This is a genomic window from Rathayibacter sp. VKM Ac-2879, from assembly GCF_015351245.1.
Lineage (GTDB): Bacteria > Actinomycetota > Actinomycetes > Actinomycetales > Microbacteriaceae > Rathayibacter.
In genome coordinates this window covers 56,780-280,925 of the sequence record NZ_JADKSO010000002.1, presented here as the reverse complement: position 1 = coordinate 280,925, position 224,146 = coordinate 56,780, and the positions used below count along the sequence as shown (strand labels likewise).

The following is a 224,146-nucleotide window of genomic DNA, read 5'->3' as shown; positions in this document are numbered from 1 at the left end:
GGAGGCGCACGAGCGGCCGGTCGACGGCACGCCCGTGGTCGAGGTCGACCGCGGCGGGCGCCTCACCTGGCATGGGCCAGGCCAGCTGGTCGGCTATCCGATCGTGCGACTGAGCGAGCCCGTCGACGTGGTGGCGTACGTCCGCTCGCTCGAGGGTGCGCTGATCGACGTCCTCGACGACCTGGGCGTGCGCGGCGAGCGCGTCGAAGGCCGCTCGGGCGTGTGGCTGCGCCGGGCGAGCGGGACCGACAAGATCGCGGCCATCGGCATCCGCGTGGCCTCGGGCGTCACCATGCACGGCTTCGCCCTCAACGTCTCGAACAGCCTCGAGCCCTACTCCCGCATCGTCGCCTGCGGCATCTCGGACGCCGGAATGACGACCATCGAGCGCGAGCGCGGCGAGGCGCCGGCGATGGAGGTCGTGCGAGACCGAGTGGTGGCGAGGTTCGCAGAGGCGGCGCCCGCCTTCTCGGCGGCGGTCTCGGCGGAGGTGGCCGCGTGAGCGCCGAGGTCGGCGGTCGCAAGCTCCTGCGCCTCGAGATCCGCAACGCCGAGACGCCCATCGAGCGCAAGCCCGAGTGGATCCGCACGAAGGCCACGATGGGCCCCGAGTACCGCCAGCTGCAGTCGCTCGTGAAGAGCGAGGAGCTGCACACGGTCTGCCAGGAGGCGGGCTGTCCCAACATCTTCGAGTGCTGGGAGGACCGCGAGGCGACCTTCCTCATCGGCGGCGCGCAGTGCACGCGACGCTGCGACTTCTGCCAGATCGACACGGGCAAGCCCGCGGACTACGACATCGACGAGCCGCGCCGCGTGGGCGAGTCGGTCGCGCGGATGAACCTCCGCTACGCGACCGTGACCGGAGTCGCGCGCGACGACCTGCCCGACGAAGGCTCATGGCTCTACGCCGAGACGATCCGGCAGATCCACGCCCAGGCTCCCGGTACGGGAGTCGAGATCCTGGTGCCCGACTTCACCGGGCGCACCGAGCACCTCCGGCGGGTCTTCGAGGCGCAGCCCGAGGTATTCGCGCATAACGTGGAGACGGTGCCGCGCATCTTCAAACGGATCCGTCCGGCCTTCCGCTACGAGCGCTCGCTCGACGTGCTCACCCAGGGGCGCGAGGCGGGCCTGATCACCAAGTCGAACCTCATCCTCGGGATGGGCGAGGAGCGCGAGGAGATCTCGCAGGCGCTGCAAGACCTGTACGACGCGGGCACCGACATCGTGACGATCACGCAATACCTCCGGCCGACTCCGCGCCACCTCCCGGTCGACCGCTGGGTGCACCCGGAGGAGTTCGTGGCGATCAAGGAGGAGGCGGAGGACATCGGGTTCCTCGGCGTGCTCGCCGGGCCGCTGGTGCGCTCCTCTTACCGTGCGGGCCGCCTGTGGGCGCGCTCGATGGAGTCGAAGGGCCGGCCGGTGCCGGAGCACCTGCGCCACCTGGCCGACGCCGCGCTCGGCTTCTCGCAGGCCGTCTGACGCCCCGCCCCGCCCCGCCCCGCCTTCGCGCGAGATGCCACTTATGAGCGCTCGCGTCGGCGTGTCGCCCTCATAAGTGGCATCTCGCGAGAAGAAAGGGGGGCGGGTCAGGCGACGAGCTGTTGCGCGAAGACGTGGGGGGTGAAGCCGGTGAGGTCGCCGATGCCCTCGCCCTGGCCGACGAGCTTGATCGGGATGCCGGTGCGCTCCTGCACGGCGAGGACGAAACCGCCCTTCGCGGAGCCGTCCAGCTTGGTGATGACCAGGCCGGTGACGCCCGCGTGCTCGATGAAGGCCTCCACCTGGTTGACGCCGTTCTGACCGGTCGTGGCGTCGAGGACCAGCAGGATCTCGGAAATCGGCGCCAGCTTCTCGACGACGCGCTTGATCTTGGTGAGCTCGTCCATCAGGCCGCCCTTGGTATGCAGGCGCCCGGCCGTGTCGATGATGACCATCTCGATGCCGTTCTCCTGGGCGAACTGCACGGTCTGGAAGGCGACCGACGCGGGATCCTGGCGCTCCTGCTGCGGACGCACGATCTGCGCGTCGGCGCGCTGGGCCCACGTAGCGAGCTGGTCGACCGCCGCGGCGCGGAACGTGTCGGCAGCACCGACCACGACGCTCCGGCCGTAGTTGCGGAGGAACTTGGCGAACTTGCCGATCGTGGTCGTCTTGCCGACTCCGTTCACGCCGACCACGAGGATCACGGAGGGTCGCTCGCTGAGCGTGAGAGTCGTGTCGTACCTCGAGAGGCGTTCCTCGAGCGACTCGCGGAGCATCCGCTGGAGGTCGCGCGGGTCGGTCGTCGCATAGCGGGCGACCTTGGCACGGAGGTCGGCGACGATCTCCTCGGTGATGTCGGGGCCGAAGTCGGCCGTGAGGAGAGCAGTCTCGAGATCGTCCCAGGTCTGATCGTCGATCGTGCGCTTCTCGAAGAGGCCGCGCAGAGCGCGACCGAGCGACCAGGAGGTGCGTTCTGCCATAGGCCCAGGCTACCGGCGCAGACCGAGCGGGCCGCTCAGGCGGGCGGCGCCTCCACCCGCTGGCCGACGACCGCCGAGACGCCGTCCTGGCGCATCGAGACGCCGTAGAGGGCGTCGGCGATCTCCATCGTGCGCTTCTGGTGCGTGATGACGATCAGCTGACTGGAGGTGCGAAGCTGCTGGAAGATGCTCAGGAGGCGACCGAGGTTCGCGTCGTCGAGCGCGGCCTCGACCTCGTCCATGATGTAGAACGGGCTCGGCCGCGACATGAAGATCGCCACCATGAAGGCGATGGCGGCCAGCGAGCGCTCGCCTCCCGAGAGCAGCGAGAGCCGTTCGATCTTCTTGCCCGCCGGCCGCACCGCGACCTCGATGCCCGTGGCGAGCAGATCATCGGGGTCGGTCAGACGGATGCTGCCCGTGCCGCCCGGGAAGAGCACGGGGAACACCTCCGCAAACGCCGCCTGGGTGTCGGCGAACGCGGCCGCGAAGACCGTCTGCATGGTCTCGTCGAGCTCCTCGATGATCGTCAGCAGATCGCGGCGGGTACCGGTGAGGTCGGCGAGCTGCTCGGTGAGGAACGCGTGCCGCTGCTCGAGCGCGGCGAACTCCTCGAGGGCGAGCGGGTTCACGCGGCCGAGCTGCCCGAGCTGCCTCTCGGCCTTCTCGAATCGGCGTCGCTGCTCCTCGCGGACGTAGGGGCGCGGCTCCCCTTCGCCCGTCTCGTCGGGGACCTCGACGAGCGGACCGTACTCGGCGACGAGCACCTCCTCGTCCAGACCGAGCTCGGAGCCGGCGCGCTCGAGCAACGCGGTCAGCTGGACGCGCTTCTCGTAACTCTGCAGCTCCAGACCGTGCACGCTCTCGGTGACCGATCGGAGGCGGTCGCGCAGGACCGCCTCCTCGCGACGCACCCGCTGGAGCTCGTCGTTCTGCTGCGCCCGAGCCGCCTCCGCCCGCACGAGCGCAGCGCGCGCCTCCTGCACCGAGCGGTCGACGGAGGAGAGCACGGCCGGCAGGGCAGCGGCCACCTCGGCGGTCGCGTCGAGCTGTCGACGGCGGATCACGGCCCGCCGCGCGGCCTCCTCGGCGGCGGCGCGATCGGCGGCCAGCTGCCGTACGAGAGCCTCGCCGCGCGATTGCTCGGCGCGTACACGCTCCTTGGCCGTCTCGACCCCGAGTCGCGCCTCGATCTCCCGCTCGCGCGCCGCCTCCACCTCCTGGTGCAGCGCGTCGCGGCCGCTCGCGTCGAGAAGGGGACGGGGCCGCGAGCGGGCCGCGTCGAGGGCGCTCCTCGCCTCCTGGGCCGCGCGCTCCGCCTCGCCGACCCGTTCGGACGCGACGGCAAGCGCCCTCTCGGCGCGACCGTGCTCGGCGGTGGCCGCCTCCAGTTGCGCGCGGACCCGACCGAGCCGCTCGGTGTGCGTCGCGCGGGCAGCATCGTGCTCGCGGAGCGCGGCGAGGGCGAGACGCGACTGCTCCTTCGCGGCGCGCAGCACCCCGGTGTGCTCGGCGAGCTCGACGCGGAGGTTGTCGATGCCCGCCACGACGTCGTCCAGACGGCGCGAGGCGGCGTCGCGCTCGGAGACGAGCTCGATGCGGCTGCGCTCCCCGCCGCTGCCCGCGCTCATGACGACCTCCGACACCACGGCGCCCTCGCGCGTGACGACGGTGAGGGCGGACATCGCGAGCTGCGAGCGGACGCGACGCGCGGTGGCGAGGTCGTCGACGACCACGACGTGCTCGAGCAGGGCGAGGATGCCGCCCGGGGCGGTGACGAGCTCGCACGCGGCGACCGCCCCCTCCGGCAGAGACATCGGGAGCGGAGCCTGACTGGCCTCGGCGATGACCAGCTCGACCCGGCCGAGATCGCGGCGGAGCGCCTCGTCGAGCGCCGCCTCCGCCTGGCGCCGGGTCTCGGCCAGGACAGCGTCGGCGAGCGTTCCGAGCGCCGCGGCGACGGCCGCCTCGTAGCCGCCGCGCACCTGGATGCGCTCGGCGACCCGGCCCAGGACGCCGTCGGGGCGCGCCGCGATCAGCTCGGCCGAGCCGTCGGAGGCGTCGAGGGCGAGCGAGAGGGCGCTCGTGCGCGCGGCGAGCGCCTCGCGCTCCCGTTCGAGGGCGTGCAGCTCCTCGCGCCGTCGTTCGATCTCGGACTCCGCCTCGACAACCGACGTCTGCGCGATGTCGTAGCCCTCGTCGAGAGTGCCGTCGCTGCCTCCTCGGAGATCGCCGATCTCCGTCTCGAGCGCGTCGAGGCCGTGCTGGGCCGCCTCCCGACGCTGCACGGCGGCGTCGAGCGCGTTCTGCGCCCGGAGCACCTCCCCGCGGACCGCGGCCAGGCGGGACGCCGCCGTGTCGGCCTGTCCGCTGAGCTGGGACAGCTCGAGGTCATGGCGCGAGACGAGGGCGGCCTGAGCGGCGATCTCGTCGTCGAGGGCGTCCAGGGCCGCGCGAGACACGGCGGTCGCCTTCTGCGCAGCCGCCCAGCCGGCCTCGGCATCGAGGACGGCCTGACGCAGCCGGAGCACCTCCTCGCCCGCCTCCTCGACGTCACGCGGGGAGACGCGAGGCTGGATCGAGACCTGCTCGGACTCCTGACGGAGCAGCGCGAGACGTTGCCCGGCGAGCGCCGAGAGGTTGCGCAGACGTTCCTGGACCGATTCGAGCTCGAAGGTCGTGCGACGGGCCTCGTCGACGGCGTCGCCGACCATCGCGGCCTCGAGGCGCGCGATCCGCTGCGTGGCCTGCTCCAGCGACTCCTGCGCCACCACGCGCTCGCCGTGCCGCTCGCTCTCGGACCGCGCGAACCCCTCCAGAGCGGCGCGGAGGCCGACGACCTCGTCGGCGAGCAGACGCGCCCGGGCATCGCGGACCACGGCGGCGATGGTCTGCGCCTGCCGGGCGACCTCTGCCTGACGCCCCAGCGGCTTGAGCTGACGGCGGATCTCTCCCGCGAGATCCGAGAGGCGAGTGAGGTTGGCCTGCATCGCCTCCAGCTTGCGGAGGGTCTTCTCTTTGCGACGGCGATGCTTGAGGATGCCCGCGGCCTCCTCGATGAAGCCGCGACGCTCCTCCGGCGTCGCGTGCAACACGGCGTCGAGCTGCCCTTGGCCGACGATCACGTGCATCTCGCGGCCCAGGCCGGAGTCGCTCAACAGCTCCTGCACATCGAGCAGGCGACAGGCGCTCCCGTTGATCGCGTACTCGCTGCCGCCGTTGCGGAACAGAGTGCGCGTGATCGTCACCTCGGTGTACTCGATCGGCAGCGCACCGTCGGAGTTGTCGATCGTGAGCGCGACCTCCGCGCGACCGAGAGGACCGCGGGTGGACGTGCCGGCGAAGATGACGTCCTCCATCTTGCCGCCGCGGAGGGTCTTCGCACCCTGCTCGCCCATCACCCAGGCGAGCGCGTCGACGACGTTGCTCTTGCCCGAGCCGTTGGGGCCGACGACGCAGGTGACGCCCGGCTCGAACGCGAAGGTGGTCGGCTGAGCGAAGGACTTGAACCCCTTGAGGGTCAGGCTCTTCAGGTACACCCTCGCTCCCGTCTCCGACGCTCATACGGTAGCCGATGGCTCCCGCCCGGCCAGGGAGGCGGGGCGGAGGCGCCCGCTCGGGTGCACACTGGGGTGATGCGGACGGCAGCGACATGGGCGACGGTGCGCGAGTGATCCCCCTGGTCGAACCGGGCCCCCCACTGGCCGATCCCGAGCGGTATGCGCGGCAGATCCGGCTCTCGCCGATCGGGGAGCAGGGTCAGCGCCGGCTCGCGAACGCGCGCGTGCTCGTGCTCGGGGCGGGAGGCATCGGCTCGCCGGTCATCACGGCGCTCGCCGCCGCGGGCGTCGGCCGCCTGGGCATCGTGGACGCAGACGTCGTCGAGCTCTCGAACCTGGCGCGGCAGACCGCGCACGACGACGGCTCCCTCGGCCGGTCGAAGGCGGAGTCGGCAGTCGCGACCGCGCGGCGGATCTCGCCGGGCATCGACGCGAGGGCCTACCCGGTCGCGATGACCGAAGAGAACGCCGACGCGCTCGTGGAGGACTGGGACGTGGTCGTCGACGGCTTCGACACCTTCGGCGCGCGCTACCTCGCCTCCGACGCCACGACCCGGGCGGGCGTGCCGCACGTGTGGGGCTCGGCGCTCGGCTTCGACGGGCAGCTGTCGACGTTCTGGGCGCACGCGCCAGGCGGAGGCGTCACGCTGCGCGCACTGCATGCGGAGGCCCACGATGCGGCAGACAGCTGCGCGACCGTGGGCGTGCTCGGCGCCCTGTGCGCGGTGATCGGCTCGGCGATGGCGGCCGAGGTCGTGAAGCTCGTGACGGGAGCGGGGACCCCGCTGTTCGGACGCGTGCTGGTACACGACGCGCTCGACGGCTCGTGGGCCGACGTGCCGCTGGCGCGCGGGGTCCCGGCGGTCGCGGAGCGCGGGCCGGCGGCCGTCGCCGCGGAGTCGCTGAGCGCGGGCGAGCTGCGAGAGCGGCTGTCGGGGCCGACTCCGCCGACCGTGGTGGATCTGCGGGAGGACGACGAGGACCGCTCCGTGGCCGTGCCGGGGACGATGCGGATGCCGATGTCGCGGTTCGATCCCGGGGCGCTGCCGGAGGGGCCGGTGGTGCTGTACTGCGCGGCGGGCGTGCGCTCGCGGGCGGCGGCGGCGCAGGCGGCTCGGCTCGGCGTGCGGTGTGCGTCGCTCGAGGGAGGCGCGGCGGCGTGGGGGCGCTGAGCGCGGGCCTCCGCGTCCGTCAGCCGCCGGCGAAGGGCGGGAGCACGTCGACGGAGGCGTCCGGCGTCAGCGGCGTCGCGCGGTCCGTCGTCGAGACGCCGCCGATCAGGTAGGTGCAGCGCGCCAGCACGCCGGCGGCCTCGGGAGCGGAGGCAACCAGCCACGCCTCCAGCCCCCCGAGGTCGGTCACCCCCTCGACCGTGTCGGCGCCTCGACCGAGGGCGGCCTTCGCCGCAGCGAAATAGCGCAGCCGCACGCTCATCCGCCGATCGCGCTCATCGTGCGCTCGGGCTGCACGAAGCCGGGCCGGTTCATCTCGTGTCCCGCGGGCTTCTCCCACATCGCACCGCGCCACAGCTGCGCGACCTCGAGGTCGGAGGCGCCGGAGCGCATCGGGCCGAGCAGGTCGGTCTCGTCGTTCGAGAACAGGCAGCTGCGCACGCCTCCCTCGGCGGTGAGGCGCGTGCGGCGGCAGTCGCCGCAGAAGTTCTCGGTGACGGAGGCGATGACGCCGACCTGGCCGAGCACCTCGTCGCCGCCGATCAGGCGCACATCGAAGAGCTCGGCCGGCGCGCCGTCGCGCGGCGCGGCATGCGGACTCAGCGTGAAGCGCTCCGACAGCAGAGCGCGGATGTCGGCCGCCGTGATCATGGTCGAACGATCCCACCCGTGGTCGGCGTCGAGGGCCATCTGCTCGATGAAGCGCAATTGGTGTCCGCCGGCGAGCGCCCACGCGAGCAGCTCGGGCGCCTCCCGATCGTTGATGCCGGGCAGGAGCACGGCGTTGATCTTGGTCTGCGCCAGCCCGGCCGGGCCGAGGGCATCGATGCCGGCGAGGACCCGATCAAGGAACGGGCGCCGGGTCACCGTGGCGAACGTCTCCGGGCAGATGGAGTCGAGGGAGACGTTGACGCGGTCGAGGCCGGCTGCGGCGAGCGCCTCCGCCCGACCCGCGAGGCCGATGGCGTTGGTGGTCAGCGAGATCTCGGGGCGCGGCTCGAGCGCGGCGACGTCGCGGATGATCTCGACCAGGTCTTTGCGCAGCAGCGGCTCGCCGCCCGTGAACCGGATCTGACGGACTCCGAACCGTTCGACGGCGATCCGCGCGAGGCGCACGATCTCGTCGCGGGTGAGCAGCGAGGCCGGAGGAAGGAACGGCAGCCCCTCGGCCGGCATGCAATAGGTGCAGCGCAGGTTGCACTTGTCGGTCAACGAGATCCGCAGGTCGTCGGCGACCCGGCCGTAGGTGTCCACGAGCAGCGGAGTGTCGGGGCGGTCGGCCGGCAGGACGGCGCCGCGCTCGCGGGCCCGGAGGCCGGGGATCCCCAGTGCAGTGGTCATCCACTCACACTACGCGGCACGGAGGCGGCGTGGCCCGGGACCGGCTGATGCTCGGTTCCCCCGCGGGAGGGGCGCGACCCGGCAAGATGGACATCGGTTCCGCCTCCCGCGGGACCGACCGCTCGCCGGAGAGGACCCGATGACCTCGATCGACATCCACGCCGCCCGCGTGCGGGCGCTGCTCGCGCCTCTCGCCACCCGCGCGGGGCACGAGACGCTGGTGCTCGATCCCTCCGCGGTCGCCGCCGACCCGGGCTCCTACGACCGACGCGTTCTCGCCCGGTCGGTCCACTCCCCCCTCGATCTGCCGCGCTTCGACAACTCGCAGATGGACGGCTTCGCGGTGCGGGCCGCCGACCTCGGCTCGGCCACACCCGAGCATCCCGTGACTCTGCCGGTATCGGCGGCGATCCCTGCCGGGGAGCGGGCGCCGCGGCACGAGGCGGGGACCGCGACTCCGATCATGACCGGCTCGGCGCTGCCCGCCGGCGCGGACGCGGTCGTCCCCGTCGAACGGGTCGAGCCGCCACGGTTCACGAGCGGAGGGACGGTCTCCTTCGCCCACCCCGTCGTGCCGTCGAGCTTCGTGCGGGCGCGGGCCAGCGACGCCCGCGCCGGCGAGCTCGCGCTGCCGGCCGGGACGACCCTCCGTGCGGCGCACTACGGGCTGCTCGCCTCGCTCGGGCTGACCGAGGTCGAGGTGCTGCCGCGGCTGCGTGTGCTCGTCGTGCCGACGGGGCACGAGATCCGCCCGGCGGGAACGCCGCTCGAGGACGCGCAGGTCTACGACGCGAACGGCGCTCTGCTGGCCGAGGCGGTGCGCGAGGCCGGCGCGCTGCCCCTCGTCGCCCCGTGCACGAGCGACCGCGCCGACGATCTGCTCGCGGTGCTGGCCGAGCACACGGACGCCGCCGATCTGGCCATCACGGTCGGCGGAGTCAGCGCCGGCGCCTTCGAGGTCGTGCGCGACGCGCTCGGGCCCGCCGGCTCCGAGTTCGGGCACGTCGAGATGCAGCCGGGCGGACCGCAGGGACTCGGCCTGGTGCGCATCGGCGACGGCGCACACCTTCCGATCGTGTCGCTGCCAGGCAACCCGGTCAGTGCGCTGATCTCGTTCGAGGTGTTCCTCCGCCCCCTGCTGCGGTCGTTCGCCGGGCGAGTACCGGCCGAACGACCGCGCGTGCGCGCCCGGCTCGGCACGGCCCTCGACTCCCCTGCGCACCTGCATCAGATCCGCCGCGGTGCGCTCGACGACGAGGGCCTCGTGCACCCCGTCGGCGGCCCGAGCTCGCACCTGCTCGCGTCCTACGCGCGATCGACGGTGCTCATCCACGTCCCCGTCGGGACGGACCACGCAGCGGCCGGCGACACGGTCGAGATCTGGAGGATCGATGACTGAGGGGCACGAGCTCACCCATGTGCGCGGCGACGGCGCCGTGCACATGGTCGATGTGAGCGCGAAGGAGGCGACCGCACGTACCGCGGTCGCGGAGGGGTACGTCGAGACGACGCCCGAGGTGGTGCGCCTGCTCGCGCAGGGCGAGCTGCCCAAGGGCGAGGCGCTCGGCGTCGCGCGCGTCGCCGGCATCCTCGGCGCGAAGGCCACCTCGACGCTCATCCCGTTGTGCCACCCGCTCGCGCTCGACGGTGTCGACATCGACCTCGAGCCGCAGGACGGCCGCGTGCGCATCGAAGCCCGCGTGCGCACAAGCGGGCGGACGGGCGTCGAGATGGAGGCGCTCACCGCCGTGAGCGTCGCGGCACTCACCGTGTACGACATGATCAAGGCCGTCGACCGCTCGGCGGTCGTCACGGGTATCCGCGTGCTCGCCAAGGCGGGCGGGCGCAGCGGCTCCTGGAGCGCCCAGTGACCGGGCACGAGGGCGCCGAGGACGCGGACACGAGGGCGCCGCAGCGCCGCGCGGTCGCCGTGGTCGCCTCCACCCGCGCGGCGTCGGGCGTGTACGAGGACCGCACCGGACCGGCGCTGCTCGCCTGGTTCGAGAGCCGGGGCTGGAGGGGTCAGGCCGTGGTCGTGGCCGACGGCGACGCGGTGGGCGAGGCGATCTCCGACGCGATCGGCATCGGGATCGACATCGTCATCACCACCGGCGGCACCGGAGTCGCACCGAACGACGTCACGCCCGAGCAGACCCTGCCCCTGCTCGAGCGGGCCCTGCCGGGCCTGGCGGAGGCCGTACGCGCGCGCGGCGCCTCCCACGTGCCGACCGCGGTGCTCAGCCGAGGACTGGCGGGAGTCAGCGGGCGCAGCGTCGTGGTCAACCTGCCCGGCTCCCCCGGCGGAGTCCGCGACGGCATCGAGGTCCTCGATCCGGTGATCGGCCACCTGCTCGACCAGCTGGGAGGCGGCGACCATGTCCGCTGACCGCGTCGCGCTCGCGCGCCTCGCCTCCGAGCCGATCACCGTCGACGAGTGCGAACAGGCGGTGGAGTCCTCGCGACACGGCGCGGTCGTCACGTTCGCCGGAGTCGTCCGCGACCACGACGAGGGCCGCGGAGTGCTGCGGCTCTCGTACGAGGCGCACCCCGACGCCGAGGCCGCGCTCCTCGCCTCCGCGGCGCGCATCGCCGAGAGCTACCCCGAGGTGCGCATCGCCGCGGTGCACCGTGTGGGCGAGCTCGTGGTGGGTGACCTGGCGCTCGCGTGCGCGGTCGCCTCCCCCCATCGCGCCGCGGCTTTCGAGGCGTGCGGTCGCCTCGTCGACGACATCAAGGCGTCGGTGCCGATCTGGAAGGAGCAGTCCTTCGTCGACGGCAGCTCGGAGTGGGTCGCGTCGCTCGGCTGAGCCGACGGCCCCGTCACGCCGTGCCCCGCGCCTGGGAAACACGCGCGTCACATGTCTGAGGTTCACTGGAGGAGCCCGCACCCCGCGGACATCGGCGAGAGGCACAGCATGGACCTGAACACGATTCAGCGGGTGCGAGTCGTCCACGAACGTGCCGAGCTCGCGGACATGGGCCCGCGCACGGCAGTCATCGGAGGCGGCTCCTGGGTGTTCTCGCTCCCCCACGACCACCTCGACGAGCTCCTCGACCTGCAGGGTTTCGCGTGGGAGCCCGTCCGGGTGAGCGAGGCGGGCCTCTCCCTCGCCGCGACGTGCACGCTGGCCGAGCTCGCCGCCCTCCCCGACACCGGGTACGCCGCGCACCCCCTCTTCTTCCAGTGCTGCACGGCCCTGCTCGGCTCGTTCAAGATCTGGAATGTCGCGACCGTGGGCGGCAACATCGCCAACGCGCTGCCCGCCGGGCCGATGATCAGCCTCGCCGCGGCGCTCGACGCCTCCGCGCTCATCTGGCGGCCCGACGGCAGCGACGCCCTCGTGCCGGTGGCCGAGCTCGTCACAGGAAACATGACGACGACGCTCGAGCACGGCGACGTGCTCCGCTCGATCGAGCTGCCTCGGCACGCCCTGGAGGCGCGCACCGCGTTCCGCAAGACGGCCCTCTCGCCGCTCGGCCGCTCCGGCGCCGTGGTCATCGGACGGCTCGACAGCGACGGCTCGCTCACCGTCACGGTGACGGCGGCCACGGTCCGGCCCGAGCTGCTCCGCTTCGCCGCCGTGCCCTCCGCCGACGAACTCGCTGACGCCGTCGACGGCATCGCGAGCTGGTTCACCGACCCGCACGGCGCCGCCGACTGGCGGCACGCCGTCGTCCGTGTGCTCGCCGAAGAGATCCGCACCGAGCTCTCCGGAGGCGCCTCGTGAGGTTCACCGTCAACGGCGAGGCGATCGACGCCTCCCCCCGGCCCGGCCAAGTGCTGCGCACCCTGCTGCGCGAGCACGAGCACTTCGAGGTCAAGAAGGGCTGCGACGCGGGCGACTGCGGCGCCTGCTCGGTCCTGGTCGACGGAACGCCCCTCCACTCTTGCCTCTACCCCGCCCACCGCGTCGAAGGCCGCGAGGTCACGACGGTCTCGGGCCTCGGCACTCCCGAGGAGCCGAGCGCGATGCAGGAGGCCTTCGTCGAGGCCGGCGCCTTCCAGTGCGGGTTCTGCACGGCCGGCATGGTCGTCACGGCCACCGCCCTCGAGGGCGCTCGTGCCGAGGATGTGCCGCGGCTGCTCAAGGGCAACCTCTGCCGATGCACGGGATACCGGGCGATCCGTGAGGCGATCGCGTGCGGTCGCTCGGGAGAGACGGCGCCTCCCGCGGGGCTCACTCCCGTCCGGCGCACCGGCACCTCCGCCGCCGACTCGCACGTCGGCCGATCCCTCGGCGCGCCGGCCGGCCGGAGGATCGTGCAGGGCCGCGAGCCCTTCACCCTCGACGTCGCCGTGCCGGGGCTCCTGCACGTGAAGGTCCTACAAAGCCCGCACGCGCACGCCCGCGTGCACTCGATCGACACCGCGGCGGCGCGAGCGCTCCCCGGAGTGGTGGCGGTGCTCACCGCGGCCGACGTGCCCGACGTGCTGTACTCGACGGCCCGGCACGAGTCGCGGCTCGACGACCCGGACGACACGCGGATGCTCGACACGGTCGTGCGGTTCCGCGGGCAGCGCGTCGCCGTGGTGGTCGCCGAATCGGTCGCGCAAGCCGAGGCGGGCTGTCGCGCACTCGACGTCGAGTACGAGGTGCTGCCGGCCGTGTTCGACCCGGAGGAGGCGCGCACGCCGGGCGCGCCCCTCCTTCACGGCGAGAAGGACCCGATCGCGTCCCGGATCGCACGGCCCGAGGGGAACGTCGTCGCCGAGCTGCACGGCGAGCACGGCGACGTCGCCGCGGGCCTCGCCGAGGCCGATGTGGTCGTCGAGGGACGCTACCGGACCTCCCGTGTCGCCCACGTCTCGCTCGAGACGCACGGCACGATCGGCTGGCTCGAGGGCGACGCCCTCGTGCTGCGGACCTCGACGCAGGTGCCGTTCCTCGTGCGCGACGAGATCGCCCGGCTCTTCTCGCGCGATCCCGCGAGCGTGCGCGTGTTCACGGCACGCGTGGGCGGAGGCTTCGGCGGCAAGCAGGAGATCCTCACGGAGGACGTGGTCGCCCTCGCGGTGCTCGCCACGGGGAGGCCGGTGCAGTTCGAGTTCACCCGCAGCGACGAGTTCACGATGGCGCCGTGCCGTCACCCGATGCGCGTCGACGTCACCCTCGGAGCCCGCCACGACGGACGCCTCACCGCGCTCGCGGTCGACGTACTCTCGGACACGGGCGCCTACGGCAACCACGGCCCGGGCGTCCTGTTCCACGGCACCTCGGAGTCGGTGGCCGTCTACTCGGCCCCCAACAAGCGGGTCGACGCCCAGGCCGTCTACACGAACAACCTGCCCTCGGGGGCGTTCCGCGGCTACGGGCTCGGGCAGGTGATCTTCGGGATCGAGTCGGCGATGGACGACCTGGCCCGCACGCTCGACATCGACCCCTTCGAGCTGCGACGGATCAACGCCGTCCGCCCCGGCGAACCTCTCGTCGTCACGCACGTCGAGGGCGACGACATCGGCTTCGCCTCGTACGGGCTCGACCAGTGCCTCGACCTCACCCAGACGGCGCTCGCCCGCGGAGCCGGCTCCGAGCCTCCCGCGGGACCGGGCTGGCGCACCGGGCAGGGCATGGCGGTCGCCATGATCGCCACGATCCCCCCGCGCGGGCACTTCTCGGAGGCGACCGTCACCCTCGACGCCGAGGGCCTGCTCACCGTCGGGGTCGGCACCACCGAGTTCGGCAACGGGACCACCACGGTGCACACGCAACTCGTCGCGAGCGCATTCGGCGCCTCCGCCGACCGGGTGCGCCTGCGCCACTCCGACACGGCCGCCGCGCGGTACGACACCGGCGCCTTCGGCAGCGCCGGAACGGTCGTGGCCGGCAAGGCGGTGTACGCGGCGGCGACGCGACTGCTGGCCGAGGCGCGCTCCATCGCGAAGCGGCTGACCGGGCACGACGGCAGCGAGTTCGAGCCGGACGACTCCGGCCTGCTCTCGGCCGACGGCACCCGCGTGGGCTTCGACGAACTGACGCGCGCTGCAGGCGGCCCTCTGACGGCGACGGCGAGTGAGGACGGCGCGCAGCGCTCGCTCGCGTTCAACGTGCAGGGCTTCCGCGTCGCGGTGCACGAGCCGACGGGCGAGGTGCGCATCCTGCAGTCGGTGCAGTCGGCCGACGCGGGCTTCGTCCTGAACCCGGCGCAGTGCCGGGGGCAGATCGAGGGAGGCGTGGCACAGGCGATCGGCTCCGCGCTCTACGAGGAGGTGATCCTCGACGGCGAGGGGACGGTCACCACGGCGATCCTCCGCAATTACCACATCCCGCAGCTGGCTGATCTGCCCGAGACCGAGGTGTACTTCGCCGACACCGCCGATGCGCTCGGGCCGTTCGGTGCGAAGTCGATGAGCGAGGCGCCGTACAACCCCGTCGCCCCAGCCCTCGCCAACGCGGTGCGTGACGCGATCGGCGTCAGGCCGCGCGAACTGCCGCTGTCGCGCGACCGCGTGTGGCGGATGCTGCACCCCTCCGCGGTGCCCGTCGCGACGGTCGCGGTGGACGCTCCTCCCGGATGACGTGCACAACGTCAGCTGAGACGGGCTCTCGCGCACGATCACGCACGACGAGGCGCCTGAGCTGACGTTGTGTCGCGGGCGGTCAGATCCGCGACGCGAGATCGGCGCTCGCCTGGGCAACCTCGCCCGCGATCGCGTGCTCGTCGGCGGTCACGAGGCGCCCCTCCGACACCACCGGCCTCCCGTGCACCAGCAGCAGCGTGAGCGGAGGCTGTGCCCCCAGCGCCAGCGCGGCAACCGGGTCCGCGATTCCCGCGTGCTCGATGCCGTCGATGCGCCAGAGGGCGAGGTCGGCCAGCTTGCCCACCTCGATCGAGCCGATCTCGTCCTGCCGACCGAGGACGCGCGCGCCTCCGATCGTGGCGACCGAGAGCGCCTGGCGGACGCTCATCCGGTCCGCCCCCGCGCGGAGCCGGTTCATCAGCACCGCCGCGCGGATCTCGGAGCCGAGCTGGCCGGACTCGTTCGAGGCCGCGCCGTCGACGCCGAGCCCCACGGGCGCCCCGGCCGCGAGCAGCTGCGGGATCGGCGCGATCCCCGCCGCGAGCCGACCGTTCGAGGAGGGGCAGTGCGCGACTCCCGTGCCCGTAGCCGCGAACTTCGCGATCGCCGCGTCGTCGAGGTGCACGCCGTGCGCCATCCAGACGTCGTCGCCGAGCCAGCCCAGCGACTCCAGGTAGTCGGTGGGAGTCATGCCGAACACCTCGCGCGTGTAGGCGTCCTCCTCGAGGGTCTCGGAACCGTGGGTGTGCAGGCGCACGCCGAGCTGGCGGGCGAGCACGGCCGACTCCCGCAGCAGATCGGGGGTCACCGAGAACGGCGAGCACGGCGCGAGGGCGATCTGCACCATCGAGCCGGCGGAGGCGTCGTGGTAGCGCGAGACCGCCGTGGCGCTCGCCTCCATCGCCGCGGCGGTGGTCTCGACGGCGAAGTCGGGCGGGAGGCCGCCCTGCGAGGCCCCGAGGTCCATCGAGCCGCGTGTCGCATGCAGGCGGAGGCCGAGGATGCCGGCGGCGTCGACGATCCCGCCGACGATGTCGCCGGAGCCGCGAGGGAACACATAGTGGTGGTCGGCGACGGTCGTGCAGCCGGAGCGGGCGAGCACCCCCATCGCGCCGAGGGAGGCGGTGCGGGTCAGCTCGGCGTCGATCCGCGACCAGGCCGGATAGAGGGCGACGAGCCAGTCGAAGAGGATCGAGTCCTGCGCCCAGCCGCGGGTGAGCCACTGGTAGAGGTGGTGGTGCGTGTTGACGAGCCCGGGGGTGAGCAGATGGCCACGGCCGTCGAAGCGCGTGGTGACGACCGGCTCCTGAGCGGGCAGGCCGGTGGGGGCACGCCCGTCGAGCGCCCAGGCCGGAGGCACGCCGGCGCCGACCGCGACGATCCGGCTGTCGTCGACGACGACGTGTCCGCCAGGGTACTCGGCGCCTGCCCCGTCGACCGTCGCGACGTGGGCTCCGGTGATGACGTGGCGCTGCATCGCTCGAGCATGGCAGCACGGTGTTTCGCGAGGGTTTCGCGGGAGGGAGGAGCCTTCAGCCCGCGTGGATCGGCCCGGTCCGCCTCCGCAGCGACTCGCCGGACGCGGCAGCCCGCACCGCGAGCACCTCCGCGAGGATCGAGACCGCCGTCTCCTCGGGTGTCGACGCGCCGATGTCCAGCCCGATCGGCGAGTGGAGGCGGCCGAGCGCCTCGTCCGTCACCCCCGCCTCGCGCAGGAGGCCCCGTCGCCGCTCGTGCGTCCGACGGGAGCCCATCGCCCCGACGTAGGCGACCGGGAGGGTCAGCGCGACCGAGAGCAGCGGGATGTCGAACTTCTCGTCGTGGGTGAGGATCGCCAGGACCGTGCGGTCGTCCACCTCGGTCGACGCCAGGTAGTCGGAGGGCCAGGCGACGACGACCTCGTCGGCCCCCGGGAAACGCTCGGCCGTCGCGAACAGGGGGCGGGCGTCGCAGATCGTGACGCGGTATCCGAGAAGGGCTCCCGCCGAGCACAGCGCGGCCGAGAAATCGACCGCGCCGAACACGATCAGCCGAGGCCGCGAGGCGTTCACCACGTAGGCGACCTCCAGCTCGCTCCCCTGGCACGCGATCTCGATCGTCGCCGAGCGACCCGACCGCATCCGAGCCTCGCGCTCGGCGAGGATCCGGCGCACCGCCTCCTCGTCGAGCCCGGGCCCGACGACGTCGTGCGCGCGGGTCGCGCCCGTGAGCACCCGGCCGACGAGCGCCTCCGGGCCGCCGACGATCATCGCGAGCCCCGCGGCGCGCCCGGCTCGGGCGGCGCGCAGTTCGGCGATCACCGCCGTGGATCCGGGGTCGACCACCTGCCCGACCACCCGCAGCTGTCCGCCGCAGGAGAGGCCGGCGGCGAAGGCCGACTCGTCGTCGAATCCGAAGTGCTCGCTCGCCCAGGCGCCCGACTCCGCGTCGTCCGTCCCGAGCACCTGGTGGGCCAGCGCGTACGCCTGGGCCTCGACGCAGCCTCCCGAGATCGAGCCGATCGCCCGGCCGCCCGCGTCGACCGCCATCGACGAGCCGAGGGCGCGCGGAGCCGAGCCGAAGACGTGCGTGACGGTCACGACGGCGACGCGCTCGCCGGCGTCGAGACGCTCGAGCAGCGGGGCGGCGAGTTCGAGCACGGTGGCCTCCTCGGGGCGGTCGGGAGGCGGCACTGCCGGGGCGTGCGGGCGCTCACACGCAGGAAACATGCCGAGTATAGGGTCGATCCATGCCCGACGACGCTCCCCTCCTCGACCTGGTGATCCGCTCCTCCGATGTGCTCACCGAGAACGGTCGGCGCCCCGCCAGCGTCGCGATCGCCGAGGGGCTCATCGTCGCGGTCGGCGAGGTCGACGCGCCGTGGCACACCGCGGCCGAGGTAGTCGTCCCCGATGGCCACGTGTTGCTGCCGGGCATCGTCGACACGCACGTGCACGTCAACGAGCCGGGCCGTACCGAGTGGGAGGGGTTCGCCTCCGCCACCCGCGCCGCCGCCGCGGGAGGAGCCACGACGATCATCGACATGCCGCTGAACTCGATCCCGCCGACGACGACCGTGGCGGGGCTCGAGGTCAAGCGCGCCGCGGCCTCGCCCCAGGCGCAGGTCGACGTGGGCTTCTGGGGCGGAGCCATCCCGTCCAACCTCGGCACGCTTCGCGAGCTGCACGACGCGGGGGTCTTCGGTTTCAAGTGCTTCCTCTCGCCGAGCGGAGTGGACGAGTTCCCGCACCTGAGCACGGAGCAGCTCTTCGCGGCGATGCAGGAGATCGCGGCCTTCGACGGACTGCTCATCGTGCACGCCGAAGACCCGGCCGAGCTGGAGGCGAGCACGAACGCGCCGGGCACCTCCTACGGCGCCTTCGTCGACTCCCGCCCGCCTGCCTCCGAGAACAGCGCGATCCTGCACGTGATCGAGGCGCTTCGCGAGACGGGCGGCCGCGCGCACATCCTGCACCTCTCGTCTGCCGACGCGCTGCCCCTGGTGCGCGAGGCGAAGGCGGAGGGGCTGCGGCTCACCGTCGAGACCTGCCCGCACTACCTCACCTTCGACGCCGGCTCCATCCCCGACGGCGCGACCCAGTTCAAGTGCTGCCCGCCGATCCGCGACGTCCGCCATCGCGAGCTGCTGTGGGCGGGGCTTCTGGACGGGACGATCGACATCATCGCCTCTGACCATTCCCCTGCGACGGCGGAGCTGAAGTTCGCGCACGGCGGCGACTTCGAGGCGGCGTGGGGCGGTATCTCGGGACTCGAGCTGAGCTTCCGCGCCGTGTGGACGGGGGCGCACGAGCGCGGCATCCCGCTCGAGCAGGTGGTCGCGTGGATGTCGACAGGGACCGCCGCCTTCGCAGGGCTGGGACAGAAGGGCTTGCTGCGGGCAGGAGCCGACGCCGATCTGATCGCGTTCGATCCGGAGGCGGAGTGGCGCGTCGATCCGCATGCCCTCGCCCACAAGAATCCCGTCTCGGCGTACGAGGGTCGCCTGCTGCGCGGCTCCGTCGCCGCCACCTGGGTCGGCGGCCGCCTCGTGACTCCGGACACCCCGGCCCCCACCGGCCGCCTCCTCACCCGCCCCTGACCCGCGCCCGCCCCCCCTCCGCGAGATGCCACTTATGCGCACGACACGCCGACGAATCCGCGCACAAGTGGCATCTCGCGGAATGTTCCCGGGACGTTTCGGGTGTGTGAACGGGGGCGCGGCGGCGCGCGGGGGCGGGCGGATCACACAACACTCAGGAGCGGCGCGGCGCGGAGACTGAGCGCTTCGCGGATGCGAGCGGCCCGGTCCGCGCGAGAGTCTGGCAGACGGGCACGCGCGGCAGCGGCACCCGTGGCAGAACGGCCCGGCACGAACAGGAGCGGACATGACGATCATCCTCGGAGACCACCAGTACGGGAAGGCCGAGAACCGCATCGTGCGGATCTACCGCGAGAGCCCTCGCCACGAGATCCACGACGTCAACGTGTCGACCGCCCTGCGCGGCGACTTCGACGCGGCGCACCTCGCCGGCGACCAGTCCTCGGTGCTGCCGACCGACACCCAGAAGCAGACCGCGTACTCGTTCGCGAAGGAGAAGGGCCTGCGCTCGATCGAGCCGTACGGCCTCGAGCTCGCCCGCCACTTCGTCGACGGCTACGCACCGGTGCACGGCGCCCGCATCGAGATCGAGGAGTTCGCCTGGGAGCGCGTCGTCGTCGACGGCTCCGAGCACGACCACACGTGGGTCCGCAAGGGCCAGGAGGTCCGCATCGCCTCGGTCACGGTCGAGGGCACCGGTGCCGAACGGTCGATCTGGATCACCGGCGGCTTCAAAGACCTCACCCTCCTCAAGTCCACCGGCTCGGAGTTCCACGGCTTCCTCACCGACCCCTACACGGTGCTCCAACCCACGAACGACCGGGTGATGGCCACCTCCCTCATCGCGAAGTGGCGCTTTTCCCTCACCGAGGACGAGATCGCGGCGACGGACTGGGAGGCCCTCTACTCCGGCGTGAAAGCCCTGATGACCAGCCGCTTCGCGACCGTGCACTCCCTGGCCCTCCAGCAGACGCTCTTCGAGATGGGCAAGGCCGTGCTGGAGGCGTATCCGCAGATCGTCGAGATCCGCCTGTCTGCGCCCAACAAGCACCATTTCGTCTACGACCTCTCTCCCTTCGGCGTCGAGAACGCCAACGAGGTCTTCCACGCCGACGACCGCCCTTACGGGCTCATCCAGGCGAGCGTGACCCGCGACGACGCGCCTCCGCCCGGCCCCGCGTGGACGACGTACACGGGCCTGGTGTGAGCGGGCGGCGAGCCGTCCACCGCGGTCACATCCTGCACATCGCCGGCCGGGCCACGCACGAGACGGCGGCGGAGTCGCTCGTCTCGATCGCGGACGGCGCGCTCGTCGTCAACGATGCCGGCACGATCGCGTGGGTAGGCCCTCACCGCGAGCTGCCCGCGCAGTACGCGGAGTGGCCGGTGACGGGAGACGCCTCCGCGTTCCTCCTCCCCGGGTTCGTGGACGCGCACGTGCACTTCCCGCAGACGTTCTCGACCGACGGCTTCGGCGGCGGCCAGCTGCTCGAGTGGCTCGACCGCACGGTATTCCCGGCGGAGGCGCGTCTCGCCGACCCGGAGTTCGCGGACATGATCGCCCGCGCCTTCACGCGCCGCAGGGTGCGGGCGGGCACCACGGCGGCGATGGTGTTCGGCTCGGCGTTCCCCGCCGCGCAGGACGCGCTCTTCGAGCACACCCGCGAGGCCGGCCTGAGGATCGTGTCGGGCCGCGGGATCCAGACGGTCGGCCCCGCCTCCGCCACCCCGCTGCTGACCTCCGAGGAGGAGGCGCTCGCGCTGGTCGCCGACGAGATCGGCCGCTGGCACGCGGCCGACACGGGAGACGCGGCCACCGCGCTGCTTCAGGTCGCGATCGTGCCGCGCTTCTCGCTCTCCGTGACGCCGTCGACGCTCGGCGCGCTCGGGGAGCTCTACGACGGGGTCCGGGGCAGCGGCGTGTATGTGCACAGCCACCTCAACGAGAACGACCGACCGGGCGACGGCGAGATCGCGGCCGTGCTCGGCTCCTACGGCACTCGCAGCTACCTCGACACGTACGATGGGCTGTTCCTGCCCGGGTCCGCCCGCGGAGGCTCGTCGCTGCTCGGCCCTCGGACCGTCCTCGCCCACGCGGTGCACTGCCAGGACGACGAACTGCGACGGATGGCCGAGACCGGCACCTCGATCGCGCATTGCCCGACCTCGCAGCAGTTCCTCGGCTCGGGCACCATGCCGTGGCGCCGCACTCTCGCCGCGGGTGTGACGGTCGCCCTCGGAACCGATGTCGGCGCGGGCGACGAGTGGCTGCTCCCCCGGGTGGCGAACGACGCGTTCAAGGTGCACCTGTCGGAGCCGGGGGACGCCTCCGTGGCGCTGCACCCCGCCGAGCTGCTGTTCACCGCAACACTCGCGGGAGCGCGCGCTCTCGACATGGAGGCGCGGTTCGGCAACTTCGACCTCGGCAAGGACGCGGACCTCGTGCGCATCGAGCCCTCCCGCTGGGAGCCGCTGGCGGAGGTGCTCGAGCACGGCATCCGCGCAGACGACGACGCGGAAGCGACGGCGCAGCTGCTCTTCGCGCTGCTGATGACACTGCGAGAGCCGGCCATCGCGGCGGTGCACGTGCAGGGGCGGGCGGTCGCGGCTCCGGAGTAGCGACAGCCGGCCGCGCCGTCAGCGCAGCCGCAACGCCAGGAACAAGTCCGCGCGGTCGGCCGTGTCCGACAGGTCGCGCTGCGTCAGCTCCTCCACCCGCGCGATGCGGTAGCGGACGGTGTTGAGGTGCAGGTGGGTCTGCTCCGCCGTGCGCACCCACGAGCCGCCGCAGTCGAGGAACGCCGTGAGCGTCGCCACGAGCTGGGAGTTGTAGCGCGCGTCGTGCTCGGCGAGGGGGCCGAGCACCAGCTCGACGAACACCGTGCGGAGGTGATCGGGCACCGCGCTGAGCAGCTGTACCGCCGACGTCACCTCGCCGGAGTCGCTGAGGCGCACGCGGTTGTCGTCGCCGGGCACGCCGGGCAGGAGCATCCCGTAGCGCGCCGAGCGCAGCGCTCCTCCGAGAGCGGCCAACGGAGTCGCGGCGCTCGCCCCCACCCGCAGCACGGCGCCCGGCCACGCGGCACCCGCGCGCCGGAGGGCCGCGACCACGGCGGCGAGCGGATCCGCCCCCGGGGCGCTCGCCTCCACCGGGAGCAGCGCGACCGCGCAGCCCTGAACGTCACGGCCGACCACGGCACGACCGAGGTGGGCGGCGGCGTCGGCCAGCACCCTCCGCGCCAGCTCGGGCGGCGCCTCCCCCTCGAACTCCGCCGCGACGACCTGGCAGCGTCCCGCTCCGGCGAGCCCGAGCTGGCGGAGGTACACGGCCGTCTCAGGCTGCTCGCTGTCCTCCTCCACGAGCTCGAGGAGGCGGTCGGCGAGGGCGGAGTCGGCGGCCATGGCCGCCTCGCGCTGCAGTCGGTAGATCCCCACCACGCCGACCAGCTCGCCGACCGCGTCGAGCACAGAGGGCGGCCACTCGTTCCAGTCTCCGCCGACGACCACGAGCCACGAGGTGGCGCGGTGCTCGTCGGGTCCGGCGACGGCGAAGACCGAGAGAGCGTCGCCCTCGGCGTCGGCGATGACGACGGGGCTGCGGCGTGCGGTCAGTCCGGCGCGCACGATGCGCTCGACCTCGCCCGGTCCGAGCGGCGAGGCGGAGGCGGCGCTGCGGCCGGTCGCGGTGAGCACACGCACCGTGAGGCGCAGCTCGGTCGCGGTGCGCGCCACCACCTCGTCGAGCTGCTGCCCGCGGTAGACCTCGGTGAGCAGCTCCCGTTGGCGCACGAGGCCCGCGGTCAGGCGGGCGACGCGCTCGCCGGCGAGCGCGTTCGAGAGGTGGGCCGTGATCGCGCCGAAGGAGACGTCGGCGGGCACGGCGATCAGCGGGACCTCGTGGGCGCGGCAGGCCACGACGAGATCGTCCGGCACGAAGCCGTAGAGCCCCTCGCCTGCCAGCAGGGCGCTGGCGCCGGAGTCGGCGACTGCCGACACGAACGCCTCGCTGTCGCGCGGGGTGCGGCGCCACACCATTCCGGTGAGCACGAGCTGGTCGCGGGCGAGGTAGCGGCGCGGGTCGAGCAGGTCGGTCGTGAAGATCCCGTCGACGACGCGCGCGAGGGCGCCGTCGTCGGCGACCAGCACACGCAGGCGGAGTTGCGGCGCGTCGAGGACGTCCTGGAGCTGCATCAGCTGCCCCGGTAGGTCGAGTAGGCGAACGGGCTGAGCAGCAGCGGGACGTGGACATGCGCCGCCTCGGCGTCGAGGCGGAAGGCGACGACGATCTCGGGGTAGAACGACTCCGTCCCCGCGGCCGCGAACCAGGCGCCGGTGTCGAAGACGACGCGGTAGACGCCGGCGGGCAGCGCCTCCGGGCCGAAGGCGCTCACGCGGCCGTCGGCGTCGGTGCGCGCCTCGACGAGCCGTTCCCAGCCCGACTCGTGGCTCGCCTCGAGCGCGACCGGCACGCCCTCCGCCGGGCGGCCGCGCACGGCGTCGAGCACGTGGGTGGTGACGTGGCTGACGTGGGCGCTCATCGTGCCATCTCCGGGGAGACGAGGGCGGAGGCGACGCCTCGCACCCGCAGCACGGTGATCTCGCGGAGTTCCGCAGCGACGACGCGAGCCTCCGCCTCGGCGTCGAGGCGGAGGCGCCTTTCGAGCTCGGCGACGATCTCGGCGCGGTCCCGGCCTGCCGCGCGAATCAGGAACACGCGGCCGAACCGCTCCTCGTACGCGCGGTTGCCCGCGCGCAGCCGCTCAGCCAGCGCCTCGTCCGGCGAGAGGCTCGCCGCCTGCTCCGCCGCCGAGAACGCGGAGGAGCGACCCGTGCCCGCGTGTCGCTCGCCGATTCGCGGGTGGTCGGCGAGTGCCGCCTCCACCTCGCCCGGCGTGAGGGTGCGGGCCACGCGGTCGGCCGCCTCGGCCAGCGCGTCGGCGGAGGCGTAGGGGGCACCCGCGGCGACCTCCTCGGCCCAGCGCGGCACAGCGAGGCAGGCGAGCAGGATCTCGCGGGGCGTCTCGGTGGGGGTGGTCATGCGGTCTCCTTCGTCGGGCGGAGCGGAGGTGTGAGCGGCTTGGCCGCGAGCTGCGGCACGATGGTCCGATGGAGACGGTCACCGGTGTCGTGCTCGCGGCGGGCGCGGGCCGGCGGGCGGGTGGGCCCAAGGCGTTGCGACGCGATGCCTCCGGGATCGCCTGGGTCGAGCTCGCCGTGCGGAGGCTCGAGGCCGTCGGCTGCGCGCCCGTGCTCGTGGTGGTGGGCGCGCAGGCCGAGCGCGCGCGCCTCCTCGTGCCTCCGAGCGCCACGGTCGTCGTCGCCGCCGACTGGCACGAGGGCCTGTCGGCGTCGCTGCGCGCCGGACTCGCGGGCGCTGTGGGCTCTGCGGCGCTCGTGACGCTCGTCGATCTGCCGGACGAGCCCGCGGCGGTCGGCGCGCGCCTCCTCTCGGCCGTTTCCCCGGAGCCCTGGGCCCTGGCCCGTGCCGTCTTCGGCGGGCGCCCCGGCCACCCGGTGCTGCTCGGCCGCGCGCACTGGGCGGCGCTCGTGGGCGGAGCGGGAGGCGACTCCGGTGCACGCGAGCTGCTGCGCATGGCCGGAGCCCGCGAGATCGAGTGCGGGGATCTGTGGTCGGGGGTCGACCGCGACGGTCCGCGCTGAGTCGAGCGGGACAGCGCGCCTCGCCCCGGCCCCGCTCACCCCAGCCTCGCCTCGTCGAGCGCAGCCCCGAGCGCCCGCCACGCGAGGGTGGCGCACACCGCGCGCACCGGGTTGCCCGCGACCGCGAGCAGCGCCGACTCCTGACCCGCGAGAGGCCCCTCCCGGCGCCCCATCGCCGCGAGGAACTCCTCGCGCCGAGAGCGCACCTCGGCCACCCCGAGGCCATCGAGCTCGTCGACGAGCACGGAGGCGGAGCCGCGCGCGACCTCGCAGCCGCGCCCGCTCCACCCGAGCCGGAGGCGGTCGGCGTCTCCGTCGACCCGCACCTCGAGCCGGTCACCGCAGCTCGGAGTGATCAGCTCGGCCCGCCCGAGCGCCGTCGCCGCGTTCTCCGAGAAGCCGACCGGGTCCTTCGCGTGCGCGCGGATCAGCTCCGCCGCCGCGCTCACGGCCGCTCCTCGAGCTCGCCGAGCTCGGCGTAGGCGGTACTGATGCCGGCGATGCGCTCGCGCGACTCGCGCGGCTGCGCGCCGAGCACCCCGGAGGCGAGCAGCGCGACCGCGCTCATCGCCGCCGCGTAGCTGTCGAACGCGGCCTCGCTGTCCACGGGGCACTCGAGCCACACCGTCGCGTGCTCGGCGTGGCGGCGCGCCGGAGGATCGGCGAGCAGGACCACCGGCACCGCGCGCGCGGCCAGCGCCTCCACGAGGGCCGCGAAGGAGGCGGGCCGGCGACGGAATCCGACGAGCACCACCACGTCCTCGGCCCCGAGCCCCACGAGCTCCTCCCCGAGCGACTGGCCGGGCTGAGGTGCGAGGCGCACGCCGCCCCGAGCCTGCGCGAGCTGCTGGCGCAGGTGCAATGCCACGGGGTAGCTGTTGCGCAAGCCGATCACGACGACGTCGCGCGCCCGGGCCAGCAGCTCGACCGCCTGCTCGAGCCGGCCGCCGCCGAGCGCCGTGGCGAGCCGCTCCAGGTTCGCGCGCTCGCTCACGAGGTGCACCGCAAGCGCCTCCCCGGGACCGTGTGCCGGGCCCACCGGCACGCCGGAGCTGCGCAGGGCCCTGGCGTGCTCGCGCACCTCCTGCGAGTTCGAGAAGCCCAGGCGACGGAACAGCCGTGAGACCGTCGCCTTCGAGACGCCGCTGTGCTGCGCGAGCTCTGTGGCCGTGTACACCGCGAGGTCGCCGAGATGATCGAGGATGAAGTCGGCGGCCCGCTGCTCCTGGCGAGAGAGTGTCGCGTAGCCGGCATCGATGCGGTGGCCGATGCTCGCGGTCTCGGCGACCATCGTCACGCCCCCGTCGCCCGGCTCTCGGCGAAAGCAAGCACCGCGGCCTCGAACGCGTCGAGCGCACTCGCCACGTCGGCCTCGGTCACGTTCTCGGCGGGGTGGTGGCTGACCCCGCCCTCGCAGCGGAGGAAGAGCATCGCGTAGTCGGCCAGCTCGGCGATCGCCATCGCGTCGTGCCCGGCCTTCGAGAACAGCACCATCGGCTCGGCGTCCCCGGTCGCCCGAATACCCGCGCGCACGACGTCCTGGAGGTGGCCGGCCGCGGCGACCGCGGGAGCCGAGTGGGTCTCCTCGACCGTGAGCGCGAGGTGTCTCCGGCGCGCCGACTCCGACATCGCGCGCTCGATCGCTTCCCACGCCCGGTCGCGGTCCTCGTCGAACTCCGCGCGCAGGTCGAGGCTGAACTCCACCCGCCCCGGGATGACGTTGACCGCCCCGGGAAACGTCTCGAGCCGGCCGACGGTCGCGATGACGCCGTGCTCGCGGGCGACCCGCTCGACGGCGAGCACGGCCTCAGCGGCCCCGGGCAGCGCGTCGCGGCGGCGGTCGAGCGGAACTCCTCCGGCGTGCCCGGCCTTGCCGGTGAGGGTCAGGGCGAAGCGGCGCGCCCCGGCGATCGACGAGACGACGGCGAGCGCGCGGTCCGCCTCCTCGAGATACGGCCCCTGCTCGATGTGCGCCTCGAGATAGGCGAGCACCTCGTCAGAGGTGCGCGCGGCGGCACCGATGCGCGAGGGGTCGAGACCGAAGGCGTGGAACGCCTCCATCAGGGTCGTGCCGTGTGCGTCCTCGAGTTCCCACCAGCGCTCGTCCCAGGTGCCGGCGACCGCGCGGGAGCCCAGGAGCGCCGTGCCGAAGCGGGTCCCCTCCTCATCGCCGAAGGCGATCACCTCGACCGCGAACGGGAGGCGGCGGCCGGTGGCGTGCAGACGCGCGACGACCGCGATCGAGAGCATCACCCCGAGGATCCCGTCGTAGCGTCCTGCGTCGGGCACCGTGTCGAGGTGCGAGCCCAGGAGCAGCGCCGGCAGGCCCGGCCGTACGCCTTCGTACCGACCGCACTGGTTGCCGGCGGCGTCCTGCCACGTGCGCATCCCCGCCTCCTCCATCCACCGCGCCGCCATCGCGTTGACGCGCGCGTGCTCGGCAGAGAGGTAGACGCGCTCGATCGCGCCGGGCGTGCTCGAGACGGCGGCCAGCTCGTCGCAGCGGGCCATGACGACGGCGGCGTCGAGGCTCACTGCGCGCCCCCGTACACCTCGTACGCGGCCGCGACGCCGCCGCCGACCGGCACGGAGGCGCCCGCCCGCCGCAGCACCGACTCCAGCGCGGAGAGCGTGGTGAGCACCGTGTCCTTCCGGGCGTTATAGCCCATGGTCCCGATGCGCCACACCCGGCCGTGCAGCGGGCCGAAGGAGGTGCCGATCTCGATCCCGAAGTCGGCCAGCATCGCCCCGCGCACCGCATCGCCGTCCACGCCCTGGGGGATGTGGACGGCGACCACGTTGGCCATCTTGTGCGCGATGTCGCCGAACACCTCGAGGTCGAGGCCGCGGACGCCCGCGAGCATCGCAGCGCCGTGCAGCTCGTGCCGGGCGATCGTCGCCTCGAGCCCGTCCTCGATGACGATGCGGGCGCACTCGCGTGCCCCGTAGAGCATTGTCGTCGCCTCCGTGTGGTGGTTGAGGCGGCGCGGGCCCCAGTAGTCGAAGATCATGCCGAGGTCGAAGTAGTTCGAGCGGACCGCCCGCGTGCTCACCGCGTCGCCCTCGTCGCGGATGCCCGCCTCGATGCTCTTACGCCCCTCGATCACCGCGACGGCACGCTCAGAGAAAGTCACCGGCGCGGAGCCGGAGGGACCGCCCAGGCACTTCTGCAGCCCCGCAGAGACCGCGTCGAGCCCGAGCTCGTCGGCCCCGAAGGGATTGCCGGCGAGCGAGGCCGTCACGTCGGTGTAGAACAGCGCGCCGTGCCTCTCGCACAGCGCACCGAGTTCCTCCAACGGCTGCGCCATCGTCGTGGAGGTGTCGCCGTGCACGACGGCGAGCATCTTCGGCTTCACCCGAGCGAGCGCCTCGGCGATCGCCGAGACCGGGAACACCTGGCCCCACTCCGCCTCGATCACGTGCACCTCGGCGCCACAGCGCTCGGCGATCTCGCGCAGGAGGTGGCCGAAGCGCCCGAACACCGGCACCAGCACGCGGTCGCCCGGTTCGAGCATCGAGACCAGGGCCGCCTCGATGCCGGCGCGACTCGTGCCGTCGACGAGCATCGTCTTCTCGTTGCGGGTGCGGAAGACCTGGCGATACAGCTCTTGGGTCTCGTTCATCGCGGCGGTCATGAACGGGTCGTACTGGCCGACGAGCTGCGCAGACATCGCGCGCAGTACCCGCGGATCGGCGTTGATGGGGCCGGGACCCATCAGCAGACGCGCGGGCGGGTCGATCGGGAGGAGGGGCGCGGTCATGGTCGTCCTCTTCGGAAGCGGGGCGAAAAAGCTGTTTCAGTGGACGAGTCTACGCAACAGATGTTTCGCCGCTGTTTCGCGCGAGGCCCAGCCGCGCTCCCCACTCGATCAGCGCGCGGTCACTGCCCCGCGGGCCGACCAGGCACAACCCCACCGGTGCGCCCGCCACCGCGAGCAGCGGCGCCGAGAGCGCCGGATAGCCGCCGATACCCGCGAGGCACGTCAGGCCGAGCGTCGCCGTGCGGGCCGCGTCCAGATCCTCGGCGGAGGCGTCGAGCGCCGGCGCGACCGAGGAGGTGCTCGGCATCAGGAGCACCCGCCCGCCGAGCGCGTCGTCGAGCGCCTCGCGATGGGCGGCAACCCGCTCACGGGCCGAGGCGGCGGTCACGGCGTCCACCCGGGCCGCCGTGTCGAAGCGTCCCTGCACGTCCGCCGCGAGGGCACCGGGATGCGCCGCAACCCACTCGCCGTCCGCGGCCCACGCCTCCGCCGCCTGCACCAGACGGAACGCGTCCACCATCGCCGCGACCGGTGGCAGCTCGACCTCCACCGGCGTCGTCCCGGAGGCGACCAGCGCGTCGATCGCGGCCTCGAACGCCGCGCGCACCCCCGGGTCCACCCCCGCGAGCAGCGCCTCCGACACGGCGAACCGGGGCTCGAGCGCCGACTGCGGCAGAGCGACGCGCGCCACTCGCGCGAGCGTCGCCGCGTCGCGCGTCAGCCAGCCGACGGTGTCGAAGCTCGGCGCGAGCGGCAGGAGCCCCTCGACCGGCACCGCGCCGTGCGTGGTCCGCAGTCCCCACAGGCCCTGGTACGACGCCGGCACCCGGATGGAGCCGGCGGTGTCGGTCGCGAGGCCCACGGCAGCCTGCCCGAGCGAGACGGCCGTCGCCGGTCCGCTGGAGGAGCCTCCGGGTATCGCCCCGGGGACCGCCGGATTCGGCGGGGTCCCGTAGCCGGAGTTGCGCCCAGCGATGCTGTAGGCGAACTCGTCGGTCTGGGCGATTCCCCGCACGGCCGCCCCCGCCTCCAGCAGCATCGCGACCGCGGGAGCAGTCGACCGCTGCACTGGCGCCTCCGCGAGGTATGCGGGCACGCCCGCCCCGATGCGCTGACCCTCGATGGCGAACAGGTCCTTGACCGCGACGTCGAGCCCGTCGAGCTGCCCGGAGGCGACGGGGGGCACGAGCGGAGCCCCCACCGCCCGCCAGACCCGCACGTCGACCGCGGGCGCCGGAGCCTGCACCTGGGCCGCCCGCACCCGCCATACCCCCGCCTGCCGGGACCACAGCTGCGTGACGAGCCCACGCCCACCCCCCGACGGGACGTTCACGCTGACGACGAGCGCCGTGTCGGCATCGAGCGCCCTGACGTGCACCTCGGCGAGCGAGCGCGCGGGCGCACCGCCGCGCCTCCCGCGGAATCCCGTGATCGCCTCATGCCCCACGAGCAGTCCGGAGGCGTCGCCGCGCAGCGTCGTCGGCGCGCGCACGAAGGCCTCGGCCAGCGCCGGGACGTCGTCGGCCGCGAGCGCCGCCTCGTACGCCTCGACGGCGTCCACGAGGCCCTCCGGCAGCTCGCCCTCGAGCGAGGTCACCCGCGCGTCACTCATCGAAGTCCGCCGTCCGCACGCGGGCGTGCACGCCCTTCACCAGGTCGACCACCTGCGAGATGTCGAAGTCGGTCGCGGCGCTGAGGTAGGCGTAAGCATGACTCGCGTCCATCCCGTACCGCGCCTCCAGCAATGCGATCGCCGCACGCACGCACTTCTGCACGGCCACATCGAGGTCCTCGTCCATGCCCGTGGGCACCAGGAACTCGGCCGTCTCGCCGAGGGGGCCGGCCAGCTCGCCGAACGCGGCGAGCGCCTCCGCCCGCGGCACGACCTCGAAGCGCACGCGCACCCGAAGGCTCGCCTCCATCGCGGTCAGCGCGACCTCGCCGTCGCCCTGCGCGAAGTGCGGATCGCCGACGTACGCGAGCGCACCCGGAACCTGCACCGGCAGGTACAGGCTGGTGCCCACCGAGAGCAGCGCGATGTCGATGTTGCCCCCGTGGGAGCCCGGCGGCACCGAGTGCGGCCGCTCATCGCCCGCGACCGCGACTCCCATGATCCCGAGGAACGGCCGCAGCTCGAACCGGGCCGCCCGCTCGCCTCCCGGGACGAGCGGGATGACGCCACGTCGCACGCCGTCCGACCCCGTCTCGGCTCGCGCGAAGACGCTGAACGGTCCCTCCTGCAGCGGGTACTCGCCCGGCAGCGCTCCGCGCCCGTGCCGGTTCGAAATCACGCCGTAGGGCACCCGCGGGATGGCCTCGAGAAGGGTCATCCGCAGCAGGTCGCCCGGCTCTGCGCCGCGCACGGCGATGGGACCGGTGACCACGTGCGGGCCGTCGACCGCGGTATCGCGGAAGGGGCCGGCCTCGGCGAGCGCGATCGCATCGCGCAACACGCCCTCGGGTCGGACCCCGTGCGCGCCGAAGTACGCGAGCGGGTCGCGGCCCTGGTCCTCCAGCACGCCCTCGTGGCTCAGGGTGTCGATCACGACCTCCGCGCCGGAGTCGATCGTCAGCACCGCCCGGTCGCTCGCACACGGGAGCCGCCCCCACAGCACCGAGCCCGGCTCCGCCGCCAGGTAGTCCACGCCGTCCGGCACTCCCTCGCCGGGCTGGAGCGCCCCTTCCGCTTGCTGCATGCGTCCCCGCTCTCTCGCGGACCGCCCGCGCCGCTCCGACAGTAGCGCCGCCGTGTTTCGACCACGTGGCACATCCGTGGCAGGATCGGCGGCGCACCCGCCAACCTCCCCGCGAGATGCCACTTGTGCGGGCGACACGCCGGCGGAGGCACGCATAAGTGGCATCTCGCGACGCCAGCCCCGCCCTTCGACGACAGGATGACCGTGTTCCGACGCCTGCGCTCCCGCACCGACGCCGCCACCCTCGGCCTCATGCTCGCCCTCACCTTCTCGACCGGGATCGTCGACGCCATCGGCTACCTCGGCCTCGATCGCGTCTTCGCCGGCAACATGACGGGCAACGTCGTCATCCTGGGCATGGCGCTCTCGGGAGTCGCCAATCTCCCGGTCGTGGGTCCGGCAATCGCGCTCGGCGCCTTCATGCTCGGCGCCGTGGTCGGCGGCCGAGTGCTGCGGCCGGTCGCGAAGGGCTGGACGACCCGCACGACGTCGCTTCTCACGGCAGTCGGGCTCCTGCTCGGCGTGCTCGCCCTGGTGCTCGGCCTCGCCCCCGAGCACCCCGAGTGGCTCGCGCTGACCGTCACCGGTGTGCTCGGCGGCACGATGGGACTGCAGGCCGCGACCGCTCGCCACCTCGGGGTCAAGGACGTCACCACCGTCGTCGTCACCTCCACCATCACCGGACTCGCCGCGGACTCGCGCCTGGCGGGCGGCTCGGGTCAGCCGTGGTTCCGCCGCGCCGCCGCCATCGTGCTGATCGCCGCCGGTGCGGGCGTCGGCGCGCTCGCGCTCCTTGTCGGCCTCTGGCTCGGCCTCGCGATCGCGGCGGCGATCACCCTGATCGCCACCCTGATCGGCGATCTGGCCGTCCACACCCGCCACGCCCCGGCAGAGAAGGCCTCCGCCGCCCTCTGACGGGCACGGTCCCGTTCACAACGCAGGATCAATCCCTCGTCCAGCGCCGCGGATCCGCATGAAGACGTCGCCGACGCAACGTCCTTCCTGAATAGTGAACCGCACCACTCAGCGCGGCAGCTTTTGACACCGCGGGCAGAGGTGCGAGGACCGGTTCATGAACGGCACACGCACGATCTCCGTCCCGCAGCGCGGGCACGGTCGGCCCGTCTGCCCATAGGCGTTCAGGTTGTGCGAGAAGTACCCCGAGGCGCCGTTGACGTTGACGTACTGCGCGTCGAAGCTCGTGCCGCCCTCGGCAAGGGCTCGGTCGAGCACCGACCGCACCTCCGCGAAGAGCCGGCGGATCCGCGCCTCCCCCAACGACGAACTCCGTCGCTCCGGGTGCAGCTCCGCCGCCCACAGCGACTCGTCCGCATAGATGTTGCCGATCCCGCTCACCAGCGTCTGGTCGAGCAATGCCCGCTTGATCCCGCTGCCCCGCCGCGCCAGCGCTGCCACGACACCGCCGAGGTCGAAGGAGGGGTCGAGCGGATCGCGCGCGATGTGCGCCACCTGCGAGGGGACGGTCCGCAGCCAGTCGCCTTCGCGTGCATCCTCACCCGCGTAGCCTCCGGGCGCCCCGTCGGCGGTCGGCAGCAGCTCGTCGACGGCCATCGAGCCGAAGATCCGCTGGTCGACGAAGTGTAGGGCGAGCTCGCCGTGCTCCGGGTGCTCCATCCCGATCCTGATGCGGGTGAGGCGGGCGAGCGGCGCGTCGGCCGAGCGCAGCAGCACTTGGCCGCTCATCCCGAGGTGCACGAGCAGCGCCTCGTCGCGCCCCGCCGGCAGCCACAGGAACTTGCCCCGTCGCACCGCTCCCTCCAACCGTCGCCCGAGCAGCAGCCTCTCGAAGGTGCCGTGCGGATGCACGTGCCGCTTGAGCGCGCGCTCGTCGGCGATCTCGACGCTCGTGACGAGCGAGCCGGCGACGGCGGGCGCGAGCCCGGCCCGCACCACTTCGACCTCGGGCAGCTCGGGCACGCTCAGGCCCCGGGAGTCGTGGGCGCCACACCGACGACGGGAGGCGCGACGAGCCGCGTCCACGCGTCGAGCGCCGCTGCCATCTCGGCTGCCTTCTTGCTGGTCCCCTCGCCGCGGGCGGTCACGAGACCGCCGACGATCACGGTGGCCACGAACACCTTGTCGTGATCCGGTCCGGTCGCTTCGATCTCGTAGCGGGGGGCCGGGGCACCGCGCTCGGCCGCCGCCTCCTGGAGGCTCGTCTTGGGGTCCATCGACGCGCCGAAACGCAGTGGGTCGGCCCGCAATGGCGCGATGAGCCGCAGCACGAGATCGCGCGCCGCCTCGGGCCCTCTGCCGAGGTAGACGGCACCGATGATCGCCTCGACGGTGTCGGCGAGGATCGACGCCTTGTCACGGCCGCCGGTGAGTTCCTCGCCGCGGCCGAGGCGGAGGAACTCGCCCAGGCCGATGCCGCGGGCGATCTCGGCCAGCGCCACGGTCGAGACGAGGCTCGCGCGCCGTTTGGCCAGGTCTCCCTCGCTGAGGGCGGGGTACTCGGTGTAGAGCATGACGGTCACGGCCTGCCCGAGGATCGAGTCGCCGAGGAACTCGAGGCGCTCGTTGTGCGGGATCCCGCCGTGCTCGAAAGCGAACGACCGGTGCGTCAGGGCGAGCTCGAAGAGCTCACCGTCGAGGCTCACGCCGAGCGTGGCCTCCAGACGCGACCGGTCGTCGCTGGAGGGTCGTGCAGAGGTCTGGTTCACCATGGACCGCAGGTGGCCTGCCGCGGGGCGGACCGCCGAGGGAGCGGGATCAGACGTCGGCGACCTTGCGGCCCTTGTACTCGAGGAACAGCGCGGTGCCCGCGGAGTCCTCGACGACCTTGGCGCGGTGGGGAAGGCTGTAGACGACCTTGCCGTTCTCGACGGTCTTGACGAGGGGCGGGACCTCCGCCTTCCACTGCGAACGACGGGCGTGGGTGTTCGCGCGGGACTTCTTCCTCTTGGGAACAGCCATGATTCTCTCTTCTCTACCTCTGGTCGGATTCGGTGCGGGCGGGCGCGCCCTCACCGCTGTCTGCGGATGCTCTGTCGGGGGAAGCTCCGGGCGCTGCGGCCCCGCCGTCCTCACCCAACCCTGCGAGCACGGCCCAGCGGGAGTCGCGCGGCGCCTCGGGTTCGGGCGTGGAGGAATCGGCCAGCCGCTCCCCCGTGACGGGGTCGAGGCCCGGACAGTCCGGCCGGCATACCGGCTGGAACGGCAGCGACAGAACCACCGCATCCCTGACCAGAGGTTCAAGATCCACGTGGTCGTCGTGAACCTCATAGTCGAAAGCTTCGTCAGAAGAGTACGCGAAAAGTTCTTGGAACTCGACATCGACAGGCAGGGAGATGTCGGTCAGGCACCGACTGCACTCGCCTTCGGCTTGCGCCGAGACCTCGACGCTGGCCAGGATCCCCTCGTGCACCGATTCGAGGCGGACGTCGAGTTCGACGGCCGAGCCATGGCGGACTGAGACGATCCCCTCGCCGAACTGCTCCGGTGCCTCGAGGTCGAGGCGGTGCTCGCGCATCTCGCCCGGACGGCCCAGGAGGTCGCGCACGTTCACGGTGAACGGCGTCTTCTTGAATGTACTCACGACCAACCAGCCTAACCCTGTCCGCGCGTCCGGATCGCAGGAGCCGCACACACGGCCCGGATGCCGTCTCAGGCTTTCGCCACGATGTGCGGGCCGAGCGCAGGGATCACGCGCTCCCCGTACACCCGCAGCGTCTCCTCCTTGTTGTCGTGCTGGAGGTAGCCGGCGAACTGGGTGACGCCGATCGCGGCGAGCGCCTCCAGTTTCGCGATGTGCTCGTCGGCTGTCCCCAGGATGCAGAACCGCTCGACGATCTCGTCCGGCACGAAGGCGGCGTGGCTGTTGCCTGCGCGTCCGTGCTCGTTGTAGTCGTAGCCGTCACGGCCCGCGATGTAGTCGGTGAGGGCCTGGGGCACCGCCCCACTGCTCCCGTAGCGCCCCACGATGTCGGCGACGTGGTTGCCCACCATCCCCCCGAACCAGCGGCACTGCTCGAGCATGTGCTCGCGGTCCGTGCCGATGTACATCGGTGCGGCGATGCAGAACTGCAGCGATTCGGGGTCGCGTCCGACGTTCGCGGCCGCCTCCTTGACCGCGCCGATCATCCAGCGGGCGATGTCGACGTCGGCGAGCTGGAGGATGAACCCGTCGCCCACTTCCCCCGCGAGCTTCAGCGCGAGCGGGCCGTACGCCGCGACCCAGACGTCGAGAGTGGAGCCGCGGCTCCACGGGAACTGCAGCGTCGCGCCGTTGTGCTCGACCGCGCGGCTGTTGGCGAGCTCGCGAATCACGTGGATCGACTCGCGCAGCGTCTTCAGCGTGGTGGGCGCGCCTCCCGTCACGCGCACCGCGGAGTCGCCGCGACCGATGCCGCAGATGGTCCGGTTGCCGTACATCTCGTTGAGCGTCGCGTGCAGGGAGGCGATGACCGTCCAGTCGCGCGTGGCAGGGTTGGTGACCATCGGGCCGACCGTGATGCGGTGGGTGCGCTCGAGAATCTGCGAGTAGATCACGTACGGCTCCTGCCAGAGCAGGTGCGAGTCGAAGGTCCACGCGTAGTCGAAGCCGTAGCTCTCGGCGAGGACGGCGAGTGCGACGGTGCGCGAGGCGGGCGGGTTGGTCTGGAGGACGACGCCGAAGTCCATGGGTTTCCTTGTGGTGCTCTCGGGTGGTGCGCTGATGCTGCCGGGCGGGTCGTGTCCGGCGGGGCCGCCGGGCGGGGATCAGATCAGATACTGGCTGAGGCCGCGGGGAATGTAACGCCCGTCTCCCTTCGCCCCGAGGTACTGGCCGGAGTCGACGATCACGGTGCCGCGCAAGATCACGGTGTCGACGTGCCCGTCGATCTCGAACCCCTCCCACGCCGAGTAGTCCATGTTCATGTGGTGGCTGCGCCCCTCGCCCACGCCGATCGTGGTGTGTCCGTTCGGGTCGTAGACGACGATGTCGCCGTCGGCTCCGGGCTGGATCACGCCCTTCTTGCCGTACATCCCGAACATCCGCGCCGGAGTCGTCGAGGTCAGCTCGACCCAGCGCGGCAGGGTGATCTGTCCTGAGACGACTCCCTGGTACATCAGGTCCATGCGGTGTTCGACGGAGCCGATCCCGTTGGGGATCTTCGAGAAATCGCCGAGACCCCGGTCCTTTTGTCCCTTCATGCAGAAGGGACAGTGGTCGGTCGAGACCATCTGGATGTCGTTGGTCCGCAGCGACTGCCACATGTGGTGCTGGTGTCCCTCCGCCCTCGATCGCAGCGGCGTCGAGCACACCCACTTCGCGCCCTCGAAGTCTCCCCATTCCTCGCTGGAGGCGCCGAGCTGCTCCTCGAGCGAGAGGTACAGGTACTGCGGGCAGGTCTCTCCGAAGACGTTCATGCCGCGGTCGCGGGCTTGCGCGATCTGCTCGACGGCCTGCCGTGCGGAGACGTGCACCACGTAGAGTGGCGCGCCCGTGAGGTCCGCGATCATGATCGCGCGGTGGGTCGCCTCTTCCTCCGCCTGCCAGGGGCGGGACGTGCCGTGGAAGTACGGCGAGGCGTCGCCTGCGGCGAGGGTCTGCTTGACGATCTCGTCGATGAGGGCGCCGTTCTCGGCGTGCATCATCATCATCGCGCCGTTCTGCGCGCCCTTCTGGAAGGCGCGGAGGATCTGCCCGTCATCGGAGAGGAACACGCCCTTGTAGGCCATGAACAGCTTGAAGCTGGTGACGCCCTCGGCGACCAGCTCGTCCATCGCGACGAGCGAGGAGTCCTGCACGTCCGAGAGGATCTGGTGGAACCCGTAGTCGATCGCACAGGTGCCTGCGGCCTTCTCGTGCCAGGCGGCGTAGCGCTCGAGGACGCTTTCGCCCGGGTACTGCACCACGAAGTCGACGATCGAGGTGGTCCCTCCCCAGGCCGCGGCTCGAGTGCCGGTCTCGAAGGTGTCCGAGGCGAAGGTGCCGCCGAAGGGCATCTCCATGTGGGTGTGCGCGTCGATCCCGCCGGGGATGACGTACTTGCCGCTCGCGTCGATCACCCGGTCGACGTGCGCCGCGAGGTCCGTCCCGAGAAGGTTCGAGCCGGGTGCGAGGACGGCGCCGATGGTCTCGCCGTCGATCAGGACGTCTGCGGCGCCCGTCCCGGTCGCGTTGACGACGGTGCCGCCGGTGATGAGGGTCTTCATGGCTGCTCCTGCGCTGCTCTCGGGGTCACGGCTTCGGGATGCTCGTGTACGACTCCGGCCGGCGGTCGCGGTAGAACTGCCAGTCGTCGCGCATCTGCTGCACCATGTCGAGATCGAGGTCGCGGATCAGGATCTCCTCGTTCTCGCCCGAGCCTTTCGCGCCGACGAAGTCGCCGCGCGGGTCGATCACCTGACTGGTGCCGTAGAAGTCGACCGCCAGCTCGCCGTACTCGTTGTCCTCGCGGCCCACCCGGTTGGGCTGGAGCACGAAGTAGCCGTTCGCGACCGCGGCGGCCGGCCCCTCCACCTCCCACAGCCGGTTCGAGAGGCCGGGCTTCGTCGCGTTCGGGTTGAAGACGAGGTGCGCGCCGTTGAGCCCGAGCTCGCGCCAGCCCTCGGGGAAGTGCCGGTCGTAGCAGATGTAGACGCCCACCTTGCCGACGGCGGTGTCGAAGACGGGATAGCCGAGGTTGCCGGGGCGGAAGTAGAACTTCTCCCAGAAGCGGTCGAGGTGCGGGATGTGGTGCTTGCGGTACTTCCCGAGGATCGTGCCGTCGGCGTCGACCACGACGGCGGTGTTGTAGTAGACCCCCGTCATGTCCTCCTCGTAGATGGGCAGGACCATGACGACGCCCAGCTCGTGGGCGAGCGCGGCGAAACGCTGGACGATCGGCCCGTCGGCGGGCTCGGCGTAGCGGTAGTACTTCTTGTCCTCGGTGATGCCGAAGTAGGGGCCGTAGAAGAGCTCCTGGAAGCAGACGATCTGGGCGCCCTGCGCCGCTGCCTCCCTGGCGAACCCCTCGTGCTTGTCGAGCATCGACTCCTTGTCGCCGGTCCAGGTCGTCTGGGTGATCGCTGCGCGAACGGTGGTCATCGGTACCTCCATGGTCGGGCCGTGGACCCACTGTGGTCCCCGATCCCCTCGATGGCAATCTCGAGCGGTGGTCCGGGGGTCGGGACCCTGCCCATCGTGGTCCTCGCATATTTCCCGGGTGTTTCGCGACGGCCTCGCGACCACCGGACGCGGGCGGCGCGGCAGGCCCGGCGCTAGCGTGATCGGATGCGCATCACGATCCTGGCCGGGGGCGTCGGCGGCGCCCGCTTCACCTCCGCGGTGCGCGAGCACCTCCGCGACGTCGAGGAGGCGGGAGGCGGCCCCTCCGAGATCACGGTCGTGGCGAACACGGGCGACGACCTTTGGCTCGCCGGCCTCAAGGTGTGCCCCGATCTCGACTCGCTCACCTACGCGCTCGGCGGGGTGAACGACTCCGAGCGGGGGTGGGGGCGGGCCGGTGAGAGCGAACGGGTCTCGGCCGAGCTCGCGGCGTTCGGGGTGGGCTGGCCGTGGTTCACCCTCGGCGACCTCGACCTCGGCACGCACATCGCCCGCACCTCGATGCTGCGCGACGGCCTCACCCTCTCGGAGGCGACGGCTCGCATCACCGCTCGCTGGCCGCTGGGCGTGCGCCTGCTCCCCATGTCCGACCAGGACGTCGAGACGCACGTGGAGGTGGAGCTCCCCGGCGAGGGGGTGCGCCTTGTGCACTTCGAGGAGTGGTGGGTGAGGCTGCGCGCGTCGGCCCCCGCCCGCCGGTTCGTCCAGCGGGGAGTCGACACGGCCCGGCCTGCGCCCGGCGTGCTCGAGGCGATTGCAGACACCGACGCCGTCCTGATCGCCCCGTCGAACCCCGTGGTCTCGATCGGCACCATCCTCGGTGTGCCCGGCATCGCCGACGCCGTGCGGACGACCGCCGCTCCCGTCGTCGGCGTCTCGCCCGTCATCCGGGGCGCGGTCGTGCGCGGCATGGCCGACGCGTGCCTGGCCGCGATCGGCGTCGCGACCTCGGCCGAGGCTGTGGGCCGCCATTACGGCGCCCGCGGCGGCGGCGGTCTGCTCGACGCCTGGCTCATCGGCGAGGAGGATGCCGCCTCCCTCTCCGCGCTCGAGGACCTGGGGCTCAGGACCCGCGCGGTCCCCCTCTGGCTCCGCGACCGTCGGACGTCCACGCAGCTCGCCGCCGACGCCCTCGCCGCCGCTCGATCGGGAGATTGACCGGCCCGTCCCTCCACCCTGCCGCCCCCCGTCCGGGGCAAGCGGGCGCCCTCGATCCCTTGTACGGTCGTCCCAGGGGTCCCGATGCCCGCCAGGAGGACCGCATGGAGTTGCACAGCGAGAAGATCGAGCCCGACATCGTCGTGATCCGTCCGGCCGGACGCCTCGACTTCAGCAACGCCCACGACCTCGAGGCCGTGGTGCTGCGGGCGATCGGAGCCGGAGAGCTGCGGATCATCGTCGACCTGCACCTCGTCGAGTTCCTCGACTCCTCTGGGCTGGGGGTCCTCGTCGCGTGCCTCAAGGAGGCGCGTCGCGCGGGCGGTGACGTACGTGTCGCCTCCGCCGCCGAGCAACCGTCGATGGTCCTGCGCCTGTCGAACCTCGACCGCCTGCTCGGTTCCGCCGAGAGCGTCGAGGCCGCCTATCGTGTTTGAGCGATCCCTGGTCCTGCGGACGCCGCCGGACGACGGCGTCACGGCCGTGCACGAGGCCCTCGACGAGCTGTGGGCCGAGACGTCCGGCCTGTCGTCGTGGGACAAGATGGCCTTCGAGACGGCCCTCATCGAGATGACGTCGAACATCGTCCAGCACGCCCGCTCGTACCGACACGTGATCTGTCTCGTCGAGATCCGAGTCGACGAGCACGAGCTGCGGGCGGTGCTCACCGACTCCGATGACGCGGCCCCCGCGGATGTCACGCGTCCACGCGAGATGCCCGAGGAGTGGGCAGAGGCCGGACGCGGCATCCCCTTCATCCAGGCGCTGGTCACCGAGTTCGACTACCGCCGCGTCGACGGCCAGAACATCTGGACCCTCATGCGATCGAGGCACCGCTCGTGAGCGACGAACTCGAACGCCGGCGCCTCGCGGCCGTCGCCGAGCTCGGTCTCGGAGCCGCGAGCCCGCAGGAGCGCTTCGACCGGATCACCAGAGTCGCGCGCCAGCTCCTGCGCGTGCCGCTCGCCGAGATCAACATCGTCGAGGAGTCGACGCAATACACGAAGTCGCCGCTGCGTCCCGGGCGCGCGAGCCGCGTCCCGCGCGCCGACTCGATGTGCGACGCCACCATCCGCCAGGACGACATCTTCGTCGTCCCCGACGCCACAGCCGACCCGCGTTTCGCCCACCGGGGCACCGTGGTCGGCTCCCCGCACGTCCGCTTCTACGCCGGCCGGCCGCTGACGGTCGGCGACGGCCTCCGCGTCGGTACTCTCTGCATCATCGACAAGGTCGCGCGCGATCTCAGCGAGGAGGAAGCCCAGGTCCTCGACGAGCTGGGCCGGTGGGCCGAGCGCGAGCTGCGCGAGATCGCCGCCTCCAGTCGTGCCGCCGCCCTGCAGGAGCGTCTGCGCCCCGCGCCGCTGCTCGATCACGGGTGGAGCGTCAACGCGCTCACTCTGCCTGCGCAGGACGTCGCAGGCGACTACGCCTCGTGGCGCTCGTCCGCGAGGGGCCTCTCCATCGAGCTCGTGGATGTGATGGGCAAGGGAGTCTCTGCCGCGATCATGGCCGCCTCCATTCGCTCGGCCTTCCAGGCCCGACCCGCGATGTCGCCCGTGGAGGCGGTGCTCGCCGTGAACGCCCAACTGCTCGACGACTTCACCGCGACCGCCACCTTCGCGACAGCCTTCGTCGCATGCCTCGACCCGAGCACCGGGATGCTCTCCTTCGTCGACGCCGGGCATGGGCTCACCGTGCTGCTGCGCGCCGACGGCTCGATCGAGCGTCTGGCCTCACTGGGACTCCCCCTCGGGATCGCGGCGGATGGCGTCTGGCCGCTGGAGGAGCGCCATCTCGCGCGGGGCGACACGCTCTTCGCGTGCAGCGACGGCCTGCTCGATCTGTACGACGGCTCGCTCGACGCCCTCGAACGCCTCTCGGAGCTTGTACGCGAACTCGACGACGAGGAGCTTTTCGACCGGCTGAGCGAGCTCGTCGCGCCTGCGAACGCGGTCGACGATGTGACCGCCCTGATTCTGCGGAGCACCGTCTGATCGGCGGAGCACAGTCTGACGCGGGGCTGACAGCATTCTGATCGCGCGCCGATGCTGTTCCGATCGGGATGTGGCAGCGTGACTCCCGCGGCGTGACGTCGGTCGCCGCTCCGATCGATTCGAAGGGAACATCGCCATGTCTGGTGCACTCGTCCTCGCCGGCGGCGGCCTCGCCGGGATCGCGTGGGAGCTCGGGGTCCTCCGCGGCCTCGCGGATGCGGCCCCCTCGACGGTCCACCGCCTCCTCTCGCCCGAGACGACACTGATCGGCACGTCAGCAGGGTCGGCGGTCGCCGCCCAGCTGAGCACCGGCATCGGTCTGGACGAGGCGTACGCCGCGCAGCTGCGCGAGGAGTCCGCCGAGATCGGTGCCGACATCGACGGCGAGCTGCTGCAGGCCCAGTGGGCCGCTGCCGTCGAGGGCGCCAGCTCGCCCGACGATGCCCGTCGCCGCCTCGGTGTTCTCGCGCTCGAGACGCCCACGCTGTCGGAGGAGACGCGGCGCGCCGTCATCGAGGCCCGCGTCGACGGTGCGGACTGGCCCGAGCGACGCCTCCTCATCACCGCGGTCGACACGGCGACAGGCGCACTGCGTGTCTTCGACCGCGAGAGCGGAGTCGAGCTGGTCGACGCCATCGCGGCGAGCTGCGCCGTGCCCGGAGTCTGGCCCGCCGTCACGATCGACGGCGTGCGCTATATGGACGGAGGCGTCCGTTCCGGCAGCAACGCCGACCTCGCCGCGGGCGCCGACTGGGTGCTCATCGTGACTCCCCTGCCCGGCGTCGGGACGCCCGGAGCAGGCCTCATCCCGACCGCTGAGCTCGATGCTCTCGCGGGCTCGCGGGTCGAGGTCGTCTACGCCGACAGCGACTCGATCGCCGCGTTCGGACCGAACTCACTCGACCCGGCGGTCCGAGCCGCTTCCGCGCAGGCCGGGCGGGCTCAGGGCGCGCGCCTCGCCTCACGGATCACCGCCCTCGTCGACGCCTGAGTCCGGTCGAAGCCTCCTCAGTGGCGCACGCTGTAGCGGAGGAACACCGTCCCGTCCCTGAAGCGCCGCTCCTCCCGCAGTTCGAGCCGGGCCTTCATCCCGCGCGGGAAGAACGGCGTCCCACCGCCGACTGTGACGGGCACCGTGTAGAGCTGGATCTCGTCGACCACGCCTGCCAGGAGGGCGTGGGAGGCGAGCCCCGGGCCGGCGATCACGGAGTCGTGCTCGCTCGCGCGCACGGCCGAGGCGACGGCGACCGGATCGAAGGCTCGCTCGAGGGTCGTCCGCCGGGTCGTCACACCTGTCAGCGTGGTCGAGTGGACGATCTTGTCCGCCGCATGCCAGATCTGCTGGAAATCACGGATGAAGGTGTACTCCTCCGCGAGAGCGAAGGGCGTCTCCCAGGCCCGCATCGTCTCGTACATGCGCCGCCCGAAGTAAAAGGTGCGCACGGGCATCGTGCGCTCGTTGATGAAGCTGTGCACCTCGGGTCGGGGTTCGGCCCAGCCGAACCCACCGGTCTCGTCCGCGGTGTAGCCGTCCAGCGACACGATCCCGCTGTAGATGAGCGCGCCCATGTCCGCCTCTCTGCGGACGGTGTCGGGTGCCGCCCCTGGCGAGATGCTAGGGCTGGGGCCGGTGGAGGGCAATGGCGGCGACCATGCGGGGAGCCGGGACCGCGTACCGTGGTCACACCGCAGGGAGCGGCCGTGAAGGGTTCGTGATGAAGATCAGTCAGCTGCGTCACTTCGTGGCGGTCGCCGAGGAGCTCCATTTCGTCCGCGCCGCCGAGAAGCTCGGCATCTCGCGGCGAAAGCTCGACTCCTCCGTCGAGGCCGTCGAGTTCGACCTTGGTCGGCCGCTGTTCGAGCCGGGAGCGTCGACCACGACTCTCACCGCCGCGGGGCGCCAGCGCCTCGCCCAGGCGCGCGCCGAGCTCGCCGCGCTCGGCGATGAGCCGGAGGCGGCACCGAGTGCAGGAGGCAAGGCCAAGGCCTCCAAGGGCACCGGCCGCGCACCCATCGTGAAGGGCCAGCCAAAGCCCTACAAGAGGCGCCAGTCGCGCTGAGGGCGCGTTGCCTCTCCGCTGGGCGTCGTAGACAGCGTCGGCCGCCAGCCCCGCGTGGGCCCTACCGGGCTCGAACCGATGACATCCACGGTGTAAACGTGGCGCTCTACCAACTGAGCTAAAGGCCCCGACCGCGGCCGAACCGCGAACGATCGCCTCGACCTTACAGCAGCTCGCGCGGCGCGCCTCCCGCACGAGGACCCGCCAGGAGGGGACACGTCCCGTCTCCCGCTACCCTCGGCACATGACCGAGACCCAGGAGGCGCGAGCGCGACGCCGCGCCGAGAGCCGCTGGCCGGCCTCCGCCGCGATTCTGGTAGCCGTCGTGCTCAACGTGGTCGGCGCGAGTCCCGAGACGTCCGTGGTCCGGCTCGTCGCGGCAGGGCTGACGCTGGCGCTGCTCGTGCCGCTCTTCGTCGTGAACCCGCACCGGCTCGACACCGAGACGGAGTGGTCGCGCGGCATCTCGATCTCGCTCGCCATCGTCCTTGCCGTCGCGAACCAGGTGAACGTGGTCGCGGTGGTCATCGACCTCGTCGACGGCCGGGCGGACGGTCCCGCGCTGCTGCTGACGGCGCTGCAGGTCTGGGTGACCAACGTCGTCGCCTACGCGTTGCTCTTCTGGGAGCTCGACCGCGGCGGGCCGGTGGCGCGCGGAACACTGGAGCGCGCCGAGCTGCCTCCCGCAGACTTCGCGTTTCCGCAGGACACCTACGGCGACACCGCCGCGGAGGTGGCGGCCACCTCTTCCGAGCGCGCCGACTGGCGTCCCGGCTTCGTCGACTACCTGGCCGTCTCGACCACGAACACGATGGCGTTCAGCCCGACCGACACCATGCCGCTCTCGGCCCGCATGAAGCTGCTGATGATCGCGGAGGCGTTCACCGGCTTCGTCCTGCTCGCGCTGGTGATCTCGCGCGCGGTCAACATCCTCAACTGACGCCTCCGCGAGATGCCACTTATGCGTACGACACGCCGAGCGAGCCCCTCATAAGTGGCATCTCGCGGAAGAGGGGGGCGCGGGGGCGCGTCAGGCGTGTGCCGGCGCCAGTGCGTCGATCGCCGCACGGTAGGCGTCGATCGAGCGCGCCTCGCCGGGAGCGGTGAGGAAGCTCTCGCGGATCACACCCTGCCTGTCGATGAGGAAGGTCGCGCGCGTCGCGTAGCCCTTGCCTTCCAGGAATATTCCGTACTGCTTCGCGACGTCGCCGTGAGGCCAGAAGTCCGAGAGCAGCGTGAAGTCGTAGCCCTGCGTCTCACCCCAGGCCCGAAGGGTGTGCTTGGAGTCGACGGAGATGCCGATCAGCTCGACGTCCGCATGCTCGAAAAGCGAGAGGTTCTCGCGCAGGGCGCAGAACTCGCCCGTGCACGTGCCCGAGAAGGCGAGGGGGAAGAACACCAGGGCGACGTTGCGGCGCCCGTGGAAGTCGCCCAACTGGATGCGCTCGCCGTACTGATTCGCGAGTTCGAAATCGGGAGCCAGGGTCAGCTTCTCGAGAGCCATCGGCCGGATGTCCTTCCGTGCGCACGAGAGTCGCGCGAGCACGAGGGGCAATGCTAGACCCGCGTCGGGCATCCGCCAAGAAAGCAGAGACATTCCTGTCCACTCCACCGGGAGGCGGCGCCGACGGTCGACCGCGCGACGGCTGGCGCACTCCTACAGACACCTGTGCGCATCCATCGTGGATCGCCACACATCGGCGGAATCGCTAGGCTTGCACGGGTGCCTGCGCGCAGCTCGAGAACCGAGCCCTGGAGCGCGCGGATCCGCACCACTTCATGAGAGTGATGTCTCGGGCACGATCTGCCCCCAGAGAGAGGTCGAGGGTGACTGTTAACGATCAGGACCCGTATTCCGTCGGTCACGTGGACTCGGACCCCGAGGAAACGTCGGAGTGGAACGAGTCGCTCGACGCGCTCGTCCAGGAACGCGGAGCGGGGCGCGGGCGCGACGTCATGCTCAGCCTCCTCAAGCGCTCGAAGGAGCTGCACCTCGGCGTGCCGATGGTGCCCACCACGGACTACATCAACACGATCGCGGCCGAGAACGAGCCCGACTTCCCGGGCGACGAGGACGTCGAGCGCCGCTACCGCGCCTGGATCCGCTGGAACGCGGCGATCCTCGTGCACCGCGCTCAGCGCCCCGGCATCGGAGTCGGCGGCCACATCTCGACGTACGCGTCGAGCGCCTCGCTCTACGAGGTCGGCTTCAACCACTTCTTCCGGGGGCAAGACCACCCGGGAGGCGGCGACCAGGTCTTCATCCAGGGCCACGCCTCCCCCGGCCCCTACGCGCGCGCCTTCCTCGAAGGTCGCCTGACCGAGCACCAGCTCGACGGCTTCCGCCAAGAGAAGTCGCACCAGGGCGGTGGGCTCTCGAGTTACCCGCACCCGCGCCTCATGCCCGAGTTCTGGCAGTTCCCGACCGTCTCGATGGGGCTCGGCCCGATCAACGCGATCTATCAGGCGCAGGCCAACAGGTACCTCACCAACCGTGGCATCAAGGACGCGTCCGACCAGCAGGTCTGGGCGTTCCTCGGCGACGGCGAGATGGACGAGGTCGAGTCGCGAGGCCAGCTCCAGGTCGCCGCGAACGATGGTCTCGACAACCTCAACTTCATCGTCAACTGCAACCTCCAGCGCCTCGACGGACCCGTCCGCGGCAACGGCAAGATCGTGCAGGAGCTCGAGTCGTACTTCCGAGGGGCGGGCTGGAACGTCATCAAGCTCATCTGGGGTCGCGAGTGGGACGAGCTGCTCGCCCGCGACACCGAGGGCGCTCTGCTCGATCTGATGAACAAGACACCCGACGGCGACTTCCAGACCTACAAGACCGAGGACGGCGCCTACGTTCGCGAGAACTTCTTCGGCCGCGACCCGCGCGCCAGGAAGCTCGTCGAGGACTACACCGACGAGCAGATCTGGGGTCTGCGCCGCGGTGGCCACGACTACCGCAAGATCTACGCCGCCATGAAGGCCGCGACCGAGCACAAGGGCCAGCCGACGGTCATCCTCGCCCACACCATCAAGGGCTACGGTCTCGGCCGCAGCTTCGAGGGCCGCAACGCGACCCACCAGATGAAGAAGATGACTCTCGACAACCTGAAGGGCTTCCGCGACACCATGCGGATCCCGATCACGGACGCGCAGCTTGAGGAAAACCCCTACCTCCCGCCGTACTACCACCCGGGACAGGACGACGAGGCGATCCAGTACCTGCAGGAGCGTCGTCGTGCGCTCGGCGGCTACGTGCCCGAGCGTCGCTCGAAGTACACGCAGATCACCCTCCCCGACGACTCGGCGTACACCGTGGGCAAGAAGGGCTCGGGAACACAGGAGATCGCCACGACGATGGCGTTCGTCCGCATCCTCAAGGACATCTTGCGCTCGAAGGACTTCGGCAACCGCGTCGTCCCCATCATCCCTGACGAGGCGCGCACCTTCGGCATGGACGCGTTCTTCCCGAACGCGAAGATCTACAACCCGCGCGGTCAGCACTACACCTCTGTCGACCGCGAGCTGCTGCTCGCCTACAAGGAGAGCCCGCAGGGTCAGATCCTCCACGTCGGCATCAACGAGGCGGGCGCCCTCGCGGCGTTCACCGCGATCGGCACCTCTTATTCGACGCAGGGCGAGCCGCTCATCCCGGTGTACGTCTTCTACTCGATGTTCGGGTTCCAGCGCACGGGAGACGCGATCTGGGCGGCCGGCGACATGATGAGCCGCGGCTTCATGATCGGCGCGACGGCCGGGCGCACGACGCTCACCGGTGAGGGCCTCCAGCACGCCGACGGGCATTCCCCGATCCTCGCGGCGACCAACCCGGCGGTCGTCAGCTACGACCCGGCGTACGGCTACGAGATCGCGCACATCGTGCAGTCCGGTCTCGACCGCATGTACGGCGGCTCGCACTCCGACCCGAACGTCATGTACTACATCACGGTCTACAACGAGCCGATCGTGCAGCCCAAGGAGCCGGAGGACGTCGATGTCGAGGGCATCGTCCGCGGCATCCACCGCATCTCGTGGGGCCAGTGGGACGGCCCGAAAGCGCAGCTGCTCGCCTCCGGAGTCGCGGTCCCGTGGGCCATCGAGGCGCAGAAGCTCCTCGCCGAAGACTGGGGTGTATCGGCCGACGTCTGGTCGGTCACCTCGTGGAACGAGCTCCGCCGCGACGGGATCAAGGCCGAGCAGCACAACTTCCTCCACCCCCAGGAGGAGGAGCAGGTGCCGTATGTGACGCAGAAGCTGTCCGACGCGAAGGGTCCCTTCGTCGCCGTGTCCGACTTCTCTCACCAGGTCCCCGACCAGCTGCGACAGTTCATCCCGGGCGACTTCGCGACGCTCGGAGCGGACGACTTCGGCTTCTCCGACACCCGTGCGGCCGCGCGGCGCTACTTCCAGATCGACGGTCCGTCGGTCGTGGTGCGCACCCTGCAGCTGCTCGCCAAGCGCGGAGAGGTCGACCCGTCGCTCGCGGTGCAGGCGATCGAGAAGTACCGCCTCCTCGACGTGACCGCCGGCACCACCGGCAACGCGGGCGGCGAGAGCTGACGGACGAGTCGGTGCTCTCGCAAGAACCCGCTGCGTCGCCAGGGCGGGGTCCTGCTCCCGCCGCGGAGCGTCCGGCCACCCGGCCGGGCGCTCCGCGCACGAAGGAGCAGACCCTCGCCTGGCTGCGCACGCTCTCGGGTGAGCTGTCGACCCAGACCATCACACGCCTCGAGGACACGCTGCCCTGGTACGGCAGCATGCCCCCCGGCCGTCGTTCGGCCGTGGGGCTCGTCGCCCAGGCGGGTATCACGTCGTTCATCTCGTGGTTCGACGACCCCTCGGCAACGCCGTGGATCGCGGCCGACGTGTTCGGCGCGGCTCCGAGAGAGCTGCTCCGCTCGGTGTCGCTGACGCAGACCCTGCAGCTCATCAAGGTCACCGTCGAGGTGGTCGAGGACCGCATCAAGAACGGCGGCGAGGACCTTCGCGAGGCGATCCTGCTCTACTCCCGCGAGATCGCGTTCGCGGCCGCCGACGTCTACGCCAGGGCGGCGGAGGCGCGGGGCCTGTGGGATGCGCGCCTCGAGGCCCTCGTGGTCGACTCGATCCTCACGGGCGAGGCCGACGACGAACTCCCCAGCCGCATCGCCGCCCTCGGCTGGCACGGTCACGGGGAAGTCGCGGTGCTTGTCGGCACCGCGCCGAAGATGCTCGACGTCGACCAGCTGCGCCGGACAGCGCGCCACATGGACGCCGATGTCCTGATCGGCGTGCAGGGCAGTCGGCTGGTGCTCGTGATCGGCCGAGCCGAGCCGAGCGATACCGCCGCCACCGAGGCCCCGGTCGCGTTCCTCGAGATCGCGGAGGCGCTCGAGCCGGGCTTCGGCTCGGGGCACCTCGTGCTCGGTCATGAGGTACCGACCCTCGTCGAGGCGTCCCGAAGCGCGCGAGCGGCTCTCGCCGGTTTCGCGGTCGCCCGCTCGTGGCGCAATGCGCCGCGGCCGGTCAGCGCGGACGATCTCCTGCCCGAGCGCGCCCTGGCGGGTGATCCCCTCGCGCGGCAGAGCCTCATCACGCAGATCTACCGACCCCTCCAGAAGCACTCGACCGAGCTGCTGACCACGCTGTGGGCGTACCTCGACAACGGCCGTTCACTCGAGGCGACGGCACGCGAGCTCTTCGTGCACCCCAATACCGTGCGGTACCGCCTGAAGCGGGTCGCCGAGGTGATCGGCTGGGACGCGACGGGTGCTCGCGAGGCCCTCATCCTCCAGTCGGCCTTGATCCTCGGCTCGATGAGCGATCCCGACGGAACCGTCCGGCGTCGCCCCCCGCGAGGCTGACCCTGCGCCGACCCTCACTCAGGCCGAGGCGCCAGAGCCGTTGTAGAACCGCGACAAGCCCTGTGCGGTTTGTCAGTACCCCAGAGCGCCGCATCCGGCAGCGCAGATCGGAAGACTGAATCCTGTGATCGTCGTCGTCGCCCCGGGTCAGGGCTCCCAGACCCCCGGTTTCCTCTCGCCTTGGCTCGAAGTCCCCTCGGTCGCCGAGCAGCTCGCCTCCCACTCGGAGGCTGTCGGCATCGACCTCGCCGCCCACGGCACCGTGTCCGACGCGGACACCATCCGCGACACGGCCGTGGCCCAGCCCCTCCTTGTCTCGGCCGGGCTCGTGAGCCTCGCCGCGCTGCTCGACGGCGGTCGACGCGAGCGCATCGCCGGGATCGCCGGCCACTCCGTCGGCGAGGTCACCGCGGCGGCGGGCGCCGGCGTGCTCACGGAGGCCGAGGCCCTCGTCTTCGTGCGTGAGCGTGCGCGTGCCATGGCTGCCGCGGCCGCCGCGACTCCGACCGCGATGAGCGCCGTGCTCGGCGGCGACGAGGAGGCGCTCCTCGCCCGACTCGACGAGCTCGGCCTCGAGCCCGCCAACTACAACGGTGGCGGCCAGATCGTGGTCGCCGGCGCGCTCGACGCGCTCGACGCGCTCAAGGCGGAGCCGGTCCCCGGGACCCGCGTGATCCCCCTCCAGGTCGCGGGAGCGTTCCACACCCGATACATGGCTCCGGCCCGCGACGCCCTCGCCGGGACCGCCGCGACGCTCTCCCCCTCCGACCCGAGTCTCCGACTCTGGACCAACCGTGACGGCTCGGTCGTCGACTCCGGCGCCGCGTTCCTCGATCTACTCGTCGGCCAGGTCGCGTCGCCGGTGCGCTGGGACCTCTGCATGGCCGCGTTCGCCGAGGCCGGAGTCACCGGCGTCGTCGAGCTGGCTCCGGCGGGTGCCCTCGTCGGCCTCGCGAAGCGCGGCCTCAAGGGCGTGCCGACCCTGGCCGTCAAGACCCCCGACGACCTCGACGCCGCTCGTGCCTTCATCGATGAGCACGCCGCCTAGCAGGAGAGACCCATGACCACCCCCACCCTCACCCAGTCCAGCGGCAGCGCCTACACCCGAATCCTCGGCATCGGAGCGGCGCGCGGCGACCTCGTCGTCCCCAACGAGGACCTGATCGGCCCCATCAATTCCTCCGACGAGTGGATCCGCCAGCGCACCGGCATCGTCGAGCGCCGCCGAGCCTCCGCCGGCGTGCTGGCCGTCGACCTCGCCGCCACCGCCTCCCTCGAGGCGATCGAGAAGGCGGGGATCCGCCCCGACCAGATCGGCGTCGTGCTCGTCTCCACCATCAGTAACACGGTGCAGACCCCCTCGCTCGCGGCGCTCCTCGCCGACCGGATCGGCGCGAACCCCGCCCCCGCCTATGACATCTCCGCGGCCTGCGCCGGCTACACGTACGGCATCGCCCAGGCCGACTCGTTCATCCGCTCCGGTCTCGCCGAGTACGTGCTCGTCGTCGGTGCCGAGAAGCTCTCCGACCTGATCGATCCGGCCGATCGCAGCATCTCGTTCCTCCTCGGCGACGGCGCGGGAGCGGCCATCGTCGGCCCGAGCGACTCGGTCGGCATCTCGAAGACCGTCTGGGGCTCCGACGGCTCCAAGTGGGACACGGTCGGCATGGACAACCCGCTCCAGGCCTACCGCGAAGGCCGCGTCGCATGGCCCACCCTCCGTCAGGACGGACCCTCGGTCTTCCGCTGGGCGGTCTGGGAGATGGCCAAGGTCGCCAAGCAGGCGCTCGCGGAGGCGGGCGTCACGCCAGAGGACCTCGCAGCCTTCATCCCCCACCAGGCCAACATGCGCATCATCGACGAGTTCGCGAAGCAGCTGAAGCTACCCGACTCGGTCCTGATCGGACGCGATATCGAGACCACCGGCAACACCTCGGCCGCCTCGATCCCGCTCGCCACCCACCGCCTGCTCGAGGAGCACCCCGATCTGCACGGCGGGCTCGCCCTGCAGATCGGCTTCGGCGCCGGACTCGTCTTCGGCGCACAGGTCGTGGTGCTCCCTTAGGGGGCGCAGGGCCACCCCTAAACTGACCTACGGTCACACGACGAACACCGCATTCACACCTCAAGGAGAGAACCATGGCACTGTCCAACGAAGAAGTCCTCGCCGGCCTGGCCGAACTCGTCAACGACGAGACCGGCATCGCGACCGATTCCGTCGAGATGGACAAGTCGTTCACCGACGACCTCGACATCGACTCCATCTCGATGATGACCATCGTCGTCAACGCCGAGGAGAAGTTCGACGTCAAGATCCCCGACGACGAGGTCAAGAACCTGAAGACCGTCGGCGACGCCGTCACCTTCATCGTCAACGCCTCCGCGTAGTCCGCGCCCGCGCTCACCGTCCTCGAGGAGGACGCCCCGACCGGGCCGCATCCGGTCGGGGTGCGCCCGGCACCCACCCGTCACGGAACAGAGAACTCGTCATGACCACCAAGAAGATCGTCGTCACCGGGATCGGTGCCAGCACTCCCCTCGGCGGCACCGCCCGTGAGTCGTGGGAGGCGCTTCTCGCCGGAGAGTCCGGAGCCCGCACCATCGAGGCCGACTGGGTGTCCGAGCTCGACCTCCCCGTCACCTTCGCCGCGCAGGCCAAGGTGCGTCCGGAGGAGGTCCTGCCCCGACCCGAGGCGAAGCGCCTCGACCCCTCCAGCCAGTTCGCCCTGATCTCGGCGCGTGAGGCGTGGGCCGACTCCGGCATCACCGACGTCGACCCGCTGCGCGTCGGCGTCGACTACTCCACCGGCATCGGCGGACTCTGGACCCTCGTCGACGCGTGGGACACCCTCCGAGAGCGCGGCCCCCGCCGCGTCCTGCCGATGACCATCCCCATGCTCATGCCGAACGCCGCAGCCGCCGCGATCAGCATGTCGATCCCGTCCCGCGCCTACGCCCGCACCGACGTGTCGGCCTGTGCCTCGAGCACCGAGGCGATCGCGAACGCCTACGAGCACCTCCAGCGCGGCCTCGCCGACGTGGTCATCACGGGCGGCACGGAGTCGGTGGTGCACCCCCTGCCGATCGCCGCGTTCGCGTCGATGCAGGCCCTGTCGCGTCGCAACGACGACCCGGCCGGCGCCTCCCGCCCCTATGACGTCTCCCGCGACGGCTTCGTCCTCGGCGAGGGGGCAGCGACGCTCATCCTCGAGACCGAGGAGCACGCTCTCGCCCGCGGCGCGCGCATCTACGCCGAACTCGCCGGCGGAGCGGTCACGAGCGACTCCTATCACATCACCGCGCCCGATCCCGAGGGGTCCGCGGCGGCCCGCGCCATGGTCGCGGCTCTCGAGCAGGCCGGAGCAGCCCGCACCGACGTGGTCCACGTCAATGCGCACGCCACCAGCACGCCGGTCGGAGACATCGCCGAGTACCGCGCGCTCCTGCGCGTCTTCGGGGATCACCTCCCGAACATCGCCGTCTCGGCCACGAAGGCCGCGACCGGTCACCTCCTCGGCGGTACCGGTGCCCTCGAGGCGATCTTCACCGTCCTCGCCCTCCACGAGCGCACCGCTCCCCCGACGATCAACCTCACCGAGCAGGACCCACAGATCCCTCTCGATGTCGTCACGAGCCCTCGCGCGCTCGGCGACGGCCCGCTCGTCGCCCTCTCGAACTCGTTCGGGTTCGGGGGGCACAACTCCGTTGTCGCGTTCCGCTCCGTCTAGGGGGCGTGGCGTGCTCGAGGGAGCGGCACTGTCAGCCGACGCTGTGCATCCAGACGACCGGCGCGAAGTCGCTCGCGGCGCGGAAGGGCTCGAGCTCCTCTTCCCAGGCCTGGCCGAGCGCCAGGCGCAGCTCGCGGTGCAACTCGATCGGGTCGGCGCCGGCGATCTCCATGGCCGAGCGCACGCGATCCTCGGGGACCACGGTGTTGCCGACGCTGTCGGTCTGCGCATAGAAGATGCCGAGCGCGGGAGTGTGCATCCAGCGGCCGCCGTCGCTGCCCGGTGACGGATCCTCCGTCACCTCGTAGCGCACGTCTTCCCAGCCTCGCAGGGCGGAGGCGATGACCGCGCCCGTGCCGACTGGCCCCTCCCACGCGAACTCGGCGCGCTGCGTCCCGCGGAGGACCGGCTGGTCGATCCAGGCGAAGTTCACGGCACGACCGAGAGCGCGACCTGCTCCCCACTCGAGATGGGGGCAGAGCGCGCGGGGGGCGGAGTGTACGAAGAGCACACCCCGAGACTGCTGCTCCACCATGCTGTCCTCCGTCCTGGTGCGTCTTCCCCAACGACCCGGACCACGAGAACGAACTGTGGTGCATTCTTCGATTAGACGGTGGATGAGCCACCAGGACAGATTATGCAGGAGCGGTCGCGTACCGACAAGGCGGCTCGCCGCGCCCGCCCGCGGAACGCGAGCATCCCCTGCCTATACTCGGGACGGTCCGCAGCGGCTCCCCGCCCACGACCCTCCCGGCTCCTCATCCCGCCCGCCCGATCAGCCCGAAGGAGTCCCGTGTCGGTCCGCGACGGCCTGCTGGCCCTGCTGACGCTCGGCCCCGCGTATGGGCGGCAGCTGCACGCCGAACTGCTCGACCGGGCTGCCCATCGTCCGCGCATCAACGTCGGACAGATCTACTCGACGCTCGACCGACTTCGCGAGAGGGGCCTCGTCGCCGACGCCGGGTCGACCGAGGACGGGCTCCCCTTGCACACGCTCACCGAGGAGGGTCGTGCCGAGGCTCTCGCCTGGCTCAGCGGAGAGGGCGCATGCTCCGACGAGGGCTGGGACGACGTGCTCGACCGTGTCCTTCTGGCCTCGAGCCTGTCCCTCGCCCACCTTCGTGCGGTGCTCGCTGCCTACGATCGCGTGCTGAGCCGCGCGGCGGGCGACGCCCCAAGGGACGAGCCGAAGGCTCGCGCCACGTCGTCGAGCGACGCGGGCAGGCAGGACGAGCAGCACCCCCAGCGTCGCCTGGCCGCCCGCGCCACGCAGGTACGCGAGGAGGCGCTGCGCCACCTCCTCATCGCGGCCCGGGAGGAGCTCGTGGCCGACGCCGACGCCTCCACGGTGCGCGGCTTCGCGCTCGAACGCCCCCGACGTGGCCGGCGTGCCGGGCCGAGAGACGAGACAGGCACAGGCGCCGTCGCCTAAGGTGGTCCGCATGTCCCGCACCCCCCTCGGCCTCCGCATGTCGCCTCGCGTGCGTCGACGCGTCGGGGCGGCCGGCGCGGGCACCGTCCTCCTCCTGTGCGCGGCACTGGCCGGCCCGCTTCCGGCCGATGCCGCCTACAACCCCTCCGACTACCCCTCGTGGTCGGATGTCCAGGCCGCCAAGTCGAGCGAGAGCGCGACGTCCGCCGAGGTCGATCGCATCACCGCCTTCCTCGCCGACCTCCGCGATCAGGCCGCAGCGCTGACCGATGCCGCGATCACGCGCGCGTCCGAGGCCGACGCCGCCGCGACCGCTCTCGACGAAGCGACGCAACGTGTCAGCGCCCTCGAAGAACGCGCGAACGCCGCCCGAACCGATGCCGACTCCGCCAAGGAGCAGGCCGGCAAGCTCGCGGCCCAGCTCTACCGCAGCGGCGGCACCGACGCCACGCTCAACCTCCTCGTCGGCGGTCAGGAGTCGAGCGGCCTGCTCTACCGACTGGGCACCATGAGCCAGCTCACTCTGCAGACGAGTCGTCTCCAGTCCGAGGCGGAGTCGACCGAGAACGAGGCGGCCTCGCTCGCCGCCCAGGCCGAGAAGGCACGTGGCGAGCGGGCCTCGCTCGCCTCCGCCGCGAAGGATGCGCTCGCGGCGGCCCAGCAGGCCCAGGTCGACGCCGACGCGAAGGTCGCCGAGCAAGAGAAGTACAGCGCACAGCTCTACGATCAGCTCGCCTCGCTCAAGAACACCACGGCCGAGCTCGAGAAGGAGTATGCGACCGGGCAGGAGGCGAAGGCCGCCTATGAGGAGCAGCAGCGTCAAGCCGAGCTCGCGGCGCAAGCGGAGGCCGAGCGACAGCGGCGGGCCAACGCCCCGGCAGCGGCGCCGAGTGGCGGAGGCGGCTCAGGCTCGAGCAGCGGCGGTAGCGGCCCGGTCGAGCTCGGGAACGACGACCCGACCGGCGCGAGCAACAGCTCCGACAAGACGATCGCGGCGCTCGGCACCTATGCCGGTCGCACGGACGGCATGTCTCCGGCACAGGCGCAGGCCTATGCCCGCACGGTCGTGGGGAACTTCGGCTGGGGCCAGGACCAGGTCGACAGGTGCCTCATCCCGCTGTGGAACGGGGAGTCGGGTTGGCGCTGGAACGCGCTGAACCGTTCCTCCGGCGCCTACGGAATCCCGCAGGCACTTCCCGCCAGCAAGATGGCGACCGCCGGTGGCGACTACCAGACCAACGCGGCCACGCAGGTCGATTGGGGCCTCTCGTACATCAAGAGCGCGTACGGCTCGCCCTGCACCGCGTGGGCGGCCTGGAACAGTCGCTCGCCGCACTGGTACTGAGCGCGATCCTCCCTCACTTCGCCTCTTCGTAGGCGCGGACGACCGCGACGGTGACCGGAAAATCGACCTCGCCGCGCCCGAACAGCGCCCGCCCGGCGCGCGCCGCGGCCTCGCGAACGATCGCGGCAGCCTCGTCGGCCGCCTCCTCCGGCGCGTGCACGATGACCTCGTCGTGCAGGAAGTAGACGAGGTGCGCCCGCCCGAGCGCACCGCCCGCCGATCGCAGACGCGCTCGAAGCTCTCCCATCCAGCACAGCGCCCACTCGGCCGCCGTGCCCTGCACGACGAAGTTGCGGGTGAACCTCCCCCACTCGCGCGCCCGGGGGCTGCCCGGCTCGAGCCCCTCGACGCCGGGAGGCGAGCTGCGGCCCAGCCAGGTCGACACCGGCTCGCCCCGCTCGCCCGCCCGGGCCGCCGCCTCGACGTGCGCGACCGAAAGCGGATACGCCCGCGCCAGGCGAGGCACGAGGCGCCCCGCCTCTCCGCTCGTCGCCCCGTACATCGCCCCCAGCATCGCGACCTTGGCCCGTGGCCGATCGGGAACGACGCCCTCGTCGACGATGCCCTGATAGAGATCGCGTCCACGACCGGCGGCGGCCATCGCGGAGTCGCCCGCCACGGCCGCGAGGATCCGCGGCTCGAGCTGCGCCGCGTCCGCGACCACGAGCCTCCACCCGGGATCGGCGGTGACCGCGGCCCGGATCTGCCGCGGCAGCTGGAGCGCGCCACCGCCCGATGTCGCCCACCGGCCGGTGACCACGCCGCCCACCACGTACTCGGGACGGAATCGCCCCTCGTGCACCCACGCGTCGAGCCACGCCCACCCGTTGGCCGTGAGCAGGCGCGAAAGCTTCTTGTACTCCAGAAGCGGCGGGATGGCGGGATGATCGATCGCCGAAAGCTCCCAGGAACGGGTCGACTCGACCGCGAGTCCCGCCCGGCGCAGAGCCCGCAGCAGCTCGACCGGCGAATCGGGAGTGAGCTCGGGTGCCTCGAGCTCGGCACGGAGACGCTCGGCAAGCGCCTCCAGGCGCGCCGGCCGCCCGCCGAACAGCGGCCGGGGACCCAGCAGCTCGGTCAGCACCCGGTCGTGCACGTCGGCGCGCCAGGGCAGCCCGGCGGAGGCGATCTCCCGCGCGATCAGGGCGCCGACCGACTCGGCCGCGAGGAGGAGGCGGAGCCGGCCGGGATCCTCGGCGCCGGCGAGCGCCTCCTCCTGACGCGCGAACTCGAGCAAGGGATCGAGCTCCTCCGCGTCGCCGTCCGCCTCCTCGAATCCGACGAGCGTGTCGAGGGCGGCCGGAGCAGCCGCCGCGCCGTCCCACGCGTCCAGCGGCATGCGGGCGAGGGGCGAGCGGGAGGCACCCACCGAGCGCCGGAGGATCGCCCGGGCCAGACGCAGATCGTGGCACCGTGCGACGCCCACTCCGGCTCCGAGGAGCGCGGGATACCACCGCGAGGTGTCGTCCCAGACCCAGCGCGGCTGCTCGCCCTCACGCGAGCCGACCCACGCGGCAAGCGCGGCGGTGCCGTGGCCGCGCGCCGCCTCCGCGCCCGTCCCGACCTCGAACGCCTGCCACCGCCCGGTCGGGCCGCCGGCGAGTGCGAGGAGCATCGGGCCATTCTCCTCCGCGGGCCGAGCATCGACGACGCGTGCGTGCGGAAGCGAGCTCACGGTGCCGGGTAGCCCGGAAAGGGCTTGTCCTGGGCGGTGGGCGGCTGATGCTCCCAGAGAGCGGCAGCGATGGCGTCCATCGACCTCGAATAGCCGACGAGGGTGCGGCGACTCGGTTCGGCGGCCCAGGTGACCGCCCGGAACCACGTCTCGCGGTAGGGACCCGTCTCGATCCGGCGCACGACGCCGATCTTGCCCGTCCGGAGGGAGTCGACCATCACCCACTCGTCCTCGCCGTTGCCGCGCAGCATATACAGCGGGCTCCACTCGATCATCGTGCCTCCTGCCGACCGATCCGCAGCCGTCGCGAACGCGGACGCTGAGGCGTACACTCGCAGACTATCGAACATACGTTCGAACGGCTACCCATGAGGTGGGTGGCCGCGTGTGATGTCTCAGGACATCGGTGACGAAATCTGTATCGCAGACTCCCCAGTGTCTCGGCGAGTGGCTTTTGTCGAGGTAGCAGAACAAGGTTTGGTGGAAGCGCTCGTTCTTGCCCTGGGTGGTCGGCTTGTATGGCTTTGTCGTGCACGCTGATCGGGCCGTGATCTCACCCAGAGGCCTCTCACGCTGCCCGAACCTGCAGGGCCTGCGACTTGACATCGTCGGACAACGTTGACGGGTTCGATCTCGGGCGCCGAGACCTCGGCTCGAGCACAGCAGCTGGCCCATCAATACGGCGCACTGTCTTCCGCGGCTCTGCAACAGGGCCGGCCGAGTGACATGATTGGGCATGCTTTCCGGCCGGCGCTCTACTGCGTCAACGTCACTGCTCTCAATCGACTATGAGACGACAGGCGATGCCTCCGGTCCCGCCGTCATCCTGTTGCATGGATTTCCGTACGACGTCCGGGCATATGACGACGTCGCGGAGATAGTCGGTACGGCAGGTGCGCTCGTAGTCGCGCCATACTTGCGAGGTTTCGGGCGAACACGCTTTCTCGACGAGAACACGCCTCGATCGGGGCAACAAGCCGCGCTCGGGCAAGATCTCATCGACCTCCTCGATGCCCTGGACATCGAGACGGCAGTGGTCGCAGGGTACGACTGGGGCGGCCGCGCAGCATGCATCGCCGCTGCGCTGTTCCCCGAACGCGTGACTGGCCTGGTGACCGTTGACGGCTACACCATTCAGGACATCGCCCACGCCGACTCTCCGTCGCTACCCGAATGGGAGAAGACATACTGGTACCAGTACTACTTCCACTCGCCCCGCGGGCGGCGTGGCCTCGCAGAGAACCGCGAAGCACTCTGCGAACTGCTCTGGCGCGACTGGTCGCCCACCTGGCTCGATGCGACGAAGGCCTTCCCGGCATCTGCCGTGTCCCTGCATAACCCGGACTTCGTCGATGTTGTCATCCACTCCTACCGCCATCGATTCGGGCTCGAAGCCGGCGACCCGCGCTATGACGAGCTGGAACAGCGCCTCGCAGCGGACCCCACGATCAGTGTGCCTACCGTCGTTGTGGAAAGCGGGGCGGACGGCGTCGCGGGGGCGGGCGCCGCGGGTGACCGGGATTTCTTCACGGGGAAGTACGAGCACCGCCTGCTGCCGAACATCGGACATAACGTCCCGCAGGAGGACCCTGAGGCATTCGCTCAGGCCGTGCTTTCACTGCTCCCGTAGCACCCATCGACCCGACAGTGCGAGCCACCTCGCTTCTCGGAACGGTGAATGTGTGGTTGATCGAAGTGTCACCACGAAGAATTCGAGAAGTGTCAGTGGCGCGGCGCGCGCTACCGGGTCAGCGACAGGCCGAGGGTGTGGACGCGGACGAGCGAGTGGTGGGCCCCCTTCGAGGCCTACCCGCCCGCCTGCGGCACGCCTCCGGTGAGCGTCGGCGGATGGCGCTTCGAGGCGACGGACCTCGCGACCGGAGGAGCCTTCGTGCTCGAGGTCGTCGCGACGACCGAGCCGTGTGGGAGCGTCGTGCGGATCGACGAGTGATCCGCACGGCACGTCACTTGTCGGCCGACCAGGGCGCCTTCGTGAGAGCGATCAGCGCGGCAGTTCCAGAGACGAGGCCGACGCCGGCGATGGCAGAGACGACGAGCCAGAGGACGAGTTCCATGCGGCAAGTGTACCGAGCCCGTCGAGCGCATCCCGCGCCCCACCCCGGCCATGCATCGGCTATGGAATAGCCTGGTGCAAGTGACCGACTCCCCCACGCGCGCGAGCGTCGGACTGCGCTCCGCACGCGGCCCGATCCTGCTCTCCCTCATGATCTCGACCGCCCTGGTCGCCCTCGACGCCACGATCCTGTCGACGGCCGTGCCCTCGATCGTCAAGGACCTCGGTGGCTTCGAGCAGTTCCCCTGGCTGTTCTCGATCTACCTGCTCGCCCAGGCCGTGTCGGTGCCGCTCTACGGCAAGCTCGCCGACATGATCGGGCGCAAGCCGATCATGCTCCTCGGGATCGCGCTGTTCCTCCTCGGCTCCCTTCTCTGCGGCCTGGCCTGGAGCATGCCCGCGCTCATCGCGTTCCGCGCGCTGCAAGGGCTCGGCGCCGGTGCGATCCAGCCCATGGGCATCACGATCGCAGGCGACATCTACACCGTCGCCGAGCGCGCGAAGACGCAGGGCTACCTCGCGAGCGTCTGGGGCATCTCCTCCGTCGTCGGGCCCACCCTGGGAGGCGTGCTCTCCGATCTCGGCGCGTGGCGCGGGATCTTCCTCGTCAACATCCCGCTGTGCTTGCTCGCCGCGTTCCTGCTGGTCCGAAACTTCCGCGAGACCACCCATGGCGAGCGTCAGCCGATCGACAGCGCGGGCGCCGCGACCCTCGCCGTGGGCACGGCACTCCTCATCCTCGGGCTTCTCGAGGGAGGCAGCGCGTGGCCGTGGCTCTCACCCGCCGGCATCGGGGTCTTCGTCGGAGCTGCCGCCGCGTTCGCCGCCTTCATCGCGATCGAGCGCCGCGCCCCTGCGCCCGTGCTGCCACTCTGGGTGCTCACCCGACGGGTCCTGATCTCGACGAGCCTCGTCTCGGTGGCCGTCGGCGCGATCACGCTCGGCATCACCTCGTACTTCCCGACTTTCGCGCAGGGAGTCCTCGGCAGCTCGGCGCTCGGAGCGGGGTTCGCCGTCGCCGCGATGACCCTCGGCTGGCCGGTGGCGGCGAGCTTCTCGGGGCGGCTCTACCTGCGGATCGGATTCCGGAACACCGGCTTCATCGGTTCGGGGCTCGTCGTCGCGGGCACCGCGCTGACCATCCTGCTCGGCGCCTCCTCGACGCTGTGGGCGATCGCGGCGTTCTGCGTGCTGATCGGCGCCGGTCTCGGGCTCGTCGCGACGCCGACGCTGATTCGCGCGCAGTCGAGCGTCGCGTGGAACGAGCGCGGTGTGGTCTCGTCGACCAACTTCTTCGCCCGCAACATCGGCAGCGCGGTGGCCGTCGCGGTCTTCGGCGCGATCGTCAATGCCCAGGCGGGCGGAGGCGTCCCCTCGCCGGCCGAGCTGGCCGACGGGACGCGTGCGGTGTGCATCGCGCTCACCGTGCTCGCGCTCGGGATGCTCGTCGCGGTGGGGGCGATGCCCCGCGAGGAGCCCGCGGGCGCCTAACTCCCCCGGCCTGGGCGGCGTGCGGCCGCCACGCGCCGCAGCCGATCACGCCGCCACCGCCCGACCCGGTGCCTCCAGCGCTCGACGGGAGTGCCCAGCCCGGGGTGGCGGCGGAGCGTGTGCGTCGCGCGGTCGAGACGGCGCAGCATGTCGGCGACCGTGCCGAAGGGGCGCGCCGAGATCCCCACTTCGAGGTGACGGTCGAGGACGATCCGGTGGCGCAGCCCGAGGTGCAGGCTGATTTCGATGTCGTCGTGCACATAAGGGTCGTCGCGGTGCATCTCGCCCGAGATCTCCTCCCACGCCGAGCGCCGCAGTGCGCAGTTCGAGCCGAACAGCGGCCAGTTCGCGAGCGCTGAGCCCATCAGCACGAAGTACGCGTCCATGTAGACGAGCCGCGCCACGGCGCGCGGAATCGGCCCGAGCTCGACGAACCGTCCCGGTCCAGTGACGGCACCCACGTCCGGATCGGCGAAATGGCCGGCGAGTCGCGCGATCCAGTCCGGTCCGGGGAGGGAGTCGGCGTCGAGCCGCGCGAGCACCTCGCCGCGGGCCACGTCGAAACCGTGCGCGGTGCTCGCGGGGATCCCCGAGCCCTCGTGCACGACCACCCTCGCTCCGCCCGCCCGTGCGACGGCCGCGCTGTCGTCGGCGCTGCCGTCGTCGACGACGACGATCTCGAAGGGAGCGAGCGACTGGTCGCGGAGGAGTTCGAGCAGCCGTTCGAGGTGGCGGGCATCGTCCTTGACGGGGACGACGACCGAGATGCGCCGGTGGTCCATCCGTCCAGTCAACGCGATTCCGGAGGAACGCGCTGGCACCGCCACGCCCGCCGGCACGCGTCGCGGCATGTCACACGGCTGTCGCGCCTCCCGCGTCGGTGCTGGGGTCACAGAGGGTCGGCTGCCGCCTCGCGACTTTAGGCCTGCCCGCGCCATCGTGACCGCATCCGATCGCACGGTCGCCGTGCCCAAGTCGCGCAGCTCGACATGGCGGAGGACGCCGGCTCGCACCTGAAGCAAGACGACTGGCGCGACCCCTGACGAGTACTTCTGCCCGCCGGGTATTCTCGAAGGGTGCTCCGGCGAGCGGGGCGGCAGGCTCCAGGATGTAGGTGACGCGCGTGTGGTTCCGGCGTCGGCGCAGATTCAAGATGGAGCCGTACGACCCCGACGAGAACCCTTCGCGCGAGCCGCTCTCTGTCGAGGAAGCGGCCGACGAGGGCCTGATGCTCGCAAAGTACGCGAGCCGCATGGCGGTGAAGAATCGCGTCCTGATGGACGGCATCACGGCCGATGTCCCCTTCGACGTCGGTCGCTACTCGATCGTCGCGGCGGCCGAGCTCGAGAAGCTGGCGGCCGAGTCGGAGGCGGCTGCCCACCGCCTCCGGACGATCGCAGCCGACGTCACCAGCGTCGGCGGTCGCTCCGACCACGTGCACGACTACCGCTCGGCCGACGTCGACAACCTGGACCACCGCGAGCAGCTCTCGCTCCTCGTCGCGGAGTCGCTGCGCGAGTGGGCCCGCGACGAGGAGTACCTCGCGGCGCTCGTCGACGAGGCTCGACAGGACGCCTGGCGGGAGCTCGCGAGTTCGATAGAAGAGACACTCGACCGCACGCCTCGCCTCGACGCCGACGACGAGGAGTACCGTCGCGACCGCTCCGTGCGGATGGCACTCGTCGTCGTTGACGACCTCGCGCGGCTCGCCGAAGAGCGCGGAGTCACGCTCGAGGGATGAGCGGGAGTCAGGCCCAGCCGGCCCGGAACGACTCTGTCGCCTCGGCCGAGCGCGCGCGGACCGCCTCAAGCAACTCCTCCATCGAGGAGCTGCGCAAGAAGGCCAGACGATCGAGCTCGGTGACCGGCGCGACTCCCGCCAGCTGCCAGGCCCGCATCTCCTCGTCCTCCGCCACCTCGACGACCGCGCCGTAGCGCTGCTCGACGAACTCGCTCGCCACCGCGAGGGCCGTGCGCACCGCCGCCTCCGCCGCGGACAGCGACGTCGCGAGTCGCGGCTCCCACTCGAGCGCCGGTAGCGGGCGCACGTCAGCGTGCGGGTACGGGTCGTCTTCGTACCAGCGCACCACCTCGAACCGCTCCTCGCCGACCGAGTCGAGTGTCACGAACGCCTCGCCGCCGTCGATGGTGAGGATGCGCGCGCGGGTGCCGACGGCGAAGCGCTCGTCGCCCCCGCCCACCTCCTGGCCGCGTTCGATGAGCACGACACCGAAGGTCGCCGTGTCGTCCTCGAGGATGTCGCCGAGCATCCGCAGGTACCGCGGCTCGAACAGCCGTAGCGGAAGCGGCATGTGCGGGAGCAGCACGGAGCCGAGCGGGAACATCGGGAGGTCAGGCACGGGTCCAGGCAATCACGTCCGCGTCGCCGCGGCCAGTACGGGCGTCGGTGGCTCCGACGTGCTAGCGCTCGACCGAGCGTCGGGGGCCGCTGTCCGTGCGCCCGTTGAGCACTTTCGCGATGAGCTCCTCGGACCGCGAGAGGTAATCGGCCAGCGTCTGCTCGTCGCGGGCGTCGGCCAGCTCGGCCACGCTGGGTGCCGAGAACACTCCATCGGCAGGATTACGGAGGAGGAGGCCACCGCGTGCCAGGGCCACCGCGGTCGAGTCGTCCAACGACCACGCGTTGACGCCTGCGGTCTCGACGATGTCGTCGCTCGACCGTCGTCGGCCGCCGGAACGCCGGACGACCTCGTGCATGACGGAGCGGACGGGCAGCGGCGACACCCGCAGCTCGCCACGGTTGACGGCGCGCGTGACCGCGTCCGACAGGGTCTCTCGCGCCAACGCATGCAGACTCGCGGCCAGCTCGATGCGATCCATGTGCGGTCCTTCTTCTCATCGACCTGCACACAGTCCGATACGGGACTCCGCTCGGCGCCGCGGGGTCGTTCCTGCTCTGCGATGGGCGCCCCGTCGCGTCCGGCTCAACCGTACGGACAAAGGAGTTCGCGCCGCGCCCCCCATCGTGGCCTGAACTGGTCTGCGCGGATCCGCAGTCAGTGGCCGCGGGCGTCGAGCGAATCCCCATCCGCAGGCGCACCTTCTGTTCACCGAAGGCGTGCAAGATCGGCGCATGGCCACCGAAGTGAACCTCGACGAGATCGTCTCCGAAGTCTCGGGGCGGCTGCGACAGCGTTTCCCCGACCGCTCGGCGGCCGAGGTCGAGTCGACCGTGCGTACCGAACTCGACGCGCTCGCCGGCCGTCCTGTGCAGGACTACCTCTCGGTCCTGACAGAGCGCGCCGCGAAACTGCGGCTGAAGAAGTCGCACTGAGGCGGACGTGCCGAGGCGTCCCCGCTAGACGCCGTCGCGGACCCGGGAGGCGAGCACCGGGTCGTGCCAGCGGCCCGCCCCGCCGCAGCACCCCCTCCTCGATGAAGCCGGCGCGCACCAGAGCCTTACGCTCCGCGACGTTACTCGGCGAGGTTCGACCACTCGTCCCGCCAGGGACTGTGTGATCCGGTCGCGGGGATGACGAGCAGGGAAACGGACCTCAACGCCGTGCGAGCGCGCCGCGAGCTCGAGCCCACCACAGTGGTCCCCGACGAGCTGCTGGCGTCACTCCTCCCTTCGCGTCTGTCTGGAACTACCTCGAGATCGACCAACTGAGCCCCCCCGTTCGCGGGAGAGGAAGGGAAATTCGTCCTTCCCGGAAATACGGGCATGGCAAGAATCTCCCGACTTCTTCCTGAATCTTCCAGGTGGATCGCTGAGAGGAACCGCACGTGGGTAAGAGCTCTGTCTTGCGCAGGATGAGACGCGTCCGCCGACGATCGGCAGCTGCCGGGAAGCCAGGCCGCCTGGACATCCAGGGCCTACGTGCCCTCGCGGTCATCGTCGTGATCCTCGATCACATCGCCGGCTGGCCGTCCGGCGGCTTTGTCGGCGTCGATATCTTCTTCGTCATCTCCGGCTTCCTCATCACCGGGCTGCTGATCCGCGAATGGGATCGCACATCGCACATCTCCTTCTCCGGGTTCTACGCCCGCCGCGTCAAGCGCATCGTGCCCGCGGCGACCGTCGTCCTCGTCGCGACCATCGCGGCTTCCGCGGCCCTCTACGGACAGCGCCAGTTCCAGAGCATTAGCCTCGACGCCGTCTTCGCATTCTTCTTCACCGCGAACTGGCGTTTTGCCGCCGCAGGCACCGACTACTTCAGCGACGGCGGTGCGGTCTCCCCGCTGCAGCACTTCTGGTCGCTGTCCGTGGAGGAGCAGTACTACTTTGTCTGGCCGTGGCTGATGCTGCTGATCCTGTGGCTGATCGTGAAAGTCGCCAAGCGGTCCGCATCATCCGCTCGCCTCATCGTCGGCCTAGCGATCGTTACGCTCTCCGTTGCGTCCCTCGCGTGGGCGATGTACGAGTCGACCGCGAACCCGACCGTCGCGTACTTCTCCACCCTCAGTCGCACCTGGGAACTCGGCGCTGGCGCGACCCTCGCTATCTTCGTCGCGCCCCTCTCCCGGCTCCCTGCCCTCCTCCGCCCGGTCCTCGCCTGGGTCGGCCTCGTCGGAATCGGCGTCTCGCTCTTCCTGATCAACGACTCGCTGCCGTTCCCCGCTCCGTGGGCGCTCCTGCCGGTCCTGTCAACGGTGCTCGTACTCGCGGCGAACAGCGGTACACAACAGCAAGCGGCCTACCTGTGGCCGCTCACGAACCCCGTCTCCAAGTACCTCGGCGACATCTCGTACTCGTTGTACCTGTGGCACTTCCCGATCGTGATCTTCGCCGGCTCCTTCTTCCCCGCCGGATCCGCCGGGCTTCTCCTTTCGTCGTTCGTCGCGACGCTGCTCTTCTCCATCGCGTCGTACCACCTGATCGAGTGGCCCGCTCAGAAGTCGCCGCTCTTCACCGCAGGCCGCCGCTCGGAGCGTCGAGAAGTCTGGCTGAGGTGGGCTCGTGAGTTCGGGCCGCGCTACAAGTACGGCTCCGTCGCGCTCCTCGCGCTCGCAACGAGTGGCATCGTCGCTGTCGCGTTCGCTCCGCCGCCACCCGCGCCGCCCGCCGCGATCGCCCCGGCACCCGTCCCAACGACGACGGACGGTGCCTCCGCGCAGCCAGTGACCGCCGCGGCGACGCTCGCATCTCAGATCGAGCAGGCGCTCGCGCTCAAAGCATTCCCGACATTCGATCCGGCGATCGGGGACATCAGCACCGAGGAGCTCTTCGCCACCGTCACGACATCGGACTGCCTGAACATCTCGAGCACGCAGCAGAGCATCGACTGCGAGAGCGGCCCCACCGACACCGGTCTCGACGTCGTGGTGCTCGGCGACTCGTACGGCATCGCGTGGACTCCCGGCATCAAGGCAGCCCTTGAGCCGCTCGGGTACCGCATCCACCCGATGACGCGCGGCGAGTGCCCAGCCTCCTGGGTGAGTGTCAAGCACACGTCCGGCTCGGCCTTCCCCGAGTGTGACACCGCGCACGAGTGGCGCCAGGAGCGCATTGCCGAGATCAAGCCGGAGCTGACGATCATCGCGCAGTCCCAGCCAACCATCTACCGTATGGAGTCCAAGGGCTCCCCGAAGGACCACGCTGAGGAGCTCGCCGACGGTCTGCGTCGCACGGTCGACGGCATCGCCGCGAACACGGGGCGCATCATCGTGCTGTCGTCTCCTCCCGACGGAAAGCAGATGCGCGAGTGCGCCACCAACTTCGGCTCACCGGCTGACTGTGTGACCAAGCCCCAGCCCGACTTCGTGACGACGATCAACGACGAGGAGAATGCGCTTAAGGGCACGACAGCCGAGTATGTCGACACCCGGGACTGGTTCTGCGAGTCCGGCCGCTGCCCTGGTTTCGTCGGTTCGACTCCGATCCGTGTGGACACCGGGCACCTGTCGATCCAGTACTCGACGATGCTCGCGCCGGTGATCGCTGAGACAGTGATGACCGCGCCGACGCCGTGACCTCCGACAGGTAGGACGCCCCCTCCGTGAGAGCGCGAGGGGGCGTTCTTTTGTCACTTCAGGAATCCCGCTAGCTCCTCATGCGGAGCCGGCCGATGTCCAGGATCGGGCCCTTTTCGGCTATCACGGCGTCAGCCACCCGGGTCCTGGCAACGACCCACGCCTTCACCTATCCGCCTCGGTAGACGATGCCATTCGGTGCAGAGAGCGCACCAAAGCCTTACGCTCCGCGACGTTGTCGACGTCTGTATAGGCCTGCACCCGCTCCGCGCGGATATGGGCGAAAAGATACTCGGCGAGGAGCACTTGAGCACGCCACCCGATGCCCCGCCCGCGCATCCCGGCATCGACTCCGATCGCGATACTCCAGCACGAGGATGTGGCCGCTCTCCCCCACGAGCTCTCCAACCGCTCGACCCTGCCGAGCTCGTCGTCGCCGTGCCGGATGGCGAGCATGCCGCCTTCGGCACCGAGAAGCCCGTCGGCCGCGAATCTCGCACGGAGGCCTGTGACGTCGGTGAATCCGACCCAGTGAAGGCGCCCGTCCCGGAGTCGTCACGGAGTGCGCGCTCGAAGAGCAGGAGACTGTCCTCTGGAGGTTCGACGGACGCTGGTCCGCACCAGCGAGGGCTTCCGCGAGGACTCCCCCAAGTCCACCATGTCGATCCGGTCGGTGCCGCTACGACGAGAGCTGGCGGACGAACTGGCCGAGTACCTGGCCTCGCACCCGCGCGCCGCTGAGCCGACCGCATCGCTCTGGCCTGGACGGAACTACGGCGGCTACGGCGACTTCCGCGGCGGGCTCGACTGGTCCAAGCGCATGGACTACGACTCGTTCTACCGCCGCCGCTTCCGCGACGCCGCGAAGGCTATCGGCCAGCCGGACCTGCGCTTCCACGACCTCCGCCATACCGCAGCGTCGCTGTTCGCCGCCTCGGGCATGCCTCTCGCTCGCGTCGCCCGCCTCCTCGGCCACGCCGACACCGCGACCACCTACAAGGTGTACCTACACTTCTTCCCCGACGATCACGCAGCCGACATGGACCGGCTCGACGCGTACCTATCGCCCGACCGCGGCCGCAATGCGATTGGCACGGTTCCGCCGGTCCTCCGCATCGAGGGCTAGGGGTTCAGCCGACCAGGTTCACCGACGCGGTGCCACTCCCGGTACATCCTCCATAGTCCACGACGACGGTCCAGTGACCGTCACGGGGGATGGTCAAGCGCACCGGTGCCGTCGTTGTCACGTTGCCGCCGTAGCCGTTCGCCTGCCGCCCTGCCTTGAACGCCGCGAGATTCGCAGTATCGAGAAGACGAACGTTCGCCTTCGTTCCGGTGATCTTCACCTCAACCGACTGGCCGCGCTTGACCTGTCCCAAGTCGAACTCGTTGTACTTCATGCTTGTCACCCTTCTTCTCACATTTGGCGAGGTCTCGCCCGCTCACCTTTATAGTTGGAAGCACCGACATTCATCGTCGAAACGGACTCAGGCGGAGTACGGGATGTTGCTTCGGGTTCCGCCTCTCCGTAGGTGCGCGTTGTGTACGTTCAGCAGCTCGGAGAGCGCGTCCATCGTGTCGTTCGTCGCGCCCGGTCCCGCGGACACCTCTCCTAGGTCGAGCATCTCGCCGTACTCCTCCTGGCCACTGGGCCTGCCGGGCAGAAGGAAGCGGTCCTTCCAGAGTGGGAATTTTACGTATGGGACGAGACCCTTCCGATTCGATCGGAACGAAATTTTGTCGCCTGCCATGGCCTGTAGGCGTGTGGAGATTAACCGCCACTCCTGTTCCTCGTGGAAGGCGTCGTCCTTGTGCTCCGCCGCAATATTCAACAGCCCGAGCCGCAACGCCGCCTGCACGCGGTTCCGGTCGTCCCACTGATAGAAATCACCGGCGTCGATACGCTGGAAACCGTGCGCAACCACTGCTGACGCTGCTCGCATCGCAGCCTGCATGCCGTATTGGACCTTGACTAGCTTCCACCCCTGTTGAGCTGCGTGTCGAGCGAGATCCTCCTTGACGAGACCCAGTACATAGGCCTGACCGCTTCCGCCGTAGCCGCGCCACTGACTAAGCGCGTTAGGTAGCGTCGAGAACGATGTGACGTAGTACGGCACTGCGCTCGAGTCGCCTCGGAACATCATGATGGCCCACTCGATGGACTCCTTCAGGTCCGGGCGCTGCTTGAGGTAGTCCAACTCGAGCACGGAGGCGGTGGCTTCGAAGACGAGACGCAGCTCTTTGAGATCGTTCAAGTACCGCGCACCAGTAGCCCACAGCTCCCCGTTTTCGACGATTCCGCGGATGCCTTCGGAGGTCGTGTAGTGGAAGAGCATGTCCGCGTCGGTCAGACGTCGAGTCGGTTCCATCGGACCAGCATGCACCGCCGCCGACGCGACGGGTCGTAGGCGTGCGGAGGGGTTCTGGAGGGGTTCTGCTCCTGGAGCTTCCGAGCGAAGGGCCAAACTCCCCAGTGTTCACTTGGTAGGGCGTACGGGACTTGAACCCGTGACCGACGGATTATGAGTCCGCTGCTCTGACCGGCTGAGCTAACGCCCCGCGGCGCCCACTCAGCGGGCCCGTCAGGCTCGGCCGGCGGAAGCGGACGCTGCGTCGGCGGCCGGATCGGCCACCGGCTCCCCACGATACAGCCTCTCGAACGTGCTGATCGTGCGGTTGATGTCGTGCGAGGCAACGATGCGCAAGGAGGCGCGCTTCATGGCCTCGAGCGCCTCGGGGCCGACCGCGAGGACGTCGGTGAGGCGGTCGGCGAGGGCCTGGGCGTTCCCGGGCTCGAAAAGGAAGCCGTTCTCGCCATCGTGCACGAGGTGCGGCAGGGCCATCGCGTCGGCGGCGACGACCGGCAGGGCCGAGGCCATCGCCTCCATCGTCGCGATGCTCTGCAGCTCGGCGATCGAGGGCATCGCGAAGACGGTGGCGCGCGTGTATGCCTCCTTCAGCTCGGCGTCGGAGACGTATCCGGTGAAACGCACTCGGTCGGCGATGCCGAGGCTGGAGGCGAGCTGCTGCAGATTGCGCATCTGGTCGCCTCCGCCCACGATCTCGAGGCGCGCATCGAGGGCCGGATCGAGAAGGGAGACGGCGCGCAGGAGGACGTCGATGTTCTTCTCGCCCGTCACTCGGCCGACGAAGAGGATCGCATTGCCGCCGCGAGGCGAGAAGTCGGGGGTGTAGTTGTCGGCGTCGATACCGCACGAGATCGCATAGACCCCGCGGAGCCCCGTGTATTTCTCGAGGAACTGCGCAGCCTTGCGCGTCGGCGTGGTGACCGCCTCCGCCCGACCGAAGGTGCGACGTGCGGCCCGCCATGCCATCTGCACGGCCTTCGCCTGGACAGCCTTGGGCAGCAGGGTGAACTCGAGCATGTTCTCGGGCATGAAGTGGTTGGTGCCGATGACGCGGATGCCGCGCTTGGCCGCCTCGATGCCCAGACCGCGGCCGACGATGATGTGCGACTGGAAGTGCACGACGTCGGGCTTCACCTCGTCGAGGATCCGGGCGCTGTTCTGCCGGATGCGCCACGGCATCGCGAACCGCAGCCAGTCGTGCGGGAACCAGCGCCAGCTGTAGAGACGGTGCACGATGATCCGCTGGCCCTCATGGGTCTCGACGCGGGTGCCGCTCCAGCCGTCGGCGGACGGGGCGACGACGTGCACCTCGTGACCGCGCCCCGCGAGACCCGCCGCAAGCCGCTCGGCGAACTTCGCGGCGCCGTTGACGTTCGGAGCGAACGTGTCGCAGCCGATCACGACGGTGAGCGGGCTCGCATGATCGGCGTCGGATGACTCCGGTCGTGACGGGTCGCGGGGATCTGGCACGGATGGGTCCTAACGGAAGTCGTGCTCCTCGGCGAAAAAGAAAGAGGAGCGATCGGCGTGGGTCGGTTCGTGGCACCTCGGCGTGGGTCCCATTGTAGGCAGCGGCGCCCCCGGTAGCCGGGAGGCGACGCCGGTCAGTGCGCCTGCGGGTGGTGCTTGGCGAGGAGGAAGACGCCCCAGATCGCGACGACGCCGGCCGCGATGAAGAGCGGGATCGCCCACGGTGCCGCGTACTGCGCCTCGCCGAGGACGATGATGCCGATGGCCACGGCGACGAGCGGGTCGATGACGGTGAGCCCGGCGACGACCAGGTCGGGCGGCCCGGAGGAGTAGGCGTTCTGCACGAAGTAGCCGCCGAGGCCGGTGGCCGCGAGCAGCGCCACGATGCACACGATCGTCAGCCAGTCGAACTCGCCGTACTTGATGCGGTTGAGTACGACCTTCGCGAGCGTCGCGACGAAGCCGTAGACGACTCCCGCGCCGACGATGTAAAAGATGGCCTTCGCGCCGCGCCGGAAGACTCGGAAGGCGATCACGAACACCGCGAGGACCACCGCGAGGATCACCAGGATGGTGATCAGCTCGGAGGTCTGGATCGACTTGTCCACAGAGTTGAAGGCCGCGACGAGGACGAAGGTACCCACGCCTCCCACGCACAGCATGATCGCCCGGATCGACGCCCTGTTGAGCCGCACGCGGCTGACGCGCGCGTTGACCACGGCCGTGATCACGAGCGCGACGGCCCCGAGCGGCTGCACGACGATGAGCGGAGAGAACCCCAGGCTCGTCAGCTGGAAGACGATGGCCAGACCCAGCAGCACGGTGCCGATGACCCACGAGGGACGCGAGAGCAGGGCAATCAGTTGACCGCCACTGAGCCCGGACGATCCGGAACGCTTCGAGAAGCGCTCCACCTTGGCGACTCCCCGGTGCTGGAACTGCGCACCGAGAGCGAGGAACACCGCCCCGACGAGAGCGATGGGGATGCCGATGAACTTCGCCGGGTCGTTGAGGAGTGCGGCGAGATCGGCGGGCATGCAATCGACCCTACCCAGATTGGGTCCGAGCCCCCTCCGACGCACGGGTGAGCGGGCAAGCCCAGAGGATGATCGCCCGGAAGCCCGGCGACGGCTCCACGCTACCCTGGTCGGCATGGCCGTCCTCCCCATCCGCATCGCCGGCGACCCCGCGCTGCACTCACCCGCCTCCCCCGTCATCGAGTTCGACGAGACGCTGCGCACCCTCGTCGCCAACATGTTCGAGACGATGGACGCGGCGCCCGGAGTCGGGCTCGCCGGCCCCCAGGTCGGCGTGCCCCTGCGCCTGTTCGTGTACGACTACGCGGCCGACGACGGCACTCCCCGCCGCGGAGTCGCCATCAACCCCGAGCTCTTCGTCACACCCCCGCCGCTCGGCGAGGCCGACGAGGACACGGAGTCGGAGGGGTGCCTGTCGTTCCCGGGCGAGAGGTTCCCCCTCCGGCGCTCCGAGCGGGCGATCCTCCGCGCCGTCGACCTCGAGCAGACGCCGTTCGAGATCGAGGCGGAGGGGTGGTTCGCCCGCGTCTTCCAGCACGAGTTCGACCACCTCGACGGCATCCTCTACATCGACAGGCTCGAGCACGACTACCGCAAGCCGGTGCAGAAGATCACCCGCAAGCGCGGCTGGGGGGCGCCCGGCGTCTCCTGGCTGCCGGGCGTCGACCACCTCGAGGACTGAGGCGACTCATCCCCAGAACGCCGCGAGCCGCGGCGCGGACTCCACCCCGAGTTCGTGACCGGCCCGGGCCGCGACAGGGCGGAGCGCGGGATTCATCGCGACAGCGCCGAAGAGGTGCTCAGACTCGGCCGTCGGGACGAGCGTGTCGACGAGGCTCCCGCCTGCCCGAAGCTCGTCGAGCTGCACTGCGAGCTGCGAGCCCCACTCCGGAGGCGTCAGCGAGCGACCGCCGAGGGGCGACAGCACGAGCACCCGCTCACTGCCTGAAGCGAGATCCGCGTTCTCGTTCCGGCGGAATCCGCCGTCGAGGTACGGCTCGCCGCCAATGCGGAACGGAAGTCCGCTCGAGCAGCTCGCGGCGACGGCATCGACGAGCGCCACTCCGCTCGCAGCATCGAAGACGACCGGCTCCCCTCCGGCGCCGATCGCGGTAAGGAGGAGCCGCTGTGCGGGCCAGTCGCGCGACGGCAGCCGGGACAGGACGGTCGCGCGCCACTGCTCCTGCCAGGTCCCGTCGGAGGCGGCCTCGCGGTCGAACGCGGCATCGGCGATCCTGCGGCGCAGCTCGGCGGCGTTGTGGGCGGAGGCGATCAGCGTCCGCATCCGCTCGAGGTGGTCGACGACCGGTCTGCTCGTCGCCGCGATCGGGCTCGGCGGGACGGGGGTCTCGAGCACCTCGCGCAGGAGGCCGGCCAGTGACCCGCCCAGCAGCTGGGCGGCGGCCGTCGCGCCCGCGGACGTGCCGACGACGAGATCGGCCGAGGCGACGTCGACGCCCCCTTCTGCGAGGCCGGCGAGCACCCCGAGCAGCCAGGCGTTGCCTGTCGAGCCGCCGCCTCCGAGGACGAGGGCACGGCGAGGAGCGGGATGCGCGGCGGCATCGGCGGGGAGGGAGAGGGGATCGATCACGGGAGTCGCCTTTCGTGGGACGCCTGTGGGTGCTCCCGGCGACTAGTGCTGTCGCGGACGGAGGGAGTCACCCGGTGTGGATAGTGCGGTCACGGGGTCTCACCTCCTTTGGTCACGTGCGGAACGAGGGGAATCTAGCATCGATCGGGCGCGGATGTGCACCGCGCCGGCACCGCTCAGCTCAGCTCGACTCCGTGCACGCCGTTGTGGTGGCGCAGGGTCGGGAACGAGGCGGTGACGCTCCGGCCGACCCCGGGGGTGCGCTTTTCGTCGACGTCGCCGCCGAACAGGGCCGCGCGCTCCCGCAGCTCGGCGAGTTCGGGGCTGTCGAGACGCTCGGTGAGCGCACGCAGATCAGCGTCGACGACGTTCTCGTCGCGGACGGCGCCGCCGTGCCGCTCGCGATCGTCGTCGGCCTCGACGCGTAGGCCACTGGCGCTCCACCGGGACGTGATGCGCACACTCGTCCCCGCGCCTCCGGCCGAGAGAGCGGAGGCGAACGCATACTCGAGCACACGCAGAACCGCTACCTCGGCGCCATCGCGTAGAGGAAAAGCCTCGCCGAACGACTGCTCGTCGACGACCAGACCGCGCTCCCTCGCCTCCTCCACGAGCGGCGCAGCACCGCCCGGACGCGGCAGCTCGCCGGGATCGGTGGCGGCGACCGCCGAGATCCTGCGCAGCTGCGCGAGGGTCGCTTCCGCGGCGCGCACGGCTCGGCCGGCCGAGCGGGAGGCGGCGGCCGGATCGCGATCGAGCACGAGCCGCACGCTCTCGGCCTCCTCCACGAGCTGGGCGGCGCTGCGCACGGCAAGCTGCTCCAGCTCGCCGACGATCCGGAGGCGCGCGTCCTGCTCGCGCACGGCAAGCTCGAGACGCACGACATGCGCCGCCTGCTGGGCATAGCTCTCGCGGGCGAGACGCTCGGCGGCCGCGGAGCGTCGCCAGAGTATGACCGCGCCGGCGGCGACCAGCAGGGCGAGGACGAGGACGACTTCGAGCACGACGGCCTCCGATGATGGGTCTCTCGGCGTGGGGGACGCCGGTGAGCGATGGTACCCGCGGGGGGTGAGGATCGCTGAGCCGGCGCGGGGGCTTGCGGGGATCGGCGCCCGTGGCGGGCGCGCCGCGGACCGGGCGGCGGATCAGCCGCGCACGGAGCGCGTCACGGTGAACCTGCGGTCGCGCGCGACGATCTCGGTCGCGCCGACCGACCGCCGCAGCTCGCCGGGATGAGTCAGATGCGAGTTGAAGACGGTCCACAGTTCGCCTCCGGGGCGCAGGATCCGCCCGGCCGCGCGCAGCATCCGCCGCGCGACCAGCTCGGTGACGGCGCCGTCCGAGTGGAACGGAGGATTGCAGAGGACGAGGTCGACCGAGCCCGCGTCGAGAGTCGAGGCGTTGTCGTCGCGCAGGGTCGTGACGCGCTCCCCCACTCCGTTCGCGTCGGCGGTCGCGCGGGCGGAGGCGACGGCGACACGGGAGGTGTCGGTCGCGATGACTGCGAGGTCGGGGCGCGCGCGGGCCAGGGCGGCCGCGAGGATCCCGGTGCCGCAACCGAGATCGACGGCGACGCCTCCCGGGACCGCGGCCGTGTCGAGCGCGGCGAGCAGGGCCCGCGTACCCAGGTCGAGCCGAGCGCCAGCGAATGCCCCTGGCAGCGCCACCACCTCGAGGCGCGACTCGGCGAGGAGGCGCCGTTCGGCTCCCGGCGCCGGCGACTGCTCGGCACGCGCCTCGCTTGCGAGCAGAGCCCGCGACTTCTGCCGGGCGAGGCTGACGTCGACCCGGGCATATCGGGCCGCGAGCACCTCGTTCATGCCGAGACTCATGTGTTTGATGCGCCCCGCGGCGACGACCCGCGCGGAGGGAGCCGCGAGCGCGGTCTCGGCCGCGAGCGCCGCGAGGGCGTCGAGGGAGCGCGGGAGGCGCAGAAGGACCGCGGAGGCGTCGCGCACGGCGTCGGCGACCGAGTCCACGATCGAGAAGGGTGCAAGTCCGACTCCGGCGCTGCGCACGGCCTCGGCGTTGAGGGCCAGTGCGCGCTCGGCGGCGATCGAATCCTGCACGACGCGCACCTCGGCGCCCTCGGAGGCGAGCGCGAGGGTGAGCGCGCCGTAGGCGTCACCGATCACTCCGATCCGACCGCGGTCGTTAGCGAGGTCGAGGAGGAGGCGGTCGCTCGCGTCAACCGCGACGAGGTCCGGGGCCTCCACGTCGGGGCGTCGGCGCAAAAGGGCGAGCACGTCCTCGCGCATCGCGCCTCCGATCGTGGCGGGTGACGTCGCATGACTCCACCCGGGCATGAAAAAAGGGCCCAAGAGTGGAGTCTCAGGCCCTTCGCTCCCCGACTTGGACTCGAACCAAGAACCTATCGGTTAACAGCCGATTGCTCTGCCAATTGAGCTATCGAGGATCAGCCGAGCGCCCTGAGGCGAACAGCACTCCGTTACTTTAGCAAAGTCTGCGCGGGAGACAAATCCGCCGCCACCGCCGACGCTCCGCCGCCCTCGTCCCGCTGGCGACGCCCGTGCGGTACGCACCCGACGCCCGTGCGGTACGCGCCGCATGTCAAAGACGGCCTGTCGCGGCGCCGGCTCAATAGCCCGCGTGCGGATCGACGACGCCGAGCAGTCGCACGCCGGAAGCGAAGGCCGCGACGTTCTCGCGCACGCGCTCCGCGAGCAACGGCGCAGTCATCTCGGGCGTGTCAGCGCTGTGCGGAGTGATCAGGCAACGCGGCTCACTCCAGAGAGGGTGCCCCTCGGGGAGCGGCTCCGGGTCGGTCACATCGAGCGCGGCGCCGGCGATGCGCCCCTCGGCCAGCGCCGCACCGAGCGCATCCGTGTCGACCAGGCTCCCGCGCGCAACGTTCACGAGCACCGCATGCCGTGGCAGACGACCCAGCAGAGCCGCGTCGACCATCCGCTCGGTGCCGCCCGTGGCGGCCGCTGCCAGCACGAGCACATCGGCGTCCGCGACCACCTCGGGCAGTCGACCACTCGTCACCGTGCGCTCCGCCCCCTTCACCGGCTCGCCGCCGCGGCGGACGATCGTCACGTGAGCGTCGAACACACTCAGGAGGCGCAGCAGCTCGAGGGCGATCCCGCCCGCTCCCACGATGACCACGCGGGAGCGGTGCAGCGTGACGGCGCGCTTCTCGCCCCACGAGCAGGCGCGGGCGCGCTCGGGCAGCGAGCGCAGAAGCGCGAGAGTGAGGGCGAGGGCATGCTCGGCCACCGGCTCGGCGTAGGCGCCCTTCGCGCTGGTCCAGACCAGATCGCTGCGGGACGTGGCGAGGACGGAGGCGAACACATCGACGCCGGCCCACGGCAGCTGCACCCAGCGCACGCTCGGGTGCGTCCGGAGGATCTCGGCCAGCTCCTCCGTGCGCCCGTACGAGAGCCAGAGGAGCGCGTCGGGCTCCTCGTCGAGACCGACCACGACTCCTCCGCCGGCGTCGACCGCCTCGACGAAGACAGGCTTCGGGCGTGGGAGCACGGCGACTCGCGGCGCGCTCATCCCGTCTCCTCCGCCTCGGCGGCGCGTTGGGCACGAGAGGCGTCGAAGCGCTCATACTCGGCGAACGCAGCGCCGAGCTCGCGCACGTAGGGATGTCGGGAGGTCGTCAGCACCTCGAGCAGCGGGCCGTAGGCGACCACCTCGCCCGAGACCAGGACCGCGATCCGGTCGGTCGCGCGGCTGAGCACGTCGATGTCGTGACTGACGACCACGGCGGCGAACCCCTCCCTCCGACGCAGATCGGCGAGCAGATCGACGATCGATTCGCGCACCGTCGCATCGATTCCCGCGGTCGGCTCGTCGGCGATCAGCACGATCGGGTCCAGCACGAGGGCGCGTGCAATGGCGACGCGCTGCCTCTGCCCGCTCGAGAGCTCGTAGGGGTAGCGGTCGAGTAGGAACAGCGGGAGGTGCACCGCGTCGAGCAGGGTCGCCACCCGCACCGCGGCGCTGCGCGGGTCGTATCGCCGATCGCGGAGGAAGATCGGCTCGGCGATCAGCTCCGACACGGTCAGCTCAGGTCGCAGGGCCGCCCCCGCGTCCTGGGCGAGGAACGCGACATCGAAGGTGAAGCGCTTGACTTCGCGAGAGGGCAAGTGACGGAGGCGGTGCCCCGCGACCGTGGCGTCGCCTCCCGTGATCACGGGGCGGTTCCGGCCGCTCGCCGCGACCAGCCCGTCTCCTCCGAGCACTCGCGCGAGCGTCGACTTGCCCGAACCGCTGCCACCGAGGATCCCGAGCACTTCCCCCGGCTCGACCCGGAGGGAGATCCCCCGCAACGCCGACCACTGACGACTGATGCCGTGCGGCGGGTACTCGACGCTGAGGTCGTCGACGATGACCGCAGCCGCCGCCGAGGCGGTCCGGCTCACGCGCGCGACTCCGCGTCGCTGAGGTGCCGCAACAGCTCCCGCCGCCGGGCCTGCTCGACCGGGTCGGGAACGGGCAGGGAGGCGAGCAGTCGCTGCGTGTAGGGGTGCTGGGGGGCCGCGAGCACCTCGGCGCCCGTTCCCTCCTCGACCAACTCGCCGCGGTACAGCACCGCGATGCGGTCGGCGAGCAGATCGACGACGGCGAGGTCATGGCTGATGAACAGCGAGGCGAAACCGAACTCGCGCTGCAACTCGGCGAACAGCTCCAGGACTCGAGCCTGCACCGACACGTCGAGCGCCGAGGTGGGCTCGTCGGCGATCAACAGCTTCGGTTCGAGGGCGAGCGCCCGGGCGAGGCTTGCCCTCTGGCGCTGGCCACCCGAGAGCTCGTGCGGGTAGCGGTCGCCGTATGAGTGCGGCAGCTGCACCGCCTCGAGAAGCTCGTCGACGCGGCGTCGAGCCGCGCGTGCCTCCGGAAAGCGCCCGTGGACGATCAACGGCTCGGCAACACACTCGGCGATCGTGAGCAGCGGGTTGAAGCTCGACGCCGGATCCTGGAACACGAAGCCGATGTCGCCGCGAACAGGACGGAACGAGCGTTCGCGAATGCCGCGCATCTCCTTGCCCAGCACGCGGAGAGAGCCGCCCGTGACCGGCGTGAGCCCGGCGATGGCCCGGCCGATCGTCGTCTTGCCCGAGCCGCTCTCGCCGACGAGCCCGAGCACCTCCCCCGCCCTGATGCGGAACGAGACGCCGTCGACCGCGAGGAAGCCGGGGCTGCCCAGGCGACCCGGGTACCGGATCGTCAGCGCGTCGGCCTCGACGAGCGTCGCCGACTCGGGCGCCTGCGCTCGCTCGCGCGCACGGTCCTTCGCGCGCTGGACGCCCTGGCCGACGTGCGGGACCGCGGCCAGCAGCTTCTGTGTGTACTCCGCCTGAGGGGCGGCGAAGAGCTCGGCGACGCTCGCCTCCTCGACGAGCTCGCCCTGGTACATGACGGCCACGCGATCGGCGAGGTCGGCGACGACGCCCATGTTGTGCGTGATCAGCACGATCGAGGTGCCGAAGTCGTCGCGGCAGCGGCGGAGGAGGTCGAGGATCTCGGCCTGCACCGTCACGTCGAGCGCCGTGGTCGGCTCGTCGGCGACGATGAGCCCGGGGTCGAGCACGAGGGCCATCGCGATCACGACACGCTGCTTCTGGCCTCCCGAGAACTGGTGCGGGTAGTAGTCCACCCGCTTTTCGGGCTCGGGAATGCCGACGGTGCGGAGGATGTCGATGGCGCGGGCACGCGCCGCCCTCTTCGAGATCGAGCCGTGCGCACGCAGCCCCTCGGCGATCTGCCAGCCGACGGTGAAGACAGGGTTCAACGCCGTCCCCGGTTCTTGGAACACCATCGCCACGTCGGTGCCGCGCAGCTCGCGCAAGCGCGCCTTCGACGCCGAGACCACGTCGGTGGAGGCGCTGCCGTCCTTTGTCGAGAGCAGGACGACCCCCGAGGCAGTCGCCGTCTCGGGCAAGAGGCCCAGGATCGTCTTCGCGGTCACGGTCTTGCCGCTGCCGGACTCGCCGACGATGGCGAGCACCTCGCCGCGCTCGACGCGGAGGCTGACTCCCGCGACCGCCCGCACGGCTCCGCGATCGCTCGCGAAGGCGACCTCGAGGTCGGTGATGTCGACGATCGGACGCGGACTCCCGGCGTCGGTGGGCCGCTGCCGATCGCTCGGGCGCTGCTCGCTCATCGCGTCTTCTCCACTCCGGCGACGGGATCGTGCCCCGGCGTCTCCAGCCCGTCGGCGACGAGCACGCCGCCCGGGACGACCGAGGTCGCGGCGACGTCGCCGGCTCCCGCCGCCACCGCCCGACGACCGCGCAGGCGAGGGTCGGCCAGGTCGTTGAGGCTCTCGCCGACGAGGGTGATGCCCAGCACCGCCAGGACGATGGCGAGGCCCGGGAAGACCGACGTCCACCAGATCCCGCTCGTCACGTCCGAGAGGGCCTTGTTGAGGTCGTAGCCCCACTCGGCGGCCGACGTCGGCTCGATGCCGAAGCCGAGGAAGCCCAGGCCAGCAAGGGTGAGGATCGCCTCCGAGGAGTTGAGCGTGAAGATCAGCGGCAGCGTCCGAGTCGCGTTGCGGAGCACGTGCCGGACCATGATGCGCGGCGTCGACGCTCCGATCACCTTCGCCGATTCGACGAAGGCCTCGCCCTTGATCCGCACGGTCTCGGCGCGGATCACGCGGAAGTACTGCGGGATGTAGACGACGGTGATCGACACCGCCGCCGCGACGATGCCCGCCCAGAGGTCCGACTGACCGCCCGAGATGACGATCGACATCACGATCGCGAGCAGCAGCGTGGGGAAGGCATAGATCGCATCGCAGATGACGACGAGCACCCGATCGAGCCACCCGCCGAGATAGCCCGAGACCAGACCGAGGAACACCCCGAGGAAGATCGACAGGACCACCGCCACGAGGATGACGAGGACTGCGGTCTGCGCGCCCCACAGCGTTCGCGAGAGGACGTCGTACCCGCCGGCCGTCGTGCCGAGCAGGTGCTGCGCGCTCGGCGGCTCTTGCGCCCCGAAGGCGATGTCGCCCGAACGAAGCTGCGCATACCCGTAGGGCGCGATCACCGGGGCGAAGACGGCGACCAGCAGGAACACGCCCGTGATGACGAGACCCGCGACGAGCATCCCCCTTTGGAGCCCCACGCTCTGCCGGAGCTGATGCACGACCGGCAGGCGGTCGACGAGACGGCGCCGCGGGTGCGCCGATGCAGTGCTGCTCATGATCAGTACCTCACTCGCGGGTCGATGAGCGCCGCGATGACGTCGACGATGAAGTTGGTGACGGCGACGATCACGGCCAGCAGCGCCACGATCCCCTGCACGGCGACGAAGTCGCGCGCCTGGAGGTATTGGGCGAGCTGGAAGCCGAGGCCCTTCCACTCGAAGGTCGTCTCGGTCAGGACGGCGCCGCCCAGCAGGAGCGCGATCTGCAAACCGATCACCGTGATGATCGGGATGAGCGCCGGCCGGTAGGCGTGCGTGCGCACCAGACGGAACTCTCCGACTCCCCGCGAGCGCGCTGCGTCGACATAGTCGGTACCGAGGGTGCCTATCACGTTCGTGCGCACCAGGCGGAGGAAGATCCCCGCGGTCAGCAGACCGAGCGCGATCGCCGGCAGCACCGCGTGCGAGAGCACATCGCCGATCGCCGCCGGATCGCCGGTCTGGATCGCGTCGATGAGGTAGATGCCCGTCCTGTTCGGGAGGAACTGCAACGACAGCTCTGTGCTCGTCGAGGCACGTCCCGCCACGGGGAACCACTTGAGCCAGACCGAGAACACGAGCTTCAGCAGCAGGCCCGCGAAGAACACGGGAGTCGCGTAGCAGAGGATCGCGAAGACGCGGAGCACCGCGTCCGGCAGGCGATCGCGGTGATAGGCGGCGAGCATTCCGAGCGGGATGCCGACGATGAACGCCACGATGAGCGCGTAGAACGCGAGCTCGAGCGTCGCGGTGCCGTAGGTGAGCAGCACCTCGGTCACGGGACGGTTGTCGCTCAGCGTGGTGCCGAAGTCGCCGCGGAGGAGACCGCCGAGGTACTCGAGGTACTGCACGATCAGCGGTCGGTCGTACCCGGCTGCGGCGACACGCTCGGCGAGCTGGTCGGCGCTCAAGCGGCCTCCGAGGGCAGCCGTGATCGGGTCGCCCGTCGAGCGCATGAGGAGGAACACCATCGTCACGAGGATGAAGACGGTCGGGATGATGAGCAGGAAGCGGACGAGCAGGTAGCGCCCGAGTCCCCCTCCCGAGCCGCGCGGGCGCCGACCAGGCGCCGTCGCCGCGACCGTCGTGGCTGTCGTCACGTGATGCCTTTCGAGAGGAACGGCCGGCGCCTCCCGTCGAGGAGGCGCCGGCCGCGGCGGGAGTGGGTCAGCTCTTGCTCAGCGCCGCATAGCGGAACTTGAACGAGGCGTCGAGCGTCGATTCGGCCCCGCTCACCGCACTGCCGACGACGGCGACCTGCGAGCCCTGGAGGTAGGGGACGGTCGAGAGCTGCTCGGCCACCTTCTCCTGGATCTGCTCGATGATCGCCGTACGGGCGGACGCGTCGGTCGTGGAGACCTGCTGCGCGATCAGACCCTGCACCTCGGCGTCGTCGAAGTGGTTCGCGAGGAAGTTCTTCTTGACGAAGAACGGCGACAGGTAGTTGTCGGCGTCGGAGTAGTCAGGGAACCACCCGAGCTGGTACGCCGGGTAGACGTCGCTCGAGCGATCCTTCGAGTACTGCACCCACTCGGTCGTCTGCAGGTTGACGGTGAACAGGCCCGACGACTCCAGCTGGTCCTTGATCAGCGCGTACTCGTCGCCCGACGACGGACCGTAGTGGTCGTTCGAGTACTGGAGGTTGAGCGTGATGGGAGTGGTCACTCCCGCCGCCTCGAGGGTGGCCTTGGCCTTCTCGGTGTCCGGCGCGCCGTTGCCGTCGCCGTAGAGCGACTTGAGTGGCTCGACCGCGCCGGTGAGGCCCGCGGGGACGTACGAGTAGAGCGGGGTGTAGGTGCCCTTGTAGACCTGCTTCGCGATCTCGTCACGGTTGATCAGGTCGGCCACCGCCTGGCGCACGGCGAGCGCTTTGCCCGCGTCCGCCTCCGCGGTCGTCGCGCCGTACGGCTGGGTGTCGAAGTTGAAGACGATGTAGCGGATCTCGCCTCCGGGACCGTCGACCACCTTCACCTTGTCGTTACCGCGCAGATCCTCGATGTCGGTCGCCGAGAGGCTGCGGAACGCGACGTCGATGTTCCCCTCCTGGATGTCCAGCTTGAGGTTCGAGGAGTCGGCGTAGTACTTGACATTGACGGTGCCGGTCTTGGCCGGGCCGAGCAGACCCTTGTAGTCCGGATACGCCTTGTACTGGATGAGGTTGTTGAGGTCGTAGTTCGTGATCGTGTACTGGCCCGCGAAGGCGTCGGCCGAGACGATATCGGAGTCGGGCGTGAGCGCGTCCGCCGAGAAGGCCTCTTCGTCCACGATGGGACCGGCCGGGCTCGAGAGCACCTGCGGGAACGTCTGGTCGTTCTCGGACTTGAGGGTGAAGACGACCGTGACGTCGTCGGGGGCCGCGACGCTGTCGAGGTTGGCGAGGAGGGAGGACGGCCCGTTCACGTCCGCGATCTTCAGCTGGCGGTCGAACGAGAACTTCACGTCGGAGGAGGTGAGGGCGTGGCCGTTGGCCCACTTCAGTCCCTCCTTCAGCTTCACCGTGTAGTCGGTCGGCGAAGTGAAGGAGGCCGACTCGGCGATGTCGGGCTCGACGTCGGGGCTGCCGTAGGGGGTGTTCATCAGGAACGGGAACACCTGGTTCATCACGGCGAAGGAGCCGTTGTCGTACGAGCCGGCGGGGTCGAGAGTCGTGATCTTGTCGGTGGTGCCGATGGTCAGGACCCCTCCGGCGCTGCCGCCGGACGAGCCGCCGGCGGCGCACCCCGTGAGCACGAGCGCGACCGCGGCGAAGCCTGCCGCTGCGGCAAGTGCGCGGGTCCCGCGAGTGGATGCGGATGTCATCTCCGTGTGCCTCTTCCTGTCAGGGATCGGTATGCGGGCGAGGCGCGCGGACTCCCGGCACTCACGTGACGGGGGCGTCACGGCACTGGACGCCCGCATTGCTGTTCCTCAGTGGTAACACAGTTGTGAGCGCTCTCCGAACCCGAGTGGGGGGTACGGTCGATTTCTTCACATGACCGCAACACGTCCCCCAGAGCGCCGTCGACCGCGCTAGTCGACCCGCAGCGCGCGCTTCTCCCGCTCGAGTTCGACCAGCCTCACCTGCACCGCCCGGGCCATCACGGGGTCGGCGGAGGCGCGCTGCAAGGCTCCGTGCAGCTCCGCGATCTCACGGAGCAGATCACGCTCGATCAGCGAGATCGCGACATCCCGCGCGTAGCGAGTGAGTCCTTCCTCGTCCGCCGCCGGGATCGGCGCGACGGCGAGCTGGCGGACGAGCGAGGCGAAGGGAGCCGGCACCCCGTCGGCGACGCGCTCCACCCAGTCACGGTCCTCCGCGTGCTCGAGGGTGACGACGACGGCATCGCGCACCACCCGCAGCGTCTCGTTGGTGACGGCCGCGTGCGCGGCCCGCGCGAGCAGCTCCGAACCCATCGCCTGGGGCAGCTGGAGCATCGCCATCAGCGCTTCGCGTTCGATGCGGGTGACGACATCGCGCGGCAGGTCGGCCAGGCGGGTGCCGGGCGCGGCCTCGGCGTCGTCCCGAGCGGGCTGCTCGCGCGGGTCGGAGGCGCGCGAGCGCGATCCCGCCGCGCGCACCGCCGAGGTCACCTCGCCCATGTCGAGCCCGAGCATCCGTGCCAGCTCGCGGGAGTAGCCGGGGCGCAGCGCGGGGTCGCGGATCTCGGCGACCACGGGCGCGGCCGCGCGCAGGGCAGCGATGCGCCCCTCCACCGTCTCGAGGTCATAGCGTCCGAGGAGCTGGCGGATGACGAACTCGAACATCGGCTTCTTGTCGTCGATCAGCCGGCGGACGGCGTCGTCGCCCCGGTTGAGTCGCAGGTCGCACGGGTCGAGTCCCTCCGGCGCGACGGCGACGAAGGTCTGCGCGGCGAAGCGGTGCTCCTCCTGGAACGCGCGCATCGCCGCCTTCTGTCCGGCTGCGTCGGGGTCGAAGGTGAACACGACCTCGCCCACTCCGCTGTCGTCGCCGAGCACGCGCCTGAGCACTTTGATGTGGTCGACGCCGAAGGAGGTGCCGCACGTGGCGACCGCGGTGGTCACGCCCGCGAGGTGGCAGGCCATGACGTCGGTGTAGCCCTCCACGACGACCACGCGGTGCCCTCGGGAGATGTCGCGCTTGGCGAGGTCGAGCCCATAGAGCACGTGCGACTTGTGATAGACCGGCGTCTCGGGGGTGTTGAGGTACTTCGGGCCCTTGTCGTCCTCGAGGAGGCGTCGCGCGCCGAAGCCGACCGTCTGGCCCGTGACGTCGCGGATCGGCCAGACGAGCCGGCCGCGAAAGCGGTCGTAGACGCCGCCGCGGTTGTTGCTGCTGACCAGGCCCGCCGCCGCGAGCTCCTCCTCCGAGAAGCCGCGGCGCTTGAGCGCCGCCGTCAGCCCGTCCCACCCTTCGGGGGCGAAGCCGACGCCGAAGCGGTCGGCCGCCGCCCGGTCGAAGCCTCGCTCGCCGAGGAAACGCCGTCCGATGTCGGCTCCGGGAGTCGCGAGCTGCTCGCGGAAGTACTCCTCCGCCGCGCCGTTGGCGGCGAGGAGGCGCGCACGGCCGCCCGTCTCGGGAGCGCGACCGTCGCCGTCCTCGTACTGCAGCGGGTAGCCGATGCGGGCGGCGAGGCGCTCGACCGTCTCGCTGAACGAGGTGTGATCCATCCTCATGATGAAGCTGTAGACGTCGCCCGACTCTTGGCAGCCGAAGCAGTGGTAGAAACCGGCCTGCGGGCGCACGTGGAACGACGGGCTACGTTCGTCGTGGAACGGGCAGAGGCCCTTGAGCGAGCCGACTCCGGCCGACTTGAGGGTGACGTACTCGCCGATCACGTCGCCGATGTTGACGCGGGCTTTGACCTCTTCGACATCCTGTTGTCGAATCCGCGGCATGCTCCCTATCGTATCTGCCGCCCCGTCACGACGGCCGTCGGGACGCCGATTGCCTGCCGCGCGACTCCGGCCGGTCACCCCGGCACACGCGACCCGCCAGACGACCCCGCGACTCAGGGAGCAGAGTCGGCAGCTACGACAGCCGCTCGAACCACGCGAGCGCGCTCTGGTCGGTGAGGTTCGCGACCTGGTCGACGATGACGCGGCGGCGCGCCGTGTCGGAGGCGGCGGCGTGCCAGTCCTCGGCGAAGCCCGGCTCGAGCGCGCCCGGCCCGCGCTCGAGCAGGACGTCGGCGAGACTGGTCAGCACCTCGCGCTGCTGGGCGTAGATGGGCTGGCGTGTGTTGCGGGACATCACGAAGGTCGCCACGATGCCCTTCAGCACGGCGATCTCGGCCTGCTGCTCGCGCGGCACCACGACGTGGCCGCCGAAACGCACGAGATCGGGATGCGCGTAGGCTCCGCGCGTCGCCTCCGTCGCCGCCCCCGCGAAGCGACCGATGAGCTGGCTGGTGAGGTTTTTCAAGCGGGCCTGGTCGCGACGCGAGCCATCCCAGGAGGAGACCCAGACGTCGAGCGAGTCGAGCCGGTCGAATGCGGCGACCAGCTCGTCGTGCGAGACCTCTCCGCCGACCCACGAGTGCATCGAGGTGACGAGCTCGTCGTGGTCGGCGCGCGAGCCGAGCGCCTCCACGTCGATGTAGCCCGAGAACACGGCGTCCTCGAAGTCGTGGACCGAGTACGCGATGTCGTCTGAGAGGTCCATCACCTCGGCCTCGATGCAGCGCACGCCCTCGGGAGCGCCGTCGCGCATCCACCGGAAGGCCGCCTCGTCGTCGGCGTAGAACCCGAACTTGGCGCGACCGGAGGGATCGGCGATGGATCGCGTGTCGGGCCAGGGGTACTTGCAGCTCGCGTCGAGGCTGGCACGCGTGAGGTTGAGGCCGTAGGGGCGCTCCTGGGCGTCGAACACCTTCGGCTCGAGCCGGGTGAGCAGGCGGAAGGTCTGCGCGTTGCCCTCGAAGCCGCCGATCCCCTCGGCCCAGGCGTTGAGGGCCCGCTCGCCGTTGTGCCCGAACGGAGGATGCCCGATGTCGTGCGCCAGGCAGGCGGTGTCCACGACGTCGGGGTCGAGGTCGAGGCTCGTCGCGAGCTCGCGGCCGATCTGCGCGACCTCGAGCGAGTGCGTCAGTCGGTTGCGCGCGAAGTCGACTCCGGCCGTGGGGCTGAGCACCTGGGTCTTCGCCGCCAGGCGCCGTAGGGCGCTGGAGTGGAAGAGCCGGGCTCGGTCGCGGGCGAAGTCGGAGCGGCGGGTCGAGTGGTCCTCCGGCAGGAAGCGCTCGATGTCGACGAGCGAGTACCCCCAGAGCGCACGGTCATCCACCGCTGTTGTGGATCTCGGCGGCCGACACGGCGTCGCGCTCCGCCCCGTCGAGCTCTCGGGACTCGAGCCAGCGGTCGGGCAGGGCGGGGACCTTGGGCGAGCCGGCGCGCCCGCGCTGGCCCTCGGCCGCCTCGCCAGGGTAGGGCTGCGCTCCGTCGAGGGTGGCGAGCAGCTCGTCGAGCTGGGCGAGCGACTCGACGGTCGCGAGGCGTGCGCGCAGATCGCCTCCGACGGCGTAGCCCTTGAAGTACCACGCGACGTGCTTGCGGATGTCGCGACAGCCCCGCTCCTCGCTCTCGAAGAAGTCGACCAGGAGCTCGGCGTGTCGGCGGAACGCCTGGGCGACCTGACCGAGCGTGGGGCGGAAGCGCTCGTCGGAGCCTGCGAACGCGGCGGCGAGATCGCCGAAGAGCCAGGGACGCCCGAGGCAGCCCCGGCCGACCACGACGCCGTCGCAGCCCGTCTCGGCCATCATCCGCAGCGCGTCCTCGGCCGACCAGATGTCGCCGTTGCCCAGCACCGGCACCTCGGCGATCGTCTCTTTGAGGCGTGCGATCGCCGACCAGTCGGCGTGGCCGCTGTAGAACTCGGAGGCGGTGCGCGCGTGCAGCGCGATCGAGGCGACTCCCGCGCCCTCGGCCGCCCGCGCGGCCTCGAGATAGGTGAGGTGGTCGGGGTCGATGCCCTTGCGCATCTTGACGGTCAGCGGCACGTCTCCGGCCGCCTGCACCGCGCCCTCGACGATCTGGCGGAACAGCGGCAGCTTCCACGGCAGCGCCGCTCCCCCGCCCTTGCGGGTGACCTTGGGCACCGGGCAGCCGAAGTTGAGGTCGATGTGATCGGCGCGGTCTTCCGCGACGAGCATCGTGACCGCCTCGGCGACCGTGCGCGGGTCGACTCCGTAGAGCTGGATGGAGCGCACCGTCTCGCTCGGGTGGTGGCGGATCAGCCGCATCGACTCGGGGGTGCGTTCGACGAGCGCCCGCGAGGTGATCATCTCGCTCACATACAGGCCGTTGCCGAACTCGCGGCAGAGGCGGCGGAACGCCGTATTGGTGATGCCCGCCATCGGGGCAAGCACCACCGGCGCGTCGAGTTCGAGAGGACCGATCCGGAGCGCCGGCGCGGTGCGCGCGGGAGGAGTGGCCGTAAGGATGGAGGACATCGGTATCGATTCTCCCAGATCCTGTGTGGGGGAAGGCGGACTGACGAGGAGAGAGGTGGAGGGATGCACGGGATCGAGCCTGTGGAGGAAGGTCTGGAGCGGTTCGCCGCGGAGGCGCTGGCCCGAGGGCTGGACGTCGAGGTGGTCGAGCGGCCCGAGGCGGGAAGCCTCCAGGAGGCCGCGGAGCTGCTCGGGGTCGAGCACGGCGAACTCGTCAAGTCGCTCGTGGTCGCACGACACGGCGGAGGATTCCTGTTCGCGCTGGTGCCTGGCGGCCGTCAGATCGCCTGGCCGAAGCTGCGAGCCGTGGTGGGGGTCAACAGGCTGCGTCTTCCCGACGAGACCGCGGCGTTCGACGCCACCGGGTACCGCCGCGGCACGATCACCCCGATCGGCTCCACGACCGCCTGGCCGGTCTACGCCGACGAGCGGATCCTCGGCCGCCGTATCGCGATGGGCGCGGGCGCCGCGGGCCGGAGCGCCTTCGTCGACGCCGACGCGCTGGTCGCCGCCTACGGGGCGACCGTCGCGAACATCACCGTCGAAGAGTCCCCGCGCTGACCGGCGACGATCGCTGCCGCCTCGGAGGCCGGCCCCTCGCCGCGGTCAGGCATCGCGCACACCCCCTCTGCGCACACCGGCACATCGGAGGCGCCGAGCATCTCGAAGGGACCGCTCACGCGACGGCCGACCGCTCCGCGAGCACATGCTCGAGCACCTCGGTGAACGCGGCCGGCTCCTGGGCACCCGAGACGCCGAAGCGCCCGTCGAAGACGAAGAACGGCACGCCCGAGATGCCGTACTCGCGCGCCTGTGCGAGATCGGCGTGCACATCGTGGAGGTGGCGCTGCTCGTCGAGCGCTCGTCGCATCTCCTCGGCGTCGAGCCCCACCTCACCCGCGAGGGCGGCGAGCACTCCCCGATCCGCAAGATCGCGCCCCTCGATGAAATACGCGCTCAGCAGCCGCTCCACGAGCTCGAGCTGACGCCCGTTCGCCTTCGCATGGTGCAACGCCTGATGCGCCGTGACGGTCTTGACGTGCCGCACCGACTCGAAGTGGTAATCGAGACCGACGCTCGCCGCGACCGCGGTGACGGAGTCGAGCATCTGCTGCGCGTGCGCCTCCGGGACTCCCTTGTGCTCGGCGAGGAACGCCGCCTCGCCCCCGCGGTAGTCCTCCGGCGTGTCGGGCGAGAGCTCGAAGCTGCGGTACTCGATCTCGACCGTCGGCGCCTCCGGATGCGCGGCTAGGAACGCCTCCAGCCCGCGCTCGAAACTGCGCTTGCCGATGTAGCACCAGGGACACGCGATGTCCGACCAGATATCGACCGAGAGAGGAGTCTGCGCAACGTTCACTCCCAGCACAACCGTGCGACGCGACGCCTATTCCCGCAGCACCCGGACGAGCTCGTCGACGTCCGACTGGTCGTTCCAGAGATGGAAGGCGATGCGCAGCCGGCCGCCCCGCCCCGACACCCGCAGCCCCGCGGCCTGGAGGCGGTGAAGGTCGGTCTCGTCCTCGTCCGGCCACGAGACGATCGTGCGATGCTGCGGCTCCCGGTCGAGCCGCTCGCACAGCGCGTCGCCGAGGGCGGAGGCGTGCGCCCAGACCGCGGCGATGTCGAGCGACCGGAACAGCTCGAGCGACGCCTCCGCGCCGACGAAGGCCTGCCACGCGGGCGACACGTCGAAACGCCGCGCACTCTCGGCCAGATGCATCGCGGGGCCGTAGCACGACGACCACACATCCTCGCCCGAGTACCAGCCCGCTTGAACGGGCACGAGCTCGGCGGCGTAGTCGGGAGAGACGGTGAGGAAAGCGACTCCGCGCGGCGAGCACAGCCACTTGTAGGCGTGGGTGAGCGTCGCGTCGAAGCGGGAGGCATCGACGGGCAGGACCCCCGCGGCCTGGGTGAGGTCGCACGCCGTCCGCACGCCGTGACTTGCGGCGGACTCGATGACCGCGTCGAGATCGGCCAACTCGCCGCTGCTCGACTGCACGGCGGAGAACACCACGAGGTCGTCGGAGGCGGCGACCGAGTCGGCCAGCGCCGCCAGCGGGACCGAGCGCACTAGCACGCCCCGGTGAGCCTGCGCGAGGAAGGGGAACACGATCGACGAGAAGTCGCCGTCCACGCAGAGCACGCGGGCGCCGTCGGGCAGGGAGGCGGCGAGCACCGCCGCCATCGCCGAGGTCTGCGAGCCGATCGCGACCTGGGCAGCCGGCACTCCGACGATGTCGGCGAAGGCGGCACGCGCGCGCTCGGCGACGTCTCCGTAGCCCGCCGCCGTGTTCTCGCCCGCCGACCACCCGTCGAGGTCGGCGCGCAACGCGGAGACCGTCTCGCGGGGCGGCAGGCCGAGAGTGCAGGCGTTGTGGTAGCCGGACGCGCCGGCGAACCGCGCACGCAGTCCGGCAGGGTCCCAGGATGCGGAGCTCATCCTTCGAGGATGACCCCCGCCGCTCCGATCGCCAAGCTGCGCGCGCCCTCGGGCGCGTCGGTACGGAGCGGAGGCGCGGAGGCGGCCGCGCGCACTCGCGCGGTCAGCCCGACGCGCCGGGAACGTCGACGGCCCCTCCGAAGCGGCGCGACCGGCCGGAGTAGCGTTCGATCGCCTCCCACAGATCGGTGCGGCTGAAGTCGGGCCAGAGCCGATCGAGGAACACCATCTCGGCGTAGGCGCTCTGCCAGAGCAGGAAGTTGCTCGTGCGCTGCTCGCCGGAGGAGCGGACGAAGAGATCGACGTCGGGCAGATCGGGGACGTAGAGCGCCCGGGCGATCGTCTTCTCTGTGATGCCCGAGGGTGTGAGCCGACCCGCCGCGACCTCTGCCGCGAGCCGCCGCACGGCATCCGCGATCTCGGTGCGGCCTCCGTAGTTGACGCACATCGTCAGGGTGAGGACATCGTTCTCGGCGGTCATCCGCTCGGCGAACTGCAGCTCGTTGATCACCGACGCCCACAGCCGAGGCCTGCGACCGGCCCAGCGGACGCGCACGCCCCACTCGTTGAGCTGGTCGCGCCGACGGTGCAGGACGTCGCGGTTGAAGCCCATCAGGAAACGCACCTCCTCGGGGGAACGCTTCCAGTTCTCGGTCGAGAACGCGTAGACGCTGAGGTGCGTCACGCCGATCTGGATGGCCCCGGCCACGACGTCGAGCAGCGCCGCCTCGCCGCGCTTGTGCCCCTCGATGCGGGTGAGGCCGCGGGAGTTGGCCCATCGGCCGTTGCCGTCCATGACGATCGCGACGTGCGCCGGCACCGCCTTGCGCGGGATCTCGGGCGGGTGGATCCCGGTCCAGTCGAGGGGACGGTACGGCTCGGCGTCTTTGTGGGTGAAGGGCTTCATCGGGTGACGTGCTCCAGAGATCTCAGTCCGCGTTCGAGGTGCCACTGCGTGTACGCGGCCACCACGCCACTCGCGCGCGAGCGCGTCGAGGGCTCGGTCGATTCGGCGTGCGTCCAGTCTCCCGTGAGCAGCGCTCCCAACAGCACCACGACCTCCGACGCGACCCGCGGCGCACCGGGAGGAGTGCACTCGGCGCACACCACGCCTCCGAGCTGCACGACGACCGCGCCGTGCGGGCCGGTCGCGCCGCATCGCGCGCAGTCGTCGAAGCTCGGCGCCCAGCCAGCGATCGAGAGCGCCCTGAGGAGGTAGGAGTCGAGGGTGAGCACCGGCTCGTGCTCACGCCGCGCGAGCGAACGCAGGGCTCCCACGAGGAGGAGGTACTGCTGCAGCGATGCATCGGCATCGGTCAGACGGTCGGCCGTCTCGACCATGGCGCTCGCGGCGGTGTAGCTGTCGTAGTCGGCCGCGATGAGCGCCCCGTAGGCGCCGATCGACTCGGCCTGGGTGACGATGTCGAGACTCCTGCCCTCGTAGAGCTGGAGGTCGGCGACCATGAACGGCTCGAGACGCGAACCGAACTTGGACCCCGTCTTGCGGACGCCCTTGGCCACCGCGCGGATCTTGCCGTGCTGTCGCGACAGCAGAGTGACGATGCGGTCGGCTTCGCCCAGCTTGTGCGTGCGGAGCACGACGGCTTCGTCACGATAGGTGGGCATGAGGCGATTATCCTCCCGACCACCGACATCGAGCTGGCGGCGCGAGGTGCCGCTGCGCGGATCCGGACCGCGCGGCATGGAACGATGTTCCGGTGGCAGACTCCGTCTTCGCGATCCCGGCCTGGGCCGATCTGCTCGCGATCGCCATCGGCTGCCTCCAGGGCGCGATGTTCGCGGGCGAGTTCCGCGATAGGAGGATCGACCTCCTCGGCGTGACCATCATCGGCACGGCGACGGGCCTCGGCGGCGGCGTGCTGCGCGACCTGCTCCTGCAGACACCGCTCGTCGCCCTCCACACCAATGCGTACCTGCTGGTGGCAGTCGCCGCGTCCCTGCTCGGGATGCTGCTCCAGCACATCCTCAACCGTGTCGACGGCACCATCACGGCCCTCGACGCCCTGACGCTCGGCCTCTTCGGCGCGATCGGAACGACCAAGGCGCTCTCGCTCGGTGTCCCGGAAGTGCCTGCCGTGTTCGTGGGGACCGTGTCGGCGGTCGGCGGCTCGGTCGTGCGTGACATCCTCCTCAACCGGCCGATCGCGCTCATGCACGTCGGCTCGCTCTACGCGATCGCCGCCTCGGGAGGCACGGTCGTGCTGGTCGTGACGCTGCGGCTCGGGATGGTGATCGATGTCGCCGCTCCCCTCGCGGTCCTGGTCACGACCGCGATCCGCCTCCTCGCCGTGCGATACGGCTGGAGCCTCCCGGAGCAGCGCGCCCTCAGCGGAGTTCCGCGTCTGCGCTGGCGGCGCCGGATCTGAGGCCGCTCGGACGCGCCTTCACGGACGAGATCCCCCGCACCGGCAGGGGATCTCGTCCGTCGGCTCGCGTCGCGAGTCCGGCAGCGCGTCAGGCGGAGGCGGTCGCCAGAGCCGGCACCGGTGCCTCCTCGCGCAGGGCGCGATTGACGGCCGAGACGATCGCCTTGAGGGAGGCGGTCGAGATGTCGGCGTCGATGCCCACGCCCCACAGAGTGCGGCCGTTGACCGAGCACTCGACGTAAGACGCGGCGAGCGCGTCGCCTCCGGCGCTCAGGGCATGCTCGACGTAGTCGAACACCGTGACCTCGACGCCCTGCTGGGTCATGACCGCCTCGAAGGCGTTGATCGGACCGTTTCCCGTGGCGCTCGCCGTGGCCGACTCCTCGCCGACCCGCAGGACGACGTCGAGCGCGATCGAGCCGCCGAGGTCGCTCGACGTCGTGGTGCGGAGCAGCTCGAAGCGACCCCACTTCTCGTCGGAGCGCGCGGCGGGAAGGTACTCGTCCTGGAAGATCGACCAGATCTGCTCGCTGGTGACCTCGCCGCCCTCGGCATCGGTCGTGGCCTGGACCACCCCCGAGAACTCGATCTGCAGGCGACGCGGCAGGTCCAGAGCGTGGTCGGTCTTGAGCAGATAGGCGACGCCTCCCTTGCCCGACTGCGAGTTGACGCGGATGACCGCCTCGTAGGAACGACCGAGGTCCTTCGGGTCGACCGGCAGATACGGGACCGCCCAGGTCAGCTCGTCGACGGGACGGCCGGTCCGAGCTGCCTCGGCCTCCATCGCCTCGAAGCCCTTCTTGATCGCGTCCTGGTGAGAGCCGCTGAACGCGGTGAACACCAGATCGCCCGCCCACGGGCTCCGCTCGGGCACGGCCAGCTGGTTGCAGTACTCCGCCGTCCGCTTGATCTCGTCCATGTCGCTGAAGTCGATCTGCGGATCGATCCCCTGCGTGAACATGTTGACTCCCAGGGCGACCAGATCGACGTTGCCGGTGCGCTCGCCGTTGCCGAAGAGGCAGCCCTCGATGCGGTCGGCGCCGGCCAGGTAGCCCAGCTCGGCCGCAGCGACGGCCGTTCCCCGGTCGTTGTGGGGGTGCAGCGAGAGGACGATGTTCTCTCGCTGGGCGAGGTTCCGGCTCATCCACTCGATGGAGTCGGCGTAGACGTTCGGGGTCGCCATCTCGACGGTCGCAGGCAGGTTGAGGATCACCTTGCGATCGGCTGTCGGCTCGAAGACCTCGACCACGCGGTCGCAGATCTCGCGGGCGAACTCGAGCTCGGTGCCCGTGTAGCTCTCGGGCGAATACTCGTAGTAGACGGTCGTGCCCGGGACGGTCGCCTCCATCTCGCGACACTTGCGGGCACCGGCAAGGGCGATGTCGATGATTCCCTGACGGTCCTTGCGGAACACGACCTCGCGCTGCAGCACGCTGGTGGAGTTGTAGAGGTGCACGATCGCCTGGCGGGCCCCGCGGATCGACTCATAGGTGCGCTCGATGAGGTGGTCGCGGGCCTGGGTCAGGACCTGGATCGTGACGTCCTCGGGGATCGCCTCCTGGTCGATCAGGCTGCGCACGAAGTCGAAGTCGGTCTGGCTCGCGCTGGGGAAGCCGACCTCGATCTCCTTGTAGCCCATGCGGACCAGGAGGTCGAACATGATGCGCTTGCGCTCCGGGCTCATCGGGTCGATGAGCGCCTGATTGCCGTCACGCAGGTCGACCGCGCACCAGCGCGGGGCAGTCGTGATGCGCCGGTCGGGCCACGTGCGGTCGGGGAGGTGGACCGTGATCTGCTCGTGGAAGGGACGGTACTTGCCGATCGGCATGGGCGACGGCTTCTGGGTGTTCTTCATGGGGTGATCTCCTGGCGCTCAGGGCGCTTCTGTCTCGTCTCGCGGGGATCCTGATGCGGATCGACCTCGCGGGTGCACTCGTGCTCAGCCGACGACGAACTCCGCGACGAGGGAGGCCTGAGGGTCAGATCTCGTCGCGGCAGCTAAGAAGGAGCAGACCGAAGAGCACCCGATCAGGGTAGCACCGCGCCCGCCACCCCGCACCGCGGGAGTCAGACCACCAGCCCGTTTTCGTAGGCGTAGACGACGAGCTGTACGCGGTCGCGCAGACCGAGCTTGCCGAGTGTCCGGCTGATGTGCGTCTTCACGGTCGCCTCGCTGAGGAACTCGGCGCGCGCGATCTCGGTGTTGCTGAGGCCACGGGCAGCGAGGTGGAAGATCTCGCGCTCGCGGTCGGTGAGGGTCTCGAAGGCGGGCGGGGTCTCGCGGCCGCTCCCCGCGGCTCCGAAGTGCTCGAAGAGCTCGCGCGTCGCGGAGGCGGCGACGACCGCCGTTCCCGCGTGCACCGTGCGCACCGAGGCGAGGAGGAAACCGGGCTCGGTGTCTTTGAGCAGGAAGCCGCTCGCGCCCGCGCGGATCGCCCTGGCCGCCGCCTCGTCGAGATCGAAGGTGGTCAACACCAGGATCCGCGGCGCCGCTACGCCCCGCTCCCGAGCGTCCTCCAGGATGAGGCGCGTCGACTCGATGCCGTCCACGCCCGGCATCCGGATGTCCATCAGCACGACGTCCGGAGCGACCCGGGCGACCAGCTCGGCTCCCTCCGCGCCGTCCGACGCCTCGCCGACGACCTCGAGATCGGCCTGGGAGCCCAGCAGCATGCGGATGCCGGCACGGAAGAGCGCCTGGTCGTCGACGAGGACGACGCGGATGGTGTCGGTCATGCGGTGCGGCCTCCGGGGGCGACGGGCGGGGCGGGGATGAGGGACGGGACGGGGACGGCGGAGCCTGCCGACCGGGCGGCGGCGAGGGAGGCGGCGGGAACCTCGACCGGAGCGGTCACGGGGGCGGTCACTGGTGCGGGCAGACGCGCGGAGACGACGAAGTCCTCCCCCTGCGGAGCCGCCGAGAGCGAGCCTCCGACGAGCGCCGCACGCTCACGCATGCCGACCAGGCCGTGTCCCTCCCCCGGCAGCACGTCGCGCTCGGCCTGAGGGCAGCGGGCGTTGCGGACGACGAGCACGAGGTCGCCCGCCTCACGACGCAGGACCACGTCGAGCGGCGAGCCGGGACGCCCGTGCCGGAGCGCGTTGGTGGTCGCCTCCTGCGCGATGCGATAGAGGGCGAGCCCGACACCGCGGGGCACCGTCTCGAGATCGACCTCGAGACGCGAGCGCATGGGGGCACCCGCGCCTCCGATGCTCGCGAGCAACGCGGGAAGATCGCGCGCCTGTGCGTGCGGCCCGTCGCTCTGGGCGTGCCGCAGCTGACCGAGCAGCACCCGCACATCTCCGAGCGCGTCGCGGGCCACGTTCGAGATCGTCTGCAGAGCGGCATCCGTCTGCTCGGGGCTGGCCACGCCGAGGTAGCGGGCGCCGTCGGCCTGGGCGATCACCACGGCGAGGGAGTGGGCGACCACGTCGTGCATGTCCCGTGCGATCCGATTGCGCTCCTCGACCGCATCGAGCTCGCGCTGAGCGCGCGCACGCTCGCGTTCCGCCTCGGCGCGCAGGGTCTGGCCCTCGCGAGCGCGCCGGACGGCGCGCGCGAGCAGCCCGACGGTCCACGACAGCCCCAGCGTCGCGAGGAGCCCGCCGAACATGATGCCCACTGTCGGCACCATCTCGGCGGTGCCGGAGGTCAGGCCGAACCGCGCCATGAGGTACACGACCGCGACGATCGAGCCGGCCACGGCGGAGACGGCACCGGCGACGCGGATCCGCCACGACTCGGACGCGCCCGTGCCGAAGAGCACGACCAGGATCGCGAGATCGGCGGGGCTGGGCATGAGGCCGGCCCCCATCTGGAGAAAGGCCCCGAGCCATGCCACGCACAGAGCGAGGCCCGGCGAGCGACGGTGCAGCACCAGAGCGACCGAGAGCACTCCTGCGATGACCACTTGCGGCGCGCCATCGGGAATCTCGGCGGCGATCAGAGCGCTCACGAGGAGCAGCGCGAACGCCTGTCCACCCGCGAGTCCCACCGCGAAAAGGTCTTGCGGGCCGGCGACCCGGGTGAGCAGCGCGTCGATCGCGTCGTCGGGCCCGATCGGCGCGCGGAGCCCCCGCACGAAAACGAACACCTTCATGCCGCCGAGAAGGCAGGCCACGACGAGTCCCGCGGTTGCGGGGAGGGCGAACCGGACGGACGAGCTCAGTTCGAATTGGTCCCCGAGGCGTCCTGCCATCACGAATCCGCCGACGAGGGACAGGAGGAGTCCGCCGGCCAGCGTGAGCGAGCGCGCCCACGGGCCGAGACGCCGCGCCGCCTCCCACACCGCCACGAGGCCGACGAGGACGCCGTCGATCGGAAGCCCCTGCACCACCACGCCGCCTGAGAGAGCGCCCACCGCGACGAGCGAGGGCGCGAGCGCCGGGAGGAAGCCCGCGAGGGCGAGGGCGAGGGCGAGGAGCAAGCCCCCCGCGAGGCCGTCGGGTGGTGTCACGTGCGCGAGGTGCAGGAGGAGATGCAGCCCGGCGAGGAGCGCGCCCGCGACGGGAAGCGTCGCCGGGCGGTCGAGAAGGGCACGCATGCGCACCACGCTACGGCTCCTCGGGGAGGAGCGTCGTCGTCCTGAAGAGTGATCCCCTGTCGTCCTGACGGCGTGCGCCCGGGGTCAGAAGCCCAGGCGTCCGAGGAGTTTCGGGTCGCGCTGCCATTCTTTCGCGACTTTCACGCGGATCGAGAGGAAGACGCGGCGACCAAGCAACCGCTCGATCTGCTCGCGGGAGACGGCGCCCACCTCGCGGAGGCGTTGCCCGCCTTTGCCGATGATGATGCCCTTCTGGCTGTCGCGTTCGACGAAGACGTTGGCGTAGATGTCGATCAGCGAGCCGTCCTCGCGCTCGACCATGTCGTCGAGGGTGACCGCGAGCGAGTGCGGGAGCTCGTCCGACACCCCCTCGAGCGCCGCCTCGCGAATGAACTCGGCGATCCGCGACGAGAGGTCCTCGTCGGTCACCGCCTCCGCGGGGTACAGCGCGGGAGAGACCGGCATGAGGCGCAGCAGTTCCGCCGAGAGCACATCGAGCTGCTCGTCGGTCACCGCCGAGATCGGCACGATCGTGTCCCATTCGCGCAGCTCCGACACCGCCAGGAGCTGCTTCGCGACCGACTTCTTCGACGACAGGTCGACCTTCGAGACGATCGCGACCTTCCGCGCCCGAGGGAACGCGTCGAGCTGCTCGTTGATGAAGCGATCACCGGGGCCGATCGGCTCGTCGGCCGGGAAGAGCATCCCGATGACGTCGACGTCGCCCAGTGTGGACGTGACCAATGAGTTGAGCCGTTCGCCGAGGAGGGTGCGCGGGCGGTGGATGCCCGGCGTGTCGACCACGATCAGCTGCCCGTCGGGGCGGTGCACGATGCCCCGGATGGCGCGTCGCGTCGTCTGCGGCTTGGAGCTCGTGATCGCGATCTTCTCGCCGACGAGCGCGTTCGTGAGAGTGGACTTGCCGACATTCGGGCGGCCGACGAACGACACGAATCCCGCCCGAAAGGGCGTCGCGGAGGGAGGGGTGTCGGTCATCGGGCGTCCTCGTTCTGTCGCTTCGTGTCGGAGCTCTTGTTGTCCGAGCTCTTCTGGTCTGTGGCCTTGTGGCCCGGGGTCTTCTGGCCCGGGGTCTTCTGCTCCGGCCGCGTGCGGTCCCCGGCCTTCCGCTCGGGGCCGGTTCGGCCGTCCTCGACCACCGGAACCGGTGCCGTCCCCGCCTGCCGGTCGGGATCGAACTGCGGATCGCGCCGAACGATCACGGTCGAGATCGTGCCTCGGCGCGGATCCGCCTGCTCGGCCTCGAGGACGACGCCGCCGATCCGAGCCGTCGCACCGCGCTCGGGGAGGCGGCCGTAGGCCTTCGTCAGCAGGCCGCCCACCGAGTCGACGTCGTCGTCGTCGAGCTCGAGCTCGAAGAGCTCCCCGAGCTCGCCGACCGGCAGGCGTGCCGAGACGCGGTAGACGCCGGGCGCCGTCTCCTCGAACAGGTCGACCTCACGGTCGTACTCGTCCGAGATATCGCCGACGAGTTCCTCGATCAGGTCCTCGAGCGTGACGAGGCCCGCGATGCCTCCGTACTCATCGACGACCATGGCGAGGTGGTTGGACTCGAGCTGCATCTGGCGCAACAGCTCGTCGGCCTTCTTCGACTCCGGCACGAACAGCGCAGGTCGGGCGAGCGCGGCGACCGTGTCGTCGTCGTCGGGTCGCTCGTAGGTGTGGCGCGCGACGTCCCGCAGATAGAGCACGCCGAGCACATCGTCGGCGCCGTCTCCGATGACGGGCAGCCTCGAGATCCCGCGGCTGAGGAGGAGACCCATCGCCGCCCCAACCGAGGAGCTCGCCTCGATCGTGACCATGTCGGTGCGCGGCACCATGACCTCGCGCACGAGGGTGTCGTTGAACTCGAAGATCGAATGGATGAGCTCGCGGTCGTCCTGCTCGAGGACGTCCTGCTCCGTCGCCTCGTCGACCATGCTGAGCAACTGCTCCTCGGAGGAAAACCCCGCCGCGCGACCGGTGCCGGGAGTGACGCGGTTGCCGAGCGCCACCAAGCCGTGCGCGACGGGCCCGAGGGCGACCCGCAACACGTGCACGAGGGAGGCGCTCGAGCTCAGCACCGCGCGCGCGTGCGCCCGCCCGACGCTACGCGGGCTCGACCCGACGAGCACGAACGAGACGGCCGCCATCAGCAGGATCGCGAGGAGGAGGGCCAGCCACAGCTGTTCGACGACGATCACGAGGACCGTCGTCACGAACACCGCCGCCGTGGTCTCGGCGGCGATCCGCGAAAAGTTGACCACGTTGACGTGGGCGCTCATGTCTCCGGCGATCGCGCGCAACGCCCGGGCGCTGCGCGAGTGCTGCGCCATGTCGAGGAGGTCGCTGCGCGAGAGCACGCCGAGCGCCGCATCGGTCGCGGCGAACCAACCGCCGACGGCGACGAGCGCAAGGGCGGCGAGGAGGAGCTGGAGGGTGGGCACGGTCTAGCGGCGCCGCTCGAGGATGTGGAAGCCGACGAGGATGTCGCGCTGGATGCCGAACATCTCGCGCTCCTCCTCCGGCTCGGCGTGGTCGAAGCCCAGGAGGTGCAGCAGCCCGTGGGTCGTCAGCAGCAGCAGCTCGTCGAGCGCCGAGTGCCCGGCGACCTCGGCCTGGGCCTGGGCGACCTGCGGACAGAGCACGATGTCGCCCAGGAGGCCAGCCGGTGTCTGCTCGTCCTCGGTGCCCGGGCGCAGCTCGTCCATGGGGAAGCTGAGGACATCGGTCGGACCGGGCTCATCCATCCACTGCACGTGCAACTGCTCCATCGCACCCTCGTCGACGAGCACGATCGCGAGCTCCGCGTCGGGGTGCACGTGCAACGAGTCGAGCGCATAGCCGGCCAGCCGCAGGATCGCGGCCTCGTCGACGGGAACGCTCGATTCGTTGTTGATCTCGATGCTCACGGGGCTGGGTTCCTTCGGTCGAGAAGAGGCAGGCGGACGGACGGGGCGGTCGGCGTCAGCCGCGCGGGCGCTTGGGCTGGTGGTCGGCGGCGGCGCGCGGCGCACCGCCACGACGCTCGGCACGGTTCGCGAACTCGCGTGCCTGCTCGCGTTCGAAGTGCTGCGCCTGCTTCTGCTGGTCGTACTCGGTGTACGCGTCGACGATGCGCCCGACCAGGCTGTGCCGCACCACGTCGTCGCTGGTGAGGCGCGAGAAGTGGATGTCGTCGATACCGTCGAGCACGCGCGTGACCAGGCGGAGCCCGCTCGCCCCGGCCGGAAGGTCGACCTGCGTGATGTCTCCCGTGACCACCATCTTCGAGCCGAAGCCGAGGCGGGTGAGGAACATCTTCATCTGCTCGGGCGTCGTGTTCTGCGCCTCGTCGAGAACGACGAAGGAGTTGTTGAGCGTGCGACCACGCATGTAGGCGAGCGGAGCGACCTCGATCGTGCCCGCAGCGAGCAGCTTCGGGACGATCTCGGGGTCCATCATCTCGTTGAGCGCGTCGTAGAGCGGCCGGAGGTACGGATCGATCTTGTCGGTGAGCGACCCCGGCAGATAGCCCAGTCGCTCCCCCGCCTCCACCGCGGGCCTCGTCAGGATGATCCGCTCGACCTCCTTGCGCTGGAGCGCCTGCACGGCCTTCGCCATCGCGAGGTAGGTCTTGCCGGTGCCCGCCGGGCCGATACCGAACACGACCGTGTTGTGGTCGACCGCATCGACGTACTCGCGCTGCCCCAGCGTCTTGGGGCGGACACTCCTGCCCCGCGCGGTGAGGATCGCCTGCCCGAACGCCTCCGCGGGGCTCACCGGGCCGCCGTTCTCGAGGATGCGCGCGGACTCGCGCACGCCCTCGGGATCGAGATCGTGTCCACCTGCAGTCATGAGCACCAGTTCTTCCACCAGGCGTGTGGCGGCGGCCACGGGCGACCGCTCGCCCTCGAGGGTCACCTCGTTGCCTCGCACGTGCACCCGGACGTCCGGGAACCGAGCTTCGACCGCTCGGATGAGGCGGTCGTGGGGGCCGAGGAGGCGCACCATGGCGACTCCGTCGACGGCGACGACGCGACGCGTCTGGCCGCTAGTCTCTGCACCCGGCACGACCGGGTAGGAGGAGGAGGCGGCGAAGGCGTCGCCCTCGGGATCAACCGGTGGCAAGGGAGCCTTCCGTCTGGTGGCCGCCGAGGACATGGGCGTGCACATGGAACACCGTCTGCCCGGCCTCGGCTCCCGAGTTGAAGACGAGGCGGAACTGGCCCCCGCTGTGGGCGTCGGCGAGGCTCTGCGCGACCTCGACGACCTCGGCCAGAAGACCGGGATCACCCGCCGCGAGCTCGGCCACGGTGGCGTACTGCTGCGTCTTAGGGAAGACCAGGAGGTGCACGGGTGCCTGGGGCTCGATGTCGGTGATCGCGAGGACACGCTCGTTCTCGAACACGACATCGGCGGGGATCTCGCCGCGGACGATGCGCGTGAAGACGGTGGGCTCGGTCATGACCCCATCTTAAACGGGCTCCCGCCCTGCCGGGTCTCCGTTCGCCCTCGGCACGAGAACCCGGACCCCGATCCTCCCTGTGGAGGGAGCCTTCGGAGCGGGCTCACCAGCGTCCGAGCCGCGCCGACAGCACCGCGATCGCGGCGGGGCCGGCGGTGGAGGTGCGCAGCACGGAATCGCCGAGCGCGAGCGCCTCCGCGCCCGCATCGAGGAGAAGTCGCAGCTCCTCCGGAGCGATCCCTCCCTCCGGCCCCACGACGAGCACGAGGTCGCGCCCGTCCGGCTCGAGAGCCGAGAGCCGGGCGGAGGCGCTCGGCTCGAGCACGAGCACGTGGTCGCGAGAGCACCGCGCCGCGAGAGCGCGTGTGTCGACGGGAGCCGACACCTCCGGCACCCGGGCGCGCAGCGACTGCTTGCTCGCCTCGCGCACGATGCTGCGCCAGCGCTCGCGTCCCTTCTCCTCCTTGAGGCCCGACCAGCGCGAGATCGATCGCGCCGCCTGCCAGGGGACGACCTCGTCGACTCCCAGCTCGGTCGCCGCCTGTACCGCGAGCTCGTCGCGATCGCCCTTCGCGAGTGCCTGCACGAGCACGATGTGCGGGGAAGGGAGCGGCGCCTCCTCGACCCGCTCGACGAGCAGCACCACGCGCGCCGTCTCGGCGCTCTCGACGACCGCCGTGGCGACGAGGCCCCGGCCGTCGCCCACCCGCACGCTCTCGCCGGGGCGGATGCGGCTCACGGTCGCCGCATGCCGCGCCTCCGCCCCGGAGAGCGTCAGCCGGGCGCCCACGGCGAAGTCGGCGGAGTCGAGCGCTTCATCGATGTAGTGGTGCGCCACAGTCGACTCAGCCCAGGAAACGGTCGCGGAGCTTCGAGAACAGTCCCTGCTGGAACTGGGTGAGCGCGGGCTTCTGCGGCCTGTAGTGCTTGGCGAACTCCTGGACGAGCTCGCGCTCGCGGTGACCGAGCTTGGTCGGCGTCACGACTTGCACCCCGATCTTGAGGTCGCCGCGGCCGTTCCCGCGCAAGCGCGTCACTCCGCGACCCTTGATCGTGAGGATCTCGGTGCTCTGTGTGCCCGGCTTGACCTCGATCTCGATGTCGCCGTCGAGCGCGGCCAGCGTCGCCGTCGACCCGAGGATCGCATCCGTCATCTGCACCTCGAGCGTGCAGAGCAGGTCGTCGCCGTTGCGGCTGAACACGTCGTGGTGCTTGACCTTGATCTCGAGATAGAGGTCGCCGTTCGGCCCGCCCGCGGGACCGACCTCTCCGCTGCCAGGCATCTGCAGTCGCAGGCCCGTGTCCACGCCCGCAGGCACGTCGACCGGGATCGTGCGGCGCGCGCGCACCCGACCCTGGCCCTGGCAGGTCGAGCAGGGAGTCGCGATGACGGTGCCGTAGCCGCGGCAGGTCCCGCAGGGGCTCGCGGTCATGACGTTTCCGAGGAGGGAGCGGACGGTGCGCTGGATCTGGCCGGAGCCGTGGCAGATGTCGCAGGTCACGGGCGAGGTTCCCGGCTGGCAGCAGGAACCCTGACAGGTTTCGCAGAGGACCGCCGTGTCGACCTCGAGGTCGCGGTGCGTGCCGAAGATGACCTCGTCGAGCGAGACCTCGACGCGCAGCAGAGCGTCCTGGCCACGCTCCCGGCGCGAGCGCGGCCCCCGCGAGGAGCCCTGGCCCCCCTGACCGAAGAACGTCTCGAAGATGTCGCCGAAGCCGCCGAAGCCCTGGGCGCCTCCCCCGAAGCCGTCCTGCGGGCCGCGATCGTACTGCTGGCGCTGCTGCGGATCGCTCAGGACGTCGTAGGCGTGCGTGACGAGCTTGAAGCGGTCGGACGCGTCGGCGCTGGGATTGACGTCGGGGTGCAGTTCGCGCGCGAGGCGGCGGTACGCCTTCTTGATCTCGTCGGCGGAGGCGTCGCGGGCGACGCCCAGCACTTCGTAGTGATCGGCCACAGGTGGCTTCGTCCTTCGTTCGTCGATCGGTGCGCCGGGCACGGCGACCGGGGGCCGGAGGGGACCGGCGGGGGGTCTACTCGTCGCCGAGGAGGCGAGAGAGGTAGCGGGCGACGGCTCGGACCGCCGCGATGTTGCCGGAGTAGTCCATCCGGAGAGGACCGAGCACGCCCAGACGCGCGACCTGGCCGCCGGCGGTGTTGTAGCCGCTCGTGAGAACGGAGGTCTCTTGCAGGCCGAACGACGCGTTCTCGCGCCCGATGCGCACCGAGATTCCCCGCGCGTCGGGAGTCACCTCGGCGAAGAGGCGCAACAGCTCGACCTGCTCCTCGATCGCCTCGAGCACCGGGTAGATGCTGCCCGAGAAGTCCTCCTCGGTGCGGACGAGATTGGCCGCGCCCGCCATGACCAGGCGGTCTTGCCGGTTGGCGCCGACCTGCTCGAGCAGGGTCTGCACGATCGGCGCGAGGAGCGCATGGCGCTCGGGGCCGAACCGCTCGGACACGGAACCGAGTGCCTCCGCGGCGGCCTGGAGGCCGAGGCCCAGCACCGCGGTGTTGAGCTTGGCCCGGATCTCTCCTAGAAGCGCGTCGTCGACGTCGTCGGGGGTCTCGAGAACGCGCTGGTCGACGCGTCCGGTGTCGGTGATGAGCACCGAGAGGAGACGGCGCGGGGCCAGCGCGACGAGCTCGACATGGCGGAGACGGGCCGCGCCGAAAGAGGGGTACTGCACCAGGGCGACGCTGTTGGTCAGCTGCGACAGCAGACGCACGGTCTTGACCAACACCTCGTCGAGATCCGGGCTCTGGCCGAGGAAGGTCTCGATCGCATGCCGCTGCGCCACGGTCAGCGGGCGCAGATCGGTGAGCTGGTCGACGAAGAGGCGGTAGCCCTTGTCGGTGGGTACTCGGCCGGAGGAGGTGTGCGGCGCGGCGATCAGCTCCTCTTCTTCGAGCTGCGCCATCTCGTTGCGGATCGTCGCCGCCGAGACTCCGAACGCATGACGTTCGACGATCGACTTGGAGCCCACCGGCTCGCGGCTCGCGACGTAGTCCTGCACGATGACGCGGAGCACCTGGAGACCGCGTTCTGTCACCATCCGATCGACCTCCTGCCGGACTCCGGGTGCCCTCCGGCACGATTCTGTGCGGCCCATTGGCCGCTCGCGGAGCCTGGCACTCCGCAACTCTGAGTGCCAATCATAACCGCGCCCCACACCCCCGGGCGGGGTTGCGCGGCGATCCGCGTGGCGCCGCCCCCTCCTCCTTCCGGATGACTCGGCGAGTCGAACCTCCGAAAATGCTGTGCGCGAGCGCGTACCGTGCCACGATGGACGCCGAGCGCACGGGTGACGCCCGGCGCAGACGTCGGAAACGGAGACCATCATGTCGGCCACCCCTCCTCCCCCACCCCCCGCCTACGGGGCTCCCGCCGCGCCGCTCAACCCGGCCGACGAGAAGACCTGGGCGATCGTGACGCACGTGCTGGGGATCTTCTTCAGCTTCCTGCCCTCACTGATCGTGTACTTGGTCTTCAAGGGCCGCGGGCCGTTCCTCGAGGCTCACGCCAAAGCGGCGCTGAACTTTCACCTCACGACCCTCATCGCCTACATCGCGGGCACGATCCTCAGCTTCGTCATCATCGGCTTCATCGTGTTCCTTGTGGTGCCGATCCTCGTGATCATCTTCGCGATCATCGCGGCGATGCGCGCGAGCGCCGGCGAGTACTACACGTACCCGCTGAGCATCCCCTTCTTCAAGTAACGAGGAGAGGGGGCGCTTCCGACCGGAGGCGCCCCTCGAGACACCCCCGCCGCGGCTGCCGGCTCGGCGTTCGCGCCGATCGAACAGCCGCGGCGTGTCTCATCCCTCGGTGAGGCGCCGCACGACGGCATCCGCGAGCAAGCGCCCGCGCAGCGTCAACACCACGCGCCCCGCGATCGCGGCCGCGCCGTCGACGAGGCCGTCGGCGATGAGCCCCGCCACCTCGCGCCGCCGCTCCCGGTCGATCGCGGCGAGAGGCAGCCCGTCAGAGAGGCGTGAGCGGAGCAGCACGTCCTCCAGCCTGCGGGTCGCGGAGTCGAGCGTCTCGCGCCCGGCAGCAGGCGACACGCCCTCGCTGAGCCGTTGCGCGTACGCGGCCGGGTGCTTCACGTTCCACCAGCGGACGCCTCCGACATGGCTGTGCGCGCCCGGGCCGATGCCCCACCAGTCGTGGCCCCGCCAGTAGGCGAGGTTGTGGCGCGAGCGGTGGGCGTCATCGCTCGCCCAGTTGCTCACCTCGTACCACGAGTACCCCGCCGCGGCCAGCCGCGCGTCGGCGAGCTCGTACATGTCCGCGGTGAGGTCGTCGTCGGGAGCCGCCACCTCGCCGCGACGGATCTGTCGCGCGAGCTTGGTCCCCTCCTCGACGATGAGCGCGTAGGCCGAGAGATGATCCGGGCGGTAGGAGAGGGCCGCGTCGAGCGAGCGCTGCCAGTCGGCGAGCAACTCCCCCGGCGTGCCGTAGATGAGGTCGAGGCTCACCTGCAGACCCGCCTCGCGCGCCCACTGGACCACGAGGGGCACGCGCTCGGGATCGTGGGTGCGTTCGAGTGTCGCCAGCACGTGCGGCACGGCCGACTGCATGCCGACGCTCACGCGCGTGAAGCCCGCGTCGGCGAGGGCGTGGAGGTAGTCGGCGTCCACCGAATCGGGATTCGCCTCCGTCGTGATCTCCGCGCCCTCGGCCACACGGAAGTGCCTGCGCAGGCCGTCGAGCATCCGCACGAGATCGTGAGCGGGCAGGAGGGTCGGGGTGCCGCCTCCGAAGAACACCGTCGCCGCCGGACGACGCGGGAGTCCCGAGCGCTCCAGCACACTCGCGCCGAGCGCCATCTCGGCGATCGCCTCGTCGGCGTAGTCCTGCTGGCGGGCGCCGCGCAGCTCCGTCGCGGTGTAGGTGTTGAAGTCGCAGTATCCGCAGCGCACCCGGCAGAAGGGGACGTGGACGTAGAGGCCGAGGTCGCGGCCCTGCGCTCCCTCGGCCACCGACGCGGGAAGGAGCCCGTCGATCGGGGCCGGGTCGGCGAGCGGAAGGGCGCTCGCCACGTCAGCTGACGCGCGCGGGGAGCAGCGCGCGCAGGTACTTCTTGACCTGTCGTCTCTGCACGGCGCGCAGCACGGGCGCGCCGATGCGGTAGAGGCGGCTGGCGGGTCGCGAGAAGACACGGACGACGAGCCAGACGGAGTCGTCGGCGCGCTTCTCGACGACGAACGACTCCTCGCCGCTCTCGGGATGCCCCTCGAGAGTGCCGTAGGCGAAGCCGACCTGGTCGGGCTCGTCGACGACGTAGACGACGCGGACGGGCGCGTCGAAGACCCTCCCAAAGAGGGCGACCTTGAGCACCGCCGTGACACCCGCGGTGATGTAGGGGGTGCCGTCGGGCGCGAAGTGCTCCTCCGTCGGCCGGCTCGCGAGATCGATCGGCGTGCCCGCCGAGTCGAAATTGACTCCGGTGTACTGCACTCCGCTGCCGCTCGTGACCTCGGTCACCTCGATGCCGCTGCCCCGCTGCACGCCCCAGGTCATCAGGGAGGCGGTGGTGATGGCGAAGCGCTCATCGCCTGAGCCGAGACGCGCCTCAAAGCGCTCGGCCGTGAAGCCGTCCGGCGGGTATTCGAGCAGGTCGGGAGCGAGAGTGCCGCCGACCGCCGCGTACGTGACCTGCGGCTGTCCCTCGAAATTCGAGCGGCGGATGCTCACTTCTTGTCCTTCGTCTCGACGTCGCCGCTCAGCGCGGCAATGAACGCCTCCTGGGGAACCTCGACGCGGCCGACCATCTTCATGCGCTTCTTGCCCTCCTTCTGCTTCTCGAGGAGCTTGCGCTTGCGGGTGATGTCGCCGCCGTAACACTTGGCGAGGACGTCCTTGCGCATCGCGCTGATCGACTCGCGGGCAATGATGCGGGCGCCGATCGCGGCCTGGATCGGCACCTCGAACTGCTGGCGTGGGATGAGCTTGCGCAGACGGCCCGTCATCAGCACACCGTACGCATACGCCTTCTCGCGGTGCACAATCGCGCTGAACGCGTCGACCTGCTCGCCCTGGAGGAGGATGTCGACCTTCACGAGGTCGGCCTCTTGCGACCCGGCAGGCTCATAGTCGAGGGAGGCGTAGCCGGCGGTCTTCGACTTGAGGTTGTCGAAGAAGTCGAAGACGATCTCGCCGAGGGGCATGTGGTAGCGGATCTCGACACGGTCCTCGCCGAGGTACTCCATGCCGATCAGCGTGCCACGACGGCTCTGGCACAGCTCCATGATCGTTCCGACGTAGTCCTTGGGCGCGAGGATCGCTGCCCTGACGATCGGCTCCGTGACCGTCGCGATCTTGCCGCCGGGAAACTCGCTCGGGTTGGTGACTGTGACCGTCTTCTTGTCCTCTGTCGTCACCTCGTAGATGACCGACGGGGCGGTGGTGATGAGGTCGAGGCCGAACTCGCGCTGGAGGCGCTCGGTGATGATCTCGAGATGCAGGAGCCCCAGGAAGCCGCAGCGGAACCCGAAGCCGAGGGCGACGGAGGTCTCGGGCTCGTAGACGAGCGCAGCGTCCGAGAGCTTGAGCTTGTCGAGAGCCTCGCGAAGGTCGGGATAATCGCTGCCGTCGATCGGGTACAGGCCGGAGAAGACCATCGGGAGCGGCTCGGTGTAGCCGGGCAGCGACTCCGTCGCGGGCTTCGCTGCCGTCGTGACTGTGTCGCCCACCTTCGACTGGCGCACGTCTTTGACGCCGGTGATGAGGTAACCGACCTCACCGACTCCGAGACCCTTAGTCGCGGTCGGTTCCGGACTCGAGACGCCGATCTCGAGGATCTCGTGCGTCGCGCGCGTCGACATCATCTGGATCTTCTCGCGGGGCGAGAGCTGGCCGTCGATCATGCGCACGTAGGTGACGACTCCGCGATAGGAGTCGTAGACGGAGTCGAAGATCATCGCGCGGGCGGGCGCGTCCTTCTCTCCTCGGGGCGCGGGAATGAGCTCGGTCACGCGGTCGAGGAGGGCCTCGACTCCGACGCCGGTCTTGCCGGACACGCGGAGCACGTCATCGGCATCGCCTCCGATGAGACTCGCGAGCTCTTTGGAGTATTTCTCGGGGTCCGCTGCGGGCAGGTCGATCTTGTTGAGCACGGGGATGATCGTGAGGTCGTTCTCGAGCGCCAGGTACAGGTTGGCCAGCGTCTGCGCCTCGATGCCTTGCGCGGCGTCGACGAGGAGGATCGCGCCCTCGCACGCGGCGAGCGAGCGGCTGACCTCGTAGGAGAAGTCGACGTGGCCGGGAGTGTCGATCATGTTGAGGGCGAAGGTGCGGCCCCCGCGCTCCCACGGCATGCGCACGGCCTGCGACTTGATGGTGATGCCGCGCTCACGCTCGATGTCCATCCGATCGAGGTACTGCGCCCGCATCGCCCGATCCTCGACCACACCCGTGATGCCGAGCATGCGATCGGCGAGAGTGGACTTGCCGTGATCGATGTGGGCGATGATGCAGAAGTTGCGGATGGACGCCGGATCGGTCGCGGCGGGCTCGAGCCCGGTGAGTGCACGTGGAGACATCGTGAGGCCATTGTCCCACGCCGGGCGGCGGGGGCCCGGCCCGGCCACAGCTCGAGGTCTTCGGCGCGCCTCGGCTCGACCCCACCCCCCCTGCGCTGGCCGGCCACCCGCCCGCCCGCCCGCGAGATGCCACTTGTGCGCAGCTCCGTCGGCGTGTCGCGCTCATAAGTGGCATCTCGCGGGGTGGGGAGGGGGTGGGGGCGGGTGGGGAGGAGGGCGGGAGAGGGTGGAGCGCGGTTGAAGGGGGGCGGCGGGTGCGCTAAAGTTCCTTGTTGGCTTGCGCTCCGCCACCGGTACGTGGACGGAGTGATCAGAAGCCGGCGACCTCCAGTCGCACCGGGACGGCGAAATCTCGCCGCCGGAAGGGGCACTCCGTCGAGTAGCCGGCTGCACACACATCCGAGAAGAAGGTAATCCACGTGGCAAACATCAAGTCGCAGATCAAGCGCAACCTCACCAACAAGAAGGCGAACGAGCGCAACAAGGCCGTCAAGAGCGAGCTCAAGACCGCCATCCGCTCCGTGCACACTGCCATCGCCGCGGGCGACACCGAGAAGGCGGGCACCGCCCTCGCCTTCGCCGCGAAGAAGCTCGACAAGGCCGCCAGCAAGGGCGTCATCCACAAGAACCAGGCCGCGAACCGCAAGTCGGCCATCGCGAAGCAGGTCGCGGCGCTCTGAACCGCCGCCTCTCGCCGCTAACGACGAAGGGTCCCGCTTCTCGCGGGGCCCTTCGTCGTTAGCGGCGATCAGAGACCCCGCGCAGAGACGACGGAGACCATGCGCTCGAGGGCGTAGACCGGGTCGCGCGCGGCGCCCTTCACGTTGGCGTCGGCGTCGGCGACCGTGAGGATCGCGGCGCCGAGGCCCTCGCCCGTCCAACCCTGGAGGTCGCGGCGCGCGCGGTCGACCTGCCACGGCGCAAGGCCCAGTCGGGAGGCGATCTGGCCCGAGCCCTCGCGCGAACCGGCTACTTTCGCCATCGTCCGCAGTTTGCTGGCGAACGCCGCGACGAGGGGGACGGGATCGGCGCCCGAGGCGAGCGCGTGACGCAGGCCGAGCAGCGCCTCCCCGTGCCGCCCCGCGATGGCAGAGTCGGCGACGGTGAAGGCCGTGGTCTCGACGCGACCGCCGTAGTACTTCGCGACGGTCGCCTCCGTGATCTCGCCGGTGACGTCGGAGAGCAACTGCTGGCACGCCGAGGCGAGCTCGTCGAGGTCGTCGGAGAAAGCCGAGACGAGGGCGCGGACAGCGCCGGTCGTCGCCGTCCGCCCCGCCGTGCGGAACTCGGCGACGGCGAAGTCGACCTTGTCGCTCTCGCGCTTGAGCTCGGCGCAGACGATCTCGATCCCTCCGCCGGTTCCCGATCGGATCGCGTCGAGGAGCTTCTTGCCGCGGTTCCCACCGCCGTGACGGAGCACCAGGGTCGCCCCCTCGGCGGGCGAGGCGAGGTAGTCGAGTGCCTCGAGGAGGAACGCGTCGGTGCACTTCTCGACATTCGACACGCGGAGCAGCCGCGGCTCATCGAACAGCGAGGGGCTCGCGAGTGTGAGCAGCTCGCCCGGAGCGTAGGCCCCCGCGTCGATGTCGCTCACCTCGAGGCTCGGGTCTTCGGCGCGAAGGAACTCGCGCAGGAACCGCAGGGCACGGTCGGCGAGGAACTGCTCCGGCCCGGTGACCAGCACGACGGGGGCGGGGCGCGCTTCATTCCAGGCCAGCTGCGGGATCGCAGCCTTCGAGGGCGCCGCCTTCACGCGCGCGGGAGATCGTCCTGCCATGCACTCGTCCCTCCGTACCCCGCCGATCCGGGCCTCGACAACCCTACGGTCTGCCTGCGTCGGCCGGAGGAGCTCGATGCCGCGCCCGGACCGCTGGTCCACACAATGACTCCCTCGCTCCGGGACGCCAGGACGACCGTACCCTCGACGTCCGACCTCAGCGGCTGGACGCCGCGCTCGGCGAGGAGCGCGAGCGTCGACGGGTTCGGATGTCCGTAGTCGTTCTCGGCTCCCACCGACACCAGTCCGACGCCGGCCCCGAGCGCGTCGTAGAGGGCGGGCGACTGATCGGCTGACCCGTGGTGTGCGACCTTCACCACATCCACCCGACCGATCGGGAGGCGTGCGACGCGGCCCTGCTCCTCCGCGCCGAGATCGCCGAGCAGCGCCACCGCGAGCGGACCACCGCCGGAATCAGGGCCGATGTCGACCCGGAGGGTCACGCTCGCCTCGTTGCCCCGCAGGGCGGAGCCCCGCTCGGGCCACTCGACACGCCACCGCAGGGAACCGAGTGCACCGCTGTCACCGCGGGCGGCCTCCCTCACGGTCGCGCCGGCTCGGCTCAGCGCGAGACGATCACGCTCGTCGTCAGGGCCGGCCACAGGCCCGACCAGTGCCGCGTCCGCGCGTCCGAGCACGGCGTCGAGGCCTCCCACGTGGTCGAGGTCGTAGTGCGTGAGCACCAGCAGCGCCACCCGGTCGACGCCCACGAGTCGCAGGCAGGAGTCGAGCAGCGCCGGCTGGGGGCCCGTGTCGACCAGGAGGACGCCCGCGTCACCGCGGAGGAGGATCGCGTCGCCCTGCCCGACATCGCACATCGCGATGCGCCATCCGTCGGGCACGGAGGCCGCGCGCGCGAGCGGTGTCACGGTCGCCGCCCCTCCCCCGGCCGCCACTAGGCACGCCAGCCCGACGGCGACGACCCGACGCAACCGCGACAGGCGCGCGGACCGAGTGAGCAGTGCCAGGACGAGGAGCGTCAGGACGGCCAGTGCGAGCGCGCCCCCGACTCCCGGGAGCCACGCGAGGCGCGGTGAGGGCCAGGAGGCGACGGCGCGCGCGATGGACGCGATCCACCACGCGGGAACGGCGGCCAGGCGGACGGCGATATCGGCGCCGGCCGGCCACCAGGGTGCCAGGAGGCAGCCGATGAGCCCGAGCCCCGTGGCGGCCGGCGCGGCCGGCTCGGCCAGCAGATTCGCGAGCACCCCGTAGACGGGAAGAGAGGGATCGACGAGGAGCAGGACGGGTTGGCATGCCAGCTGTGCTGCCGTCGGCACCGCGAGCACGAGTGCCAGACTCCGCGGCAGGACCTGGCCGAGGCGTGACGCGATCGGCTCGGCGAGCAGGAGGAGTCCGGCGGTCGCGAGGACCGACAGGACGAACCCCAGCCGTCCCGCGATGGCGGGATCGGCGACCACGAGCACGATGACGCTCGCGAGCAGCGCCGGCACTGCCGCCCCTGAGCGTCTCCCCAACCGCGCGAGCAGCACGACCGTCGCCATAGCAGCAGCGCGGACGACGCTCGGCTCGGGGGTGACCAGCACCACGAAGGCGGCGAGGGCGCCGAGAGCCGCGAGCGTCCGGAGGCGTCTCCCTGCGCCCAGTAGCGCCGCGACGATCCAGCCCGCCACCACGACGACGGCGCAGTTCGCACCCGAGACCGCAGTGAGGTGGGTGAGGGACGCGGTGCGCATGTCCTCCTCAAGCCCTCCGTCGAGCGCCGAGGTGTCGCCGGTGGCGAGGCCGGGCAGCAGGCCCGCGACGTCGCCTCCTACGGACGCCGCGCGCTCGAGGAAACGAGACCGGAGCAGCTCGGCCACGGCGGCCGGACCCTCCGGAGCGTGGCGCTCGAGCACGGTCGATGCCGTCAGCAGCGTCGCCTCGCCGACGGCGCCTTCTCTCGGCCCCGCGCGGGCCTCGAGCACGACAGCGGACGCGACCGGGAGGCGTCCACCCGGCTCAGCCAGCAGGACGCGCACGGGTGCGGCCGCCGACTCGTCGCCGATGCTCAGAGCGGTGCCGTCGAACCAGACTCCCCCGGTCGCGAGCGGGCGAGCGCCCGAGTCGACGCGCACCGTGACCGGCATCTCGGCGCGGTGCGCGACGGCGTCGCGCAGCACGGACGGATGTCGCTGAGGAGCCGAGACGACGACGGAGGTGAGCGCGAGTGCCGCGACGGCGGTCGCCACGAGCGCAGCACCCATGACGCTGGCCGCCCGTCGACCTCGGAGCAGCAGCACGGACGCTCCCCCGGCCGTGACGAACGCCCAGGCTGCGCCGCAGAGCAGGCCACCGGTCTCTAGAGCGGTGGAGACCGGCACCAGCCCCGCGAGCCATGCGGCCGCCCATCCGGCGAGTGCAGCCGGCAGCAGACGGAGGTCGTGGGGCCGGACGCGGCTCACGGCGACACCTGGTCTCGGAACGCCGACAAAGTCTTCTCGCCGATGCCGGGCACCTCGAGCAATTGGTCGACCGAGGTGAACGGGCCGTTGGCCTCGCGGAAGGCGACGATCTTCGCGGCCGTCGACGGACCGATCTCGGGCAGTTCCTCGAGCTGCGCGGCCGTGGCGGTACTGAGGCTGAGGACCGAGCCCCCTGCTGCCGTGCTCGCGCCCGCCTGGCCGGCCGCGGAGGCGGGCGGCGCGGCCCCGACCGCAGGAACGACGAGCTGCTCGCCGTCCACGAGCTTCCGCGCCAGATTGACCGCCGCCCGCTCGGCGCCGTCGGCGAAGCCTCCCGCGGCAGCGACGGCATCGGCGACGCGCGCGCCCGGCGAGAGGAGGTAGAGCCCCGCGTTGTGGACCTCGCCGGCGACATGGACGTAGAGCGTCGGCTCGGACGTCTCTGCCACGGTGGGCGCGGCCGCCATCGGCAGCACGCGTTCCCGCCCGCCGGCCTGCGCACCGGCGAGCAGAACCGCGACGACGGCGGAGGCGACCACGAGGACCACGGCCGCGCTCGCGCCGACTCGCCAGCGCGGACGGGGCCGCCGCGGGCGCAGCAGCGCCTCCTCCTCGCCGGTCGCCGTGCTCTGCCGCATCCCCCGACGGTAGGGCGAGCTCGCGTCGCGGTCGGGGCGCCGTCGGCGATCTGTGGAGTAACGCCTCAGAAGGGCGTTGTGGAGGAGAAGGCGTCACCGCGCCGCGTCGCCGCAACGAGCGGGGGCCCAGGCGGACCCCCGCGGAAGCCGCCGTCTACGCCTGCTTCGTGACCAGGTTCACCAGCCGCGGCGACCGCACGATCGCCTTCACGACCTCGCGTCCGACGAGCGCCCGCGCGACTCCCGGCGTGGCACGCGCCCGCTCCTCCAGCTCGTCCGACGAGATCTTCGGCGAGACCTCGAGACGATCGCGGACCTTGCCGTCGACCTGCAGGATCGCCGTCACCTTCTCCTCGACCAGAAGCGTCGGATCGGCCTTACGCCACAACGCGTGCGACACCGGCCCCTCATACCCGAGACGGTGCCACATGTCCTCGGCGGTATAGGGCGCGAAGAGGTTGAGGGCCATCGCGATCACCTCCGTCGCCTCGCGCACCGCCGGATCGCCGGCCCCCGCACCCGAGTCGATGACCTTGCGGGTCGCGTTGACGAGCTCCATCACGCGCGCGACCACGACGTTGAACTTGAACGCCTCGATCAGCGACGGCGACTCCGCGAGGAACCGGTGGGTCTGGCGCCGCAGGACCGCGTCGCCGTGCTTCCACTCGACGTCGGGCCTCGAGGTGACGTCCTTCGCGAGGCGCCAGGCGCGCGCGAGGAACTTGGCGCTGCCCGACGGCGAGACGTCGGCCCAGTCGATGTCGTCCTCCGGCGGTCCGGCGAACGCCATGGTCAAGCGCACGGCGTCGACGCCGTGCTCGTCGAGCTGGTCGGACAGGCGGACGAGGTTGCCCTTCGACTTCGACATCGCCGAGCCGTCCATCTGCACCATGCCCTGGTTGAGCAGCGCGGTGAACGGCTCGGTGAAGGAGACGTAGCCGAGATCGAAGAGGACCTTGGTGATGAACCGCGCGTACAAGAGGTGCAGGATCGCGTGGGTGACGCCTCCGACGTACTGATCGACCGGCGCCCACTGCTCGGCGAGCTTGGGGTCGAACGCCTGCGTGTCGTCCTTCGGCGACAAGAAGCGGAGGAAGTACCACGAGGAGTCGACGAAGGTGTCCATCGTGTCCGGGTCGCGGCGCGCGGGCGAGCCGTCGACCGGGTGCGGGACGTTCACCCAGTCCTCGGCAGCGCCGAGCGGCGAGGAGCCCTTGGGCTGCAGGTCGAGCCCCTCGGTCGGCGGCAGCACGACGGGCAGCTGATCCTCGGGCACCGGCACGAGCTCGCCGTCGGCGCCGTGGATGATGGGGATGGGCGTGCCCCAGTAGCGCTGGCGCGAGATGAGCCAGTCGCGCAGACGGTAGTTCTTGGCGGCACGACCTCGACCGCGCTCCTCCAGCAGCTTGATGATGCGCTCGATCGCGGTGCGCTTCGAGAGACCGTCGAGCGGGCCGGAGTTGATGAGTCGGCCGTCGCCGCTCAGTGCCTCCCCGGTCAGGGCCGGATCGCGTGAGTACTGCGCCTCGAGCGCGGCGAGCTCCTCAGGGTCCTCCGGGATCACCGGGATGGCACCCGTGACGGAGGCAGTGGTGTCGACGACCACGCGCACGGGCAGGTCGAAGGCGCGCGCGAAGTCGAGATCGCGCTGGTCGTGCGCGGGGACCGCCATGACCGCTCCGTGCCCGTAGTCGGAGAGCACGTAGTCGGCCGCCCAGATCGGCAGCCGCTCGCCGTTCACGGGATTCACGGCATAGCGGCCGAGGAACACGCCGGTCTTGGGGCGGTCGGCGGTCAGCCGCTCGATCTCGCTCGACTTCTGCACCGTCTCGAGGTAGCTGCGGAACGCCTCCCGCACCTCGGGATCGCCGCCCTCGACGAGCTCTGCGGCCAGGTCGGAGTCGGGGGCGACGACCATGAAGGTCGCGCCGTAGAGCGTGTCGGGGCGGGTGGTGAAGACCGTGACGCGCTCGTCGCGACCCTCGATCTCGAACTCGACATCTGCTCCGATCGACCGCCCGATCCAGTTGCGCTGCATCGCGATGACCTTCGAGGGCCACGAGCCCTCGAGCTGGTTGAGGTCGTCGAGCAGGCGGTCGGCGTAGTCGGTGATGCGGAAGTACCACTGCGTGAGCTTCTTCTTGACCACGACAGCGCCCGAGCGCTCGGAGGTGCCGTCGGCCAGCACCTGCTCGTTGGCGAGCACGGTCTGGTCGACCGGGTCCCAGTTGACCCAGCTGTCCTTGCGGTAGGCGAGACCCTTCTCGTACATCTTGAGGAACAGCCACTGGTTCCACTTGTAGTACTCGGGGTCGGAGGTGTGCAGCACGCGGTCCCAGTCGAACGCGGCCGCGTAGCGCTTCATCGAGCGCTTCTGCTGCTCGATGTTGTCGTAGGTCCAGGTCGCCGGGTTGAGGCCGCGCTTGATCGCCGCGTTCTCGGCGGGCAGCCCGAAGCTGTCCCAGCCGATCGGGTGCAGCACGTTGAAGCCCTGCTGACGCCAGTAGCGGGCGATGACGTCACCAAGCGCATACGCCTCCGCGTGCCCCATGTGCAGGTCGCCCGACGGGTACGGGAACATGTCGAGCACGTACTTGCGCGGACGCTTGTCGTTCGGGTCGTCCGTGGCGAACGGGCGGGTCTGCTCCCAGATCGGGAGCCACTTGTCTTGGATCGCACGGAAGTCGTAGCGCTCCTCGTCGGTCGCGCCGGTCGGCTGGGAGGTGTCTTCTGCCACAGGTGTGTCTCACTTCTGAACGAGGGGGAGAACGCGCGCACCAGGGCGCCAGCGTTCGACCATCCACCCTACTGGCCTCGCCCTCCCTCCCCGCCCCGCGCGCCCGCGGGAGGCGGCGTCTCGCTCTTCGCGCCCAGGACGTCGAGCAGGGCGCGGGCCTTGAGACGCGTCTCCTCGATCTCCTCCGCGGCGACCGAGAGCGCCGTGATGCCCCCGCCCGTGCCCAGGCGTGCGCGGTGGGCGTCGATCACGAGCGTACGGATCGTCATCGCCAGGTCGAGGGAGCCGTCGGACCCGAGACGACCGAAGGCTCCCGAGTAGATGCCGCGCGGCCCGCCCTCGGCCTCCCGCAGCACCTCCACGGCGCGGCGTTTGGGGGCTCCCGTCATGGATCCGGCGGGGAACGTCGCGGCGAGCAGCTCGGCCAGGCCGACTCCGGGCGCGCGAAGGGCCGAGATCTCGCTGACGAGCTGGTGGACCTGTGTATAGCTCTCGACCTCGAGGAGGCGGTCGACCGAGACAGTGCCGAGGGTCGCGATGCGGGCCAGATCGTTGCGCACCAGATCGACGATCATGACGTTCTCTGCGCGCTCCTTGACGCTCGCGAGCAGCTCGTCGCGCAACGACGCGTCCTCCTCGGGATCGCGGCCTCGTGCCCTCGTGCCCTTGATCGGGTGCGTGGCCAGCCTCCCCTGGGCGCTGCCCGTGAGGAAGCGCTCCGGCGACGCGCTGACGAGGGCGAGGCCGCCCCTCCTGATCAGGCCGCCGTGGTGGCTCGGACTCGTGCGGCGCAGGCGACGATAGGCCTCGACCGGGTCGAACCCTCCCTCGACCTCGACCTGGTTCGTCAGGCACAGCTGGTAGGCGTCGCCCGCGCGGATCGCCGCCTGGCAGCGGGCGATGAGGGCCGCGTAGTGCACCGGATCGTGCCGCCAGCGGGGCGGCCCGGCCGGCTCCGGCGGTCGCGGAGGCGGCACCGGCTCCGGCAAGGAGGCGAGCGCCACGACCGCGAGGGCGAGGGCCTCCGCCTCGGCTGTGGTGCCGACCACGCGGGCGGTGCCGAGCGCGTGATCGACGACGAGGACAGGATCGCCGCGCAGCAGCATGAGAGCGGGCGGATCATCAGAGCGGGGGGAGACGGCCGGCAGACCGAGGGAGGCGGCCCCGGCCTCGTACGAGATCCAGCCATAGCGTCCGAGCGCGGGCTCTCCGCCACGCGTCTCAGCATCGACGAGGGCGAGAGCGTCGTCGATCGCGCCTCCCGCGGCGACCTCGAGGACGTCGCCGGACATCCCGAGGTAGGAGCGTCCCTCGCGGGCGGCTGCTCCCGAATCGAGCCAGAAGGAGGCCTCGGCACGCGCGAACAGGGCCAGGTAGGCGCGCTCCGGGTCGATCCACGGCACCTCGATCGCACGGGGAGCGGGCTCCGCGGCGGGCAGGGGTCGGACCACTCGGCTAGCGTAGGCGGTCGTGGACGGCGAGCAGGTGCGGGAGTGGGACGGGCGGGCGCTCGGGCCTCGCGTCGACGCCCCGGCCGCGGCGCTCGCCGCCGCCGACTCCTGGCTCGTGGCCGACGGACGTGTGCGGGGTCTCGAGCTGCACCGGGCGCGTTTCTTGGGCGCCGTCGAGGCGGCGGGCGGCACGTCCCGCTCCCACGCGGAGGACTTCTTCGACGCCGCCGTCGCGGCTCTCCCCCGCACCGGAGAGGCGTTCTGGCGGGTCGAACTCGCCGCCGGCACGCTCCGGCTGCGTGAGCGGCCCACTCCGAAGCGGACCCGCTCGGTGGTCCTCTGGACGAGCCCCGTGGATCCGCGGCGGGTCCCCGAGTGGAAGGGGCCGGACATCGCCAGGCTCGCGGTGCTGCGCGCGCGCGCGCAAGCGGCGGGAGCCGAGGAGGCGGTCATCCTCGACCGAGAGGGGGCGATCGTCGACGGCGCGTCGAGCGCGGTGCTGTGGTGGCTCGGCGACACCCTCGTCGTGCCTCCGCCCGACAGCGCCCGCGTGCAGAGCGTCACGGCGAGGACCCTCTCGGTGCTCGCTGGCGCGTTGGGGACCGATGTGATCGAGGCGCCGGCGGATCCGGCCTCCCTCGATGGGCGCGAGGTGTGGACGGCCAACGCCCTGCACGGGCTGCGCCTGGCGACCGCCTGGGCCGACGGTCCGGCGCTCGCCGCCGAGCCCGGGAGGCTCGACATGTGGCGGCGGCGGCTCGACGCACTGCGGCGGCCGTTGCCCTGACCGCCCCCGCGCCGCTGGCCGCACCCTCACGCACACTAGAGGTATGAGCGACGCCGGGACCTTCATCCTCGCGACCCTCGACGACGAGGGCGATGTCTGGCGAGCGCAGGAGGTGCGCGAGCGCCTGAAAGCCGGGCTCGACGCGACGGGGGCGTCCGTCGGCGCTGTGCGAGGCACGGTGCGCGATGCGTTGACCAAGTTCCGCGGTCTCGGTCACGACGAGATCGCCGTGCTCTCCTCCGAGCTCTGGAGCCGACCCGTGTTCGAGCCGCGGCTCGCCGCCGTGGTGCTGCTGCAGTCGCGTGTGGCGCTCCTTCGCGCCTCCGATCTGACACGGCTGGAGGGCTTCGTCCGCGACTCCCGGGTCGACGAGCTGACCCTGCCGCTCGCCCGGGACGTCGTGGCCCCGCTGATGTCGCAGCTCGAGGGGTCGGCCCGATCGCGGGCAGACTCGGTGCTCTCGCGGTGGTCACATGAGGGCGGCCGACTGTCGGTCGCGGCGCACCTCGCCCAGTCCCGCACCGAGGGCCGTCGGCCGCGCCGCGACGGGGTGCAGAGCAGAGGCTGAGCGCCCGCCGCTCCGCTCCCGCGCCCCGGTCGCCGACCGTCATGCACGCCTGGCCGTCCCGCCGCCAACCGTGATCCGCCCATCGACGACGAGCGACGGATCCACGCGATGAGCGATCAGGACGACGGTGCGGCCCTGCGCCGCCCTCACCAGATCGGCGAGCAGCGCGTCCGCCACGGGCGCGTCGACCGAGGCGGTCGGCTCGTCGAGCACGAGGACGTCGAAGTCGGCGAGTAGCGCCCGCGCCAGCGCGAGCCGTTGAGCCTGCCCGCCCGAGACGAGCGATCCGCGCTCGCCGACCCGCGCATCGAGCCCGCCACGCGCGGCGACCCAGGAGGCGAGCCCGACCCGGTCGAGCACGCCCTCGAGCGTCGCGTCGTCAGCCGACGGCCGCGCGAAGAGCAGGTTCTGCCGGATCGTGTCGTCGAAGAGGTACGGCTGCTGCTCGACCAGGCCGACGATCCGCCGCAGCTCGGCCTGAGGCAGCGTGCGCGCCTCCACCCCGCCGAGCAGGTACGAGCCGGAGTAGTCGAGGAATCGCACCAGCGCGTGGGCGAGGGTCGTCTTGCCCGAGCCGCTCGCACCGGTGACGAGCACGCAGGCGCCGGCCGGCACGTCGAGCGACACTCCGGTGAGCGCCGGGGAGGAGGCGCCCGGCCAGCCGACGCTCAGCTCGCGCAGCACGAGGTCGCGGCCGAGCGGAAGCGTCGCAGCGGGATCGACGTCGGCGTCGGTGGCGAGCGCGGGCGAGGACGCCTCCCGGTCGAGCTCGGCCAGACGCTGAGCGCTCGAGAGCGCCGAGCGGGCCGCCTGCACGGCGAGCGGCGCGGCGGACACGACCTCGAACACGGCGAGCGGCACGAGCGCGATCACGCCGAGCGCAGGCCCACCGAGCGCGCCGAGCGCGGGGATGCCGAGGGCGAGCCCTGCCCACACCGCTCCGCCGGAGCACAGCGCGAGCACCGCTGCCGCTACGCCGGCCGCGGTGGCGCGACGTCGCGAGGCTCGGGCGAGCGCCGCCTCCGCCTGGACGACGCCCGCGACGGCCTCGTCGGCGGCGTCGAACGCGATCAGCACGTCGAGCCGGGTGACCAGCAGGTGGAGGCGTTCCGCGAGTTCTCCGCGCAGCGGCGCCAGTTCGCGATCGGCCCGCGCCGAAAGCAGGCCTGCGCCGACGGCTCCGCCCACGAAGGCGAGCAGGAGGAGCGCCAGGAGCACCGCACCCATCGCCGGCAGGAGGAGCCACACGCCGACGACGGACACGCCCGCGACGACGGTCGACACGAGCAGCGGCTGGACGATGCGCAGCGGCACGTCCTGCTGCGCATCGACGTCGGCGACGACACGCGACACGAGGTCGCCGCGGCGCACCCGGCCGAGTCCGTCGGGAGCCACTGGGACGAGCCGCTCATACACCCCGGCGCGCAGCTCGGCGAGGACGCGGAAGGCGGCGTCGTGTCCGGTGAGCCTTTCCAGATAGCGGAAGACGGCGCGAGCGAGGGCGAACGCCCGCACCCCGACGACGGCCATCGAGAGGAAGAGGATGGGCGGCTGTTCGGCCGCCCGCACGATGAGCCATGCCGAGCACGCGAGCAGTGCGACGACGGCGGAGGCCGAGAGCACTCCGAAGGAGAGTCCCGGGAGGAAGCGGCGCGGTCGGGGCATCGCCGCGCGGAGCACATCGATGCGGTTCATCGTCCGGAGGGGGCGAGCTCGGGCGACAGGCGCAGCACGGAGTCCGCAGCGGCCACGGTCGCGGGCCGATGCGTCGCGACGATCACGATCACCCCGCGGTCCGCGAGGGTCCGCAAGCCGGCGAGGAGCGCGCGCTCCGACTCCTCGTCGAGAGCGGCCGTCGGCTCGTCGAGGGCGAGCACAGCACAGCCCCGCTCCAGCAGCCGGTGCACGGCTCGCGCGACGGCCACCCGCGCGCTCTGGCCGCCTGACAGGCCCGTGCCGTCGGCGTCGACCCGGTGATCGGGGGCGACATCGGCCGCAGCGATCTCCAGTGCCCGGCCGACGCGCGCCGTATCGGGCACGAGAGCCCCGAGGGCGACGTTGGAGGCGACGCTCCCCGGCAGCAGCTCGGCTCGCTGTCCCGCCCACGCGAGCCACTCCCGACCCGTCGCGGTCGTCAGCGGCCGTCCCCCGAGCAGCAGCGCTCCCCGCGTGGGCACGAACCCGGCGAGCGCCGCGAGGAGGGTCGACTTGCCCGAGCCGCTCGGTCCCACGATCGCCGTGAAGGAGCCGGCGGGCAGCACCGCGTCGACGGGAGCGAGCACTCGCCCGCGTCCGTCATCGACGGCCAGCCCGCGCAGTTCGAGCGTTCCTCCGGTCGGGGGCGCCGCCTCCCGCGCGGGACACGCCGCCGCCCGCTCGATCACCGTGAATGCCTCGTCGGCCGCCGCCACTCCGTCGGCCGCCGCGTGGAACTCGGCACCGACTTGCCGCACCGGGAGGAACACCTCGGGGGCGAGCACGAGCACGAACAGTCCGACGGCGAGGCCGAGCGAGCCGTCGACGAGCCGGAGGCCGATGGAGACGGCGACGAGCGCGACCGAGAGCGAGCCCGCCAATTCCAGCACGAATCCGCTGACGAAGGTCACGCGGAGCACCTTCATCGTGTGCACGCGGTAGTCCTCGGTGAGGGCTCGGATCCGCGCGCCTTGCCGCTCGGCGCGGCCGAAGATCTTGAGCGTCGCGAGACCGCCGACCGTGTCGACGAACCCGGAGGCGAGCGCCTGGAGTCGCGTCCACTGCCGCTTCTGCACGGCCTGGGTCGCCCAGCCGATGAGCACCATGAACACCGGGATCAGCGGCAACGTCACCACGAGGAACAGCGCGCTGAGCGGATCGGCGAGGAACACGACCAGGGTCAGCAGCGGAGTCGCGATCGCGGTGGCGAGGAGCTGCGGCAGGTAGCGCGCGAAGTAGCCGTCGAGGGCGTCGAGTCCCCCGCCGAGCAACGCGACCACTCCCCCGGAGCCTCCTGCGCGCTCGGCAGGTCCGAGCGCGACGAGGGCCGCGAGCACGGCGGCGCGCACTTGCGCCTTCGCGCCGACTCCGCCCCGCACAGCGGTCACCTCGGATGCCCAGGCGAGCACCGCGCGCGCCGCCACCACCGCGAGAAGCGCGAGCGACAGCGGCGCCAGCTCGGCGGCGGTCCGCCCGTCGACGGCGCCCGCCACCATGTGCGCGACGAGCCAGGCGAAGGCGACGATCGCGAGGGTCCTGGCGAGCGCGAGCGCACCTCCGAGCATCAGGAACACGCGTGCCGCTCGGGCATGGCGCAGCAGGCGAGGATCGAGGGGCTTCACGGTGGGCCGCGGCTCAGTGCGCGTCGACCGGGATGTGCGACCGGCCGATGCGCTTGCGGAAGATCCAGTAGGTCCAGGCCTGGTAGCCGACGATGAGCGGCACGAACACCAGGGCGGTCCAGCTCATGACGGTCAGCGTATAGGGCGTGCTGGAGGCGTTCTCGATCGTCAGTCCGTAGGCGGCGACGTTCGAGGCGGGCATCACCGCCGGGAACAGCGTCGTGAACAGCACCAGCACCGCGAGAGCGATGGTGAGCGCGAGCAGAGCGAAGGCGCGGCCCTCGCGTGCCCGGGCGTTCGCGATCCAGGCGAGGACCAGCGTCACCGCCGCTGCGACCGAGAGCAGCCAGGAGGCGACGCTCCCGTGCTCGACGTTCGTCCAGGCGAGGAACGTCGCCGCGATCGCGATCGTCGCCAGTCCCGAGCGGCCCGCGAGCCGACGAGCCCGCTCCCGGATCTCGCCCTCGGTCTTGAGCGAGACGAACACGACGCCGTGCGTGAAGAAGAGCAGGAGGGTCGTCGCGCCGCCCAGGAGCGCGTAGGGGTTGAGCAGGTCGAACACCGTGCCGATGTAGTTGTGATCGGCGTCCATCGGCACGCCGTGCACGATGTTGGCGAACGCGACTCCCCAGAGGAACGCGGGCACGGCCGAGCCGACGACGATCATCGTGTCGAACCGCTTCTTCCAGGCCGCTTCTGGTCGCTGGTGCCGGTACTCGAACGAGACGCCGCGGGCGATGAGCGCCAGGAGGATGAGCAGCAGCGGGAGGTAGAAGCCGCTGAACAGCGTCGCGTACCACTCCGGGAAGGCCGCGAACATCGAGGCGCCCGCCACGATCACCCACGTCTCGTTGAGGTCCCAGACGGGGCCGATCGTGTTGATGAGCACACGGCGGTCGGTGTCGTCGCGGCCGAGGAACGGCAGCGACATCCCGACGCCGAAGTCGAAGCCGTCGAGGACGAAGTAGCCGAGGAAGAACACGGCGACGATCCAGAACCACACCGTGGGCAGGTCGAGGTGCGCGAGATCCATGCTGATGCCTTCCTCAGTAGACCGTGCCGACGAGCTGCGGGCGACCGCTGTCCTCGTCGACCTCGGGGGCGTCGTCGGGGCCGGCCTGGGCGGCCTTCTTGATCAGGCGGAACTCGACGACGGCGAGAGCGCCGTAGATCGCGGTGAACGCGATCAGCGAGATCATGACCTCCACGCCGCTCACGCCGGGCGAGACTCCGTCGGCCGTCGTGAGCAGACCGAACACCAGCCATGGCTGACGGCCCATCTCGGTGAAGACCCAGCCGACGATCATCGCCACCAGCGGCAGCGGGGCCGCCCAGATGGCGATCTTCCACATCCAGCGTCGGGGCTCCCGCCCCTTTCTCGTGAAGAAGAGGCCGGCTGCGGCGACGCCGATCGAGAGGACGCCGAGCGCGATCATCCAGCGGAAAGCCCAATAGGTGACCCAGATGATCGGCGTGTAGTCGCCCGGTCCGTAGACCGTGCTGTACTGCGCCTGGAGGTCGTTGATCCCTTCGACCGTGCCCGTGAAGGTGTGGGTCGACAGGAAGGAGAGGAGGTAGGGGATGCGGATCGAGAACAGCTCGCTCGACCCGTCGGGAGTGCCCCAGGTGAAGATCGAGAAGGAGGCGTTCGCGCCGGTCGACGTCGTGTAGAGCGCCTCCGCCGCCGCCATCTTCATCGGCTGGGTGTCGACCATGGCCAGGCCGAGGGAGTCGCCGGTGACGATGGTGAGGATGCCGCTGATGACCATCAGCCCCGCGCCGAAGGTGAACGCGGGGCGCATGGTGTCGAGGTGCTGGCGGCGCGAGAGGTGGTAGGCCGAGACGCTGATGATGACGGCGGCAGAGACCATGAAGCACGCGAAGATCGTGTGCGGGAAGGCGGCGAGCGCGACCTTGTTGGTGAGGAGCGCCCAGATGTCGGTGAGTTCCGCGCGACCCTTCGTCTCGTTGATCTGGAACCCGACCGGGTTCTGCATGAAGGCGTTCGCGGCGATGATGAAGTACGCCGAGAGGGTGGTGCCGAGGGTGGTCAGCCAGATGGTCGCGAGGTGCAACTTCTCGGGAAGCTTGTCCCAGCCGAAGATCCACAGTCCGATGAAGGTCGCCTCGAGGAAGAAGGCGAGCAGCCCCTCGAAGGCGAGCGGCGCGCCGAAGACGTCTCCGACGAACCGTGAGTAGTCGCTCCAGTTCATCCCGAACTGGAACTCCTGCACGATCCCGGTCACCACGCCCATCGCGAAATTGATGAGGAAGAGCTTCCCGAAGAACTTCGTCAGCTGGAGGTAGTGCACCTTCCCGGTGCGCACCCAGCAGGTCTGGAAGATGGCGACGGTGAGGGCCATGCCGATGGTGAGAGGCACGAAGAGGAAGTGGTAGATCGTCGCCAGGCCGAACTGCCACCTCGACAGCAGGAGCGGATCCAGGAGTTCGTTCACGGCCCTGAGCCTAGGTCGGCGAGAGCGGTCGGACGGCCTCCGATCCCAGCACTGGAGCGGATGTGCGGGCCATCCCGCGATCATGGCGCCCCCCGAGTCGGGGTGGTGGCGCGGGCACGCGGGCACCCCCTCCGCACGAGATCGCTCGACGTCGAGACACACCGTCTCGACGTCGAGCGACTCCACCCCGCGGACGCTGCCGAAGCAGCCTCCCCGGTGGCGGAGACGCGCCCGCTGACCTCTCGACGCCGAGCGATCGCGAGTCGACGCCCATCCTGAGCGATCGCCTTCCTTTTTCACAGCAGATGGGCAGAAAGACTCGTGAGCTCCCGCGGCTGGTCGTTCGTGCGAGCCCTCTCTGCGCCTCGCGGTCGTCGGCGGCGCACCCTCCTCACGTCCAGGCACCGCGCCGTACCATCGAGCCATGTCGAGCATCGGGAGCCGCATCGCGCGCACCGGCGCCTCCCGAGCGGTCCACGCCCTCCGGCCCGTCGCCACAGGAGGCGCGCGATGAACGACGCCCTGTCCGACATCCTCGCGTTCGTCGTGGGCGTCCCCCCGGTGTGGCGCACCCTCCTGTCCGGCCTCGCGATCTTCTTCGAGACCACGATCCTCGCGGGCCTCGTGGTGCCGGGCGACACGATCGTGATCGTGAGCGCGACGGGAGTCACGACTCCGCTGCAGTTCGTGGCGCTCGCGGTCACCGTCATCGTCGGCGCGCTCTGCGGAGAATCGCTGGGCTTCTGGCTCGGCCGGTGGTTCGGCCCCCGCATCCGCGCCTCCCGCCTGGGGCGACGCCTCGGCGAGAAGAACTGGACGCGAGCCGAGCGCTACCTCGCCCGTCGCGGCGGGATCGCGGTCTTCCTCTCTCGCTTCCTCCCGGTCCTTCACTCGCTCATCCCGCTCACCGTGGGCATGAGCGGGATGCGCTATCGCACCTTCATCGCCTGGACGACCCCGGCCTGCATCCTGTGGTCGTTCGCCTACGTCGGCGTCGGAGCCGCGGCGGCGGGTGGCTACCGCGAGCTCTCCGACAGCCTGCACAGCGCGGGCTACGTCTTCGTCGGGGTGATCGTGCTCTTCGCTCTGCTCGTGCTCGGCGGCAAGAAGCTCCTCTCACGAGCGGAGGCGCGTCACCTCGACGAGTGACGCGCCTCCGAGAGAGAGTGCCGGGATCTAGCTGACGATGCCCGCCGACTTCAGCCATTCGCCCGCGATGGAGGCGGCCGACTTCTGGTCGTTGACACTCTCGGAGTTGAGCTCCACGAGGTCGTCGGCGGTGAGCTTCGCGCTCACCTGGTCGAGGATCGCCGCGGCCTTGTCGTCGACCTTCTTCGAGACGATCGGCACGACGTTGTCGGCCACGAAGAGGCCGTCAGGGTCCTGCAGCGCGACGAGGTCGTTCTTCTTGATGTTGGGGTCGGCCGTGTAGATGTTCGCCAGCTGGATCTGGTTGCTGGTGAGCGCGTTCACGGTCGTGGATCCGCCGCTGTCTTCGATGGCCTGGAATGTGGTGGTGATGCCGTACTTCGACGAGAGCGCCTGCGGCCCATAAGGACGCGTCTGCAGCTCGGAGTTGCCGCCCAGCACGATCGGCTCCGTCACGTTCTTGAGCGACGCGATGTCGGTCAGCTTCCACGTGTCGGCGTACGCCCGGGTGACGGTGTACGAGTTCTGGTCGCTGGCGCCGGCGGCGTCGAGCGCGCGCAGGCCGTCAGGAAGCGCCGCGCCCAGCGCCGAGTAGACGTCGCTCGCGGTCGTGGCCGTCGCGTCCGGCTGGAGCGCCTGCAAGAGGCTGCCGTCGTACTCAGGGAAGACGTCGATCGCGCCGCTCTCGATCTCGGGGAGGTAGATCTCGCGCTGCCCGATGCGCAACTGCCTCTGGACCGTGTAGCCCTGACCCTCGAGGGCCTGGGCGTAGATCTCGGCCAGGATCTCGTTCGAGTAGTAGTCCTGCGAGCCGACGACGAGGGTCTCGCCGCCGGCCGCACTCGTCCCCTGCGCGAGCGGATCGCTCGAGGAACACCCTGCCAGTGCCACGACGGCACCGACCGCGAGTGCGGCCAGCGCGACACGGCCCTTCGTGAGATGTGCTGTGAACATGTCTATTTCCCTTCTTCGATGGGGATTCCCACCACCGCGCGTCGCCGGGGCGACGAGGCGCGGAAACCTGTGCGACGGGAGGCGCCCGAGAGTCCGAGCACCACTCCGCGCGGCACGGCGACCCGCTGGAGCACCGAGAACACGACCTCGCTGAGCAGGGTCAGCGCGATCACCAGGATCGAGCCCGCCAGCATCTGCGCATAGTCGCCCGCCTTGACGCCCTGGAAGATGTAGTGCCCCAGGCCGCCTGCGCCGATGAAGTCGGCAAGGGTCGCGGTCGCGATGATCTGCAGCGCGGCCGAGCGGAGGCCGCCAATCAGCAGCGGCAGGCCGAGCGGGATCTCGACACGGGTGAGCACCTGCCACTGCGTCATGCCGACCGCGCGGGCGGCGTCGATCGTGCGACGGTCCACCGCCTCGAGGCCGGAGTAGGCGCCCGCGAGCACGGAGGGCACGGCGAGGATCACGAGCGCGATCAGGGGTGCGCCCAGGCCGAGTCCGAGGCTCATCGCCGCGAGCACGAGCACGCCGAGTGTGGGCAGGGCGCGCAAGCCTCCCGCGAGCGGGACCGCGATGCCCTTGCCGCGTCCGGTGTGTCCGATCAGATAGCCGAGCGGAATCGCGAGGGCCGAGGAGAGGACGAGGACCAGGAGGCTGATGCCCAGGTGCTGAGCGATGCGGGTGGGGATCGCGTACGTGCCGCTCCAGTGCACGGGGTCGCCGATCCAGGCGAACGCCTCGACGATGAGGTTCACGGAGTCACCGCCTTCCCGAGCGGGACGGCGCGACGGACGCGGCGCGTCCTGTCGATCGCGGTCCACGGCATCAGGAGGCGTCCGAGGAGCACCAGCAGCCCGTCGAGCGCGAGTGCGAGTGCGATGGTGAGCACGATGCCCGTGACGATCTCGCCCGTGATACCGCGCTGGAAGCCGTCGGTGAACAGCAGGCCGAGGCTCTGGATGCCCAGCACCGCGCCGACCGTCACAAGGCTGACGGTGCTGACCGTCACCACCCGAAGTCCCGAGAGCAGCACCGGGCCGGCCAGCGGGAACTCGACCCTCCAGAACCGCGCCCAGGCCGAGTAGCCCATCGCCGTCGCGGACTGACGGACATCCTCCGAGACCGCGCCGAGGGCATCCGAGGTCGTGCGCACCATCAGCGCGACTCCGTACAGGGTGAGCCCCGTGATCACGTTGGCGGGCGAGCGGAGGGGGATGCCCAACAGCACCGGCAGGAGGATGAACATCGCCAGGGACGGGATCGCGTAGAGCACGCCGAGCCCCGTGAGCAGCGCCCCGCGGCTCCAGCGGTAGCGGTTGGCGAACCAGCCGAACGGCAGCGAGATCACGAAGCTCAGGAGGATCGGGGGCACCGAGAGCGCGAGGTGCGCCAGGAGGTTCGCGACGATCGCATCCGTGTTGTTGACGACCCAGTTCACGCGCCGGCGCCGTCCTCGGAGCGGAGCACACCGGTCGGTCGGCCTTCTGCGTCGACGACGATCCGTGCACCGTCCCGCTCCTCGATGCGGAGGGAGCGCTTGCCACGGTCGGCGCCGACGAAGCCCGCCACGAAGTCGCTCGCGGGCCGCGCGAGGATCTCGGCCGGAGAGCCCTTCTGAGCGATACGTCCGCCCTTCTCGAGGATGACGACCTGGTCGCCGAGGAGGAACGCCTCGTCGATGTCGTGCGTGACGAAGACCACCGTCTTGTCGAGCTCGTCCTGGAGACGGAGGGTCTCGCGCTGCAGGTCGGCACGCACGAGCGGGTCGACGGCGCCGAACGGCTCGTCCATCAGGAGGATGTTCGGGTCGACGGCAAGCCCGCGCGCGACTCCTACACGCTGCTGCTGCCCCCCGGAGAGCTGGCTCGGGTAGCGGGAGGCGAGCGAGCGGTCGAGCCCCACCGTGTCCATGAGCTCGAGCGCCCGCTCGTGGGCGAGCCTCTTGGCGACTCCGGTGAGACGCGGCACGGTCGCGATGTTGTCGATGACACGGCGGTGGGGAAGCAGCCCCGAGTTCTGCATCACGTAGCCGATTCGGCGCCGGAGTCCGACGGCCGGCAGCGTCGAGATGTCCTCGCCGTCGATCTCGATCGTCCCCGAGGTGGGTTCGATCATGCGGTTGATCATCCGCAGGATCGTCGTCTTGCCGCAGCCCGACGAGCCGACGAAGACGGTCGTCTGCCGCGAGGGCAAGACGAGCGAGAAGTCGTCCACCGCGCGGGTGCCGTCGGGGTATTGCTTGCTCACTCCGCGGAATTCGATCACGGTCCTGCTCTTCCTCGTCCCGTGGTCCTGGTCAGAACCGTTCCGTCAACCCAACACGGTTCGGAGGCGGCTGCCAACTCGGATGGCGCAGTGTTGCGGCTTCGTGAGGAAAGGGCTAAGGCGATCAGGCGTCGAGAGGACCGTAATGCGCAGAGAGATAGTCGCGCAGAAGGGTCCTGGCCTCGTCGATGAAGCGCTGATCGCCCTGCGGGTCCATCAGGAAGGCTCGCGTCAGAAGAGCGTCGGCGACCTCGATCGTGACCTCGAGGCGGAACGAGAGCTGGGCGCCTCCCGGCAGGCCGTACTCGGAGGAGAGGATCTCGGCGAAGCGCCGGGCGAAGAAGCCGGCCTCGAATGCCTCTCCCGCCGCCTCGGGCGCGTGGATGGTGTCGACGAAACGGATCGAGCGGAAGCCGGGCTCGTGGCGGTGCATCTCGCAGAAGGCGTCGACGGCGCAGTCGACGGCCCCCCACCAGTCGGCGGGGGTCGTGTCGCGGATCTGCGTGATCACACGACGACGGAAGCGGTCGAGCGCTCGCTCGCGCAGCGCCTGCAGTACCGCGATGCGGTCCGGGAAGTAGCGGTAGACGGTGCCGATCGCGGCGCCCGCGCGCTCGGCGACCATGGCGGTCGTCAGGCGATCGAAGCCGACCTCGTCGACGACGGCTGCAGCGGCGTCGAGCAGGGAGGCGAGCCGCGCAGCGCTGCGCACCTGAACAGGCTCGTTCCTCACCTGGGAGGATTCGCCGAACGGACGATCGACGAGGTTTCCAAGAGGCACAGCGGCTCCTTCGGTCGTGGTTCCTACAATCGTACGCACGCGGGCGCCTCGCCTGCGTCATTTCATCGAACGTCTCTCGTCTTCTGCACCCCCGAAAGGGCGGCCGAAACACCGTCGTGAGAGCTCATTCGCGCCAGGAGGCCCCATGTGTGGACGTTTCGCGCTCTCGCAGACGAGCGCCGAGCTCGTCGCGCTGTTCGACATCGACGAGCCGGAGGCCGATCTGCCAGGGCCCTCGTGGAACGTCGCCCCTACGCAACGCATCCCGATCGTCGCCGAATCGATGAAGGGCGTGGATCCGGGGGATCCGCCGCGACGACGCCTCGCTGCCGCACGCTGGGGGCTCGTCCCGCGGGCGGCGAGCGATCCGTCGGCGGGGCGTCCTCTCATCAACGCACGACTCGAGTCCGTCGCCGAGAAGCCCTCGTTCCGCGAGGCCTTCGCCGCTCGCCGCGCGATCGTTCCCGCCTCCGGGTGGTACGAGTGGCGCGTTTCGGCGACTGGCGCGAAACGACCAGTCTTCATGTCGCCGCCGGCAGGCGGCCTCGTGCTGTTCGCCGGCCTCTACGAGTGGTGGCGCTCGAGCGCGGCCGGATCCCCGTGGCTGCTCTCGGCCACGATCCTGACCCGCCCCGCGGCCGGCGCGGTCGCCGAGGTGCACGAGCGCATGCCGGTACTCCTCCCGCCAGAGCTGATGGAGGACTGGCTCGACCCGTCGACGGAGGGCGACGGCGGACTCCTCCGCGCGGTCTCGGACGGGACGGCCGAGCTCGCCGAGGAGCTCGAGGTCCACGTCGTGTCCGACGCCGTGAACTCGGTCGCCGTCAACGGGCCGGAGCTGATCCGGCCCGTCGACGGCTGAGCACGGCCGGTCCCTCCGCCGAGAGCGCATCTGACAGACTGGACGGATGCCGCTGACGCCCGAGAGCAAGCCGATGAGCGCCGGGGCGGCCGAGGTCATGCATCGCGCCGCCCGCCTCGAGGACCGCATCCACGCGTTCCGGATGCGCCGAGTGACGCGCAAGGGCTACGTCTCCCGGGTGATCCCCTACACCGGCTACGGCACGACCGAGCAGCTCCGAGTGCTCGCGCGCGTCCTCTACACGCGGCCGACGCCTCCCGGAGCGCAGGAGGTGCGGCCCGTCGAGGGCGTACGCGGCTGGCGCAGCTTCACGAGCGTGTTCGTGAGTCGCGCGGTCGTGGCCGTCGAGGCCGGCGGCCAGCGCCACGAAGTCACGGCCGATCGTGGCGGGGTCGTCGATGCCGATCTGCCGATCCGGCTCGCTCCCGGCTGGCACACGATCACTTTCTCGACCGCGGGCTCGCAGCCGGTCGAGGCTCCGGTGTTCATCGTGCGGCCGGAGGCGCGACTCGGCGTGGTGTCGGACGTGGACGACACGGTCATGGTCACCGCGCTCCCCCGGCCGTTCGTCGCGGCCTGGAACACGTTCGTTCTCGACGAGCACGCGAGGATGCCCACGCCCGGCATGGCCGTGTTCCTCGACCGCTTCGCACACCAGTACGAGGGATCGCCGGTCATCTACCTCTCGACCGGGGCCTGGAACGTCGCGCCGGCTCTCACCCGCTTCCTCTCGAGACATCTCTATCCCGCGGGCGCACTGCTGCTCACCGACTGGGGGCCGACGCACGACCGCTGGTTCCGCAGCGGCAAGCAGCACAAGGAGGAGAACCTCCGCCGTCTCGCCTCCGAGTTCCCCGACATCCGGTGGCTCCTCGTCGGCGACGACGGGCAGCACGACGAGGAGATCTACTCGGACTTCGCGCACGAGCACCCCGACAAGGTCGCCGCGATCGCGATCCGGCAGCTGTCGACGGGCGAGGCCGTGCTCGCCGGCGGGCGCTCGAAGGCGGAGGACCGTTCGGAGACGAGCGGGACGCCGTGGGTCTATGCACCCGACGGCGCGGGTCTCTCGGACCAGTTGCGCGAGCTCGGCGTCCTCTGAGGCCTGGCCCGGGAACGCCGGAGCCGTCCGCCTCCGAGGGGAAGGGACGGCTCCGACGAGGGGAGGTGCTACGCCTGGTGCGCGGCCTCGAGGTCGAGAGTGATGGTGACCTTCTCGCCGATCAGCACGCCGCCGGTCTCGAGCGCCGCGTTGTAGGTGAGGCCGAAGTCGGTGCGGTCGATGGTCGCCTTGGCGGTCAGTCCGGCCTTGTAGTTGCCGTAGGGGTCGGCGCCGAAGCCGCCGAACTCGACCTCGAAGGTGACGGGCTTGGTGGTGCCCTTGATGGTCAGATCGCCATCGACGAGGAAGTCGTCGCCGTGGGGGCGCACGCCGGTCGAGACGAAGTGGATCTCGGGGTAGGTCTCGGCCTCGAAGAAGTCGCCGGTGCGCAGGTGGCCGTCGCGGTTGGGCTCGTTGGTGTTCACGGAGGCGACCTCGGCGGTGGCCTCGACCTTCGAGTCGAGGGGGTTCTCGCCGGTCGTGAAGGTCGCAGTGAAGCGGTCGAACGTGCCCTTGACCTTGCTGATCATGAGGTGGCGGACGCTGAAGGCGACCTCGCTGTGCGTGGGGTCGATGACCCAGGTGCCGGCCTTGTATCCGGGGATGGTGAGTGCGTCGGTCATTTCTGCTCCTCGAGAGTAGGGATCGTCGTGGGGAGTTCCTCCCCCGCCTGGTATATGCAAGCGCATCGACGCTGGCCAGTATTCCATGTAGCGACAACCTTTTTGAGCGGGGCCGCCGGAACTCCTCGTGAACGCGAGGCCTACGCCGAGGGCGAGGGGCCAGAGGCGGCCCGTGTCGCCTCCCCTGTGCCTCGCGGCAGCCCGAGCAGCGAGACCAACCCGCCCGCGAACAGGAGCAGGGCGGTCGCGACCGCCGCGCGCGAGAAGCCCTCGGCATCGAGCCGGTCGCCCACGACGAGCGAGGTCGCGGCGATCGCGACGAGACCCGCGATGCGCGAGACCGCGTTGTTCACGGCGGAGCCGACCCCGCTGTGCTCGCTCGCGACCGCGCCGAGGATCGTGGCGGTGAGCGGAGCGACCGTGATCGCCAGACCGAGCCCGAAGAGCAGGATCCCGGGGAGCAGCTGGGTCGCGTAGTCGGCCGGCGGCCGCACCCCCGAGAGCAGGAGGAAGCCTGCACCGGCCACGACAGGCCCGAGCCCCATGAACAGTCGGGGCCCGAAGCGCGCCGAGAGCGAGCCGGCGAACTGCGAGAGCAGGAGCAGCAGGAGGGTCGGCGGCAGCATCGCCAGCCCCGCGAAGGTCGCGGAGAACCCCAGGCCCTGCTGCAAGAACAGGCCCAGGGCGAAGAACCCGAAGGAGAGCGCGCCGTACACGAAGGCCGTCGACACATTGCCCACCGAGAACGTACGCGACGAGAAGAGCGAGAGCGGGAGCATCGGATTCGCGACCCGCCTCTCCCACAGCACGAAGGCGACCAGAGCGGCCACTCCGCCGATCAGCGCCGAGAGCACGACCGGGTTCGCGATCCCGAGCCGCTCCTGCTCGATGAGGGCGAACACCGGCCCGCCCAGGCCCACCACACCGAGGACAGCTCCGACGCCGTCGATGGGGACCCGGGTGCCCGACTCGACGGCGCCCAGACGCCACAGCAGCACGAGCGTCACCGCGATCGGGAGGAGGTTGAGGGCGAAGACCCAGCGCCACGAGCCCGCGTCGACCAAGAGGCCCCCGAGCACCGGCCCCGCGATCGTGGCCGTTCCCGTCCACGCCGTCCACGCGCCGATCGTGCGCGCCTGCGCCGGCCCGTGCACGGTGGCGATGATGAGGGCCAGCGAGCTCGGCACGAGGATCGCCCCGGCCGCACCCTGCAGCATCCGCGCGACGATGAGCACCTCCGCCGTCGGCGCGAGGGCGCACAGGAGGGAGGTCACGCCGAACCCGATCAGCCCGATGGCCATGCTACGAGCGCGGCCGATGCGATCGGCGAGCGAGCCGGCCACGAGGATCAGGGCCCCGAGGGTGATGAGGTAGCCGTCGACCACCCACTGCTGCACCGCGAGCCCGCCGCCCAGCTCCCGAGTGATCGCGGGGAGCGCCACGGTGACGACAGTGCCGTCCAAGAAGGCGACGAAGGAGGCGAGGACCGCGACGAGGAGGACCGCGCGGCGACGCGCCTCCTCGGCCCCGGTCGAGGCGCTCACCACAGGTCCAGACGCATCCGCCCACCGTACTCTCGGCCGCGCAGGAGCGGCGGGCACACCGGGTTCAGGCTGGTCGCCTACTCTCATACGCATGTCTGCGCACGAACCCGCCCGGGGCGGCACGCTCGCCCGCGTCCTCGGCCTCGTCGGGGCGAGCCTCGCCGGAGGGCTCCTGATCACCGTCGGAGTCACCCCGGCCCTCGCCGTCACCGGTCTCGCCGAGAACAACCCGATCGGGCTCTTCGAGACCGTGCCGGAATACCTCGAGCTCGGCCAGCTTGCCCAGAAGACCGAGATCTACGCGAAGAACTCCGACGGCACCGACGCCCTCCTCGCCTCCTTCTACGCCCAGAACCGCGAGGAGGTCGCGTTCGACCAGGTGAGCCAGTTCGTCAAGGACGCCGCGGTCGCGACCGAGGATCCGCGCTTCTACGAGCACGGCGGCGTCGACCTCCAGGGCACGATCCGAGCGGTGCTGAGCAACCTCGTCGGCGATGACCTCCAGGGCGGCTCGTCGATCACCCAGCAGTACGTCAAGAACGTGCTCGTGCAGAAGGCCGAGTCGCTGAGCGACACCGATGCCGCCGCCTCCCAGGCCGCGTACGACGAAGCGACCGCGACCACTCCCGGGCGCAAGCTCAAAGAGATGAAGCTCGCCGTCGACCTCGAGAAGAAGTACAGCAAGGACGACATCCTGCTGGGGTACCTCAACATCGCCGGCTTCGGCGGGCAGGTCTACGGAATCCAGGCGGCGGCCGAGTACTACTTCTCGACCACGGCCGCCTCTCTCACCCTGGCGCAGGCCGCGAGCCTCATCGCGACGGTCAACAACCCGAACGGCCTGCGGATCGACGACCCCGACAACATCCCCGACAACAAGGTCCGGCGCGACTACGTGCTCGATCAGATGCTGAAGGAGGGGAAGATCTCGCAGGCCGACCACGACGCCGCGACGGCCGAGGAGGTCGTGCCCGCGATCACCCAGACGCCCACCGGCTGCCAGACCGCCGGCAACGCCGCCTTCTTCTGCGACTACGTGACCCGGGTGATCCAGAACGACCCGGCCTTCGGCTCCGACGAGAGCACCCGCTTCGCGAACTTCCAGCGCGGCGGCTACAAGATCTACACGACCCTCGACCGCGACCTCCAGGACACGGCGAACGCGGCGACGGTGGCCGCGGTGCCGCGCGTGACGACGAAGGACGTCAACATCGGCTCCTCCACGGTCTCGATGGAGGTGGGCACCGGCCGGATCCTCGCGATGGTGCAGAACAAGGACTACGACGCGGCCGGCTCGGTCAACGGCGAGAACTACACCGCGATCAACTTCAACACCGACACCGCCTACGGCGGCTCGGCCGGATTCCAGGTCGGCTCGACCTACAAGGTCTTCACGCTCGCGCAATGGCTGGCGAACGGGCGGACCCTGTTCGAGAGCGTGAACGGCCGCGTGCGGACCTTCGAGGGCTTCCCGGCCAGCTGCGTGCCGGGAGGCGAGGACGACACTCCCTACAAGGTCGTGAACGACGACGACGAGAACGGCACCTACAGCGTCCTGACCGGCACGATGCAGTCGATCAACACGGTGTATCTCGCGATGGCGCAGAAGCTCGACCTCTGCGCGATCCGCGATCAGGCCGCCGCGTTCGGCGTCAAAGCCGCCGACGGAGGCGAGCTGGGCGTCAAGCCGCCCTCGATCCTCGGCGCCGACTCCAACATCTCGCCGCTGTCCATGGTCACCGCCTTCGCCGGATTCGCGAACAACGGCACTGCGTGCTCGGCGATCGCGATCGACTCCATCACGGACGCGACCGGAGCCGCGGTCCAGCCTCCCACCTCGACCTGCACTCAGGCGCTCAGCCCGGAGCTGACCTCCGTGGCCAACTACGCGCTCCAGCGCGTGGTCACGGGAGGCACCGCGACGGCGTCGAACCCGGACGACGGGATCGAGCACATCGGCAAGACGGGCACGACCGACAACGCCGAATCGACCTGGATGGACGGCGCGAGCTCGAAGGTCGCGACGGTCGTCTGGGTGGGCAACATCGTCGGCCACATGTCGATGCGCGAGGTGCGCTTCCCCAACTCCGACCTCGGGAGCCAGCAGTACGCCTCGAACATCCGGCACTACATCTGGAACGAGGTGATGACGCGAGCCGACGAGAAGTTCAAGGGCGACGACTTCGCCGAGCCCAGCAGTGCGCTGCTCAACGGCCGGCTCGTGACGATCCCGGACGTGTCGGGCCAGTCGGTCGACGCCGCCACGACGACGCTCGACGACCTCGGCTTCAGCGTCGACGAGGGAGCGACCGTCGACTCGGCCGCCCCCGCAGGAACCGTCGCGGGCACCGATCCGGCGGCCGGCACGACTGCGCCGCGCTACTCCGACGTCACCCTCCAGATCAGCAACGGCTCGCAAGTGGCTCCCCCGGCGCCGGCGAGCCCGACGACGACCCCGACGGGGGCTGCGACGCCGCCTGCGGGGGCCACCGGGACACCGGCTCCCGCAGGCCCGGCGCCCGCGACGGCGAGCCCCACACCCACGGCGACGGGAGCGGTGGCCCAGTGAGCTTCGAGGCGGAGTTCCTCGGGGTGACCGCCGCTGCTCCGCGACCCACCGCGGCGCGTGAGACGCGCCTCCTGCCGTACACCCACTTCGAGGTGCTGCTGGATCCGGTGCGTCGCCTCGCCCTCTCGACCGCGGTGAACATCGACGGCGCGCGACTGGTCGACCTCGGCAGGGGCGACGACTGGCACCTCGACGATCGGATCCCCGCCTCGGAGCAGACGGGACCGGAGGTGTACGCACGCAACGACCTCGATCGCGGGCACCTCGTGCGACGACGCGACCCGGTGTGGGGCGAGCCGGCCGAGGCGCGGGCGGCCAACCACGACAGCTTCTGCTACACGAACGCGGCGCCGCAGGCGAGCGGCTTCAACCAGTCCTCCGAGCTCTGGCTCGGGCTCGAGACGCTCGTGCTCGAGTATGCGCAGACCTGGCGGACGCGCCTGAGCGTGTTCACCGGACCGGTTCTCGCCGCCGATGACCCCGTCTACCGCGGAACGGGCATCCCTCGCCGCTTCTGGAAGATCGCCGCTTGGAGTCCCGACGGCTCGACGCTCGCGACGAGCGCCTACCTGCTCGACCAGTCGGCGCTCGTCGACGAGGTCCGTGAGGGCATCGCGCCGCTCGGCGGCTTCCGCACCTTCCAGCTCCCCGTCTCCGAGGTCGGAGAGCTGACCGGGCTCGACGTCGCGGCCCTGGCAGCTGCCGACGTGCTCGCGAGTCCGGGCATCCGTGCGGAGCCGTGGCGGGAGCTCCTCGACGCCGAGGACGTCGTCCGGGGTCTCTCGACCCGCTGAGACGGGCAGGATGGAGGAATGAGCTCCCCCGTCCTCGTCGAGATCGACTCCGGCGTCCCGGTCCTGCGCGACGAACGCCGCCCGCTGGTGCGCGTGGACGAGGCGGGCTACCTCCGCGGCGACGGCGTCTTCGAGACGGTCTCGGTGCTGCACGGTCGGCCGGTGGGGCTCGACGAGCACCTCGAGCGCCTGGCGGCCTCCGCCGAGGCGATCGGGCTCGCGATCCCGGAGGCGTCGCGCTGGTCCAGCGCGCTCGCTCTCGCGGTCGAGGTGCACGATGCCCTCGACGATCTGACGGTGCGTTTCGTGGCCGCCTCTGGCAGCGGTTCGGAGGCGCGCTGCACGGTGCACGTCTCAGCGACCCCCGACTCCCGCTCGGCGCGGGAGCAGGGGCTCTCGGTGATCGTCCTCGACCGCGGTTACGCCCGGGGCGCGCTGGAGGGCGCGCCGTGGCTGCTGGGCGGAGTGAAGACGACCTCGGGGGCGGTGACGCGGGCGGCGCTCCGCGAGGCCACGCGGCGAGGAGCCGACGACGTGGTCTGGCGCACGAGCGACGGCCTGCTGCTCGAGGGCGCGACGTCGAGCCTGGTGCTGGTCGCCGACGGCGTCCTGACGACCCCGTCGACGGGCGGGATCCTGGCAGGGACGACGGTCGAGCGCGTCCTCGCGCTGGGCGCCGCGCGCGGGCTCGCGGTAGCGCGGCGGGAGCTGCCGGTCGAGGCGTTGGCGCAGGCCGACGCGGCGTGGCTCGTGTCGAGCACGCGGCGGGCGGTGCCCCTCCGCGCGGTCGACGGAGTGCCGCTGAGAGTCGACAGGGACCTGACGACGGCGTTCGAGGAGGGTCTGCTGACGTGAGACACCGCCTCTGCCGCCGAGCACCGCGGCGGAGGCCGTGTCTCGGCAACGGACGCGGCGTCGTGACGCGTAGAGCTCAGGCCGCGGCGGCGAGGGCGAGGGCCGTGTGGGGGCCGACGCCCACCTCCTCGGCATCGCGCAGATCGGCGACGGTGTCGACGTCGAGCCGAAGGGTCGAGGTGTCCGGCACGGGGACCACCGCGCAGCCCGCCGCCCGATGACGCTCGAGCGAGTGCGGGCCGAACGCAGGCTCGATGAGCGCCCCCGCGGAGAGGAGAAGGGCCGTGGTGCCGCTCCCCTCGCGGTCGGGGACGACGGCGGGAAGAGCGCCCGCGACGGCCGACAGGGCCCGGTCGAGATCGGCCGCGACGAGCGCGGGCAGGTCGCCCGTGAGCACGACGACGGGCGCCTCCGGACGCTCGAGCAGAGCCCGCGCGGCCCCGAGCGAGACCGCCGCGTCGAGAGTGCCCGGATCGGGCACGACCACGAGCGCCGGATGCTCCCCCGTCGCCGCCGAGGCGGCCGCGACGTCGGACGTCACCAGAAGCAGCGACGAGACTCCCCGCGCGGCGGCGACGGCCGCGAGCGTGTCGAGCAGGAACGCCTCGGCGAGCGCCGCACGATCGGCGAGCTCGAGCCGCGACTTCGACGCACCGCGGCCCTTGAACACGACCACGGCGCTCCACCCTCCCGTCACGCGCCCTCCTCCGCGGCCCGGGCCGCCGCACGACCCGCCGCGTAGCCCTCCGCAAACGCCTCGTCGGTGCCCAGCCGGAACATGTCCTCCGGTCCTGTACGGGTCAGCGAGCGGGCGCCGGGTGCGTCGAGGCCGGCGATGAGCCTCCCGAGCCCGCGGACGACGGCGACGGGCCGACCGCTCGCCTTTCCTTTCACGAGGTCGCCGAGCGCCGCGATCTCGTCGGCCACGGCGGGCAGGGTCACGCCGAGCGTGCGCCCATGCGCATCGACGGCACCGCGGAGATCGTCGACGACCTGCACCCCCGCCGCGCCGATCGCAGCATCGGTCTGCCCGACGCGCCACGCCCGCCCGAGCGTGTCGCTGACGAGGACGCCCACCGTGCGGCCGAGGCGAGCGCGCAGGCCGGCGCAGAGGGCGCGGGCAGAGGCGTCGGGGTCGAGCGGGAGCAGCAGGACCGTCCCCGCCTCGACATTGCTGGCGTCGACGCCCGCGGCGGCCTGAACGATGCCGAGGCGGTTCTCGACGATGCGGGTGACGCCGTGGGCGTGGGCACGGGTGGCGACGACCCTGACCGTCTCGGCGGTGATCGCGTCCTCGCGGTCGACCGCAGGAACGACCCGGCCCTCCGCCTTCGAGACGACCTTGCTCGTGACCACGAGGATGTCGCCGTCGCGCGGCCGGTCGGCGGGCTCCGCGGCGGCGATGGCGGCGAGGATCAGCTCGAGCAGATCGTCACCGGGAGCCACCTCCGGGATGCCTTCGAGGGCCCAGGCCTGCACGCGCGTCTCGATCACGGGACCATTCTCCCGGAGGTCTCGTCCTCGAGTCCCCGCTCCGGACACGATCCCCCGTTTCCTCGCGAGCGGCGGGGGGGGTCAGGCGTCCGCGAGGTAGGAGGCGACGGCGGGCGGGACGTAGGGCGAGACGTCGCCGCCCAGGGAGGAGACCTGACGGACGAGAGAGCTGGACACGTGGGCGTGGGCCGGGTCGGGCAGGAGGAACACCGTCTCGACATGGGCGAGGTCGCGGTTCACGATCGCCATCGGAGTCTCGTACGCGACGTCGATCTGCGAACGGATGCCCTTCACGAGGACGGTCGCCCCGACCTCGGTGCAGTAGTCGACGAGGAGCCCCCTGCCCCAGGAGGCGACCACGATGCTCCCCTCGATGCCCGCCTCCGCGATCGACTGCTCGATCAGCGCGACGCGCTGCGCGATCGGCAGCAGCGCAGTCTTGGCGGGATTGTGGACCACCACGACGTGCAGCTCGTCGACGAGGCGGGCGGCGCGCTCGATGACGTCGAGATGCCCCAGGGTGACGGGGTCGAACGAGCCGGGGACGACGGCGATGTGAGCCATGAGGCGAGCGTACCGTCGAGGCACCGCTCAGCTCTTGGCGAGGAACTCGCGGTCGCGGTCCTGGACGCGGCGTTCGAGTGCCGCGCGGAGGCGGTCGTGCTCGGCGAGCAGTGGATCGGTCGCGAGGAGCCGTTCGGCGAGCGCACGCGCCTCCACGATCAGCTGCGCGTCGTGAACGACCCGCAGGAGGCGGAGGGAGGAGCGGCCCCCCGATTGCGAGTCGCCGAGAACGTCGCCCTCGCGCCGCAGCTCGAGGTCGACCTCGGCCAGCTCGAAGCCGTCGAGCGTCGCCGCGACCGCTTCGACCCGCTCGCGCGCCACGGTGCCCGCCTCGGCGGCCGTCACGAAGAGACAGACGCCGGCGACGCCTCCGCGCCCGATGCGCCCGCGGAGCTGGTGCAGCTGGGAGACCCCGAAGCGCTCGGCGTCGAGCACCACCATCATCGAGGCGTTCGGCACGTCGACACCGACCTCGATCACGGTCGTCGAGACCAGCACGTCGATCTCTCCGGCCGCGAACGCGCGCATCACGGCATCTTTCTCGTCGGCGGACATCCGCCCGTGCAGTGCCGCCGAGCGGCGTGCGCCGAGCGTCGGATGCGCGCGCACGCCCTCGAGCGTGGCGAGGACCGTCGTGAGTGGCGGCCCCTCCTCGGCGGCGGCGGGAGTCTCGGTCGCCTCGCCCGGCTCGATCGCCGGGCACACGAGGTACACCTGGTGTCCCGACCGGATCTCCTCCTCGGCCCGCTCCCACGCCCGGGCGATCCAGGAGGGATGGTCCGCGAGCGGCACGACGTGGCTCGCGATACCGGGGCGCCCCGCCGGCAGCTCCCGGATCGTCGAGGTGTCGAGGTCGCCGAAGACCGTCATCGCGACCGTGCGCGGGATGGGGGTCGCCGTGAGCACGAGCACGTGCGGAGGCGTCGCACCCTTGCGTCGCAGCGCGTCGCGCTGGTCGACGCCGAAGCGGTGCTGCTCGTCGATCACGACGAGGGCGAGGTCGTAGAACGAGACGGCGTCGCCCAGCAGCGCGTGGGTCCCGACGACGATGCGGGCCGAGCCGGAAACGATCCGCAGCAGCGCGGAGCGTCGTTCGGCGGCACCGAGGCCGCCGGTGAGGAGGGTGGGCACCAGTTCCGTCGCGAGCTCAGGCCCCAGCGTCCGCACTATGGACCGCAGATGCTGCCCGGCGAGCACCTCGGTCGGCGCGAGCAGCGCCGCCTGGCCGCCGCTCTCGGCCGCCGTCAGCATCGCGCGGAGCGCCACGAGCGTCTTGCCTGAGCCGACCTCTCCCTGGACGAGGCGCGTCATCGGAGCGTCGGCGGCGAGGTCGGCCTCGATCTCGGCTCCGACTGTGCGCTGATCGCCGGTGAGGTCGAACGGGAGGGCCGCGTCGAAGCGCTCGAGCAGGCCGCCCGCTCGAGGCACCCGCGCCGTCGCCGGGGTCGCTCGAGCGGCGGCCCGGCGTTCGAGCAGCGCGAGCTGGAGGAGGAACGCCTCGTGGAAGCGCAGCGTGTCGCGCGCCTGCGACTCCTCTCCCTCGCGTCGCGGACGGTGGATGAGCTCGAGGGCCTCGCCGAGCGGGAGCAGGGCGCGCCCGGCACGCATCGCCTCCGGCATCGGATCGGGCACGTCGCGTAGACCATCGAGGAGCACGCCGATCGCCGCTTGGAGCTGCCAGCTCGAGAGCGCACTCGTGGCCGGGTAGATCGGGATCGGCCGCTCGGCCCAGTCCTTCGCGAGCGTGCCGCCCGCCTCGGCGGCCACCGCCTCCTCGTCGTCGAACAGGCGGTAGTCGGGGTGGGTGAGCTGCGGGGTGTCGCGGAACATCGACACGGTGCCCGCGAAGATTCCGCGGGCGCCCCGGTGCAGCTTCGCCGCCCGCCAGGCCTGCCCGAAGAACGTCAGCGAGAGCGTGCCCGTGCCGTCGGAGATCACGACCTCGAGCAGGCTGCCGCGCCGGTTGCGCATCGGCCGCTCGCGCACCTCGCGCACCTCGGCGACGATCGTCACGCTCTCGCCCCTCGGCAGTCGCGAGAGCTCGGTGAGCTCGCCGCGCTGCGCATAGCGACGCGGGTAGTGGCCCAGCAGCTCGCCGACGGTGCGGTAGCCGAACGCCTTCTCGACGGCCGCCGCCGTCCGTGGCCCGATCAGCGGCGCGAGGGAGGCGTCGAGAGGGTCCGGAATCACCTTGCGATCATAGGTCGGACCTCGGACGTCCGACCGGCGCGAGGCTCTCGAGCGCCGAGCGGGGCGCCACGGTGGCGAGGAGGCGGCGGGGCACCCCCGCGGCCGACCTCAGCTCGGCGAGCACGCGAGCGCCGGCCTCCCATCCTGTTTCGGCGCTCGACACGGGGGCGTAGCGCCGCCGCTCGACGCGCTCACGCAGCCCTCGCAGCGTCGCGAGCGTCCCCTGGCGCCCGCCCAGCGACTCGGCGAGCAACGCCTCCTGCGCTCGGAGCGAAGAGCCGGCGTCGACGGGCAGGCCGAGATCGCGTGCGCCGGCGAGCAGCTCGGCCCAGGCGGCCTCGATCGAGCCCGCCGAGGCGCGCCGGCGGCGCAGGCCGCGCTGCACGGCTCGCAACAGCCACGGCACGAGCACGAGGAGCAGGAGGACCAGCCACCCACCCACGAGCGGCGCCGTCGCCGTCGCCTCGGCGGCTCCCGGTGCCGTGCTCGCCGCGGAGGCCGTCGGCGTGCTCGTCGCCACCGGCGCGGAGGAGGCGGTGGGCGTCGTGCTGGAGGCGGCTCCCGGCGTGGCCGGCGTGCTCGGGGCTGTGGAGGCGGTCGCGCTCGGCAGCGTGTACGACGCCGGGGCGCCGCGACTGGGGGTCGGTTCGAACGGCAGCCAGCCGACTCCCTCGAAGTACAGCTCGGGCCAGGCGTGCAGATCGGAGGAGAGCACGCGGTAGCTCGACAAGGCGCCGGAGACGGAGGGCACCACCGCTCCCGGCTGGTACCCGATCGCGAGCCGCGACGGGATGCCGAGCTCTCTGGCCATCACGGCCATCGCCGACGCGAAGTGGACGCAGTACCCCGCCTTCGTGGTCAAGAACGCCTGGAGCACGCCGACGCCGTCGCCGTCGTAGCCCTCCTGGGCGGGAGTGTCCTCGGAGTAGCTGAACTGCGCCGAACGGAAGTAGGCCTGCAACGCGCGCGCCCGGTCGTAGTCGTTCCCGGCCCGGGCTGTGACCTCCTCGGCCGTCGTCCGCACCAGCGGCGGGACGTCGTCGGGCACCGCCAGATAGCGCTCGAGCCCGGTCGCCGCGGGAGCTGCGAGCAACTGCTGCGGATCAGGCTCGGGCCGCAGCGCCTCCACCCGGTAGTCATCGCCCGAACGGGTGGTCGCGTCGCCGCGGATCGAGCCGTCCTGCACGTCTTGCAGCCACCCGTCGCCCACACCGGTGAGAGAGGCGACCGGATACGGCACCGGGAGCCACTGGCTGCGCAGGCTGTCGATCGAGACGTCGACCTCCTCGCGCACGCGCGGCACGCTGGCATCGAGGCCCTCGGGGGCGATCGGGGCGTCGATCGGGGCGGTCTGCTCGGTCGGGGTCGGCGCCCAGTCGTCGCCCTGGAAGTCCGAGACGGTGAGCACACGGAGGTAGACCGGCAGCTCGGAGTCGGTCGAGTAGCGCAGCACGACGACCGGGTTGGGTCGGCGCAGGTCCGCTCCGAGCGCGACGATGGGATCGATCGAGCCGTTGAAGAGCGAGCCGGTCACGTTCGAGGACAGGCTGCTGCGCGCGAACCCGCCCGCAGAGCCGGTGAGCAGGCCCGCGGCCACCACAACGACTCCCACGATCGCCGCCGTGGGCAGGGCTGCGCCGAACGGGACCCGCCTGTGAGCCGGCGTGGCACTGACGGCCAGAATCCCTGCGAACGCGAGAGCCGTCACGATGAGGCTCGGCCACGACACGTCGAGCGGATCCACGATCGCCGGCACCGCGAGCAGCGTCGCCGCGAACAGCCCGGCGAGCGCCGGCAGCCGCACCGAGAACGCGAAGAGGTCGCTCGCCCAGGCGAGCACGACGACTCCGCCCACGAGCAGGAACGCGATGCCCTGATCGGCGACCGCCGGCAGCCCCTGCTGGGCGATCGACGAGAAGCCGGCCCGCGCGAGAGTCTCGGCCTCGCCGAGGGCCGCCGACGTAGGCACGACGGCGAGCAGGGCGCGCGAGGGGACGAACATCCCGGTGACGACCGCGATCGCCGTCAGCGTCGCGACCAGCGGAGGCACGACGGGGTGGGCACGAAGCGCCCGAGCCGCAGCCGGCACGGCCAGCACGATCCCGACCGCGAACGCCAGCTGGAGAAGCCAGGCGTAGCCGACGAGCAGGCGATCGATTCCCGAGGCCGCCGCGACGACGAGAAGCCACAGCAGCGCCGAGAGCGCGAACGAGCCGCTCCGCGCGTCTCGCATCCGCACCTCGCCTCCCGCGCCACTCATGAGAGCATCCGCAGGGCGAGAGCCTGCGACCAGGCCTCCTCGATGCTCGACTGCGGCGAGACGGCGACGCAGTGCCACCCCCTGGCGGCGAGCACCGCCTCCTCCTGGGGCGTTCCTCCGACGACGAACGCGAGGGCCGGGCGGGCCTGCACCGCGAGCGAGGCGAGGGAGTCGAGGTCCTCCTCGCGCAGCCGCGAGAGCACCGCGAACACGGGTCGGGCGCCCTGCGCCTCCCGCATCTCCGCGACGATGCGGGCCGCCGCATCGACCGAGCCCGGTGAGGGGACCAGCTCGGCGAGGCTGAGGAGCACGTCATGCGCGACCTCGCGCTCGTCCTCCGAGTGCTGGCGCTCGTCGTCGGCTCCCGTCTCGACCAGGTGGGTCTCGAAGCCGCGCTCGATCAGATGCACGGCGAGCGAGGCGGTCATCGACACCGCCCATTCGAGACGGGCGCCGGCGTCGGGCCCCCGGGCGGCGAGGATCCGCTCGGCCCGCGACTCGAGAAGGATCCAGGCGTGCGGGTCGGTGTTCTGCTCGTCCTGACGCACCTTGAGCTGGCCCGTGCGCGCGCTCGCCCGCCAGTGCACCCGCCGCATCGCATCGCCCGGGCGGTAGTCGCGCGGGATCACGTCGTCGGTGCCGGCTCCCGCGGTCGCGTGCGCGACGGCGCTCGAGCCGCCGGCGCCGTGCGAGTCGAGCACGTCGCTCTGCAGAGGGACGGCGCGCGGAGTCACGACGAAGGGCTGCGCGGCGCCCACGATGCTCTCGCGCCGCGCGAGCCCGAGGGCGTCGCCGCGCACGAGCCGAAGGGGTCCGAGCCGGTGGATGCCGCGACGCGTGGCGTTCACGCGGTATCGCGCCCGGACGCGGCTCGCTCCGCTGCCGGGAGCGGCGAGGGGAGGCAGGTCGAAGGTGCCTGTCGCAGCGATGCTCCCCGAGAGGGCGCCACGCTCGATCCGCTCGAGCCTGTCCACCGCACGCGACCCGCCGAGCAGCGGCCGACCGCGGTTCTCGATCACGACGTCAACCTCGACGATGTCGCCGACCGCGACCACCTGGGGGCTGAACCGACGCTGGACCTGGAGCGTCGGCGAGACGACGAGCAGCGACAGCAGCGCACCGAGCGGCAGCCCGAGTAGCACGAGCCCGAGGAACAGCAGCTCGCGGAACGCGATGATCGGCGCGATGACGACCGCTGCGACTCCCAGCACGAGCAGCACCCCGCCGCGAAGCGTCAACGCGAGTCCGGCGACGGCGGGGAGGCCACCCCGTCGCGCCGAGGGACGGTCGCCCCGGCGCGGCTCAGTCGCCACGGCCGCTGAACGGAACGGGTGTGGCGGCGACGATGCGTCGGACGATCTCGGTGACCGAGTGCGAGGCTCCCGCGCCGGAGCGGCCAGGCAGTCGAGTCGCCGGCAGGAGGCGGTGACCGAGCACCGGCACGGCGAGAGCGTCGATGTCGTCGGGCACCACGAAGTCGCGGTCGCCGATCGCGGCGAGCGCCTTCGCCGCCGCGATGAGCTGGAGGGTGGCGCGTGGGCTGCCGCCCAGGCGCAGCTCGGGATCGATGCGGGTGGCCTGCATGATGGCCACGACGTACTCCTGTACCGGCGGGGCGACGTACACCGACCGCACGTACGCCATCATCCGCGCGAGCTCGCGGAGCCCGACGACAGGACGCAGCTCCTCGAGAGGGCTCGCCGCGTCGCGGGTGCGGATCATCTCGAGCTCGGCGCGCTCGTCCGGGTAGCCGAGGGAGAGGCGGGCCATGAACCGGTCGCGCTGAGCCTCGGGGAGGCTGTAGGTGCCCTCCATCTCGACCGGGTTCTGCGTCGCGACGACGGCGAAGGGGTACGGGAGCAGGTGTGTGGTGCCGTCGACCGAGACCTGCCGTTCCTCCATGCACTCCAGCAGCGCCGACTGGGTCTTCGGGGAGGCGCGGTTGATCTCGTCGCCGATCAGGATGTTCGCGAACACCGGCCCCGGCTTGAACTCGAAGTCGCGGCTCGCCTGGTTGTAGACCGAGACCCCCGTGACGTCGGAGGGCAGCAGATCAGGCGTGAACTGGATGCGCGAGACGCTGCCGCCCACGGAGGCGGCCAGCGACTTGGCGAGGACCGTCTTGCCGGTTCCTGGCACGTCCTCCATCAGCAAGTGGCCGCCCGCGAGGAACACCGTCAACGCCATCGAGACCTCGTCGGCCTTGCCGTCGATCACCCGGGTCAGATTCCCGAGGATCGCGGCGCAGTGCGCGGTGAACTCCCCGCGCGTCAACGGCTCCTCGGGGGCCGCTCGGCGGGCCGACCCCGAGCCGATGGCGGAACGGGGGTCATCGAGGGAGGTCATAGCTGTCGATTCTCGCAGGGGAATCGGCAAAAGGGGCCAGGATTGCTGGCAGTCTGCCGGTCGCCGCGGCCGCCCTATGCTCGGGACAGTGACCAGGATCATCGCCGGATTCGCCGGCTCCCTCACCCTGCGGGTCCCCCGCTCCGGCACCCGGCCCACGAGCGACCGTGTGCGCGAGGCCGTCTTCTCGGCGCTCGAGGCGCGCGATGCTCTCGACGGCGCGACTGTCGTCGACCTCTACGCCGGGTCCGGCGCCCTCGGTCTCGAGTCGGCGAGCAGGGGGGCGAGCTCCGTCGTCCTCGTCGAGCGGGAGGCGCGAGCTGCGCGCACGGCGGGCGAGAATGCCCGTGCGATCCTCGCCTCCGCCGCCGCGAACACGGTGCTCCGGCCCCGGATCGAGGTCGTGACGGCCTCCGTGCGCTCGTTCCTCGACAGCTCCCCCGCGCTCCGCGTCGACACCGTGTTCCTCGACCCGCCGTACGACCTCGGCGAAGAGGAGCTCGCCTCCGATCTCGCCGGAGTGATGCCGTTGTTGCGCGAGGACGCCGTCGTCGTGGTCGAGCGCAGCTCTCGCAGCCCGGAACCGCGCTGGCCAGGAGGGCTCGAGCGCGAGCGACGCAAGGACTACGGCGAGACCACGATCTGGTGGGCTTCCCCGGTGTCGGCCGCCGACGACTAGCCTGCCGCGCCATCCCAGCCGAGGTAGGGGTCCCAGCCGCCGCGCTCGTCGAGCGGCTCGCCGTCGAGCAGCACCCGCGGCTCTCCTGCTCGGACGCGGCCGAGCAGGGTGAAGCCGTCGGGCAGCGCCGCGCCCTCGCGGAAGCACGCGAGCATGGCGTGATCCTCGCCTCCGCCAAGCACGAGCGTGCGCGCCGTCGCGAGGTCCAGCTCGCCGGGCAGGAGACGGCGGGCGTGCTCGTCCACCGCCTCCGCCTCGAGATCGATGACCACGCCGCTGGCGCGGGCCAGGCGACGGGAGTCGAGCACCACGCCGTCCGAGACGTCCATCATCGCTGTGGCGACTCCGCCGGCCGCCACGCCGACCGCGATCGGAGGCGTCGGCCGCACCTGCGCCTCCACCAACTCCGGGTACTGCTCACGCAGCCGAAGCGCCGCAGCGGCCGAAGGCTCGCCCGCCTCCCGCGCCCGCTCGAAGAGGAGGCGCAGGCCCAGCCCCGCACGCCCGAGCGGCCCGGCGGTCGCCACGGTGTCTCCCGGTCGGGCGCCGCTGCGCAGGGCCGGCGCCCGGCCGTCGAGCGAGCCGAAGGCGGTGATCGAGAGGGTGAGGGTCGCCGAGGCGGACAGGTCGCCTCCCACCACCGCGCACCCCGGCGCCATCGCGGCGCACCCGGCAGCGAGGCCGTCGGCTATGCCCTCGAGCACGTCGATGCCGAGCCCCTGGGGAGCGGCGATCGCGACGACGAGCCCGGTCGGGCGGGCCCCCATCGCGGCGACGTCCGCCAGGTTCGAGGCGGCGGCCTTCCAGCCGAGGTCCCCGGGAGTCGACCAGGCGAGGCGGAAGTCGGGGCCGTGGACCATCATGTCGGTCGTGACGACGAACCGTCCGTCGGGAGCGGCCAGCACCGCCGCGTCGTCGCCCGGCCCGAGCAGGGTCTCGGCGCCCCCTCCTCCCAGTCGCGCGAGGACGCGCGCGAGCACCTCGCCCTCGCTGAGCTCGGCCAGGGTGGGGCTCTGATCCGCTGCCATGGTGGACACGCTAGCGTTGCGGGCGATGTCTCCCCGCCGCCTCCGCCTCCCGCTCGCCGTCGCCGCCGTCCTCCTCCCGCTCTCCGGGTGCGCCGCGACCGTCGCCCTCGAGCCGGCTCCCCAGGCGACGGCTGTGGGGTGCGCGGAGGTCTCGGTGCGGCTGCCGAGCGTGGTCGCCGAGCAGGCGGAACGCGAGACGAACGCGCAGGGCACCGCGGCGTGGGGCAGCCCCGCCGGGATCATCCTGCACTGCGGAGTCGAGTCGCCCGGTCCGACGACGCTCCCGTGCGTCGAGGTCAATCAGGTCGACTGGATCCTCGACGACTCGAGAGCCGCCGAGAACCTCTACACATTCACGACCTTCGGCCGCGACCCCGCGGTGCAGATCACCGTCGACCAGTCGCAGGCCTCCGGCTCCTCGGCCCTCGTCGATCTCGCGAGCGCGGTCTCGACCGTTCCCTCCACCAAGCAGTGCACCGACATCTCGGACACCGGGGTGCTGAACACGACTCCCACACCGGCGCCCGCGAGCTGAGCCCGGTCTCTCGCCCCGGCAGGCTCAGCACCGATCGGACACCCCGCCCCGTCAGGTCGTGAGCAGACGCTGCACCGCCTCGAGCGCCCGCTCCCGCGACGCGCCGAGTTCACGGGCGCGCGCCGCGAACGCCGCCGCGGCGAGCTGCAGCTCCCGCTCCACCGCGTCCATCCCGCCCGCGACAAGCGTTCCCGCCCGGCCGCGCGTCTGGACGATGCCCACCGCCTCCAGCTCACGGTAGGCGCGCGCGACCGTGCCCGCCGCCACACCGAGCGTCTCGGCGAGCGCGCGCACCGGAGGCAGACGTGTCCCCACCGGGAGCTCCCCCGCGGCCACCTGCGCGGTAATCTGCGCGCGGATCTGTTCGAAGGGCGCCGCGGCAGCGCCGGGGTCGATGCGGACCGAGGGTGCTCCGGTCACTGGGCCGGCACCGGGACGCGCTCGAGCGCGAGGTCGAGCAGCTCGCCGATGAGCTCGGGGTAGTCGACCCCGCTCGCGCCCCACATCCGCGGGAACATCGAGATCGGCGTGAAGCCGGGCATGGTGTTGATCTCGTTGACGACGAAGCCCTCGGCCGTGAGGAAGAAATCGACCCGGGCGAGACCCTCCGCGCCGATCGCCTCGAACGCCCGAACGGCCTGGGAGCGCATCTCGGCGAGCTCCTCGTCGCTCAGCGCGGCCGGGCAGATGAGCTCGATGCCCGCGGCGCCGAGGTACTTCGCCTCGAAGTCGTAGAAGCCGCGGCCGCTCACCACCACCTCGCCCGCGACGGAGGCGCGCGCCGGCCCGCCCGCGCGCCCGCCGAGCACGCCGATCTCGACCTCGCGGCCGACGATCCCGGCCTCGATCAGCACGCGCGAGTCGTGGGCGAACGCCTCCTCGAGTGCCGCATCGAGCTGGAAGGACTCGTCGACCCGGCTGACGCCCACGCTCGAGCCGGCACGGGCGGGCTTCACGAACACGGGAAGGCCCAACTCGGCGACGGCGAGGGAGGCTCCACCCGGGTCGGCCCGCCACTGTGCCTCGGTCACGGTGCGCCACGGCGCCACCACGATGCCCGCGGCCTGCAGCACCGTCTTGGTGAAGTGCTTGTCCATGCCCAACGCCGATGCGAGCACACCCGAGCCCACGTACGGCAGGCCGACGAGCTCGAGCAGTCCCTGCACGGTGCCGTCCTCGCCCCACGGACCGTGCAGGATCGGCAGCACGACATCGATCTCGCCGAGCGAGCGCACCGAGCCGTCGACCCCCGTGACACGCAGCTCGTGCGAGAGGATCGATTCGGGCCACTGCACGCGGGTGCCGTTGTCCTCGACCGAAGGCAGCGCCGCCGCGTTGAGGGCGAACTTCTCGGGGCGGTCCTCCTCGAGCACGAAGGCGCCGTCGGCCGTGATGCCGACCGGGATCACCTCGAAACGCTCACGGTCGATCGCGCGCAGCACCCCCGCCGCGGTGGCGCAGCTGATCGAGTGCTCGCTGGAACGCCCTCCGAACAGGACCACCACTCGGAGCTTGCTGGTCATCGAGGTTCCTCTCACCCTGTGGCTCGTCCGAATCCGTGGTCAGGTGCGGCGCGATGTCCTTCGGGTCGAGCGTACCGGCGAGCACCTGCGACACCTGCTGGACGATGGGCATGTCGACGCCGCGTGCTCGCGCCAGTTCGAGCACGGGCGCGACCGACGAGAGCCCCTCGGCCGTCTGCTGCATCGACTTCACGACGTCGCCGAAGCTGTAGCCCTGCCCGAGCAGCCGCCCCGCCGTGTTGTTGCGGGAGAGCGACGAGCTGGAGGTGGCGATCAGGTCGCCGAGGCCCGCGAGTCCCGCCATCGTCTCGGGCCTGCCCCCGTACGCGACCGCGAAGTCGGTCATCTCGGCGAGACCGCGCGTGATGATCGAGGCCTTGGTGTTCTCGCCGTAGCCGACGCCGTCGACGATGCCGATCGCGACGGCGATGAGGTTCTTCAGCACTCCGCCGAACTCGGTGCCCACGACGTCCGTGTTCACGTAGGAGCGGAAGTAGTGGTTGGTCGCCGCGAGCGCGACCTCCTGCGCCGTCACGAGATCCTCGGAGGCGATGACCGCCGCGGTGGGCTGCTCCCTCGCGATCTCGAGGGCCAGGTTGGGCCCGGAGGCGACGGCGATGCGGCGCGGGTCGATGGGCAGCACCTGCGAGATCACCTCGCTCATCCGCTGCCCCGTGCCCTTTTCGACGCCCTTCATCAGGCTGACCAGGATGGTGCGCTCGGTGAGGAACGGGGTGATCGCCTCGAGGTTGCCGCGCAGCGACTGCGAAGGGATCGACAGGTAGACATGGTCGGCGCCCTCGAGCGCCTCCTCGACACGCGGCGTCGCACGGATCGTGCGCGGGAGGTTGATGCCCGGCAGGTAGTCGCTGTTGCGCTTGGCCTCGGTGATCTCTCGGGCGAGCTCGGCGCGACGCGCCCACATGACGACCTCGGACCCTCCGTCGGCGAGGATCTTGGCGAAGGTGGTTCCCCAGCTGCCCGCGCCGAGGACGGCGACCCGGCGCGGGACGGGGATCGGTCGCTTCCTACTGCTCGGACTCAAAGCGTCCCGTGTCCTTCTGGTTGTGCTCGGCGGGGTTCCAACGCTTCTCGGGCGCGGTCTCGCCGCGCAACTCCTCGAGCAGTGCGGTGATCGCGGCCATGACGACGGCCGAAGCCTCGGCGAGCGTGGCGGAGTCCAGGCTGCGCCCGCGGAAGGCGGACAGATCGACGTGATCGCCGACCAGGACGTCGACGCGCTTGCGCCGGAACAGCGTGATCCGCTTGGAGTAGCGGCCCATCAGCTGTTGCGCGCCCCAGTGCGCGACGGGCACGACGGGGAGGCCGTGCTGCAGGGCCATCCGCACCGCACCGGTCTTGCCGCGCATCGGCCACAGCTCCGGGTCGCGGGTGAGGGTGCCCTCCGGGTAGATGATGACCGAGCGGCCCTCGTCGACGAGCGCCTTCGCGGTCGTGAGCGGCTCGCTGCCGCGGACCGAGCCCGCGCGCTCGACGGGGATCTGGCCGGAGGCGCGCAGGATCGCGCCCACCACCGGCACCGTGAAGAGAGAGGCCTTCGCGAGGAAGCGGGGCGCTCGGCCGGAGCGCCACAGCGTCCAGCCCGTGATGATCGGGTCGATCTCGGTGTAGTGGTTGGGGGCGAAGACGAACGCGCCGGTGCTCGGGATCTTCTGCGCGTCCCGCACGCGCAGGTCGACGGAGGCGGTCATCACGGGGATCACCGCAGCCGCGAGGAACCAGAAGATGGACGGACGGCTTCGTTCAGACACCCGTCCATCCTACGAGCCGACGCCTCCGGACCTAACGAGGCGAGCGGACCGCGCCGCCTCGGTTCGAGCCGGCGGCCGCGTCCGGAGCGGGCCGCGGCTACGCCTCGAGCGAGAAGTCGGCGCCCAACAGCTCGAGCTTGGTGAGGAAGTTCTCGTAGCCACGGCTGATGATGCCGACGTTCGAGACCGTGGACGTGCCTTCGGCGGAGAGCGCCGCGATGAGGTGCGAGAAGCCGCCGCGCAGGTCGGGGACTTCGATGTCGGCGCCGTGCAGCTTCGCGGGGCCCGAGATCACGGCCGAGTGCATGAAGTTGCGCTGACCGAAGCGACAGGCCTGCCCGCCGAGGCACTCGCGGTGGATCTGGATGGTCGCGCCCATCTCGACGAGCGCGTCGACGAAGCCGAAGCGCTGCTCGTAGACGGTCTCGTGCACGATCGAGACGCCCTTCGCCTTCGTGAGGGCGACGACGAGAGGCTGCTGCCAGTCGGTCATGAAGCCGGGGTGCACGTCGGTCTCGATGATGACCGGCTTGAGCTCGCCCCCCGGGTGGTAGAAGCGGATGCCGTCCTCAGCGATCTCGAACGCGCCTCCGACCTTGCGGAACACGTTGAGGAAGGTCGTCATCTCTTGCTGGCGCGCGCCGCCGACGAAGATGTCGCCGTCGGTCGCGAGCGCCGCGGCGGCCCAGGAGGCGGCCTCGTTGCGGTCGAAGAGCGCACGGTGGGTGTAGCCCGTGAGCCGGTCGACGCCCTCGATGCGGATCACACGGTCGGTGTCGACCGAGATGATGGCGCCCATCTTCTGCAGGATGTTGATGAGGTCCATGATCTCGGGCTCGATCGCCGCGCCCGAGAGCTCGGTGATCCCGGAGGCGCGCACCGCGGTGAGCAGGACCTGCTCGGTCGCGCCGACGCTCGGGTAGGGCAGCGACACCTTCGCGCCGTGGAGGCCCTCGGGCGCCGACATGCGGATGCCCGAGGGCAGCTTTTCGACGATCGCGCCGAAGTTACGGAGCACCTCGAGGTGGTAGTCGATGGGGCGGTCGCCGATGCGGCAGCCGCCGAGGTCGGGGATGAACGCCTCGCCCAGGCGGTGCAGCAGCGGACCGCAGAAGAGGATCGGGATGCGGCTCGAGCCGGCATGCGCGTCGATGTCGGCGAAGTGCGCCGACTCGACGTTCGAGGGGTCGAGGATGAGCTCGCCGACCTCGGGGCCCTCCTTCACCTTGACGCCGTGGACCTCGAGCAGGCCCTTGACGACGCGGACATCGCTGATGTCGGGAACGTCGCGCAACGTCGACGCGGTCTCGCCGAGAAGCGCCGCCACCATCGCCTTCGTGACGAGGTTCTTCGCCCCCTTGAGCTCGATCCGACCCTTCAGCGGACGTCCGCCCTGGATGGTGATCCGCTCGGTCGTCATACCGACGCGGGCTCCCGCGGCCTTGGCGTCCTGGAGAAGTGTGTTCACGCTATTTCACCGGCAATGTCTTGGGCCGCCAGCTCTCGCGACGGGTCTCGAATTCGGAAATGAGCGCTTCGTCGCGCAGGGTCAGCCCGATGTCGTCGAGCCCCTCGATCAGGCGCCAACGAGTGTAGTCGTCGATCTCGAAAGGGAAGGTCTCTCCGCCCGCGGTCACCGTACGCGCAACCAGATCGACCGTCGCTTCTATTCCCGGGGTGGCCTCGATGATCTCCCACAGGCGCTCGACGCCCTCCTCCGAGACCACCGCGGCGAGCAAGCCCTGCTTGCCGGCGTTGCCGCGGAAAATGTCGCCGAAACGTGGCGCGATCACGACGCGGAAACCGAAATCGCGCAGCGCCCAGACCGCGTGCTCCCGGCTGGACCCGATGGCGAAGTCGTGCCCGGCGACCAGAATGCCCGCGCCGCGGTAGCGGTCCTGGTTGAGGACGAACTCCGGATCCTGGCGCCAGCCGTAAAAGAGCGCGTCGTCGAATCCGGTCCGCGTCACGCGGCGGAGGAACACCCCCGGGAGGATCTGGTCGGTGTCGACGTTGCTGCGCTTCAGCGGCGCCGCGATCGCGGTGACGGTCTCGAACTTCTGCATGCTCAGGCTCCCACCGTCTCGCGGACCGGCTCGAGATCGGACGGGCTGGAGAGGGTGCCGCGGACGGCGGTGGCCGCCGCGACCAGGGGCGACACCAGGTGCGTGCGCGCGCCCTTGCCCTGCCGTCCCTCGAAGTTGCGGTTCGAGGTGGAGGCGCAGCGCTCGCCCGCAAGGAGCTGGTCGGTGTTCATCCCGAGACACATCGAGCAGCCGGCGAACCGCCACTCGGCACCGAACTCGGTGAACACCTTGTCGAGGCCCTCCGCCTCGGCCTCGATCCGCACGCGAGCCGAGCCGGGCACGACCATCACCCGCACGCCGGGCGCCTTGCTCCGGCCCTTGACCACGGCGGCGAACTCGCGCAGATCCTCGATGCGCGAGTTGGTGCACGAGCCCATGAACACGACGTCGACGGGGATCTCCTTCATCGGAGTGCCTGCGGCGAGGTCCATGTACTCGAGGGCGCGCAGGGCGCTCGCCCGCTCGTTCGGGTCGGCGATCGCCTCCGGGTCGGGGACCGACTGCGAGAGAGAGACGCCCTGGCCGGGGTTGGTGCCCCAGGTGACGAAGGGCTCGAGCGTGTCTGCATCGAGGACGACCTCGGCGTCGAAGACGGCGCCCTCGTCGGTGGGCAGGGTGCGCCAGTAGGCGACCGCCGCGTCCCAGTCGTCGCCGGACGGGGCGTGCGGACGGCCACGGAGGTAGGCGAACGTCGTCTCGTCTGGCGCGACCATGCCGGCGCGAGCACCGGCCTCGATCGACATGTTGCAGATGGTCATGCGGCCCTCCATCGAGAGCGCGCGGATCGCGGAGCCGCGGTACTCGAGGACGTAGCCCTGGCCGCCTCCCGTGCCGATCTTCGCGATGACGGCCAGGATGATGTCCTTCGCGGTCACGCCCTCGCGCAGGGTGCCCTCGACCGTGACCGCCATCGTCTTGAAGGGCGTGAGCGGCAGGGTCTGCGTGGCCATGACGTGCTCGACCTCGCTCGTGCCGATCCCGAAGGCCATCGCCCCGAAGGCGCCGTGGGTCGAGGTGTGCGAGTCGCCGCACACGACGGTCGCTCCGGGCGTGGTCAGTCCGAGCTGCGGGCCGACGACGTGCACGATCCCCTGCTCGACGTCGCCGAGCGAGTGGAGTCGCACGCCGAACTCGGCGGCGTTGCGCCGCAACGCCTCGATCTGGGTGCGGCTGATGTCGTCGTCGATCCTGCGGCCGATCTCGAGAGTCGGCGTGTTGTGGTCCTCGGTGGCGATCGTGAGATCCGGGCGGCGCAGGGGGCGCCCGGCCGCACGCAGGGCATCGAAGGGCTGCGGGCTCGTCACCTCGTGCAGGAGGTGGAGATCGATGTAGATCAGATCGGGCGCACCGCCCTCCCCGCGGACGACGACGTGGTCGTCCCACACCTTTTCGGCCAGGGTGCGCGGGCGCTGAGATGTCTCGTTCGCGCTGTCGGTCATGTCGTGCTTCCTTTTCCGATGTGGTGGTCAGCCCACGAGAGACACCGCGACGAGGGGAGGCCTGTCAGATCGAGGTCTCGCCGCGGCGGAGAAGGAGGAACCGGCCCAGCAGCATTGCCCGAGGATAGCATCGCGTCCCCGCGCGGAGGCGGGAGGCGCGAGAGCGGCGCCTCCCCGGAGTCACGGCGAGACCAGCATGGCGATCAGCAGAGCGGGCACGACGAGCAGCGCCGCGGCCCCCACCACCACGCCGATCACCACGAAGACGGCGCCGACCGCCGCGCCGAGCATCCCGACGATGCCACCGCGACGCGGGGGCGCGAGCGCCTCGTGCTCGTACCACTCCCCCTCGCCGGGGTCCGGCGCCTCGGCCTCGAGCCGCGCCGCCGCCTCGAGCCTGCCGGGCAGAGCAGCCAGCATCTTTGCCGCGTGCTCCGATTCGGAGGCGAGCTCGAGGGGCTGCACGAGGGCGCGTTCCGCAAGCTCGAAGGGATCCTCCTCAGAACGCACGAGCGCGCGTTCGAAGGCGTGCAGCTCCTCCGGGGCGGCGCCGCTCTCGATCAGGTAGCCCCAGCGTCCGGCCTCGATCAGGTCACCCGAACGGCGGTACAGCTCAGAGAGGAGGATTCGCGGATCCAGCCAGGTCGGGTCGGCTTCGACACAACGCTCGAGCAGCGAGACGGCGCCCCGGACGTCACCCTCTGCGAAGCGCGTCTTCGCGCGGTCGAGAGCTTCGACTGTGTCCATCCGACCAGTATGTCAAGGCTCTGGCACGTATCGCAGGTGCAACTGGGACGCTTCCGCGGGTGGGGAGGGCGATCAGGTGCGGGGCTCGAGCACGGCGTCGACGACGACGACGGTCACGTTGTCGCGTCCGCCCGCCTGGACGGCGGCCCCCACGAGCGCCGACGCGAGGCCGGTGGAGGCGAGAGAGCCGGAGTCGCGCCGCGCGAAGAGCGCGGCGATCCGCTCGTCGCTGAGCTCCTTCGTGAGACCGTCCGAGCACAGGAGATAGCTCGCGCGCGCCACGATGGGCAGGGTCCAGACGTCGGTCTCCACCTCGTCGTCGGCGCCCAGGGCACGCGTGACGATGTTGCGGTCGGGATGCGACTCCGCCGACTCGCGCGTGAGAAGGCCCGCGGCGACCAGCTCCTGCACCGCCGAGTGATCGACGGTCAGCTGCTCGATCCCCACCCCGTCCCAGCGGTACACCCGCGAGTCGCCGACGTTGAAGAGAGCCCAGCGCGCCGGCCCGCCGCCCTCGGCGCTCACGAGCGTCAGCCCGGTGAGGGTCGTGCCGCAGAGCGCGCCTCCGACGTCGAGGCCGCGCACCGCGGCGTTGGCGGACTCGACCAGATCGAAGACCGCCTCCACCGGGCCGGGCCGGGCCGGGGCATGGGCGCGGAGCGCGGCCACGGCGGTCGCACTCGCGAGGTCGCCCCGCGCGTGCCCGCCCATGCCGTCGGCGACGGCGACGAGCGCGTCCTCGACGAGGAGGGCGTCCTCGTTGACCCGACGCACCGAGCCGACATCGGTGCTGCTGGTCACCGAGAGCCGCAACACGCCCTGGGGCAGCTCGACGGAGGTGGAGGTCATCCGGTGCTCACTTCTGGTCGGGACGGACGGGGGCGTCGGCGACGACCTCCGGGTGTCCGTCGTGCAGTTCGATGTGGCGGTGCTCGCGGCGCATCTTCACCAGACTCGCCCCGGTCGCGACGGTCATGCTGGCGAGGATGACCACGAGCGAGGTCACGGTGTCGATGTCCCACACCGGCACGCCCTCGCCTCCGTTGAGGAAGGGCAGCTCGTTCTCGTGCAGGGCGTGCAACACCAGCTTGACGCCGATGAAGGCGAGGATGAACGCGATCCCGTATTTGAGGTAGTCGAGCTTGTCGATGAGGCCGCCGAGGAGGAAGTAGAGCTGGCGCAGGCCCATCAAGGCGAAGAGGTTGGCGGTGAAGACGATGAACGGGCTCTCGGTGATGCCGAAGATCGCCGGGATCGAGTCGAGCGCGAAGAGCAGATCCGTCGATCCGATGGCGAGGAACACGATCACCATCGGAGTGAAGTAGCGCGTGCCGTCGATCGTCGTGCGGAGCTTCGAGCCGTCGAAGCTGTCCGAGATGTTCACGCGCCGGCGCAGGAGACGGATCAGGACGTTGTCGGTCCCCTCGTCTTCGTCCTCCTTGCCGAACGCCTGCTTGACGGCCGTGTAGACGAGGAAGGCGCCGAAGAGGTAGAAGATCCAGCTGAAGCTCTCGATGAGCTGCGCGCCGAGCAGGATGAAGATGCCGCGGAAGACGAGCGCGACGATGATGCCCACCATCAGCACCTGCTGCTGCAGCTTCGCGGGCACCGCGAAGCGGCCCACGATGATGACGAAGACGAACAGGTTGTCGATCGAGAGGCTGTACTCGGTGAGCCAGCCGGCGACGAACTGGCCGGCGGTCTCGCCGCCGCCCATCACCATCAGGACGAGGGCGAACACGAGCGCGAGCGCGACGTAGAAGCCGACCCAGAGGCTCGACTCCTTGAGGCTCGGCACGTGCGGGCGCGCGAAGACCAGCAGGAGGTCGGCGGCGAGGATCACGACGAGGACGACGAAGGAGCCGACCACGAACCAGAGGGGCAGATCGAGCATGAGGGCCTTCCGGGTGAGCGGGGTTCCGAAAGTCTCTCCCCGGGGAGCGGACGGCCGAGCCGGCCCGCGTCGCCCGCCCTGGCCCCGGCACCGCGCTGGGGCGATGCGTACTGACGGGAGCAGGAAGGTCGGGATACTCCCCTTCGCGACAGCGATCCTAGCGCCGCCGTCGGGCGCGCGCTCATCGAGCGGCGCGCGCAGCACCTCCGGAAACGCAAAAGAACCCCCGGAAAACCGGAGGTTCTTTTGGTGTTGTCGTGGTGACCCCAGCGGGATTTGAACCCGCGTTACCGCCGTGAGAGGGCGACGTCCTAGGCCGCTAAACGATGGGGCCGCGTTTTTGCAACTCGAAGAGTGTGGCACATCGATTGCCGGGGATGCAAATCGGGCGGCGAGCGCGGACTGGGCACCCCCGGGCCTCCCCCGCTCGACCTTCCCGCTTGCCAGGCGCGGAGTCGCGCGCTTAGCTCGACGCCATGCGACTGACGAAACTCGAGCACGCGACCGTCCTTGTCGAGGAGGCGGGCGCGCGGCTCGTCCTCGACCCCGGCTCCTTCACTCGCCCCGTGGAGGGCACGAGTGCCACTGTCGCGGTGGTGATCACCCACGAGCACGCCGACCACTGGACCGCCGAGCAGCTCGAGCGCCTGCGGGCCGCGAATCCCTCCCTCCGCATCTTCGGACCGGCCGGAGTGGCCGCCGCAGCGCACGGCTTCGACGTCGAGACGGTGGCCGAGGGCGACGTGGTGAGGGTGGGCCCGTTCGAACTGCGGTTCTTCGGCTCGCGACACGCGGTGATCCACCGGACCATTCCCGTGGTCGACAACGTGGGCGTGCTCGTCGACGCTCGGCTCTACTACGCGGGGGACTCGTTCACGATCCCCACGGGAATCGACGTCGACGTACTGGCCGCACCGGCGGGAGCGCCGTGGATGAAGATCGCGGAGGCGATGGACTTCGTCCTCGACGTGGCCCCGCGCCACGCGTTCGCCACCCACGAGCGCGTGCTGTCGGAGGCGGGGGTCTCCCTGGCGCACGACCGCCTCGGCTGGGCGACGCGCGAGGGCGGCGGCGAGTACCACGCCCTGGCCCCCGGGGACGTCCTGGAGCTGTAGCCGACGCAGGGGACGACGAACGCCGGCGTCGAGGCGAAGTCGCCTCCGAGCGCCGGCGTCGCCGGTGTCAGCGTGTCGACGGGATCAGTAGTACTCGCCCTGGCGGTAGTCCCACGAGGTGAAGTGCTCGGCGAGGTTGACCATGATGCGCTCGTAGTCGAGGCCACGACGGATGAGCACCGGGCCGGGCGTGATCGAGCGCTGGCCGCCCTGCGCCGGGACGAGCGCGCCGGAGGCGTCGACCATCGAGACCATGACGCCCTGCTCGTGGCGCGACTCCTCGTCCTTGTCCGGCTGGATCGATGCGACGTAGCCGTCGGCGGCGACGATGATGTCGGCCTCGTTCTCGATCCGCTCGCCGATGTTGGCGACGCGGCCGCGGTTGCCGACGCCCGAGGGGTTGGCGGAGCTCGCGAAGGTGAGGGTGCGGCTCTGCTCCCACAGGGTGGTGACGAGCTGCTCGGCCGGGCGGCCGAAGCGGATGACGAAGCAGCTGGTGCCGCGTCCGTCGCGCACGAGCTCGCGGGCGTCCTCGTCGATCAGGTCGACGGCCTCCGGCTTCCACGGGAGGATGCAGCCGAGCAGGATGTCCTGGTCCCAGTGCGCCTGGTAGAACGCCAGGATCTCGTCGTTGAGCTCGGCCAGCTCGGTCAGCTGCTCGATGCTCGAGCAGAGGACGACGCCGGGCTTGTTGCGGTTGCGCTGCTTGGCCGAGAACTTGCGCTCGAGGCCGGCGCCGTCGGTGGTCATGAGGATGTAGCCGACCTTGGTGGCGCACACGACGAGCCCGCCGGGAGCGGCGAGCGCCTCCACCGCCTCCGCGGGAGTCTGCTCACGCCACTCGATCACGCTCGTGCTGGTCATTCTTTCCCTTTCGTGGTGTCCAGAACGCCATGGGCTCGGCCCTGGCCGTGCGGAAGCCTAGCCCATGCCGTCAGGGCGGCTGGAGCTCCCCCGCTCGTGCCGACCGGGCGCGCGCACGGAGCCGGCCATCGGGCCGGCCGGGTGCGCGCGCCCGGTCGAGGCGCTCAGGCCGTCGCGGTGATCGACCCGCGGGCGATCGTGTTCACGGTGAGGTGGAAGCCCACGAGCGCAGCGGGCGTCTGCTCGTCGATTGGCAGCGACTCCGCCTGGAGGGCATGCACCGTGAAGAGGTAGCGGTGCGGCCGGTCCCCCGGGGGCGGCGCGGCGCCGACGAAGGTCGTCGTGCCGAGGTCGTTGCGGGCCGGGCGTCCGACGTCCGTCACCCCCGCCGGCAGCTCGGTGACCGTGCTCGGGATGTCGACGAGCACCCAGTGGTAGATGCCGCCGAGGGTGGGTGCGTCGGCATCGAACACCGTCACGGCGTAGGAGGCGGTCCCCTCCGGGCCCGGCGACCAGCGCAGGGCGGGGCTGGTGTCGCCTCCGCGCTGGGCCTCGGCGAGCTCGGCGCCGTCGGTGACGTCGTCGCTGCCGACCTCGAGCGGCGCGACAGGCGGAAGGAACTCGAGCGGGTGGGGCGGGACCCCTCGTGTGAGATCGACCATGGTGTTTCCTTTCTCTCAGTCCTTGACCCGGCCGCGGACGCCGTCGAGCCAGTAGTCGGAGTGTCGGTCGGAGGTGGCACTGTCGCGGAACGAGTAGGTCTTGAGCAGCCAGCGGAAGCGGGTCTTCTCACGGTCCTGGACGTCGACGAGCTGACGGCTGTGCAGACCGTCCTGGTTCGCGATGATGAGGAGCTCCGCGTCACGGATGCGGTGGTATTGCTCGTTGACCTTCGAGAGCGCGTCGCGGAACTGCCAGAGCGCGCGGTAGTGGACGATGTCGTCCGGGTCCGCCGGCACGGTGCGGGTGTCGTAATAGCGGAAGCTGTGCTCGTTCTCGAGCAGGGCGTGCTGCTCGGAGACGATCTGGTTCTTGTTCTGCGCCTTCGAGAGCTCGTCGAACGGGGTGATGTAGACCGCCTCGCGCAGGAGCGCCTGGTTCTCGGGCGAGATGAAGCGGAGGATCTCGCGGCCGTCGACGTACTTCGTGTAGACCAGGTCGGTCTCGGGCGTACGCAGCCCCAGGAGCGAGATGAAGTCGGCGCGCACGGGGTGCGCGGTGCGCTCGTTGTGCCAGTACAGCTCGCCGTCGGTCTTCTGGGTCTGAGTGCCCGAGAAACGGTTGTCGGCATAGACGTCCTGGAAGAAGTCGCCGTTGTTGCGGGTCGCGTAGGCCAACAAGGGCGAACCGAGGTACTGCGACTGCAGTTCGAGCAGTCCCTCGCCCACGAAGGTGAGCTTCTTGCGGTACTTGTCCGCGAGGGCGTCGTCCTGGTCGAGCCACGGGATCTCGTCGTCGACGGGATTGTTGGCGATCAGGTGCGCATAGGTGATCTTGTCGGCGCGCTCGCGGCGGATGCGAGCGAGGGCGTCGACGAATCCCTGCGGCACGGCACCGCTGTCGATGAGGGCCGTGATCGCATCGCGGAACCGGTCGTAGTCCTTATAGGGATCGAGATCGATCGCGAGCAGGGAATCGTGGAGATCTTTCCGATCGGAATCGGAGAACGTGTAGATGGGTTGCATGTCTTCTCTCCTTGTCGAGGGAGTCAGCGGTCGATGTCGACCGCTTCTCCCGATATGTCACTCTGTCACGGAAACGGTCGAGAGACGCCTTTTGCGCCTCTCTGGACCGAGAATGAGAATAGCGCCGACGACTTGCGCAATCACGGCGAGAACGACATATGCCGTCATTGTCAAAGCGGTCGTCCCCGTTGCGGCAACGACGATTCCCGCTCCCACCAGGAGCACGGCCTGCAGGATTCCCTGATGGCGCTCCAGGCCTCTCATGACGGCCACTCGCGCTCGATCGTCGAGAGCGTCCATCGCCGGGGCGAGCGTGATCATCGTCGCCGGCCGGACGAATCCTCCCGCTATTCCCAGAAGCGCGAGGCCGGCGATCGCCGCACCGAGGACGCCGAAGGTCATCAACGCGAGTCCCACGATCTGCGCCGAGGCCGTGAGCCAGAACACGAGAGGCTTTCCCGCGACGAGCGGCGACAATCGAGCGGCGAGAAGGCCCGCGAGGGTGTAAAGGCCGAGCACCGCTCCGAAGGCGGGCAGAGAGAGCCGGAGCTCGGAGAACAGGAGGAGCGGGATGAGGAAGGTGTATGCGGCGAGGAGCAGCGCCCTGTTGACGGAGTAGTAGAGCGACCAGAATCGGATGGTCGCGGGGAGTCCGACGGGCCGAGCTCGCGAACGGGTCGCGGCGCGCGCCTCCTGCTCGCGCACCGGGAGGCGCGAAGCGAGGACGAGGACGAGCGCGACGGTCGAGACGATCGCGCTCAGGAGGAACGGCAGCCGGTCCCATACCGTCAGAGAGATCGCGCCGAGGACCCCGGCCGTGAAGGACGCGAGGAACATCCCGCTCTGCACGCCGCTCTCCTGAGCGCGCGCATCCCCTCCGCCGCGCAGCGAGGACGCGAGAGCCGCGTCGCGCCCCGCGGTCAGGGCGAACCCGCAGCCGGCGAGCACCTGGCTGAGGAGGACGGCGACCGGGTCGACGCTCAAGACGAGAAGGACGAGGCCGACCACCTTCACGGCCTCGCCCGCGACGAGGGCTCCCGCCGAGGAGAGCCGACGCGTCACCGGGGCCAGAGGTCCGTCGGCGAGCGCGGCGACGACTCCGTAGAGCGCGAGGAGCAAGGCTACGGCCACCACGGAATAGCCCTGCGCGAGGAGGAAGACGGCGACCACGGGGAGGTGGAAGTAGGCGCGCGACACCACGCGGTACGCCGTGACGAGCGCAGCTCCAGCGGCCCGCTGCGGTGCCGGCAGCGTCCGCTCAGACAAGGGTCGGCACCACCCGGCGCAGGGCCTCGGCGCTGAGGTCACCCTGACGGACGACCGTCGGAGTGCCCACCAGCGTGATGATCGTGCTGCTCATGGTCGACTCGGGGACCTGCCCGCTCCGGACGATGTAGTCCGTGTCACGACCGAGATGCTCGAGAGCGAGATCGAAGTCGACGAGCCCTGTGGACACCGTCCCGCTGATGTTGGCGGAGGTCGCGGCGAGCGGGAGCCCGCTGAAGATCGAGAGAAGGTTGATCGGCGCACTGAGGTTGTGCACGACCGACACGGTCGACTGGCCGGAGGTGACCCACTCGGGTACGACGGGCTTCTTCTCGAGGATCACGTTGAGCGGGCCGGGCCAGAATGCCGAGACCAGCCGATCCATGTCGATCCCCTGCGGCGCATGGGCCCAGGTGACCCAGTCGGCGGGAGTCGACAGGAACAGCGTCAGCGGCTTCGCTCCGTCGCGCTTCTTCATGGCATACAGCCGCTCGCACGCACTCTTCGAGAAGGGACTCGCGAAGACCCCGTAATTGGTGTCGGTCTGCGCGATGACGGTCGCCCCGTCCCGGAGATCCTCCCCCACCCGACGCAGGGCGTCGAGATCGTTCGCATCGATGATCGTGGCGGTCATGTCGTTCCTTCTCGTGATGATGAGCGGTAATGCGGAGGGGGCGCCTCGTCCGCGACGATCGTCACGGACGAGGCGGTCCGTCGACGACGCGATGAGCCGCACTTGCGTCGTTCCGACTCCCTCGACTTCGTCGATACCGATGCCATCGACAAAGTCGGATCCACCCGGTGTCCCCTCTTCGACGAAAGCGCGCACAACGGAGATCGAGCGCCTCGTCTCGGCGCGCGATCAACGATAAAGGACCGTTTCCCCGGACGGCCGTCGTTCCCCGAGCTGATTCGATTCCCCGACCGAATGAGCACTGAGAAACTAGCACAGCCTCGGCACGGAGCAACATCGTCGACAGGGATGAAGAATTGTGTCGCATGGGTAGTGCGCAGCTCCGACGAATCGATAGAGTTCAGCCCTCCTCGCCGAGTCCTCGAGCGATCGCCACCGAGAGAAGAGTGGATTCCCGTGATCGACTACTGGCCCGTCGTCGCCATAGCCTTGACCATCGTCGTCGTCGTGACACTCGTCGTGGTCGTCAAAGTCGAGCCCGTCATCGCCCTGCTCGTCTCGGCTCTCGGGCTCGGCGTGATCACCGGGCAGGGCGGCGAGGGCACCGTGACGACCATGACCTCGGGTTTCGGCTCGGTGCTCGGCGACATCGGCCTCCTCATCGCGCTGGGCCTGCTCCTGGGCGCGCTCCTGGACGCGCTGGGCGTGGCGCCCCTCCTCGCCCGCTGGCTGGTGGCGAGGTTCGGACGGCGCGGACTTCCCGTCGCGTACGCGCTGACGCTGGGCGTGGCGTTCCCCTCCATCTACTCGGACGTGCTCGTCGTGATGAGCGCGCCCTTGACGCGTCTGGCCTCCCGCGGCATGGGACCGAGAGGGTACGGCCTGCTCGCGGGATCCTCCATCGCGGGCATGATCGTCGGAGTCGTCTTCGTCGTGCCCGGAGCGGCCGCGCTCGCGACGGCGGGGATCACCGGAGCCTCGCTCCCGTCGATGCTGGCGATCGGCGCCCCGCTCGGAATCGTCACGATCGTCGTCACCGTCCTCGTCTTCAGCGTCATCGTGAAGCGGGGCGGCTGGGACGACGCGCGCGACCTCGATGCGACCGTGAGCGAGGCCGCCACCGCCGCCGAAGCGAACGGGGGGTCAGCCGCGCCCGATCTGGCCCTCGCCGCGGACGAAGACCCCAAGGGGTCCACCGCCTCCGCCCGCCGCGCGGAGGCCGTCGCCACCGCGGTCGCCACCGCCACCGCTCCCCGGGTCCCGCTCGGCTGGGCCATCGCTCCGATCGCCCTCACGCTCCTGCTCATCGCCGCGAACTCGCTCACGCAGCTCGTCTCGATCGACGCGCCCGTGCTGCAGTTTCTCGGCGACGCCCACATCGCGCTGCTCGCGGGCCTCGTCCTCGCCTACGTCACGGCTCTGCGCACGCTCCCTGCGGGCGTCGTCTCGACCGCGCTCGCCTCTGCCCTCAAGCAGGCCGGCCCGGTGATCATCCTCACCGGAGTGAGCGGGAGCCTCGCGGCGGTCGTCGGCGGCACGGGAGCGGCGAAGGCCCTCACCTCGGTGTTCGACGGCCATTCGCTGTCACCGATCCTCCTCACCTGGCTGATCGCTGCCGTGCTGCACGCCGCCATCGGCTCGGTGTCGACCGCCGCCCTCACGGCCGCGGGTATCGTCGCGCCCCTGATCCCGGTGCTCGGAGTCGACCCGGCCCTCATCGCGCTCGCGGCGGGCTCCGGCGCGCTCCTGCTCGGAATGGTGAACGCGAACGCCTTCTGGCTGTTCAAGTCGGTCCTCGGCCTGAGCGTGCGCGGCACCTTCAAGGCGTACTCGCTGACGCTCTCGATCGCCTCGGTGGTCTCGCTGCTCGCTCTTCTCGTCGCAGGCGCCGTCGTCTAGACCCCACCCTCACTGATCTCGCGACGGCCCTCGGCCCGAGAAGGCGCCCGCGCGGTCAGCAGTGCCGGTTCAGCCGGTGGCAGGTGGCACCACGGTCGCGAGATCGGCGCCGAACTCGAACGCGAGGTGCACCGGGGGACCGCCGCGCAATACGGATGGGAGCCAGAGGCGCGCGTCGTCCCACATCTGCTCGAACACCACCTCGTCGACCGGCACGAACTCCGCGGCGAGCTCGCTGGACTCCCGGACCTCGCCGCTCCACCGCCGGCAGAGGAACACGTGCGAGCGCTGGCTCCACGCGGGTCGGGAGGGGAAGGAGTAGTCGAGCACGCCACGCGGTTCGAGATCCTCGGGGAGCGCGAGCAAACCCGCTTCTTCCTCGAGCTCGCGGACGGCGGCGAGCGCCGGCGACTCCCCCGGCTCGAGCTTGCCGCCGGGAGCGACGAGGCGCCCCTCGCCGAGACCACGGCGCTTGCGGCCCAGCAGCACCTCGGTGCCGCGGGCACCCTCGCGCAGCACGTAGACGACGCACACCTCGGGGACTGCCATGCGCCGCCTCCCTCCGCGCGGGCCGAGGGCTCGGCGCCGCCGTCGTAGGCTAGCCCGGTGACGACGACCGCGCTCGAGCGCTTCCAGGCCCTGCTGCGGGTCGAGACGGTGTCGCACTCCGACGAGGCCGCGACCGACTGGAGCCGCTTCACCGCGTTCGCGCAGCTGCTCGAGGAGCTCTACCCGGCGCTGCACGGGGCACTCGAGCGTGAGAGCGTCGCGGGGCACTCGCTCCTCTGGCGCTGGCGCGGCGAGGAGCCGGGCGAGCCCTCCGTGCTGATGGCGCATCACGACGTGGTCAGCGTGACCGCGGTCGAGTGGTCGCACCCGCCGTTCGCGGCCGACACGGTCGTCGGGGCCGACGGTCGCACCTCCGTCATCGGTCGCGGCGCCCTCGACGACAAGGGCTCGCTCGTCGCCCTTCTCGAAGCGGTGGAGGCGGCCGTGCGGCGAGGCGAGCGCCCGCGGCACGACGTGTACCTCGTCTCCACCCACAACGAGGAGACGGCCGGCGACGGCGCACCCTCGATCGTCTCGCTGCTGGACGCGCGGGGGATCCGTCCTCGCTTCGTCCTCGACGAGGGCGGCAACGTGCGCCGGGGTATCGTCCCCGGCGTCTCGACGCCGATCGCGGTCGTCGGGGTCACCGAGCGCGGGATCATGAACCTCGAGATCGTCTGCCGCGACGCCGGCGGTCACGCCTCCGCCCCGCCCCCTCCGCCCGGCCTGCTCGCGACGCAACGGCTCGCCCGAGCGATCCACCGGCTCACGGAGAACCCGTTCCCCTCGACGCTCCCCGAGCCGATCGCCGAGCTGGTGCGCGCCGCGGCCCCGCACGCAGACCCCGCGCACGCCGTCTGGTACCGCGAGCCGCGGACGCACCCTGACGCCGTCATCGCCGCGCTCGCGGCCCACTCCAACCGCTCGGCAGCGATGCTGCGCACCACCGTCGCGATCACCGAGCTGCGCGGCTCGACCGGCGCGAACGTCCTCGCCTCGACCGCGAGCGCCACCGCGAACGTCCGCATCAATCCCGGAGACACGGTCGCCGGAGTGGTCGAACGCATCCGCGCCGTGATCGACGACGCAGAGGTCGACGTGCGCGTGCGGATCGCGCACGAGCCCTCCCCCGTGTCGCCCACCGGCGAGCAGGGAGACGGCGGCCCGTACGACGTGCTGCGCGACGTCGTCCACGAGGTGTTCCCGGAGGCGATCGTCGCCCCCTACGTGCAGACCGGCGGGAGCGACGCGCGTCACTTCCACGCGATCAGCGACGGCGTCTACCGCTTCATCCCGTTCGAGATCAGTCCGCGCCAGCAGCTCGGCATCCACGGGGTCGACGAGTCGATCGAGGTCGACCAGTTCGAGCGGGCGATCGTCTTCTACGAGCGGCTGCTGCGACGTCTCTGACGCTCGTTCGGGGGCGCGATGTCTGAGGACTTTCTCGGACGATCGCGCCGGATCCTGGGAAAACCGTTCGATGACGCGCCGGTCGATGTTGGCCGCCCGTTCACCCCGCAATGATGGACTGGCCTTTGCGGGTGCACCCTCCGGATCCCGCGATGCCGAACCTGCCGACGCTGGAGAATCCGGTCCAGCCCCACCGATCGTGGAACCCGAGGATCATGTCCCTCCGCAAGGCCGAGTACCCCCGGCCCCATCACTTCGTCCTTCACCTCAGCGACACCCACTTCATCGCCGGCGACGGCGGCCTCTACGGCTCCGACGTCGACAGCGAAGCCCAGCTGCGTCTCCTCTTCGATCAGCTCGAGGAGTCGGGCGGCCGCCCCGAGGCCCTCGTCATCACCGGCGACCTCGCCGACAAGGGCGAGCCGGAGGCGTACGCCAAGCTCCGTGCGCTGGTCGAGCCGGCGGCGGCCCGCCTCGGCGCCGAGGTGATCTGGGTGATGGGCAACCACGACGACCGGGCGGCCTTCCGCTCCGGCCTGCTCGACCAACTGCCGACGACACAGCCGGTCGACCGGGTGCACGACGTCAACGGGCTGCGGATCGTCGCGCTCGACTCGACCGTGCCCGGCGCCCACCACGGCGAGATCACCGGAGCGCAACTCGACTGGCTCGCGGAGGAGCTCTCGAGCCCCGCGCCGCACGGCACCCTCCTCGCACTGCACCATCCGCCCGTGCCGAGCGTGCTCGACCTCGCGGTCTTGGTCGAGCTCCGCGATCAGGCGGCGCTGGCCGAGGTGCTCGAGGGCAGCGATGTGCGCGGCATCATCGCGGGTCACCTGCACTACTCGTCGACCGCCACCTTCGCCGGCATTCCCGTCTCGGTCGCCTCCGCGACGTGCTACACCCAAGACCTCACCGTGCCGACGGGCGGGACGCGCGCCCGCAACGGAGCACAGGCGTTCAACCTCATCCACGTGTACGAGGACACGGTGCTCCACTCGGTCGTGCCGATCGGCGCCTCGACCGCGGTGTCGTACGTGTCGCCGGCCGAGACCCGGCGGATCCTCGCGGAGCACGGCGTCGAGATCGCGGCAGCGCCGATCGCTCCGCTGGAGCGGGACGAGGCGCTGTACCCGCCGGAGGTCGAACGGATCGGCGTCAGCGCGTAGTCGCGGCGGGCGCTTGCGTCAGGCCTCGCGCTCCCACGGCGCCGGGATCGGGTAGTACTCCTCGAGGAAGCCGATGACGGCTTTGGTGCGCGCCTCCGCCGAGATCTCGGGGAAGCTGCCGTCGTTGAGGCAGAAGAAGTCGACGTGGCGGTTCTTCAGCAGCTTGCGCATGTCCTTCAGCCCCTGGTGCATCGTCGTGTCGACGTACTTCACGGAGGCGTTCTCCTGCACGACCGCGCGCCCCGTCATCAGCGCGTAGTAGTGGTAGAGCGAGTTGGTGACGGAGACGTCGCTCGCGGAGCGGAAGCGGCTCGCGGCGGTCGCCGTGAACTCGGGCTCGAACTCCGCCTCCAGCTCGGCCATGACGCTCTTGCGCAGCGGCGTTGCCGCGTGCTCGAGGTGGCGGGTGGTCATCGCTCCGAAGCGCTCGCGCAAGAGGCGACGGTTGACGCGGGCGGCGTTCTCGAAGCCGCTGCGGGCGGCGTTGGAGTCGCCCATGCCGATGCGCGTCGTCGCCTCGATGAACTTGGTGACGCCTCCGGGCGAGAAGAAGATCGACGGGTCGATGGGTCGACCGAAGAACATGTCGTCGTTGGAGTAGAGGAAGTGCTCCGACAGGCCGGGGATGCGGTGCAGCTGGCTCTCGACCGCATGAGAATTGTGGGTCGGCAGCACCGACAGGTCGCGGAAGTGGTCTTCGCTGCGCACGAGCGTGACGTCGGGGTGCTCGTCGAGCCAGTGCGGGCGAGGGGAGTCGGTGACGATGTAGATGTGGCGGATCCACGGCGCGTACATGTAGACGCTGCGCAACGCGTACTTGAGCTCGTCGATCTGACGGAAGCGCGCGGGGGCGTCGTCCCCCTCGCCGACCACATAGCTGGCCATCCTGGCGGCGCGAGCGCGCTGGAACTCGAGATCGGTGCCGTCGACCCACGAGAAGACGATGTCCACGTCGAAGCGGATGTCGCTGACGAGCGGCTCGAACATGCCCTCGAACGTCGGCCAGGTGCGGCCGTACGCCTCGACGTGCGCGTCGATCGCCTCGGCGACGGGGAGACGGTTGCGCATGAGCGCGTTCTCGGCCGGGGTGAGGATTTCGTCCTCCCCCACCTTCCACAGCTCGAGACGCACGCCGCTGCGGGCGCCGTAGCGGAGGGAGCCGGTCGAGGAGACCCGCGGGCGGAACAGCTTGAACACGGAGGCGCGCGGGTAGGGCGCGAGCACTCCCTCCGCGAGGAGCTGAGCCGGGGTGCCGCGCTTGTCGAGGGTCTTCGCGTAGAAGGGCTCGGTCGCGAAGGCGCGCGCGAGCAGGGTCGCGAGCTCGGCGCCGAGCGCCCGGTCTACCGCGAGGAACGGCGAGCCGTCGCTCCCGCGGATGAGGCGGTAGGGGAACTCGGCGGCGTCGAGCACCTCGCCGAGAGCGACGAGATCCTCAGTCCACGCGGCCCGCGGCGTCGTACTCGAGTTCACCAGCGAGAACAGGCCCGCATGCACGACGACGTCATCGCGGTCGAAGTGGCGCGGGCGCAGGAGCGACGACGGGAGAGCACGGACGGAAGGCATGGTCACCATTATCCGCCGCCTCCCAGGCACCGCCGTCGCCGCTCCGCTCGGGAGACCGCGGGGGCCTCAGCCCGCCAGCGCGTCGAACCGCGCGAGCGCCCTCTCGGCCGCCTTCGTGGCACGGCGGGCGCGGCGCCCCTCTCGCACCCAGAGCGCTCCCCGCGCGAAGGCGTCGTCGGCGGAGTCGACGCGACTCGCTCCCGCGAGGAGCTCCCGCGCGGCCAGTGCGTCACGCTCGTCGCCGAGGGCGTCGGCCAGCTCCTCCCCCACGGCACCCCAGGAGCGCTGCGCAGGACCGACAGCCGCGGGAACGACCGCGCGCCACGCCTCCACGGTGTACCGGAGCCGCTTCGCCGCTATGCGGAGCTCGTGGCGCCCCTCCGTCCCCTCGGCTGCACGACGAGCCTCCCGCACGCGCGAGCGCTCGTGCGAGACCGAGCGGCGCACGAGCTTCTTCACACTCTGCTTGGCCTTCCCGGTGCGCGGCGGCGAGGCGAGCAGGGCGTCGATCGAGGCGAGCAGCGCGAGGTAGCGGCCGCCGCGCAGGGTGCGGGCGACGCGGCGGAGCGCGAGCGCGTGCCTCCGCTCGATCTCCTCGATGAGGGAGGCGGCGCTACCCTCGTCGAGGCCCGTCGACGCCAGCCCGGAGCGCAGCCGGTCGGCGAGCACCTCCTCATCGCGGGCGGCCCCGAGGACGCGGCCGAGCCAGCGGAGCTCGCTGCGGATCGGATCGGTGGAGGCCCGGTCGAGCACCGAGCGGGAGGCTGCCAGGACGCTCCGGAGGCGCCGAGCGAGAGTGCGCATCCGATGCAGGGCGTCGTCGGTCTCGAGGCGGACCCTCGGGTCGACCGCCCGCAACTCGCCGAGGAGTTCCCTGACCGCGGCGACGGCCGCCTCCCCACCGTCGCGCGGCGCACGGACGGTGTCCTCGAGCGGGCCGCCGGTCGCCCGCGCGAGCTTGGAGGCGCTGCGTGCCGGGCGGGCGCCCGCGGCGAGGAGGCGCTTCTCGATCGCATCGAGCACGGCCTCGCCCGCGGCGCCTCGCGCATCGACGAGTTCGACCTCCCATTCGCGCCAGCGACGCTCGCGACCCGTGCGTTCGTCGAGCGCGGTCACGAGGTCGTCGGCGATCTCGGCCAGCACCCGGCCGTCGGCATCGGCGACACGAGTGATCGCGCGGACGGTCTCGAGTCGGGCGAGCGGCTCGAGGGGCGCGCGACCGATCGAGCCGAGCACGGGCTCGCGGACACTCGAGGGCACGGAGCCGCGAGGGGTGAGCGGGGTGTGGATCTCGGTGCGGCCCGCGGAGCCCGGAAGCTTCACGTGCCAGCCCTCGTCCTCGCCGCCCTCCCGTCTGCGGAGCGTGATCCGTGCCCGCGAGAGGGCGCGCTCGGCGGTGTCGAAGTAGTCGGCGCTCAGGGCGATCGGCGGCTCGGCGCGGGCACTCGCCACGGCCCCCGCGCCGACGAGGCGGGGCAGGACGGTGTCGGCGCCGACGTCGTACTTGCGCTCGACCTCGGTCTGCACTCGGCGGCGCGCCCGCTGCCGAGTGCTCGCGTCGAGCCCACGGTCCGCCTCCGCTTCCCCTGCGATGTCTGCTCTGCCTGTGGTCTCTGCGCTGGCCATGCTCCATTCTGCGCAGGTCCCGGGGCCTCCTCGCACCGCCGCCTCGCCGCACGCGCTCGCGCCTAGGCTGGGACGATGACCGCGCCCGTCCCTCCCGCCGCCCGCCGTGTCCCTCTCGAACGCCGCCATCACGGCGATCTGTTCGTCGACCAGTACGAGTGGCTGCGGCAGAAAGAGGACTCCGAGGTCATCGCGCACCTCGAGGCGGAGAACGCCTACACCGACGACGTCCTCGCACCTCTCGCCCCCCTGCGCGAGACGCTCTTCGACGAGATCCGCTCGCGCACCAAAGAGACCGATCTGTCGGTCCCCGTGCGCGAGGGGTCGTGGTGGTACTTCTCGCGCTCGTTCGAGGGCCGCCAGTACGCGGTCCACTGCCGCGCTCCGATCGACGGTCCAGACGACTGGACTCCTCCGTCGATCGCCGACGGCGGCCCGCTCGACGGCGAGCAGCTGGTGCTCGACGGCAACGTCGAGGCCGAGGGGCACGAGTTCTTCTCGCTCGGAAGCTTCGACGTGTCGGCCGACGGCCGGTACCTCCTTTTCGGCACCGACGTCGAGGGCGACGAGCGCTACACCCTTCGCATCCGCGACCTCGAGAGCGGCGAAGACCTGCCCGACGTCATCGAGGGGACGGGAGGAGGCGCCACCTTCGGCGCCGACGCGCGCTTCGTCTTCTACCCGACGGTCGACGAGTCGTGGCGCCCAGACACCGTCTGGCGTCATGCGGTCGGCACCGACTCCTCGGCCGACGAGGTCGTGTTCTCGGAGCCCGACGAGCGCTACTGGATCGGTGTGGGCCTCACCCGCAGCCGCCGGTTCCTCGTCATCGAGATCGGCAGCAAGATCACCAGCGAGTGCCTGCTCCTGGACGCCGCCGACCCGACCGGGGAGTTCCGTTCGGTCTGGCCGCGCCGCGACGGGGTGGAGTACGAAGTCGAGCACACGATCGTCGACGGACGCGACCGCCTCCTCATCGTGCACAACGACCGGGCTCTCGACTTCGAGATCGTGGAGGAGCCCGCCGACCTCTCGCGCAGCGCCGAGGAGCGCGCGGCCGAGCGCCGCGTCGTCGTGCCGCACGTCCCCGGGCGCCGGATCGAGGGGGTCGACGCCTTCGCCGGCCACGTCGTCGTCTCGTACCGCTCCGAAGGCGCGACCCGCCTCGGCCTCCTCCGCGACGAGGGCGAGGTGCACGCCCGCCTCGACGAGATCGCGTTCGACGAGCCGCTCTACGACGCCGGCCTCGCGGGCAATCCCGAGTGGGAGCAGACCTCGCTGCGCCTCGCGTACACCTCGTTCGTCACGCCCTCGACCGTGCTCGCGCTCGATGTGGCGAGTGGCACGCGGACAGTGCTCAAGCAGCAGCCCGTCCTCGGCGACTACGACCCCGAGCGCTACGAGCAGCGGCGCGAGTGGGCGACGGCGCACGACGGCACGCGGATCCCCCTCTCTCTCGTCTGGCGCCGGGACGCCGCGGACCCGGACGTGTCCCCCGCACCCGTCGTGCTCTACGGGTACGGCTCCTACGAGACCAGCATCGACCCGGGCTTCTCGATCCCGCGCCTGTCGCTGCTCGACCGCGGAGTCGTCTTCGCCATCGCGCACGTGCGCGGAGGCGGCGAGATGGGCCGCTCCTGGTACGAGGACGGCAAGACCCTCTCCAAGCGCACGACGTTCACCGACTTCGTCGACGCGGCGCAGCACCTCGTCGCGACGGGCGTCACGACGCCCGAGCGGCTGGTCGCTCAGGGCGGCTCGGCGGGTGGGCTGCTCATGGGCGCGGTCGCCAACCTCGCCCCGGAGGCGTTCGCCGGGATCCTCGCGCAGGTCCCGTTCGTCGACGCGCTCACCTCGATCCTCGACCCGTCGCTCCCCCTCACCGTGATCGAGTGGGACGAGTGGGGCGACCCTCTGCACGACGCGGAGGTGTACGCCTACATGAAGACCTACTCGCCCTACGAGAACGTGCGCGAGGGGGTCCGCTACCCGCGGATCCTGGCCACGACCAGCCTCAACGACACGCGCGTGCTCTACGTGGAGCCGGCGAAATGGGTCGCGCGGCTGCGCGAGGTGGGGGCGCCCGCGCTGCTCAAGGTCGAGATGACGGCGGGGCACGGAGGCGTGAGCGGCCGCTACGAGCGCTGGCGCGAGATCGCGTTCGAGTACGCCTGGATGCTCGACGTCCTCGGACTCGCCTGATCGCTCGGAGCCCCCCACCGGCCGGGCGCCAGAGGCCGACGGAGGGCTTCCGGGCGGAGCGCCGCCCCCGCCGCAACCCCCACCCCGCGACCACCGCCGACGCGTAGGGTTCGGGGTGCCGACGGAGGAGAAGAGCATGAGCGCAGACCTGTCGATCGACCGAGTCGCCGCCTGGGTGGCCGACCAGCGGTGGTACGCGAGCAAGGGGCGTCGCCCGGAGCTCGAGATCCGGGGGGCGTGGCGGCTGCACCGCGCCGAGGCAGAGGTGATCGACTACCTCGTCATCGACCACGCCGGGACGAGTCCCGTGCTGTATCAGGTGCCGGTGACGGTGCGCTCCGCACCGGTGGCGGGCCTCGAGGAGGCGCTGATCGTCTCCGACGGCGATCGCTTCGTCTACGACGGCGCCCGCGACCCTGTCTTCGCCAGGGCTCTGCTCGAGCTCATCGCGCAGGACGGGCGGTCGGATGACGCCGGCGCGGACGGCGCGGCGCTCGCCGAAGGGCACCGGCAGCCGGGCGCCCCGATCGGCGCCTACGCCTCGTCGCGGATTCTCAGCGGCGAGCAATCGAACACCTCGATCATCGTGCAGACGACGGCCGAGGACGGCTCGCCGGCGACACCGGTGATCGTGAAGGTGTTCCGCGCTCTGCACCACGGCGACAACCCCGACGTGACCGTCCAGTCGGCCCTCGACGCTGCGGGCAGCACCCTCGTCCCGCCCGTCATCGGCAACGTCACCGGCGAGTGGGACGACCACGGCGAGCCGAACGGACGCGCATTCGGGCACCTCGCGTTCGCGCAAGAGTTCTTGCCCGGCGTGCAGGACGCGTGGCGAGTGGCCCTCGAGGCCGTCGCGGCCGACTCCGATTTCACCGAGCCCGCGCGGGAGCTGGGGCGCGCGACGGCCGAGGTGCACGCCTCCCTCGCCGAGCTGCTGCCGACGGAGGACACCACGCCGGAGGTCGTCGAGCGGATGGTCGCGACCATGCGACGCCGGCTGCGCATCGCCTCCGCCGAGGTGCCCGTGATCGCCGACGACGCGGAGGCGATCGAGGCCGTGTTCCGCGCGGCAGAAGCGGCGCCGTGGCCGCCGCTGCAACGGATCCACGGCGACTACCACCTCGGCCAGGTGCTCTCGGTGCCCGGTCGAGGCTGGGTGCTGCTCGACTTCGAGGGCGAGCCGCTACGGCCGATGCACGAGCGACGCCTCCCCGACATCGCGCTGCGCGACGTGGCGGGGATGCTCCGCTCGTTCGACTACGCGGCCGGGGCGCACGAACAGAGCGCGCCCGGCTCCTCCCGGGCGTCGTGGGCCGCCGCCGCTCGCGCCGCGTTCCTCGACGGCTACGCCGAGCGCGCGGGAGACGCGGTCGCCGCGCATCGCGCCGTGCTCGACGCCTTCGAGCTCGACAAAGCCATCTACGAGGCGATCTACGAGGCGCGCAACCGCCCCGACTGGCTGTCCATCCCCGTCACCGCCGTGCAGCGACTCGTCGGCCGCTCGTAGGGTGGACGGCATGAGCACTCACGACGACTCCGCCGACAAGAAGCCCCTCGACCCGCTGGGCGACTTCAGCATCCCGGGAGACACCGACCTGCACGTCGAGGGCGACGCCTCGGGCGCCGACGGACGAACGGTCTCGGAGCCGGAGGACGACCAGGACTGACGCACCCGGCGGACGGCGAGAGGCGCGACGCCGCCTCGCGCGTCACGTGGCTGGAGCGAGCGGAGAGACCGCCGGGCCCTCGAGCACCGTGCCGTCGGCCGCGAACCGGGAGCCGTGGAGCGGGCAGTCCCAGCTGCGCTCGGCGTCGTTCCAGGTGACGATCCCGCCGACGTGCGGGCAGACGGCCGAGACGGCGCAGCGCCTCCCGCCGACGGTCGACACGGCGACCGGCCGCAGGCCGTCTCTCGCGAGCAGACCCCGCCCCTCCTCCGGCGCCGCGTTCGCGGAGCCCGGGGCCCGCAGCGCCGAGAACCAGCCCCGCGCATACCAGCCGCCGACCGCCGCTCCAGCGCCCAGACCCTCCGCGAGCACCCGCGGGAGAGTGGGCCGACGGTGCAGCGTCCGCGCCCACGGCGGAGTCTCGCCCCGCGAGTCCCCGACGAGCGTCAGGGCGGCCTGCACCGCGTTGGTCATGCCCCACTTGTCGTACCCGGTCGCCAAAAAGATCCGTCCGCGACCCCGCGGCAGCCAGCCCACGAAGGGCACCCGGTGGAACGACTCGTAGTCCTGGGCGCTCCAGCGGGCGACGGGCTCGGCTCCCGGGAAGGAACGGCGGGTCCAGGCGATGAGGTCCTCCACTGCCGCGAGCGCATCGGCACGGCGACCCACGGGGTGCCCGTTGCCGCCGACCAGGAGGAGGCGCTCGCCGTCGCGCTCCGCATCGCGGACCGAGCGCGAAGGCTCGTCGACGGAGAGGTACATCCCGCCGGGGATCGACGCGGCTCCACGGAACGCCACGGCGTACGAGCGCAGCGCCGCGAGTTTCGAGAAGTACAGGCCGCGGTCCAGGATCGGGGTGCCCGTGAGGAGGTAGGCGCGCTCGCCCGTGATGCGGCCGGCGCTCGTGCGCAGCTGCACGGGGCTCGTAGCCCGCATCCCGAGCACCCGGACGCCCTGGACCAGGGTGCCGCCCGCCGCACGGAAGTCGGCCGCGAGCGCCGTCAGCACCTCCATCGGGTCGAACTGCGCCTGGTCATCGAGGGCGACGGCGGCCGTGCTCGGGAAGGGGGTGTCCAGCTCGCCGACGAGACGCGTCGCGAGGCCGAGACGCCGTGCCGTCTCGTGCTCGCGGAGCACGGCGTCGACTCCCTGCGGGGTCTGCGCATAGCTGTAGGCGGTGCGGCGCTGCACGGCCACGCCGGCCTCGGCGAGATAGTCCATCAGCCACGTGAAGCCGGCGAGGTTGGCGGCGACATACGCGCGCGTGACCGAGGGGAGGTTGCGCGCCGCGATCCTCGAGAGGTGCGATCCCTGCAGCAGGCTCAGCTTGGCCGTCGTGTTGCCGGTGGCGACGGCACCGACCTCGCGCGCCTCCACCACGACGACTCGGCGACCGCTGCGCTGGAGTAGGAGCGCAGTCACGAGCCCCGAGAGCCCCGCTCCGACGACCACGTCCTCGTAGTGGGCACCTTCCACGAAGGGATCGCCGGGGATCGGTCGCGCGTCGCGCAGCCAGAGGGAGCGTGCCGGGGGCATCTGGACATCGTGGCTGGTGCTCGTGCTCATCGGGACGCTCCGCTCGTCCGCTCCGGCGGCGGCTCCGGATCGACGCTACGCGGACGCCAGCAGGGCGTCAGGGCGTTGACAGAGCGGCCGGCGGAGGATCAGAGCCAGCCCCAGCGTTTGAACAGACGGTGCAGGACGACGCTGGACGCGACCATCGCGGCGAGCGCAGCCGGATAGCCCCACGCGACGTGCAACTCCGGCATCACGTCGAAGTTCATGCCGTAGATGCTCGAGATCATCGTCGGCGCAAAGAAGATGGCCGCCCACGCCGAGATGCGCTTGACCTCGTCGTTCTGCTGGTAGCCCGCCTCCGCGAGCCGCTTCATGTCTTCGTTCTGCCGCTGCGCGACGAGGGTCGCGTTGACGGCGAGGATCTCGCGCAGAGTGGTGCGGAACCCCTCGACGCGCTCGTCGACGACGGCGACGTGGTCGGCGACGTCGCGGATGTAGCGGCGCAGCTCGACATCGGACTGGAAGACCTCGAAATCGGTGACCAGGCGGCCGAGCATGCCGGTCAGAGGGGAGGTCGCCCGTTGGAAGTCGAGGACCTCCTGGCTCAGCTCGTAGATGCGTCGCGACACGGCCGGGTCGCCCTCGAAGACCTGCGCCTCGATCTCGTCGATGTCGTTCTCGAGTCCGGCCACGACGGGCGCGTACTGGTCGACCACCGCGTCGAGGATCGCGTAGAGGACGGCGACCGGCCCCACCCGGAGCAGATCCGGGTCGGCCTCCATGCGGCGACGCACGAGCGAGAGGTCGGGCTTCTCGGAGTGGCGCACCGTGACCACGAAATTGGCGCCCACGAAAAGGTGCAGCTCGCCGAAGTCGACCTCCTCACGCTGGTCCGAGTAGCTCGCGGCTCGCAGCACCACGAACATGTCGGTGCCGTAGCGCTCGAGCTTGGGGCGCTGGTGCGCCGAGATCGCGTCCTCCAGGGCGAGCGGATGCATCGAGAACTCGTCCTCGAGGGCGGCGAGCTCCGCGGCGTTCGGGCGGTAGAGCCCGATCCACGCCATCGCGTCGGGGAGCCGTTCGAGGGCGGCCAGCGCCTCCGGGATGCTGTGGGGCGAGACGACGCGGCGGCCGTCCTGGTAGATGGCGTTGTCGACCGTGCTGGTCCGGGTCGGCTCCTCGTCGGGCGCGAGCCGCGGGACCGGGGCGGTGTCCTCGGCCGCCGCCCGCGTGCGGGAGCCGAGCCCGAGGAGCGTCGCGGGCACTCGGGGTAGCTTCACGGCCGACTCCTCTCGCCTTCGTCGACGCCCCATTGTGCACCTCCGGGTGAACGGCAGGTGACTCGGCGGGCGAGGCGGCGATGTCGGAGGTCCTCACTAGCCTGGTCACGCACCCGGCCCACCCCGATCGAGAGGACGCTCGTGAAGCTGCTGCACACCTCCGACTGGCACATCGGCCGCGCCTTCCACGGCCACTCGACCGTCGCGGCCCTGAGCCAGGTGCTCGAGGCGCTCGTCGAGACCGTGCGCCGCGACGAGGTCGACGCGGTGCTCGTCTCCGGCGACGTGTTCGACTCGGCCGTGCCCGCAGCCGAGCACTACACCCTGCTCACCAGCACGCTCGAGGCCATTCGGGAGGCCGGGGCCGAGGTCGTTCTCACGAGCGGAAACCACGACTCCCCCGCCCGGCTGGGCTTTCAGGCGGGGCTGCTGCGCTCCTCCGGCGTCCACGTGCTCACCGATCCCGACGCCTACGCCGAGCCGGTCGTGCTGCGCGACGGCCACGGAGTCGAGGTCGGGGTCTACGGAATCCCCTACCTCGAGCCGGCGCTCTACCGCCATCGGCACCCGGAAGAAGCTCTGCGCCGCCACGACGAGGTCCTCGCCTTCGCCATGGGGCGCGTGCGCCGCCACGCCGAAGCGGCCGGCAGGCCGTGGGTCGTGCTCGCGCACTGCTTCGCCGTCGGGGCGCCCGCGGCGACGCTCGAGCGCGACATCACGGCCGGCGGTCTCGACTACGTGTCGGTCGAGCACTTCACCGCGGCCGACTACGCAGCGCTCGGCCACCTCCACGGGCGTGCCGAGCTTCGACCGCACGTGCGCTACTCCGGTGCTCCCCTGCACTACTCCTTCGGCGAGGCCGCGAAGCCTCGCGGAGGGTGGCTCGTCTCGATCGGAGCCGAGGGGCTCGACGGCGTCGAGTGGTCTCCGCTCCCCGTGCCTCGGCGTCTCCGCGTGATCGAGGGCGAGCTCGACGAGCTGCTGCACGACCCCTCGCTCGCCGAGAGCGAGGACGACTGGGTGTCGGCCGTGCTGACCGATCCGGTGCGCCCGCTCGACGCGATGGCGCGCCTGCAGACCCGCTTCCCCGGCTGCGCCACGCTCGAGCACCGTCCGCCCCCCGCGGCGGGCGAGCAGCGGGCGTACGCCGAGCGCGTGCGCGGGCGCACCGACATCGAGGTGGTCGACGACTTCCTCACGCACGTCCGCGGCCAGGGAGCCAGCCCGGCCGAGCGCGCGCTGGTGCTCGAGGGGCTCGCGGCGGTCGACGCCGAGGCGATGCGGTGAGGATCCGCCGTCTCGCGTTCGCCGGCCTGGGGCCGTTCCGCACCGAGCAGCTCGTCGACTTCGATCGCCTGGAAGACCTCGGAATCTTTTTGATCGCCGGGCGCACGGGCGCCGGCAAGTCGACGATCCTCGACGCGATCAGCTTCGCCCTCTACGGTTCGGTGCCCCGGTTCGACGGAGCGGCCACACGCTTGCGCAGCGATCACAGCGGCCCCGGCGACGACACCTACGCCGAGCTCGATTTCGAGGCAGCCGGCAGGCTCTTCCGCGTGCGTCGCTCACCCGAGTTCGAACGACCGAAGCGGCGCGGCACCGGCACGACGACCCAAGCGGCGAAGGTCGAACTGCACGAACACGTCGACGGTGCGTGGACGGGTCTCTCGTCGAGCACGAAAGAGGTGGGCGCCGACATCGGCCGCATCGTCGGCCTCACGAAAGACCAGTTCCTCCAGGTGATCCTGCTCGCGCAGAACCGCTTCCACGAGTTCCTCCTGGCGAAGAACGACGACCGCCAGCGTCTGCTGCGCACGCTCTTCGCGACCGAGCGGTACGAGCTGCTGCGCCGACGCCTCCTCGAGCAGCGCGATGCGAGCGCGAGCGGCCTCGAGGAGGATCGCGCGGGAGTCTCGGCGCTGGCCGACGAGGCGGCGAGGCTCGCCGGCGAGGAGGCGGCGGACGCCGACATCCCGCACGACGCCGCGTGGTTCTCGGGCCTTCCCGCCCGGCTCGCCGAGCCCCTCGAGCGGGCGCGCGCCGAGGCGGTCGCCGCCGACTCCGCGAGCCGCGACGCGGCGACCGCCCTCGACGAGGCCCGTCGCGTCAGTCGCGCGCAGGAGCGGCGGCGGCTCGCGCTGATCGAGGTCGAGGGACTCGCCGCCGCCGAGGCGCACGTGATCGAGCTGCGCGGGCGGATCGACGACTCCCGGCGGGCCGACGCCGTCCTGCCGTTGCTGCGGTCGACGCGCGCCAGCGAGGCCGCGGCGCAAGCGGCCGCCTCGCAGCGCGATCTCGCCGCCGACGCCTACCGCACCGCCCTCGGCGAGGCCGGCGAGCGTGTTGACGCCTCCGCCTCCGCCGAGCGGATCGGCGCTCTCCTCGGCGCCCTCGCCGAGGTCCTGGCCGAGGAACGCCGGATCCCCGCGGTCGAGCGCCAGACCGCGCGCGCCGAACACGCCGAGCAGAGCGCCGCCAGGGCGCTCGCGGCGCTCGACGACTCACTACGCGAGCTGCCCGCGCGCCTCGACGCTCTCGAGGCAGAAGAGGCGTCGCTCGCCACCGAGGCGGCTGCCGTCGCGGTCCGCGCCGAGGCGCAGGCGACGCTGGCCACAAGGATCGAGGCGGCTCGCGAGCGAGAGAGCGCCACGACACGTCTCAGCGAGCGGCGGGCCGCCCTCACGGAGGCGGCGCGGGTTCACGTCGCTCGGGCCGCCGAGCAGGCGAGCCTCATCACGCGGCGCTTCGCGGGGTTCTCGGGAGAGCTCGCCGCGCGGCTCTCGCCGGGCGAGCCGTGTCCCGTGTGCGGCTCGTGCGAACACCCGCACCCCGCCGAGCCCGGCGACCTCGCCCCGGTCGGCGCCGGCGACCTCGATCGCGCTCGCGCCTCCCTCGAGAAGGCCGCCGCCGAGATCGAGGCTGCACGCGAGCACGAGCGCACCGCGGCGCTCACCCTCGCCTCCCTCGACGAGCGGGCAGGAGACGAGACCCTCGACGACCTCGTCCTGCTGCACGCCGAGGCCGAGGAGCGGCTCGCCGCCTCCCATGCCGCCCTCGCCCGCACCGAGACGGTGCGCCACGAGCGCGTCTCGGTCCGCGAGCGCATCGAGACGCTCGGCCGAGAGCGAGACGAGGCGCGCACGGAGCACCAGCGGCTCGCGGGCGAGGCGACCCTCGCGGCAGAGGCGCTCCGGCTCCTCCGCGCGCGTGTCGAGGCCTCCCGCGACGGGGCCGAGAGCATCGCGGCGCGCGTCGAGGCCCTCACGGCACAGCGCGAGAGCGCCGAGGCCCTGGTAGAGGCGCACGACACCGCGTCGTCACGCGAAGAGACCGCTCGCGAGGCGCGGGCGCAGCTCGCCACGGTGCTCGCGGAGCACGGCTTCGCCACGGCCGACGAGGCCGAGAGCGCAGCCCTCACCTCCGGCGAGCGGGCGCGGGCCGAGGCTACCGTCGCCGAGCACGACCGCCGCCGTAGCGCCACGGAGGCGACGCTCGCCGATCCGGAGCTCCACGCGATCCCGAGCGGCCCCGTCGACGTGGCGGGCGCCGACGAAGAGGCACGCGCCGCCTCCACCCGCCGCGACGAGGCGCGCGACCGGCTCTCGGTGCTCGAGCACCGGTCCGCACGGCTCGCCGAGCTCGCACGCCGAGCGACGAGGACGCTGAGCGTGCTCGACGAGCGTCTGCGCCGCCACGACGAGCTGCGCGCGCTCGCCGAGACCGTCTCGGGTCGCGGGCAGAACACGCGACGGATGGACCTCGAGGCCTTCGCCCTCGCCGGACGACTCGAAGAGATCGTCGCGGCCGCCAACCTCCGCCTCGACGCGATGACGAGCGGGCGCTACGCCCTCGCGCACAGTGACTCCCTCGCCTATCACGGCGGCGCCTCGGGCCTCGGCATCGACGTCCTCGACGCGTTCACCGGTGTCCGCCGACAACCCGCCTCGCTCTCGGGCGGCGAGACCTTCCTCGTCTCCCTCGCGCTCGCCCTCGGGCTGGCCGACGTCGTGACCGCGCAATCGGGAGGCGTCTCGCTCGAGACGATGTTCATCGACGAAGGATTCGGCTCGCTCGATGCCGAAACCCTCGAGACGGCGCTGGGGACCCTCGACTCGCTGCGCACGGGCGGCCGGACCATCGGCCTGATCAGCCACGTCGATGCGATGCGCGAACGCCTCCCGGTCGGCTTGCGGGTCGTCGTCGAGCCGCGCGGCGACAGCACGATCCTCCCGAGCTGAGGCGGCGAGAGTCGAGTGCGCTCGACCCGCTGCTAGGGTCGACGCCAGTGACACGGGGTGCCCGCCGAGGGCTGAGAAGACACCCGTCGAACCTGATCTAGTTCGTACTAGCGAAGGGATGTCGCGAATGAGCATTCGCACGCCTGTCCACCCGACCCTCCCCGCCGACAGGACGCCCGATGCGGCCTCGGTCGGTCGCGACCTCGACGCGCTGCGCGCCGCGACACCGCTCGTGCAGTGCATCACCAACGCCGTCGTCACCGGATTCACGGCGAACAGCCTCCTCGCGCTCGGCGCCTCACCGGCGATGTGCGATCTGCCGGGCGAGGCCGGCGTGTTCGCGAACGTCGCCTCCGCCACGCTCGTCAACCTCGGCACCCCCGGCGCCGAGCAGCGCGAGGGGGCGAGGGAGGCGGTCGCCGCGGCCTCGCGCGTCGGCACGCCCTGGGTGCTCGATCCCGTCGCCGTCGGTCCTTTGCCCGTGCGCACCGCCCTGGCCGTCGAACTGCTCGAGGCGCGTCCGGCGATCATCCGCGGCAACGCCTCCGAGATCCGGGCGCTGGCCGGTGTCGGCGGGGGCGGGCGCGGCGTCGACTCGGTCGACACCGCGGAGCAGGCGCTCGACGCGGCGCTCGCCCTCGCTCGTCGCTTCGGCGCGGTCGTGGCCGTGTCGGGAGCGGTCGACGTGATCACCGACGGAAAGCAGCTCGTCCGCGTCTCGGGTGGGCACCCGCTGCTCACGCGCGTCACGGGAGGCGGCTGCGCACTCGGCGCCGCGATGGCCGCCTTCGTGGGCTCGGGCGAGCACGACCCGCTCCGGGCCGCGGTCGCCGCCTCCGTCGTCTGGGGGCTCGCCGCCGAACGCGCCGCCGCGCAGGCCTCCGGCCCCGGCTCCTTCGCCGTCGGGCTTCTCGACGCACTCGCCTCCCTCGACGCGGCGGATGTCGCCGCGGGGGCGCGGATCGTGGGCGGGCCGGCCGCATGAGCCTCGACCTCTCCCTCTACCTCGTCACCGACACGGCGCAGTGCGGCGCGCGGGGGGTTCCCGCCGTCGTGGCCGCAGCGGTCGCGGGCGGAGTCTCGACCGTCCAAGTCAGAGACCACGCGGCGTCGGCCGCCGAGCTCGTCGCCCTCACCTGCGCCGTCGCCGCCGTCCTCGACGAGCGGACCACCCTGCTCGTCGACGACCGCGTCGATGTCGTCCTCGCCGCGCGCCTATCGGGAGCACGCGTCGACGGCGCCCACCTCGGCCAGTCCGACCTCCCGGTCCTCGCCGCCCGCGAGATCCTCGGGCGGGATTCGGTCCTGGGGCTCACCGCGAACACGCCCGCCCACCTCGATGCCGTGCACGCCCTGCCTCCCGGCACGGTCGACTACCTGGGCATCGGAGTGATCCGGCCCACCGCCACCAAGGCCGATCATCCCGCCCCCGTGGGCCACGACGGCTTCGCTGCCCTCGCCGCCGCGACCACCCTCCCGTGCGTGGCCATCGGCGGCATCGGCGTGGCCGACGCGGCACGGCTGCGCGCTGCGGGAGCCGCCGGGCTCGCCGTGGTCTCGGCCCTGTGCACGGCGGAGGATCCGGCCGCGATCGCCCGCCGCTTCCGGACGGAGTGGGACCGATGACCCTCCTCCCCGCCGCGCCCCGGACGCCCCGCATCCTCAGCATCGCCGGCACGGACCCCACCGGGGGTGCCGGCATCCAGGCCGACCTCAAGTCGATCGGAGCCCTCGGCGGCTACGGGATGGCCGTCGTCACTGCCCTCGTCGCCCAGAACACGCACGGGGTCCGCTCGGTGCACCTGCCGCCGGCCTCTTTCCTCCGCGAGCAGCTCGACGCCGTGAGCGACGACGTCGAGATCGACGCGGTGAAGATCGGGATGATCGCCACCGCCGACTACGCCGCCGTCGTCGCCGAGTGGCTCGACCGGGTGCGGCCGCCGGTCGTCGTCCTCGATCCCGTGATGGTGTCGACCAGCGGGCACCGGCTGCTCGATCCCGACGCCGAGGCGGCGGTGCGTGCCCTCGTGCGCCGCGCCCACCTGGTGACTCCGAACCTCGCGGAGCTGGGCGTGCTCGCGGGGGCGTCGACCGCCTCAGACTGGGGCACCGCGCTCGAGCAGGCGAGCGGTCTCGCGCGTGCGCTCGGCACCGCGGTCCTCGTGAAGGGCGGTCACCTCGAGGGTGGGGTGGCGCCCGACGCGGTCGTCTCGCCCGACGGCGACGTGTTCGAGGCGCTCGGCGAGCGCGTCGCCACGACGAGCACGCACGGGACGGGGTGCTCGCTGTCGTCGGCGATGGCGACGCTGCTGGCGGGTCGTGGCTCCGCCTCCGCCGCCCTCGCCGAGGCTCTCGTCGAGGCAAAGGAGTGGCTCACCGGCGCCCTCCGCGCGGCCGACACGCTCGAGGTCGGCAGCGGCAACGGCCCGATCGACCACTTCCATCGCCTCCGTCCGCCCGCGTTCTGCGCGGCGGTGTGGGAGGAGACACGCGAGCTGCGCCGAGAGATCGACGAGTTGCCCTTCGTGCGGGCGCTCGGCGACGGGTCGCTCGACCGCGAGGACTTCGAGTGGTATCTGGAGCAGGATGCGCTCTACCTCATCGAGTACGCCCGGGTTCTGGCGGTCGCGGCGCAGCGCGCGCCCACGACGCAGGAGCAGGTCCTGTGGGCCGAGAGCTCGGCGTCCGCGCTTGCCGCGGAGGCGCAGCTGCACCGAGACCGCCTCGGCACGCGGACGGCGCCCCCCTCCTCCACGACGCGCGCCTACCTCGACCACCTCCTCGCCTCTTGCGCGAGGGGCGGCTATGGCGAGATCGTCGCGGCTCTGCTGCCCTGCTTCTGGCTCTACGCCGATGTCGGGGTGCGCCTGAGCGCCGCGAACCGGCCAGGTCACCCCTACGAGGACTGGCTGCGCACCTACGCCGACCCCGCGTTCGTCACGGCGACCGACCGAGCCATCGCCGTCGCGGAGGAGGCGGCGCGCAGGGCGACACCCATCGAGCGTGCCGCGATGCGCGACGCCTTCCTGCGCTCGAGCGCGTTCGAACGCGACTTCTTCGCGGCACCTCTCGAGCGCATCCGCGGAGGGGAGTGAGAGGAAGGCGCCGGCGCCCCTTCGCCCTACACTGATCGGGACCATGCGCCGCTACACCCTCACCCCGCGCCCCGACTGGCGAGCCCGCTGCGACGAGGTGGGCTTCAGCTTCTACGACCTGCCGTCCGAGGGCGGACGGCCGTACTGGAACGAGTCGGCGGCGTACGGCTTCACGGCCGCCGAGATCGAGACGATCGAGGGCGCGACGCAGGAGCTCTTCGACCGCTGCATGGACGCGTGCGAGCATGTCGTGCGGACCGGGCGCTTCGCGGAGTTCGGTATCCCGGCGCGCTTCCACGAGCTCGTCCGCACCTCGTGGGACGAGGACGACCCGACCGTCTACGGCCGCTTCGATCTCGCCTATGACAACGAGCACACGGTAAAGCTTCTCGAGTTCAATGCCGACACGCCGACCTCGCTCGTCGAGACGGCTGCCGCGCAGTGGCAGTGGCTGGTCGAGACGCAGGGGCCTGACGCCGATCAGTTCAACAGCCTGCACGAGCAGCTCGTCGAGCAGTGGCGGCACCTCCGGGTCGACCGCTGGCAGCTCGACGAGGGCGCCCGCCTGCATCTCGCCTCGCTGCACGACTCCGGCGACGGCGAGCTGATCGTCGAGGACGCCGATACCGTCGCCTACATGGCCGAGACCGCCGCCCAGGCGGGCTTCGACCCGAAGCTCGTCTTCATCGAGGACATCCGCTACGAGCTCGACGGCGCGGGCTTCCTCGACGCCGACGGCGAGCCCCTCCGACACGTCTTCAAGCTGTACCCGTGGGAGTGGATGCTCGGCGAGCAGTTCGGCGGGCTCCTGCTCGACCGGCGAGAGCGCACGCGCTGGGTGGAGCCGGCGTGGAAGCTGCTGCTGAGCAACAAGCAGCTGCTCGTGGTGCTCTGGGAGCTGTTCCCCGGCCACCCGCACCTGCTTCCCGCGTCGGCCGAGTCGCTCGCCGGCATCGCGCAGGTGCGCAAGCCGCGCCTCGGGCGGGAGGGGGCGAACGTCACGATCCTCGACGCCGACGGCTCCGTCATCGCGGAGGCGGGCGGGGGCTATGGCGAGGAGGGCTTCGTCTACCAGGCGCGCGCCGAGCTCGCCCGCCTCGACGGCAAGACCGTCGTCCTCGGCAGCTGGATCGTCGGCGAGACGCCGGCGGGTATCGACGTGCGCGAGACCAGCGGTCCGATCACGGGCGACCTCGCCGAGTTCGTCCCACACTTCATCGAGGGCGGTCGGATCGATCGCGACGCAGCGGTGCCGGTCTTAGGCCGCGCGGAGCCTGCTCGCCCGCAGGATGCGCGACCGGACCGTCCCCAGGACGAGGAGACCCGATGACCGAGCCCGAGCGCTCCCCCGCCGCGCACCCGGTCCAGGACGCGACCGGCGCCACCCGCGCGCGCCCGCGCCGCTCCGGCTCGGTGGGCATCAGCGGCATCGCGTCGAGGCGACGCGGCCTGATCGTCGGAGGCGCCGTCGTGATCGGAGCGATCGGGATCGCCGCGGCGCTCGCCTCCGCGAACCAGTCGCCCGACGGCGTCGTCGCGACCGGCGCCGACGGCCAGGACTATGTCATCCCCGAGAACGCCGAGCGCCCGATCTATCACTCCCGCGAGGAATGCCTCGCCGACATCCGGGAGCAGATCGCGACGCTCCAGGCTCAGGGCGAGCCGGTCGGCGACGACCCGGAGCAGCTGTGCGAGTCGAGTGACGACTACCACGGCTACTACGGCGGCGGCTACTGGCTCGGCCCGATCATCTACCCCTCCTCACGGTGGAGCTCGGCGCGCCCGTCGAGCTGGGCTCCCGTATCGACCGGAGGCTTCGCGGCCCACGGAGCGACGCAGCCGGACGTCGTGCAGAGGGCGCCCGCAGGCGCGAAGGTCGGCTCGAAGGCGACCCTCTCCGGAGGCTTCGGCGGCACCGGGAAGTCGGGTTTCGGTTCGCACGTGGGCGGCTGAGCGAAGCCCCTCCACAGGCGGCCTCAGCCGATCGCCTCCCGGAGCACATGCATGAGCGCATCGAGCTGCACCACTCACGCGGCTCGCCGGTCCAGCGTCGAGACATCGCACTCATCGGTGAGACTCGACTGTGGGACGGATCAGCGCGACGGAGAGCGTCAGCCTCGACGGAGTCATGCAGGGGCCCGGGCGCCGGGACGAGGACACTCGTGGGGGCTTCGCCCACGGAGGGTGGGGGAACGGCTACCAGGACGAGGTGTCGATGGCGTTCATGGCCGAGGGGATGACGGGCGAGGGAGCGATGCTCTTCGGACGCCGCACCTACGAGGACCTCCTCGGCTACCGGACCACGACCGCGGAACCGAACCCGTTCACCGACCTGCTCACCCAGGCGCCGAAGTATGTGGTGTCCCGCTCTGCCGTGACGAAGCTGGGCTATCCGAACTCGACGCTGCTCGCGGGCGATGCGGTGCAGAAGGTCGCTGCGCTGCGCGACTTCTTCGACGGAGACCACCGTCCTCGGGAGCGGCGAGCTCGTCCGCGCGCTCCACCGCGCGGGTCTCGTCGACGAGTACGTCCTGCAGATCCACCCGATCGCGCTCGGCTCGGGGCAACGCCTCTTCGGGGACTCCGACCGGGCGTCTCTGACCCTGCAGCGCAGTGTCGCCACCACGACCGGGGTGCTGATCGCCCAGTACGTGGTCGAGCGCTGTCCCTCGCGGCGGCTGCGCGCGAGGCGCGGTCGCCGGCTGCAACGAGGCGATCAGTTCGGCGTGCGGGCACCAAACTGTGAGGATGCTAGCCGCGCACGGACGGCCTGTAGGTCAGGGCGACGGTCTTCCCGTCGAGTGTGCGGGTGTCGAGCAGCTCGAGGTCGTAGTCGGCCAGTCCTGCGTAGATCGGGCTGACTCCGGTGCTGCCGGTGATGACGGGGAAGACGGTCACTTCGATGCGGTCCACGAGTCCTGCGGCGAGCAGCGACCAATTCAGAGACAGGCTGGCCTGAGAGCGCAGCGGCAGCTCCGACGTCTCCTTGAGCCGTCCGATGATGTCCACTGCGTCGCCCGACTCGATCGTCGCGTCGGGCCAGCCCAGCGTGTCGTGCAGCGTCGAGGAGACGACGGTGGCGGGCATCGCGTGCAACCGGCGGTTCCACTCGTCGAGGGCGTTCGGGTCGACGCCGGCGGCGAAGATCCCGGCGACCTCGCGGAAGGTCGTCGCCCCGTAGACCATGCGCAGCGGCTCGACGAAGAGCCCTGCCCGCCAGTCGAGGAGCTCGGGGCCCTGCTTCGACCAGTAGCCGCCCCAGTCGGCGCCGTCCGGGCCCGTGTCGTAGGACCCGTAGCCGTCGAGGGTGGAGAAGACGTCCCAGGTGTACGTGGCGGTCATCTGCTGCTCGCGTCGTAGCGGAGCCGGACGAGCTCGGATCCAGGGAGCACGACCGCGTCGACGAGCGTGAGGCCGGGATGCGGTGCTCCGGAGTAGAGGGAGGAACCGCCGCCGGCGAGTCCGGCTCCGACGAGGACGATCAGCTCGTCGACGAGGCCCTCCTCGAGCAGCGGGTTCCAGGTCGTCCCGCTGCCGAACATCAGGAGGTCGCGGTCACCGGCCGCCTTGAGTGCACCGATCTCAGCCGCCGCGTCATCGCGTGGAACGATCCGTGTGGTGGCGGCCCAGGGAGCGTCGGGATCGAGGGTGAGGGAGTCGCTGATGACGAGGGAGTCGAGCGTGGTGACGAGGCGGGCGATCTCGTGGTCGCGGTCGCCAGCGGAGTCGTCGGCAGCGACGGCACTCCAGCTGTCCCAGTTGCCGCGGAACCAGCGGCTCCCGTAGACGAGAGTGCCCGCCCGCCTCAGCAGTTCGAGGTTGTGGTCGTTGAACGTGTCCTCGAACGGGAGGGTCGAGAGGTCGTGCTCGGGGCCCTCGTAGTAGCCGTCGAGGGAGGTGAGGACGGAGACGACGAGTCTGCTCATGCCCCGACGCTAGCGAGTCCGCCCCGCCCGGTTCCAGTGCCCGCGTCAGCCTTCGTGCTCACGCGTGGAGCGCACCTGGATGCGCGGTTCGCCGATCCTGGTGAAGGCGACGGTCATCCACTCGCCCCAGCTGCCGTCGTCGCGGCGTATCTCCCATCGCGCCGTCATCGCGCCGGGAGCGTCGAAGGTCAGGGTCGCTCGTGCGCTCTCGTTCCCGCTGCGGTACGTCCCGTCCGCGTCGAACCGGCCCAGCGCGTGCTCGATGCTCCCGTCGGCGTCGAACGAGGTCTGGTCGAAGGTGCGCGGCGCTCCGGGGCGCGGGGTGAATATCTCGAGCGCTTCCCTGCGGGCGCCGAAGATCTCGACGTCGACGCGGTGTACCAGGTGCCGCTCGCCCGGGAACCACTCGTAGACGTCCCAGCCGTGCCACCGCTCGCCGTCGTGCTCGCCGCCGTCGACGATCCGGCCCTCGGATCGCCACGTGCCGGTGAATCGGTCCAGAAGATCGTGGAGTTCGTTCATCGACTCAGGATGCCGAGCACTCCCGTGGTGAGCAACGCCCATGTTGGTCTCCTCGATGTCCCTCGGAGAAGTGGCGGTCGATCCGGAGTCCGTCGTAGCGTCGGTCCATGGGGATCGACGGTGGTGCAGTGGTGAGAAACGCGGTCGCGAGCGACGCGCCGCGGTTGGGCGAGGTCTTCGACGCGGCGGTGCTCGACGGGTGGACGCATCTCGAGCGCATCGAGGAGATCGTGCCGATGTTCCCGCCGGAGTTCTGGGTCGAGGCCGTGGCCGAGACGGGACCCTCGGACGTCCTGCTCGTGGCCGAGCTCGACGGCCGCGTCGTCGGATACTCCGGGACCCACGGCGACGACGGCGAGCTGTACGTCCTGTTCGTTCATCCCGCTGCCGGCAGGCGCGGGATCGGGCGGCGCCTGCTCGAAGCGGCGGAGGCGGACCTGCGCGCTCGCGGCCGGCACGGGGTGTTCCTGTGGACTCACGACGCCGACACCCGCGCTCAGCACGTCTACGCCTCCGCCGGATACACGCCGACCGGCGAGCGGCGCAATGGCGAGATCCGCGGCCGTCACTACGCCGAGGTGGAGCTGCGCAAGACGCTGTCGGCATCCGGTGCAGAGTCTTGACGCCGATTCCTGGATCGCGGACGCCACGAGTGCCTACGATGCGGGCATGAGCATCGCGAAGCCTCCCGTCGTCTCCGCGTCCGAGTGGGACGCCTCCCTCGCCACCCTCCGCGAGCAGGAGGAGCGTCTGGCCGCCGTGCTTGAGGAGACCTCCGCGGCGCGCAAGCGGATGCCGATGGTCCTCGTCGAGGACGAGTACCTGTTCGAGGGCCTGGAGGGCGTCGTGCGGCTGGTCGACCTTTTCGAGGGTCGCAGCCAGCTGATCCTCTACCGCTTCTTCTTCGAGGAGGGCGTCGCAGGCTGGCCGGACGCCGGGTGCGCGGGCTGCTCGTCGTGGGCCGACGGCGTCGGCGACCTCGGACTCGTCCACGCGCACGACGTCACCTTCGCCATGGCGTCGCCCGCCGCGCAGCCGCAGCTCGCGGCGTACAAGGCGCGGATGGGCTGGGACGACGTGCCCTGGTACACGATCAGGACGCCCTCCTTCACCAGTGACTTCGGGGCGACGGAGTGGTTCGCCCTCAACGTCTTCCTCCGCGACGGCGACAAGGTGTACCGCACGTACTTCCTCCAGAACGGGACCGTCGTCGGCGGTGTCGGCAGCGTCAACAGCCTCCTCTCACTCACCCCCTACGGCAGCCAGATGGAGGGCGCGGACGTCCCCGAGGACTGGCCGCAGGCGCCGCACGCGTTCTGGATGCGCCGTCACGACGAGTACACGGAACCCGCCCCCTCCGCCACGACCACTCCCTCTGAGAGCTGAGCCCGGCGGGTAAGCCAGGCGGGAATCGACGGGATCGCGCGGAGGAGATCGGGCCGCGTCAGGGTTCGAGGGAGGCCAGACCCCGGCCGGTGCTCGGATCCCAGGGGATGGATTCGTGATCGTGGACGATCCTCCACCTGCCGTCGATCTTCTTCCAGACCAGCGTGGCGCGCACCCACATCGAGACCTCGTCGCCCGAGTGCAGGGTCCCGGTGACGTGGTAGAGGAACGCCGTCGAACCGACGCTCCCGTCCACGTCGATCCGCAGATCGTGCACCTCGTAGCCGGGTCCGCGGGAGTAGCCGTCGAACCAGGCCCGCGTCTGCTCCGCCACCAGGTCCGATCCACGGAGTCGCAGGGGAGGCAGCACGTTGAAGGCGAGGACCTCGGGATCCTGCACGTCGGCGAGGTACCGCGCATCGCGCGCCGCGATCGCCTGCACACGCTCGTCGATGAGAGCCCGGAGTTCCGCTGCCGCAGTGTCCTCAGTCACGTCTCCAGGGTGGCACCGGACGAGGCGCGCGCCAAGAGGTGATCGACAGCGCTCCTCGGTCGCCACCACTCGTGCTCGCGCAGCTGCGTCGTCCGAGCAGAGGCCCGAGCCGACGGACGTCCTTCCCCTGCTGCGCGAGTTCTACTCAGCGCTCTTCGGCTGGTCCTCGGAGCCGGGTGCCCCGGTCGCTCCGGCCGTGTCACAGCCCGATGCCTACGCCTTCAACCGCCCGCTTCGGCCGCCGGCCCTGTGCCCATCGGTCTCGGCGGCGGAGAGGGATTCGTCTCCGCAGTGGTGTTCTACGTCGGCGTGGAGGACGTCGCGGAACGCCTGGCCCGCACGGTCGAGCTCGGCGCGACGATCGTGGTCCAGCCGTCCGTTCGTCCCGATGGGACGGTGGTCATCGCGCAGTTCGCGGATCCGCAGGGCAATGTCGTCGGTCTCGCGGGCCACGCCTGACCGTCGTCCTCTCGCCTACGGAGCAGTCAAGCAGTCGCAGCAGCACATGAAGGACTTCAAGGCCTTCGCCGAGCGGTGCGAAGACTTTCGCAACGATCAGTAGAACATGCGCGCCGCGACGGCAGTGGCGGATTCGCTGGTAAGTCACCTCACCTGAGGTTCGCCGCCGGATCCGCGGGCGGCGTGGTAGCCAGAGGAGGCTCAGCTGTGCGTCGTGTTCTCTCGGATCTCCTCGAGGCTGATCTCAGGCGCTCCGCCGGCGGCGGCCTCCGGGTCCATCCAGACGTAGTCCCAGTGGTGGCCGTCCGGGTCGTCGAAGCTCTTCGAGTACATGAAGCCGTGGTCCTGGGTACCGGCGTCCGTCGCGCCCGCGGCGACGGCCTTCCCGTGAACGGTGTCGACCTCCGCCTTGCTCTCGGCGCTGAGGGCGAGCTGCACCTCGGTCGAGGTGGTGGCGTCGATGATCGGCTTGCTGGTGAACTCGGCGAAGAACTCCCGTGTGAGCAGCATCGCGGTGATCGTGTCGCTGATCACGACGCTGACGGCGTTGTCGTCGCTGAAGCCCTCGTTGATGGAGTAGCCGAGCGATTCGTAGAACGCCCGGGATCTTGCTAGATCGCTGACGGCCAGGTTGACGAAGATCGTGGTGGGCATCGGTACACCGTTTCTTCCGGGTCCCGGTGGCCCGCTGCCGCCGGTCGTCCCAGCATGATGACGAGCGATCGGCGATGGTGTCAAGCGACGTAGACGGTCTCCATGGCGGGCGGAGGAACGCGGCCTCTCATGCCGAGGTCGCCTTCGGTAGGGCAGACCGTCGCCTCCGCGCCAATGTGGTCCGTGTCGATGCAGATCGACGGAACGGACCAGATGTAGGCGCGCGAGGCAGGGCTTCTTCGGGTGAAGCCCTGCCCCGACTAGGACTCAGTAAAGCGCCATCTGAGGCAGCGGACGCGTGCGGAAGGACGTCCACGACCAACGCCTGCGCTCAACTTGCCGATCGCAAACTAGTGCGCAGCATCGTCGCCACTCACAAAACAACTGTTTTTCAAGACCCCGAATACAGCGATCTCGGGCCGATGAGGAGTTTCGTCGGCCACGGTCAAGAGGGATGGGTGGCGATGGGTCAGCCGTCGACGGCCACCATCACGTCGGAGGCCTTGACCACTGCCCAGGCCTGACCGCCGACGGCCAGTCCGAGTTCATCGACGGCTTCGTTGGTGATGGATGCGGTGACGGTGGATCCGCCGACGTCGATGCGGACGTGGGCAGTCGTGGCGCCCTTGGTGATGTCGAGGATGGTGCCCTTGAGGCGGTTGCGTGCGCTGATTCTCATGGGCTGAGTCTCCTCCGGAGGCCTGAACGTCTTGCACTTCTGTGAGTTGCAAGCTCGCCGTCCCGCGTGGAGGAAGCGTGCTGCTGTTCCTCTCTCGCGGAATCGAACACTCCTGCGCGCCGCTTTCGCTAATCTAGACTCACTTCTGTGACGCATTCGCGGACTTGGCCGGTGTGGCAGTCGTCGCGTCGAGCTTTCCTTGAAGGGACTCCCATGAACGTGTCTCGAGCTTTCGCCTCGGTTGCCGCGACCGGCGCACTTCTGACGGTGCTGGCAGGCTGCTCGGCAGGCACTTCTACCGCCGAGGGCAGTGCGTCCGCGTCAGCGTCCGCGACGCCGACCAGTTCTCTGTCGGGCTCGATCACCGTGTTCGCGGCCGCGTCGCTGAAGGGCACGTTCACCGAGCTCGCGTCGGCGTTTGAGGAGGAGAACCCGGGGACCACGGTGGAGTTGAACTTCGCCGGGTCATCTGACCTGGTGACGCAGATCACGAACGGCGCTCCCGCGGACGTGTTCGCGTCCGCGGATGAGAAGAACATGGTCAAGCTCATCGACGCCGCCCTCATCGAGGGCGCGCCCGTCGACTTCGCGACGAACACCCTCGAGATCGCCGTGCCCCCGACGAACCCGGCCGGGATCACCGGCTTCGCTGACCTCGCGAAGGAGGGCGTGAAGACCGTCATCTGCGCCGCGCAGGTACCGTGCGGCGCGGCGACGGTCACCGTCGAGGGCGCCACCGGCGTCGACATCCAGCCGGTCAGCGAGGAGTCCTCGGTCACCGACGTGCTCGGCAAGGTGACCTCCGGCGAGGCCGATGCGGGCCTGGTCTACGTCACCGACGTCACCGCAGCCGGCGACGCAGTGAAGGGCATCACGTTCGCCGAGTCCTCCGAAGCGGTCAACACCTACCCGATCGCGCCGGTGAAGGCCGCCGCGAACCCCGAGGTCGCGGCCGCGTTCGCGGAGTACGTCACCAGCGACGCCGGCCTGAAAGTCCTCGCCGCCGCCGGCTTCGGCGCCCCCTGATCACTCCTGCTCCTGCCCGCCGATCGCCCCGCTCCCTCCTCGAAGGGACGGGGCGATCGGCGTCTCACCTCCACTGGTGCGGGTGCCATAGGCGGGATCCTTTTCCGCCTTCTCGGTTCTACGATGGAATACATGCCGCAGATCCGGATCAGGAACGCCGCCGACTACTTGGGTGTCAGTGACGACACCGTGCGACGCTGGATCGACAACGGCACTCTGGACAGCACGAAGGACGCCTCGGGGCGCAGCGTCATCGACGGCCTGGCCCTGGCGCGCCTTGCGCAGAAGAACGCGATTCTGCCCGTGGACCCCAGCGACGTCGGCCGGTCCGCCCGGAACCGGTTTGTCGGCATCGTCACGGAGATCGTCTCGGACGCGGTGATGGCGCAGGTCGAGCTGCAGTGCGGCCCGCACCGCGTCGTTTCGCTGATGTCCGCCGAAGCCGTGCGAGAGCTGGGCCTTGAGCCCGGCACCCCGGCGATCGCTGTCGTGAAGGCGACCATGGTCGTCGTCGAGACCCCGAACGGCAAGGCGTGACCTGCGACCTACTCGGACTCCGTCAGTGATCAGCTCCTCCGGACTCCCGCGGTGGGTGATCGCCGTCGCGGTCCTCGGCAGCGTATTCGTGTTGCTGCCGTTGGCGGGAATCCTCTCTCGCGTCGACTGGGTCCACTTCGTTCCGCTGATCACCTCGGAGTCCTCGATCGCGGCGCTGCTGCTGAGTCTTCGGACCGCGGCCGCAGCGACCCTGCTGTGCATTGCGATCGGCGTGCCGATGGCGCTGACCCTCGCGCGCACCACGTTCCCCGGACAGGGCCTCGTCCGCTCGCTCGTGCTGCTGCCGCTGGTGCTGCCACCAGTGGTCGGCGGCATCGCGCTGCTCTACACCTTCGGTCGGCTCGGTCTGCTCGGCAGCACCCTGCAGGCGTTGGGAATCCAGATCGCGTTCTCCACCACGGCAGTGATCCTCGCGCAGACCTTCGTCGCGCTGCCCTTTCTCGTCCTCAGTCTCGAAGGGGCGCTGCGCTCCGCCGGCGACCGGTACGAGAGCGTCGCCGCGACCCTCGGCGCGCGGCCCTCGACGGTCCTGCGCAGGGTCACCTTGCCGCTGATCCTGCCCGGGCTGCTCTCGGGAGCGATCCTCTCCTTCGCCCGCGCGCTGGGAGAGTTCGGAGCCACGCTGACCTTCGCCGGCAGCCTCGAAGGTGTCACCCGCACCCTTCCGTTGGAGATCTACCTCCAGCGCGAAACCGACCCCGACGCGGCTGTCGCGCTCTCCCTCGTCCTCGTCCTCGTCGCCGTCCTCGTCATCGGCCTCGCCCACACCCGTTCTCGCGTCCCCACCCAGAGCCCAGAGCCCACCCGATGACGCTGCAGTTCTCCGCGCGAGTGCGCGAGCGCGACTTCGACGTCGATCTGCACCTCGACGCGGGGACGACCACGGCAGTGCTCGGCCCCAACGGTGCGGGTAAATCCACGCTCGTGAACTTGCTCGCCGGGCTGCTCCGCCCCGACGACGGCAGCGCCGTCCTCACCGGTACGACCCTGTTCGACACCGGCCGCAACGTGCACGTGCCGCCTCACCGGCGCAGCATCGGGCTCCTCGCGCAGGACCCACTGCTCTTCCCGCACCTCACCGTCCTGGACAACGTCGCTTTCGGTCCCCGCAGCGCCGGCGCGAAACGATCGGTCGCGGAGGCTGGCGCGCGCCGATGGCTGGCGGCCGTCGACGCGGAGGAATTCGCCTCTCGGCGGCCGGCTGCGCTCTCGGGCGGGCAGGCGCAACGCGTCGCCCTCGCGCGCGCGCTCGCGCCCAGTCCCGCCCTGCTCCTGCTCGACGAACCGATGGCTGCCCTCGATGTCTCCGTCGCTCCGCAGCTGCGGCGGATGCTGCGCGATGTGCTGCGCGAACGCACCACCATCCTCATCACCCACGACGTCCTCGACGCCTACACCCTCGCCGACCGCGTCATCATTCTCCGCAAGGGGAAGCTCATCGAGCAGGGGCTCACGCACGACGTCCTCGAGCGACCGCAGAACCCGTTCACCGCCGAACTCGCCGGCCTGAACCTCCTCACCGGCACCTCCACCGGAACCGGCCTCCGCGACACCCACGGACATGAACTCCGGCTCGCCGCCGATCGAACCATCGCTCCTGGACTCGACGTCGTCGCCTCATTCCGACCCGCGACCGTCACCATCACTCCAGCCCACGAGAGCACTCCGCATCCGAACGAGATCCGTGATCAGATCCGAGATCTGGAACGCCGCGGCGACATCATCCGAGTGCGCTCGGACACCCTCGCCGCAGACCTTACCCCCTCCGCCCTCGCAGCACTCGGCGCCGGGATCGGGGACCACGTCGATTTCACGATCGACCCCACCACGGTCGCCCTCTACCGCGCCCGCTGACCCCCTCTACAACAGACTCGACGATCCGCGGCCGCCCACACGGACCCAGAGTGAGATCGGGACACCGCCATTGAGCGCTGCCATCCGCGCGCGGCCGTGCACGCGCGCTTTCATAGACATTCGGTTGCGGACGAACGGGCTCCCACTTAGGAGCCGTCTGCACGAGCTTTGAACTCCCGTGCCCGTTCGAGCCGATGCTCGTTTCGGCGCGGTTCTACTCTCGGCCGGGACGACTAATAGGGTTCTGCGCGCGTGGCAGCGGGGCCAATCTCCGAGCCGCCGGTGAGCGCCACCGGGGCGCCCAGCTGCACTCTTGCCTTCTGCAGACTTGCCGCCGACGGGTAGGCGAAACGGCCCGTCGTCGAGATCTTGTGCCGTTGACCGGTCGCTTCCACTACGGCTGTCAACCGACTCGTTGGCGCTCGGGGTGCGGCCTACTGTGAGCATGAGGGTGGTCGTCTGGCCCGCCGCGAGGAGGTCGTTCAATGTCCCGTCCACACGCCTCGTCGTTGCTGAGGGGGGCCGTCCTCGCCTCCTTGAGCGTGCCGGCCCTGCTGCTCGCAGGATGCGCCGGCCTCGCTCCCGACACGGTGGCCGCCGGCACGACCGCGATGGCCTTCGAGGCTGCGGTGGCCGCGGCTGATGGCGCCACTGCCTGCGCCGCGCTGACCCCGCGAGCGGCCCAGGCCGTAGTGGACGCAGTCGAAGGCGCCGGGAGTTGCGCTGAGGCGATCGTCACCCTCGACCTCGCCGAGGCGACGGGCGCGCCCCGTGCTGAGGCTTACGGCCAGGCCGCCATCGTCGAGCTCGAGGGCGACACGGTGTTCCTCGCGGCGAGCGGGGACGGCTGGCGGGTGCGCGCGGCGGGCTGCACAATCTCCGGCGAGGATCTTCCCCTCGACTGTGTGATCGACGGTTCGTGATGCGCGCCGTGTTCGCGGGCTGCCTGAGCATCGTGTCGGCGGGACTCGTCTTCTTCATAGTGGTGGGGGTGCTGCACCGATGAGCGCTGTCGTGCGACTTCTCGGCCCGATCCGGCAGCACGCCCCGGGTCGCACCTTCCTGCGGGACAATTCGCTGACCCTGGTCTTCGGCGCCCTGTTCCTCCTCTCTCTCGTCGGCCAGTCGATCGCGGGCTTCTTCGTCTACCTGCAGGACCTGCGCACAGCCGGGCTCGACCCGGTGCCATACCTGCGGTACCTGACGTCGTCGAGCTTCGCCGCGGACGTCGCCGAGAACTGGCAGTCGGAGTACCTGCAGTTCTTCCTCTACATCGGCGCGACGGTCTGGTTCGTGCAACGCGGATCGTCCGAGTCGAAGACGCTTGAGCAGCGGGGCCGGGCCTCCGACGAGGAGCAGCGGATGGGCCCGTGGGCCGAGGAGTCATCTCCGCGGTCCGCGAAGCTCCCGGGCGGTCCGCGGCGCTGGTTCTACTCGCACTCGCTGTTGATCGTGATGGGTGTCATTTTCGCGGGCTCGTGGTTCGCGCAGTCGATCGCCGGGCACATCGCGTATGACGAGCAGCAACTGATGGACCTCTCGGTGCCGGTGTCCTGGGCCGAGTACCTCGCCTCCTCTGATTTCTGGAACCGCACGCTGCAGAACTGGCAGTCCGAATTCCTCGCGGTGGGCAGCATGGCCGCGCTCTCGATCTACCTGCGTGAGCGCGGCTCGCCCGAGTCGAAGGCGGTCGGCGCCCCCCACGCCGAGACCGGCGGCGACGAATAGCGGAGCGATCCTCAGAGTTTCTGACGATCCATCGTGGAGAGATGGCGACAAGGAGTGCTCGTCGACCTTCTTCGTGTGTTCGCGGGCCTGCCGGAGGCGGTCACAGCCATGTCGGCACCCCAGGCGGACACGACAATGTCGGCGGCCGCGTTTGGAGCGGTCGCGGTGGCCGGGGCGTCGGCCCTCGGCCTTCAGATTTGGCCGCTCGGACGTGAGGCGAGTGGCTGCGTCCTGAGGGAACAGAGAGGTTGCGACCTACGCCGACAGTCGCCCGACAGCTCGTGACCGTCGGGCTAAGAGCGGCCGGGATCGCCCTCGCTGTTACCCGGCCGGTCGCGGGAGATCGAGGTGTCTTCTCACGAGAGCGTGAGTGCGGCCGAGGCCGCGCCCCCCTAGCGTTAGAGCGTGGTTGATGATCAGCAGCGGTGGACCGAGGAGGATGACGCAGCGGTGATCGCCGAGGGTCTGCCGGACTGGCATCCTTCTCTGTTCGTCAATCACTTCAGGACGGCGCTTCACCTGCAGCATCCGGGGGCTGACAGGGTGCTGGCGGAGGCGTTCGTGACGCCTGAATCTGTCGACTGGTGGGGCGGTTTCTCAGAGGCTCGGGCGTGGGCGAGAAGCGATTCGAAGATCAGTACCGCACCGATTTATGCCCGGGACGCGTCCGATGTGGCCTACGTTCGTCTGGTCTTCACGGATGAGTGGATCGTCCCGAACCGCAAGGCTCCTGAGCATGCGATCGTGACGCTCGTCTGGCGACCGGAGATCGCGGTGCTCCCGCGCGTCGGTTGGCGAGTCCACCGGATCGGGGAGGCGATCGACCCGCGTTCCCTGCCGCGCACGGCGATCGGTGTCGATCCGCGCCGCTGAAAGATCCGTCATTGCGGCGGTCCCGCTCGATACCCGCAGGGGGGGAGGGCTCCCGCACATCAGCTGAGTCTTCATCGGCGACGACGGCGAGCACGACCCCGCTCTCTACAAACGACTTCGTCCGCTCCCATCGGATGCGGTAGCGGCAATCGTCCTCCGCCTGGTCGCGCCTGCGAGAAACCCCTCCGCCCCGACGGCAGGTCAGCACGGAGCTGGTAATCACTGAACCACCAGATCTCTCTCAGTTCCGCTCACAAAAGCGCTTCTAGAGTGGGGCCACGATCGAACGAAGGAGGCACCACTATGGGGCTCGATGACAAGATCAAGAACGCCGCTCAGGACATCGCCGGCAAGGCGAAAGAGGCCGTCGGCGACCACAAGAACGACGACAGCCTGAAGGCCGAAGGCCAGAAGGACCAGGCTGCCGCCTCGACCAAGAAGGTCGGCGAGGACGTCAAGGACGTCTTCAAGTAAGCAGCCGACGAACGCTAGTGACGGCGACGCTCTACAGGGGCGTCGCCGTCACCTGTGAACGGCACACGACGATCCTGGTTCCTGAGTGGGCTTTCACAGTCGCAGGTCGTTACGATCCTTTCATCATGGATAGACCCGGTCATAGGTCCACGCCCCGCTCCGCACTCACTCTCGTGAACGGAGAGGGGCTGTTCGATGTCTGAGTGGCTGATGGTCGGGATCGGTCTGGTCCTGACGGCCGGGACCGGCATGTTCGTCGCGTCGGAGTTCGCTCTGGTGAACTTGGACCGGCACGACCTCGAGGCGCGGCAGGCGCGGGGCGAGAAGCGGCTCGGGCCGACGATCAAGGCGCTACGGATCACGTCCACGCACCTCTCCGGCGCGCAGCTGGGCATCACCCTGACGACGCTGCTCACCGGATACACCTTCGAGCCTGCGATCTCCTCGCTGCTCGCCGGCCCGCTGCTCTCCGTCGGCGTCCCGGAGGCGGTCGTCCCCGGGATCGGCGCGGTGGTCGGGATCTTCCTCGCGACGATCTTCTCGATGGTGATCGGCGAGCTGGTCCCGAAGAACTTCGCCCTCGCTCTGCCACTGGCCACGGCGCACTTCGTCGTGCCGTTCCAGACGCTGTTCACGACGGTGTTCCGTCCGGTGATCGCCCTGTTCAACAACACGGCGAATGCGATCATCCGCTCGTTCGGCATCGAGCCGAAGGAGGAGCTCTCCGGTGCCCGCAGCGCGGAGGAGCTGTCCTCGCTGGTGCGCCGTTCCGCTCTGGAGGGGGTGCTGGATGCGGACCACGCGACGCTGCTCTCCCGCACGCTGCGCTTTACGGAGCGTTCCGCGGATGATGTGATGACTCCGCGCACCCGGATGATCTCGGTGCGCGTGTTCGACACGGCGGAGGAGATCGTGCGGGTGGCCAGCGCCACCGGGTTCTCCCGGTTCCCGGTCATCGGCCGCGACTCCGACGACATCCTGGGGGTTCTGCACGTGAAGCAGGCGTTCGCGGTCGCCCTCGACCGCCGTTCCGACGTGACGGCCGGTGAGCTGATGTCAGCGCCGACCCGTGTGCCGGAATCGATGGGCGTCGACACGCTCCTCGGGCTCCTGCGTGCGGAGGGCCTGCAGGTCGCGATCGTGTCCGACGAGTACGGCGGCACCGCCGGCATCGTCACCCTCGAGGACCTGGTCGAGGAGCTCGTCGGTGAGCTCGAGGACGAGCACGACCGCGCCCGCACCGGAGTCGTCAAGGTCGGCCGCTCGATCACGTTCGACGCGTCCCTCCGACCCGACGAGCTGCTCGAACGCGCCGGCGTCACGGTTCCCGAGGACGAGGAGTACGACACCGTCGCCGGGTTCGTCACCGACCGGCTCGACCGCATCCCCGAGCTGGGCGATGAGGTCGAGGTCGCCGAGGGCGTGCTGCGCGTGGAACGGGTCGACGGGACGAGGGTGGACCGGATCCGGTTCACCCCCTCGGCAGCCGAAGGGCAGCCGGGACTCGAGAGTCCGCATGACCGGATCGTGACGCAGATGACGAAGGACGTGAAGTGATGGGCGAGTACCTCCCCGGCATCATCTGGCTGGTGATCCTCCTGGTCGTCAACGCGTTCTTCGTCGGCGCCGAGTTCGCGGTGATCTCCGCCCGCCGCTCCCAGATCGAGCCCAAGGCCGAAGCGGGCAGCAAGGCCGCGAAGACGACCCTGTGGGCGATGGAGCACGCGACGCTCATGCTCGCGACCAGCCAGCTGGGCATCACCGTCTGCTCGCTGGTGATCCTCAACGTCTCTGAGCCCGCCATCCACCACCTGCTCGAGATCCCGCTCGGCTTCACCAGCCTCTCCGGAGAGGTGATCGGCGTGATCGCGTTCATCGTCGCGCTGCTGCTGGTCACGTTCCTGCATGTGGTGCTGGGTGAGATGGTCCCCAAGAACATCTCCTTCTCGGTTCCCACCCGCGCGGCGCTGATTCTCGCGCCGCCGCTGGTGCTCGTCGCGCGAATCTTCAACCCGGTCATCTGGACGTTGAACGCGCTCGCGAACGCGATCCTGCGGCTGTTCAAGGTCGAGCCCAAGGATGAGGCGACGTCGGCGTTCACCCTGGACGAGGTGGCGAACATCGTGCAGCAGTCCACCCGCGAGGGCCTGCTGCTGGACAGGACCGGCGCCCTGACCGCCGCGTTCGAGTTCACGTCGAAGACCGTCGCCGACGTCGAAGTGCCCATCAGCGAGATGGTGCTCCTGCCCGCCGGCTCCTCCCCCGCAGACATCCAGGCGGCCGTCACCGAGCACGGCTACTCCCGCTACATCCTCACCAACGAGGACGGCGACCCCACCGGGTATCTGCACCTCAAGGACGTGATGGACCTCACTGACCCCGCCGCGTTCACCGCGCCCGTCCCGGGCAAGCGGATCCGCCGGCTCGCGTCCGCGTTCCACGGCAGCGACCTCGAGGACGTCCTCGCCACGATGCGCCGCACCGGCGCCCACGTCGCCCGCGTCTACGACGCGGACGGCGCCACGACCGGGGTGCTCTTCCTCGAGGACATCATCGAGGAGCTCGTCGGCGAGGTCGACGACGCCACCCGCGTCTGACCCTCCCCACGCCCGCTGACGACCTGCGCCCGAGCGAGGGCTACGACGGGTTCGTGGGGTGGGTGCTTAGGCTCGTGGGACAGAGCAGCCTGGCTTCCTCCGCGGCCGTCAGCGTCATCGCCCTCCTCATCCTCTGGTTCATCACGGACTGCCCCCGGCTCCGCCGTCGAATCGCCTGAACTCGAGGCTCGCCGACACGGCCTGAGTGCGGAGGGTGCTCGCGCATCGTCCGCACTTGGAAGGTCAGGGCTGGGCGGCAGCGGTGGTCGAGGCGATTTTTGCGGCGTCGGCTTCGAAGAGGATGATCATGCCGCGGTCGCTGTGCGACCCATCGAGCATCGAGACGATCCACTGACGGTTGATCCCGGGCGGCCTGCTGCCGGAGAACTGGAATTGCAGCGGGATCATCGGAGCGATCCACAGCGACGTCCGCCCCGCCCCTTGAGCGGCGGGGATCGGCCAGGACAGCAGGAAGCTCTCCTGTCGGCGCAGTTTCGCGGTCAGGGCGAGCTTCACGTGAGCGAGAGTGCGGTCGTCCATCTCGTAGACGGTTCCCGGTCCATAGATCAGCTTTCCCACAATCGCCACCTTTTCACATCTCGTACCTTCATCCGTACGCAGGTTCTCGTGTGACCCTCGATGTGCAATGATCTGCGCATGCATGAAGGTTTGCGGGTATGTGGTCGTCTGCCCGAGAGTGATTATGTGGAGCTCGCGGTCGAAGTGTTCGCGATGCTGGCGGATGCGACGCGGGTGCGGCTGATTCTGGCGTTGAGAGATGCGGGTGAGATGTCGGTGAACCGTCTCGCGGAGGTGGTGGAGAAGACTCCGGCGGGGGTGTCGCAGCATTTGGCGAAGATGCGGCTGGCGCGGATGGTGTCGACGCGGCAGGACGGGACCCGGGTGTTCTACCGGTTGGAGAACGAGCACGCGTCGCAGCTCGTGCGCGACGCGATCTTCCAGGCGGAGCACGCTCTGGGCGGCTCTCCCCGTCACCACCACGCTCATCCGGCGGAGGTTTCGGCGTGAGCGCGTTGACGCAGGCGCCGTTGCGCGAAGGTGGTCGAGTGCTGGCGAAGGCGCCGTCGATCTTCGTCACTGGTGCGCGGCTGCCGGAGGTGCGGTGGGCGGCTTTGGCGCTGCTGCTGTTCCTGATCGCGTGGCCTCTGCAGCTGGCCGGCGCTCCGGCGCCGGTGTGGTGGACGCTCTATCTCGCTTGCTACGTCGCGGGCGGCTGGGAGCCGGCGTGGGCCGGGCTTTCCGCGCTGCGGGAGAAGGTGCTCGACGTTGATCTGTTGATGATCGTCGCGGCGATCGCGGCCGCGTCGATTGGGCAGGTGTTTGATGGGGCTCTGCTCATCGTGATCTTCGCGACCAGTGGCGCCTTGGAGGCGCTCGTGACGCAGCGGACGGCTGACTCGGTGTCGAGCCTGCTCACGCTCGCTCCGGAGCAGGCGACCCGGCTGCGCGGGACGGCAGACGGGGAGGATCTCGAGGTGGTCCCGACGGCGCAGCTCGCGGTCGGGGATCTGATCCTGGTGCGCCCGGGCGAGCGGATCGGCGGCGACGGGGTCGTGGTCGACGGAGTCAGCGAGGTCGACCAGGCCGCGATGACCGGTGAATCGGTGCCCGTGCGGCGCGGACCCGGCGACCCCGTGCTCTCGGGCACGGTCAACGGCACCGGTGCACTCTCCGTCCGCATCGAGCGGGCGGCGGCCGACTCGGTCATTGCGCGGGTGGTGACGCTGGTCGCGGAGGCGTCAGAGACGAAGTCGACACGGCAGATGTTCATCGAGAAGGTCGAGCAGCGGTACTCACTCGGCGTGGTCGCGGCGACGCTACTCGTCTTCGCGCTGCCGCTGGCGTTCGGGGAGGACTTCCGCAACGCGCTGCTGCGGGCGATCACGTTCATGATCGTCGCGTCCCCGTGCGCGGTGGTGCTGTCGACGATGCCGCCGTTGCTCGCGGCGATCGCGAACGCGGGCCGTCACGGGGTGCTCGTGAAGTCGGCGACGGTCATGGAGCGTCTGGGCCGCACCCGGCTCGTCGCGTTCGACAAGACGGGCACCCTCACCGAGGGTGCACCCGTCGTCCACCGCATCTCACCCGCCCCCGGCGTTTCGGAGGAGGAAGTGCTGCGCTTTGCCGCCGCGGTCGAGCAGCACAGCGAGCACCCGCTCGGACGCGCGCTCGTCCGCGCCGCCGGCCCGGGTATCGCTCCCGCCGCCGACTTCCGTGCCCTGCCCGGTCACGGCGTCGAGGGGCGCGTCGACGGCGTGCTGGTGCGCGTCGTGCAGTCGGCCGAGCATCCGGACATCCTCGGAACCGTCGTCGACGTCATCGCCGACGAAGCCCACGTGGGCACGGTCGTGCTCGAGGACGCCCTGCGCTTCGATGCGGCCGCCGCCGTCGCGCAGACGGCGGCGCTGACGAGCGAACCGGTGTATCTGCTGACCGGTGACAACGAGCGCACGGCCGCGGACATCGCCGGACGCACCGGCATCAGCGAAGTGCGCGCGCGACTGCTGCCCGCGGACAAAGCCGCGACCGTGCGCGAGCTCGAGGAACGCGGGATCCCGGTGCTCCTCGTCGGCGACGGCGTCAACGACGCACCCGCCCTCGCGTCGGCCAGCACCGGCATCGCGATGGGCCGCCACGGATCCGATCTCGCCCTGGACACCGCGGACGCCGTGATCATCCGGGACGATCTGACGGTGATCCCGAAGGTGATCGCCCTCTCGCGCCGCGCGCACCGCTACGTCGTCGCGAACCTGATCATCGCGGGTACCTTCATCACGGTCCTGGTGACCTGGGACCTGATCTCGACGCTGCCCCTGCCGCTGGCGGTCGCCGGCCACGAGGGATCCACGGTCATCGTCGCGCTGAACGGACTCCGGCTGCTGCGCCGCAGCGCCTGGAAGTGACGCCTCGCAGCTCGTGATGCTCCAGTGTCAGGGGCGGCGGGCGGTGAGCATGTCGCGCATCTGCTCGATCTCCAGGCGCTGCGAGGTGGCGATCACGTCGGCGAAGGTGAGGACCATCGGGTCCTCACCGCGCTGGATCACGGCGTCGGACATCGTCAGTGCGCCCTCGTGGTGGGTGATCATCAGCTCCAGGAACAGCACGTCGGCGTCGGCTCCGGTAGCGGCGGTGAGCTCGCTGATCTGAGCAGGCGTCGCCAGGCCCGGCATCGCCATCACTTCGTCGTCGCCGGAGCTGTGGCCCTGCATCTGCTCGTGATTGTCCGCGTCGCGCGGTGCGCTCATCCAGTGCATCGCGTCGTCGGTGGAGGCCTGCGGGAGGCCCCAGCTGTTGAGCCAGCCGAAGAGCTGTCCGGACTGCTGTTGCTGGGTGAGGAGCAGGTCGGTCGCGAGGTAGCGGACCTCGTCGTCGCTCGTGCGGTCGCGGATGAGGAGTGCCATCTCGGCGCCCTGGAGGTGGTGGGTCTGCATGTCGCGGGCGAAGCCGGCCTCAGCGCTGGACCCGTCGACCGGGCGGGGCGCCCACGGTCCGCCCGTGATCAGCAGTCCGATCAGGACGCCGACGAGGAGCGTGACTCCTGCGGTCGCGGCCGCCCGCATTCCCCTGCTCGGTCGCCCGGAGCTGGTCACGAGCGCCCCTGAGCCGGGGCGGGCTGAGGTGCAGCGGCCTGCTCGGCCGGCTCCCGGGCGGGCCAGGAGCGGAGGGCGAGGAGGGCGCCGAGCAGGGCGAGGGCGAGGAGCGTGGTCGCGGCGGCGGTGAGGTTGACGGCGCCGATCCAGCCGGCGAGGGGGTAGGTGATCAGGAAGCAGGCGTGGGAGAGGGAGAACTGCGCGGTGTAGATCGCGCTGCGGTTCTCCTCCGTCGCTGCGCGCATCAGCAGTCGCGACGAGGGGGTGCCGATGAGGGAGTTCCCGGCGCCGAGGACCGCCCACGTCGCGAGGAGCAGCCACCAGGCGCCCGCCCAGGTCGCGGAGGCGAGGGTCATCGCGATCGCGAGTGTGAGGCCGGTGATCGCGAGGACGCTGCCGGCGAGCATGACCCGCCGGTCGCCGTACCGGTCGATCAGCCGCGGGACGTTCAGGGCGACGAGGAGGGAGCCGCTGCCGTAGCAGGCGAGCGCGAGGGCGAGGCTGGAGTCATTCAGCGCGAACACGTCGCGGGCGTAGACGACGGTGTTCACCAGGACGAGGGCGGTCGCAGCGCCGACGGTGAGGTTCAGCCCCATCAGGAACCGCAGCGACGGGGTGCGCGCGAACACGCGCACCCCCGCGGTGGTGCGCTGCCAGAGGTTCCCGGGGGCGGCCACCTCGGGCCGGCCCGGGAGCCGCGTCGTCACGACGAGGACCGCGGAGCAGAGGAACCCGACGACGGTACCGAGGAAGAGGTTGCTGGAGCTGATCACCGTCAGCAGGACCGCCGCGAGGATCGGGCTGACCAGCGCCTCGAGGTCGTAGGCGAGACGGGAGAGGGACAGCGCCTTCGTGTACTCGCGCTCGTCCGGGAGCACCACCGGGATGAGCGACTGGAAGGCGGGAGTGAACGTCGCGGACGCGGCTTGGAGGACGAACACCAGGACGTAGATCTGCCACACGTCCGTCAGGAACGGCAGCGACAGCGCGACGGCGGCGCGGATCAGGTCGGCGCTGACGAGGACGACCTTCTTCGGCAGCCGATGCACGAGTGCCGCGATGACGGGGGCGACGCCGACGTAGGCGACCATCTTGATCGTCAGCGCCGTGCCGAGGACGGCGCCCGCCTGCGCGCCGGCGAGGTCGTAGGCGAGCAGGCCGAGCGCGACGGTGAGCAGGCCCGTGCCGATCAGCGCGATCACCTGGGCGGCGAACAGCGAGCGGTAGGCGCGAGAGCGCAGAACGGACAGCACGGGAGGACTCCTGACATCGGACGGCACCACCCTATCCCTGCACGATCGTGCAGGTTAGAAGGTTCGCAGGAGTCGGGCAGAATGGAGGCAGCTTCCGGCGCTCTACCGGTAGCGAGCGAGGGGGTGGCGGCGTGCGCAGCAGAGGCGCCCGGGCCGCTCGCGGCACGATCGCAGCCGTGGTCGCCACGTTCCTCGCGGTGTTCTTCCACGCGATCGCCGACGGCTGCACGCCGAACGCTCTCGGCGTGATCATCACCCTCGCGTTCGCGGTCCCCGTCTGCACGCTCCTCGCCGGGAAGACCCTGTCCCGCGGGCGCCTCGCGGTCGCGATCGCCGCAAGCCAGACGGTGTTCCACACGACGATGAGCTGGGGCGACGCGTCCCTCGCGACGAGCACGGGAAGCAGCGCTCACGTCGGGCATCACGGCTCCGCGCCGTCGAGCGTCCTCGTGCTCGGGGAGAGTGCCGGGCATGCCGATCACGACGCCGGCATGTGGCTGGCGCACGTGATCGCTGCCGCGCTCACCTTCGCCGTCCTCCGCTACGCGGAGGGACTGTTCTGGGAGCTGCTGCAGCGCACCGGCTTCCCGATCGCCGCCGCGCTCCTCACCCTCGGCGCCCTGCGCCCCGCCGTCGCTGAGCACGTGCCGGCGCCGGCCGGGCGTCCCGCGAGGCTCGCCCCGCGGCTCGTGGTGCTGGGATCGATGCGGCATCGCGGACCGCCACTCGCGTGCGCCTGAGCGCCCCCTGCCCTTCCTTCTTTTCTTCTTGCGAACGCCCGACGGCCGCGCCGTCGCTGAACGCGTTCGCCGTCCACGAAACGACGTGTCATGACCTCCACCACCCGCACCCTGTCCACCACCCTCCTCGGCCTGGGCGCCGGCGTCGCCCTCGCAGTCACTGCGCCCCTCGCCGCGTCCGCGCACGTGTCCATCACCCCGAACCAGGCCGACCCCGGCGCCTCGCAGAACTTCGTGATCCAGGCGCTCAATGAATCCGCGACCGCCTCGACCGTGAAGCTCGAGGTCGCCCTGCCCACCGACACCCCGATCTCCTCCGTCCGCTACCAGGCCACCCCCGGCTGGAGCACCGAGGTCATCACCGGGACGCTTCCCGAGCCGGTCGAGGTGTCCGGGAACACCCTCACCGAAGCGCCGATGAGCATCGTGTTCACCGCCGACGCCGGCGGCGGCATCCGCCCGGGAGCGTTCCAGAGCTGGACCGTGTCGCTCGGTCCGATCCCGGAGACGGGCAGCCTGCTGCTGCCCTCAATTCAGACCTACGACGACGGGGAAATCGCGAACTGGACCGCCTCCGCAGAAGAGCTCGACGCGGACGACACCCTCAAGCCCGCGCCCGTCCTGTTCATCGAGGACGAGGTCAAGGACGGCCACCACGGCGGCAGCGCCGACGAGGAGGCGGCCTCAGGTGACAGCCACGGCGCTACCACCGAGACCACCTCGGCGCAGACCGCTGACTCTTCCGACACGGCGTTGCCGCTGGGCCTGTCGATCGCGGCTCTCGTGCTTGCGGCGGTCGGCGCCGTCCTCGGCGCTCTCGCGCTGTTCGGCCGCAAGCGCGCCGCATGACGCGCCGGATCATGGTCGCCGGCGGCCTCACCGCCGCCGGTGCCGCCGCTCTGCTCGTCCTCGGTGCGGCGGGTCCCGCGGCCGCGCACGACTCGCTGCTGGAGACGGTTCCGGCGGCCGGCGAAAGCACGAGTGCGGTGAGCGAGATCTCGCTCACCTTCACCGACAACCTGCTCAACCTCGGCGGCGAGAGCAACGCCTTCGCGATCCAGGTCATCGGCCCCGACGGCCGCCACTACAGCGACGGCTGCACCACCCTCATCGGACCCACCATCACCGCACCCGCCGCCCTCGGCGGCGCGGGCGAGTACGAGGTCCTCTGGCAGGTCGTCTCCGCCGACGGGCACCCCATCTCCGAGACGTACACCTTCGACTACGCGCCCGCCGACGGAACCCCGAGCTCCGACGGAGCCTCCAGCGTTCCCGCCTGCGGGCAAGAGCCGACGGAGCAGGACAGCGCCGCGGCAGAAGAGGATGCTCCCGCGTCCACGGCGTCGGAAGCCGCGCCCTCCGGTGTGGTCCTCGGACTCTCGATCGGAGCCGGAGTGGCCGCGGTCGTGGCCGCGCTCACCGTCTTCCTCGTCCGCCGGATGCGCCGAAGCTAACCCAGGGTCCTGCCCGCTCGTCAACGGCGAGCAGGCAGGACCTCCTTCTTCTGCCCGTGGCAGGATCGGCACATGGAAGACGACCACGCCACGGCCGAGCACGACAGCCAGTACGTCGAACTCGCCGTCGAGGTCTTCGCGATGCTCGCCGACGCCACCCGCGTGCGCATCATCCTCGCGCTGCGCGAGAACGAACGCTCCGTCACCGAACTCGCCGGCCTCGTCGACAAGACACCCACCGCCGTCTCCCAACACCTCGCGAAACTCCGCCTGGCCCGCATGGTCACCACCCGCCACGACGGCACCCGCGTCTACTACCGCCTCATCGACGAACACGCCCGCCAACTCGTCACCGACGCGATCTACCAAGCCGAACACTCCGTCGACTCCTCACCCCGCCACCACCGCGCCCCGCATATGGCAGAAATGGAGACGAGCGCGAAGCTCGCTCGGACCGAGCAGGAAACCACCACACTCAGCCGCACCTGACGACACAGAGCGATCACAGGACGCCGCCGTCCAGCGCTGCGGTTCACACGCCGAACTGAGCGAGGAAAGTGCCGACTGCCTCATGAACGGTCGATCATGGACACACCGGAATAAGGAGCACCAGTAGCCCTTCGCCAGAGCAGAACCGCGGCCATGATGCCGATGAGAAGTAGCGATTCACGAAGGATGATGGCGAACGGCCACACCCACGCCAAGCCGGTACCAAGGAGCACGTCGCCGACCGTCGGACCTGTGGCGAGAATCACGAGCGATGCCACACAGACAAAGCGGCGGGAGCTGCGTGAACGGTTCACCGAGAGGATGACCAGCGCGGGAACGAGGTAGACCCAATGGTGTAGCCAGCTGACGGGTGATACCAGGCAGGCGGTGATTCCCACAATGACGGCGGCGTCAAGAGCGTGTCCGCGGGTGTAGGTCGCGTGCGCTGCGAGGATGCCGAGCGCACCTGCTCCCAGCGCCAGTAGAGCGGCGAGAAGGGGATGTACGTTGAAGTAGGCGAGGGCGCCTTGGATGGAATTATTGCCCGACGTGGCGAAGAGGCCACCCAGGTCGACCTTGTCGCTGAGGTGCCAGACCGTCTCCGCGAAGAATGTGCGGCTCGCGGCGGGGTAGATGGTGGCCGCGGCGAGTGTGCAGGTGCCCGCGGCGGCGATGCTCCACCACGTGCGCCGCCATTGGCGCGTGACGGCGAAGTAGACGATGAAGAGCGCCGGTGTGAGCTTGATCGCGGCCGCGACTCCGACGAGCACGCCCGGAGGAATTAGGCGGCCCAGCCGGCTGTGCGGGCTGCGGGCGATGTCTGCAAGGCACAGGGTCATGAGCAGGATGTTGATCTGGCCGAAAATGATGTGGCTGGCGACGACGATCGAGAACCCGCTGAGGGCGAAGGCGATCAGCGCGTGGCGAACACGCGATGGCCCCGGCGGGGTGCAACGCCAGATCACCCACGCGAGCAGCGCCATCGTCAGCAGCGACCAGACCACGAACGCGGTGATCGGCGCGAACACATTCGTAGGAAGCAGCGTCAGCGCCGCGAACGGAGTGTAGGTGAAGGGAAGCCCCTCGGCCGGCATCATGGGCCCGGCCAGGTTGCCGTTGTAGATGTCGTTTCCTGCGAGAGCTCCGGCCGAGCCGTAGCGGTAGACCAGGAAATCGACCGGATTGACGGCGCTGATGATCGCGGTGAGAACCCACACGACGAATAGCGAGACCGCGCTGCCGCCGAGGGCGAAGCGCCAGTGAGCGGGCGGGCGCGTCACGGTGCGCTGGGGCTTCACCTGTGGCGAGTCGCCGGGCTTGGTCGCGAGCGGCAACAGCTCATCGATGTCACAGCCCAGGACGTCAGAGATGGTCAGGAGGCTGTCGAAGCGGATGCCGGCCGCGTGACCGGACGCGAACCTGTTCAGCTCCTCGACGGGGATGCCGGCCTGGTCGCTGAGTTCGTCGACCGTAATCCCACGATCGGTCAGCAGGCCGGAAAAGCCCGTGCTCAGGACGACACGTCCCCGAGTGATGGTGGGTGTCATTCGGCACCGCCCTTTCGCCTTTTGCGCGCGGGAAGAGGGCCTGCGACGATCACGAAGAGTTCCCCCGCCGTGCAGTCGAGGACATCGCAGATGGCGGTCAGGGTTGTGAAGCGGATCGCCTTGGCGTGGTCGTTCTTGAGGATCGAAAGGTTCGCGATCGTGACCCCGACCCGTTCGCTGAGCTCAGTCAGGCTCATTCCGCGCTCGTCGAGCAGTTCCGTCAGCCGGCAATGCACATGGCGGTCGGGAGCGCCAGTGGACGGCACTAGACGATCCCGTCGGCGTCACGACGGAGCTTTCGAGCCACTGTGAGTGCGACGGCAACCAAGCCGAAGGCCCCACCCACCAGTAACGGAAGCGCAGCCAGTTCGTGTGCGACGTAGAGGGCAGTGTCGCCGCGCCCGATCAGATCCGACGGCGAAGGCGCGGGCAACGACCGAACAATGCGTTCGATCGCCTGTCCGCGCAGCACCGGCCCGACGATCCCAGACGCCAGAGTGACAATCGCCGCCATGAACCAGGCGACGATCACTGACACGTCGAACGGGCGTGCTCGAAGCAGGCTGACGCAGAGGAGAACGATGGCCGTAGCACTGACCACGATCGACCCCAGCGATAACAGCGCTGAACCTGTGAGGAGCGAACTCCCGTCCGCGGTACTCGTGACGAACATCGTCACTCCTGCGTAGCGCGCCCACTCCACGTCGGGTCCAATGCTGCCCGGCTCGATGTTGGTGAGCGTTGGGACTGTGACCTCGGCGCGGCCGCCGATCGCGTCGGCCAAGTGTCCGACGGCGAAGACAGTGGCGGTCGCCGCGCAGATCATCGTCACAGCTATGGCTGCGACCAGAGCAACACGGCCCGCGATGACATAGCTCTGCTGGACTTTCACGAGCTGACCCCATCCGTCATTTATTGAATATCAACAAATGACAGGATAAGGGTCCGGCTGTGCGCGCCGTCAAGGCGGCGCGCCCGGAGAGTCTCGCGCGCGTTGGATACGCGCTGCAGTTAGCTCCCGCGGAGACGCCTCGGGACTCGCAACTCGTCTGCAGGACTGGTGCGCCAGCAGCATGATCCCGCCGCGTCGTGAAGACGCGAGACGGTGCGAAAAACACGACAGTTATCGTCGCGATTCACAAGCAACAAGCAGCTGCTCGTGGTGCTCTGGGAGCTGTTCCCCGGCCACCCGCACCTGCTTCCCGCGTCGGCCGAGTCGCTCGCCGGCATCGCGCAGGTGCGCAAGCCGCGCCTCGGGCGGGAGGGGGCGAACGTCACGATCCTCGACGCAGACGGCTCCGTCATCGCGGAGGCGGGCGGGGGCTATGGCGAGGAGGGCTTCGTCTACCAGGCGCGCGCCGAGCTCGCCCGCGACCCGGAGCAGCTGTGCGAGTCGAGTGACGACTACCACGGCTACTACGGCGGCGGCTACTGGCTCGGCCCGATCATCTACCCCTCCTCACGGTGGAGCTCGGCGCGCCCGTCGAGCTGGGCTCCCGTATCGACCGGAGGCTTCGCGGCCCACGGAGCGACGCAGCCGGACGTCGTGCAGAGGGCGCCCGCAGGCGCGAAGGTCGGCTCGAAGGCGACCCTCTCCGGAGGCTTCGGCGGCACCGGGAAGTCGGGTTTCGGTTCGCACGTGGGCGGCTGAGCGAAGCCCCTCCACAGGCGGCCTCAGCCGATCGCCTCCCGGAGCACATGCATGAGCGCGTCGAGCTGCACTGTGTCGGCCGAGGTCGTCTCGGCGTCGGCCCCGTCGAGAGCGCGCGCGGCGAGACCGGCCTTGGCGTCGATCAGCTCGGCGATCTTCGCGTCGATCGTGTGCGCCGCGATGATGCGCCAGGCGGTGACCGGCTCTTCCTGCCCGATGCGGTGCACGCGGTCGATCGCCTGCGTCTGCTCGGCCGAGGTCCACGACAGCTCGGCCAGCACGACGTTCGACGACGCCTGAAGGTTCACGCCAACTCCCGCCGCCGTGAGCGAGCAGACGGCGACCGAGACGTCCGGGTCCTCGTTGAACGCGTCGATCTGGGTCTGACGGAACGCGGCGGTCTGGTCGCCACGGATCGAGACGGAGGCGAGCTCGCGCTTCTCGAAAGTGTCCTCGGCCTGGTCCATCACGTCGATGTGCTTGGCGAAGAACACCACCTTGCCCACCGAGCGGGCGAGCTGCGAAGCGTAGTCGGCCGCGAGAGCCGCCTTCGCCTGACCGATGCGTCGGACCATCGTGAAGACGTTCTCGCCCGTCTTCGCCGACTTCGACTCCTCGAGCTCGCTCTGCGCGACGATGCGGATGAACCGCTCCTTCTCGTCGTCGTCGAGCTCGTGGGCGATCGAGGCGGTGACCGCCCTGAACCGCTGGAGCATCCGCGCGCCCAGCTCGCGCTCCGCCTTCTGGATCGAGCGGCCGAGGTCGTCGTCGAGCTCGACGGGCAGGTCCACGATCCGCTTCGAGGGCAGATCGGCCGCGACGTCGATCTTCTTACGACGCACGATGCCGAGGTCGATGACCGCCTCGCGCGCCTCGGGGTAGAAGCCGGTGTCGGCGGGAGTGAGCCCCGTCTCCTCGAGTCGGGCCATCAGCTCCGCGCCCGGCTTGGCTTCGTCGATCCAGCCCAGGAAGCGCCAGATGGCGCGGAAGTCATCGACGTCGTTGATGAGCGGCGTGCCCGTCAACGCGATCATGAGCGGATCGTGGCCGGGAGTCGTCTCGCGGATCTTCGCGGCGAGCGCGAGGACGCTCTGCGAGCGCTGCGAGCGCAGGTTCTTGATGAAGTGCGCCTCGTCGACGACCATGCCGCGGAAGCCGAGGCTTCCGAGCCAGCCGATGTGCCGATCGAGGATGTCGTAGTTCACGATCACGACGTCGGCGAAGGCATCGAGTGTCCCGCCGTCGCCATGGATAACCGTCGCGCGACGCTGCGGGGTCCAGTGCTCGACTTCGCGCGCCCAGTTCATCTTCACGACGTTGGGCACGACCGCGAGCAGCGGATAGGCACCGACAACAGAGGCGGCGAGGAGGCTCTGCGCGGTCTTTCCCAGTCCTGGCTCGTCAGCGAGCAGGAAGCTGCGATGCCCCTCCCGCGCGCTCTCGATGAAACGCGCCTGGTGTGGCATCAGCTCGCGTCCGCGCGGCGAGACGCGGTCGATCGTCGGAGGCTCTGGCAGCTCCATGCTCGCGGCGCGACCACCGGCGCCGTACTCGAACGCCTTGAACAGCGGGCCGAGCAGCTCCCAGTCGTCCAGGCGCCCCCGGGGAGCGGGAGCCGCGGCCTGCGCGATCGAGAAGTCCGGCGGGAGGAAGGGGTTCGCGAGCTGTCGAGCGCGCACCGAGGGGGGGACGACGCGGTTCTCAGGCACCTCCGGCTGCGGCTCGGGCTCGGTCACGATGAGCAGTTCGTCGGGGGTGAGCTCGGCGCCGGCCTCGAGCAGCCAGTCACGACGCAGCTTCTGCGCTGCGGCGGTGATCCCGGCCTCGGACTCGAGCAGCGCGATGAGGCTGGTGTCGCGGGCGGCGGTCTTGGCGAGGATCGTCGCGATGCCGTCGAGCCGCTTCATCTCTTCTGCGCGCTGGGCCTCGGTGAGCGAGGAGTCGACCTTGACCCGCTTGCGCTCCTCGCGCATGAGCAGCGCGATCACCAGGAACTTCGTGCGGTTCGTGGGACCGACCTTGCCGGTCTGGGCCTTCGCCTCCACCTCGCGGACCCGGCGCGCGAGGATCGGAATGATCCCGGCGTTGTCGATCCCGCGTGCGCGCGATCGGGGCCGACTCCCGGCGGCGGTCGCGGGTCGACGCGACTGACCGGACTGACGCTGGCCGCTGCGAGCCATGCTCCTCCTCGACGTGTGACGGGGGCGGAGGAGGGGTTCCCGCGCTCTGCCGTCGCCTTGCATCCGCCGCGTCGCCTCCGCGGAGGTGTCGGGCGTCGGTGCTCCCGGCGGCCGTCGGGAGCTCCGAGCAACGGGTCTGAGACCCGGTCGCAGCGTCCCCGGCGTGCGGGTGCGCAGCAAGTCTACTCCCCGAGCGCCCGGAGGCGGCGCCGCGTCGTTCCCGCGTCCTGACTCCCCTGCGCGTCACTCCCGCGTGGGCACCCGGATGACGAGCCCCGCCGCGACGAACACGCCGACGGCCGCGAGGCTGAGCGAGGACCACACCGCATCGGGGAAGGCGAACGGCAGCACCGGGTTCCACAGCACGAGGATAGGCACGAGCCCGATCAGCCACAGGAACGCCCGCGCCTGGATCGCGAACCAGCCGATGACGGCCGCGAGGATCGCGACGGGATAGCGGATGACGTCGTAGGCATCGCCTCCGATCAACGCGAAGCCCGCGAGCACCACGATCGCTCCCAGCAGTCCCGGCGCGAGCGCCATCCGCGCCGTGGCCCGGGAGGGATAGCGGTCGGTCGTGCGGGCGGGTCGGCGGGCGCTCATCCTGCGATCGTACGGGGCAAGATACCCCGCCCGGGTATTCGTTGCGGCGCGTAGGCTGGCGGCGTGATCGAGGACATCAAGAAGCGCTCTCTGCACCGGGCCCGCATCCTGAGCGGCCAATTGCGCGGACTCGAGAAGATGATCGAGAACGAGGACTACTGCATCGACATCGTCACGCAGTCGCTCGCGATCCAGAAGTCGCTCGGGTCGCTCAACAAGCTGATCGTGGAGAACCACCTGCGCACGCACATCACGGCGATGTTCGAGGAGGGCGGCGAGGCCCGCGAGGCCGCGATCGCCGAGCTCGTGAAGGTCTTCGAGCTCTCCAACAACCGCTCGTGAGCAGCGCCGCCGCCCTGATCGCCGCGGCGCGGGAGCGGCCGGTGCTGCTCGACGGCGGCCTCGGGACCGAGGTGGAGGCACAGGGTGCCCGTGTCGACTCGGCGCTCTGGAGCGCACGCGTCCTCGTCGACGAGCCCGAGCGGGTCCGAGCCGCCCATCGGGCGTTCGCCGCCGCGGGAGCGCGTGTCGCGGTGACCGCGAGCTATCAGGTGTCCGCGAGCGGGTTCGCCACGGCGGGTCTCGCGGCCGGTCTCGCCGAGCGCGCCCTCCTGGACAGCGTCGCCGTGGCACGGGAGGCGCACGGCGGCTGGGTGGCCGCCTCCGTCGGACCGTACGGCGCGAGCCTCGCCGACGGCTCCGAGTATCGCGGCGACGACGGTCTCACCGAGGTCGAGCTGGAGGAGTGGCATCGGCCGCGGCTGCGCACCCTCGCCTCCGCCGCCCCCGACCTCCTCGCGATCGAGACCATCCCCTCGACCCGCGAGGTGCGCGCGATCGTCGCGGCTCTGCGCGGATGCCCGGTGCCCGCGTGGATCAGCGTCAGCGCCCGCCGCGGACGCACCGCGGCCGGCGAGCCGCTCGCGGAGGCGTTCGCCCTCGCCGCCGCGGCCGACGAGGTCATCGGGATCGGGGTGAACTGCTGTCCGCCCGGCGAGGTCCTCGAGGCGATCCGTGTCGCGCGGGCGAGCAGCGACAAGCTCGTCGTCGTGTACCCGAACGGCGGTGAGGAGTGGGACGCCGACGCCCGACGCTGGAGCGGCGAGCCCGCGTTCGATCCCGCGCTCGTCGCCTCCTGGCGCGAGGCGGGCGCCGGGCTGATCGGAGGCTGCTGCCGCGTCGGGCCCGCGGCGATCGCCGCCCTCGGGCACGCGCTCGAGACTCCGGCATCGGAGGACTCGTGACCGTCTTCGCCTCCGAAACGAGCGCGGCAGGCTAGGCCGTGCGCGGCCGTGCGAACTCGTCGAAGGGCAGGGTGATCGGTCGAGTGCGCGGAGGCATCCGCAACACCGCCTCCAGCGCCGGACCGAGCGCCTCGCGCCACACCCGATAGCCGTCCTCGTTGAGGTGCAGTCCGTCCGGCGAGTACTGCTCGAGCAGCCCGCCGTCCTCGCCCGCCAGCACCGGCCAGAGATCGAGGTAACCCGCGTGCGCCGTCGGCGCGAACTGCCAGAGGTGTCGATTGATCTCGCGGATCTGCGGCGCGAAGTCATGCCCGCGGGGCAACACCGACGTCATCAGGAGACGCACGTCGGGCAGGTCGCGACGGAACGTCGCGACGATGGTCTCGATGTTGCGCACGACGTGCTCGGAGGTGCGATGCCAGGCCAGATCGTTGGTGCCGACCAGCACGACGACCGTGTCGGGTGCGAGGGCGACCAGCTCGGGGAGGCGCTCGAGGACATCGTCGGTCGTCGCCCCTCCGACGCCCGCGTTGACGACGGTCGACGCCGCCAGCCACTCCTCCCATGGCCCCGCCTGAATGATGCTGTCCCCCACGAACAGCACCTTCCCCAGCTCGAGATCGCGCCCCGTGTCCGCATCCGATCGTTCACTCATCGTGTTCCTCTCGTCGGCGTCCCGAGCGGCGTCGCCGCCGCTGGACCGTACCCATTGTCACTTCTCCGCCCGGCGCCCGCCAGGGGAGCGCTCGTCGCCGGAGTCGGGCAGGTCGGCGGCGGTCGCCGTGATGCGGTTGGCCATGCCGGTGAAGATGACGCCGTGGAAGGGGAGGATAGCGAACCAGTAGAGGCGTCCCGCGAGACCCTGCGGAAAGAAGACGGCGCGCTGCGTGTAGATCGAGCCGCCGTCGCCCGAGGGCTCCGCGCGCATCTCCAGCCACGCGCCTCCCGGCACCTTCATCTCGGCGCGCAGGCGCAGAAGCGTCGGCCGTTCGATCGCCTCCACGCGCCAGAAATCGAGGGCGTCGCCCGCGTGCAGCCGTGCGGAGTCGCGCCGCCCGCGCTGGAGGCCCACTCCCCCGACGAGGCGGTCCATCCAACCGCGGATCACCCACGCCAGGGGGAAGGAGTACCAGCCGTTCGTGCCACCGATGCCCTCGATGACCCGCCAGAGCTTCGCCGGGTCGGCGCCCGTGCGTCGCACCTTGAGGTCGACGTAGACGGTGTGGCCGGCCCATTCGGGATCGCTCGGCAGCGGATCGCTCGGCGCTCCGACCACCTCGGCGTTCTGCCAGCTCGTCTCGATCTCACCGGCGCGCATCTTGCCGAGCGCCAGCCGCACGGCCCGACGGTACGGAGTGAGCCCGCCCTCCGGGTCGGGAATCAGCGCGCGGATGTCCTGCTCATGCACGACGCAGTCGTACTGGAGGGAGGCGATGATCGGCACCGCGAGCGAGCGGGGGATCGGCGTGACCAGGTTCACCCACTGCGAGGCGAGCCACGGCGTGAACACCGGGAGCGAGGCGATCGGCCGCTGCGGCAGCCCCGCTTCCACCGCGTAGCCGTTCATCATCTGGCCGTAGCGCAACACGTCGGGGCCGCCGATGTCGAACGTGCGGTTGAGGGTGCGGTCGTCGAGGGAGGCGGCGCCGATCAAGTAGTGCAGCACGTCGCGGACCGCGATCGGCTGGATGAGGTTGCGCACCCACTGCGGCGCGGGCATGTAGGGCAGCACGTCGGTGAGGTGCCGCACCATCTCGAACGAGGTCGAGCCCGAGCCGATGATGACGCCCGCCTGCAGGGCGACGGTCGGCACGCCGGAGGCCATCAGGATCCGGCCGACCTCGGCGCGGGAGCGGAGATGCTTCGAGAGCCGCTCGCCCTCGGGGTGGAGGCCGCCGAGATAGACGATGCGGCCGATGCCCGCGGCGAGTGCCGCCTCCGCCACGTTCGACGCCGCTCGACTCTCGACCTCCTCGAAGTGGGCGTGATCGCTCCCGGAGCCCATCGAATGCACGAGGTAGTAGAGAACGTCGACGTCCTCGAACGCCGCGGCGAGCGATTCCGGATCACCCAGATCGCCCTGCGCCACCTCGACCTGCTCGGCCCACGGCACCTCGGCGAGCTTGCGGGGATCGCGCACGAGGACCCGCACGCGGAATCCCGCCTCGAGCAGGCGCGGCGTCAGGCGCCCGCCGATGTAGCCGGTGGCGCCGGTGACGAGCGCCAGGGGGAGCGCTGGATCGGTGGGGGTCTCGCTCATGCCCGCCACGCTACGCCGAGGCCTCCGCGAGGTCTCCGACTGGTGCGCGCGTCCGGCCGCTGCTAGGAGGCGCGTCAGTCGATCCCGAGAACCTCGCGCACGCGCAGCACGTCGTCGTTCATCTGGCGGATGAGCGGCTCGATGCCCTCGTAGGCGACCTGCCCGCGGATGCGTCCCACGAAGGCCACGTCGACGACACGGTCGTACAGGTCGAGTGTCTGGTCGAGCACGAACGCCTCCACCTGCTTCGGCGGCACGCCGACGAAGGTGGGGTTGCTGCCGACCGAGATCGCGGCGGGGTAGGTGACGCCCTCGGACGTCAGCCGGCCCGCATAGACCCCGTCGGCCGGGATGAGACCCTGCGACTCGGGCGAGAGGTTCGCCGTGGGGAATCCGAGCTCGCGCCCGCGCTTGGCCCCGTGCACCACGACTCCGCGAACCACCGGCTCGTGCCCGAGGAGCCGTGTCGCGTGCTCGACGTCGCCCTCGGCGAGCAGCTCCCTGATCCACGTGGAGGAGACGCGACGACCGTGCTCCGGCCGCACGTCGTCGATCAGCTCGACCTCGAAGCCGTGACGGCCGCCGAGCGAGCGGAGCAGCGTCAGATCTCCTGCGCCCCGCGCACCGAAGCGGAAGTCGGAACCGACGAGCACGACCCTCGCCTCCAGCGCGTCGACGAGGATCTCTCGCACGAACTCCTCGGGCGAGAGCGCACGGAACTGTTCGTCGAAGGTGAGCAGCAGCGTGGCGTCGACTCCGGTGCCGGCGAGAAGCTCGAGCTTCTGCTCATTGCCGACGAGGGCCGGCGGGCACGCGGCGGGCGCGATGACGCTGAGCGGATTACGGTCGAAGGTCACCACGACGGCGGCGAGGCCGCGCTCGCGTGCGCGCTCGTGCAGGCGCCCGATGACCGCGCGGTGCCCGGCGTGCACGCCGTCGAACTTGCCGATCGTGACGGCGGACGGGCCGACTCCGGCGAGGTCGCGCGCCTGCGTCTCGATCCGCATCAGGCGTCCGACCCCCGCGCTCGGCGCTGCTGCACGCGCAACCACCAGAGGCCGAGCACGGGCAGCACGAGCGGGATGAGGAGGTAGCCGGCGCCGAACGCGGACCACACCGTCGCCTGCCGACCGAAGGGATCGATGCTCGACAGGCCGAGCACCTGCGGCGCGAGCAGGCTGATCGCTCCGACCACGAGCACGCCGACGAGCTCGAAGGTGATGGTCACCCAGGCGACGCGCTGCCACGCGCGGCCGGGCGCCACAAGCGCGACGGTGGCGACGACGTAGACGACGGCCGAGAGGGCCGAGAGCGAGAACGCGAGGGGTGCCTCGTCGAAGCGGGTGACGAGCTGAAACACCGAGCGCCCCGTGGCCGCGAGCGCGAGGATCGCGTAGACCGCGACGAGCACGCTCCCGATGCCGCGCGAGCGGGAGGAGCGGGGTGCGGACCGCGCACCGCCGGGTGCCGAGAGGACTGAGGGATCGCGGGTGGCCCGTCCGGACGCATCACTGGCTGGTTTCGACATCGCACGTCCATGGTAGGCGGTCGGTCGACGCCTCCCCGTGCCCGCGCATCGAGCAACGCCGGGGAACTACGCGTTCTGCACGAACCAGATCTGGTGCATCCGGTACACCATCACCGCGATCGAGAGGCACGCGACGCCGAGGACGACTGTGCTCCATCGGCTGCGCTCGATCAGCGCCCAGAAGCCGGCGGCGAGCGGCAGGAGCAGCGCCGAGATCAGGTAGATGTAGTACTCCGCCAGGCTGCCGGAGGGGCGATTGCCCACGAGCGGAGAGACGATCGCGACGGCCAGCTGCACGATCAGCAGCAGCTCGACAATGGCCGTCGCGCCGACCGAGACATCGGAGGGGCGACGTGCGAGTAGGCCGAGCACGAGGCACAGCAGGCCCGCCGCGACCGCGACCGCCACCTGGAGGATCGTGAACCACTCGATCACGGCTCGGCCACCTCGCTCCCCTGCTCGGCGCGGATCGCCTCCGTCGGGAAGTTCACGACGCTCTTGAGCTGCGAGCCGCGGCGCTCGGCCAGCCCGATCAGCCGCTCCCCCGGCGCGACGGCCGCGAGGAGCCCCTTCGCCTGCGCGAGGGCCTCCGGAACGGCGATGCGCTTGCCGTGGGCGAGGTCCGCCGCCTCGCGCGCATCCAGGCGCAGCAGCGGGAACAGCTCGGCCGCGACGACGGTCGGCGGCAGCAGCGCGGAGGCGACGTCCAGCTCCTCGAGCGTGCCCGCGTGCGAGACCGCGAACGGCCCGACGGCCGTGCGGCGCAGGGCGGTCAGGTGACCGCCCACCCCGAGGGCGTCGCCAAGGTCGCGGGCGAGGGCACGGATGTACGTGCCGGAGGAGCACGTCACCCGGACGTCGAGGTCGAGGAACGGCTCCTCGACCCGGCGGGACAGCACGTCGAAGGCTGAGACCGTGACGGAACGGGGC

The 224,146-nt window shown here is 70.9% G+C and carries 217 protein-coding genes, 4 tRNA genes and 1 riboswitch (2 of these 222 cut by a window edge); of the genes, 88 read left to right on the top strand and 133 right to left on the bottom strand.

Translation table 11 applies throughout. The features are described 5' to 3' along the window. Together lipB and lipA are read left to right on the top strand one after the other, a co-directional pair. Positions 1-502, top strand: the 3' portion of a protein-coding gene (gene lipB, locus ITJ45_RS06310; RefSeq protein WP_194608509.1) for a lipoyl(octanoyl) transferase LipB. It extends 161 nt beyond the left edge of the window; 502 of the gene's 663 nt are visible here — the last part of the coding sequence; its start codon lies beyond the left edge, outside the window; the stop codon is at positions 500-502. Continuing rightward, positions 499-1,485 carry a lipoyl synthase gene (gene lipA, locus ITJ45_RS06305; protein WP_194608511.1) on the top strand — a complete coding sequence of 329 codons (987 nt, stop codon included), beginning with the start codon at positions 499-501 and terminating at the stop codon, positions 1,483-1,485. Before lipB ends, lipA begins: the two co-directional genes overlap by 4 nt. Before the next feature lie 107 nt (positions 1,486-1,592). Here lipA and ftsY read toward each other — a convergent pair whose 3' ends face one another. After that, a complete protein-coding gene (ftsY, locus tag ITJ45_RS06300) occupies positions 1,593-2,468 on the bottom strand; it encodes a signal recognition particle-docking protein FtsY (RefSeq protein ID WP_194608513.1) in 876 nt (291 codons plus the stop codon). A 35-nt stretch (positions 2,469-2,503) separates the two neighbouring features. Then, on the bottom strand, positions 2,504-6,007 hold the full coding sequence (gene smc / locus ITJ45_RS06295; RefSeq protein ID WP_194608515.1) for a chromosome segregation protein SMC: 3,504 nt from the start codon (positions 6,005-6,007) through the stop codon (positions 2,504-2,506). 35 nt (positions 6,008-6,042) lie between these two features. Here smc and ITJ45_RS06290 point away from each other — a divergent pair, with 35 nt between their 5' ends. Further along, positions 6,043-7,200, top strand: a complete 1,158-nt coding sequence (locus tag ITJ45_RS06290) for a ThiF family adenylyltransferase (RefSeq protein ID WP_194608517.1) — start codon at positions 6,043-6,045, stop codon at positions 7,198-7,200. Positions 7,201-7,219: 19 nt separating this feature from the next. Here the strand turns inward: ITJ45_RS06290 and ITJ45_RS06285 are convergent, their stop codons facing one another. Both ITJ45_RS06285 and moaA read right to left on the bottom strand, forming a co-directional pair. Then, complete coding sequence (locus ITJ45_RS06285) at positions 7,220-7,462, bottom strand: MoaD/ThiS family protein (RefSeq protein ID WP_194608519.1); 243 nt, start codon at positions 7,460-7,462, stop codon at positions 7,220-7,222. After that, entirely contained in the window at positions 7,459-8,541 is a 1,083-nt protein-coding gene (gene moaA, locus ITJ45_RS06280) for a GTP 3',8-cyclase MoaA (RefSeq protein WP_194608521.1), read from the bottom strand. Before moaA ends, ITJ45_RS06285 begins: the two co-directional genes overlap by 4 nt. Before the next feature lie 139 nt (positions 8,542-8,680). Between moaA and glp the strand changes: the two genes are divergently transcribed. The 6 genes from glp (at position 8,681) to ITJ45_RS06250 (ending at position 15,058) form a co-directional block, all read left to right on the top strand. Further along, on the top strand, positions 8,681-9,940 hold the full coding sequence (glp, locus tag ITJ45_RS06275; RefSeq protein ID WP_194608523.1) for a gephyrin-like molybdotransferase Glp: 1,260 nt from the start codon (positions 8,681-8,683) through the stop codon (positions 9,938-9,940). Next, a complete protein-coding gene (gene moaC, locus ITJ45_RS06270) occupies positions 9,933-10,412 on the top strand; it encodes a cyclic pyranopterin monophosphate synthase MoaC (RefSeq protein ID WP_194608525.1) in 480 nt (159 codons plus the stop codon). Before glp ends, moaC begins: the two co-directional genes overlap by 8 nt. Then, positions 10,409-10,927, top strand: a complete 519-nt coding sequence (locus ITJ45_RS06265) for a MogA/MoaB family molybdenum cofactor biosynthesis protein (RefSeq protein ID WP_194608527.1) — start codon at positions 10,409-10,411, stop codon at positions 10,925-10,927. The genes moaC and ITJ45_RS06265 overlap by 4 nt, the downstream gene beginning before the upstream one ends. After that, positions 10,917-11,348, top strand: coding sequence for a molybdenum cofactor biosynthesis protein MoaE (locus ITJ45_RS06260; protein WP_194608529.1), 432 nt, complete (start codon positions 10,917-10,919; stop codon positions 11,346-11,348). The genes ITJ45_RS06265 and ITJ45_RS06260 overlap by 11 nt, the downstream gene beginning before the upstream one ends. A gap of 108 nt (positions 11,349-11,456) precedes the next feature. Further along, a complete protein-coding gene (locus ITJ45_RS06255) occupies positions 11,457-12,269 on the top strand; it encodes an FAD binding domain-containing protein (RefSeq protein WP_194608531.1) in 813 nt (270 codons plus the stop codon). Then, entirely contained in the window at positions 12,266-15,058 is a 2,793-nt protein-coding gene (locus ITJ45_RS06250) for a molybdopterin-dependent oxidoreductase (protein WP_194608533.1), read from the top strand. Before ITJ45_RS06255 ends, ITJ45_RS06250 begins: the two co-directional genes overlap by 4 nt. An 82-nt stretch (positions 15,059-15,140) precedes the next feature. Here the strand turns inward: ITJ45_RS06250 and ITJ45_RS06245 are convergent, their stop codons facing one another. Together ITJ45_RS06245 and ITJ45_RS06240 are read right to left on the bottom strand one after the other, a co-directional pair. After that, a complete protein-coding gene (locus ITJ45_RS06245) occupies positions 15,141-16,538 on the bottom strand; it encodes an 8-oxoguanine deaminase (RefSeq protein WP_194608535.1) in 1,398 nt (465 codons plus the stop codon). Positions 16,539-16,593: 55 nt separating this feature from the next. After that, positions 16,594-17,769 (bottom strand): XdhC family protein, encoded by a 1,176-nt coding sequence (locus ITJ45_RS06240; protein WP_228493617.1) that lies wholly within the window; start codon positions 17,767-17,769, stop codon positions 16,594-16,596. Between the two features lie 20 nt (positions 17,770-17,789). Between ITJ45_RS06240 and allB the strand changes: the two genes are divergently transcribed. The 3 genes from allB (at position 17,790) to ITJ45_RS06225 (ending at position 21,758) form a co-directional block, all read left to right on the top strand. Continuing rightward, positions 17,790-19,139 (top strand): allantoinase AllB, encoded by a 1,350-nt coding sequence (gene allB, locus ITJ45_RS06235; protein ID WP_194608537.1) that lies wholly within the window; start codon positions 17,790-17,792, stop codon positions 19,137-19,139. Positions 19,140-19,425: 286 nt separating this feature from the next. Beyond that, positions 19,426-20,346 (top strand): factor-independent urate hydroxylase, encoded by a 921-nt coding sequence (pucL, locus tag ITJ45_RS06230; protein ID WP_194608539.1) that lies wholly within the window; start codon positions 19,426-19,428, stop codon positions 20,344-20,346. Then, positions 20,343-21,758 carry an amidohydrolase family protein gene (locus ITJ45_RS06225; RefSeq protein WP_194608550.1) on the top strand — a complete coding sequence of 472 codons (1,416 nt, stop codon included), beginning with the start codon at positions 20,343-20,345 and terminating at the stop codon, positions 21,756-21,758. The genes pucL and ITJ45_RS06225 overlap by 4 nt, the downstream gene beginning before the upstream one ends. Before the next feature lie 18 nt (positions 21,759-21,776). Here ITJ45_RS06225 and ITJ45_RS06220 read toward each other — a convergent pair whose 3' ends face one another. Genes ITJ45_RS06220 through uraD form a run of 3 tightly spaced genes read right to left on the bottom strand, consistent with a single transcriptional unit; the run spans position 21,777 to position 24,177 of the window. Beyond that, positions 21,777-23,330: a PucR family transcriptional regulator gene (locus ITJ45_RS06220; RefSeq protein ID WP_194608552.1), complete on the bottom strand. Its 1,554-nt coding sequence runs from the start codon at positions 23,328-23,330 to the stop codon at positions 21,777-21,779. Continuing rightward, complete coding sequence (uraH, locus tag ITJ45_RS06215) at positions 23,330-23,677, bottom strand: hydroxyisourate hydrolase (RefSeq protein WP_194608562.1); 348 nt, start codon at positions 23,675-23,677, stop codon at positions 23,330-23,332. Before uraH ends, ITJ45_RS06220 begins: the two co-directional genes overlap by 1 nt. Continuing rightward, a complete protein-coding gene (uraD, locus tag ITJ45_RS06210) occupies positions 23,674-24,177 on the bottom strand; it encodes a 2-oxo-4-hydroxy-4-carboxy-5-ureidoimidazoline decarboxylase (protein WP_194608565.1) in 504 nt (167 codons plus the stop codon). The genes uraH and uraD overlap by 4 nt, the downstream gene beginning before the upstream one ends. 68 nt (positions 24,178-24,245) lie before the next feature. Here uraD and ITJ45_RS06205 point away from each other — a divergent pair, with 68 nt between their 5' ends. Then, positions 24,246-24,800, top strand: coding sequence for a nucleotidyltransferase family protein (locus ITJ45_RS06205; protein WP_194608566.1), 555 nt, complete (start codon positions 24,246-24,248; stop codon positions 24,798-24,800). Positions 24,801-24,835: 35 nt separating this feature from the next. Here ITJ45_RS06205 and ITJ45_RS06200 read toward each other — a convergent pair whose 3' ends face one another. From ITJ45_RS06200 to ITJ45_RS06175, 6 genes are read right to left on the bottom strand one after another with little or no spacing between them, the layout of a single operon-like run. Continuing rightward, positions 24,836-25,249: an iron-sulfur cluster assembly scaffold protein gene (locus ITJ45_RS06200; protein WP_194608568.1), complete on the bottom strand. Its 414-nt coding sequence runs from the start codon at positions 25,247-25,249 to the stop codon at positions 24,836-24,838. After that, the gene (locus ITJ45_RS06195; protein WP_194608570.1) at positions 25,246-26,091 is read right to left on the bottom strand and encodes a MurR/RpiR family transcriptional regulator; all 846 of its coding nucleotides are present in this window, start codon (positions 26,089-26,091) and stop codon (positions 25,246-25,248) included. Before ITJ45_RS06195 ends, ITJ45_RS06200 begins: the two co-directional genes overlap by 4 nt. A 2-nt stretch (positions 26,092-26,093) precedes the next feature. Beyond that, positions 26,094-27,335 carry an allantoate amidohydrolase gene (locus ITJ45_RS06190; RefSeq protein WP_323742918.1) on the bottom strand — a complete coding sequence of 414 codons (1,242 nt, stop codon included), beginning with the start codon at positions 27,333-27,335 and terminating at the stop codon, positions 26,094-26,096. Beyond that, on the bottom strand, positions 27,332-28,561 hold the full coding sequence (locus tag ITJ45_RS06185) for a pyridoxal-phosphate-dependent aminotransferase family protein (RefSeq protein WP_228493618.1): 1,230 nt from the start codon (positions 28,559-28,561) through the stop codon (positions 27,332-27,334). The genes ITJ45_RS06190 and ITJ45_RS06185 overlap by 4 nt, the downstream gene beginning before the upstream one ends. Before the next feature lie 49 nt (positions 28,562-28,610). Beyond that, the gene (locus ITJ45_RS06180; RefSeq protein ID WP_194608573.1) at positions 28,611-30,173 is read right to left on the bottom strand and encodes an AtzH-like domain-containing protein; all 1,563 of its coding nucleotides are present in this window, start codon (positions 30,171-30,173) and stop codon (positions 28,611-28,613) included. Then, positions 30,166-31,257, bottom strand: a complete 1,092-nt coding sequence (locus ITJ45_RS06175) for an acetamidase/formamidase family protein (protein WP_194608575.1) — start codon at positions 31,255-31,257, stop codon at positions 30,166-30,168. Before ITJ45_RS06175 ends, ITJ45_RS06180 begins: the two co-directional genes overlap by 8 nt. A gap of 198 nt (positions 31,258-31,455) precedes the next feature. Here ITJ45_RS06175 and ITJ45_RS06170 point away from each other — a divergent pair, with 198 nt between their 5' ends. Next, on the top strand, positions 31,456-32,172 hold the full coding sequence (locus ITJ45_RS06170; RefSeq protein ID WP_194608576.1) for a YoaK family protein: 717 nt from the start codon (positions 31,456-31,458) through the stop codon (positions 32,170-32,172). Positions 32,173-32,280: 108 nt separating this feature from the next. Here ITJ45_RS06170 and mutM read toward each other — a convergent pair whose 3' ends face one another. From mutM to ITJ45_RS06135, 7 genes are all read right to left on the bottom strand, one after another. Next, the gene (gene mutM / locus ITJ45_RS06165) at positions 32,281-33,195 is read right to left on the bottom strand and encodes a bifunctional DNA-formamidopyrimidine glycosylase/DNA-(apurinic or apyrimidinic site) lyase (protein ID WP_194608578.1); all 915 of its coding nucleotides are present in this window, start codon (positions 33,193-33,195) and stop codon (positions 32,281-32,283) included. A 2-nt stretch (positions 33,196-33,197) separates the two neighbouring features. Further along, entirely contained in the window at positions 33,198-33,944 is a 747-nt protein-coding gene (rnc, locus tag ITJ45_RS06160; protein ID WP_194608581.1) for a ribonuclease III, read from the bottom strand. Between the two features lie 46 nt (positions 33,945-33,990). Next, positions 33,991-34,194 carry a 50S ribosomal protein L32 gene (rpmF, locus tag ITJ45_RS06155; protein ID WP_068253530.1) on the bottom strand — a complete coding sequence of 68 codons (204 nt, stop codon included), beginning with the start codon at positions 34,192-34,194 and terminating at the stop codon, positions 33,991-33,993. A 13-nt stretch (positions 34,195-34,207) separates the two neighbouring features. Then, positions 34,208-34,816 (bottom strand): YceD family protein, encoded by a 609-nt coding sequence (locus ITJ45_RS06150; RefSeq protein ID WP_416365286.1) that lies wholly within the window; start codon positions 34,814-34,816, stop codon positions 34,208-34,210. A 68-nt stretch (positions 34,817-34,884) separates the two neighbouring features. After that, positions 34,885-35,901 carry a TIGR03842 family LLM class F420-dependent oxidoreductase gene (locus ITJ45_RS06145; protein WP_194608583.1) on the bottom strand — a complete coding sequence of 339 codons (1,017 nt, stop codon included), beginning with the start codon at positions 35,899-35,901 and terminating at the stop codon, positions 34,885-34,887. 78 nt (positions 35,902-35,979) lie between these two features. Beyond that, complete coding sequence (hydA, locus tag ITJ45_RS06140; RefSeq protein ID WP_194608585.1) at positions 35,980-37,419, bottom strand: dihydropyrimidinase; 1,440 nt, start codon at positions 37,417-37,419, stop codon at positions 35,980-35,982. Positions 37,420-37,444: 25 nt separating this feature from the next. Further along, a complete protein-coding gene (locus ITJ45_RS06135; RefSeq protein WP_194608587.1) occupies positions 37,445-38,293 on the bottom strand; it encodes a nitrilase-related carbon-nitrogen hydrolase in 849 nt (282 codons plus the stop codon). A 186-nt stretch (positions 38,294-38,479) separates the two neighbouring features. Between ITJ45_RS06135 and cofD the strand changes: the two genes are divergently transcribed. The 5 genes from cofD to ITJ45_RS06110 all read left to right on the top strand — a co-directional run bounded on the left by cofD (position 38,480) and on the right by ITJ45_RS06110 (position 42,460). Beyond that, the gene (gene cofD / locus ITJ45_RS06130; RefSeq protein ID WP_194608589.1) at positions 38,480-39,472 is read left to right on the top strand and encodes a 2-phospho-L-lactate transferase; all 993 of its coding nucleotides are present in this window, start codon (positions 38,480-38,482) and stop codon (positions 39,470-39,472) included. 104 nt (positions 39,473-39,576) lie between these two features. After that, complete coding sequence (locus ITJ45_RS06125) at positions 39,577-39,909, top strand: STAS domain-containing protein (RefSeq protein WP_194608591.1); 333 nt, start codon at positions 39,577-39,579, stop codon at positions 39,907-39,909. Next, entirely contained in the window at positions 39,902-40,315 is a 414-nt protein-coding gene (locus ITJ45_RS06120; RefSeq protein ID WP_194608593.1) for an ATP-binding protein, read from the top strand. The genes ITJ45_RS06125 and ITJ45_RS06120 overlap by 8 nt, the downstream gene beginning before the upstream one ends. Further along, on the top strand, positions 40,312-41,469 hold the full coding sequence (locus ITJ45_RS06115) for a PP2C family protein-serine/threonine phosphatase (protein ID WP_194608594.1): 1,158 nt from the start codon (positions 40,312-40,314) through the stop codon (positions 41,467-41,469). The genes ITJ45_RS06120 and ITJ45_RS06115 overlap by 4 nt, the downstream gene beginning before the upstream one ends. A 136-nt stretch (positions 41,470-41,605) precedes the next feature. Next, complete coding sequence (locus ITJ45_RS06110) at positions 41,606-42,460, top strand: patatin-like phospholipase family protein (protein ID WP_194608596.1); 855 nt, start codon at positions 41,606-41,608, stop codon at positions 42,458-42,460. A 17-nt stretch (positions 42,461-42,477) separates the two neighbouring features. Here the strand turns inward: ITJ45_RS06110 and ITJ45_RS06105 are convergent, their stop codons facing one another. After that, positions 42,478-43,038: a dihydrofolate reductase family protein gene (locus tag ITJ45_RS06105; RefSeq protein ID WP_194608598.1), complete on the bottom strand. Its 561-nt coding sequence runs from the start codon at positions 43,036-43,038 to the stop codon at positions 42,478-42,480. A 146-nt stretch (positions 43,039-43,184) separates the two neighbouring features. Between ITJ45_RS06105 and ITJ45_RS06100 the strand changes: the two genes are divergently transcribed. Beyond that, positions 43,185-43,529 carry a LysR family transcriptional regulator gene (locus ITJ45_RS06100; protein WP_194608600.1) on the top strand — a complete coding sequence of 115 codons (345 nt, stop codon included), beginning with the start codon at positions 43,185-43,187 and terminating at the stop codon, positions 43,527-43,529. Between the two features lie 55 nt (positions 43,530-43,584). Here ITJ45_RS06100 and ITJ45_RS06095 read toward each other — a convergent pair. Beyond that, positions 43,585-43,657 (bottom strand) — tRNA-Val (locus ITJ45_RS06095). A gap of 116 nt (positions 43,658-43,773) precedes the next feature. Here ITJ45_RS06095 and ITJ45_RS06090 point away from each other — a divergent pair. Beyond that, entirely contained in the window at positions 43,774-44,469 is a 696-nt protein-coding gene (locus ITJ45_RS06090; RefSeq protein WP_194608602.1) for a hypothetical protein, read from the top strand. Between the two features lie 90 nt (positions 44,470-44,559). Here ITJ45_RS06090 and ITJ45_RS06085 read toward each other — a convergent pair whose 3' ends face one another. Continuing rightward, on the bottom strand, positions 44,560-45,033 hold the full coding sequence (locus ITJ45_RS06085) for a peroxiredoxin (RefSeq protein WP_194608604.1): 474 nt from the start codon (positions 45,031-45,033) through the stop codon (positions 44,560-44,562). Between the two features lie 323 nt (positions 45,034-45,356). Between ITJ45_RS06085 and aceE the strand changes: the two genes are divergently transcribed. From aceE to ITJ45_RS06055, 6 genes are all read left to right on the top strand, one after another. Then, positions 45,357-48,083, top strand: coding sequence for a pyruvate dehydrogenase (acetyl-transferring), homodimeric type (aceE, locus tag ITJ45_RS06080; RefSeq protein WP_194608605.1), 2,727 nt, complete (start codon positions 45,357-45,359; stop codon positions 48,081-48,083). Positions 48,084-48,205: 122 nt separating this feature from the next. Next, positions 48,206-49,366: a PucR family transcriptional regulator gene (locus tag ITJ45_RS06075; RefSeq protein ID WP_194609094.1), complete on the top strand. Its 1,161-nt coding sequence runs from the start codon at positions 48,206-48,208 to the stop codon at positions 49,364-49,366. A gap of 124 nt (positions 49,367-49,490) precedes the next feature. Continuing rightward, positions 49,491-50,414 carry an ACP S-malonyltransferase gene (locus ITJ45_RS06070; RefSeq protein ID WP_194608607.1) on the top strand — a complete coding sequence of 308 codons (924 nt, stop codon included), beginning with the start codon at positions 49,491-49,493 and terminating at the stop codon, positions 50,412-50,414. A 12-nt stretch (positions 50,415-50,426) separates the two neighbouring features. Further along, entirely contained in the window at positions 50,427-51,431 is a 1,005-nt protein-coding gene (locus ITJ45_RS06065; RefSeq protein WP_194608609.1) for a beta-ketoacyl-ACP synthase III, read from the top strand. Between the two features lie 74 nt (positions 51,432-51,505). Continuing rightward, positions 51,506-51,754 (top strand): acyl carrier protein, encoded by a 249-nt coding sequence (locus ITJ45_RS06060; protein WP_194608610.1) that lies wholly within the window; start codon positions 51,506-51,508, stop codon positions 51,752-51,754. A 101-nt stretch (positions 51,755-51,855) separates the two neighbouring features. Continuing rightward, the gene (locus tag ITJ45_RS06055; RefSeq protein ID WP_194608612.1) at positions 51,856-53,094 is read left to right on the top strand and encodes a beta-ketoacyl-[acyl-carrier-protein] synthase family protein; all 1,239 of its coding nucleotides are present in this window, start codon (positions 51,856-51,858) and stop codon (positions 53,092-53,094) included. Between the two features lie 31 nt (positions 53,095-53,125). On the opposite strand, the gene ITJ45_RS06050 is transcribed toward ITJ45_RS06055, so the two are convergent. Continuing rightward, positions 53,126-53,629, bottom strand: coding sequence for a DUF3145 domain-containing protein (locus ITJ45_RS06050; RefSeq protein ID WP_194608614.1), 504 nt, complete (start codon positions 53,627-53,629; stop codon positions 53,126-53,128). A gap of 258 nt (positions 53,630-53,887) precedes the next feature. On the opposite strand from ITJ45_RS06050, the gene ITJ45_RS06045 reads away from it, so the two are divergent. Beyond that, positions 53,888-54,526, top strand: coding sequence for a PadR family transcriptional regulator (locus tag ITJ45_RS06045; RefSeq protein ID WP_194608616.1), 639 nt, complete (start codon positions 53,888-53,890; stop codon positions 54,524-54,526). A gap of 10 nt (positions 54,527-54,536) precedes the next feature. Further along, positions 54,537-55,871, top strand: coding sequence for a coiled-coil domain-containing protein (locus tag ITJ45_RS06040; protein WP_194608619.1), 1,335 nt, complete (start codon positions 54,537-54,539; stop codon positions 55,869-55,871). Between the two features lie 13 nt (positions 55,872-55,884). On the opposite strand, the gene ITJ45_RS06035 is transcribed toward ITJ45_RS06040, so the two are convergent. Beyond that, the gene (locus ITJ45_RS06035; protein WP_194608621.1) at positions 55,885-57,486 is read right to left on the bottom strand and encodes a bifunctional 3'-5' exonuclease/DNA polymerase; all 1,602 of its coding nucleotides are present in this window, start codon (positions 57,484-57,486) and stop codon (positions 55,885-55,887) included. Between the two features lie 56 nt (positions 57,487-57,542). Continuing rightward, positions 57,543-57,821: a hypothetical protein gene (locus tag ITJ45_RS06030; RefSeq protein WP_194608623.1), complete on the bottom strand. Its 279-nt coding sequence runs from the start codon at positions 57,819-57,821 to the stop codon at positions 57,543-57,545. Positions 57,822-58,282: 461 nt separating this feature from the next. Between ITJ45_RS06030 and ITJ45_RS06025 the strand changes: the two genes are divergently transcribed. The 3 genes from ITJ45_RS06025 (at position 58,283) to ITJ45_RS06015 (ending at position 61,111) form a co-directional block, all read left to right on the top strand. Continuing rightward, positions 58,283-59,176 carry an alpha/beta fold hydrolase gene (locus ITJ45_RS06025; RefSeq protein ID WP_194608625.1) on the top strand — a complete coding sequence of 298 codons (894 nt, stop codon included), beginning with the start codon at positions 58,283-58,285 and terminating at the stop codon, positions 59,174-59,176. A 135-nt stretch (positions 59,177-59,311) separates the two neighbouring features. After that, positions 59,312-59,497 carry a hypothetical protein gene (locus ITJ45_RS06020; RefSeq protein ID WP_194608627.1) on the top strand — a complete coding sequence of 62 codons (186 nt, stop codon included), beginning with the start codon at positions 59,312-59,314 and terminating at the stop codon, positions 59,495-59,497. Positions 59,498-59,671: 174 nt separating this feature from the next. Then, positions 59,672-61,111 carry an MFS transporter gene (locus tag ITJ45_RS06015; RefSeq protein ID WP_194608629.1) on the top strand — a complete coding sequence of 480 codons (1,440 nt, stop codon included), beginning with the start codon at positions 59,672-59,674 and terminating at the stop codon, positions 61,109-61,111. On the opposite strand, the gene ITJ45_RS06010 is transcribed toward ITJ45_RS06015, so the two are convergent. Further along, entirely contained in the window at positions 61,108-61,893 is a 786-nt protein-coding gene (locus ITJ45_RS06010) for a glycosyltransferase (RefSeq protein ID WP_194608631.1), read from the bottom strand. The genes ITJ45_RS06015 and ITJ45_RS06010 overlap by 4 nt on opposite strands. Positions 61,894-62,264: 371 nt before the next feature. On the opposite strand from ITJ45_RS06010, the gene ITJ45_RS06005 reads away from it, so the two are divergent. After that, a complete protein-coding gene (locus ITJ45_RS06005; RefSeq protein ID WP_194608633.1) occupies positions 62,265-62,852 on the top strand; it encodes a hypothetical protein in 588 nt (195 codons plus the stop codon). A gap of 7 nt (positions 62,853-62,859) precedes the next feature. Here ITJ45_RS06005 and ITJ45_RS06000 read toward each other — a convergent pair whose 3' ends face one another. Both ITJ45_RS06000 and ITJ45_RS05995 read right to left on the bottom strand, forming a co-directional pair. Continuing rightward, positions 62,860-63,471, bottom strand: coding sequence for an LON peptidase substrate-binding domain-containing protein (locus ITJ45_RS06000; protein WP_194608635.1), 612 nt, complete (start codon positions 63,469-63,471; stop codon positions 62,860-62,862). 61 nt (positions 63,472-63,532) lie between these two features. Continuing rightward, on the bottom strand, positions 63,533-63,952 hold the full coding sequence (locus ITJ45_RS05995; protein WP_194608637.1) for a hypothetical protein: 420 nt from the start codon (positions 63,950-63,952) through the stop codon (positions 63,533-63,535). 253 nt (positions 63,953-64,205) lie between these two features. Between ITJ45_RS05995 and ITJ45_RS05990 the strand changes: the two genes are divergently transcribed. Both ITJ45_RS05990 and ITJ45_RS05985 read left to right on the top strand, forming a co-directional pair. Next, on the top strand, positions 64,206-64,406 hold the full coding sequence (locus tag ITJ45_RS05990) for a three-helix bundle dimerization domain-containing protein (RefSeq protein WP_194608639.1): 201 nt from the start codon (positions 64,206-64,208) through the stop codon (positions 64,404-64,406). 452 nt (positions 64,407-64,858) lie between these two features. After that, positions 64,859-67,045 (top strand): acyltransferase family protein, encoded by a 2,187-nt coding sequence (locus tag ITJ45_RS05985; RefSeq protein ID WP_194608641.1) that lies wholly within the window; start codon positions 64,859-64,861, stop codon positions 67,043-67,045. A gap of 165 nt (positions 67,046-67,210) precedes the next feature. On the opposite strand, the gene ITJ45_RS05980 is transcribed toward ITJ45_RS05985, so the two are convergent. Further along, entirely contained in the window at positions 67,211-67,501 is a 291-nt protein-coding gene (locus ITJ45_RS05980) for a GNAT family N-acetyltransferase (protein WP_194608643.1), read from the bottom strand. Between the two features lie 202 nt (positions 67,502-67,703). On the opposite strand from ITJ45_RS05980, the gene ITJ45_RS05975 reads away from it, so the two are divergent. Further along, positions 67,704-68,171 (top strand): tyrosine-type recombinase/integrase, encoded by a 468-nt coding sequence (locus tag ITJ45_RS05975; protein WP_194608645.1) that lies wholly within the window; start codon positions 67,704-67,706, stop codon positions 68,169-68,171. 4 nt (positions 68,172-68,175) lie between these two features. Here ITJ45_RS05975 and ITJ45_RS05970 read toward each other — a convergent pair whose 3' ends face one another. The 5 genes from ITJ45_RS05970 to ITJ45_RS05950 all read right to left on the bottom strand — a co-directional run bounded on the left by ITJ45_RS05970 (position 68,176) and on the right by ITJ45_RS05950 (position 71,921). Then, positions 68,176-68,445: a DUF1883 domain-containing protein gene (locus tag ITJ45_RS05970; protein WP_194608647.1), complete on the bottom strand. Its 270-nt coding sequence runs from the start codon at positions 68,443-68,445 to the stop codon at positions 68,176-68,178. Positions 68,446-68,532: 87 nt separating this feature from the next. Further along, a complete protein-coding gene (locus ITJ45_RS05965) occupies positions 68,533-69,414 on the bottom strand; it encodes a DUF2971 domain-containing protein (protein ID WP_194608649.1) in 882 nt (293 codons plus the stop codon). A 113-nt stretch (positions 69,415-69,527) separates the two neighbouring features. Then, positions 69,528-69,604, bottom strand: a tRNA-Ile gene (locus tag ITJ45_RS05960). A gap of 23 nt (positions 69,605-69,627) precedes the next feature. After that, the gene (locus ITJ45_RS05955; RefSeq protein ID WP_323742921.1) at positions 69,628-70,884 is read right to left on the bottom strand and encodes a glycosyltransferase; all 1,257 of its coding nucleotides are present in this window, start codon (positions 70,882-70,884) and stop codon (positions 69,628-69,630) included. A 134-nt stretch (positions 70,885-71,018) separates the two neighbouring features. Continuing rightward, the gene (locus tag ITJ45_RS05950) at positions 71,019-71,921 is read right to left on the bottom strand and encodes a DMT family transporter (RefSeq protein WP_194608651.1); all 903 of its coding nucleotides are present in this window, start codon (positions 71,919-71,921) and stop codon (positions 71,019-71,021) included. Between the two features lie 115 nt (positions 71,922-72,036). On the opposite strand from ITJ45_RS05950, the gene def reads away from it, so the two are divergent. After that, complete coding sequence (gene def / locus ITJ45_RS05945; protein ID WP_228493621.1) at positions 72,037-72,603, top strand: peptide deformylase; 567 nt, start codon at positions 72,037-72,039, stop codon at positions 72,601-72,603. Positions 72,604-72,609: 6 nt separating this feature from the next. On the opposite strand, the gene ITJ45_RS05940 is transcribed toward def, so the two are convergent. The 13 genes from ITJ45_RS05940 to dusB form a co-directional block, all read right to left on the bottom strand. After that, entirely contained in the window at positions 72,610-73,512 is a 903-nt protein-coding gene (locus tag ITJ45_RS05940) for a patatin-like phospholipase family protein (RefSeq protein ID WP_323742922.1), read from the bottom strand. Between the two features lie 176 nt (positions 73,513-73,688). Further along, a complete protein-coding gene (locus tag ITJ45_RS05935) occupies positions 73,689-74,516 on the bottom strand; it encodes a hypothetical protein (RefSeq protein ID WP_194608655.1) in 828 nt (275 codons plus the stop codon). A gap of 141 nt (positions 74,517-74,657) precedes the next feature. Beyond that, positions 74,658-75,818 (bottom strand): class I SAM-dependent methyltransferase, encoded by a 1,161-nt coding sequence (locus tag ITJ45_RS05930; RefSeq protein ID WP_323742923.1) that lies wholly within the window; start codon positions 75,816-75,818, stop codon positions 74,658-74,660. 37 nt (positions 75,819-75,855) lie between these two features. After that, a tRNA-Asn gene (locus ITJ45_RS05925) sits at positions 75,856-75,928 on the bottom strand. Between the two features lie 182 nt (positions 75,929-76,110). Further along, on the bottom strand, positions 76,111-77,034 hold the full coding sequence (locus tag ITJ45_RS05920) for a D-isomer specific 2-hydroxyacid dehydrogenase family protein (protein WP_194608656.1): 924 nt from the start codon (positions 77,032-77,034) through the stop codon (positions 76,111-76,113). Further along, a complete protein-coding gene (locus tag ITJ45_RS05915; RefSeq protein ID WP_194608658.1) occupies positions 77,031-77,906 on the bottom strand; it encodes an ATP-binding cassette domain-containing protein in 876 nt (291 codons plus the stop codon). The genes ITJ45_RS05920 and ITJ45_RS05915 overlap by 4 nt, the downstream gene beginning before the upstream one ends. Beyond that, positions 77,903-79,648: a dipeptide ABC transporter ATP-binding protein gene (locus ITJ45_RS05910; RefSeq protein WP_194608660.1), complete on the bottom strand. Its 1,746-nt coding sequence runs from the start codon at positions 79,646-79,648 to the stop codon at positions 77,903-77,905. Before ITJ45_RS05910 ends, ITJ45_RS05915 begins: the two co-directional genes overlap by 4 nt. Then, positions 79,645-80,700, bottom strand: coding sequence for an ABC transporter permease (locus ITJ45_RS05905; protein ID WP_194608663.1), 1,056 nt, complete (start codon positions 80,698-80,700; stop codon positions 79,645-79,647). The genes ITJ45_RS05910 and ITJ45_RS05905 overlap by 4 nt, the downstream gene beginning before the upstream one ends. A 2-nt stretch (positions 80,701-80,702) precedes the next feature. After that, on the bottom strand, positions 80,703-81,782 hold the full coding sequence (locus ITJ45_RS05900; RefSeq protein WP_194608665.1) for an ABC transporter permease: 1,080 nt from the start codon (positions 81,780-81,782) through the stop codon (positions 80,703-80,705). Between the two features lie 67 nt (positions 81,783-81,849). Next, on the bottom strand, positions 81,850-83,481 hold the full coding sequence (locus ITJ45_RS05895) for an ABC transporter substrate-binding protein (protein ID WP_194608667.1): 1,632 nt from the start codon (positions 83,479-83,481) through the stop codon (positions 81,850-81,852). A gap of 210 nt (positions 83,482-83,691) precedes the next feature. After that, positions 83,692-85,539, bottom strand: a complete 1,848-nt coding sequence (dnaG, locus tag ITJ45_RS05890; protein WP_194608669.1) for a DNA primase — start codon at positions 85,537-85,539, stop codon at positions 83,692-83,694. 133 nt (positions 85,540-85,672) lie between these two features. Beyond that, positions 85,673-86,923, bottom strand: a complete 1,251-nt coding sequence (locus ITJ45_RS05885) for a deoxyguanosinetriphosphate triphosphohydrolase (RefSeq protein WP_194608671.1) — start codon at positions 86,921-86,923, stop codon at positions 85,673-85,675. Continuing rightward, positions 86,916-88,088, bottom strand: a complete 1,173-nt coding sequence (gene dusB / locus ITJ45_RS05880) for a tRNA dihydrouridine synthase DusB (protein WP_194608673.1) — start codon at positions 88,086-88,088, stop codon at positions 86,916-86,918. Before dusB ends, ITJ45_RS05885 begins: the two co-directional genes overlap by 8 nt. Before the next feature lie 63 nt (positions 88,089-88,151). Here dusB and ITJ45_RS05875 point away from each other — a divergent pair, with 63 nt between their 5' ends. Continuing rightward, a complete protein-coding gene (locus ITJ45_RS05875; RefSeq protein ID WP_194608674.1) occupies positions 88,152-88,649 on the top strand; it encodes an aminoacyl-tRNA deacylase in 498 nt (165 codons plus the stop codon). Positions 88,650-88,764: 115 nt separating this feature from the next. Here the strand turns inward: ITJ45_RS05875 and ITJ45_RS05870 are convergent, their stop codons facing one another. The 4 genes from ITJ45_RS05870 to recO all read right to left on the bottom strand — a co-directional run bounded on the left by ITJ45_RS05870 (position 88,765) and on the right by recO (position 92,157). After that, the gene (locus ITJ45_RS05870; RefSeq protein ID WP_194608676.1) at positions 88,765-89,445 is read right to left on the bottom strand and encodes a DsbA family oxidoreductase; all 681 of its coding nucleotides are present in this window, start codon (positions 89,443-89,445) and stop codon (positions 88,765-88,767) included. A 27-nt stretch (positions 89,446-89,472) separates the two neighbouring features. Next, positions 89,473-90,531, bottom strand: coding sequence for an aminotransferase class V-fold PLP-dependent enzyme (locus ITJ45_RS05865; protein WP_194608678.1), 1,059 nt, complete (start codon positions 90,529-90,531; stop codon positions 89,473-89,475). A 103-nt stretch (positions 90,532-90,634) separates the two neighbouring features. Next, positions 90,635-91,438: an isoprenyl transferase gene (locus tag ITJ45_RS05860; RefSeq protein ID WP_194608680.1), complete on the bottom strand. Its 804-nt coding sequence runs from the start codon at positions 91,436-91,438 to the stop codon at positions 90,635-90,637. Further along, positions 91,435-92,157: a DNA repair protein RecO gene (gene recO / locus ITJ45_RS05855; protein ID WP_194608682.1), complete on the bottom strand. Its 723-nt coding sequence runs from the start codon at positions 92,155-92,157 to the stop codon at positions 91,435-91,437. The genes ITJ45_RS05860 and recO overlap by 4 nt, the downstream gene beginning before the upstream one ends. 92 nt (positions 92,158-92,249) lie before the next feature. Between recO and ITJ45_RS05850 the strand changes: the two genes are divergently transcribed. Beyond that, a complete protein-coding gene (locus tag ITJ45_RS05850) occupies positions 92,250-92,918 on the top strand; it encodes a trimeric intracellular cation channel family protein (protein ID WP_194608684.1) in 669 nt (222 codons plus the stop codon). An 88-nt stretch (positions 92,919-93,006) separates the two neighbouring features. Here the strand turns inward: ITJ45_RS05850 and leuA are convergent, their stop codons facing one another. The 11 genes from leuA to hrcA all read right to left on the bottom strand — a co-directional run bounded on the left by leuA (position 93,007) and on the right by hrcA (position 104,960). Continuing rightward, a complete protein-coding gene (gene leuA, locus ITJ45_RS05845; protein ID WP_194608686.1) occupies positions 93,007-94,773 on the bottom strand; it encodes a 2-isopropylmalate synthase in 1,767 nt (588 codons plus the stop codon). Between the two features lie 212 nt (positions 94,774-94,985). After that, positions 94,986-95,654 carry a response regulator gene (locus ITJ45_RS05840; protein WP_194608688.1) on the bottom strand — a complete coding sequence of 223 codons (669 nt, stop codon included), beginning with the start codon at positions 95,652-95,654 and terminating at the stop codon, positions 94,986-94,988. Further along, positions 95,651-97,462, bottom strand: a complete 1,812-nt coding sequence (locus tag ITJ45_RS05835; protein ID WP_194608690.1) for a sensor histidine kinase — start codon at positions 97,460-97,462, stop codon at positions 95,651-95,653. Before ITJ45_RS05835 ends, ITJ45_RS05840 begins: the two co-directional genes overlap by 4 nt. Positions 97,463-97,546: 84 nt before the next feature. Further along, entirely contained in the window at positions 97,547-98,458 is a 912-nt protein-coding gene (gene era, locus ITJ45_RS05830; RefSeq protein ID WP_194608692.1) for a GTPase Era, read from the bottom strand. Next, the gene (locus ITJ45_RS05825) at positions 98,455-99,906 is read right to left on the bottom strand and encodes a hemolysin family protein (protein ID WP_194608694.1); all 1,452 of its coding nucleotides are present in this window, start codon (positions 99,904-99,906) and stop codon (positions 98,455-98,457) included. Before ITJ45_RS05825 ends, era begins: the two co-directional genes overlap by 4 nt. A 3-nt stretch (positions 99,907-99,909) precedes the next feature. Next, entirely contained in the window at positions 99,910-100,371 is a 462-nt protein-coding gene (ybeY, locus tag ITJ45_RS05820) for an rRNA maturation RNase YbeY (RefSeq protein ID WP_194608696.1), read from the bottom strand. 55 nt (positions 100,372-100,426) lie between these two features. Next, positions 100,427-101,452 carry a PhoH family protein gene (locus tag ITJ45_RS05815; protein ID WP_228493755.1) on the bottom strand — a complete coding sequence of 342 codons (1,026 nt, stop codon included), beginning with the start codon at positions 101,450-101,452 and terminating at the stop codon, positions 100,427-100,429. A gap of 103 nt (positions 101,453-101,555) precedes the next feature. Then, on the bottom strand, positions 101,556-101,906 hold the full coding sequence (locus tag ITJ45_RS05810) for an HIT domain-containing protein (RefSeq protein WP_194608699.1): 351 nt from the start codon (positions 101,904-101,906) through the stop codon (positions 101,556-101,558). Between the two features lie 103 nt (positions 101,907-102,009). Further along, positions 102,010-102,744, bottom strand: a complete 735-nt coding sequence (locus ITJ45_RS05805) for a 16S rRNA (uracil(1498)-N(3))-methyltransferase (RefSeq protein WP_194608701.1) — start codon at positions 102,742-102,744, stop codon at positions 102,010-102,012. Between the two features lie 7 nt (positions 102,745-102,751). Then, positions 102,752-103,861 carry a molecular chaperone DnaJ gene (dnaJ, locus tag ITJ45_RS05800; RefSeq protein WP_194608702.1) on the bottom strand — a complete coding sequence of 370 codons (1,110 nt, stop codon included), beginning with the start codon at positions 103,859-103,861 and terminating at the stop codon, positions 102,752-102,754. Between the two features lie 76 nt (positions 103,862-103,937). After that, the gene (hrcA, locus tag ITJ45_RS05795) at positions 103,938-104,960 is read right to left on the bottom strand and encodes a heat-inducible transcriptional repressor HrcA (RefSeq protein WP_194608704.1); all 1,023 of its coding nucleotides are present in this window, start codon (positions 104,958-104,960) and stop codon (positions 103,938-103,940) included. 286 nt (positions 104,961-105,246) lie between these two features. On the opposite strand from hrcA, the gene ITJ45_RS05790 reads away from it, so the two are divergent. Next, the gene (locus ITJ45_RS05790; protein ID WP_194608706.1) at positions 105,247-105,624 is read left to right on the top strand and encodes a DUF4870 domain-containing protein; all 378 of its coding nucleotides are present in this window, start codon (positions 105,247-105,249) and stop codon (positions 105,622-105,624) included. A gap of 99 nt (positions 105,625-105,723) precedes the next feature. Here ITJ45_RS05790 and hemW read toward each other — a convergent pair whose 3' ends face one another. The 3 genes from hemW to lepA are packed head-to-tail and all read right to left on the bottom strand — an operon-like array spanning position 105,724 to position 109,452. Next, on the bottom strand, positions 105,724-106,950 hold the full coding sequence (hemW, locus tag ITJ45_RS05785; RefSeq protein ID WP_194608708.1) for a radical SAM family heme chaperone HemW: 1,227 nt from the start codon (positions 106,948-106,950) through the stop codon (positions 105,724-105,726). A gap of 1 nt (position 106,951) precedes the next feature. Further along, entirely contained in the window at positions 106,952-107,605 is a 654-nt protein-coding gene (locus tag ITJ45_RS05780; RefSeq protein WP_323742925.1) for a DUF1990 domain-containing protein, read from the bottom strand. Next, complete coding sequence (gene lepA, locus ITJ45_RS05775; protein ID WP_194608710.1) at positions 107,602-109,452, bottom strand: translation elongation factor 4; 1,851 nt, start codon at positions 109,450-109,452, stop codon at positions 107,602-107,604. Before lepA ends, ITJ45_RS05780 begins: the two co-directional genes overlap by 4 nt. A gap of 419 nt (positions 109,453-109,871) precedes the next feature. On the opposite strand from lepA, the gene rpsT reads away from it, so the two are divergent. Then, entirely contained in the window at positions 109,872-110,132 is a 261-nt protein-coding gene (gene rpsT, locus ITJ45_RS05770; RefSeq protein ID WP_097165711.1) for a 30S ribosomal protein S20, read from the top strand. 68 nt (positions 110,133-110,200) lie between these two features. On the opposite strand, the gene holA is transcribed toward rpsT, so the two are convergent. The 5 genes from holA to ITJ45_RS05745 form a co-directional block, all read right to left on the bottom strand. Beyond that, positions 110,201-111,229, bottom strand: a complete 1,029-nt coding sequence (gene holA / locus ITJ45_RS05765) for a DNA polymerase III subunit delta (RefSeq protein ID WP_194608712.1) — start codon at positions 111,227-111,229, stop codon at positions 110,201-110,203. After that, complete coding sequence (locus tag ITJ45_RS05760; protein WP_194608714.1) at positions 111,202-113,634, bottom strand: ComEC/Rec2 family competence protein; 2,433 nt, start codon at positions 113,632-113,634, stop codon at positions 111,202-111,204. Before ITJ45_RS05760 ends, holA begins: the two co-directional genes overlap by 28 nt. Further along, positions 113,631-114,272, bottom strand: coding sequence for a ComEA family DNA-binding protein (locus ITJ45_RS05755; RefSeq protein WP_194608716.1), 642 nt, complete (start codon positions 114,270-114,272; stop codon positions 113,631-113,633). The genes ITJ45_RS05760 and ITJ45_RS05755 overlap by 4 nt, the downstream gene beginning before the upstream one ends. A 154-nt stretch (positions 114,273-114,426) precedes the next feature. After that, positions 114,427-117,009 carry a leucine--tRNA ligase gene (gene leuS, locus ITJ45_RS05750; protein WP_194608718.1) on the bottom strand — a complete coding sequence of 861 codons (2,583 nt, stop codon included), beginning with the start codon at positions 117,007-117,009 and terminating at the stop codon, positions 114,427-114,429. A 68-nt stretch (positions 117,010-117,077) separates the two neighbouring features. Next, on the bottom strand, positions 117,078-118,460 hold the full coding sequence (locus ITJ45_RS05745) for an anthranilate synthase component I family protein (RefSeq protein ID WP_323742929.1): 1,383 nt from the start codon (positions 118,458-118,460) through the stop codon (positions 117,078-117,080). A gap of 19 nt (positions 118,461-118,479) precedes the next feature. On the opposite strand from ITJ45_RS05745, the gene ITJ45_RS05740 reads away from it, so the two are divergent. Beyond that, complete coding sequence (locus ITJ45_RS05740; protein ID WP_194608720.1) at positions 118,480-119,247, top strand: aminotransferase class IV; 768 nt, start codon at positions 118,480-118,482, stop codon at positions 119,245-119,247. Positions 119,248-119,290: 43 nt separating this feature from the next. Next, entirely contained in the window at positions 119,291-119,815 is a 525-nt protein-coding gene (locus ITJ45_RS05735; protein ID WP_194608722.1) for a DNA alkylation repair protein, read from the top strand. Between the two features lie 39 nt (positions 119,816-119,854). On the opposite strand, the gene cydC is transcribed toward ITJ45_RS05735, so the two are convergent. The 4 genes from cydC to ITJ45_RS05715 are packed head-to-tail and all read right to left on the bottom strand — an operon-like array spanning position 119,855 to position 125,588. Beyond that, a complete protein-coding gene (cydC, locus tag ITJ45_RS05730) occupies positions 119,855-121,510 on the bottom strand; it encodes a thiol reductant ABC exporter subunit CydC (protein ID WP_194608724.1) in 1,656 nt (551 codons plus the stop codon). Continuing rightward, the gene (gene cydD / locus ITJ45_RS05725; RefSeq protein ID WP_323742931.1) at positions 121,507-123,132 is read right to left on the bottom strand and encodes a thiol reductant ABC exporter subunit CydD; all 1,626 of its coding nucleotides are present in this window, start codon (positions 123,130-123,132) and stop codon (positions 121,507-121,509) included. Before cydD ends, cydC begins: the two co-directional genes overlap by 4 nt. Positions 123,133-123,145: 13 nt before the next feature. After that, positions 123,146-124,165 (bottom strand): cytochrome d ubiquinol oxidase subunit II, encoded by a 1,020-nt coding sequence (cydB, locus tag ITJ45_RS05720; protein WP_194608726.1) that lies wholly within the window; start codon positions 124,163-124,165, stop codon positions 123,146-123,148. Between the two features lie 13 nt (positions 124,166-124,178). Then, positions 124,179-125,588: a cytochrome ubiquinol oxidase subunit I gene (locus tag ITJ45_RS05715; protein ID WP_194608728.1), complete on the bottom strand. Its 1,410-nt coding sequence runs from the start codon at positions 125,586-125,588 to the stop codon at positions 124,179-124,181. A gap of 510 nt (positions 125,589-126,098) precedes the next feature. On the opposite strand from ITJ45_RS05715, the gene ITJ45_RS05710 reads away from it, so the two are divergent. After that, the gene (locus ITJ45_RS05710) at positions 126,099-126,737 is read left to right on the top strand and encodes a DedA family protein (RefSeq protein ID WP_194608730.1); all 639 of its coding nucleotides are present in this window, start codon (positions 126,099-126,101) and stop codon (positions 126,735-126,737) included. A 27-nt stretch (positions 126,738-126,764) separates the two neighbouring features. On the opposite strand, the gene ITJ45_RS05705 is transcribed toward ITJ45_RS05710, so the two are convergent. From ITJ45_RS05705 to ITJ45_RS05685, 5 genes are all read right to left on the bottom strand, one after another. Continuing rightward, positions 126,765-127,691: an ABC transporter substrate-binding protein gene (locus ITJ45_RS05705; protein WP_194608731.1), complete on the bottom strand. Its 927-nt coding sequence runs from the start codon at positions 127,689-127,691 to the stop codon at positions 126,765-126,767. Positions 127,692-127,693: 2 nt separating this feature from the next. Then, complete coding sequence (locus ITJ45_RS05700) at positions 127,694-128,446, bottom strand: ABC transporter permease (RefSeq protein WP_194608733.1); 753 nt, start codon at positions 128,444-128,446, stop codon at positions 127,694-127,696. Further along, complete coding sequence (locus tag ITJ45_RS05695; protein WP_194608735.1) at positions 128,443-129,129, bottom strand: ABC transporter permease; 687 nt, start codon at positions 129,127-129,129, stop codon at positions 128,443-128,445. The genes ITJ45_RS05700 and ITJ45_RS05695 overlap by 4 nt, the downstream gene beginning before the upstream one ends. Next, complete coding sequence (locus ITJ45_RS05690; protein ID WP_194608736.1) at positions 129,126-129,956, bottom strand: ABC transporter ATP-binding protein; 831 nt, start codon at positions 129,954-129,956, stop codon at positions 129,126-129,128. The genes ITJ45_RS05695 and ITJ45_RS05690 overlap by 4 nt, the downstream gene beginning before the upstream one ends. A 124-nt stretch (positions 129,957-130,080) precedes the next feature. Further along, the gene (locus ITJ45_RS05685; protein ID WP_323742934.1) at positions 130,081-130,668 is read right to left on the bottom strand and encodes a TetR family transcriptional regulator; all 588 of its coding nucleotides are present in this window, start codon (positions 130,666-130,668) and stop codon (positions 130,081-130,083) included. A 214-nt stretch (positions 130,669-130,882) separates the two neighbouring features. On the opposite strand from ITJ45_RS05685, the gene ITJ45_RS05680 reads away from it, so the two are divergent. Both ITJ45_RS05680 and ITJ45_RS05675 read left to right on the top strand, forming a co-directional pair. Next, positions 130,883-131,599, top strand: coding sequence for an SOS response-associated peptidase (locus tag ITJ45_RS05680; protein WP_194608738.1), 717 nt, complete (start codon positions 130,883-130,885; stop codon positions 131,597-131,599). Positions 131,600-131,645: 46 nt separating this feature from the next. Then, a complete protein-coding gene (locus ITJ45_RS05675; RefSeq protein ID WP_228493622.1) occupies positions 131,646-132,701 on the top strand; it encodes an App1 family protein in 1,056 nt (351 codons plus the stop codon). 68 nt (positions 132,702-132,769) lie between these two features. On the opposite strand, the gene ITJ45_RS05670 is transcribed toward ITJ45_RS05675, so the two are convergent. Together ITJ45_RS05670 and ITJ45_RS05665 are read right to left on the bottom strand one after the other, a co-directional pair. After that, positions 132,770-133,324 carry a YceI family protein gene (locus tag ITJ45_RS05670; protein WP_194608739.1) on the bottom strand — a complete coding sequence of 185 codons (555 nt, stop codon included), beginning with the start codon at positions 133,322-133,324 and terminating at the stop codon, positions 132,770-132,772. Positions 133,325-133,464: 140 nt separating this feature from the next. Next, a complete protein-coding gene (locus ITJ45_RS05665) occupies positions 133,465-134,868 on the bottom strand; it encodes an MFS transporter (protein WP_323742935.1) in 1,404 nt (467 codons plus the stop codon). Between the two features lie 91 nt (positions 134,869-134,959). Between ITJ45_RS05665 and ITJ45_RS05660 the strand changes: the two genes are divergently transcribed. From ITJ45_RS05660 to ITJ45_RS05650, 3 genes are read left to right on the top strand one after another with little or no spacing between them, the layout of a single operon-like run. Continuing rightward, entirely contained in the window at positions 134,960-137,437 is a 2,478-nt protein-coding gene (locus ITJ45_RS05660) for a transglycosylase domain-containing protein (RefSeq protein ID WP_194608741.1), read from the top strand. Further along, complete coding sequence (locus ITJ45_RS05655) at positions 137,434-138,231, top strand: DNA/RNA non-specific endonuclease (protein WP_194608742.1); 798 nt, start codon at positions 137,434-137,436, stop codon at positions 138,229-138,231. Before ITJ45_RS05660 ends, ITJ45_RS05655 begins: the two co-directional genes overlap by 4 nt. 18 nt (positions 138,232-138,249) lie before the next feature. Continuing rightward, entirely contained in the window at positions 138,250-139,086 is an 837-nt protein-coding gene (locus tag ITJ45_RS05650) for an aminotransferase class IV (protein WP_194608743.1), read from the top strand. 76 nt (positions 139,087-139,162) lie between these two features. Here the strand turns inward: ITJ45_RS05650 and cofC are convergent, their stop codons facing one another. The 7 genes from cofC to ITJ45_RS05615 all read right to left on the bottom strand — a co-directional run bounded on the left by cofC (position 139,163) and on the right by ITJ45_RS05615 (position 147,940). Continuing rightward, a complete protein-coding gene (gene cofC / locus ITJ45_RS05645) occupies positions 139,163-139,783 on the bottom strand; it encodes a 2-phospho-L-lactate guanylyltransferase (RefSeq protein WP_194608744.1) in 621 nt (206 codons plus the stop codon). After that, a complete protein-coding gene (locus ITJ45_RS05640) occupies positions 139,780-140,580 on the bottom strand; it encodes a coenzyme F420-0:L-glutamate ligase (RefSeq protein WP_416365274.1) in 801 nt (266 codons plus the stop codon). Before ITJ45_RS05640 ends, cofC begins: the two co-directional genes overlap by 4 nt. An 81-nt stretch (positions 140,581-140,661) precedes the next feature. Continuing rightward, the gene (gene coaD / locus ITJ45_RS05635) at positions 140,662-141,144 is read right to left on the bottom strand and encodes a pantetheine-phosphate adenylyltransferase (protein ID WP_194608745.1); all 483 of its coding nucleotides are present in this window, start codon (positions 141,142-141,144) and stop codon (positions 140,662-140,664) included. A 27-nt stretch (positions 141,145-141,171) separates the two neighbouring features. After that, the gene (locus ITJ45_RS05630; RefSeq protein WP_416365272.1) at positions 141,172-143,334 is read right to left on the bottom strand and encodes an ATP-dependent DNA helicase RecG; all 2,163 of its coding nucleotides are present in this window, start codon (positions 143,332-143,334) and stop codon (positions 141,172-141,174) included. Between the two features lie 7 nt (positions 143,335-143,341). Then, a complete protein-coding gene (locus tag ITJ45_RS05625) occupies positions 143,342-145,567 on the bottom strand; it encodes a DUF3488 and transglutaminase-like domain-containing protein (protein ID WP_194608746.1) in 2,226 nt (741 codons plus the stop codon). Positions 145,568-145,590: 23 nt separating this feature from the next. Next, on the bottom strand, positions 145,591-146,907 hold the full coding sequence (locus ITJ45_RS05620) for a DUF58 domain-containing protein (protein ID WP_194608747.1): 1,317 nt from the start codon (positions 146,905-146,907) through the stop codon (positions 145,591-145,593). Beyond that, a complete protein-coding gene (locus ITJ45_RS05615; RefSeq protein ID WP_194608748.1) occupies positions 146,897-147,940 on the bottom strand; it encodes an AAA family ATPase in 1,044 nt (347 codons plus the stop codon). Before ITJ45_RS05615 ends, ITJ45_RS05620 begins: the two co-directional genes overlap by 11 nt. Before the next feature lie 88 nt (positions 147,941-148,028). Between ITJ45_RS05615 and rsmD the strand changes: the two genes are divergently transcribed. Continuing rightward, entirely contained in the window at positions 148,029-148,619 is a 591-nt protein-coding gene (gene rsmD, locus ITJ45_RS05610) for a 16S rRNA (guanine(966)-N(2))-methyltransferase RsmD (protein WP_194608749.1), read from the top strand. Here rsmD and thiL read toward each other — a convergent pair. Then, positions 148,616-149,647, bottom strand: coding sequence for a thiamine-phosphate kinase (gene thiL, locus ITJ45_RS05605; RefSeq protein ID WP_194608750.1), 1,032 nt, complete (start codon positions 149,645-149,647; stop codon positions 148,616-148,618). The two genes, rsmD and thiL, sit on opposite strands and share 4 nt — an antisense overlap. Between thiL and ITJ45_RS05600 the strand changes: the two genes are divergently transcribed. Next, complete coding sequence (locus ITJ45_RS05600) at positions 149,646-150,182, top strand: DUF3515 domain-containing protein (protein WP_228493623.1); 537 nt, start codon at positions 149,646-149,648, stop codon at positions 150,180-150,182. The genes thiL and ITJ45_RS05600 overlap by 2 nt on opposite strands. Before the next feature lie 51 nt (positions 150,183-150,233). Here ITJ45_RS05600 and ITJ45_RS14185 read toward each other — a convergent pair whose 3' ends face one another. The 11 genes from ITJ45_RS14185 to ITJ45_RS05545 form a co-directional block, all read right to left on the bottom strand. Next, entirely contained in the window at positions 150,234-150,602 is a 369-nt protein-coding gene (locus ITJ45_RS14185) for a GntR family transcriptional regulator (protein ID WP_194608751.1), read from the bottom strand. Continuing rightward, a complete protein-coding gene (locus tag ITJ45_RS05590; RefSeq protein WP_194608752.1) occupies positions 150,599-151,705 on the bottom strand; it encodes a D-alanine--D-alanine ligase family protein in 1,107 nt (368 codons plus the stop codon). Before ITJ45_RS05590 ends, ITJ45_RS14185 begins: the two co-directional genes overlap by 4 nt. Next, a complete protein-coding gene (locus ITJ45_RS05585) occupies positions 151,602-152,750 on the bottom strand; it encodes an NAD(P)H-dependent glycerol-3-phosphate dehydrogenase (protein WP_228493624.1) in 1,149 nt (382 codons plus the stop codon). The genes ITJ45_RS05590 and ITJ45_RS05585 overlap by 104 nt, the downstream gene beginning before the upstream one ends. Next, positions 152,734-153,417, bottom strand: coding sequence for a lysophospholipid acyltransferase family protein (locus ITJ45_RS05580; protein ID WP_194609118.1), 684 nt, complete (start codon positions 153,415-153,417; stop codon positions 152,734-152,736). Before ITJ45_RS05580 ends, ITJ45_RS05585 begins: the two co-directional genes overlap by 17 nt. A 157-nt stretch (positions 153,418-153,574) precedes the next feature. Next, positions 153,575-154,945 carry a UDP-N-acetylglucosamine 1-carboxyvinyltransferase gene (murA, locus tag ITJ45_RS05575; RefSeq protein ID WP_323742938.1) on the bottom strand — a complete coding sequence of 457 codons (1,371 nt, stop codon included), beginning with the start codon at positions 154,943-154,945 and terminating at the stop codon, positions 153,575-153,577. A 1-nt stretch (position 154,946) separates the two neighbouring features. Then, positions 154,947-155,543 carry a 3-isopropylmalate dehydratase small subunit gene (leuD, locus tag ITJ45_RS05570; protein ID WP_194608753.1) on the bottom strand — a complete coding sequence of 199 codons (597 nt, stop codon included), beginning with the start codon at positions 155,541-155,543 and terminating at the stop codon, positions 154,947-154,949. Between the two features lie 2 nt (positions 155,544-155,545). Next, positions 155,546-157,003 carry a 3-isopropylmalate dehydratase large subunit gene (gene leuC, locus ITJ45_RS05565; RefSeq protein ID WP_194608754.1) on the bottom strand — a complete coding sequence of 486 codons (1,458 nt, stop codon included), beginning with the start codon at positions 157,001-157,003 and terminating at the stop codon, positions 155,546-155,548. A 180-nt stretch (positions 157,004-157,183) separates the two neighbouring features. Further along, positions 157,184-157,750 (bottom strand): DUF6584 family protein, encoded by a 567-nt coding sequence (locus ITJ45_RS05560; RefSeq protein WP_194608755.1) that lies wholly within the window; start codon positions 157,748-157,750, stop codon positions 157,184-157,186. Between the two features lie 72 nt (positions 157,751-157,822). Further along, the gene (locus ITJ45_RS05555; protein WP_194608756.1) at positions 157,823-158,599 is read right to left on the bottom strand and encodes a PP2C family protein-serine/threonine phosphatase; all 777 of its coding nucleotides are present in this window, start codon (positions 158,597-158,599) and stop codon (positions 157,823-157,825) included. Between the two features lie 7 nt (positions 158,600-158,606). Then, the gene (locus ITJ45_RS05550) at positions 158,607-159,644 is read right to left on the bottom strand and encodes a TerC family protein (RefSeq protein ID WP_194608757.1); all 1,038 of its coding nucleotides are present in this window, start codon (positions 159,642-159,644) and stop codon (positions 158,607-158,609) included. Positions 159,645-159,902: 258 nt separating this feature from the next. After that, positions 159,903-159,978: transfer RNA gene (locus tag ITJ45_RS05545), tRNA-Glu, on the bottom strand. A gap of 142 nt (positions 159,979-160,120) precedes the next feature. Here ITJ45_RS05545 and ITJ45_RS05540 point away from each other — a divergent pair. Next, complete coding sequence (locus ITJ45_RS05540; RefSeq protein ID WP_194608758.1) at positions 160,121-160,759, top strand: MBL fold metallo-hydrolase; 639 nt, start codon at positions 160,121-160,123, stop codon at positions 160,757-160,759. 84 nt (positions 160,760-160,843) lie between these two features. Here ITJ45_RS05540 and ITJ45_RS05535 read toward each other — a convergent pair whose 3' ends face one another. The 5 genes from ITJ45_RS05535 to ITJ45_RS05515 all read right to left on the bottom strand — a co-directional run bounded on the left by ITJ45_RS05535 (position 160,844) and on the right by ITJ45_RS05515 (position 165,208). Then, entirely contained in the window at positions 160,844-161,623 is a 780-nt protein-coding gene (locus tag ITJ45_RS05535) for an L-threonylcarbamoyladenylate synthase (protein ID WP_194608767.1), read from the bottom strand. A gap of 164 nt (positions 161,624-161,787) precedes the next feature. Further along, complete coding sequence (locus ITJ45_RS05530; RefSeq protein WP_194608769.1) at positions 161,788-162,285, bottom strand: YbhB/YbcL family Raf kinase inhibitor-like protein; 498 nt, start codon at positions 162,283-162,285, stop codon at positions 161,788-161,790. A gap of 15 nt (positions 162,286-162,300) precedes the next feature. Beyond that, the gene (locus ITJ45_RS05525) at positions 162,301-163,308 is read right to left on the bottom strand and encodes a TauD/TfdA family dioxygenase (protein ID WP_194608778.1); all 1,008 of its coding nucleotides are present in this window, start codon (positions 163,306-163,308) and stop codon (positions 162,301-162,303) included. A 57-nt stretch (positions 163,309-163,365) separates the two neighbouring features. Then, on the bottom strand, positions 163,366-164,574 hold the full coding sequence (locus ITJ45_RS05520; protein WP_194608780.1) for an MFS transporter: 1,209 nt from the start codon (positions 164,572-164,574) through the stop codon (positions 163,366-163,368). Further along, positions 164,567-165,208, bottom strand: coding sequence for an L-threonylcarbamoyladenylate synthase (locus tag ITJ45_RS05515; protein WP_194608781.1), 642 nt, complete (start codon positions 165,206-165,208; stop codon positions 164,567-164,569). Before ITJ45_RS05515 ends, ITJ45_RS05520 begins: the two co-directional genes overlap by 8 nt. A 456-nt stretch (positions 165,209-165,664) precedes the next feature. Here ITJ45_RS05515 and ITJ45_RS05510 point away from each other — a divergent pair, with 456 nt between their 5' ends. Beyond that, complete coding sequence (locus ITJ45_RS05510) at positions 165,665-167,107, top strand: GntP family permease (protein ID WP_194608782.1); 1,443 nt, start codon at positions 165,665-165,667, stop codon at positions 167,105-167,107. A 69-nt stretch (positions 167,108-167,176) separates the two neighbouring features. On the opposite strand, the gene ITJ45_RS05505 is transcribed toward ITJ45_RS05510, so the two are convergent. Next, positions 167,177-167,656: an 8-oxo-dGTP diphosphatase gene (locus ITJ45_RS05505; RefSeq protein WP_194608784.1), complete on the bottom strand. Its 480-nt coding sequence runs from the start codon at positions 167,654-167,656 to the stop codon at positions 167,177-167,179. Between the two features lie 57 nt (positions 167,657-167,713). Between ITJ45_RS05505 and ITJ45_RS05500 the strand changes: the two genes are divergently transcribed. Next, positions 167,714-169,066: a M20/M25/M40 family metallo-hydrolase gene (locus tag ITJ45_RS05500; RefSeq protein WP_194608785.1), complete on the top strand. Its 1,353-nt coding sequence runs from the start codon at positions 167,714-167,716 to the stop codon at positions 169,064-169,066. Positions 169,067-169,281: 215 nt separating this feature from the next. Beyond that, on the top strand, positions 169,282-170,235 hold the full coding sequence (locus tag ITJ45_RS05495; RefSeq protein WP_228493626.1) for a phosphodiesterase: 954 nt from the start codon (positions 169,282-169,284) through the stop codon (positions 170,233-170,235). An 18-nt stretch (positions 170,236-170,253) separates the two neighbouring features. Here ITJ45_RS05495 and ITJ45_RS05490 read toward each other — a convergent pair whose 3' ends face one another. Both ITJ45_RS05490 and ITJ45_RS05485 read right to left on the bottom strand, forming a co-directional pair. Continuing rightward, positions 170,254-171,798, bottom strand: coding sequence for a stealth family protein (locus ITJ45_RS05490; protein WP_228493627.1), 1,545 nt, complete (start codon positions 171,796-171,798; stop codon positions 170,254-170,256). A gap of 66 nt (positions 171,799-171,864) precedes the next feature. Continuing rightward, the gene (locus ITJ45_RS05485) at positions 171,865-173,424 is read right to left on the bottom strand and encodes a CYTH and CHAD domain-containing protein (protein WP_194608788.1); all 1,560 of its coding nucleotides are present in this window, start codon (positions 173,422-173,424) and stop codon (positions 171,865-171,867) included. A gap of 75 nt (positions 173,425-173,499) precedes the next feature. Here ITJ45_RS05485 and ITJ45_RS05480 point away from each other — a divergent pair, with 75 nt between their 5' ends. From ITJ45_RS05480 to ITJ45_RS05470, 3 genes are all read left to right on the top strand, one after another. Then, positions 173,500-175,626 (top strand): S9 family peptidase, encoded by a 2,127-nt coding sequence (locus ITJ45_RS05480; RefSeq protein WP_194608789.1) that lies wholly within the window; start codon positions 173,500-173,502, stop codon positions 175,624-175,626. Between the two features lie 136 nt (positions 175,627-175,762). Continuing rightward, the gene (locus tag ITJ45_RS05475) at positions 175,763-177,136 is read left to right on the top strand and encodes a maltokinase N-terminal cap-like domain-containing protein (RefSeq protein WP_194608791.1); all 1,374 of its coding nucleotides are present in this window, start codon (positions 175,763-175,765) and stop codon (positions 177,134-177,136) included. Positions 177,137-177,146: 10 nt separating this feature from the next. Continuing rightward, positions 177,147-177,296, top strand: a complete 150-nt coding sequence (locus ITJ45_RS05470; protein WP_194608793.1) for a hypothetical protein — start codon at positions 177,147-177,149, stop codon at positions 177,294-177,296. A 42-nt stretch (positions 177,297-177,338) separates the two neighbouring features. Here ITJ45_RS05470 and ITJ45_RS05465 read toward each other — a convergent pair whose 3' ends face one another. Next, a complete protein-coding gene (locus tag ITJ45_RS05465; RefSeq protein WP_228493628.1) occupies positions 177,339-178,862 on the bottom strand; it encodes an FAD-dependent oxidoreductase in 1,524 nt (507 codons plus the stop codon). Between the two features lie 98 nt (positions 178,863-178,960). Continuing rightward, on the bottom strand, positions 178,961-180,094 hold the full coding sequence (locus ITJ45_RS05460; protein ID WP_416365271.1) for a magnesium and cobalt transport protein CorA: 1,134 nt from the start codon (positions 180,092-180,094) through the stop codon (positions 178,961-178,963). A gap of 141 nt (positions 180,095-180,235) precedes the next feature. Here ITJ45_RS05460 and ITJ45_RS05455 point away from each other — a divergent pair, with 141 nt between their 5' ends. The 8 genes from ITJ45_RS05455 (at position 180,236) to ITJ45_RS14010 (ending at position 190,288) form a co-directional block, all read left to right on the top strand. Beyond that, positions 180,236-181,381 (top strand): exonuclease SbcCD subunit D, encoded by a 1,146-nt coding sequence (locus ITJ45_RS05455; RefSeq protein WP_194608797.1) that lies wholly within the window; start codon positions 180,236-180,238, stop codon positions 181,379-181,381. Next, positions 181,378-184,332: an AAA family ATPase gene (locus ITJ45_RS14310; protein WP_194608799.1), complete on the top strand. Its 2,955-nt coding sequence runs from the start codon at positions 181,378-181,380 to the stop codon at positions 184,330-184,332. The genes ITJ45_RS05455 and ITJ45_RS14310 overlap by 4 nt, the downstream gene beginning before the upstream one ends. A gap of 43 nt (positions 184,333-184,375) precedes the next feature. Next, positions 184,376-184,468: riboswitch (TPP riboswitch) on the top strand. Beyond that, positions 184,460-185,317 (top strand): hydroxyethylthiazole kinase, encoded by an 858-nt coding sequence (gene thiM / locus ITJ45_RS05445; protein WP_194608801.1) that lies wholly within the window; start codon positions 184,460-184,462, stop codon positions 185,315-185,317. (Overlaps the previous riboswitch by 9 nt.) Then, entirely contained in the window at positions 185,314-185,958 is a 645-nt protein-coding gene (thiE, locus tag ITJ45_RS05440; protein ID WP_194608803.1) for a thiamine phosphate synthase, read from the top strand. The genes thiM and thiE overlap by 4 nt, the downstream gene beginning before the upstream one ends. After that, on the top strand, positions 185,955-187,427 hold the full coding sequence (gene thiD, locus ITJ45_RS05435; protein WP_194608804.1) for a bifunctional hydroxymethylpyrimidine kinase/phosphomethylpyrimidine kinase: 1,473 nt from the start codon (positions 185,955-185,957) through the stop codon (positions 187,425-187,427). Before thiE ends, thiD begins: the two co-directional genes overlap by 4 nt. 43 nt (positions 187,428-187,470) lie before the next feature. After that, positions 187,471-188,757: a glutathionylspermidine synthase family protein gene (locus ITJ45_RS05430; protein ID WP_194608806.1), complete on the top strand. Its 1,287-nt coding sequence runs from the start codon at positions 187,471-187,473 to the stop codon at positions 188,755-188,757. Further along, positions 188,754-189,380 carry a hypothetical protein gene (locus ITJ45_RS05425; RefSeq protein ID WP_194608808.1) on the top strand — a complete coding sequence of 209 codons (627 nt, stop codon included), beginning with the start codon at positions 188,754-188,756 and terminating at the stop codon, positions 189,378-189,380. Before ITJ45_RS05430 ends, ITJ45_RS05425 begins: the two co-directional genes overlap by 4 nt. A 464-nt stretch (positions 189,381-189,844) precedes the next feature. Further along, entirely contained in the window at positions 189,845-190,288 is a 444-nt protein-coding gene (locus ITJ45_RS14010) for a dihydrofolate reductase family protein (RefSeq protein ID WP_228493629.1), read from the top strand. Here ITJ45_RS14010 and ITJ45_RS05415 read toward each other — a convergent pair. Genes ITJ45_RS05415 through ITJ45_RS05405 form a run of 3 tightly spaced genes read right to left on the bottom strand, consistent with a single transcriptional unit; the run spans position 190,179 to position 191,875 of the window. Continuing rightward, positions 190,179-190,769 carry a dihydrofolate reductase family protein gene (locus tag ITJ45_RS05415; RefSeq protein ID WP_194608810.1) on the bottom strand — a complete coding sequence of 197 codons (591 nt, stop codon included), beginning with the start codon at positions 190,767-190,769 and terminating at the stop codon, positions 190,179-190,181. The genes ITJ45_RS14010 and ITJ45_RS05415 overlap by 110 nt on opposite strands. Continuing rightward, positions 190,766-191,353, bottom strand: a complete 588-nt coding sequence (locus ITJ45_RS05410; RefSeq protein WP_194608812.1) for a dihydrofolate reductase family protein — start codon at positions 191,351-191,353, stop codon at positions 190,766-190,768. The genes ITJ45_RS05415 and ITJ45_RS05410 overlap by 4 nt, the downstream gene beginning before the upstream one ends. A gap of 45 nt (positions 191,354-191,398) precedes the next feature. Then, complete coding sequence (locus ITJ45_RS05405; RefSeq protein WP_194608814.1) at positions 191,399-191,875, bottom strand: hypothetical protein; 477 nt, start codon at positions 191,873-191,875, stop codon at positions 191,399-191,401. A gap of 107 nt (positions 191,876-191,982) precedes the next feature. Here ITJ45_RS05405 and ITJ45_RS05400 point away from each other — a divergent pair, with 107 nt between their 5' ends. Both ITJ45_RS05400 and ITJ45_RS05395 read left to right on the top strand, forming a co-directional pair. After that, a complete protein-coding gene (locus ITJ45_RS05400) occupies positions 191,983-192,498 on the top strand; it encodes a GNAT family N-acetyltransferase (protein ID WP_194608816.1) in 516 nt (171 codons plus the stop codon). Positions 192,499-192,544: 46 nt separating this feature from the next. Next, complete coding sequence (locus ITJ45_RS05395; protein WP_194608817.1) at positions 192,545-193,261, top strand: DUF899 family protein; 717 nt, start codon at positions 192,545-192,547, stop codon at positions 193,259-193,261. A gap of 58 nt (positions 193,262-193,319) precedes the next feature. On the opposite strand, the gene ITJ45_RS05390 is transcribed toward ITJ45_RS05395, so the two are convergent. Further along, entirely contained in the window at positions 193,320-193,754 is a 435-nt protein-coding gene (locus ITJ45_RS05390; RefSeq protein WP_194608827.1) for a YybH family protein, read from the bottom strand. A 249-nt stretch (positions 193,755-194,003) separates the two neighbouring features. Here ITJ45_RS05390 and ITJ45_RS05385 point away from each other — a divergent pair, with 249 nt between their 5' ends. Beyond that, positions 194,004-194,213, top strand: coding sequence for a VOC family protein (locus tag ITJ45_RS05385; RefSeq protein ID WP_194608829.1), 210 nt, complete (start codon positions 194,004-194,006; stop codon positions 194,211-194,213). A gap of 201 nt (positions 194,214-194,414) precedes the next feature. Here the strand turns inward: ITJ45_RS05385 and ITJ45_RS05380 are convergent, their stop codons facing one another. Together ITJ45_RS05380 and ITJ45_RS05375 are read right to left on the bottom strand one after the other, a co-directional pair. Beyond that, positions 194,415-194,867, bottom strand: a complete 453-nt coding sequence (locus ITJ45_RS05380; protein WP_194608831.1) for a VOC family protein — start codon at positions 194,865-194,867, stop codon at positions 194,415-194,417. 469 nt (positions 194,868-195,336) lie between these two features. Further along, positions 195,337-195,546 (bottom strand): TOBE domain-containing protein, encoded by a 210-nt coding sequence (locus ITJ45_RS05375; protein WP_194608833.1) that lies wholly within the window; start codon positions 195,544-195,546, stop codon positions 195,337-195,339. 213 nt (positions 195,547-195,759) lie between these two features. On the opposite strand from ITJ45_RS05375, the gene modA reads away from it, so the two are divergent. The 10 genes from modA (at position 195,760) to ITJ45_RS05325 (ending at position 204,656) form a co-directional block, all read left to right on the top strand. Next, positions 195,760-196,572: a molybdate ABC transporter substrate-binding protein gene (gene modA / locus ITJ45_RS05370; protein WP_194608836.1), complete on the top strand. Its 813-nt coding sequence runs from the start codon at positions 195,760-195,762 to the stop codon at positions 196,570-196,572. 132 nt (positions 196,573-196,704) lie between these two features. After that, positions 196,705-197,109, top strand: coding sequence for a TOBE domain-containing protein (locus tag ITJ45_RS05365; RefSeq protein ID WP_194608838.1), 405 nt, complete (start codon positions 196,705-196,707; stop codon positions 197,107-197,109). 25 nt (positions 197,110-197,134) lie between these two features. After that, positions 197,135-197,941, top strand: a complete 807-nt coding sequence (locus ITJ45_RS05360) for an ABC transporter permease (RefSeq protein WP_194608847.1) — start codon at positions 197,135-197,137, stop codon at positions 197,939-197,941. Next, positions 197,938-198,984, top strand: a complete 1,047-nt coding sequence (locus ITJ45_RS05355; RefSeq protein WP_194608849.1) for a sulfate/molybdate ABC transporter ATP-binding protein — start codon at positions 197,938-197,940, stop codon at positions 198,982-198,984. Before ITJ45_RS05360 ends, ITJ45_RS05355 begins: the two co-directional genes overlap by 4 nt. 485 nt (positions 198,985-199,469) lie before the next feature. Continuing rightward, positions 199,470-199,907, top strand: a complete 438-nt coding sequence (locus ITJ45_RS05350; protein WP_228493630.1) for a hypothetical protein — start codon at positions 199,470-199,472, stop codon at positions 199,905-199,907. A 79-nt stretch (positions 199,908-199,986) separates the two neighbouring features. Beyond that, on the top strand, positions 199,987-200,712 hold the full coding sequence (locus ITJ45_RS05345; protein ID WP_194608851.1) for a DUF6766 family protein: 726 nt from the start codon (positions 199,987-199,989) through the stop codon (positions 200,710-200,712). 405 nt (positions 200,713-201,117) lie between these two features. Further along, entirely contained in the window at positions 201,118-201,585 is a 468-nt protein-coding gene (locus ITJ45_RS05340) for a hypothetical protein (protein ID WP_194608853.1), read from the top strand. A 303-nt stretch (positions 201,586-201,888) separates the two neighbouring features. Next, a complete protein-coding gene (locus ITJ45_RS05335) occupies positions 201,889-202,059 on the top strand; it encodes a CsbD family protein (protein WP_194608855.1) in 171 nt (56 codons plus the stop codon). A 195-nt stretch (positions 202,060-202,254) separates the two neighbouring features. Continuing rightward, complete coding sequence (locus ITJ45_RS05330) at positions 202,255-203,616, top strand: hemolysin family protein (protein ID WP_194608857.1); 1,362 nt, start codon at positions 202,255-202,257, stop codon at positions 203,614-203,616. After that, on the top strand, positions 203,616-204,656 hold the full coding sequence (locus ITJ45_RS05325; RefSeq protein ID WP_194608859.1) for a hemolysin family protein: 1,041 nt from the start codon (positions 203,616-203,618) through the stop codon (positions 204,654-204,656). Before ITJ45_RS05330 ends, ITJ45_RS05325 begins: the two co-directional genes overlap by 1 nt. Before the next feature lie 243 nt (positions 204,657-204,899). On the opposite strand, the gene ITJ45_RS05320 is transcribed toward ITJ45_RS05325, so the two are convergent. Then, positions 204,900-205,319, bottom strand: coding sequence for a hypothetical protein (locus tag ITJ45_RS05320; RefSeq protein ID WP_228493631.1), 420 nt, complete (start codon positions 205,317-205,319; stop codon positions 204,900-204,902). Between the two features lie 42 nt (positions 205,320-205,361). Between ITJ45_RS05320 and ITJ45_RS05315 the strand changes: the two genes are divergently transcribed. Beyond that, the gene (locus tag ITJ45_RS05315) at positions 205,362-205,685 is read left to right on the top strand and encodes a metalloregulator ArsR/SmtB family transcription factor (protein WP_323742941.1); all 324 of its coding nucleotides are present in this window, start codon (positions 205,362-205,364) and stop codon (positions 205,683-205,685) included. Beyond that, positions 205,682-207,580, top strand: coding sequence for a heavy metal translocating P-type ATPase (locus ITJ45_RS05310; protein WP_323742942.1), 1,899 nt, complete (start codon positions 205,682-205,684; stop codon positions 207,578-207,580). Before ITJ45_RS05315 ends, ITJ45_RS05310 begins: the two co-directional genes overlap by 4 nt. Before the next feature lie 27 nt (positions 207,581-207,607). Here ITJ45_RS05310 and ITJ45_RS05305 read toward each other — a convergent pair whose 3' ends face one another. Together ITJ45_RS05305 and ITJ45_RS05300 are read right to left on the bottom strand one after the other, a co-directional pair. Beyond that, on the bottom strand, positions 207,608-208,267 hold the full coding sequence (locus ITJ45_RS05305) for a DUF305 domain-containing protein (RefSeq protein ID WP_194608865.1): 660 nt from the start codon (positions 208,265-208,267) through the stop codon (positions 207,608-207,610). Beyond that, positions 208,264-209,520: an MFS transporter gene (locus ITJ45_RS05300; protein ID WP_194608868.1), complete on the bottom strand. Its 1,257-nt coding sequence runs from the start codon at positions 209,518-209,520 to the stop codon at positions 208,264-208,266. The genes ITJ45_RS05305 and ITJ45_RS05300 overlap by 4 nt, the downstream gene beginning before the upstream one ends. Positions 209,521-209,651: 131 nt before the next feature. On the opposite strand from ITJ45_RS05300, the gene ITJ45_RS05295 reads away from it, so the two are divergent. The 4 genes from ITJ45_RS05295 (at position 209,652) to ITJ45_RS05280 (ending at position 212,203) form a co-directional block, all read left to right on the top strand. Continuing rightward, on the top strand, positions 209,652-210,260 hold the full coding sequence (locus tag ITJ45_RS05295) for a hypothetical protein (RefSeq protein ID WP_194608870.1): 609 nt from the start codon (positions 209,652-209,654) through the stop codon (positions 210,258-210,260). Between the two features lie 90 nt (positions 210,261-210,350). Further along, on the top strand, positions 210,351-211,109 hold the full coding sequence (locus ITJ45_RS05290) for a YcnI family protein (protein WP_194608871.1): 759 nt from the start codon (positions 210,351-210,353) through the stop codon (positions 211,107-211,109). Beyond that, positions 211,106-211,714 carry a copper resistance CopC family protein gene (locus tag ITJ45_RS05285; protein WP_194608873.1) on the top strand — a complete coding sequence of 203 codons (609 nt, stop codon included), beginning with the start codon at positions 211,106-211,108 and terminating at the stop codon, positions 211,712-211,714. The genes ITJ45_RS05290 and ITJ45_RS05285 overlap by 4 nt, the downstream gene beginning before the upstream one ends. Positions 211,715-211,786: 72 nt before the next feature. Beyond that, positions 211,787-212,203, top strand: coding sequence for an ArsR/SmtB family transcription factor (locus tag ITJ45_RS05280; RefSeq protein ID WP_194608875.1), 417 nt, complete (start codon positions 211,787-211,789; stop codon positions 212,201-212,203). A gap of 80 nt (positions 212,204-212,283) precedes the next feature. On the opposite strand, the gene ITJ45_RS05275 is transcribed toward ITJ45_RS05280, so the two are convergent. Genes ITJ45_RS05275 through ITJ45_RS05265 form a run of 3 tightly spaced genes read right to left on the bottom strand, consistent with a single transcriptional unit; the run spans position 212,284 to position 214,642 of the window. Beyond that, positions 212,284-213,750, bottom strand: coding sequence for a glycosyltransferase 87 family protein (locus ITJ45_RS05275; RefSeq protein WP_194608877.1), 1,467 nt, complete (start codon positions 213,748-213,750; stop codon positions 212,284-212,286). Beyond that, positions 213,747-214,016: a helix-turn-helix transcriptional regulator gene (locus ITJ45_RS05270; protein WP_323742943.1), complete on the bottom strand. Its 270-nt coding sequence runs from the start codon at positions 214,014-214,016 to the stop codon at positions 213,747-213,749. Before ITJ45_RS05270 ends, ITJ45_RS05275 begins: the two co-directional genes overlap by 4 nt. After that, entirely contained in the window at positions 214,016-214,642 is a 627-nt protein-coding gene (locus ITJ45_RS05265; protein ID WP_194608879.1) for a hypothetical protein, read from the bottom strand. The genes ITJ45_RS05270 and ITJ45_RS05265 overlap by 1 nt, the downstream gene beginning before the upstream one ends. A gap of 213 nt (positions 214,643-214,855) precedes the next feature. Here ITJ45_RS05265 and ITJ45_RS05260 point away from each other — a divergent pair, with 213 nt between their 5' ends. Continuing rightward, entirely contained in the window at positions 214,856-215,401 is a 546-nt protein-coding gene (locus ITJ45_RS05260; protein ID WP_194608881.1) for a glutathionylspermidine synthase family protein, read from the top strand. A gap of 23 nt (positions 215,402-215,424) precedes the next feature. Here the strand turns inward: ITJ45_RS05260 and ITJ45_RS05255 are convergent, their stop codons facing one another. Then, entirely contained in the window at positions 215,425-217,581 is a 2,157-nt protein-coding gene (locus ITJ45_RS05255) for a DEAD/DEAH box helicase (protein ID WP_194608883.1), read from the bottom strand. A gap of 243 nt (positions 217,582-217,824) precedes the next feature. After that, positions 217,825-218,184 (bottom strand): DUF6804 family protein, encoded by a 360-nt coding sequence (locus tag ITJ45_RS05250; RefSeq protein ID WP_194608885.1) that lies wholly within the window; start codon positions 218,182-218,184, stop codon positions 217,825-217,827. A 63-nt stretch (positions 218,185-218,247) separates the two neighbouring features. Here ITJ45_RS05250 and ITJ45_RS05245 point away from each other — a divergent pair, with 63 nt between their 5' ends. After that, positions 218,248-218,526, top strand: a complete 279-nt coding sequence (locus tag ITJ45_RS05245) for a metal-sensitive transcriptional regulator (protein ID WP_194608887.1) — start codon at positions 218,248-218,250, stop codon at positions 218,524-218,526. Then, positions 218,523-219,428: a homocysteine S-methyltransferase gene (gene mmuM, locus ITJ45_RS05240; protein WP_194608889.1), complete on the top strand. Its 906-nt coding sequence runs from the start codon at positions 218,523-218,525 to the stop codon at positions 219,426-219,428. The genes ITJ45_RS05245 and mmuM overlap by 4 nt, the downstream gene beginning before the upstream one ends. Positions 219,429-219,459: 31 nt before the next feature. Here mmuM and ITJ45_RS05235 read toward each other — a convergent pair whose 3' ends face one another. The 6 genes from ITJ45_RS05235 to truB all read right to left on the bottom strand — a co-directional run. Next, on the bottom strand, positions 219,460-220,083 hold the full coding sequence (locus ITJ45_RS05235; protein ID WP_194608891.1) for a GDSL-type esterase/lipase family protein: 624 nt from the start codon (positions 220,081-220,083) through the stop codon (positions 219,460-219,462). A gap of 57 nt (positions 220,084-220,140) precedes the next feature. Further along, on the bottom strand, positions 220,141-221,688 hold the full coding sequence (locus tag ITJ45_RS05230; RefSeq protein WP_194608893.1) for an SDR family oxidoreductase: 1,548 nt from the start codon (positions 221,686-221,688) through the stop codon (positions 220,141-220,143). Between the two features lie 74 nt (positions 221,689-221,762). Then, positions 221,763-222,695, bottom strand: coding sequence for a bifunctional riboflavin kinase/FAD synthetase (locus ITJ45_RS05225; protein WP_194608895.1), 933 nt, complete (start codon positions 222,693-222,695; stop codon positions 221,763-221,765). Beyond that, entirely contained in the window at positions 222,695-223,216 is a 522-nt protein-coding gene (locus tag ITJ45_RS05220) for a hypothetical protein (RefSeq protein ID WP_228493633.1), read from the bottom strand. The genes ITJ45_RS05225 and ITJ45_RS05220 overlap by 1 nt, the downstream gene beginning before the upstream one ends. Before the next feature lie 66 nt (positions 223,217-223,282). After that, positions 223,283-223,651, bottom strand: coding sequence for a hypothetical protein (locus ITJ45_RS05215; protein WP_194608896.1), 369 nt, complete (start codon positions 223,649-223,651; stop codon positions 223,283-223,285). Then, positions 223,648-224,146: the end of a tRNA pseudouridine(55) synthase TruB gene (gene truB / locus ITJ45_RS05210; RefSeq protein ID WP_194608898.1), read on the bottom strand. The gene runs 503 nt beyond the window's last position; only the last 499 of its 1,002 coding nucleotides appear in the window; its start codon lies beyond the right edge, outside the window; the stop codon is at positions 223,648-223,650. The genes ITJ45_RS05215 and truB overlap by 4 nt, the downstream gene beginning before the upstream one ends.

What these genes read in the sequence shown, in the direction of transcription:
- ftsY (WP_194608513.1), bottom strand. Translation starts at nt 2,468, where the DNA reads ATGGCAGAACGCACCTCCTGGTCGCTCGGTCGCGCTCTGCGCGGCCTC.
- ITJ45_RS06290 (WP_194608517.1), top strand. Translation starts at nt 6,043, where the DNA reads ATGGCTCCCGCCCGGCCAGGGAGGCGGGGCGGAGGCGCCCGCTCGGGT.
- ITJ45_RS06285 (WP_194608519.1), bottom strand. Translation starts at nt 7,462, where the DNA reads ATGAGCGTGCGGCTGCGCTATTTCGCTGCGGCGAAGGCCGCCCTCGGT.
- moaA (WP_194608521.1), bottom strand. Translation starts at nt 8,541, where the DNA reads ATGACCACTGCACTGGGGATCCCCGGCCTCCGGGCCCGCGAGCGCGGC.
- glp (WP_194608523.1), top strand. Translation starts at nt 8,681, where the DNA reads ATGACCTCGATCGACATCCACGCCGCCCGCGTGCGGGCGCTGCTCGCG.
- moaC (WP_194608525.1), top strand. Translation starts at nt 9,933, where the DNA reads ATGACTGAGGGGCACGAGCTCACCCATGTGCGCGGCGACGGCGCCGTG.
- ITJ45_RS06260 (WP_194608529.1), top strand. Translation starts at nt 10,917, where the DNA reads ATGTCCGCTGACCGCGTCGCGCTCGCGCGCCTCGCCTCCGAGCCGATC.
- ITJ45_RS06255 (WP_194608531.1), top strand. Translation starts at nt 11,457, where the DNA reads ATGGACCTGAACACGATTCAGCGGGTGCGAGTCGTCCACGAACGTGCC.
- ITJ45_RS06245 (WP_194608535.1), bottom strand. Translation starts at nt 16,538, where the DNA reads ATGCAGCGCCACGTCATCACCGGAGCCCACGTCGCGACGGTCGACGGG.
- ITJ45_RS06240 (WP_228493617.1), bottom strand. Translation starts at nt 17,769, where the DNA reads ATGTTTCCTGCGTGTGAGCGCCCGCACGCCCCGGCAGTGCCGCCTCCC.
- allB (WP_194608537.1), top strand. Translation starts at nt 17,790, where the DNA reads ATGCCCGACGACGCTCCCCTCCTCGACCTGGTGATCCGCTCCTCCGAT.
- pucL (WP_194608539.1), top strand. Translation starts at nt 19,426, where the DNA reads ATGACGATCATCCTCGGAGACCACCAGTACGGGAAGGCCGAGAACCGC.
- ITJ45_RS06220 (WP_194608552.1), bottom strand. Translation starts at nt 23,330, where the DNA reads ATGCAGCTCCAGGACGTCCTCGACGCGCCGCAACTCCGCCTGCGTGTG.
- uraH (WP_194608562.1), bottom strand. Translation starts at nt 23,677, where the DNA reads ATGAGCGCCCACGTCAGCCACGTCACCACCCACGTGCTCGACGCCGTG.
- uraD (WP_194608565.1), bottom strand. Translation starts at nt 24,177, where the DNA reads ATGACCACCCCCACCGAGACGCCCCGCGAGATCCTGCTCGCCTGCCTC.
- ITJ45_RS06205 (WP_194608566.1), top strand. Translation starts at nt 24,246, where the DNA reads ATGGAGACGGTCACCGGTGTCGTGCTCGCGGCGGGCGCGGGCCGGCGG.
- ITJ45_RS06195 (WP_194608570.1), bottom strand. Translation starts at nt 26,091, where the DNA reads ATGGTCGCCGAGACCGCGAGCATCGGCCACCGCATCGATGCCGGCTAC.
- ITJ45_RS06185 (WP_228493618.1), bottom strand. Translation starts at nt 28,561, where the DNA reads ATGACCGCGCCCCTCCTCCCGATCGACCCGCCCGCGCGTCTGCTGATG.
- ITJ45_RS06180 (WP_194608573.1), bottom strand. Translation starts at nt 30,173, where the DNA reads ATGAGTGACGCGCGGGTGACCTCGCTCGAGGGCGAGCTGCCGGAGGGC.
- ITJ45_RS06175 (WP_194608575.1), bottom strand. Translation starts at nt 31,257, where the DNA reads ATGCAGCAAGCGGAAGGGGCGCTCCAGCCCGGCGAGGGAGTGCCGGAC.
- ITJ45_RS06170 (WP_194608576.1), top strand. Translation starts at nt 31,456, where the DNA reads ATGACCGTGTTCCGACGCCTGCGCTCCCGCACCGACGCCGCCACCCTC.
- rnc (WP_194608581.1), bottom strand. Translation starts at nt 33,944, where the DNA reads ATGGTGAACCAGACCTCTGCACGACCCTCCAGCGACGACCGGTCGCGT.
- rpmF (WP_068253530.1), bottom strand. Translation starts at nt 34,194, where the DNA reads ATGGCTGTTCCCAAGAGGAAGAAGTCCCGCGCGAACACCCACGCCCGT.
- ITJ45_RS06145 (WP_194608583.1), bottom strand. Translation starts at nt 35,901, where the DNA reads ATGGACTTCGGCGTCGTCCTCCAGACCAACCCGCCCGCCTCGCGCACC.
- hydA (WP_194608585.1), bottom strand. Translation starts at nt 37,419, where the DNA reads ATGAAGACCCTCATCACCGGCGGCACCGTCGTCAACGCGACCGGGACG.
- ITJ45_RS06135 (WP_194608587.1), bottom strand. Translation starts at nt 38,293, where the DNA reads ATGACCACCGTTCGCGCAGCGATCACCCAGACGACCTGGACCGGCGAC.
- cofD (WP_194608589.1), top strand. Translation starts at nt 38,480, where the DNA reads ATGCGCATCACGATCCTGGCCGGGGGCGTCGGCGGCGCCCGCTTCACC.
- ITJ45_RS06125 (WP_194608591.1), top strand. Translation starts at nt 39,577, where the DNA reads ATGGAGTTGCACAGCGAGAAGATCGAGCCCGACATCGTCGTGATCCGT.
- ITJ45_RS06110 (WP_194608596.1), top strand. Translation starts at nt 41,606, where the DNA reads ATGTCTGGTGCACTCGTCCTCGCCGGCGGCGGCCTCGCCGGGATCGCG.
- ITJ45_RS06105 (WP_194608598.1), bottom strand. Translation starts at nt 43,038, where the DNA reads ATGGGCGCGCTCATCTACAGCGGGATCGTGTCGCTGGACGGCTACACC.
- ITJ45_RS06100 (WP_194608600.1), top strand. Translation starts at nt 43,185, where the DNA reads ATGAAGATCAGTCAGCTGCGTCACTTCGTGGCGGTCGCCGAGGAGCTC.
- ITJ45_RS06090 (WP_194608602.1), top strand. Translation starts at nt 43,774, where the DNA reads ATGACCGAGACCCAGGAGGCGCGAGCGCGACGCCGCGCCGAGAGCCGC.
- ITJ45_RS06085 (WP_194608604.1), bottom strand. Translation starts at nt 45,033, where the DNA reads ATGGCTCTCGAGAAGCTGACCCTGGCTCCCGATTTCGAACTCGCGAAT.
- ITJ45_RS06065 (WP_194608609.1), top strand. Translation starts at nt 50,427, where the DNA reads ATGACCACCCCCACCCTCACCCAGTCCAGCGGCAGCGCCTACACCCGA.
- ITJ45_RS06060 (WP_194608610.1), top strand. Translation starts at nt 51,506, where the DNA reads ATGGCACTGTCCAACGAAGAAGTCCTCGCCGGCCTGGCCGAACTCGTC.
- ITJ45_RS06055 (WP_194608612.1), top strand. Translation starts at nt 51,856, where the DNA reads ATGACCACCAAGAAGATCGTCGTCACCGGGATCGGTGCCAGCACTCCC.
- ITJ45_RS06050 (WP_194608614.1), bottom strand. Translation starts at nt 53,629, where the DNA reads ATGGTGGAGCAGCAGTCTCGGGGTGTGCTCTTCGTACACTCCGCCCCC.
- ITJ45_RS06040 (WP_194608619.1), top strand. Translation starts at nt 54,537, where the DNA reads ATGTCCCGCACCCCCCTCGGCCTCCGCATGTCGCCTCGCGTGCGTCGA.
- ITJ45_RS06035 (WP_194608621.1), bottom strand. Translation starts at nt 57,486, where the DNA reads ATGCTCCTCGCACTCGCCGGCGGCCCGACCGGGCGGTGGCAGGCGTTC.
- ITJ45_RS06030 (WP_194608623.1), bottom strand. Translation starts at nt 57,821, where the DNA reads ATGATCGAGTGGAGCCCGCTGTATATGCTGCGCGGCAACGGCGAGGAC.
- ITJ45_RS06025 (WP_194608625.1), top strand. Translation starts at nt 58,283, where the DNA reads ATGCTTTCCGGCCGGCGCTCTACTGCGTCAACGTCACTGCTCTCAATC.
- ITJ45_RS06015 (WP_194608629.1), top strand. Translation starts at nt 59,672, where the DNA reads ATGCATCGGCTATGGAATAGCCTGGTGCAAGTGACCGACTCCCCCACG.
- ITJ45_RS06010 (WP_194608631.1), bottom strand. Translation starts at nt 61,893, where the DNA reads ATGGACCACCGGCGCATCTCGGTCGTCGTCCCCGTCAAGGACGATGCC.
- ITJ45_RS06005 (WP_194608633.1), top strand. Translation starts at nt 62,265, where the DNA reads ATGGAGCCGTACGACCCCGACGAGAACCCTTCGCGCGAGCCGCTCTCT.
- ITJ45_RS05995 (WP_194608637.1), bottom strand. Translation starts at nt 63,952, where the DNA reads ATGGATCGCATCGAGCTGGCCGCGAGTCTGCATGCGTTGGCGCGAGAG.
- ITJ45_RS05990 (WP_194608639.1), top strand. Translation starts at nt 64,206, where the DNA reads ATGGCCACCGAAGTGAACCTCGACGAGATCGTCTCCGAAGTCTCGGGG.
- ITJ45_RS05980 (WP_194608643.1), bottom strand. Translation starts at nt 67,501, where the DNA reads ATGCTCGCCATCCGGCACGGCGACGACGAGCTCGGCAGGGTCGAGCGG.
- ITJ45_RS05975 (WP_194608645.1), top strand. Translation starts at nt 67,704, where the DNA reads ATGTCGATCCGGTCGGTGCCGCTACGACGAGAGCTGGCGGACGAACTG.
- ITJ45_RS05970 (WP_194608647.1), bottom strand. Translation starts at nt 68,445, where the DNA reads ATGAAGTACAACGAGTTCGACTTGGGACAGGTCAAGCGCGGCCAGTCG.
- ITJ45_RS05965 (WP_194608649.1), bottom strand. Translation starts at nt 69,414, where the DNA reads ATGGAACCGACTCGACGTCTGACCGACGCGGACATGCTCTTCCACTAC.
- ITJ45_RS05950 (WP_194608651.1), bottom strand. Translation starts at nt 71,921, where the DNA reads ATGCCCGCCGATCTCGCCGCACTCCTCAACGACCCGGCGAAGTTCATC.
- def (WP_228493621.1), top strand. Translation starts at nt 72,037, where the DNA reads ATGGCCGTCCTCCCCATCCGCATCGCCGGCGACCCCGCGCTGCACTCA.
- ITJ45_RS05930 (WP_323742923.1), bottom strand. Translation starts at nt 75,818, where the DNA reads ATGCCCGGGTGGAGTCATGCGACGTCACCCGCCACGATCGGAGGCGCG.
- ITJ45_RS05920 (WP_194608656.1), bottom strand. Translation starts at nt 77,034, where the DNA reads ATGAGCGCGCCGCGAGTCGCCGTGCTCCCACGCCCGAAGCCTGTCTTC.
- ITJ45_RS05910 (WP_194608660.1), bottom strand. Translation starts at nt 79,648, where the DNA reads ATGAGCGAGCAGCGCCCGAGCGATCGGCAGCGGCCCACCGACGCCGGG.
- ITJ45_RS05905 (WP_194608663.1), bottom strand. Translation starts at nt 80,700, where the DNA reads ATGAGCAGCACTGCATCGGCGCACCCGCGGCGCCGTCTCGTCGACCGC.
- ITJ45_RS05895 (WP_194608667.1), bottom strand. Translation starts at nt 83,481, where the DNA reads ATGACATCCGCATCCACTCGCGGGACCCGCGCACTTGCCGCAGCGGCA.
- dnaG (WP_194608669.1), bottom strand. Translation starts at nt 85,539, where the DNA reads ATGCCGCGGATTCGACAACAGGATGTCGAAGAGGTCAAAGCCCGCGTC.
- dusB (WP_194608673.1), bottom strand. Translation starts at nt 88,088, where the DNA reads ATGTCCTCCATCCTTACGGCCACTCCTCCCGCGCGCACCGCGCCGGCG.
- ITJ45_RS05875 (WP_194608674.1), top strand. Translation starts at nt 88,152, where the DNA reads ATGCACGGGATCGAGCCTGTGGAGGAAGGTCTGGAGCGGTTCGCCGCG.
- ITJ45_RS05865 (WP_194608678.1), bottom strand. Translation starts at nt 90,531, where the DNA reads ATGAGCTCCGCATCCTGGGACCCTGCCGGACTGCGTGCGCGGTTCGCC.
- ITJ45_RS05860 (WP_194608680.1), bottom strand. Translation starts at nt 91,438, where the DNA reads ATGAAGCCCTTCACCCACAAAGACGCCGAGCCGTACCGTCCCCTCGAC.
- recO (WP_194608682.1), bottom strand. Translation starts at nt 92,157, where the DNA reads ATGCCCACCTATCGTGACGAAGCCGTCGTGCTCCGCACGCACAAGCTG.
- leuA (WP_194608686.1), bottom strand. Translation starts at nt 94,773, where the DNA reads ATGAAGAACACCCAGAAGCCGTCGCCCATGCCGATCGGCAAGTACCGT.
- ITJ45_RS05840 (WP_194608688.1), bottom strand. Translation starts at nt 95,654, where the DNA reads ATGACCGACACCATCCGCGTCGTCCTCGTCGACGACCAGGCGCTCTTC.
- ITJ45_RS05835 (WP_194608690.1), bottom strand. Translation starts at nt 97,462, where the DNA reads ATGCGTGCCCTTCTCGACCGCCCGGCGACGCTTCCCGTCGCGGGCGCG.
- era (WP_194608692.1), bottom strand. Translation starts at nt 98,458, where the DNA reads ATGACCGACACCCCTCCCTCCGCGACGCCCTTTCGGGCGGGATTCGTG.
- ITJ45_RS05815 (WP_228493755.1), bottom strand. Translation starts at nt 101,452, where the DNA reads ATGGTGCGCCTCCTCGGCCCCCACGACCGCCTCATCCGAGCGGTCGAA.
- ITJ45_RS05810 (WP_194608699.1), bottom strand. Translation starts at nt 101,906, where the DNA reads ATGACCGAGCCCACCGTCTTCACGCGCATCGTCCGCGGCGAGATCCCC.
- hrcA (WP_194608704.1), bottom strand. Translation starts at nt 104,960, where the DNA reads ATGGTGACAGAACGCGGTCTCCAGGTGCTCCGCGTCATCGTGCAGGAC.
- ITJ45_RS05790 (WP_194608706.1), top strand. Translation starts at nt 105,247, where the DNA reads ATGTCGGCCACCCCTCCTCCCCCACCCCCCGCCTACGGGGCTCCCGCC.
- lepA (WP_194608710.1), bottom strand. Translation starts at nt 109,452, where the DNA reads ATGTCTCCACGTGCACTCACCGGGCTCGAGCCCGCCGCGACCGATCCG.
- holA (WP_194608712.1), bottom strand. Translation starts at nt 111,229, where the DNA reads ATGGCAGGACGATCTCCCGCGCGCGTGAAGGCGGCGCCCTCGAAGGCT.
- ITJ45_RS05755 (WP_194608716.1), bottom strand. Translation starts at nt 114,272, where the DNA reads ATGCGGCAGAGCACGGCGACCGGCGAGGAGGAGGCGCTGCTGCGCCCG.
- ITJ45_RS05735 (WP_194608722.1), top strand. Translation starts at nt 119,291, where the DNA reads ATGAGCGACGCCGGGACCTTCATCCTCGCGACCCTCGACGACGAGGGC.
- cydC (WP_194608724.1), bottom strand. Translation starts at nt 121,510, where the DNA reads ATGAACCGCATCGATGTGCTCCGCGCGGCGATGCCCCGACCGCGCCGC.
- cydB (WP_194608726.1), bottom strand. Translation starts at nt 124,165, where the DNA reads ATGGATCTCGCGCACCTCGACCTGCCCACGGTGTGGTTCTGGATCGTC.
- ITJ45_RS05710 (WP_194608730.1), top strand. Translation starts at nt 126,099, where the DNA reads ATGAACGACGCCCTGTCCGACATCCTCGCGTTCGTCGTGGGCGTCCCC.
- ITJ45_RS05705 (WP_194608731.1), bottom strand. Translation starts at nt 127,691, where the DNA reads ATGTTCACAGCACATCTCACGAAGGGCCGTGTCGCGCTGGCCGCACTC.
- ITJ45_RS05680 (WP_194608738.1), top strand. Translation starts at nt 130,883, where the DNA reads ATGTGTGGACGTTTCGCGCTCTCGCAGACGAGCGCCGAGCTCGTCGCG.
- ITJ45_RS05675 (WP_228493622.1), top strand. Translation starts at nt 131,646, where the DNA reads ATGCCGCTGACGCCCGAGAGCAAGCCGATGAGCGCCGGGGCGGCCGAG.
- ITJ45_RS05670 (WP_194608739.1), bottom strand. Translation starts at nt 133,324, where the DNA reads ATGACCGACGCACTCACCATCCCCGGATACAAGGCCGGCACCTGGGTC.
- ITJ45_RS05660 (WP_194608741.1), top strand. Translation starts at nt 134,960, where the DNA reads ATGTCTGCGCACGAACCCGCCCGGGGCGGCACGCTCGCCCGCGTCCTC.
- ITJ45_RS05650 (WP_194608743.1), top strand. Translation starts at nt 138,250, where the DNA reads ATGAGCTCCCCCGTCCTCGTCGAGATCGACTCCGGCGTCCCGGTCCTG.
- coaD (WP_194608745.1), bottom strand. Translation starts at nt 141,144, where the DNA reads ATGGCTCACATCGCCGTCGTCCCCGGCTCGTTCGACCCCGTCACCCTG.
- ITJ45_RS05625 (WP_194608746.1), bottom strand. Translation starts at nt 145,567, where the DNA reads ATGCGAGACGCGCGGAGCGGCTCGTTCGCGCTCTCGGCGCTGCTGTGG.
- ITJ45_RS05615 (WP_194608748.1), bottom strand. Translation starts at nt 147,940, where the DNA reads ATGACCTCCCTCGATGACCCCCGTTCCGCCATCGGCTCGGGGTCGGCC.
- ITJ45_RS05600 (WP_228493623.1), top strand. Translation starts at nt 149,646, where the DNA reads ATGGTGGACACGCTAGCGTTGCGGGCGATGTCTCCCCGCCGCCTCCGC.
- thiL (WP_194608750.1), bottom strand. Translation starts at nt 149,647, where the DNA reads ATGGCAGCGGATCAGAGCCCCACCCTGGCCGAGCTCAGCGAGGGCGAG.
- ITJ45_RS05590 (WP_194608752.1), bottom strand. Translation starts at nt 151,705, where the DNA reads ATGACCAGCAAGCTCCGAGTGGTGGTCCTGTTCGGAGGGCGTTCCAGC.
- ITJ45_RS05580 (WP_194609118.1), bottom strand. Translation starts at nt 153,417, where the DNA reads ATGACCGCCTCCGTCGACCTGCGCGTGCGGGACGCGCAGAAGATCCCG.
- leuD (WP_194608753.1), bottom strand. Translation starts at nt 155,543, where the DNA reads ATGCAGAAGTTCGAGACCGTCACCGCGATCGCGGCGCCGCTGAAGCGC.
- leuC (WP_194608754.1), bottom strand. Translation starts at nt 157,003, where the DNA reads ATGACCGACAGCGCGAACGAGACATCTCAGCGCCCGCGCACCCTGGCC.
- ITJ45_RS05560 (WP_194608755.1), bottom strand. Translation starts at nt 157,750, where the DNA reads ATGGACACAGTCGAAGCTCTCGACCGCGCGAAGACGCGCTTCGCAGAG.
- ITJ45_RS05555 (WP_194608756.1), bottom strand. Translation starts at nt 158,599, where the DNA reads ATGACCTCCACCTCCGTCGAGCTGCCCCAGGGCGTGTTGCGGCTCTCG.
- ITJ45_RS05550 (WP_194608757.1), bottom strand. Translation starts at nt 159,644, where the DNA reads ATGCTCGATCTGCCCCTCTGGTTCGTGGTCGGCTCCTTCGTCGTCCTC.
- ITJ45_RS05540 (WP_194608758.1), top strand. Translation starts at nt 160,121, where the DNA reads ATGCGACTGACGAAACTCGAGCACGCGACCGTCCTTGTCGAGGAGGCG.
- ITJ45_RS05535 (WP_194608767.1), bottom strand. Translation starts at nt 161,623, where the DNA reads ATGACCAGCACGAGCGTGATCGAGTGGCGTGAGCAGACTCCCGCGGAG.
- ITJ45_RS05530 (WP_194608769.1), bottom strand. Translation starts at nt 162,285, where the DNA reads ATGGTCGATCTCACACGAGGGGTCCCGCCCCACCCGCTCGAGTTCCTT.
- ITJ45_RS05525 (WP_194608778.1), bottom strand. Translation starts at nt 163,308, where the DNA reads ATGCAACCCATCTACACGTTCTCCGATTCCGATCGGAAAGATCTCCAC.
- ITJ45_RS05515 (WP_194608781.1), bottom strand. Translation starts at nt 165,208, where the DNA reads ATGACCGCCACGATCATCGATGCGAACGATCTCGACGCCCTGCGTCGG.
- ITJ45_RS05505 (WP_194608784.1), bottom strand. Translation starts at nt 167,656, where the DNA reads ATGGCAGTCCCCGAGGTGTGCGTCGTCTACGTGCTGCGCGAGGGTGCC.
- ITJ45_RS05495 (WP_228493626.1), top strand. Translation starts at nt 169,282, where the DNA reads ATGTCCCTCCGCAAGGCCGAGTACCCCCGGCCCCATCACTTCGTCCTT.
- ITJ45_RS05490 (WP_228493627.1), bottom strand. Translation starts at nt 171,798, where the DNA reads ATGCCTTCCGTCCGTGCTCTCCCGTCGTCGCTCCTGCGCCCGCGCCAC.
- ITJ45_RS05485 (WP_194608788.1), bottom strand. Translation starts at nt 173,424, where the DNA reads ATGGCCAGCGCAGAGACCACAGGCAGAGCAGACATCGCAGGGGAAGCG.
- ITJ45_RS05480 (WP_194608789.1), top strand. Translation starts at nt 173,500, where the DNA reads ATGACCGCGCCCGTCCCTCCCGCCGCCCGCCGTGTCCCTCTCGAACGC.
- ITJ45_RS05475 (WP_194608791.1), top strand. Translation starts at nt 175,763, where the DNA reads ATGAGCGCAGACCTGTCGATCGACCGAGTCGCCGCCTGGGTGGCCGAC.
- ITJ45_RS05470 (WP_194608793.1), top strand. Translation starts at nt 177,147, where the DNA reads ATGAGCACTCACGACGACTCCGCCGACAAGAAGCCCCTCGACCCGCTG.
- ITJ45_RS05465 (WP_228493628.1), bottom strand. Translation starts at nt 178,862, where the DNA reads ATGAGCACGAGCACCAGCCACGATGTCCAGATGCCCCCGGCACGCTCC.
- thiM (WP_194608801.1), top strand. Translation starts at nt 184,460, where the DNA reads ATGAGCATTCGCACGCCTGTCCACCCGACCCTCCCCGCCGACAGGACG.
- thiE (WP_194608803.1), top strand. Translation starts at nt 185,314, where the DNA reads ATGAGCCTCGACCTCTCCCTCTACCTCGTCACCGACACGGCGCAGTGC.
- thiD (WP_194608804.1), top strand. Translation starts at nt 185,955, where the DNA reads ATGACCCTCCTCCCCGCCGCGCCCCGGACGCCCCGCATCCTCAGCATC.
- ITJ45_RS05430 (WP_194608806.1), top strand. Translation starts at nt 187,471, where the DNA reads ATGCGCCGCTACACCCTCACCCCGCGCCCCGACTGGCGAGCCCGCTGC.
- ITJ45_RS05425 (WP_194608808.1), top strand. Translation starts at nt 188,754, where the DNA reads ATGACCGAGCCCGAGCGCTCCCCCGCCGCGCACCCGGTCCAGGACGCG.
- ITJ45_RS14010 (WP_228493629.1), top strand. Translation starts at nt 189,845, where the DNA reads ATGCGGTGCAGAAGGTCGCTGCGCTGCGCGACTTCTTCGACGGAGACC.
- ITJ45_RS05415 (WP_194608810.1), bottom strand. Translation starts at nt 190,769, where the DNA reads ATGACCGCCACGTACACCTGGGACGTCTTCTCCACCCTCGACGGCTAC.
- ITJ45_RS05410 (WP_194608812.1), bottom strand. Translation starts at nt 191,353, where the DNA reads ATGAGCAGACTCGTCGTCTCCGTCCTCACCTCCCTCGACGGCTACTAC.
- ITJ45_RS05405 (WP_194608814.1), bottom strand. Translation starts at nt 191,875, where the DNA reads ATGAACGAACTCCACGATCTTCTGGACCGATTCACCGGCACGTGGCGA.
- ITJ45_RS05400 (WP_194608816.1), top strand. Translation starts at nt 191,983, where the DNA reads ATGGGGATCGACGGTGGTGCAGTGGTGAGAAACGCGGTCGCGAGCGAC.
- ITJ45_RS05395 (WP_194608817.1), top strand. Translation starts at nt 192,545, where the DNA reads ATGAGCATCGCGAAGCCTCCCGTCGTCTCCGCGTCCGAGTGGGACGCC.
- ITJ45_RS05380 (WP_194608831.1), bottom strand. Translation starts at nt 194,867, where the DNA reads ATGCCCACCACGATCTTCGTCAACCTGGCCGTCAGCGATCTAGCAAGA.
- ITJ45_RS05375 (WP_194608833.1), bottom strand. Translation starts at nt 195,546, where the DNA reads ATGAGAATCAGCGCACGCAACCGCCTCAAGGGCACCATCCTCGACATC.
- modA (WP_194608836.1), top strand. Translation starts at nt 195,760, where the DNA reads ATGAACGTGTCTCGAGCTTTCGCCTCGGTTGCCGCGACCGGCGCACTT.
- ITJ45_RS05365 (WP_194608838.1), top strand. Translation starts at nt 196,705, where the DNA reads ATGCCGCAGATCCGGATCAGGAACGCCGCCGACTACTTGGGTGTCAGT.
- ITJ45_RS05355 (WP_194608849.1), top strand. Translation starts at nt 197,938, where the DNA reads ATGACGCTGCAGTTCTCCGCGCGAGTGCGCGAGCGCGACTTCGACGTC.
- ITJ45_RS05350 (WP_228493630.1), top strand. Translation starts at nt 199,470, where the DNA reads ATGTCCCGTCCACACGCCTCGTCGTTGCTGAGGGGGGCCGTCCTCGCC.
- ITJ45_RS05345 (WP_194608851.1), top strand. Translation starts at nt 199,987, where the DNA reads ATGAGCGCTGTCGTGCGACTTCTCGGCCCGATCCGGCAGCACGCCCCG.
- ITJ45_RS05335 (WP_194608855.1), top strand. Translation starts at nt 201,889, where the DNA reads ATGGGGCTCGATGACAAGATCAAGAACGCCGCTCAGGACATCGCCGGC.
- ITJ45_RS05330 (WP_194608857.1), top strand. Translation starts at nt 202,255, where the DNA reads ATGTCTGAGTGGCTGATGGTCGGGATCGGTCTGGTCCTGACGGCCGGG.
- ITJ45_RS05325 (WP_194608859.1), top strand. Translation starts at nt 203,616, where the DNA reads ATGGGCGAGTACCTCCCCGGCATCATCTGGCTGGTGATCCTCCTGGTC.
- ITJ45_RS05320 (WP_228493631.1), bottom strand. Translation starts at nt 205,319, where the DNA reads ATGCATGCGCAGATCATTGCACATCGAGGGTCACACGAGAACCTGCGT.
- ITJ45_RS05290 (WP_194608871.1), top strand. Translation starts at nt 210,351, where the DNA reads ATGACCTCCACCACCCGCACCCTGTCCACCACCCTCCTCGGCCTGGGC.
- ITJ45_RS05285 (WP_194608873.1), top strand. Translation starts at nt 211,106, where the DNA reads ATGACGCGCCGGATCATGGTCGCCGGCGGCCTCACCGCCGCCGGTGCC.
- ITJ45_RS05280 (WP_194608875.1), top strand. Translation starts at nt 211,787, where the DNA reads ATGGAAGACGACCACGCCACGGCCGAGCACGACAGCCAGTACGTCGAA.
- ITJ45_RS05275 (WP_194608877.1), bottom strand. Translation starts at nt 213,750, where the DNA reads ATGACACCCACCATCACTCGGGGACGTGTCGTCCTGAGCACGGGCTTT.
- ITJ45_RS05255 (WP_194608883.1), bottom strand. Translation starts at nt 217,581, where the DNA reads ATGGCTCGCAGCGGCCAGCGTCAGTCCGGTCAGTCGCGTCGACCCGCG.
- ITJ45_RS05250 (WP_194608885.1), bottom strand. Translation starts at nt 218,184, where the DNA reads ATGAGCGCCCGCCGACCCGCCCGCACGACCGACCGCTATCCCTCCCGG.
- ITJ45_RS05235 (WP_194608891.1), bottom strand. Translation starts at nt 220,083, where the DNA reads ATGAGTGAACGATCGGATGCGGACACGGGGCGCGATCTCGAGCTGGGG.
- ITJ45_RS05230 (WP_194608893.1), bottom strand. Translation starts at nt 221,688, where the DNA reads ATGAGCGAGACCCCCACCGATCCAGCGCTCCCCCTGGCGCTCGTCACC.
- ITJ45_RS05225 (WP_194608895.1), bottom strand. Translation starts at nt 222,695, where the DNA reads ATGCGGATCGAGACGCAGGCGCGCGACCTCGCCGGAGTCGGCCCGTCC.
- ITJ45_RS05220 (WP_228493633.1), bottom strand. Translation starts at nt 223,216, where the DNA reads ATGTCGAAACCAGCCAGTGATGCGTCCGGACGGGCCACCCGCGATCCC.